206 protein-coding genes, 3 pseudogenes and 2 riboswitches (1 of these 211 cut by a window edge) are annotated in these 230,686 nt (G+C 62.3%); of the genes and pseudogenes, 116 read left to right on the top strand and 93 right to left on the bottom strand.

Features of this window, described 5'->3' with window-relative positions; all coding sequences use genetic code 11:
* The 4 genes in view from ABIE33_RS14240 to ABIE33_RS14225 are tightly spaced (at most 16 nt apart) and all read left to right on the top strand, a layout consistent with a single transcriptional unit that may run on beyond the window.
* A protein-coding gene (locus ABIE33_RS14240; protein WP_429125925.1) for a carbohydrate ABC transporter permease crosses the window boundary here: on the top strand, positions 1-350 show its 3' portion. It extends 559 nt beyond the left edge of the window; 350 of the gene's 909 nt are visible here — the last part of the coding sequence; the start codon falls outside the window, past its left edge; the stop codon is at positions 348-350.
* Positions 350-1,180 carry a carbohydrate ABC transporter permease gene (locus tag ABIE33_RS14235; RefSeq protein ID WP_429125923.1) on the top strand — a complete coding sequence of 277 codons (831 nt, stop codon included), beginning with the start codon at positions 350-352 and terminating at the stop codon, positions 1,178-1,180. The genes ABIE33_RS14240 and ABIE33_RS14235 overlap by 1 nt, the downstream gene beginning before the upstream one ends.
* A 16-nt stretch (positions 1,181-1,196) precedes the next feature.
* Entirely contained in the window at positions 1,197-2,297 is a 1,101-nt protein-coding gene (locus ABIE33_RS14230; protein WP_429125921.1) for an ABC transporter ATP-binding protein, read from the top strand.
* A 15-nt stretch (positions 2,298-2,312) separates the two neighbouring features.
* Entirely contained in the window at positions 2,313-3,707 is a 1,395-nt protein-coding gene (locus ABIE33_RS14225) for a CehA/McbA family metallohydrolase (RefSeq protein ID WP_429125919.1), read from the top strand.
* 8 nt (positions 3,708-3,715) lie between these two features.
* Here ABIE33_RS14225 and ABIE33_RS14220 read toward each other — a convergent pair whose 3' ends face one another.
* The gene (locus ABIE33_RS14220; protein ID WP_429125918.1) at positions 3,716-4,465 is read right to left on the bottom strand and encodes a sulfite exporter TauE/SafE family protein; all 750 of its coding nucleotides are present in this window, start codon (positions 4,463-4,465) and stop codon (positions 3,716-3,718) included.
* 97 nt (positions 4,466-4,562) lie between these two features.
* On the opposite strand from ABIE33_RS14220, the gene ABIE33_RS14215 reads away from it, so the two are divergent.
* Positions 4,563-5,456 (top strand): LysR substrate-binding domain-containing protein, encoded by an 894-nt coding sequence (locus ABIE33_RS14215; protein WP_429125916.1) that lies wholly within the window; start codon positions 4,563-4,565, stop codon positions 5,454-5,456.
* Between the two features lie 30 nt (positions 5,457-5,486).
* Here the strand turns inward: ABIE33_RS14215 and ggt are convergent, their stop codons facing one another.
* On the bottom strand, positions 5,487-7,232 hold the full coding sequence (ggt, locus tag ABIE33_RS14210; RefSeq protein ID WP_429125914.1) for a gamma-glutamyltransferase: 1,746 nt from the start codon (positions 7,230-7,232) through the stop codon (positions 5,487-5,489).
* 444 nt (positions 7,233-7,676) lie between these two features.
* Here ggt and ABIE33_RS14205 point away from each other — a divergent pair, with 444 nt between their 5' ends.
* Positions 7,677-8,018 (top strand): GFA family protein, encoded by a 342-nt coding sequence (locus tag ABIE33_RS14205; protein WP_429125912.1) that lies wholly within the window; start codon positions 7,677-7,679, stop codon positions 8,016-8,018.
* 63 nt (positions 8,019-8,081) lie between these two features.
* Here ABIE33_RS14205 and ABIE33_RS14200 read toward each other — a convergent pair whose 3' ends face one another.
* Complete coding sequence (locus ABIE33_RS14200) at positions 8,082-9,572, bottom strand: diguanylate cyclase domain-containing protein (protein ID WP_429125910.1); 1,491 nt, start codon at positions 9,570-9,572, stop codon at positions 8,082-8,084.
* Positions 9,573-9,924: 352 nt separating this feature from the next.
* Between ABIE33_RS14200 and ABIE33_RS14195 the strand changes: the two genes are divergently transcribed.
* Complete coding sequence (locus ABIE33_RS14195; RefSeq protein ID WP_429125908.1) at positions 9,925-10,731, top strand: alpha/beta fold hydrolase; 807 nt, start codon at positions 9,925-9,927, stop codon at positions 10,729-10,731.
* Positions 10,732-10,878: 147 nt separating this feature from the next.
* Positions 10,879-11,886 carry an alpha/beta hydrolase gene (locus ABIE33_RS14190; protein WP_429125906.1) on the top strand — a complete coding sequence of 336 codons (1,008 nt, stop codon included), beginning with the start codon at positions 10,879-10,881 and terminating at the stop codon, positions 11,884-11,886.
* Between the two features lie 98 nt (positions 11,887-11,984).
* On the opposite strand, the gene ABIE33_RS14185 is transcribed toward ABIE33_RS14190, so the two are convergent.
* From ABIE33_RS14185 to ABIE33_RS14175, 3 genes are all read right to left on the bottom strand, one after another.
* The gene (locus ABIE33_RS14185; protein WP_429125904.1) at positions 11,985-12,545 is read right to left on the bottom strand and encodes a type 1 glutamine amidotransferase domain-containing protein; all 561 of its coding nucleotides are present in this window, start codon (positions 12,543-12,545) and stop codon (positions 11,985-11,987) included.
* Positions 12,546-12,670: 125 nt separating this feature from the next.
* Positions 12,671-13,099 (bottom strand): hypothetical protein, encoded by a 429-nt coding sequence (locus ABIE33_RS14180; protein WP_429125902.1) that lies wholly within the window; start codon positions 13,097-13,099, stop codon positions 12,671-12,673.
* A gap of 431 nt (positions 13,100-13,530) precedes the next feature.
* Positions 13,531-14,412, bottom strand: coding sequence for a helix-turn-helix domain-containing protein (locus ABIE33_RS14175; protein WP_429125901.1), 882 nt, complete (start codon positions 14,410-14,412; stop codon positions 13,531-13,533).
* 95 nt (positions 14,413-14,507) lie between these two features.
* On the opposite strand from ABIE33_RS14175, the gene ABIE33_RS14170 reads away from it, so the two are divergent.
* Both ABIE33_RS14170 and ABIE33_RS14165 read left to right on the top strand, forming a co-directional pair.
* Entirely contained in the window at positions 14,508-16,070 is a 1,563-nt protein-coding gene (locus ABIE33_RS14170; protein ID WP_429125899.1) for a 4-hydroxyphenylacetate 3-hydroxylase N-terminal domain-containing protein, read from the top strand.
* 10 nt (positions 16,071-16,080) lie between these two features.
* On the top strand, positions 16,081-16,593 hold the full coding sequence (locus tag ABIE33_RS14165; protein WP_429125897.1) for a flavin reductase: 513 nt from the start codon (positions 16,081-16,083) through the stop codon (positions 16,591-16,593).
* 77 nt (positions 16,594-16,670) lie between these two features.
* Here the strand turns inward: ABIE33_RS14165 and ABIE33_RS14160 are convergent, their stop codons facing one another.
* Together ABIE33_RS14160 and ABIE33_RS14155 are read right to left on the bottom strand one after the other, a co-directional pair.
* Positions 16,671-18,149, bottom strand: a complete 1,479-nt coding sequence (locus tag ABIE33_RS14160) for an aldehyde dehydrogenase (RefSeq protein WP_429125895.1) — start codon at positions 18,147-18,149, stop codon at positions 16,671-16,673.
* Positions 18,150-18,208: 59 nt separating this feature from the next.
* The gene (locus ABIE33_RS14155) at positions 18,209-19,660 is read right to left on the bottom strand and encodes an APC family permease (RefSeq protein ID WP_429125893.1); all 1,452 of its coding nucleotides are present in this window, start codon (positions 19,658-19,660) and stop codon (positions 18,209-18,211) included.
* A gap of 307 nt (positions 19,661-19,967) precedes the next feature.
* Here ABIE33_RS14155 and ABIE33_RS14150 point away from each other — a divergent pair, with 307 nt between their 5' ends.
* From ABIE33_RS14150 to ABIE33_RS14125, 6 genes and pseudogenes are all read left to right on the top strand, one after another.
* Positions 19,968-20,750: an IclR family transcriptional regulator gene (locus tag ABIE33_RS14150; RefSeq protein ID WP_429125892.1), complete on the top strand. Its 783-nt coding sequence runs from the start codon at positions 19,968-19,970 to the stop codon at positions 20,748-20,750.
* Positions 20,750-22,004, top strand: a pseudogene (locus tag ABIE33_RS14145) (Tm-1-like ATP-binding domain-containing protein). Before ABIE33_RS14150 ends, ABIE33_RS14145 begins: the two are co-directional and overlap by 1 nt.
* Entirely contained in the window at positions 22,001-22,648 is a 648-nt protein-coding gene (locus ABIE33_RS14140) for an HAD family hydrolase (protein ID WP_429125890.1), read from the top strand. The pseudogene ABIE33_RS14145 and the gene ABIE33_RS14140 overlap by 4 nt, the downstream one beginning before the upstream one ends.
* An 18-nt stretch (positions 22,649-22,666) precedes the next feature.
* Positions 22,667-24,025, top strand: a complete 1,359-nt coding sequence (locus tag ABIE33_RS14135) for an aspartate aminotransferase family protein (RefSeq protein ID WP_429125888.1) — start codon at positions 22,667-22,669, stop codon at positions 24,023-24,025.
* A 1-nt stretch (position 24,026) separates the two neighbouring features.
* A complete protein-coding gene (locus ABIE33_RS14130) occupies positions 24,027-25,310 on the top strand; it encodes an aspartate aminotransferase family protein (RefSeq protein ID WP_429125886.1) in 1,284 nt (427 codons plus the stop codon).
* A 7-nt stretch (positions 25,311-25,317) separates the two neighbouring features.
* The gene (locus tag ABIE33_RS14125; protein ID WP_429125884.1) at positions 25,318-26,331 is read left to right on the top strand and encodes a phosphotransferase enzyme family protein; all 1,014 of its coding nucleotides are present in this window, start codon (positions 25,318-25,320) and stop codon (positions 26,329-26,331) included.
* A gap of 17 nt (positions 26,332-26,348) precedes the next feature.
* Here the strand turns inward: ABIE33_RS14125 and hpaR are convergent, their stop codons facing one another.
* A complete protein-coding gene (gene hpaR / locus ABIE33_RS14120) occupies positions 26,349-26,819 on the bottom strand; it encodes a homoprotocatechuate degradation operon regulator HpaR (RefSeq protein WP_429125882.1) in 471 nt (156 codons plus the stop codon).
* A 133-nt stretch (positions 26,820-26,952) separates the two neighbouring features.
* Between hpaR and ABIE33_RS14115 the strand changes: the two genes are divergently transcribed.
* The 7 genes from ABIE33_RS14115 to hpaI all read left to right on the top strand — a co-directional run bounded on the left by ABIE33_RS14115 (position 26,953) and on the right by hpaI (position 33,994).
* Positions 26,953-27,345: a 5-carboxymethyl-2-hydroxymuconate Delta-isomerase gene (locus tag ABIE33_RS14115; RefSeq protein WP_429125880.1), complete on the top strand. Its 393-nt coding sequence runs from the start codon at positions 26,953-26,955 to the stop codon at positions 27,343-27,345.
* A 68-nt stretch (positions 27,346-27,413) separates the two neighbouring features.
* The gene (hpaE, locus tag ABIE33_RS14110; protein ID WP_429125879.1) at positions 27,414-28,931 is read left to right on the top strand and encodes a 5-carboxymethyl-2-hydroxymuconate semialdehyde dehydrogenase; all 1,518 of its coding nucleotides are present in this window, start codon (positions 27,414-27,416) and stop codon (positions 28,929-28,931) included.
* Between the two features lie 44 nt (positions 28,932-28,975).
* Entirely contained in the window at positions 28,976-29,956 is a 981-nt protein-coding gene (gene hpaD / locus ABIE33_RS14105) for a 3,4-dihydroxyphenylacetate 2,3-dioxygenase (RefSeq protein ID WP_429125878.1), read from the top strand.
* Between the two features lie 39 nt (positions 29,957-29,995).
* Positions 29,996-31,408, top strand: a complete 1,413-nt coding sequence (locus tag ABIE33_RS14100; RefSeq protein WP_429125876.1) for a pyridoxal phosphate-dependent decarboxylase family protein — start codon at positions 29,996-29,998, stop codon at positions 31,406-31,408.
* Positions 31,409-31,510: 102 nt separating this feature from the next.
* Positions 31,511-32,380 carry a fumarylacetoacetate hydrolase family protein gene (locus ABIE33_RS14095; RefSeq protein WP_429125874.1) on the top strand — a complete coding sequence of 290 codons (870 nt, stop codon included), beginning with the start codon at positions 31,511-31,513 and terminating at the stop codon, positions 32,378-32,380.
* A 3-nt stretch (positions 32,381-32,383) separates the two neighbouring features.
* A complete protein-coding gene (gene hpaH, locus ABIE33_RS14090) occupies positions 32,384-33,187 on the top strand; it encodes a 2-oxo-hept-4-ene-1,7-dioate hydratase (RefSeq protein WP_429125872.1) in 804 nt (267 codons plus the stop codon).
* Positions 33,188-33,196: 9 nt separating this feature from the next.
* Positions 33,197-33,994 carry a 4-hydroxy-2-oxoheptanedioate aldolase gene (gene hpaI / locus ABIE33_RS14085; RefSeq protein WP_429125871.1) on the top strand — a complete coding sequence of 266 codons (798 nt, stop codon included), beginning with the start codon at positions 33,197-33,199 and terminating at the stop codon, positions 33,992-33,994.
* Here the strand turns inward: hpaI and ABIE33_RS14080 are convergent.
* From ABIE33_RS14080 to ABIE33_RS14070, 3 genes are all read right to left on the bottom strand, one after another.
* Positions 33,988-34,986, bottom strand: coding sequence for an NAD-dependent epimerase/dehydratase family protein (locus ABIE33_RS14080; RefSeq protein ID WP_429125869.1), 999 nt, complete (start codon positions 34,984-34,986; stop codon positions 33,988-33,990). The genes hpaI and ABIE33_RS14080 overlap by 7 nt on opposite strands.
* A 12-nt stretch (positions 34,987-34,998) precedes the next feature.
* Positions 34,999-36,270, bottom strand: a complete 1,272-nt coding sequence (locus tag ABIE33_RS14075; protein ID WP_429125868.1) for a glycosyltransferase — start codon at positions 36,268-36,270, stop codon at positions 34,999-35,001.
* 224 nt (positions 36,271-36,494) lie between these two features.
* Positions 36,495-37,082 (bottom strand): YqaA family protein, encoded by a 588-nt coding sequence (locus tag ABIE33_RS14070; RefSeq protein WP_429125867.1) that lies wholly within the window; start codon positions 37,080-37,082, stop codon positions 36,495-36,497.
* A 320-nt stretch (positions 37,083-37,402) separates the two neighbouring features.
* Here ABIE33_RS14070 and ABIE33_RS14065 point away from each other — a divergent pair, with 320 nt between their 5' ends.
* The 3 genes from ABIE33_RS14065 (at position 37,403) to ABIE33_RS14055 (ending at position 39,297) form a co-directional block, all read left to right on the top strand.
* Positions 37,403-38,290 (top strand): NAD(P)/FAD-dependent oxidoreductase, encoded by an 888-nt coding sequence (locus tag ABIE33_RS14065; RefSeq protein WP_429125865.1) that lies wholly within the window; start codon positions 37,403-37,405, stop codon positions 38,288-38,290.
* A gap of 210 nt (positions 38,291-38,500) precedes the next feature.
* Positions 38,501-38,977, top strand: coding sequence for an Rrf2 family transcriptional regulator (locus tag ABIE33_RS14060; RefSeq protein ID WP_429125864.1), 477 nt, complete (start codon positions 38,501-38,503; stop codon positions 38,975-38,977).
* A 134-nt stretch (positions 38,978-39,111) separates the two neighbouring features.
* Entirely contained in the window at positions 39,112-39,297 is a 186-nt protein-coding gene (locus ABIE33_RS14055; RefSeq protein WP_429125862.1) for a hypothetical protein, read from the top strand.
* Between the two features lie 16 nt (positions 39,298-39,313).
* Here ABIE33_RS14055 and ABIE33_RS14050 read toward each other — a convergent pair whose 3' ends face one another.
* Complete coding sequence (locus ABIE33_RS14050; protein ID WP_429125988.1) at positions 39,314-39,502, bottom strand: hypothetical protein; 189 nt, start codon at positions 39,500-39,502, stop codon at positions 39,314-39,316.
* Between ABIE33_RS14050 and ABIE33_RS14045 the strand changes: the two genes are divergently transcribed.
* Both ABIE33_RS14045 and ABIE33_RS14040 read left to right on the top strand, forming a co-directional pair.
* Complete coding sequence (locus ABIE33_RS14045) at positions 39,423-40,415, top strand: GH25 family lysozyme (protein ID WP_429125984.1); 993 nt, start codon at positions 39,423-39,425, stop codon at positions 40,413-40,415. The two genes, ABIE33_RS14050 and ABIE33_RS14045, sit on opposite strands and share 80 nt — an antisense overlap.
* Before the next feature lie 731 nt (positions 40,416-41,146).
* A complete protein-coding gene (locus ABIE33_RS14040; protein WP_429125860.1) occupies positions 41,147-41,404 on the top strand; it encodes a hypothetical protein in 258 nt (85 codons plus the stop codon).
* Positions 41,405-41,557: 153 nt separating this feature from the next.
* On the opposite strand, the gene ABIE33_RS14035 is transcribed toward ABIE33_RS14040, so the two are convergent.
* Positions 41,558-42,019 carry an Lrp/AsnC family transcriptional regulator gene (locus tag ABIE33_RS14035; protein ID WP_429125859.1) on the bottom strand — a complete coding sequence of 154 codons (462 nt, stop codon included), beginning with the start codon at positions 42,017-42,019 and terminating at the stop codon, positions 41,558-41,560.
* A gap of 198 nt (positions 42,020-42,217) precedes the next feature.
* Here ABIE33_RS14035 and ABIE33_RS14030 point away from each other — a divergent pair, with 198 nt between their 5' ends.
* A complete protein-coding gene (locus ABIE33_RS14030) occupies positions 42,218-43,471 on the top strand; it encodes a D-amino acid dehydrogenase (protein ID WP_429125857.1) in 1,254 nt (417 codons plus the stop codon).
* A 48-nt stretch (positions 43,472-43,519) separates the two neighbouring features.
* Here ABIE33_RS14030 and ABIE33_RS14025 read toward each other — a convergent pair whose 3' ends face one another.
* Positions 43,520-43,729 (bottom strand): hypothetical protein, encoded by a 210-nt coding sequence (locus ABIE33_RS14025; RefSeq protein ID WP_429125855.1) that lies wholly within the window; start codon positions 43,727-43,729, stop codon positions 43,520-43,522.
* Between the two features lie 140 nt (positions 43,730-43,869).
* Positions 43,870-44,289, bottom strand: a complete 420-nt coding sequence (locus ABIE33_RS14020; protein ID WP_429125853.1) for a VOC family protein — start codon at positions 44,287-44,289, stop codon at positions 43,870-43,872.
* A gap of 553 nt (positions 44,290-44,842) precedes the next feature.
* On the opposite strand from ABIE33_RS14020, the gene ABIE33_RS14015 reads away from it, so the two are divergent.
* A complete protein-coding gene (locus ABIE33_RS14015; RefSeq protein ID WP_429125851.1) occupies positions 44,843-45,316 on the top strand; it encodes a GNAT family N-acetyltransferase in 474 nt (157 codons plus the stop codon).
* 113 nt (positions 45,317-45,429) lie between these two features.
* Positions 45,430-45,741, top strand: a complete 312-nt coding sequence (locus tag ABIE33_RS14010; RefSeq protein WP_429125849.1) for a DUF883 family protein — start codon at positions 45,430-45,432, stop codon at positions 45,739-45,741.
* A gap of 54 nt (positions 45,742-45,795) precedes the next feature.
* Here ABIE33_RS14010 and ABIE33_RS14005 read toward each other — a convergent pair whose 3' ends face one another.
* From ABIE33_RS14005 to ABIE33_RS13995, 3 genes are all read right to left on the bottom strand, one after another.
* Positions 45,796-46,410 (bottom strand): DUF2165 family protein, encoded by a 615-nt coding sequence (locus tag ABIE33_RS14005; protein ID WP_429125847.1) that lies wholly within the window; start codon positions 46,408-46,410, stop codon positions 45,796-45,798.
* A 277-nt stretch (positions 46,411-46,687) separates the two neighbouring features.
* On the bottom strand, positions 46,688-47,110 hold the full coding sequence (locus ABIE33_RS14000) for a DMT family transporter (protein WP_429125846.1): 423 nt from the start codon (positions 47,108-47,110) through the stop codon (positions 46,688-46,690).
* Positions 47,107-47,619 carry a DMT family transporter gene (locus ABIE33_RS13995; RefSeq protein ID WP_429125844.1) on the bottom strand — a complete coding sequence of 171 codons (513 nt, stop codon included), beginning with the start codon at positions 47,617-47,619 and terminating at the stop codon, positions 47,107-47,109. The genes ABIE33_RS14000 and ABIE33_RS13995 overlap by 4 nt, the downstream gene beginning before the upstream one ends.
* Positions 47,620-47,644: 25 nt before the next feature.
* On the opposite strand from ABIE33_RS13995, the gene ABIE33_RS13990 reads away from it, so the two are divergent.
* Both ABIE33_RS13990 and ABIE33_RS13985 read left to right on the top strand, forming a co-directional pair.
* Positions 47,645-48,592 (top strand): FecR family protein, encoded by a 948-nt coding sequence (locus tag ABIE33_RS13990; RefSeq protein ID WP_429125842.1) that lies wholly within the window; start codon positions 47,645-47,647, stop codon positions 48,590-48,592.
* 172 nt (positions 48,593-48,764) lie between these two features.
* On the top strand, positions 48,765-51,455 hold the full coding sequence (locus ABIE33_RS13985; RefSeq protein WP_429125840.1) for a TonB-dependent receptor domain-containing protein: 2,691 nt from the start codon (positions 48,765-48,767) through the stop codon (positions 51,453-51,455).
* Positions 51,456-51,510: 55 nt separating this feature from the next.
* On the opposite strand, the gene ABIE33_RS13980 is transcribed toward ABIE33_RS13985, so the two are convergent.
* Together ABIE33_RS13980 and ABIE33_RS13975 are read right to left on the bottom strand one after the other, a co-directional pair.
* Positions 51,511-52,941, bottom strand: coding sequence for a coniferyl aldehyde dehydrogenase (locus tag ABIE33_RS13980; RefSeq protein WP_429125838.1), 1,431 nt, complete (start codon positions 52,939-52,941; stop codon positions 51,511-51,513).
* A complete protein-coding gene (locus tag ABIE33_RS13975) occupies positions 52,925-53,641 on the bottom strand; it encodes a lysoplasmalogenase (RefSeq protein WP_429125836.1) in 717 nt (238 codons plus the stop codon). The genes ABIE33_RS13980 and ABIE33_RS13975 overlap by 17 nt, the downstream gene beginning before the upstream one ends.
* A 389-nt stretch (positions 53,642-54,030) precedes the next feature.
* Between ABIE33_RS13975 and ABIE33_RS13970 the strand changes: the two genes are divergently transcribed.
* Together ABIE33_RS13970 and ABIE33_RS13965 are read left to right on the top strand one after the other, a co-directional pair.
* Positions 54,031-54,600 carry a TetR/AcrR family transcriptional regulator gene (locus ABIE33_RS13970; RefSeq protein ID WP_429125835.1) on the top strand — a complete coding sequence of 190 codons (570 nt, stop codon included), beginning with the start codon at positions 54,031-54,033 and terminating at the stop codon, positions 54,598-54,600.
* A gap of 11 nt (positions 54,601-54,611) precedes the next feature.
* Positions 54,612-55,085: a Rid family hydrolase gene (locus tag ABIE33_RS13965; protein WP_429125833.1), complete on the top strand. Its 474-nt coding sequence runs from the start codon at positions 54,612-54,614 to the stop codon at positions 55,083-55,085.
* Positions 55,086-55,101: 16 nt separating this feature from the next.
* On the opposite strand, the gene ABIE33_RS13960 is transcribed toward ABIE33_RS13965, so the two are convergent.
* From ABIE33_RS13960 to ABIE33_RS13950, 3 genes are all read right to left on the bottom strand, one after another.
* The gene (locus tag ABIE33_RS13960; protein ID WP_429125831.1) at positions 55,102-56,004 is read right to left on the bottom strand and encodes a methylenetetrahydrofolate reductase; all 903 of its coding nucleotides are present in this window, start codon (positions 56,002-56,004) and stop codon (positions 55,102-55,104) included.
* A gap of 290 nt (positions 56,005-56,294) precedes the next feature.
* Positions 56,295-56,441, bottom strand: a complete 147-nt coding sequence (locus ABIE33_RS13955; protein ID WP_429125606.1) for a DUF1127 domain-containing protein — start codon at positions 56,439-56,441, stop codon at positions 56,295-56,297.
* 303 nt (positions 56,442-56,744) lie between these two features.
* A complete protein-coding gene (locus ABIE33_RS13950) occupies positions 56,745-58,793 on the bottom strand; it encodes a bifunctional aldolase/short-chain dehydrogenase (RefSeq protein ID WP_429125829.1) in 2,049 nt (682 codons plus the stop codon).
* A gap of 132 nt (positions 58,794-58,925) precedes the next feature.
* On the opposite strand from ABIE33_RS13950, the gene ABIE33_RS13945 reads away from it, so the two are divergent.
* Positions 58,926-59,153, top strand: coding sequence for a hypothetical protein (locus ABIE33_RS13945; RefSeq protein WP_429125827.1), 228 nt, complete (start codon positions 58,926-58,928; stop codon positions 59,151-59,153).
* A 109-nt stretch (positions 59,154-59,262) separates the two neighbouring features.
* The gene (locus ABIE33_RS13940) at positions 59,263-60,243 is read left to right on the top strand and encodes a sugar-binding transcriptional regulator (RefSeq protein WP_429125825.1); all 981 of its coding nucleotides are present in this window, start codon (positions 59,263-59,265) and stop codon (positions 60,241-60,243) included.
* Positions 60,244-60,306: 63 nt separating this feature from the next.
* Here the strand turns inward: ABIE33_RS13940 and ABIE33_RS13935 are convergent, their stop codons facing one another.
* From ABIE33_RS13935 to ABIE33_RS13915, 5 genes are all read right to left on the bottom strand, one after another.
* Positions 60,307-61,254 (bottom strand): carbohydrate kinase family protein, encoded by a 948-nt coding sequence (locus ABIE33_RS13935; protein WP_429125823.1) that lies wholly within the window; start codon positions 61,252-61,254, stop codon positions 60,307-60,309.
* A gap of 74 nt (positions 61,255-61,328) precedes the next feature.
* The gene (locus ABIE33_RS13930; protein WP_429125821.1) at positions 61,329-62,363 is read right to left on the bottom strand and encodes an ABC transporter permease; all 1,035 of its coding nucleotides are present in this window, start codon (positions 62,361-62,363) and stop codon (positions 61,329-61,331) included.
* On the bottom strand, positions 62,360-63,946 hold the full coding sequence (locus ABIE33_RS13925; RefSeq protein ID WP_429125819.1) for a sugar ABC transporter ATP-binding protein: 1,587 nt from the start codon (positions 63,944-63,946) through the stop codon (positions 62,360-62,362). The genes ABIE33_RS13930 and ABIE33_RS13925 overlap by 4 nt, the downstream gene beginning before the upstream one ends.
* Positions 63,947-64,146: 200 nt before the next feature.
* Positions 64,147-65,148, bottom strand: coding sequence for a substrate-binding domain-containing protein (locus ABIE33_RS13920; protein ID WP_429125817.1), 1,002 nt, complete (start codon positions 65,146-65,148; stop codon positions 64,147-64,149).
* Positions 65,149-65,226: 78 nt separating this feature from the next.
* Entirely contained in the window at positions 65,227-66,213 is a 987-nt protein-coding gene (locus ABIE33_RS13915; protein WP_429125815.1) for an ABC transporter permease, read from the bottom strand.
* A gap of 680 nt (positions 66,214-66,893) precedes the next feature.
* Here ABIE33_RS13915 and ABIE33_RS13910 point away from each other — a divergent pair.
* The 3 genes and pseudogenes from ABIE33_RS13910 (at position 66,894) to ABIE33_RS13900 (ending at position 69,762) form a co-directional block, all read left to right on the top strand.
* Positions 66,894-67,568, top strand: a complete 675-nt coding sequence (locus ABIE33_RS13910; protein WP_429125813.1) for a response regulator transcription factor — start codon at positions 66,894-66,896, stop codon at positions 67,566-67,568.
* A complete protein-coding gene (locus ABIE33_RS13905) occupies positions 67,565-68,902 on the top strand; it encodes a sensor histidine kinase (RefSeq protein WP_429125811.1) in 1,338 nt (445 codons plus the stop codon). Before ABIE33_RS13910 ends, ABIE33_RS13905 begins: the two co-directional genes overlap by 4 nt.
* A gap of 234 nt (positions 68,903-69,136) precedes the next feature.
* A pseudogene (locus ABIE33_RS13900) lies at positions 69,137-69,762 on the top strand (outer membrane protein).
* A 265-nt stretch (positions 69,763-70,027) separates the two neighbouring features.
* On the opposite strand, the gene ABIE33_RS13895 reads toward ABIE33_RS13900, so the two are convergent.
* The 9 genes from ABIE33_RS13895 to ABIE33_RS13855 form a co-directional block, all read right to left on the bottom strand.
* Complete coding sequence (locus ABIE33_RS13895; RefSeq protein ID WP_429125810.1) at positions 70,028-71,560, bottom strand: FGGY-family carbohydrate kinase; 1,533 nt, start codon at positions 71,558-71,560, stop codon at positions 70,028-70,030.
* Positions 71,561-71,614: 54 nt separating this feature from the next.
* Entirely contained in the window at positions 71,615-72,457 is an 843-nt protein-coding gene (locus ABIE33_RS13890; protein ID WP_429125808.1) for a class I fructose-bisphosphate aldolase, read from the bottom strand.
* Positions 72,430-74,178, bottom strand: coding sequence for a glycerol-3-phosphate dehydrogenase/oxidase (locus ABIE33_RS13885; RefSeq protein ID WP_429125806.1), 1,749 nt, complete (start codon positions 74,176-74,178; stop codon positions 72,430-72,432). The genes ABIE33_RS13890 and ABIE33_RS13885 overlap by 28 nt, the downstream gene beginning before the upstream one ends.
* 12 nt (positions 74,179-74,190) lie before the next feature.
* Positions 74,191-75,186 (bottom strand): aldo/keto reductase, encoded by a 996-nt coding sequence (locus ABIE33_RS13880; RefSeq protein ID WP_429125804.1) that lies wholly within the window; start codon positions 75,184-75,186, stop codon positions 74,191-74,193.
* On the bottom strand, positions 75,183-76,193 hold the full coding sequence (locus ABIE33_RS13875; RefSeq protein WP_429125802.1) for a sugar-binding transcriptional regulator: 1,011 nt from the start codon (positions 76,191-76,193) through the stop codon (positions 75,183-75,185). Before ABIE33_RS13875 ends, ABIE33_RS13880 begins: the two co-directional genes overlap by 4 nt.
* Before the next feature lie 2 nt (positions 76,194-76,195).
* The gene (locus tag ABIE33_RS13870) at positions 76,196-77,185 is read right to left on the bottom strand and encodes an ABC transporter permease (RefSeq protein ID WP_429125800.1); all 990 of its coding nucleotides are present in this window, start codon (positions 77,183-77,185) and stop codon (positions 76,196-76,198) included.
* Between the two features lie 28 nt (positions 77,186-77,213).
* The gene (locus tag ABIE33_RS13865) at positions 77,214-78,761 is read right to left on the bottom strand and encodes a sugar ABC transporter ATP-binding protein (RefSeq protein WP_429125798.1); all 1,548 of its coding nucleotides are present in this window, start codon (positions 78,759-78,761) and stop codon (positions 77,214-77,216) included.
* A gap of 66 nt (positions 78,762-78,827) precedes the next feature.
* Entirely contained in the window at positions 78,828-79,856 is a 1,029-nt protein-coding gene (locus ABIE33_RS13860) for a substrate-binding domain-containing protein (RefSeq protein ID WP_065786056.1), read from the bottom strand.
* A gap of 200 nt (positions 79,857-80,056) precedes the next feature.
* Positions 80,057-80,944, bottom strand: a complete 888-nt coding sequence (locus ABIE33_RS13855) for a LysR substrate-binding domain-containing protein (protein ID WP_429125796.1) — start codon at positions 80,942-80,944, stop codon at positions 80,057-80,059.
* A gap of 130 nt (positions 80,945-81,074) precedes the next feature.
* Here ABIE33_RS13855 and ABIE33_RS13850 point away from each other — a divergent pair, with 130 nt between their 5' ends.
* The 7 genes from ABIE33_RS13850 (at position 81,075) to nrdF (ending at position 89,366) form a co-directional block, all read left to right on the top strand.
* A complete protein-coding gene (locus tag ABIE33_RS13850) occupies positions 81,075-81,419 on the top strand; it encodes a hypothetical protein (protein ID WP_429125794.1) in 345 nt (114 codons plus the stop codon).
* A gap of 18 nt (positions 81,420-81,437) precedes the next feature.
* A riboswitch (cobalamin riboswitch) is annotated at positions 81,438-81,657 on the top strand.
* A 99-nt stretch (positions 81,658-81,756) separates the two neighbouring features.
* Positions 81,757-84,108: a 5-methyltetrahydropteroyltriglutamate--homocysteine S-methyltransferase gene (gene metE, locus ABIE33_RS13845; RefSeq protein ID WP_429125793.1), complete on the top strand. Its 2,352-nt coding sequence runs from the start codon at positions 81,757-81,759 to the stop codon at positions 84,106-84,108.
* A complete protein-coding gene (locus ABIE33_RS13840; RefSeq protein ID WP_429125791.1) occupies positions 84,108-84,905 on the top strand; it encodes an acyl-CoA thioesterase in 798 nt (265 codons plus the stop codon). The genes metE and ABIE33_RS13840 overlap by 1 nt, the downstream gene beginning before the upstream one ends.
* A gap of 155 nt (positions 84,906-85,060) precedes the next feature.
* Positions 85,061-85,285, top strand: a riboswitch (cobalamin riboswitch).
* 298 nt (positions 85,286-85,583) lie between these two features.
* Positions 85,584-85,805, top strand: coding sequence for a glutaredoxin-like protein NrdH (gene nrdH / locus ABIE33_RS13835; protein ID WP_429125789.1), 222 nt, complete (start codon positions 85,584-85,586; stop codon positions 85,803-85,805).
* Positions 85,806-85,820: 15 nt separating this feature from the next.
* The gene (gene nrdI / locus ABIE33_RS13830; RefSeq protein ID WP_429125788.1) at positions 85,821-86,237 is read left to right on the top strand and encodes a class Ib ribonucleoside-diphosphate reductase assembly flavoprotein NrdI; all 417 of its coding nucleotides are present in this window, start codon (positions 85,821-85,823) and stop codon (positions 86,235-86,237) included.
* Positions 86,207-88,360: a class 1b ribonucleoside-diphosphate reductase subunit alpha gene (nrdE, locus tag ABIE33_RS13825; RefSeq protein WP_429125786.1), complete on the top strand. Its 2,154-nt coding sequence runs from the start codon at positions 86,207-86,209 to the stop codon at positions 88,358-88,360. The genes nrdI and nrdE overlap by 31 nt, the downstream gene beginning before the upstream one ends.
* 16 nt (positions 88,361-88,376) lie before the next feature.
* A complete protein-coding gene (nrdF, locus tag ABIE33_RS13820) occupies positions 88,377-89,366 on the top strand; it encodes a class 1b ribonucleoside-diphosphate reductase subunit beta (protein WP_429125784.1) in 990 nt (329 codons plus the stop codon).
* Positions 89,367-89,477: 111 nt separating this feature from the next.
* Here nrdF and ABIE33_RS13815 read toward each other — a convergent pair whose 3' ends face one another.
* Positions 89,478-90,674 (bottom strand): multidrug effflux MFS transporter, encoded by a 1,197-nt coding sequence (locus tag ABIE33_RS13815; protein ID WP_429125782.1) that lies wholly within the window; start codon positions 90,672-90,674, stop codon positions 89,478-89,480.
* 208 nt (positions 90,675-90,882) lie between these two features.
* On the opposite strand from ABIE33_RS13815, the gene ABIE33_RS13810 reads away from it, so the two are divergent.
* Complete coding sequence (locus tag ABIE33_RS13810; protein WP_429125780.1) at positions 90,883-91,587, top strand: TetR/AcrR family transcriptional regulator; 705 nt, start codon at positions 90,883-90,885, stop codon at positions 91,585-91,587.
* Positions 91,588-91,678: 91 nt separating this feature from the next.
* Here ABIE33_RS13810 and ABIE33_RS13805 read toward each other — a convergent pair whose 3' ends face one another.
* The 4 genes from ABIE33_RS13805 to ABIE33_RS13790 all read right to left on the bottom strand — a co-directional run bounded on the left by ABIE33_RS13805 (position 91,679) and on the right by ABIE33_RS13790 (position 93,798).
* On the bottom strand, positions 91,679-91,963 hold the full coding sequence (locus tag ABIE33_RS13805; protein ID WP_429125778.1) for an acylphosphatase: 285 nt from the start codon (positions 91,961-91,963) through the stop codon (positions 91,679-91,681).
* Between the two features lie 184 nt (positions 91,964-92,147).
* Positions 92,148-92,468, bottom strand: coding sequence for a cupredoxin domain-containing protein (locus tag ABIE33_RS13800; RefSeq protein ID WP_429125776.1), 321 nt, complete (start codon positions 92,466-92,468; stop codon positions 92,148-92,150).
* 9 nt (positions 92,469-92,477) lie between these two features.
* On the bottom strand, positions 92,478-93,002 hold the full coding sequence (locus ABIE33_RS13795; RefSeq protein ID WP_429125774.1) for a DUF4142 domain-containing protein: 525 nt from the start codon (positions 93,000-93,002) through the stop codon (positions 92,478-92,480).
* 100 nt (positions 93,003-93,102) lie between these two features.
* Positions 93,103-93,798, bottom strand: coding sequence for an RNA polymerase sigma factor (locus tag ABIE33_RS13790; RefSeq protein ID WP_429125772.1), 696 nt, complete (start codon positions 93,796-93,798; stop codon positions 93,103-93,105).
* Positions 93,799-94,148: 350 nt separating this feature from the next.
* On the opposite strand from ABIE33_RS13790, the gene ABIE33_RS13785 reads away from it, so the two are divergent.
* From ABIE33_RS13785 to ABIE33_RS13760, 6 genes are all read left to right on the top strand, one after another.
* The gene (locus tag ABIE33_RS13785; protein ID WP_429125770.1) at positions 94,149-95,039 is read left to right on the top strand and encodes a substrate-binding domain-containing protein; all 891 of its coding nucleotides are present in this window, start codon (positions 94,149-94,151) and stop codon (positions 95,037-95,039) included.
* Between the two features lie 172 nt (positions 95,040-95,211).
* Positions 95,212-96,735, top strand: coding sequence for a sugar ABC transporter ATP-binding protein (locus ABIE33_RS13780; RefSeq protein ID WP_429125768.1), 1,524 nt, complete (start codon positions 95,212-95,214; stop codon positions 96,733-96,735).
* Positions 96,732-97,694, top strand: coding sequence for an ABC transporter permease (locus tag ABIE33_RS13775; protein ID WP_429125766.1), 963 nt, complete (start codon positions 96,732-96,734; stop codon positions 97,692-97,694). The genes ABIE33_RS13780 and ABIE33_RS13775 overlap by 4 nt, the downstream gene beginning before the upstream one ends.
* A gap of 19 nt (positions 97,695-97,713) precedes the next feature.
* A complete protein-coding gene (locus ABIE33_RS13770) occupies positions 97,714-98,655 on the top strand; it encodes a tagatose kinase (RefSeq protein WP_429125764.1) in 942 nt (313 codons plus the stop codon).
* 5 nt (positions 98,656-98,660) lie between these two features.
* Positions 98,661-99,941: a D-tagatose-bisphosphate aldolase, class II, non-catalytic subunit gene (locus tag ABIE33_RS13765; protein ID WP_429125762.1), complete on the top strand. Its 1,281-nt coding sequence runs from the start codon at positions 98,661-98,663 to the stop codon at positions 99,939-99,941.
* 123 nt (positions 99,942-100,064) lie between these two features.
* Positions 100,065-101,081 (top strand): LacI family DNA-binding transcriptional regulator, encoded by a 1,017-nt coding sequence (locus ABIE33_RS13760; protein ID WP_429125982.1) that lies wholly within the window; start codon positions 100,065-100,067, stop codon positions 101,079-101,081.
* 5 nt (positions 101,082-101,086) lie between these two features.
* Here ABIE33_RS13760 and ABIE33_RS13755 read toward each other — a convergent pair whose 3' ends face one another.
* A complete protein-coding gene (locus tag ABIE33_RS13755) occupies positions 101,087-101,701 on the bottom strand; it encodes a substrate binding domain-containing protein (RefSeq protein WP_429125761.1) in 615 nt (204 codons plus the stop codon).
* Position 101,702: 1 nt separating this feature from the next.
* Here ABIE33_RS13755 and ABIE33_RS13750 point away from each other — a divergent pair, with 1 nt between their 5' ends.
* Positions 101,703-101,936 carry a hypothetical protein gene (locus ABIE33_RS13750; RefSeq protein WP_429125760.1) on the top strand — a complete coding sequence of 78 codons (234 nt, stop codon included), beginning with the start codon at positions 101,703-101,705 and terminating at the stop codon, positions 101,934-101,936.
* A 21-nt stretch (positions 101,937-101,957) separates the two neighbouring features.
* On the opposite strand, the gene ABIE33_RS13745 is transcribed toward ABIE33_RS13750, so the two are convergent.
* Both ABIE33_RS13745 and ABIE33_RS13740 read right to left on the bottom strand, forming a co-directional pair.
* Positions 101,958-102,980: a serine hydrolase domain-containing protein gene (locus tag ABIE33_RS13745; RefSeq protein WP_429125758.1), complete on the bottom strand. Its 1,023-nt coding sequence runs from the start codon at positions 102,978-102,980 to the stop codon at positions 101,958-101,960.
* A 109-nt stretch (positions 102,981-103,089) separates the two neighbouring features.
* Positions 103,090-103,674, bottom strand: a complete 585-nt coding sequence (locus tag ABIE33_RS13740; protein WP_429125756.1) for a TetR/AcrR family transcriptional regulator — start codon at positions 103,672-103,674, stop codon at positions 103,090-103,092.
* Between the two features lie 89 nt (positions 103,675-103,763).
* Here ABIE33_RS13740 and ABIE33_RS13735 point away from each other — a divergent pair, with 89 nt between their 5' ends.
* Positions 103,764-104,672: an SDR family oxidoreductase gene (locus tag ABIE33_RS13735; RefSeq protein ID WP_429125754.1), complete on the top strand. Its 909-nt coding sequence runs from the start codon at positions 103,764-103,766 to the stop codon at positions 104,670-104,672.
* Positions 104,673-104,708: 36 nt separating this feature from the next.
* On the opposite strand, the gene ABIE33_RS13730 is transcribed toward ABIE33_RS13735, so the two are convergent.
* The gene (locus tag ABIE33_RS13730; RefSeq protein ID WP_429125752.1) at positions 104,709-110,480 is read right to left on the bottom strand and encodes an alkaline phosphatase D family protein; all 5,772 of its coding nucleotides are present in this window, start codon (positions 110,478-110,480) and stop codon (positions 104,709-104,711) included.
* A 471-nt stretch (positions 110,481-110,951) separates the two neighbouring features.
* On the opposite strand from ABIE33_RS13730, the gene ABIE33_RS13725 reads away from it, so the two are divergent.
* Entirely contained in the window at positions 110,952-114,980 is a 4,029-nt protein-coding gene (locus ABIE33_RS13725; RefSeq protein ID WP_429125750.1) for an AAA family ATPase, read from the top strand.
* 115 nt (positions 114,981-115,095) lie between these two features.
* On the top strand, positions 115,096-115,350 hold the full coding sequence (locus ABIE33_RS13720; protein WP_429125980.1) for a hypothetical protein: 255 nt from the start codon (positions 115,096-115,098) through the stop codon (positions 115,348-115,350).
* 52 nt (positions 115,351-115,402) lie between these two features.
* Here the strand turns inward: ABIE33_RS13720 and ABIE33_RS13715 are convergent, their stop codons facing one another.
* Positions 115,403-116,023: a pentapeptide repeat-containing protein gene (locus ABIE33_RS13715; protein ID WP_429125748.1), complete on the bottom strand. Its 621-nt coding sequence runs from the start codon at positions 116,021-116,023 to the stop codon at positions 115,403-115,405.
* A 335-nt stretch (positions 116,024-116,358) separates the two neighbouring features.
* Between ABIE33_RS13715 and ABIE33_RS13710 the strand changes: the two genes are divergently transcribed.
* On the top strand, positions 116,359-116,898 hold the full coding sequence (locus tag ABIE33_RS13710) for an AAA family ATPase (RefSeq protein WP_429125747.1): 540 nt from the start codon (positions 116,359-116,361) through the stop codon (positions 116,896-116,898).
* Positions 116,899-116,962: 64 nt separating this feature from the next.
* On the opposite strand, the pseudogene ABIE33_RS13705 reads toward ABIE33_RS13710, so the two are convergent.
* From ABIE33_RS13705 to ABIE33_RS13690, 4 genes and pseudogenes are all read right to left on the bottom strand, one after another.
* Positions 116,963-117,184 (bottom strand): annotated as a pseudogene (locus ABIE33_RS13705) (hypothetical protein); the annotation flags it as partial.
* 172 nt (positions 117,185-117,356) lie between these two features.
* Entirely contained in the window at positions 117,357-118,469 is a 1,113-nt protein-coding gene (locus ABIE33_RS13700) for an ABC transporter permease (RefSeq protein ID WP_429125746.1), read from the bottom strand.
* A 2-nt stretch (positions 118,470-118,471) separates the two neighbouring features.
* Positions 118,472-121,258: a ribosome-associated ATPase/putative transporter RbbA gene (rbbA, locus tag ABIE33_RS13695; protein WP_429125744.1), complete on the bottom strand. Its 2,787-nt coding sequence runs from the start codon at positions 121,256-121,258 to the stop codon at positions 118,472-118,474.
* On the bottom strand, positions 121,258-122,328 hold the full coding sequence (locus ABIE33_RS13690; protein WP_429125743.1) for an HlyD family secretion protein: 1,071 nt from the start codon (positions 122,326-122,328) through the stop codon (positions 121,258-121,260). Before ABIE33_RS13690 ends, rbbA begins: the two co-directional genes overlap by 1 nt.
* Positions 122,329-122,628: 300 nt before the next feature.
* On the opposite strand from ABIE33_RS13690, the gene ABIE33_RS13685 reads away from it, so the two are divergent.
* From ABIE33_RS13685 to ABIE33_RS13640, 10 genes are all read left to right on the top strand, one after another.
* Positions 122,629-124,107, top strand: coding sequence for a sugar ABC transporter ATP-binding protein (locus tag ABIE33_RS13685; RefSeq protein WP_429125741.1), 1,479 nt, complete (start codon positions 122,629-122,631; stop codon positions 124,105-124,107).
* 58 nt (positions 124,108-124,165) lie between these two features.
* On the top strand, positions 124,166-125,170 hold the full coding sequence (locus ABIE33_RS13680) for an ABC transporter permease (protein WP_429125740.1): 1,005 nt from the start codon (positions 124,166-124,168) through the stop codon (positions 125,168-125,170).
* Positions 125,171-125,255: 85 nt separating this feature from the next.
* The gene (locus ABIE33_RS13675) at positions 125,256-126,242 is read left to right on the top strand and encodes a substrate-binding domain-containing protein (RefSeq protein ID WP_429125739.1); all 987 of its coding nucleotides are present in this window, start codon (positions 125,256-125,258) and stop codon (positions 126,240-126,242) included.
* A gap of 59 nt (positions 126,243-126,301) precedes the next feature.
* A complete protein-coding gene (locus ABIE33_RS13670; RefSeq protein ID WP_429125737.1) occupies positions 126,302-127,075 on the top strand; it encodes an SDR family oxidoreductase in 774 nt (257 codons plus the stop codon).
* A 29-nt stretch (positions 127,076-127,104) separates the two neighbouring features.
* Positions 127,105-128,097: a dihydroxyacetone kinase subunit DhaK gene (locus ABIE33_RS13665; RefSeq protein WP_429125735.1), complete on the top strand. Its 993-nt coding sequence runs from the start codon at positions 127,105-127,107 to the stop codon at positions 128,095-128,097.
* 15 nt (positions 128,098-128,112) lie between these two features.
* Entirely contained in the window at positions 128,113-128,754 is a 642-nt protein-coding gene (dhaL, locus tag ABIE33_RS13660) for a dihydroxyacetone kinase subunit DhaL (protein WP_429125733.1), read from the top strand.
* Positions 128,755-129,037: 283 nt separating this feature from the next.
* Complete coding sequence (locus tag ABIE33_RS13655) at positions 129,038-131,125, top strand: bifunctional sugar-binding transcriptional regulator/dihydroxyacetone kinase subunit DhaK (protein WP_429125731.1); 2,088 nt, start codon at positions 129,038-129,040, stop codon at positions 131,123-131,125.
* Positions 131,126-131,182: 57 nt separating this feature from the next.
* Positions 131,183-131,830: a dihydroxyacetone kinase subunit DhaL gene (dhaL, locus tag ABIE33_RS13650; protein WP_429125729.1), complete on the top strand. Its 648-nt coding sequence runs from the start codon at positions 131,183-131,185 to the stop codon at positions 131,828-131,830.
* A gap of 311 nt (positions 131,831-132,141) precedes the next feature.
* The gene (locus ABIE33_RS13645; protein WP_429125978.1) at positions 132,142-133,113 is read left to right on the top strand and encodes a L,D-transpeptidase family protein; all 972 of its coding nucleotides are present in this window, start codon (positions 132,142-132,144) and stop codon (positions 133,111-133,113) included.
* Between the two features lie 75 nt (positions 133,114-133,188).
* On the top strand, positions 133,189-133,980 hold the full coding sequence (locus tag ABIE33_RS13640; RefSeq protein WP_429125727.1) for a L,D-transpeptidase family protein: 792 nt from the start codon (positions 133,189-133,191) through the stop codon (positions 133,978-133,980).
* Between the two features lie 54 nt (positions 133,981-134,034).
* Here ABIE33_RS13640 and ABIE33_RS13635 read toward each other — a convergent pair whose 3' ends face one another.
* Both ABIE33_RS13635 and recX read right to left on the bottom strand, forming a co-directional pair.
* The gene (locus ABIE33_RS13635) at positions 134,035-134,769 is read right to left on the bottom strand and encodes a L,D-transpeptidase (RefSeq protein ID WP_429125725.1); all 735 of its coding nucleotides are present in this window, start codon (positions 134,767-134,769) and stop codon (positions 134,035-134,037) included.
* 229 nt (positions 134,770-134,998) lie between these two features.
* Positions 134,999-135,583, bottom strand: a complete 585-nt coding sequence (gene recX / locus ABIE33_RS13630) for a recombination regulator RecX (protein WP_429125976.1) — start codon at positions 135,581-135,583, stop codon at positions 134,999-135,001.
* 476 nt (positions 135,584-136,059) lie between these two features.
* On the opposite strand from recX, the gene ABIE33_RS13625 reads away from it, so the two are divergent.
* The 4 genes from ABIE33_RS13625 (at position 136,060) to dinB (ending at position 141,126) form a co-directional block, all read left to right on the top strand.
* Entirely contained in the window at positions 136,060-137,112 is a 1,053-nt protein-coding gene (locus ABIE33_RS13625; protein WP_429125723.1) for an NAD-binding protein, read from the top strand.
* Between the two features lie 24 nt (positions 137,113-137,136).
* Positions 137,137-137,661 carry a TetR/AcrR family transcriptional regulator gene (locus ABIE33_RS13620; RefSeq protein WP_429125721.1) on the top strand — a complete coding sequence of 175 codons (525 nt, stop codon included), beginning with the start codon at positions 137,137-137,139 and terminating at the stop codon, positions 137,659-137,661.
* A gap of 257 nt (positions 137,662-137,918) precedes the next feature.
* Entirely contained in the window at positions 137,919-139,985 is a 2,067-nt protein-coding gene (locus ABIE33_RS13615) for an ATP-dependent helicase (RefSeq protein ID WP_429125719.1), read from the top strand.
* Positions 139,986-140,085: 100 nt separating this feature from the next.
* The gene (gene dinB / locus ABIE33_RS13610; RefSeq protein ID WP_429125974.1) at positions 140,086-141,126 is read left to right on the top strand and encodes a DNA polymerase IV; all 1,041 of its coding nucleotides are present in this window, start codon (positions 140,086-140,088) and stop codon (positions 141,124-141,126) included.
* A 257-nt stretch (positions 141,127-141,383) separates the two neighbouring features.
* Here dinB and ABIE33_RS13605 read toward each other — a convergent pair whose 3' ends face one another.
* Positions 141,384-142,355 carry a 3'-5' exonuclease gene (locus tag ABIE33_RS13605; protein WP_429125717.1) on the bottom strand — a complete coding sequence of 324 codons (972 nt, stop codon included), beginning with the start codon at positions 142,353-142,355 and terminating at the stop codon, positions 141,384-141,386.
* Between the two features lie 238 nt (positions 142,356-142,593).
* Positions 142,594-143,070 carry an SRPBCC domain-containing protein gene (locus ABIE33_RS13600; protein ID WP_429125716.1) on the bottom strand — a complete coding sequence of 159 codons (477 nt, stop codon included), beginning with the start codon at positions 143,068-143,070 and terminating at the stop codon, positions 142,594-142,596.
* Between the two features lie 103 nt (positions 143,071-143,173).
* Here ABIE33_RS13600 and ABIE33_RS13595 point away from each other — a divergent pair, with 103 nt between their 5' ends.
* Positions 143,174-144,202, top strand: a complete 1,029-nt coding sequence (locus ABIE33_RS13595; protein WP_429125714.1) for a GlxA family transcriptional regulator — start codon at positions 143,174-143,176, stop codon at positions 144,200-144,202.
* A 98-nt stretch (positions 144,203-144,300) separates the two neighbouring features.
* On the opposite strand, the gene ABIE33_RS13590 is transcribed toward ABIE33_RS13595, so the two are convergent.
* A complete protein-coding gene (locus ABIE33_RS13590) occupies positions 144,301-144,723 on the bottom strand; it encodes a RidA family protein (protein ID WP_429125712.1) in 423 nt (140 codons plus the stop codon).
* A gap of 373 nt (positions 144,724-145,096) precedes the next feature.
* Here ABIE33_RS13590 and ABIE33_RS13585 point away from each other — a divergent pair, with 373 nt between their 5' ends.
* Positions 145,097-145,348, top strand: a complete 252-nt coding sequence (locus ABIE33_RS13585; RefSeq protein WP_025429365.1) for a hypothetical protein — start codon at positions 145,097-145,099, stop codon at positions 145,346-145,348.
* 108 nt (positions 145,349-145,456) lie between these two features.
* Here the strand turns inward: ABIE33_RS13585 and ABIE33_RS13580 are convergent, their stop codons facing one another.
* From ABIE33_RS13580 to ABIE33_RS13540, 9 genes are all read right to left on the bottom strand, one after another.
* Complete coding sequence (locus ABIE33_RS13580) at positions 145,457-147,142, bottom strand: Na/Pi cotransporter family protein (protein ID WP_429125710.1); 1,686 nt, start codon at positions 147,140-147,142, stop codon at positions 145,457-145,459.
* A gap of 29 nt (positions 147,143-147,171) precedes the next feature.
* Positions 147,172-147,777, bottom strand: coding sequence for a histidine phosphatase family protein (locus tag ABIE33_RS13575; RefSeq protein ID WP_429125708.1), 606 nt, complete (start codon positions 147,775-147,777; stop codon positions 147,172-147,174).
* Positions 147,774-148,874 carry an ABC transporter ATP-binding protein gene (locus tag ABIE33_RS13570; protein ID WP_429125706.1) on the bottom strand — a complete coding sequence of 367 codons (1,101 nt, stop codon included), beginning with the start codon at positions 148,872-148,874 and terminating at the stop codon, positions 147,774-147,776. The genes ABIE33_RS13575 and ABIE33_RS13570 overlap by 4 nt, the downstream gene beginning before the upstream one ends.
* Complete coding sequence (locus ABIE33_RS13565) at positions 148,871-150,619, bottom strand: ABC transporter permease (protein WP_429125704.1); 1,749 nt, start codon at positions 150,617-150,619, stop codon at positions 148,871-148,873. Before ABIE33_RS13565 ends, ABIE33_RS13570 begins: the two co-directional genes overlap by 4 nt.
* Before the next feature lie 54 nt (positions 150,620-150,673).
* Positions 150,674-151,792, bottom strand: a complete 1,119-nt coding sequence (locus ABIE33_RS13560) for an extracellular solute-binding protein (protein ID WP_429125972.1) — start codon at positions 151,790-151,792, stop codon at positions 150,674-150,676.
* Between the two features lie 27 nt (positions 151,793-151,819).
* Positions 151,820-152,656, bottom strand: a complete 837-nt coding sequence (locus tag ABIE33_RS13555) for a MurR/RpiR family transcriptional regulator (RefSeq protein ID WP_429125702.1) — start codon at positions 152,654-152,656, stop codon at positions 151,820-151,822.
* A 304-nt stretch (positions 152,657-152,960) separates the two neighbouring features.
* Positions 152,961-154,058 carry an ABC transporter substrate-binding protein gene (locus ABIE33_RS13550; RefSeq protein WP_429125700.1) on the bottom strand — a complete coding sequence of 366 codons (1,098 nt, stop codon included), beginning with the start codon at positions 154,056-154,058 and terminating at the stop codon, positions 152,961-152,963.
* Positions 154,058-155,443 carry a sensor histidine kinase gene (locus ABIE33_RS13545; RefSeq protein WP_429125698.1) on the bottom strand — a complete coding sequence of 462 codons (1,386 nt, stop codon included), beginning with the start codon at positions 155,441-155,443 and terminating at the stop codon, positions 154,058-154,060. Before ABIE33_RS13545 ends, ABIE33_RS13550 begins: the two co-directional genes overlap by 1 nt.
* The gene (locus tag ABIE33_RS13540) at positions 155,433-156,107 is read right to left on the bottom strand and encodes a response regulator transcription factor (RefSeq protein ID WP_429125696.1); all 675 of its coding nucleotides are present in this window, start codon (positions 156,105-156,107) and stop codon (positions 155,433-155,435) included. Before ABIE33_RS13540 ends, ABIE33_RS13545 begins: the two co-directional genes overlap by 11 nt.
* Positions 156,108-156,361: 254 nt before the next feature.
* On the opposite strand from ABIE33_RS13540, the gene ABIE33_RS13535 reads away from it, so the two are divergent.
* From ABIE33_RS13535 to ABIE33_RS13525, 3 genes are all read left to right on the top strand, one after another.
* Positions 156,362-157,333, top strand: coding sequence for a Bug family tripartite tricarboxylate transporter substrate binding protein (locus ABIE33_RS13535; protein WP_429125694.1), 972 nt, complete (start codon positions 156,362-156,364; stop codon positions 157,331-157,333).
* Between the two features lie 132 nt (positions 157,334-157,465).
* The gene (locus ABIE33_RS13530; RefSeq protein ID WP_429125692.1) at positions 157,466-157,924 is read left to right on the top strand and encodes a tripartite tricarboxylate transporter TctB family protein; all 459 of its coding nucleotides are present in this window, start codon (positions 157,466-157,468) and stop codon (positions 157,922-157,924) included.
* Positions 157,925-157,949: 25 nt separating this feature from the next.
* The gene (locus ABIE33_RS13525; RefSeq protein ID WP_429125690.1) at positions 157,950-159,473 is read left to right on the top strand and encodes a tripartite tricarboxylate transporter permease; all 1,524 of its coding nucleotides are present in this window, start codon (positions 157,950-157,952) and stop codon (positions 159,471-159,473) included.
* Between the two features lie 132 nt (positions 159,474-159,605).
* On the opposite strand, the gene ABIE33_RS13520 is transcribed toward ABIE33_RS13525, so the two are convergent.
* Together ABIE33_RS13520 and ABIE33_RS13515 are read right to left on the bottom strand one after the other, a co-directional pair.
* Positions 159,606-160,460: a MurR/RpiR family transcriptional regulator gene (locus tag ABIE33_RS13520; RefSeq protein ID WP_429125688.1), complete on the bottom strand. Its 855-nt coding sequence runs from the start codon at positions 160,458-160,460 to the stop codon at positions 159,606-159,608.
* A 102-nt stretch (positions 160,461-160,562) separates the two neighbouring features.
* The gene (locus tag ABIE33_RS13515) at positions 160,563-161,642 is read right to left on the bottom strand and encodes a polyamine ABC transporter substrate-binding protein (protein ID WP_429125686.1); all 1,080 of its coding nucleotides are present in this window, start codon (positions 161,640-161,642) and stop codon (positions 160,563-160,565) included.
* 165 nt (positions 161,643-161,807) lie between these two features.
* On the opposite strand from ABIE33_RS13515, the gene ABIE33_RS13510 reads away from it, so the two are divergent.
* The 4 genes from ABIE33_RS13510 to ABIE33_RS13495 are packed head-to-tail and all read left to right on the top strand — an operon-like array spanning position 161,808 to position 165,767.
* Entirely contained in the window at positions 161,808-162,899 is a 1,092-nt protein-coding gene (locus ABIE33_RS13510; RefSeq protein ID WP_429125684.1) for an ABC transporter ATP-binding protein, read from the top strand.
* 1 nt (position 162,900) lies between these two features.
* Positions 162,901-163,800 (top strand): ABC transporter permease, encoded by a 900-nt coding sequence (locus ABIE33_RS13505; protein ID WP_429125682.1) that lies wholly within the window; start codon positions 162,901-162,903, stop codon positions 163,798-163,800.
* A 9-nt stretch (positions 163,801-163,809) separates the two neighbouring features.
* Positions 163,810-164,640 carry an ABC transporter permease gene (locus ABIE33_RS13500; RefSeq protein WP_429125680.1) on the top strand — a complete coding sequence of 277 codons (831 nt, stop codon included), beginning with the start codon at positions 163,810-163,812 and terminating at the stop codon, positions 164,638-164,640.
* A 2-nt stretch (positions 164,641-164,642) separates the two neighbouring features.
* Positions 164,643-165,767 carry a P1 family peptidase gene (locus tag ABIE33_RS13495; RefSeq protein ID WP_429125678.1) on the top strand — a complete coding sequence of 375 codons (1,125 nt, stop codon included), beginning with the start codon at positions 164,643-164,645 and terminating at the stop codon, positions 165,765-165,767.
* Between the two features lie 105 nt (positions 165,768-165,872).
* On the opposite strand, the gene ABIE33_RS13490 is transcribed toward ABIE33_RS13495, so the two are convergent.
* Positions 165,873-166,841 (bottom strand): alpha/beta fold hydrolase, encoded by a 969-nt coding sequence (locus ABIE33_RS13490; protein ID WP_429125676.1) that lies wholly within the window; start codon positions 166,839-166,841, stop codon positions 165,873-165,875.
* 164 nt (positions 166,842-167,005) lie between these two features.
* Between ABIE33_RS13490 and ABIE33_RS13485 the strand changes: the two genes are divergently transcribed.
* Positions 167,006-167,452: an Rrf2 family transcriptional regulator gene (locus ABIE33_RS13485; RefSeq protein WP_429125674.1), complete on the top strand. Its 447-nt coding sequence runs from the start codon at positions 167,006-167,008 to the stop codon at positions 167,450-167,452.
* Positions 167,453-167,553: 101 nt separating this feature from the next.
* Here ABIE33_RS13485 and ABIE33_RS13480 read toward each other — a convergent pair whose 3' ends face one another.
* Entirely contained in the window at positions 167,554-167,883 is a 330-nt protein-coding gene (locus ABIE33_RS13480; RefSeq protein ID WP_429125672.1) for a lectin-like protein, read from the bottom strand.
* Positions 167,884-168,034: 151 nt separating this feature from the next.
* Positions 168,035-170,434, bottom strand: a complete 2,400-nt coding sequence (locus ABIE33_RS13475) for a transketolase-like TK C-terminal-containing protein (RefSeq protein WP_429125670.1) — start codon at positions 170,432-170,434, stop codon at positions 168,035-168,037.
* A 123-nt stretch (positions 170,435-170,557) separates the two neighbouring features.
* On the opposite strand from ABIE33_RS13475, the gene ABIE33_RS13470 reads away from it, so the two are divergent.
* Entirely contained in the window at positions 170,558-171,049 is a 492-nt protein-coding gene (locus ABIE33_RS13470) for an Lrp/AsnC family transcriptional regulator (protein ID WP_429125668.1), read from the top strand.
* 298 nt (positions 171,050-171,347) lie between these two features.
* The gene (locus ABIE33_RS13465) at positions 171,348-173,075 is read left to right on the top strand and encodes a calcium-binding protein (protein WP_429125666.1); all 1,728 of its coding nucleotides are present in this window, start codon (positions 171,348-171,350) and stop codon (positions 173,073-173,075) included.
* Between the two features lie 143 nt (positions 173,076-173,218).
* Here ABIE33_RS13465 and ABIE33_RS13460 read toward each other — a convergent pair whose 3' ends face one another.
* Positions 173,219-173,863, bottom strand: coding sequence for a TetR/AcrR family transcriptional regulator (locus tag ABIE33_RS13460; protein WP_429125664.1), 645 nt, complete (start codon positions 173,861-173,863; stop codon positions 173,219-173,221).
* Positions 173,864-174,136: 273 nt separating this feature from the next.
* On the opposite strand from ABIE33_RS13460, the gene ABIE33_RS13455 reads away from it, so the two are divergent.
* The 5 genes from ABIE33_RS13455 (at position 174,137) to ABIE33_RS13435 (ending at position 179,898) form a co-directional block, all read left to right on the top strand.
* Positions 174,137-174,700 (top strand): TRAP transporter small permease, encoded by a 564-nt coding sequence (locus ABIE33_RS13455; protein ID WP_429125662.1) that lies wholly within the window; start codon positions 174,137-174,139, stop codon positions 174,698-174,700.
* Positions 174,701-174,710: 10 nt separating this feature from the next.
* Positions 174,711-175,991, top strand: a complete 1,281-nt coding sequence (locus ABIE33_RS13450; protein ID WP_429125660.1) for a TRAP transporter large permease — start codon at positions 174,711-174,713, stop codon at positions 175,989-175,991.
* Between the two features lie 66 nt (positions 175,992-176,057).
* A complete protein-coding gene (locus ABIE33_RS13445; RefSeq protein ID WP_429125658.1) occupies positions 176,058-177,074 on the top strand; it encodes a TRAP transporter substrate-binding protein in 1,017 nt (338 codons plus the stop codon).
* Positions 177,075-177,136: 62 nt separating this feature from the next.
* Complete coding sequence (locus tag ABIE33_RS13440) at positions 177,137-177,997, top strand: shikimate dehydrogenase (RefSeq protein WP_429125656.1); 861 nt, start codon at positions 177,137-177,139, stop codon at positions 177,995-177,997.
* Positions 177,998-178,014: 17 nt separating this feature from the next.
* Positions 178,015-179,898: a bifunctional sugar phosphate isomerase/epimerase/4-hydroxyphenylpyruvate dioxygenase family protein gene (locus ABIE33_RS13435; protein ID WP_429125655.1), complete on the top strand. Its 1,884-nt coding sequence runs from the start codon at positions 178,015-178,017 to the stop codon at positions 179,896-179,898.
* A gap of 32 nt (positions 179,899-179,930) precedes the next feature.
* Here ABIE33_RS13435 and ABIE33_RS13430 read toward each other — a convergent pair whose 3' ends face one another.
* The gene (locus ABIE33_RS13430) at positions 179,931-180,731 is read right to left on the bottom strand and encodes an isocitrate lyase/PEP mutase family protein (RefSeq protein ID WP_429125653.1); all 801 of its coding nucleotides are present in this window, start codon (positions 180,729-180,731) and stop codon (positions 179,931-179,933) included.
* A 94-nt stretch (positions 180,732-180,825) separates the two neighbouring features.
* On the opposite strand from ABIE33_RS13430, the gene ABIE33_RS13425 reads away from it, so the two are divergent.
* The 5 genes from ABIE33_RS13425 to chrA all read left to right on the top strand — a co-directional run bounded on the left by ABIE33_RS13425 (position 180,826) and on the right by chrA (position 188,769).
* Positions 180,826-181,776, top strand: a complete 951-nt coding sequence (locus ABIE33_RS13425; RefSeq protein WP_429125651.1) for a LysR substrate-binding domain-containing protein — start codon at positions 180,826-180,828, stop codon at positions 181,774-181,776.
* A 212-nt stretch (positions 181,777-181,988) separates the two neighbouring features.
* Complete coding sequence (locus ABIE33_RS13420) at positions 181,989-183,095, top strand: efflux RND transporter periplasmic adaptor subunit (RefSeq protein WP_429125649.1); 1,107 nt, start codon at positions 181,989-181,991, stop codon at positions 183,093-183,095.
* A 2-nt stretch (positions 183,096-183,097) separates the two neighbouring features.
* Positions 183,098-186,331, top strand: a complete 3,234-nt coding sequence (locus tag ABIE33_RS13415; protein ID WP_429125647.1) for an efflux RND transporter permease subunit — start codon at positions 183,098-183,100, stop codon at positions 186,329-186,331.
* Between the two features lie 208 nt (positions 186,332-186,539).
* Positions 186,540-187,361 (top strand): chromate resistance protein ChrB domain-containing protein, encoded by an 822-nt coding sequence (locus ABIE33_RS13410; protein ID WP_429125645.1) that lies wholly within the window; start codon positions 186,540-186,542, stop codon positions 187,359-187,361.
* Complete coding sequence (gene chrA, locus ABIE33_RS13405; RefSeq protein ID WP_429125643.1) at positions 187,354-188,769, top strand: chromate efflux transporter; 1,416 nt, start codon at positions 187,354-187,356, stop codon at positions 188,767-188,769. The genes ABIE33_RS13410 and chrA overlap by 8 nt, the downstream gene beginning before the upstream one ends.
* A 57-nt stretch (positions 188,770-188,826) precedes the next feature.
* Here chrA and ABIE33_RS13400 read toward each other — a convergent pair whose 3' ends face one another.
* The gene (locus tag ABIE33_RS13400) at positions 188,827-189,180 is read right to left on the bottom strand and encodes a winged helix-turn-helix transcriptional regulator (protein ID WP_429125642.1); all 354 of its coding nucleotides are present in this window, start codon (positions 189,178-189,180) and stop codon (positions 188,827-188,829) included.
* Between the two features lie 100 nt (positions 189,181-189,280).
* Between ABIE33_RS13400 and ABIE33_RS13395 the strand changes: the two genes are divergently transcribed.
* The 3 genes from ABIE33_RS13395 (at position 189,281) to ABIE33_RS13385 (ending at position 191,366) form a co-directional block, all read left to right on the top strand.
* On the top strand, positions 189,281-190,294 hold the full coding sequence (locus tag ABIE33_RS13395) for a zinc-binding alcohol dehydrogenase family protein (protein WP_429125640.1): 1,014 nt from the start codon (positions 189,281-189,283) through the stop codon (positions 190,292-190,294).
* Positions 190,295-190,514: 220 nt separating this feature from the next.
* The gene (locus ABIE33_RS13390; RefSeq protein ID WP_429125638.1) at positions 190,515-190,823 is read left to right on the top strand and encodes a putative quinol monooxygenase; all 309 of its coding nucleotides are present in this window, start codon (positions 190,515-190,517) and stop codon (positions 190,821-190,823) included.
* 246 nt (positions 190,824-191,069) lie between these two features.
* Positions 191,070-191,366: a DUF6894 family protein gene (locus ABIE33_RS13385; protein WP_429125636.1), complete on the top strand. Its 297-nt coding sequence runs from the start codon at positions 191,070-191,072 to the stop codon at positions 191,364-191,366.
* A 98-nt stretch (positions 191,367-191,464) separates the two neighbouring features.
* Here the strand turns inward: ABIE33_RS13385 and ABIE33_RS13380 are convergent, their stop codons facing one another.
* The 6 genes from ABIE33_RS13380 to ABIE33_RS13355 all read right to left on the bottom strand — a co-directional run bounded on the left by ABIE33_RS13380 (position 191,465) and on the right by ABIE33_RS13355 (position 198,063).
* A complete protein-coding gene (locus tag ABIE33_RS13380; protein WP_429125634.1) occupies positions 191,465-193,708 on the bottom strand; it encodes a TonB-dependent receptor domain-containing protein in 2,244 nt (747 codons plus the stop codon).
* Between the two features lie 184 nt (positions 193,709-193,892).
* Positions 193,893-194,831, bottom strand: a complete 939-nt coding sequence (locus tag ABIE33_RS13375; RefSeq protein ID WP_429125632.1) for a FecR family protein — start codon at positions 194,829-194,831, stop codon at positions 193,893-193,895.
* A gap of 151 nt (positions 194,832-194,982) precedes the next feature.
* Positions 194,983-195,504, bottom strand: a complete 522-nt coding sequence (locus ABIE33_RS13370) for an RNA polymerase sigma factor (protein WP_429125630.1) — start codon at positions 195,502-195,504, stop codon at positions 194,983-194,985.
* A gap of 609 nt (positions 195,505-196,113) precedes the next feature.
* The gene (locus ABIE33_RS13365) at positions 196,114-196,425 is read right to left on the bottom strand and encodes a hypothetical protein (RefSeq protein WP_429125628.1); all 312 of its coding nucleotides are present in this window, start codon (positions 196,423-196,425) and stop codon (positions 196,114-196,116) included.
* A 193-nt stretch (positions 196,426-196,618) separates the two neighbouring features.
* Positions 196,619-197,569, bottom strand: coding sequence for a GGDEF domain-containing protein (locus tag ABIE33_RS13360; RefSeq protein ID WP_429125626.1), 951 nt, complete (start codon positions 197,567-197,569; stop codon positions 196,619-196,621).
* Between the two features lie 320 nt (positions 197,570-197,889).
* Complete coding sequence (locus ABIE33_RS13355) at positions 197,890-198,063, bottom strand: hypothetical protein (protein WP_429125624.1); 174 nt, start codon at positions 198,061-198,063, stop codon at positions 197,890-197,892.
* Between the two features lie 77 nt (positions 198,064-198,140).
* On the opposite strand from ABIE33_RS13355, the gene ABIE33_RS13350 reads away from it, so the two are divergent.
* The 4 genes from ABIE33_RS13350 to ABIE33_RS13335 all read left to right on the top strand — a co-directional run bounded on the left by ABIE33_RS13350 (position 198,141) and on the right by ABIE33_RS13335 (position 201,852).
* Positions 198,141-199,067 carry a LysR substrate-binding domain-containing protein gene (locus ABIE33_RS13350; protein ID WP_429125622.1) on the top strand — a complete coding sequence of 309 codons (927 nt, stop codon included), beginning with the start codon at positions 198,141-198,143 and terminating at the stop codon, positions 199,065-199,067.
* A 71-nt stretch (positions 199,068-199,138) separates the two neighbouring features.
* Entirely contained in the window at positions 199,139-200,302 is a 1,164-nt protein-coding gene (locus tag ABIE33_RS13345; RefSeq protein WP_429125621.1) for an adenosylhomocysteinase, read from the top strand.
* Between the two features lie 12 nt (positions 200,303-200,314).
* On the top strand, positions 200,315-201,319 hold the full coding sequence (locus ABIE33_RS13340; RefSeq protein WP_429125619.1) for a Gfo/Idh/MocA family protein: 1,005 nt from the start codon (positions 200,315-200,317) through the stop codon (positions 201,317-201,319).
* A gap of 170 nt (positions 201,320-201,489) precedes the next feature.
* The gene (locus tag ABIE33_RS13335) at positions 201,490-201,852 is read left to right on the top strand and encodes a hypothetical protein (protein ID WP_429125617.1); all 363 of its coding nucleotides are present in this window, start codon (positions 201,490-201,492) and stop codon (positions 201,850-201,852) included.
* Positions 201,853-201,991: 139 nt separating this feature from the next.
* On the opposite strand, the gene ABIE33_RS13330 is transcribed toward ABIE33_RS13335, so the two are convergent.
* The 3 genes from ABIE33_RS13330 to ABIE33_RS13320 form a co-directional block, all read right to left on the bottom strand.
* Positions 201,992-202,477 carry a pyridoxamine 5'-phosphate oxidase family protein gene (locus ABIE33_RS13330; RefSeq protein WP_429125615.1) on the bottom strand — a complete coding sequence of 162 codons (486 nt, stop codon included), beginning with the start codon at positions 202,475-202,477 and terminating at the stop codon, positions 201,992-201,994.
* A 134-nt stretch (positions 202,478-202,611) separates the two neighbouring features.
* The gene (locus ABIE33_RS13325) at positions 202,612-203,214 is read right to left on the bottom strand and encodes a general stress protein (RefSeq protein ID WP_429125613.1); all 603 of its coding nucleotides are present in this window, start codon (positions 203,212-203,214) and stop codon (positions 202,612-202,614) included.
* A gap of 44 nt (positions 203,215-203,258) precedes the next feature.
* Complete coding sequence (locus tag ABIE33_RS13320) at positions 203,259-203,573, bottom strand: PepSY domain-containing protein (protein WP_429125611.1); 315 nt, start codon at positions 203,571-203,573, stop codon at positions 203,259-203,261.
* 362 nt (positions 203,574-203,935) lie between these two features.
* Here ABIE33_RS13320 and ABIE33_RS13315 point away from each other — a divergent pair, with 362 nt between their 5' ends.
* From ABIE33_RS13315 to ABIE33_RS13305, 3 genes are all read left to right on the top strand, one after another.
* Positions 203,936-205,117, top strand: a complete 1,182-nt coding sequence (locus tag ABIE33_RS13315; RefSeq protein ID WP_429125609.1) for a low temperature requirement protein A — start codon at positions 203,936-203,938, stop codon at positions 205,115-205,117.
* A gap of 93 nt (positions 205,118-205,210) precedes the next feature.
* A complete protein-coding gene (locus ABIE33_RS13310) occupies positions 205,211-206,431 on the top strand; it encodes an NAD(P)/FAD-dependent oxidoreductase (protein ID WP_429125608.1) in 1,221 nt (406 codons plus the stop codon).
* A 124-nt stretch (positions 206,432-206,555) separates the two neighbouring features.
* Positions 206,556-208,439 (top strand): AI-2E family transporter, encoded by a 1,884-nt coding sequence (locus ABIE33_RS13305; RefSeq protein ID WP_429125971.1) that lies wholly within the window; start codon positions 206,556-206,558, stop codon positions 208,437-208,439.
* Between the two features lie 359 nt (positions 208,440-208,798).
* Here the strand turns inward: ABIE33_RS13305 and ABIE33_RS13300 are convergent, their stop codons facing one another.
* On the bottom strand, positions 208,799-208,945 hold the full coding sequence (locus ABIE33_RS13300; RefSeq protein ID WP_429125606.1) for a DUF1127 domain-containing protein: 147 nt from the start codon (positions 208,943-208,945) through the stop codon (positions 208,799-208,801).
* A gap of 298 nt (positions 208,946-209,243) precedes the next feature.
* Between ABIE33_RS13300 and ABIE33_RS13295 the strand changes: the two genes are divergently transcribed.
* Positions 209,244-209,426, top strand: coding sequence for a hypothetical protein (locus tag ABIE33_RS13295; protein ID WP_429125604.1), 183 nt, complete (start codon positions 209,244-209,246; stop codon positions 209,424-209,426).
* Between the two features lie 64 nt (positions 209,427-209,490).
* Here the strand turns inward: ABIE33_RS13295 and ABIE33_RS13290 are convergent, their stop codons facing one another.
* Positions 209,491-210,438, bottom strand: coding sequence for a LysR family transcriptional regulator (locus ABIE33_RS13290; protein WP_429125602.1), 948 nt, complete (start codon positions 210,436-210,438; stop codon positions 209,491-209,493).
* Between the two features lie 199 nt (positions 210,439-210,637).
* Here ABIE33_RS13290 and ABIE33_RS13285 point away from each other — a divergent pair, with 199 nt between their 5' ends.
* Positions 210,638-212,332 carry a GMC family oxidoreductase gene (locus ABIE33_RS13285; protein ID WP_429125600.1) on the top strand — a complete coding sequence of 565 codons (1,695 nt, stop codon included), beginning with the start codon at positions 210,638-210,640 and terminating at the stop codon, positions 212,330-212,332.
* A 158-nt stretch (positions 212,333-212,490) separates the two neighbouring features.
* On the opposite strand, the gene ABIE33_RS13280 is transcribed toward ABIE33_RS13285, so the two are convergent.
* From ABIE33_RS13280 to ABIE33_RS13270, 3 genes are all read right to left on the bottom strand, one after another.
* Positions 212,491-213,354 carry an alpha/beta fold hydrolase gene (locus tag ABIE33_RS13280; RefSeq protein ID WP_429125598.1) on the bottom strand — a complete coding sequence of 288 codons (864 nt, stop codon included), beginning with the start codon at positions 213,352-213,354 and terminating at the stop codon, positions 212,491-212,493.
* A 231-nt stretch (positions 213,355-213,585) separates the two neighbouring features.
* Complete coding sequence (locus ABIE33_RS13275) at positions 213,586-214,425, bottom strand: type 1 glutamine amidotransferase domain-containing protein (RefSeq protein ID WP_429125969.1); 840 nt, start codon at positions 214,423-214,425, stop codon at positions 213,586-213,588.
* A gap of 41 nt (positions 214,426-214,466) precedes the next feature.
* On the bottom strand, positions 214,467-215,174 hold the full coding sequence (locus ABIE33_RS13270; RefSeq protein WP_429125596.1) for a type 1 glutamine amidotransferase domain-containing protein: 708 nt from the start codon (positions 215,172-215,174) through the stop codon (positions 214,467-214,469).
* A 101-nt stretch (positions 215,175-215,275) separates the two neighbouring features.
* Here ABIE33_RS13270 and ABIE33_RS13265 point away from each other — a divergent pair, with 101 nt between their 5' ends.
* Entirely contained in the window at positions 215,276-216,181 is a 906-nt protein-coding gene (locus ABIE33_RS13265; RefSeq protein ID WP_429125594.1) for a LysR family transcriptional regulator, read from the top strand.
* Between the two features lie 200 nt (positions 216,182-216,381).
* The gene (locus tag ABIE33_RS13260; RefSeq protein WP_429125593.1) at positions 216,382-217,011 is read left to right on the top strand and encodes a hypothetical protein; all 630 of its coding nucleotides are present in this window, start codon (positions 216,382-216,384) and stop codon (positions 217,009-217,011) included.
* Positions 217,012-217,035: 24 nt separating this feature from the next.
* On the opposite strand, the gene ABIE33_RS13255 is transcribed toward ABIE33_RS13260, so the two are convergent.
* Positions 217,036-219,105 (bottom strand): prolyl oligopeptidase family serine peptidase, encoded by a 2,070-nt coding sequence (locus ABIE33_RS13255; protein WP_429125591.1) that lies wholly within the window; start codon positions 219,103-219,105, stop codon positions 217,036-217,038.
* 155 nt (positions 219,106-219,260) lie between these two features.
* Positions 219,261-220,208, bottom strand: coding sequence for a LysR family transcriptional regulator (locus ABIE33_RS13250; RefSeq protein ID WP_429125589.1), 948 nt, complete (start codon positions 220,206-220,208; stop codon positions 219,261-219,263).
* 129 nt (positions 220,209-220,337) lie between these two features.
* Here ABIE33_RS13250 and ABIE33_RS13245 point away from each other — a divergent pair, with 129 nt between their 5' ends.
* Positions 220,338-221,813 carry an MFS transporter gene (locus ABIE33_RS13245; RefSeq protein WP_429125587.1) on the top strand — a complete coding sequence of 492 codons (1,476 nt, stop codon included), beginning with the start codon at positions 220,338-220,340 and terminating at the stop codon, positions 221,811-221,813.
* A 39-nt stretch (positions 221,814-221,852) separates the two neighbouring features.
* Here the strand turns inward: ABIE33_RS13245 and ABIE33_RS13240 are convergent, their stop codons facing one another.
* Together ABIE33_RS13240 and ABIE33_RS13235 are read right to left on the bottom strand one after the other, a co-directional pair.
* Positions 221,853-222,617, bottom strand: a complete 765-nt coding sequence (locus ABIE33_RS13240; protein WP_429125585.1) for a hypothetical protein — start codon at positions 222,615-222,617, stop codon at positions 221,853-221,855.
* Between the two features lie 45 nt (positions 222,618-222,662).
* Positions 222,663-223,457 carry a hypothetical protein gene (locus ABIE33_RS13235; RefSeq protein ID WP_429125583.1) on the bottom strand — a complete coding sequence of 265 codons (795 nt, stop codon included), beginning with the start codon at positions 223,455-223,457 and terminating at the stop codon, positions 222,663-222,665.
* 622 nt (positions 223,458-224,079) lie between these two features.
* Here ABIE33_RS13235 and ABIE33_RS13230 point away from each other — a divergent pair.
* A complete protein-coding gene (locus ABIE33_RS13230) occupies positions 224,080-224,523 on the top strand; it encodes a hypothetical protein (RefSeq protein ID WP_429125581.1) in 444 nt (147 codons plus the stop codon).
* Between the two features lie 116 nt (positions 224,524-224,639).
* Here the strand turns inward: ABIE33_RS13230 and ABIE33_RS13225 are convergent, their stop codons facing one another.
* A complete protein-coding gene (locus ABIE33_RS13225; RefSeq protein WP_429125579.1) occupies positions 224,640-224,885 on the bottom strand; it encodes a hypothetical protein in 246 nt (81 codons plus the stop codon).
* 206 nt (positions 224,886-225,091) lie between these two features.
* Here ABIE33_RS13225 and ABIE33_RS13220 point away from each other — a divergent pair, with 206 nt between their 5' ends.
* The 5 genes from ABIE33_RS13220 to ABIE33_RS13200 form a co-directional block, all read left to right on the top strand.
* Complete coding sequence (locus ABIE33_RS13220) at positions 225,092-225,340, top strand: DUF1127 domain-containing protein (RefSeq protein WP_429125577.1); 249 nt, start codon at positions 225,092-225,094, stop codon at positions 225,338-225,340.
* A gap of 7 nt (positions 225,341-225,347) precedes the next feature.
* On the top strand, positions 225,348-226,178 hold the full coding sequence (locus ABIE33_RS13215) for a helix-turn-helix transcriptional regulator (protein WP_429125575.1): 831 nt from the start codon (positions 225,348-225,350) through the stop codon (positions 226,176-226,178).
* A gap of 612 nt (positions 226,179-226,790) precedes the next feature.
* Positions 226,791-228,575, top strand: a complete 1,785-nt coding sequence (locus ABIE33_RS13210) for an IucA/IucC family protein (RefSeq protein ID WP_429125573.1) — start codon at positions 226,791-226,793, stop codon at positions 228,573-228,575.
* Positions 228,559-230,316 carry an IucA/IucC family protein gene (locus tag ABIE33_RS13205; protein WP_429125572.1) on the top strand — a complete coding sequence of 586 codons (1,758 nt, stop codon included), beginning with the start codon at positions 228,559-228,561 and terminating at the stop codon, positions 230,314-230,316. Before ABIE33_RS13210 ends, ABIE33_RS13205 begins: the two co-directional genes overlap by 17 nt.
* A gap of 107 nt (positions 230,317-230,423) precedes the next feature.
* Positions 230,424-230,686 (top strand): IS110 family transposase (locus ABIE33_RS13200; RefSeq protein WP_429125570.1); only part of this gene is annotated, 263 nt, incomplete at its 3' end.

The raw sequence follows: 230,686 nt of genomic DNA, 5'->3' as shown, positions 1-230,686 counted from the left end.
CGGCATTCCAGTCGATCCCGCCAAGCTATTTCCAGGCGGCTGACGTCGCCGGCGCCACCTCCTGGCAGAAGCTGCGCGATATCGCCCTGCCGCTGATCCGCGGTCATGTGGTCACCGACCTGATCCTCATCACCATGTGGACCTTCAATGTCTTCACGCCGTTCCTTCTGACCAATGGCGGCCCGTCCTACCGGACCGAACTGCTGTCGATCTACACCTACCGCATCGCCTTCAAGGACTTCGAGTTCGGCAAAGGTGCGGCCGTCGGGGTGGTCATCATGCTCATCAATCTTGCTTTCGCTCTCGTCTACCTGAGGCTTGCGCACAAGAAGCCGGTGGAGGCCGAATGATGCCGTTCTCTTCCCGTATCTACTTCCGGCGCATGGGCTTTTCCGTGGTCGCCGCCCTGCTCGGCACCATCTTCGCGCTGCCGCTCGTCTGGTTCTTCTTCGCGCCGTTCAACGCCCGCGCCGAGCTTGGCCTTGCCATCCCGGCCCCCTTCACCTTCGCCAACTTCACGACGGTGTTTCAAAACACCTTCGCCATGCAGGCGCTGTTCAACAGCCTGGTGCAGGCCTTCGGCGGCGTCGTCCTTGTCGGCGCGGCGGCCACGCTTGCTGCCTACGCGCTTTCGCGCTCTTCGATCCCCGGAAAGGGCGCCGTCACCTATGTGCTGCTGCTGTTCTCGTCGGTGGTCTCGGGCTCGGCAGCGATGGTGCCGATCTTCCTGATCGTTTCGGCGGCCGGACTCATCGACACGCATCTGGCCGTCATTCTCGTCTTTGCCGGCGGCCTGTTGCCAACCGCCATGTTCATCCTGCGCGACTTCATCGACGCCATACCGCGCTCCTATGAAGAAAGCGCCATGGTTGCTGGCGCCTCGCCACTGCAGGCCTTCTTCGACGTCGCCCTGCCGGTCATTCGGCCGGGTATCGTCGTCGTCGTTGTCTGGGCCTTCGTCAACATCTGGGGAAGCTTCCTGATCCCCTTCATCCTGCTGCGCAGCGACAGCCTGATGCCCGCCTCCGTCGCCATCTATTCCTTCTACTCGGAGGCCGGCACGCCGATCGTCACGCTGCTGGCCGCCTACTCGCTGATCTATTCGCTCCCCGTCATCGCGCTCTACCTCTTCGTGAACTGGAAGTTCGGTTTCCGGTTCTTCGGTGGCATCAAGTCGTAATCGGAAAACCAGTCTCATGGCATCTGTCGAATTCCAGAACGTTTCCAAGAGCTTCGGCGCCTTCAACGCCCTACCCGACATCAGCTTCTCGATCGCTGACGGCGAGTTCGTTTGCCTGCTCGGGCCATCCGGTTGCGGCAAGACGACGAGCCTGCGCATGATCGCCGGGCTCGAAACGCCGACCTCCGGCAAGGTGCTGATCGGCGGCAAGGACGTGACCTATCTGCACCCGAAGGATCGGCAGATTTCCATGGTCTTTCAGGACTATGCACTCTACCCGCACATGAACCTTGCCGATAACATCGCCTATCCGCTGAAGGTGCGCGGCGAAGCGGAGGACAAGCGCCATGCCCGGGCCAAGGAGGTCGCCGACGTCCTGAAGATCGGCGACCTCATGAAGCGCCTGCCGAGCCAAATCTCTGGCGGCCAGCAACAGCGCACGTCGCTTGCACGCGCGCTCGTCTATCCGAGCCAGGTCTATCTCTTCGACGAGCCGCTCTCCAACCTCGACGCCAAGCTGCGGCTGGAAGCGCGCGGCTTCCTCAATCACCTGCAACGCGACATGGGCATGACCGCCGTCTACGTCACCCACGATCAGGCGGAGGCCATGGCGCTCGCCACCCGCATCGCAGTCATGGACAAGGGCCGGATCGTCCAGTTCGCGCCGCCGATCGAGATCTATCGTCGACCGGCCACCACCTTCGTTGCCAATTTTGTCGGCAACCCGCCGATGAACCTCGTTGCGGCGCAGGCAGCCATCATCGACGGCAAGCTGCAGCTACGCGCCGAGGGCCTCGACGTCACCGCACTGCCGGTTTCCGACGGCATCGCCAGGGCCGTTGGCGCCAAGACGATAACGCTCGGCGTTCGCCCGGAGCACCTGCGCATTGCCCGCCCGGACGACAGCAACGTCATCACCGGCGAACTCTTTGCCAACGAGAATATGGGGCCGGAAAGCCTGGTGACGATCGAGCGGAAAGATGCCGGCCGCGTGACGGCGCGCATCTTCACCGATGACGAGATCCGGGTGGACAATACGGTGCGGCTCTCCTTCGACGCCGAGCACGTGACGCTATTCGACAGCGCCGGGGCTCGCATTCCTGCCCCTGGTGAATAGGCTGGACCGCCGCAAATGACTGGCATCACCGTTCACGTAACGCGCGCCGACCGGGCCGCCAACCCGTACTTTTACGTTCCTTTGGAGGTCCCCGAGGGCACGACGCGCATCGATGTCACCATGGCCTATGCCAGGGCCGAGGACTGCATCATCGATCTCGGCGTGCTTGATCCGCGCGCGACCGACTACCCGAGCCGAGCCGGCTTTCGCGGCTGGAGCGGTGGTGCCCGCGACCATTTCTTTGTTGCAACCGACGACGCCACGCCCGGGTATATCCATGGGGAGATGCCGGCGGGTCGCTGGCAGGTCATGCTCGGGCTCTACAAACTTCCTCCGGAGGGCGCCGACATCACGCTGACGTTCAGCCATGACAATGCGCCGCGCCCGATCGAACCGCAGCCGGCGCGCACCTTCCCGATCAGAAAGGAAGCTGGCTGGTATCGCGGCGACCTGCATTGCCACACCTTCCATTCCGATGCGGCGGGGTCGCCCGAATTGCTGCATGCCGCCGCCAAGCAGGCCAGACTCGACTTTCTCGCCGGCGCCGATCACAACACGATCAGCCAGCGTCGCTATTTTCATTCCAACTCATCCGCGGACCTGGTCTTCGTGCGCGCCATGGAAGTGACGACCGCCATCGGTCATGCCAACGTCTTTGGTGTCGACGACTGGATCGATTTCCGCATGACCCGGCCCGAACATGGGCACACGCTTGCCGACTTGGTGCATGCGCGCGGCGGCCTGCTGTCGATCAACCATGACAAGCCGACGATCCCCTGGGATTACGACGTGCCGGAAATCGACTGCATGGAGGTCTGGCAATCCCATTGGATGGCGTGGAACTGGGTCTCGCTCGGCCGATATCAGCAACGGCTCGCTTCGGGAAAGCGGATTTCAGCGATCGGCGGTAGCGACTTCCACCAGCCTGCCCGGCTGATGCCGGAAGGGCCGCTCGTGCTCGCCCGCCCGACAACCGTGCTCTGGCTGGAGGAACTTTCGGAAGGCGCGATCCTTGCCGCCATGAAGGCCGGGCGCGGCTATATCACCGAAAGCCCTGATGGTCCGCATCTCGCCCTTTCGGTCAATGATCAGCCGATGGGCTCGACAGTTCAGGGAACGGTCGACGCAAAGGCCGAGGTTCACTGCGCAAAAGGCGATCGGCTGCTCTGGTTCGACGCGACAGGGCAGATTGCCGACGAGGTCATCGAGGACGATCGCTGGGCCGGGCATTTCTCTGGGCGACCTCACCTGTTCCTGCGCGCCGAAATCGCAGCAGATAAGAGCCGGCCGCAGTTGATTGGCGATTTCACCGCAGCCCTTGGCGGCGGCTTGCCCTGGCGGTTGACCGAAGTGGAACTGCAGCAACAGACCGTGCGCCGCGCGATCAGCAATCCGATCTATGTGGAGTGAACCGAGGGCTAGAAGAAAGGTCGCAGTGCCAGCTCCGCACCGAGAAGCATGAGGCCAATCAGGAACCACCGACGAAATGTTGCGGGGCTGACCAGACGGCGGATCACCTGTCCCGCCCACATGCCGGCCAGTGCCGGCAGGATGGCAACCGCCGACAGCAGCAGGTTGTCGACCTCAAGCGCCCCACGCCACAACAGACCTGCCGCAAGCGTTATCGTCGACACGGTAAAGGAGAGGCCGAGTGCCTGGATCAGGTCCTCCTTCTCCAGGCCAAGGGCCTGCAGATAGGGCACCGCCGGCATGACGAAGACACCGGTACTGCCGGTCACCACACCCGTTATCACGCCGATTGGTGCCGACAGCCAAGGCTCGGCACGTGTTGGCACCGCAAACGGCCGCGCAATGAGCGTATATCCGGAATAGACGACAAGCGCTCCGCCGAGCATCGCCGTTGATAGGACCGTATCGCCGCCAGCCAGGAGAGACGTGCCGAGGATGGTGCCGAAGCCGATCGCCAGCATCATCGGCCAGAGCCGCCGCATGAGCGGGCGGAAGGCGGGACCCGCCAGCAGCTGCCAGACATTCGTCACCAAGGACGGCAAGATCAGCAGGTTCGCGGCTGTGATCGGCGACAACAATGCGCCGAGCGCGCCCATCGCGACGGTGGGAAGCCCCATGCCCGTCACACCCTTGACCACGCCGGCGAGGAGGAAGGCCGTTGCGATTGCACCGATAGGCCATGTGGAAAGTTCGCTCATGGCTCTAAAGGCCTGACATGATGCCACAGCGCAATGCGGATGATCCGCAGGCAGACTTCGGCTGTACCGAAGGCAGACTTGCCGTTATTGTGCCGGCATGCGCTTCGACCTGATCGACCTTCGCCTGTTTCTTGCCGTCGTCGAGGCCGGCAGCATCACCCATGGCGCCCAGGCGGCAAACCTCTCCTTGGCTGCCGCCAGCGAGCGGCTGCGCGGCATGGAGGACAAAGGCGGCGTGCAGCTTCTGGCGCGCGGCCGCAGAGGTGTAACGACGACCGCGGCCGGCGACGCGCTTGCCCACCATGCCCGGCTCGTCCTTCGCCAGATGGAGCACATGCATGGCGAACTCGGCGAATATGCCAGAGGATTGAGGTCAACCATTCGCCTGCTCGCCAATACCGCCGCGATCACGGAGTTCCTGCCGGACCGTCTCGGTCCCTGGCTTCGAGCCCATCCGCAGACCGATGTCGACCTCAAGGAACGCCAGAGTTCGGACATCGCAAAGGCCGTCTCGGGCGGTCTAGCCGAGATCGGCATCATCTCGGACGCCGTCGACACCACGGGTCTGCGCCTGATCCCTTTCGCGATTGACCGTCTCGTTGCCGTGGTCGCAAGGAACCACACGCTGGCGAGCAGCCGGCAGGCCGGCTTCGCGGACCTGCTCGACCACGGGTTCGTCGGCCTCGCGGAAGGCAGCGCCCTGCAGGATCATATCGAGGGCCAGGCGGCCCGCATCGGCCGCCGGATGAACTACCGCCTGCGTGTCCGCAGTTTCGAGGGCGTCTGCCGTCTGGTTGCCGAGGATGTCGGCGTTGGCATCGTTCCCGAAACAGCCGCGCGGCGCTGCCGTCGCACGACGGCGATCATCGCCCTTGGCCTGACCGACAAATGGGCGGCACGCCACTTATCGATCTGCGTGCAGCCGGATGAAGACCTCTCGCCGCTCGCCCGCGACCTGGTCGCGCATCTCGGCAATGTCAAGCCGGATTGACGCAGAGCCGCCAACGTCTCGACGCATCGATCAGTAACCTCTGGCCGCACCCGCCCCGATGCGACTGTCGGCCGCGCCGTTGTAGCGGGCACCGCCGCCAGCCGTGATCTCGGCCAGGTTTTCACCACCAACGAGAATACCGGTCGCCTGGCCCCAGATGGTCCAACTCTTGTCGATTTCGACGTCATGGCCCATCGCCGAGAGAAGTTTGCGCGTATCCGGCGAAAGCGCATAGGGCTCCATGAACACCTTGTCCGGCAGCCACTGATGATGGATGCGCGGCGCGTCGACGGCCTCCTGAATGTTCATGCCGTGATCGATCACGTTGAGGATCGCCTCGAGCGTGATCGTAATGATCCGCGCGCCGCCGGGACTGCCGATTACCATGAACGGCTTGCCGTCCTTGGAAACGATGGTCGGGCTCATCGACGAAAGCGGAGTCTTGCCCGGTGCGATCGCGTTCGCCTCGCCCTGGACCAGCCCGTAGAGATTGGGAGCGCCCGGCTTGGCAGTGAAATCGTCCATCTCGTTGTTGAGCAGAATGCCGGTTCCGGGCGCAACCACGCCCGCGCCGAACGACCCGTTCAGCGTGTAGGTGACGGCAACGGCATTGCCCTGGTCGTCGATGATCGAATAATGGGTCGTCTCCTTGCTTTCGGCGAACCCCTCCGGCATCAGCGCCTGCGAAACGCCAGCCTTGAACGGATCGATCCTGTCGCGGATTTCGGCGGCATAAGCCTTGTCCAGCAGTTTGGCGACCGGGTTCTCGACGAAATCAGGGTCCCCAAGCGTCGTGTTGCGATCGACATAGGCATGGCGCATCGCCTCGATCATCGCATGAACGGTCTCGGCCGAGCCGTAACCGAGATAGGTGAGCGGATAGCCCTCGAGAATGTTGAGGATCTCGCAGATGATGACGCCGCCGGAAGACGGTGGCGGTGAGGAGACGATATCATAGCCGCGATAGTTGCACTTGACCGGCTCCAGCTCGCGCACGGCGTATTGCTCGAAGTCCTTCTTGGCGAGAATACCGCCCTTGTCAGCACTTGCCTTGACGATGGCGTCGGCAATCGCCCCCTTGTAGAAAGCGTCGCTTCCCTTCTCGGAAATGCTTGCAAGCGAAGCGGCGAGATCCGCCTGAACCAGCGTCTCGCCGACAGCAAAGGATTTGCCGTCGGGTTTCAGAAAGATCGCCGCCGCTGCCGGATCCCTGGCCAGTCTCTCGGTTTTGCCGTCGAAGGAATCGACGTCGCCCTGCTCCAGCCGGAAACCGTCCTTGGCAAGTGCGATGGCAGGAGCGATCAGCTCCTTCAGCGGACGCGTCCCATAACGGCTGCGCGCCACTTCGAACCCCAGCACCGGCCCCGGAACACCAACGGCCAGATACCCTTCGGTGCTCAGGCCCTTGACGAGTTGCCCCTTGTCATCGAGATACATCGATTTGGTCGCCGCAGCAGGCGCACGCTCGCGAAAGTCGAGGAAGGTGGTCTTGCCGTCCTTGAAGCGGATCGTCATGAACCCGCCGCCGCCGATATTGCCCGCGGTCGGATAGACGACCGCCAGCGCATATCCGACGGCAACAGCAGCATCCACTGCATTGCCGCCCTTTTTCAGGACCTCGACGCCGATGTCCGACGCCAGATGCTGAGCGGTGACGACCATGCCGTGCTCGGACTTCACGGGCTCCGGCGACGCGGCCCTGACGGCCGAGGGCGAAACCGCGCTGAGTGCGGCGATGAGGGTGAAGGACAGAACATTCAGGCAGGAATTGCGCATGCTTTTCTCCCGCGACAACAGGTTTTTGTTGGCAATTGACGCCCTCGATCGAGAGCGGCGGCGTCGGAGTTCGCGAAGGCACCACACATCAGGCGGCGGACAACTGTCCGGCCATCGTGCGGGCGCAGGCTTGTTCGGAAATTGAAGCCTTGGCAAGAGTATAGACATGCGCGCAGGGCACGAGCAATCGCAGCCTGACCATCATGACCGGCCAACACGCCAAATGCGACGAGTGTCAGCTTACGATTGGCCAGCAATTACAGCTGCGCTATTGCTCCGCCCGCCTGGCCGCAATCAGCCGGAGTGCGTGTCGCCACTGCATCCTCGCGACCGCCAAATTTTGCCATTGCCATGATTAGCCGCGGCTGTGACAGTTGAGCACCGGGACCCGGTAACATCCGCACCGGATGAGCGGCAACGAAAACGAAGGCAAGAGAGGTTCGGATGATCGAAGGCCATTGCCATTGCAAGTCGGTTCGCCTTTCCGTCCGTGTCCGCCCTGACACACTGGGCAGTTGCAACTGTTCGCTGTGCTCAAGACTGGGCACGCTTTGGGGCTATTACAGCGCCGAAGAAGTTTCGATCAGCGACCCGCAGGGCAAGCTCGTCGGCTACGTCCAAGGCGATGCCACCTTGACGATGCACCATTGCGGCACCTGCGGTTGCACCACCCATTGGTCGCCCATCGGTGCCGATGCGATGCGCATGGGTGTCAACATGCGCCTGTTCGATCGCTCCGTCTGGGAAGACATACCCCACCGGTTGATCGACGGCGCCAGATGGTAGACGGGCGGGTGCCACTCTCTTCCTAGAGCGTCTTGTCTGCACGACAGTTTTGCAGAAACGGCGCTAGGCCGCCGAGGCTGCGCTGCCACGCTCGCCGGCAGCCTTGGCGCCTTGGGCCTCACGGCTCTCCTGTGTGGCATATCGCGCCCGCTTCTGTTCGTACATGCTCAGGTCCGCGCGTTTGACCAGCGCTTCCATCGTTTCTCCCGTTTCGCTGGTTGCAGCGCCGAGCGATATGCTCAGGGGGGCGTTGGAATAGAACTGGTTGTTGATCTTCAGCAGTTCGCTGATGGTCTCGACCATGGTGCTGACCGCCTGACGGTCGGCGCCGGGCATCAGGATGGCAAATTCGTCGCCACCGATGCGGGCAGCATGGTTGGGCTGCGACACCGCACCGTTCAACACTTCGCCGAGCCGGCGCAAGAGGGCATCGCCGGCGTCATGGCCGAGTTGGTCGTTGGCCGCTTTCAGGCCATCGAGGTCGATGACAATGGCCGAGACCGGGCGAAGCGACTTGCGCTCCAGCCTGTTCAGCTCGTCCATGTAGAAGGCGCGGTTGTGCAGCTTGGTCAGCACGTCATGCTTGCCGAGATATTCCAGGTAGGCCTCTGCCTTCTTGCGCGCGGTGATATCGGTCAAAGCCACCTGGACCAGCGACCAGTCGCCTTCGTGGCCCGGAAGAACGGAGAATTGCAGCAGAACGTGGCGCTCGGAACCATCGAGCGCATAGTTGACCACCTCGCGGTGGTGAAGAAGATTGCCGTTCCACAGCTCGATCAGTTGCTCCTTGAAGTGCTTCTCCATCTCGTTGCGGAAGATATCGCCGAGACGCTGCAGCAGCGTGTTCCGATCAGGCGCGCAGAACAGGTCGAGCGTCGCCTGATTGATCTCGATAACCCTGATCTCGCTCATGCACTGGCGCACGAACTCCGGATGGACGTCCGTGAAGACGCGAAAATCGACGATCCCGCGATGGCGGACATCCTCGAGCAGCAGCTTGATGCGACTGAAGTCCTCAACCCACAGCGACACCGGCGAATGCTCGAAGATGCCTTCCGCATACCGTCGGTTGGCCAGTTCATTGCGCCGCGCCTCCTCGCGTGCCGTGACGTCTTCCGTCGTCAGAAGCAGACGCCCGAACGTCTTCTCGTATCCGGGCAGGACGGAACCGCGCAGCTGGATGTCGAGCCTGCGGCCCGATAGGGTGTAGTTGACGGCGCTGCTGCTGAATTCGGTCTTTCCTTCCCACAATTCGGCAAGCTCATTGATATGACTTTCGAGCATCTCATCGCGGAAGACCTTCGATAGGTTCGCCGAGAGATGATCCAGATCTGTCGCCTCGAACAAGTCCAGCGTCCGGCGATTGACCTGAAGGACACGAATTTGGCTGGAGCACGCGGCGACACGCGTCAGATCCTGCTTGAGGTAGGCGCGGATATCCACCACACCCGCGGCGCGCCAGCGATCGAACAGCGCTTTGACGCCACTGAAATCCTCAATCCACATCGCGATAGGCGCCAGATCAAAAATGTTGGTGTCGGAAGAACCTGTCATTACTGTTCCATCTCGGTTGGCGGGGAGAAGGTTCCGTGCAGGGCGCATGGCCTTTAAGGGCATTCTAACGGTCTTTAAGTAAGGATGCGTAAATCCTCAACTGCGGATTGCCGTCGAAGCGAACTATCTTCGTCACAAATCAAGTGATCGCTGGACTGGAAGAGCTGGAAAAGGACTGAGTCTTTCCAAGCGCGCCGGCCACCTGCCCTGTGGCCGGCGTGATCGCTTTCGGATCGCCCCTCGGTGAAGGCAACAGCCTGCCGAACGTTGGAACGGAACGCGCGCAACACTTGCAGTAATCGTCACGGTCTCTATCTGACGGCGTTCATGCAGAGCGGAATGGAATGTATCCATGATCTTTCGCGACGTTGATCTGACCTATCTTGAAACACACGGTATCCCGCAGCTTCCGGAGCCCGACGAACAGGGCTTCGTCGAAAACGAAGGCGCACGCATATGGCATGCGAGCCATGGTTCAGGACCGGCAGTGATCCTGCTGCATGGCGGCATGGGAAACAGCGGAAACTGGGGCTATCAGGTTCCGGCGATCGTCGAAGCCGGGTATCGTGCTGTTGTCATCGACAGCCGCGGCCATGGCCGCAGCACACGGGACGGGCGGGAATACAGCTACCAGTTGATGGCCGCCGATACCCGCGCCGTCATGGATCGGCTGCGGATCAATAGGGCCGCGATCGTCGGCTGGAGCGACGGCGCGGATACCGGCCTCGTCCTCGCCCAGGAAACGCCCGAGCGCGTTGCCGGCATTTTCTTCTTCGCCTGCAACGTCGACAACACAGGCACCAAACCGTTCGAGTTCACGCCTGTTATCGGCCGCATCTGGCAGCAGCACCAGAAGGACTACGCGGCACTCTCAGCGACGCCAGGCGATTTCGATGCGCTCTTTGCAGCAGTGGAAGCGATGCAACGCACACAGCCGAACCTGTCGGCGGGCGAGCTTGCTGCCATCGTCGTGCCCGTCGCCATCGTCCTTAGCGAACACGACGAATTCATCAAGCGGGAGCACATGGCCTATCTCGCCGAAGCGCTGCCTGACGCGACCCTCCACGTTCTTCCCGGTCTCAGCCACTTTGCCCCGTTGCAAAGCCCCGACGTTTTCAATGATGCCGTGCTTGCCTTCCTGAAGGGCGTCTTGCGCTAGCGCCGACCACCCCTGCCCGACGGTTCGAATTGCCGACAGCCTCTCGATGTTCCGATCGGCTCTTGCCGAAAAGAGAGCCTTACCGACCAAACCGGTGGCCCACTTCAGCTTCGAAGGATACAACCGGCGAGCGTCCAGGAGGAAAGCATGCAGAAGTCAGATTATCCCAGGGGCTCGGTGTCCCGTCTCAGCATCGACAGCGATGTTCTTAAAGGCAACAGGCTCGGGGATCCAAGCCGCCGCGACGTAGACGTCTATATCCCGGCAAACCATGATGGCGCCGGCCTGCCGTTGCTCGTCGATCTCGTCGGCTTTACCGCGGGCGGCCCGCTGCACACCGCCTGGAAAGCCTTCTTCGAGAACGTCCCGGAACGCCTGGACCGGCTGATTGCGACCGGGCAGATGCCGCCGGTGGTCGTCGCCTTTCCCGATTGCTTCACCTCGCTCGGTGGCAACCAATATGTCAACAGCACGGTCGTCGGCCGCTGGGAAGATTTCCTCATCGACGAGCTGCTTCCGGTAGTCGAAACCCGCTTTGACTGCGGGGGCACCGGGCGACGCGGCGTTTTTGGAAAAAGCTCGGGCGGCTACGGCGCGTTTTCGCATGCCTTCCGACGGCCCGACATCTGGGCTGCGGCTGCAAGCCACTCCGGAGACGCAGGCTTCGACTTGATGGCAGCCGACTTCCCCATGGTCCTGCGCGCCCTTGCGCGGCATGATCTCTCAATCGAAAGCTGGTTTCGAGCCTACGAGGCGCGGCAGAAACATAAAGATGAGGACATCCCTGTCCTCCTCGTCCTCGCCCAGGCAGCAAGCTACGATCCCGATCCCAACCTCAACGCCTTCAAGGGGTTGCGGCTTCCGGTCGATCTGGAAACCTGCGTGTTGATCGACGATCGCTGGAAGAACTGGATGGCGTGCGATCCCGTTGAGCTGGCGAAAACCCATGGGCACAACATCGGCAAGCTCAAGGCCTTCTACATGGATTGCGGCACATTGGATCAGTACAATCTGCTCTATGGCAATCGCCGCATCCACCGGACGCTGAAGCAACTCGGCATCGAACACACCTATGAGGAATTCGAGGACAACCACAATTCGGTCGACTACCGCATGGATGTCAGCCTGCCATTTCTTGCGAAGGCTCTGCAGTAACGGATGAAGACACGGCCGGCCGAAAGCTCCCCTCCGCCGGCCGCAGCCCGATCATTGACATCACGATATAACCGCTCGGTCATCCAACTCCGCCTGGCTCAAGCAGCACGGCGGTCGTGGCGCCCCTCTTCGATCTCCTCGACGATCTTGGCGACGAAGGCTTCGAGATCATCAGGCGAGCGCGAGGTAATAATGCCGTGGTCGCAGACGACCTTGGCATCGACCCATTGCGCGCCGGCATTTTCCACATCCTTGCGGATCGAGACATAAGATGTCGCCTTGCGCCCCTTCAATGCGTCGACTTCGACCAGAAGCCACGGGGCATGGCAGATCGCCGCCACCACCCTACCCGACTCCACGAAATCGGTGACGACGCGCATCGCATCCGGGTCCTTCCTCAACAGGTCAGGATTGATCTGCCCGCCGGGAAGCACAAGCGCATCGAAATCACGCACGAAAACGTCCTTCGCGATCAGGTCGGCGTCAACGGTATCGCCCCAATCGCCCTTGTCCCAACTCTTGATGGCACGTTTTTCCGGCGATGCGACGGTCACTTTCGCGCCGCGTTTTGTCAGTTCATCGCGTGGCACCCGCAGTTCCGAACGCTCGTAGCCGTCGGTTGCGAGGATGAGAATTCTGGCTGTGTCGATCGATGGCATGGCGAAGTCCTTTCCTGGATTGTGAGCCCGGAGGAAAAACCGGCGGCAGATGGAATGGTTCCCTCATGGGGACTGCCGGGAGCAAGCGAGGGTTGCTTGGATGCTACGCCCCTCGGCAAACGCCTTCACGGTGTCAGCAACCAGAACACCAATCCGCAAAGAAGGATGAAAAGGGCGATCAACCTGGCGAAGCGCTGCATACCGTGGGTCGTGTCGTCGCCAAGGATAGAGTTCCAAAGCGAGCCGCCTGTGGCATCGACGTCGGCGGTTGACGCAAATGCCGGCTCGGATCTTGCCGCACTGTAATCGTGAGGACGCGGCTGGCGGTTCACCGTTGTCGCTTCGTCAACATAAATCCCGGCGCTTACAATCTGTCCATCGCCTGCATCGGCCACCTGGGCTTCGCGCAACACCCGATCGTCGGGCTCCGGCCGGCCGAGCAGCGCATCGAGCCAGGCACGGCGCGCCTGGGATGTCGCCGCGTGACGTGGCCATTGTGCAGTGGGCAACAGCATTGCGGAGGAACGTTTGCTTTTCGGATGACGGAGTGACATTTCGAGGCCTCCCGCAAGAACAATACACCAGAAGCGTATTTGTTCCACCACAGCGAAGCTCGCCGCCGAGAAACGCGCAGGGCCGCGGACCAGACGTCTCGCGACCTCTCGCCGCTGATTATCGGCGACGTCCCACAGGACTGCCGACACGGCCCTTTCGCCTGGGAAAGCGCTGAACTGAAATGGAAAAGGCGCTCGACCCTTGACGGGGAGCGCCCTTTCTTGACCCGGACAACGTCAAACGCGCGGGCATTGCCGCTGCAGGACGCTATCGATACGGGTAGTGATGCCGTAAATAGTCAGGATCCTCGGCTTTTCAAGGCCTTTTCGGCGTTATCCCGGATATTGTTTGGTCGGCCCGACAAGACGCGACTTTCGCGTCGTCACTCGGAGCCATCCTTTCGTCCGTAAACCCAAGTCCTCTGTCGCATTCAGGATGGCGCAACCGCTTCTGCCAGCTTGAGCCGCCGCCAGTCGCTCGGCGCCATGCCGGTGCGAAGGCGGAAGAAGCGGGAGAAATAGGCCGCATCCCTCAGGCCGATCTCATAGGCGATATCCTCGAGCGAGCGCACCGTGAAGAGCAGCAGACGTTTGGCCTCCAGCAGCCGTCGCTCGTTAATCAGTTCCTTCACCTGCATCCCGAACGCGGCATGGCTGGCCTTGGCCAGCAGATGCGGCGTGCTCGCCAGCACATCCGTGTAGCGCCCGACACTCCAGTTCTCGCGGAAATGTGCGTCGATCAAACGCCGCAACTGCGTTGCAAGCATCATGTCGGGCGATTGCGAAGGTGACGGCGCCAGCGAGGCAAGGCGGGCGATCTGCGTCAGGATTGCCGATGCGAGCGATGCCATCATCGACTGGGTGCCAAATGCACCCATCTCGTACTCCTCCGCAATCATATCCATCAGCTGCGAAAGTCGTTGCCATTGCCTGTCGTCACTTGTGCCGGCGACCATGATCGGCGCATCGATCGCCAGGGCGGTTCTCTCCCGTATGGACAGCATCAAACCGTCGGCGATCGAGATCACGAAGGCATCGCTTTCCAGCGGCTCGACGGAAAAACCGTGCACGATACCGCTTGGCACGAAACTGACGGCGGGTGCAGAAAAGTCCAAAACCCTGTCTTCGATGAAATAGGATCCCCGACCGCGAAACCAGTATGTCACCTGTGCGAGCTGGTCATGCTTGTGCGCCTTGACCTGGCCCTGATGCAGGCCACGTCGCGCCATCACCGTCTCGACATGGAAAAACCCTGGCTCAAGCGGCTGCTCCGGTTCGCCGTAGACAAAGAAGCTTGGAATGATGTCGGCCATGAGCCACCCGAAAAAGTGCAAGTCATTTTGTCATTCTGTCCATGGCAGCCTCGACAATCAATGCCTAGTCTTGACGAAACTCAAGGAGGAGAACCATGAGAGCTGAGGACTTTCGTGCCGACAAGGCGCGCCCGTTTACCGGAGCCGAATATCTCGAGAGCCTGCGTGACGGTCGCGAGGTCTATATCAACGGTGAGCGCATCGCCGATGTGACCACGCACCCGGCCATGCGCAATTCCGCACGATCGCTGGCGAGACTCTACGACGCTCTGCACGACCCCACCAGGAAAGAGGCCCTGACCGCCCCCACCGACACCGGTTCCGGCGGCTACACGCACAAATACTTCCGCGTCGCTCGATCGTCTGTCGATCTCGTTGCCCAGCAGGGCGCCATCGCCGAATGGGCGCGCATGTCCTATGGCTGGATGGGGCGCACGGCCGACTACAAGGCGGCGCTGATGAACACGCTCGGCGCCAATGCATCCTGGTACGGCCCGTTCAAGGACAATGCGCTCGCCTGGCACAAACGCGCCCAGGAGGCGGCGCTGTTCATGAACCACGCGATCGTCAATCCGCCGATCGACCGGCACAAGCCCGCCGATGCGGTCAAGGACGTGTTCGTCCACATCACCAAGGAAACCGATGCCGGCATCTATGTCTCGGGCGCCAAGGTGGTCGCCACCTCGTCGGCGCTGACGCACTATAATTTCCTCGCCCAGAGTTCGGCGACCGTGACCGAGGATCCGTCGCTCTCGGTGATGTTCATCGTTCCGATGAATGCGCCTGGCATCAAGATGTTCTGCCGCGTTTCCTACGAGCAGACGGCCAACACGGTCGGCCACCCCTTCGACTACCCCCTGTCGTCGCGCTTCGACGAGAACGATGCCATTCTGGTGCTCGACAATGTCTTCGTGCCCTGGGAAGACGTGCTTGTCCTGCGTGATGCGGCCAAGATCCTTTCGTTTCATCCGGCATCGGGTTTCATGCACGGCTACTGCTTCCAGGGTTGCACCCGCTTTGCCGTCAAGCTCGACTTCCTCGCCGGACTGCTTGCCAAGGCGCTGCGGGCAACCGGCGGCGACGCCTTCCGCGGCAACCAGGCAGCACTCGGCGAAGTCATCGCGCTCCGGCACATGTTCTGGAGCTTCTCCAATGCCATGGCATACAACCCCATTCCCTGGACCGATGGCGCCGTTCTGCCCAATCTCGAGGCCGCTCTCTCCTATCGGACGTTCATGTCGGAAGCCTATCCGCGGGTGATCGACACCATTCGTCGGGTCGTCGCCTCGGGCCTCATCTATCTGCCGTCTTCCGCCAAGGATTTCGGCAATGGCGAAATCGACCGTTACCTCGCGCAATATGTCCGCGGCTCCAACGACATGGGCCATATCGCGCGCATCAAGATCATGAAGCTGCTGTGGGACGCAACCGGCACCGAGTTCGGCGGCCGTCATGCGCTCTATGAGCTCAACTATGCCGGCGCGCCAGAGGAGGTCCGGCTGCAGGTGCTGAAGGGCGCCGAGCGCGGCGGACGCCTGAAGGAAATGGAGGCCCTCGTCGACACATGCATGAGCGACTACGACCAGCATGGCTGGATCGGCGACACCTGGCTGCCGCCGCTTGGCGCCGAAGCGCCGATCCGCAATGCGGCCGAGTGAGGCGATTGGCATGGAAACGGCTGTCTCCAAGACCGAATTCCGCAATGCGATGGCGCGGGTCTGCGCGCCCGTCAATGTCGTGACAACCAACGGACCCGCCGGCCGCGGCGGGTTCACCGCAACGGCGATGTGCTCGGTCACCGACGACCCGCCGAGCCTGCTCGTCTGCATGAACCGGAACTCCGCGCAATGCGGCCTGTTCATCGAGAACCGGCGCTTCTGCGTCAACGTGCTCAGCCACCACCACACCGAGCTTGCCGGCCATTTCGCCGGCGCCACCAAGGATATGGCGGCGCGCTACGCCGCCGCCGACTGGGTCGAGATGAGATCAGGAAGTCTCGCGGTGCAGGATGCGATCGTTTCGCTTGATTGCGAGCTGGCGGAAGCAAGATTGCTCGGCACCCACCACATCCTGATCGGGCGCGTCGTCGGCATAAGGTCGCGCAGCGACGGCAACGCGCTTCTCTACTTCGACCGCAACTACGTGCACGTGCCGACACAGCTCGGAAGCTTCGGCGGATAGGTCGCGAGCGATAGAAACGAAACGGGCCGGAGTTCACCTCCGGCCCGTTTCGTTTTGATGGCGATTGCTCGCTGCCATCAGAGCTGGATCCAGGCGGTCTTGAGATCAGTATACTTTTCGAGCGCATGCAGTGACTTGTCGTGGCCATTGCCCGACTGCTTCACCCCGCCAAGCGGCACCGTGTTGTCGGCGCCGCCGTAAGTGTTGACATGCACGACGCCCGCCCGAATGGAGCGCACCATCCGATGCGCCCGAGACAGATTGGCGGTCCAGACGGCCGAAGCAAGCCCGTATTCGGTGCCGTTGGCGATGCGGAGCGCGTCTGCCTCGTCGTCGAAGGGGATAATCGACAGGATAGGGCCGAAGACCTCTTCCTTGGCGAGCGCCATGCCGGGCTCGACGTCGAAGATCGTCGGCTGCATGTAGAAGCCGCCCGTCTCTGCGAAGATGCGCTTGCCGCCCGTTCTCAGCCGCGCGCCCTCCGTTAACGCCTGCTCGGCGAAATCGAGGTTCTTCTCGAGCTGGATTTCACTTGAGACCGCGCCGGCTTCGGTTGTCAACAGCAGCGGATCGCCGAGCTTGATGCCGGCAGCGATCGCTGCAACCTTTTCGGCAAAGGTTTCGCGGATCGATCGCTCCACCAGCAGGCGCGAGCCGGCGACACAGACCTGGCCGGAGTTGCGGAAGATGCCATAGGCTGAGATTTTGGCAGCCTGATCGAGATCCGGGGCATCGGCAAAGACGATGTTGGGTGACTTGCCGCCCAACTCCAGATAGACGCGCTTGAGGTTGGAGCGCGCCGAATACTCGAGCAGCCGGCGGCCAACACCGCCCGAACCGGTAAAGGCGAGCACGTCGATATCGGCATGGAGACCGATCGCCTCCCCGGTGACCGCCCCTCTGCCCGTCACGACATTCAGCACGCCCTCCGGCAGGCCGGCTTCGGCACAGAGTTCGGCAAGGCGCAGCAGGGTCAGCGACGCGCCCTCGGCAGGCTTCAGGACGACCGAATTACCGGCGGCAAGCGCCGGCGCGATCTTCCATGCGCCGATCATCAGCGGAAAATTCCAGGGCACGATGGCGGCGGCGACGCCGACCGGCTCGCGATGAATGAGGCCGAGCACGTTGCCGGCGGTCGGTGCGATCTCGCCATAGACCTTGTCGATCGCCTCGGCATAATAGCGAAAGGTGCCTGCAGCACTTCCCGGCTCTGCCTTCAGCGCCATCGAAATCTCGGTGCCATTGTCGCGCACGCCGAGAACGGCAAGCTCGAGAGCGTTCTTCTCGATGAGTTCGGCGACGCGCAGAAGCACGTTCTTGCGCTCCGCCGGTGCCGCCTTCGACCAGGTGCCTTTTTCGAAGGCCGCCCGGGCGGCAAGCACAGCGGCATCGACGTCATCGACATCAGCATCGGCGATGGTCGTCAGCTGCGTGCCGTCGATCGGCGAGATGACATCGAGCGTCCTGCCGGACCGGGCTTCGCGCCAATCGCCGCCAATGAAGAGCTTTTGCGGCGGCACCACATCGCGGCGCAACTGGTCGATTTTTTCCTGCATGTTTCCCGTTCCATGTGTCAGGCGGAGGAGCGGCCGATTGCTCGGCCGCTCCTATCGGATCAGATCTCCTGGCCGGCGCCAAGCCGGGCGAATTCGAGCGGGCGGCCCGATCTGAGCATCGCTGCCAAGACCAAGCCGATGACGCCGGCAATCACGACAAGTCCCGGCAGGAAAACAGCAAGCAGACCGGTAGCCCCGGCGAGGTCGCCGAAGTTGATTGTTATCGCGATGATCACCGCAATCAGGATGAGACCGGTGATGACCGGGATGATCTTGGTCACGAGCGTATTTGATTCCAGTCCCGGATTGCGATTGAAGAAGGCAACGATGGCAAAGGCGGTAAACGCCATCAGCACCATGACGGCAAGCGTGCCGACATTGGTGAGCCACGAGAACAACGCCAGCACCGGATCTCGTCCGGTTACTGCAAACAGCGCGACGACGAGGGCCGCGGTAATCGTCTGGATGACGGAGCCGGCATGCGGGCTATGGTAGACCGGATGGGTAACGCCGATCGAAGCCGGTAGCAGGCGCTCGCGGCCGGCGACATAGAGATATCGGGCGACGCCATTGTGGAACGCCAGCACACCGGCAAACAGGCTGGTGACGAAGAGCACGTTCATGATCGGCGGCAGCCAACCACCGGCATAGCGCTCGGCCAGACCGAAGAGGAAGGTGGTCGGATCGGCCAGACCCTGCAGTTCCGGCACCAGCTTGTCGGCACCGGCCGCGTTCACCATCAGCCAGGATGTCAGCATGTAGAACACACCGATGATCAGCACGGAGATATAGGTCGCGCGGGGCACGGTCCGGTGCGGATCGCGGGCTTCCTCGCTGTAGATCGTCGTCGCCTCGAAGCCGATGAAGGCGGCAAAGCAGAACAGGATGCCGATCGAGGGTGACCCGGATATCAGGGCCGAAGGCGTAAACGACGTCATCGTCAGGCCGCTGTCGCCGCCCTTGGCGATGATCGCGACGTCGATGACGAGGACGACGAGATATTCGAGAATGACGAGGACCGTCAGCACTTTCGCCGACAGGTCGACACGGCGGTAGCCGAGAACGCCGACGATGGCGATACCGATAAAGGTCCAGACCCACCACGGCAGGTCGATCCCGAGTCCGGCAAAAAGCCCCGCTGTTGCCGCACCGAACAGGCCGAAGACGCCGATCTGCATGGCGTTGTAAGCAAGGATGGCAATCATCGCGGCGGCACCGCCCATCAACCCGCCCAGCCCTTGCGCGGTATAGGCGTAGAATGCGCCGGCGTTGCGGATATGCCGCGCCATGGCGACGTAGCCGATCGAGAACATCAACAGGATCAGCGTGACCAGCAGAAACGTGCCGGGAATGCCGGCGCCGTTGCCGAGCAGCATTGCGAGCGGCACGCCGCCGGCAACCGCCGTCAGCGGCGCTGCGGCCGATACCACGAGAAATGTAACAGCACCGACCCCGAGCGCGTTCTTGCGCAACTGGTTCGCGCCGGTTGCGGGCGACGATTGATTGTCCATAGCTTCTTAGCTCCCCTTTTCTTGGCAATTCTTGCCTTTTGCCTCAGGCCATCTCTCCAAAGGCATCCTCCGCGAAGCTGCTGCGGACCGCGTTGTTTTTTGTTCTTGGCCGCGCGCAATAATCGGTTCAATATTCAAACCGTTGCTTCAAATATAGACTTGCAAATGGCACGGCGACCTGTCAAGTTATTTCGCATGTTAAGTATCTCGGCCAGATAAATACGCGATACGGGCGGTTGAACCGCCTGGAAATCAAGGGAACAGGCATCGGGATCACTAGCGGCGGCGCTCGACGACGGAGGACTGGATGAGCACCATCGGTAAGGCACTGACCCTCTTGGACGCGATCTCGCGACTGGACAGGGAAGTGGGCTTGAGCGACATCGCCAGGCATTGCGCGCTCGACAAGGCGACTGCGCGACGCTTTCTCGTCGAGCTCGAAAGACATGGTTTCGTCGAACAGGATCCGGACACCAGGCGTTATCGCATCGGCGGCGCGCCGGTGCGGCTTGCTCGCATCCGCGAGGCGCGCTTTCCTTTTCTCAGTGTCGCCATTCCCTTCGTGAAGGAGCTCGCCAGCATATCCGGCGAGACCGTCCACCTCTCCGAATTCGTCGCCGGCCGGCTTTCGACCGTTCACGTGGAAGATTCGCCGCGGGCGCACCGGGTTATCGTCGACATCGGCAGCGCACTGCCTTTCCATGCTACCGCGTCGGGCCACGCTTTCCTCGCCTTTTGCCCGCCAAGGCAGGTTGAAGACGTGCTGTCAGCACCGCTTGAAGCCTTCACCGAGCACACGATCACATCGAGGACGGAGCTTCGCCGTTTGCTCACCGAGACGGCACACCGCGGCTATTCGATCAGCCAGCAGGGTCTCGAAAGCGGGGTCATCAGTGTCGCCGCCCCGATCCGCGCGCCCCACAGCGTGCCGATCGGCGCGATTGCTGTCGCCGCACCGCAGGTGCGCGCGAATGCCGAGACGATCGAGACACTCGGGCAGGCAACGGCAGCGATCGCCAAACGCATTTCTGAGAAGTTCTTTGGGTTGGAGCAGGCGCCGGCCGATCCGCTGGCAAGAAGGGCCGGCTGATGAGTGCGATGAACCGCCCACCCAACATCCTCGTCGTCGGAACGGGCGACACCAAATGCGAGGAACTGCAATTCATGGCGTCGGTCATCCGCGAGGCAGGCGGCCTGCCTGTGATGATGGATGTTAGCGTTCTCGGTGATCCGCCCTATGCGCCGGAATATTCCCGTCACGATATCGCCGAGGCGGCCGGCACATCGATCGCAGCGATTGCCGCAAGCGGCGACGAAAACAGCGCCATGGAGTTGATGGCCAGAGGTGCCGCCGTTCTTACCCGCAGCCTCTACGATGCGGGCCAAGCCGATGGCGTCATCATCCTCGGCGGCTCGATGGGCACGGACCTGGCTCTGGACGTCGCGGCGTCCCTGCCGCTCGGCGTGCCGAAATTCGTCGTCTCGACCATCGCCTACTCGCACCTGCTGCCGCCTGAGCGCATCGCGCCCGATCTGATGATGATCCTTTGGGCGGGCGGGCTATACGGCCTGAACGGCATTTGCCGATCGGTGCTTTCCCAGGCCAGCGGCGCCGTCGTCGGGGCGGCCCGCTTCGGCACCAGGCCGGACAAGGATCGTCCGCTGATCGGCATGACCTCACTCGGGTCGAGCTGCCTCAAATATATGAAATACCTGAAGCCCGAGCTGGAACGGCGCGGCTATGACGTTGCCGTGTTTCATGCCACCGGCATGGGCGGCCGTGCCTTCGAGGCGATCGCCGCGCAGAACGGCTTTTACCGCCGTCTTCGACTTCTGCATCCAGGAAGTCAGCAACCACCACCACGGCACGGTCGTCACCTCCGGTCCTGACCGGCTGGAAAACGCCGGCCGCGCCGGAATTCCGCAGCTTGTCGCACCGGGAGCGATCGACATGGTCGACCTGCCCGCATGGCAGGCTCTGCCTACGGCCCTTGCCGATCGGCCCTATCATGCCCACAACCGGCTGCTCGGCTCGGTGACGACATCGCCGGAGGGCCGGCGGGAGATTGCCCGGATCATCGGCGGCAAGCTCGCCGACACCAGCGCGGAGGTCGCCTTCATCCTGCCGCTCAAGGGCATCCAGGAATGGGACCAACTGGGCGAGCCGCTGCACGAGCCGGAGGCGCTTGATGCCTTCATCGACGAGATGCGCCGCGCCGTACCACCGTCCGTCCATCTTCACGAAATCGACAGCCACATCAACGCACCGGAGTTTTCCGCCAAGGCGCTCGCCATCTTCGACGACTGGATCGCCCGCGGTGTGATCCCGGGAGGCCGCCCGTGACGGATCGCGCCCTCATCCTCGACTTTGGCGGCGTTGTCACCCGCACGCTGTTTGAAACCCACGATATCACCGAGCGGGCGCTAGGCCTTCCCCCAGGCAGCCTGACCTGGCTCGGTCCGTTCGATCCCACGACCGATCCGCTCTGGGTGTCGATGCAAAGGCGCGAGATCACCGAGCGCGACTACTGGACGGAGCGCACGCGCGAAGTCGGGCGTCTTGTCGGCGAAGACTGGACAGATATGAAGACCTTCGTCCAGCGCGCCCGCGGCGCCGAGCCGGAACTGGTGCTGCGCCCGGAAGCGCGCGACGCGATCCTGCGGGCCAAGGACGCCGGCATCAGGCTCGCCATTCTCTCCAACGAACTCGACCTCTTCTACGGCATCGAATTCCGCCAACGCTTCCCGCTGATCGAGCTTTTCGACGTCATCGTCGATGCCACCTACACCGGCGTCCTGAAACCAGACCCGGGCGCATACGAACTCGTGCTTGCCGAACTCGGCTTGCCTCGAGAGGCCAGCGTCTTCGTCGACGACCAGAAGAAGAACATCGAGGGCGCCGAGGCCGTGTCGCTGCCCAACGTGCATTTCGATGTCGCCAGACCCGCCGAAAGCTACGCCAGAGCCCTCCGGATGCTCGGCATTTGAACTGACCAGGAGCAAGACATGCGCGAAACCAACTTCCTCATCGAGAACAACGCCCGCCACCTGTGGCATCCGATGGCACACCCCGCCGAAATGCACGCGACTCCGCCGCGCATCATCAATGCCGGCGAGGGTGTGGAGATCGTCGACATCCACGGCAAGAAAGTGCTCGATGCGGTCGGCGGCCTCTGGAACGTCAATCTCGGCTATTCCTGCGAGCCGGTGAAAAAGGCGATCCGCGACCAGCTCGACGACCTGCCCTACTACTCGACCTTCCGCGGCACCACCAATTCGCCGCTGATCGAGCTTTCCTATGAACTCGCCGAATGGTTCAAGGAGGATGGCCTCAGTCGCTCGTTCTTCACCTCGGGCGGATCGGATTCGGTCGAGACCTGCCTCCGCCTCACGCGCCAGTACCACAAGCTCAACGGCCAGCCGGAGCGCACGAAATTCGTCGCGCTGAAGAAGGGCTATCACGGCACCCATTTCGGCGGCGCTTCCGTCAACGGCAATTCCAACTTCCGCCGCAACTACGAGCCGCTGCTGCCGGGCGTCTACCACCTGCCCGCCCCCTACACCTACCGCAACCCGTTCGCGACAGCGGACGGCGCCGAAATCGCCAGGGGCATTGCCCGCCTGTTCGAGGACGAGATCGCCTTCCAGGGCGCCGACACCATCGCCGCGCTGATCATGGAGCCGGTGCTCGGCGCCGGCGGCGTGATCGTGCCGCACGAGACCTTCATGCCGCTGATGCGCGAGATCTGCGATCGTCACGGCATTCTGCTGATTGCCGACGAGGTGATCACCGCCTTCGGCCGCACCGGCGCCTGGACCGGTTCGCGTCTCTGGGGCGTCAAACCGGACCTGATGTCGACCGCCAAGGCGATCACCAACGGCTATTATCCCTTCGGCGCCGTGATGATCTCGGACAAGGTTGCCGAGGCTTTCGAAAGCAACAGGACCGCTGCCGGCTCCATCGGCCATGGTTACACCTATTCCGGTCACCCGGTCGGCGCCGCCGCCGCCCTTGCCACGCTCAAGGAAACGAAACGCCTCAACGTCGCCGCCAATGCTGGGGCGCGCGGCGACGAGCTGATGGCCGGACTGCTGGCGCTGAAAGCCAGACACGACCTCATCGGCGATGTGCGCGGCAAGGGCCTGATGTGCGCGCTCGAGCTTGTATCCGATCGCGAGAAGAAGTCGCCCGCCGCCAAGGACGTGGTGCAGAAGGTCCAGGACGCGGCCTACGAGGCCGGTGTCATTGTGCGCACATCCGGCCCGAACGTAATCCTGTCACCGCCACTCGTCATCACCGCCGCTGATGTGACGCGGATTCTTGCGGCTCTCGACGCTGGCTTGAGCGCTGCCGGGGGCAAGTGACATGACCGACAGGGCAGCGTTGCTGGCACGTCGCGAACGGCTGCTCGGCAGGAACATGTCGCTGTTTTACAGCGACCCGGTCCATATCATCAGGGGCGAAGGTGTTTGGCTCTTTGACGCCGACGGCAGGCGCTATCTCGACTGCTACAACAATGTGCCGCATGTCGGCCATTGCCATCCGCGCGTGATCGAGGCGATCACCCGGCAGGCATCGACGCTGAACACCCACACGCGTTATCTGCACGAGGGGATCCTCGACTATGTCGAGCGCCTGACGGCAACATTTGACCCTAGTCTCGACACGGCCATCCTCACCTGCACCGGCAGCGAGGCCAACGACATTGCGCTGCGGATGGCCCAGGCCGTCACCGGCAAGACCGGGGTCATCGCCACCGATCACACCTATCACGGCAACACCGCAGCTGTTTCCCAGCTTTCCACCCGGATGCCTCCGGTCGGCGGCTTCGGCGGCCATGTGCGCCACGTGCCGGCGCCCGACAGCTACCGGCCGCTCGGCGGTGAAGGCGGCGCCGCGTTCTCGATCGCATTTGCGACCGAAGTGGAAAAGGCGATCGCCGATCTGCAGGCGAGCCCCTTTGGTTTTTCCGCCCTGATCATCGATCCGTTCTTCGCCAATGAGGGCTTTCCCGATCTGCCGCCGGGTTTCCTCGACAGGACCGTTGCGGCCGTGCGGAGAGCCGGTGGCGTGGTGATTGCCGACGAGGTTCAACCCGGCTTCGGCCGCACAGGTCAGCACATGTGGGGCCACCAGAAGGCCGGAGTCGTCCCCGATATCGTCACCCTGGGTAAGCCTATGGGCAACGGTCACCCGATCGGCGGCGTCGTTGCCGGCAGCGATACGCTCAATGCCCTCCGCAAGGCGTTCCGCTACTTCAACACCTTCGGCGGCAATCCCGTGTCCTGCGCCGCGGCAATGGCCGTACTCGACGTCATCGACGACGAGAAGCTGATCGACAACGCCCGCGATATCGGCGCTTATGCCAGGACAGGCCTCGACAGGCTCAGGCACAAGCACGACATCATCGGCGACGTGCGCGGCAGCGGCTTGTTCTTCGGCGCGGAGCTTGTGCTCGACCGGGATAAAAAGACCCCGGCCGCCGACCTCGCCACAAAGGTCATCAACGACATGCGCGAGCATGGCGTGCTGATGGGCAAGCTCGGCATTCATCAATGCGCGACGAAGATCCGTCCGCCGATGCCGTTTTCCAAAGAGAATGCCGACCTGATGCTGTCGACCCTCGACGACGTTTTGTCGGGCCTGTGAGCACGCCATGGCCGGGCATCTGTCGCGACATTTCCTGGAAGCACTCGAAGCCCGCGCCCAGGAGGCCATAGCCCACTGGGGACTTGCCGATGCGCGGCCCGAGTTGCTGAAATATCGAGAGAATGCCGCCTTCCGAGTGACGCTCGCCGACGGCGAACCGGCAGCGCTCAGACTGCACCGACCGGGCTATCACGACGTATCCGCGCTGCGCTCGGAGCTGCAATGGATGACGGCACTGCGCGACGGCGGACTGGCGGTGCCGAGCGCGATTGCGGCGTTGGATGGCCGCCTTCTCGTGCATCTGGACCCGACCGATGAATTTGCCGGCCAGCATGCCGATATCGTCAGCTGGATGCAGGGCACGCCGCTGGGTGAGAGCGGCGCTTCGCTCGTGCATGGCAGCGAGCGGCAAGTCGTCCTGTTTCATGCTGTTGGGGCCATGATGGCCGACATGCACAACCTTGCCGATCGCTGGTCGATGCCATCAGACTTCAAACGCCCCGCGTGGGATGCCGAGGGCCTGGTTGGTGAAAGGCCGGTCTGGGGACGTTTTTGGGATTGTAAGGGCCTGTCGGACGAACAGAGGCGTGACCTCGACATTCTGCGGTATCGCCTTCGGCGCATGCTCGATGGACTGCCGCGCGGCGAACTCGACTACGGCCTTATCCATGCCGACCTCGTGCGCGAGAACGTGTTGGTTCGTGACGATGGCGTCGCGTTCATCGATTTCGACGATGCGGGCTTCGGCTTTCGGCTGTTCGATATCGCCACCGCGCTTCTTAAGAACCGCAACGAGCCGCACTATGAGGTGATCAAAAGGTCGTTGATCGCAGGATATCGGAGTAAGCGTCCGCTAAGCGATGCCGCACTTTCGGCGCTGCCGATCTTCATGACGCTACGTTGCCTCACCTATATCGGCTGGTTTGCTGCGCGGCCGGAGGTTCCCGGTGTCGAGACTCGTCTGCGTCGCTACGCGAATGAAGCGCTGCTGCTGGCGCAAGCGCTACCGGTCCCAGCATGAGGTTTGCAGACGCCTCTTCAGTCGCCGAGCGTTGCGAGCTCGTCCAGCATGTCGAGCAGCACCTCGACGCGTTCGCGGCCGTAGCGCGCCTCGAGCGTGTCGTAGATTGCCCGGCTTTCCGGGCCGACATCGGCGATGACGCGCATGCCCGCCGGCGCGATCTCGAGCAGCACGCGGCGACCGTCATCGGCGTCCTTGTGCTTGGTGATCAGCCCGCGCTCCTCGAGCGACCGGATGATCCGCGTGAGGCTCGGCGCCAGGATGAAGGCCTTGTCGGCCATCTCGGACGCATCGACCTTGCCGGATTCGGCAAGGATACGGATGACGCGCCATTGCTGTTCGGTGATTTCGTGGCGTGCCAGCATCGGCCGGAAATGCCCCATCACCGCTTCGCGCGCCCGCAGAAGCGCGATCGGCAGCGACCGACGCGTATTGTGGGGAAGAAGGGCATCAGGCCCAAGCTCGACAGGGGTTTTCGCACGGCTCATGCGCGATCTATGGGCGATTTTTCACCTTTTCGCAATTGCCGCGGACGTCCGGTGAAAGTGAAAGCCGCTTGACACGGAGCGACATATTGTTAACGTGTTAAATAATAAATCGAAGGGGCACTGGGGACGGAAAATGCCACACTTGACGATCGAATATTCCGCGAACCTCGACGAGCGCGTCGACTTCGACCGCCTGTGCCGCACGATCCACAAGACCATCCTCGGGACCGGCCTCTTTGAAATCGGCGCCGTCCGCGTCCGTACCATCAGCACCAACCACTATGCCATTGCCGATCTCATGCCTGAGAACAGCTTCATCGACATGTCCTTCCGCATCGGCCGCGGTCGCTCGGATTCTGAAAAGCAGGCAACCGGGGCGGCCATCTTCGACGCCGTCACTCAAGAACTCGCCGGTCTTTTCGACACGCCCCATTTCGCCCTCAGCCTGGAAATCCGCGAGATCGACCCGGAACTCAGCTGGAAGAAGAACGCGATCCACCCGCGCCTTCGCCAGCAGGGCAACTGACCCCGGCAAAAGTCGGCAAGAGTTTCTGCGCCCGCACGAACGGCCGCGCACCACGATTGGAGAATGACATGTCCAAACTCGACGAGAACCTCAGTAAGGCGGAAGCCTATCTCGCCCGTTTCCGCACATATGGGGTCTTGAACCACATCAATGGCGAAGCCGTGTCGGCGTTGGACGGCGGCCGCTTCGAGACGATCTCGCCCGTCGACCTGAAGCCGCTTGCCACCGTTTCGCGCGGTAAGGCAGCCGATATCGACCGCGCCGCGCAGGCCGCCAAGGAAGCCTTCCCCGCCTGGGCCGCAATGGCGGGCGACGCCCGCAAGAAACTTCTCCACAAGATTGCCGATGCCATCGTGGCACGCGCCGAGGAGATCGCCTTCGTCGAATGCATGGACACGGGACAGTCACTCAAGTTCATGGCAAAGGCTGCTCTCCGCGGTGCGGAGAACTTTCGCTTCTTTGCCGATCGTGCGCCCGAGGCCCGGGACGGCAAGGTGCTTCGCGTCGATAACCAGATCAACATGACCACACGCGTGCCGATCGGCCCGGTCGGCATCATCACGCCGTGGAATACGCCGTTCATGCTGTCGACGTGGAAGATCGCTCCGGCGCTTGCGGCCGGTTGCACCATCGTCCACAAGCCGGCCGAGTTCTCGCCGCTGACGGCGCGCCTTCTCGTCGAGATCGCCGAGGAAGCCGGCCTTCCCAAGGGCGTCTGGAACCTGGTCAACGGCTTCGGCGAAGTCGCCGGCAAGGCATTGACCGAGCATCCCGCGATCAAAGCCATCGGCTTCGTCGGCGAAAGCCGCACCGGATCGCTGATCATGAAACAGGGCGCCGACACACTGAAGCGGGTGCATTTCGAACTCGGCGGGAAGAACCCGGTCATCGTCTTTGCCGACGCCGATCTGGAGCGCGCCGCGGACGCCGCGGTCTTCATGATCTATTCGCTGAACGGCGAGCGCTGCACCTCCTCCTCCCGCCTGCTGGTGGAAGACAGCATCTACGATCGCTTCACCGCGCTGGTTGCCGAAAAGGCCAGCCGCATCAGGATCGGCCATCCGCTCGACCCCGAAACCGTCGTCGGCCCGCTGATCCACCCGGAGCACGAAAAGAAGGTGCTCGAATATATCGGCATCGGCCAAAAGGAAGGCGCGACCGTTGCCGCCGGTGGCGCAAAATTCGAAGGTCCCGGTGGTGGCTGCTACGTCCAGCCGACGCTCTTTACCGGCGCCAACAATTCCATGCGCATCGCGCAGGAAGAGATCTTCGGGCCGGTCCTGACCGCCATTCCGTTCAAGAATGAGGCAGAGGCGCTGGCGCTCGCCAACGACGTTCAATACGGCCTGACGGGCTATCTCTGGACCTCAGACGTCACGCGCGCATTCCGCTTCACCGATCATCTCGAGGCCGGAATGATCTGGGTCAACTCGGAGAATGTGCGCCATCTGCCGACGCCCTTCGGCGGCGTCAAAAGCTCCGGTATCGGCCGCGACGGCGGCGACTGGTCGTTCGACTTTTACATGGAAACCAAGAACATCGCGTTTGCCAGTTCGGCGCATGCGATCGCCAAGCTCGGCGGCTGAGCGCGAGAGGCGAACCGCGCCGCCCAAAAACTGGAGGAGACAGAATGCCCTTACCGAAACCGAACCTTCACCCGCCCTTCAACATCGTGCGGCTGAGCCATGTCGAACTCGCCGTCACCGATCTTTCCAAATCACGCGCCTTCTATGTCGACGTGCTGGGGCTGCAGGTTACCGACGAGACCGCCGATACGATCTACCTGCGCGCCATGGAAGAACGCGGCCATCACTGTATCGTGCTGAAAAAGGCAGCGATTGCCGAAGCCCGCGATCTCGGTTTCAAGGTCTTCGGTGACGAGGACCTCGACAAGGCGGCGCATTTCTTCAAGCAGAAGGCGCTGCCGGTCGAATGGATCGAGCGCCCCTATCAGTCGCGCACTTTCCGCACCCGCGATCCACAGGGCATTCCGCTCGAATTCTACTCGAAGATGGACCGCCTGCCGCCGATCCACCAGAAGTACGCGCTCTATCGCGGCGTGAAGCCGTTGCGCATCGACCATTTCAACTGCTTCTCGCCCAATGTCGACGACGCCGTCGCCTTCTACAACGAGATCGGCTTCCGGGTTACCGAATACACGGCCGACGAAGAGACCGGACGTCTCTGGGCCGCCTGGACCCACCGCAAGGGCGGCGTGCACGACATCGCCTTTACCAATGGTCGCGGCCCACGTCTGCATCATACGGCCTTCTGGGTGCCGACGCCGCTCAACATCATCGACCTGCTCGACCTGATGTCGACCTCCGGATGGCTCGCCAACATCGAGCGCGGTCCCGGCCGCCACGGCATTTCCAATGCCTTCTTCCTCTATGTCCGCGATCCCGACAATCACCGCATCGAGATCTATTGCTCGGATTACCAGACGGTCGATCCCGATCTGGAACCGATCAAATGGGATCTCAAGGACCCGCAGCGCCAGACACTGTGGGGGGGGCCTGCGCCGCGCTCCTGGTTCGAGGAGGGCAGCCAGTTCGCGGGCACCGAGGCGGTGGAATCCGTGCTGAAAGCGCAGCCTATCATCGCCCCTTGAATCGAGGCATGAAAGGCTGGACGCAGAGGGAGGAACGTTATGGACGAAAAGACTTTCGGGCAATGGTCGCAGAAGGCGGCCGAATGGGGATCGGCCTATCGGGCGTCGCTGCGCAACAGACCCGTTCGTGCCCAGACGCCGCCCGGCGCGATCGCCGCCCAGATCCCGAGCAAGCCACCCCTGACCGGCGAGGACATGGCGGCGATCTTCGAGGATTTCGAAAACATCATCCTGCCGGGGATGACCCATTGGCAGCACCCGCGTTTCTTCGCCTATTTCCCCGCCAACGCCGCACCCGTCTCCGTCATCGCCGAATATCTGGTGACCGCGATGGCCGCCCAATGCATGCTTTGGCAGACTTCCCCCGCTGCGACCGAGCTTGAAACCAGGGTTCTCGACTGGCTGCGCCAGGCGATCGGTCTGCCCGATGGCTTTTCCGGTGTCATCCAGGATTCCGCCTCCTCCGCCACGCTGTCGGCTGTGCTCGTCATGCGCGAGCGCGCCTTGAACTGGAAGGGCAACAAAGAGGGGCTCAGCGCGCACCCGCCCTTGCGCATCTACTCCTCGGACCAGGTGCATACGTCCATCGACCGGGCGATCTGGGTGGCGGGCATCGGCGAGGAAAACCTCGTGCGCATCCCGGCGACCGGGCCGCTGCAGTCGATGGATTACCAGGCGCTTGAAGCGGCAATCCTGAGGGACAAGGCCGCAGGGTTTCTGCCGGCCGGCGTCATCGCCTGCACCGGCGGCACCAGCACCGGTGCCTGCGATGATATCGCCGAAGTTGTGCGTGTCGCCCACAAGCACGGCCTCTATGTCCATGTCGACGCGGCATGGGCGGGATCGGCGATGATCTGCGAGGAATTCCGACCGCTCTGGGCCGGAGTGGAAGAGGCGGATTCGGTCGTCTTCAACCCGCATAAATGGCTGGGCGCCCAGTTCGACTGCTCCGCCCACTTCATCCGCAATCCCGATGACCTCGTCCGCACGCTGGCGATCCAGCCGGAATATCTGAAGACCCACGGCCGTGACGGCATCATCAACTATTCCGAATGGACGATTCCGCTCGGCCGGCGCTTCCGCGCGCTGAAACTGTGGTTCCTGCTGCGCTTTCACGGGCTGGATGGTTTGAGAACGATGATCCGCAACCATGTCGCCTGGGCAAGTCGCCTTGCACAGCGCCTTGCAGCGAATGAAGACTTCGAAATCGTCACCGCCCCGCGCTTCTCGTTGTTCTCCTTCCGCCATCGCGGTGGCACCGACAGCGACGCGCACAACATCGCGCTCGTCAACGCCATCAACGACGATGGCCGGATCTACCTGACCCAGACGCGGGTCGACGGTCGCGTCGCCATCCGCTTCCAGGCCGGCCAGTTCGACATGACGGAGAATGATGCCGATGTCGCCTTCGATGTCATCACCGAGGTGGCCGCGGGGATGGCGAACCGGTGATTGGCGGCTGGCGCTCGAAGTGCGGGAATATGACACCGGGAAATTCAATGAGAACAAACATGTCTGCCGGTTGGCATCGCCTGACCAGGCCGGAGGATTAAAATGACGCTCGCGAAATTCGCCAGTTTTTCCGCGGCAGGTGGCCAGAGATACGGCCTTGTCACCGATCACGGCATCATCGATCTATCCCGGCGTTACGGCTCGAAATGGCCGACGCTGCGCGAGGCCATTGCCGACGGCGCCCTGACAAGGCTTGCGGACGAAGCCTCCGCCCTCGCCCCGGATTTCTCGCTGGCCGATATCCGCTTCGAGATCCCGATCCCCGCGCCGGAAAAGATCATCTGTGTCGGCGTCAATTTCCCTGATCGCAACGAAGAGTACCGGGACGGGCAGGCAGCGGCTTCCAACCCGTCACTGTTCATCCGTTTTCCCCGTTCCTTCACCGGGCATGATCAGCCGCTGATCCGCCCGCCTGAAAGCCCACAGCTCGACTACGAGGGCGAGATCGTCATCGTCATCGGCAAGGGTGGCCGGCGCATCCCCGAATCCTTGGCGCTCGACCACATTGCTGCGTTGTCGCTCTCAAACGAAGGCACGATCCGCGACTGGGTGCGCCATGCCAAATTCAACGTGACGCAGGGCAAGAACTTCGACCGCACCGGATCGATCGGGCCGTGGCTGGTTCCTTTCACCGACGAGGCGCAGATCGCCGATATCAAGCTGGAGACCCGCGTCAACGGCGAGGTCCGCCAGCAGGACCGCACGAGCCGGATGATCTTTTCGTTCCGCAAGATCATCAACTACGTCTCGACCTTCACTGCACTGGTGCCCGGTGACGTCATCGTCACCGGAACGCCGACCGGCGCAGGTGCCCGCTTCGACCCACCGATCTGGCTGAAACCCGGCGACGTCGTCGAGGTCGAGGCCGACGGCATCGGCGTGCTTCGCAACCCGATTGCCGACGAGGTCTGAGTCATGCTGAACACAAACGAAATCGCCGATGCCGCGAAAGCGCTTGATGACGCGGAAGCGAGCCGGACCCAGACCGGCCTCTTCTCCCTGAAGCATCCCGACATGACCATGGACGACGCCTATGCCGTGCAATCGGCCTGGGTGAAGCAGAAAATCGCCCGTGGTCGCAGGGTCATCGGCTGGAAGATCGGGCTCACGTCGAAGGCGATGCAATATGCGCTGAACATCGATATTCCCGATTCCGGCGTACTGTTCGACGACATGATGTTCGAGGATGGCGCGAAGATCCCGAAAGACCGCTTCATCCAGCCGCGCGTCGAGGCCGAAATCGCCTTCGTCATGAAGGCGCCGCTCTCCGGCGCCAATGTCAGCGTCTTCGACGTGCTCAACGCCACGGACTACGTCACCCCGGCGCTCGAGATTCTCGACACGCGCATCCTGCGTGTCGATCCGGAAACGAAGAAGGCCCGAACCATCGTCGACACCATTGCCGACAATGCCGCCAATGCCGGCATCGTCATCGGCGGCCGTGCCATGCGGCCGCAGGATGTCGATATGCGCTGGATGGGCGCCATCGTCTCACGCAATGCCGAGGTTGAAGAGACCGGGCTTGGCGCCGGCGTGCTCAACCATCCCGCCCGCGGCATCGCTTGGCTTGCCAACCGGCTCGCCAGCCACGGCGACCGCATCGACGCCGGGCAGATCGTGCTTGCCGGCTCGTTCATCCGCCCCGTCGAAGCCCGCAATGGCGATACCATCGTCGCTGATTTCGGGCCACAGGGAACCGTCAGCTGCTTCTTCGAATAGGGTGCGCCCATGCCTGCTCCACGCAATATGTTCAAGCTTGCGCTTGCCGAAGGGCGGCCGCAGATCGGCCTCTGGCTGGCGCTCGCCAATCCCTACACCGCCGAGATTTGCGGCGGTGCCGGCTTCGACTGGCTGCTGATCGACGGCGAACATGCGCCGAACGACGTACCGCTGATGATGGCGCAGCTCCAGGCCCTCGCCGGTTCGAACAGCCATCCGATCATCCGCCCGCCGATCGGCGAGGCTTGGCTGATCAAGCAGCTTCTCGATATCGGCGCGCAGACGCTGCTGGTGCCGATGGTCGAGACCGGTGAACAGGCCCGCGCGCTGGTCCGGGCCGTGCGGTATCCGCCCCACGGCATGCGCGGCGTCGGTGCGGCGCTCGCCCGCGCCTCCGCCTTCAACCGCATTGACGATTATCTCCCGACCGCCAACGCCGAGATCTGCCTGCTCTTGCAGGTGGAAAGCCGTGCGGGACTGGCGGCCCTCGACGAGATTGCTTCGACCGAAGGGGTCGATGGCGTCTTTATCGGCCCGGCGGATCTGGCAGCCGACATGGGCTTCCTCGGCTGGCCCGGTGCACCGGAGGTGCAGGAGGCAGTCGAGGCCGCGGTCGTGCGCATCCAGTCCCATGGCAAGGCTGCCGGCATCCTGACCGCGGACACCACCCTCGCCAAGCGCTACCTTGAATTGGGTGCGCTCTTCGTCGCCGTCGGCAACGATGTCAGCCTGCTTGTGGGAGCGACCAGCCGCCTGCGTGCGACCTTTGCCGAAAAGGCGGCTGCGCCGCCCGCATCCGGTTATTGAGAGGCAAGGCCGCCGAGTGCATAGTGCCGTTTCGATTGCAGATGGTCGAGCGTCCGCGCCACGCCGGCCTGAAGATCGATGCGCGGCGCAAGCCCATAGGACGCCTGCAGCGCCGTATCGCCACAACGAAAGAAGACGCCCTCGGGCTTGTCTGACCGGCCGCTTATTCTCGGCTCCCAACCAATGTGCCGGCTGACGAGCCGCGCGAGTTCGATGAAGGAGGTGGCGACTCCGGTGGAGATGTTGAGGCAGGCGCCATTCTGCAACCGGGTAAAGGTTCGCCAGACGAAGTCGATACAGTCCGATATGTGGATGAAGTCGCGACACTGCCGGCCCGAGCCCCAGACGAAAACCTCTTCCGTACCACGCTCATCGAGGAGCCGTCTGCAGATCGCCGGGAATGGATAGCTCAGGTCCTGATCCTCGCCATAGCCGCTGAACGGCCGGTAGGCGACCGCCCGCCCGCCATAATTCTCGACATAGAGCTTCATCAGGTATTCGCCGCTGAGCTTCGCCCAGCCATAACTCAGGTCCGGAACGCCGATCGTATGATCAAAGTCGATCATGTCTTCGCTCAGCTTGCGGTAGCCTTCCGGGCGCTGCAGGTTCACGGGGTAGGCAGCACTCGAGCTGAAATAGACGACGGATCCCGGGCGCGTGCGTGCCGCCCAGCGCCACATATCGGTGTCCACCGCGAGATCCTCGGCAACGAGAAGCGTCTGGGTCTCCAGCATGACACGACCGCCGACCATCGCGGCGAGATGAAACACCATGTCGAAACGATCGTCGGAGCGATCGAAATAACGGCGGCAATCCTCCTCGATGAGACAGAAACCTTCCCTTGGCGGGCTCGGCCAATCGGCGGGACGCATTGCCCCGGTTCCGCGCGCGAGTGAATCGACGCAAACGACATCGACGCCCTCCGACATCAGCTTGCCGCAGAGATGGCGTCCTACAAATCCGGCCCCGCCGGTCACCAATGCGCGCGCCATCCTCTCTCCCTTTCAGATCCGGCCGGCCATCTCAAACTCTGGATGTCCAGGTCGCGCCACCGCCCCTGTCATCACATCCCGGATCGCAAATTTGATCCGTCCGGCATAGATATCGACCATCCGCTGGCACCATTCGTCTCTCGAGGGCGCGACCCTCTTGCCATAGGCAAATGCACCCTCGCTCAAACGCCGAACGAGATCGTCGTTTTCCAGCAGCACCATCTTGTCGGCTAGGGATCGGGCATTGCCGCTCTGAAAAACCAACCCCGCCTGGTTCTCTTCGATTTCTCTGGCAATGAGCGCATTGCTGCTGGCGATCACCGGTATGCCCGACATCAACGCCTCGGCGGCGACGAGACCGTAGGGTTCGGGCATCCGCGACGGCATGAAAAAATAGCGCGCCTTGGCCGCGACGGCGGTAACCTCGCAATCATCAAGCCATCCCGGAACATGACAGTGAGGAAGTGTGTTTTGTATCTCCTGGAGCAACGGCCCTTGCCCAATCAAGGTCGCCGCCTTGCCCGTCGCGTTGAGCGCCTCGGCAAGCGTACGGACGCCCTTTTCCACCGTCATGCGGCCAAGAAACATGGCGCGTTCGTTCTTCCAAGCTTCAACGGGAAACCGCGCGAGCGGCGTCGACGGCGTGCGTAACGTCAGGAAATTTCGAAGCGAGCCCGTGCTCAGGTAGGGTTCCATGCCCTCATGCGCGAGGATGACACCGACGCGGCCCCAGAAGACCTCACCGGCGGCACTCTGGGTCATCGATCGGCCGAAACGCCACAGCTTGTGAGGGTAGTTGCGCTTGTCGCAGGCGCTGGCCAGGCAGCCGGCAGACAGCGGTTTTTCAGCGCAGATATCGCCCTTGCCGAAGTGGGCATAGGCGCCGTTCGGGCAGGTGAGGAAGAAGTCATGCGCGGTGACGATAACCTTGGCCTCGCTGCGCGCAAGCGCGTGAAAGATCGAGGGTGACAGGATCTGCGACCAACCGTGAACATGAACAACCGTGTCGCTTCCGGCCTTGAGCAATCGGCGCAAGGCGCGGTAGGCGCGGCCGTTGAAATTCCTGTCGAACAGGTTTGCGAAGCGGACGCCGTCCCGCAAGGGGCGCTCGCCCAGCGCCTCCACCTTGACGCCCGGAAATCGTGAGCGAATGCCTGCACCGTCGTCCCCGACCAGAACGGAACAATCGAGCCCCGCCTTAACGCCTGCCTCTATGCATTGGAGCGCAACCTTGGTCGCACCGCCCACGGGCTCCGACACGTCGTTGACAACGATAAGCCGCATGAACACCCGCCTCTCCGAGACTTTAACTGCGCGACCTAGATGCCCCCATTTCGCCGCCTGTTACTGACGGTTTGCAAGATATCATTTTGCGGTAGACCCTGCGCGCGGATGGGCGGAACAGCGCCATGCCAAACACCTCAAGGTGCGCATTGTGGGGCCGAAATGGTCGTCTAGCCTTGGCCTCCACCTACGGCAGGCACGCTTTTGGCACCGCTTCGCTGTTGTTACTTTGCGAGAACGTAGACGCCGTAAAGTAGGATCAGCACTGCTGCAGCGACGGCTGCAATCAAACCCAGGCGCCTTTCGATGAAATGCCGGACGGCTTCGCCGTGTCGGCGAAGAACCGCCGCCAGAATGAAGAAGCGCACGCCGCGCGTGATCACCGCCGATGCGATGAACATGCCAAGGCTGACATTGGCGGCCCCGGACAGGATGGTGACGACCTTCATCGGCAGCACGTGCGCAAGCCCCGATGTCACCAGCAGAAGCACGATTGCCTCCATGTCGACCGAAGCGCGCATGGACTCGAACGCCTCGATCTTGCCGTAGAACTGCAGGATCGGCCGGGCGATCGCGTCGAAGGCGTAATGCCCGAGGAACCAGCCCGCGATGCCGCCGAGCACCGAGAACAGTGTGGCCAGAAAGGCATAGCGATAAGCCCTATGCGGCTTTGCCAGCACCATTGGCAGGAACAGGACGTCCGCCGGAACGACGAAGACGGAGCTTTCGACAAAGGCGACGAGCGCCAGCCACCAGGCGGCAGACTTCCGGCCAGCGAGGTCCATCGTCCAATTGTACAATCTGCGAAGCATGGGAAATCCGGTCGTTCATCGGGGAGCGTCCCGCACGGGACCTTGGCGGGAAGCGTTCCAATCCCGGAGGCCGGGACAGAGGCTGAACACGCATCGAGTTGATCCAGTCAGTTACCAATGGGCGGATTTTTGTCTGTCGGGAAATGAGGCCGGAGCGACTTTAGCTTGGGCGATGCTTCCTTTCGCGTCGCCGGCTGGAGTCATCTCCAGGCGCTAGCCGTCGCCTCCAGGCGCAATCATGGAACTTTTGTTGTTTCATGATATTGCCAGCCGCCATCATGTAACTTAAAAAGATACAATCTGAAACAAAGAGGCCCGATATGACCCATGACGTAATCATCCTCGGCGGCAGCTACGCCGGCCTTTCCGCCGGCCTTCAACTCGCCCGCGCGCGCCGGAAGGTGCTGGTGATCGACACCGGTTTGCGGCGGAACCGTTTCGCCGCCACGTCGCACGGCTTCCTGACCCAGGATGGCAGCACGCCGGCTGAGATCGCCGCCGAAGCCCGCTCGCAATTGATGGAATACCGGACGGTCGAATGGCTGCAGACCGAAGCGACACGTGCCGAACGCGTGCAGGATGGCTTCAAGGTCGCCCTGCGACAGGGCCCTGATGTTACCGGGAAGCGTCTTATCCTCGCCACCGGCGTCGCCGATGTCCTGCCGGAGCTTACGGGCCTTGCCGAACGCTGGGGCAGAAGTGTCTTCCACTGCCCCTATTGCCACGGCTACGAACTCGACGAGGGCCGGATCGGCGTGCTTGCTACGTCACCTCTGTCCATGCATCAGGCGTTGATGCTGCCGGACTGGGGTCCAACCACCTTCTTTATCAACGGTACATTCGAACCCGATGCGGAACAGTTGCAGCAGCTTGCACGGCGCAATGTCACGGTGGAGCATGGGCTCATCGACAGGCTCGAGGGTGAACGGGTCGACGTCGTCATGAAGGACGGGCGGGTGTTGCCGATGGACGGCATATTCACCGCCACCGGGACGGTGGTCTCGGCGCCATTTGCGGAACAACTCGGCTGCGCCTTGGACGACGGCCCGCTCGGACGCTACATCCGAACCGACGCCATGAAGGCAACGACGGTTCCCGGGGTCTTTGCCTGCGGAGATGCGGCAAGGCCGACGGGGTCGGTCGCGCTCGCCGTTGGAGACGGCGCCATGGCCGGGGCCGCCACCCACCGGTCGCTGATGTTCGACTGACGGGCCGATCGGAGCGGGTCCCGACATCACGCAGTTGTACCTACAGCGCCGCGCGTCTTATCAGACGCGCAAAGGTCGCTGTAGCACTTTGAATTACTGCATGTTTTATCCTTAAATCGGCTACGATTTAAGGAAACATGCAGTAAGACCTCCAGCCTCCCCTGGGCGGCACTATCCATGCTATCAGATGCAAAATAGGGACGATTGCCATTGCGACAGGACGGACGACTTTCACGGCTGCTGCATGTGCTGCTGCACATGGAAAAGCACCCAGCCCCGATGACATCCGAAACGATCGCCCGGATGCTGGGCACGAACTCCGTCGTCGTGCGCCGGACGATGGCCGGTCTTCGCGACGCCGGTTACGTGTCGTCCGAAAAGGGCCATGGCGGCGGCTGGACGTTGTCCCGGCCGCTTTCCGACATCACCCTCCTCGACGTCTATCGAACCATCGGCAGCCCAGGCTTCTTCGCCATGGGTGTCGCAACCGACGAGCCGCAATGCCTGGTCGAACAGGCCGTCAATTCGGCGCTGGAGCGAACACTCAGTGAGGCCGAGACCCTGCTGCTCGCGCGCCTCGGCGAGATCGCTATTTCCGATATCGCTGCCGATTTCGAGAGGCGCTATGGCGCTGTCATGGGTAACCGCTTGCCCTCCTGCACACATCATCCGGCCGAGCAGAGCTGAGAATTTGCGCCGAGGTTCACGCCTCGCCGCTGATTGCCTTGGATAGCGTTTATATTTCCGGCGATGACATGTTGGCTCAATCGAGACGCTGCCCCCGCGGCGGTTTAAGAGATCGAGCGGGATGCAGCGGTTTCATGCGCGTGCTGTTGGTCGAGGATGAAGGCGAGCTTGCGGGCGCACTGAGAACCGCATTGAGCCATCACGGGATGGTGGTCGATCACGGGCGCGGCCTGTCGGAGGCCGCCTTCATCTGGCGCGATGCGGTTTATGACGTCGCCAGGGGGCCGATCGTAAAGATTGTATTTAATCTTTTCCGGTAAGTTTCCGTTAGCAATTTCACATCAATGGGTCCTGGCGGCACTGTTCCTTGCCGTCGACAATGTTTCGCGTACGGGTGCTCATGCGTTTATCAGCTGTGCCAGCAATGTTTTTTGCCTGCCTGGTTTTGGCAGGCTGCACGTCCAGTTCGACGCTGGACACGATCGTGCCGCAGCAGCCGTCGCGGGAAACGACGAGCTCGGTCATACCGACATCTCCCGTGCCTTCGGCCAGTGTCGGCGTCGCCCAGACGCAAACAGCGCCGCCGCAGGAGATGCTTGCCTGGGCCGGACCGGTACCGGAACCGGAAGCCTTCCGACCGGAGGCAAAGACGGCAGCAGCGGCAACACCGATGCCGCTGGAGCGGCCCGTCGCCGCAATCGTGCCGGCAACACCTGCCGTCCTGACGACGCCCGGAACACGCACGCAGATCTACGGACACCGCTTCCGCGATGCTAAGCCGATCAACTTCGGCCGCGCATCGCCGCGCAAGATGGCCGTTCATGGTGTCGACGTGTCGCGCTGGCAGGGTGAAATCGACTGGGTCAGGCTGCGGACGCAAGGCGCCAACTTCGCCTATATCAAGGCGACCGATGGCGGCGATCACCTCGATCCGATGTTCAAGAAGAACTGGCGCAAGGCAAAGGAAGCCGGGCTGAGGCGCGGCGCCTACCACTTTTTCTACTGGTGCCGGACTGCCGGCGAGCAGGCCGACTGGTTCATCCGCAATGTTCCGAGGGAAGCCGGCGCACTGCCGCCGGTGATCGACGTCGAATACAACGGCGAGTCCAGCTGTAAGAGGCGCCTGTCGCGCGCCCGTGTGCTCGAAAAGATGCAGGTCTTCATGGACAAGCTCGAGGCGCATTACGGCCAGCGCCCGATCATCTACACCGCCCCGGATTTCTATGCCGACAACCTGACGGGCGAACTGCTCGACTACCCGTTCTGGCTACGCTCGGTAGCAGCTCATCCTTCCAAGAGATATCCCGGCCGCAAATGGATCTTCTGGCAGTATTCGGGCTCCGGCCTCTCGCACGGCGTCGAAGGCAAGATCGACCTCAACGTGTTCCACGGCAACGAAAATGAATGGCAGGACTGGCTCGCAAGACGTGCCAGCTAGGCCATCGTAACGGGCCAGGCGGCTGACCCGCGCCCTGGTCGACCGTCGCCTGCTTTGCAGCCGCCTCACTCCTCGTCCGACACCTCCTGCGGTGGCGCGCCTATGCGCTCCGCTGGCTCGGACACGGGCAAGATGCAGCCCACTTTTCGAGCCAACTCAAATTATCAGTGACTGCCTTGCATAAAGGCCACCCCGAAAAGAAAAAAGCCTGCCGCGGGAGGAGGTGCGGCAGGCCTTTAAAGGGATTGAATGGCAACCGGGAGGAGGAGTGTCGCCATTCCGGCAAGCGCTCGTTGGGAGGAGGAGAAAGCGCTTGCATCATCGAAGTCCTGCGGGAGGAGATGCATCGCTTCGATAAGTTGACTATACAAGAAACCGCCCGACTTCGTAGATCTGACTTCGCAGACCAGCCATGCACTCAGCGCCGGTCAGGCGCTTCGAGGACACCACGCAGGTTTGCGGTCTTGACTGAAAAGATCAAAGAAATGCCGGCGCAGGGCTGCACATTAGGGTTGGCGCGCCCACTAAGTCGGCCGAAAAACAATGATCTCCCAGATGGTTAGATGAATATTAGCGACTGCGATTGCAAGCGTCACGCCCTTGTCACGGGGACAGCCCCGTAAACCGTGTTATAAAATTCCGTCATCGCGTGTCTCGGACATCCCTTCGTCATCGGTTGTGGATGCGAGAAGCATTGAAAGCCCATGCAAATCGGAAAGGATTGGCGGACTATGCCCCGCTACATGTACCATATCCATGCGGCCGGCGTGACGAGCCGCGATCAGGCCGGAAAACAGCACCCCAATGACGGCCGCGCGGTCGCTTACGGGCAGCTCATCGCCGACGAACTCGCTGAGGAATACGAATATCGGGGCGCGATCGTCGACGTCCTTACCCCGAGCGGACGCCTGATCGCGCGTCTGGTTTCGAGCCGCGCGTTCCCGCCGTGGCTGCAATCGACGCCACCAGCGCAGCGCGCGCTTCACTGATCCACGTTCGCAAGGCTGGGCGGAGGCCGTCCCATCGCCTCTGCTTGGACAATGCCAGTGGACGGGTTACATGATTGGTATCGGCCACCGTCCGCTGGAACCGTTCCATAGGGCAGAAGCAGCGCGCGCTACAGCGACCGCGGCCCGATCGGGCTAGCGCCGCCTTGAGCGTGACACAAGCACGTTGCGGATCGAAAAGCTGGAGTGAATGCGCAACACGCCCGGGAGCTTCGCAAGGATTTCCTTATGGATGCGCTCGAAGTCGCCGGCATTTTCGACCTCCACCCGCAACAGATAATCGGAACCACCGGTCATAAGGTAACATTCCTGGATTTCCGGGTGTTTGCGCACCGCCGCCTCGAAGCGATTGAGGTGCTCCTCCGTCTGGCGTTCGAGCGTGATGTTGATGATCACCGCAATGGCGTTGTCGCCAGCGGCATTTCCGACCAGCGCCGTATAGCCGCGGATCACGCCCCCCTGCTCCAGCAGATTGATGCGCCTCAGGCAGGCCGAAGGCGACAGCCCCACTTCACTGGCGAGCTTGGTGTTGCTCATGCGCGCATTGAGGCGCAGCAGACGAATGATGTTGCGATCGATCGCATCAAGACCGGACATGCAGATTCTTTCATTTTCCCGCCGATAATTCTTAAAATCAGCGAATGCTCGAATATTCAAGCGCTACTTCGCATGATCGTGCTCGATTATTTCACTATGTTCGAGCGCAACTTCTGCCGGGGCTGGGGGCTGGAATCAGCAAGCATCTTGCGCGTGCCTCAGCCCGTTTGACGATCGATCTGTGATCCTGAGGATGCGATGAAGATTACCATATTGGGCGCCGGTGTGATCGGCGTGACCTCCGCATATTATCTCGCCAAGGCGGGCCACGAGGTGACCGTCCTCGATCGGCAGTCCGGCCCCGCGCTGGAGACGAGCTTTGCCAATGCCGGCGAAATTTCTCCCGGCTATGCCTCGCCCTGGGCGGCGCCCGGTATCCCGCAGAAGGCGCTCAAGTGGCTGTTCATGAAGCACGCGCCCTTGATCATCCGCCCGATGGTGGACGGTGCCACCTGGCACTGGATGACGGCGATGCTGCGCAACTGCACCTCGGCACGCTACGCCATCAACAAGGGCCGGATGGTCCGGCTTGCCGAATACAGCCGTGATTGCCTGATTGCGCTGCGCGAGGAAACGGGCATTGCCTACGACCACCGCACGCAGGGAACCCTGCAACTCTTCCGGACCGCCAAACAGCTCGACGGTATCGGCAAGGATATCGAAGTGTTGAGGGCCGATGGCGTGCCCTTCGAAGTGCTCGACCCGGCCGGCTGCGTTGCCGCCGAACCGGGCCTGCGGCCGGTCCGCGACAAGATCGTCGGCGGCCTTCGGCTGCCCAACGACGAAACGGGCGACTGCTTCAAGTTCACCAACGAATTGCAAAAGCGCGCCGAGGCCCTCGGCGTGCAGTTCCGCTTCGGCGTCGATATCCGCCGGCTTCGACAGGAGGGCAACCGCATCGTCGCGGTCGAGACGGCAGAGGGCGAGATCCGTTCCGACATCTTCGTCGCCGCACTCGGCAGCTATACGCCAGCGCTTCTAAAGCCGCTCGGCCTTCGCCTGCCCGTCTATCCGGTGAAGGGTTACTCCATCTCCGTGCCAATCGTCGACGAGACGCGCGCGCCGGTATCGACGATCATGGACGAGACCTACAAGATCGCCATCACGCGGCTTGGCGATCGCATTCGTGTCGGCGGCATGGCGGAGATTGCCGGCTTCAGCAACGATCTTCCCCAGACACGTCGCGCGACGCTCGAGCATTCGGTCGAAGATCTGTTTGGCGGCGCCGGAAACCAGAGGCAAGCAACCTTCTGGTCCGGATTGCGGCCGATGACGCCGGATGGAACGCCGGTGATCGGCGCAACACACTTCGCCAACCTGTTCCTCAACTCCGGCCACGGCACTCTTGGCTGGACCATGGCCTGCGGTTCCGGTCGCGTGCTGAGCGATCTGATCAGCGGCGCCAAGCCCGCGATCGAAACAGCGGACTTGGCGATCAGCCGATATCACTGATGGGCATTCCTATCGCTCTGCCACCACCAATCGCGATGACCCTCGAGCTCAATGGGACTTCGCCCTCGTCGGCTGGGATCGTTTCCGTCCGGCATCGAGATTCAAGCTGAGCTGCACGCCGCGGCTCAGTTTCGGCAAGGGCGCCGAGAGGTCGATGCGGCCAAAAATCTGCTTGCGGCGCTCGCTGTCGCGCTCCCGCTTCAGGCGAGAGTCCGCGACGGCTGCCAGTGCGCGATTGATGATTTCAGTGCGGGTCATCGTTCATCTCCACGTATGTTCTCTTTTTGTTCTATTTTTAGCAGAATGTCAAGTGACCAGATTCCAGGCATAGAAAGGCCGCACCGCATACCGGGCGGCGCGTCCGCAGCACTCGGAGAGACTGTTCGCCGGGACACCCGCTAGAACGTGATCTTCACCGAACTGGCACTGCGGTTGGCCGGCCCGTGAAACACCGCCTCGATGTTGTTGCCGTCCGGATCGAGCAGGAATGCTGCATAATAGCCGGGATGATAGGGACGTTCGCCCGGCCGACCGTTATCCGTGCCGCCGTTCTCAAGACCGGCCTTGTGAAAGGCCTCGACCATGGCGCGGTCCCGGGCCTGGAAAGCGAGATGATGGCGCCCGGTCAGTTTGCCCTGGGCCGCCTCACTGTCGGCGGTCGAGACGAAAAGCTCGTCGACCCAGAAGTAGTCTTTACCCTCGCCTCCCAGCGGTACATCGAGAGCCTGAAGCACGGCTTCATAGAACCGCCGGCTGGCGCCGAGATCCTTGATCACGAGCTGAATATGGTCGATCAGCCGACCGCGGTGCAGTTCCATCCCGAAATCCTCCGTTCGCAATCGCAAGAATTTAGGTCCGACCAGAGGTCCGTCAATGGCCTCCAGACACAACGCCTTGACCACCCTCGCCTCTCGACGGACTGGAGACACGATCATCGACAACCTGATGCCGGGGCTTGAAATAGCCGCAATCGCTCGCCATATGCGGCATAACGAATTGATCGTTGAGCATAGACAGTCTCGGTGAGACGGATGTGTTCCGGTCAGAATTTGCGCTAAGCCGCTGACCACGGATGTACTGGCAGGGTAAAGCAGCGAACGGGAAAAGGTCGGCATTGCCGACCTTTTTTGTTTTTGGGATCCCGCCGCCTCATCAAAATCCGAACAGATTGGTTGCGCTCGACTGCCTTTGTCTGGCAGAAGACCCGGGAACGCGATCGCCATCAGTTTTAGGATGGGGTCGGGCGGGCGATTGACGTCTACCTCGCTGCCACGAGACCACGTGGCCGTTCATGAAACCTTCCGCGGTACGAGCCGTCGGAACGGTGATATCGGGGCCACTCGTCGAACTCCGCAGACATGCGAAAGCGCCATGATCTCATTCAGACCGATGCTTGAGAGCGAGTATGCTGGATATCTCGCCTATTTCATCCCCGACTATGCCGCGGAGATCGCCGCCAACTATGGGCTTTCTGATGCAGACGCCCTCGCCCAGGCAACCGGCGAAATCGCCGAGGACCTGCCGCAAGGAGTCGATACACCCGGCAACGTCCTGCTGTGTCTGATGGACAGCGCAAGCACTGAGCATGTCGGTTACCTCTGGTATCGACCGGACGCAAAGGCCCGCTCAGCCTTCATCAGCGATTTCCATATTTTGCCCGACCACCAGGGAAAAGGCCTGGGCAAGCTCGCGATCGAGGCATTTGAGGCCGAACTCTCGGCGAAGGGGTTCGGGCAGATCAAATTGCGCGTCGCCGAGGATAACCGGCGCGCCCGGCATGTCTATGAGGCAACAGGGTTTCGCGTCACCGGCACCAATATGAGCAAGACGCTCAAACCGCGCTAGAACCCAACACACACGCGACCGCTGCACCGGCGGTAACCCCATATGCGGCAACGAGCGGAACTTAAGCCGCCTGTCATCGTTGGTACCTTGTTAGGACAAACGAGGTGCAAGAAATGGCCAATGACATTCAGCGATCCGTCGAAGACCAGATCTCCGAGCTGCGGACACAGGTTGCCGATCTGACACGATCGATCGCCGCCCGCGCCGGCGAGGCTGCAGGCAGCGCCGCCGATCTGGCGGAGGACGCAAAAGGACGGGTGCGCTCGGCCGCACGTGTCGTGCGCACACAGGGACAAAGCGTTGTTGACGCAGCAAAGGACAATCCCGGCACCGCAACGACGGTTGTCAGCACGGCCGGATTGATCGGCTTTGCCATCGGCGTGCTTGTTGGCTTGTCCTTCCAGAGCAGCGCGCGGTGGCGGTAGCGGGTAAAGCCCCTGTGGTTGACCCTTCCAGTCGACCACAAGTTTGGCGCTGCGCTAGTGAGCCGGCATATTCACCAACAGCGTGCCGGCCAGTCCGATGCCAATCAGGATGAAATGGGTAATCTGCATGCTTTCCTGACGGATATAGTATGCAAACCAGGCTCCGCCCAGCAGCATGATCAGACTGAGAGCGATGAACGCTGCGAGAGCGAGGTTCGCCCATATGATCGCGGCGGCACCGTTCGATAGTCCGAACAACGTGCCGATAAGCATAGCAGCGGCCCAAGCCAAAAGCAGCATGGTCGCCACTTCCATCACAAGAACGAGGCTGAAGATCAACCGATGCCAGACGGAGTTCTTGACACGCCGCGACAACAGCGGCGTGCGTATCGGTGGCTCTTGATCGAAGAGCTGCATCCCCATCAGCAGACCAATTGCAAAGACGCCATTGCGAAAAGCGACAACGTTGTTGAGCACGATAACGGCAAGCCAGAGCGCAAGCCCGCAGAACAGCACGGCTTTGATCAGAAGAAGCGAGGTCAGTTCGGTCATTTCGATATCACCATGGTTTTGGGCAGCACGCTCAAGCGCGATACCCTGATGACGATCGACCGTGTCCACCTGTGACGCCCCCAAGATGTTTTTTTGGTTGGGCGTTGTTTTCCGCAAAAGCAAAGGCTGTCCACAGCTTCAGGAATAAGTTGGGGATCAACTGGCCGTCGGCGCTACACCTGCGCCCCACACGCCTGGACGCCTTATTGAGACCACGAAGGCGGGGGTACCATTCACCCGGGCGGACCTAGGGCCTATTGCCTTGCGCGGGATCGAACGAGGGCCTGCGCAAGGCATGACCGGTAAAGCGCCTGTCGCCCCGTCAGAACGAATGATGTCAGAGGCCGCCTAGCCGCCCATGACGGCAATGAACCTTGCCTGTGCAATCCGGAGGTTATCGGCGACGTTGTGTCAGCGCCATGCCGGCAAGGATCAAGGTCACGCCAAGGGCGCTGGCGACGAAGGTTGCTGATGTTCCCCGCAGCAGATCGAGCGCCACGCCGGAAACCATCTGCCCACCGATCACCAGCAGGGCGGTGTTAACTGCACCTATGCGCGCAATGAGCCAGCTGCCGGCGGCGACGAAGACCACCCCGATCGAGCCACCGAGATAGGCGTGCCAGGGTGCGTCCGCAGCACCCGCCGGGATCAGCCCGCCGATCGACAGGCCGAGAATGGTCAAAGCGACGAAGCCGACGATATGGTTCCAGAACGATGCGATCATCGGTGACGTCGAGAGACTGAGCCGGCCATTGACCTGCCGGCTGACGCCGACCAGCACACCCGCGAGACAGGCGAGAAGGATCGGCAAGGTCATGCGTTGCCCCTGCCGAACAGGATGATAAGGGCGCTGCCGGCGACGATCAGTGCCATGGCCGCAAGATCGCGGCGATCCGGACGACGCATCGGCAGGCCGAACAGCCCCCAGCGATCCGCAACGATGCTGAACACCACCTGGCCCGCGAGCCCCAAGGCGAGGGTACCGGACAGCGCAAGCGGCGAATTGACTGCGAACGAGGTCAACATGACCGTGATCGCGCCAGAAATCCCGCCAAGATAGGCCCACAACGGTGCGCGCGGTTTCGCCCCGGCATTCCGGCTGCGCCAGGGATAGAGAATAGCGAGCAGAACAACCGCCGCCACAGTCCCCGTGCCGTGCGCTGCCCAGGACGAGAACAGCGCGTTGCCGTAGCGTCCCAGCTCGCCGTTGAAATGAACCATGAGGGTCAAGAGCCCGCCCGTGCCGAAGGCGGCCAGGAGATGCAGCGGATTGAGTGGGTGCCCGGCAGCAGGCGTTTGCTTGTGGCCGCAGGCCGTCGTCTGCATTGCGGCCACGAACTGAGGGAGAGCGATGAGCGCTGAAAGGCAAAAGGACGCCTTGGACGAGGCCGCCGAATGGTTCTTTCGGCAGGGTGACTGTCCGCTTGCGCCTGACGACCACAAGCGGTTCGACCAGTGGCTGGCGGCATCGCCGGAGCACCGGACTGCCTACGACGAAGTCTCGCGGACATGGACCGAACTGGCGCGTATCGCGCCTCCGCCCCTGCCCCGCCCTGTCCCACCGGTTGGAACGCGCCGCCCGTTTGCGCGCGTGGCCGCGAGCGCGGGAACGATCGCCGCCTTGCTGCTGGTCGCCGCCTGGAGTTTTGATCTGCCGACACGTCTTCGTGCGGACGCCTACACCGCAACAGGCGAAACCCGCAGCCTGACCCTGGCGGATGGCAGCACTGTGGAGCTCAATTCGTCTTCGGCAATCGCGGTCGACTATTCCGATGCGGCACGCAGCGTCACATTGCTCAAAGGCGAGGCGGTTTTCACCGTCGCACCTGATAAGACGCGCTCGTTCAAAGTCTTGAGCGGGGACGGCGAGGCAACGGCCCTTGGAACGATCTATGACGTCCGCGACGGCGAGGACGGATCGACGGTCACCGTGCTGGAAAGCCAGGTGCGCGTGAGCTCGACCGACAACGCCTTCTCCTCAGTCACCCTGTCCGCCGGCGAACAGGTCCGTTACGACGCGGGCGGCATGGGCACCGTTACGCGTGTCGACGTGGCTTCCGAGGCTGCCTGGAGACGCGGCAAGCTGATCTTCATCGAGCGCCCGCTTGGCAGCGTTGTCGAGGAGCTCAATCGCCATCATCGCGGCATCATCCGCATTGTCGGCGACGATTTGCGCGACAGGCGGATAAACGGGGTCTTCGAACTCGCCGATATTGCCACGGCCGTGGACACGCTCGAGACATCGCTCGGGATCCGGTCCACCCGCCTCGGCAACTACATGATCGTGCTGCACCGATAAAAGTTGATTTTTGTTATCCGGTTTTTTTCACCCTCGCGCGTCTTCACGTTTGAGAGCGAACAGAAGCGCCTGCGGCCTTTCGGTTCCTCGTGTCATTTTCGCGTTCGAGGGCATAATGAAGACCGCTACCAGAAGAAAGCTCCGCCACCTTGGGATCATGACGTCCGTGCTCATGAGCACGACAATGCTTGCGGACATCGTGCCGCCTCTGGCAAGCGCAGCACAGGCGCAGCAGCATGAGAGCTTGGACTACAGGATTGCTCCCGGCCCGCTCGCGGAAGCCCTTAATCGCTTCGCCGACGTCTCGCGCATGCAGCTCATCTACGATGCCTCGATTGCAAGGGGCCTGCAGTCTCCCGGCGTCAGCGGAAGAAAATCACCGCAATCGGCTCTAGGCGAGATACTGGTCGGCACCGGCATTCGATACAGCTTCTCCGATGTGCGGACGGTCGTGCTGACGGCCGACGGCGTCGTTCCGGGTGAGGCTGCGGCCGGCGTCGAAGGTGCGACCGCCCTGAAGACGATCGCGGTTTCCGGTGGCCGCCCGGAGGACGCGACCTACCAGACCGCGGCGTCATCGGCCTATATCTCGCAGGAAGAAATCGAGCTGTTCAGAGGCACCTCCACCGGTGACTTCCTGAAGGGCGTTCCGGGCGTGCTGACCGGCGACAACCGCAACAGCGGCGCCATCGACATCAACATTCGCGGCATGCAGGGGTTCGGCCGCGTGCCGGTGGTCGTGGATGGCGCCCAGCAGCAAAACACAGTTTATCGCGGCTATTCCGGGGTCGCCTCGCGCAACTATCTCGATCCGGACATGATCGGCGGCGTCGAGATCATCAAGGGGCCATCCGGCGGTGTCTACGGTGTGGGCGCGACGGGCGGCATCGCCCATATGAGGACGATCAACGCCGACGACATCCTGACCGATGGTAAGGATATCGGCATTCGCCTGCGCGGCGGCATGATGTCGAACACGGCGAGCCCCCCGCCCGCCGGCACGACGGGCGGGGTCTACGGGGTCACCAAATCCTACACCACCGGCTGCAATACGAACTGCACGATCACGCCTGCCCCTGACCATCTCGACCTCGCCAATTTCGGCGGCACGACGGGCTTTGACCGACCGGCGCTGTTCGAACCGTCATCGAGCTCCGGTAGCGTCGCCTTCGCCAAGCGATGGGAAAACCTCGACGTGGTTGCGGCCTATTCGCGCCGCAAGACCGGCAACCATTTCGCCGGAACTCACGGCAACACGCCAACGATCAAGAAAACCGTCAACCGGGTCGTTCGCCCGGGGCGCCCGGGACGACCGGAAACCTGGACGGAGATAACGTCGTTCAGCCTCGATGGCCTCAACCGCTATCGCGCCGGCGAGGATGTGCTCAACACCTCCCAGGACAACAGTTCCTACCTGCTCAAGGGCACGATCACCCTCGATGGCGGCCACACCATCGATCTCGGTTACATCAACTACCAGAGCGAGTTCGGCGAGTTGATGCCTTCGGTCATCATCCGCGGCGAGGGTGCCGTGCAGGCGCCGCTCAGCGAGGTGGAATCCAACACCTACACGGCCCGCTACAACTGGAAACCCGACGACAGCGACCTGATCAACCTCAAGGCCAATCTGTGGCACACCAACACGGAAACACAGATCCGCACGCCCTATGAATTCTTCGGCCTCGATTACAGCCAGGGCTATTGGGACATCGCCAAACGGACGGGGATCGATATTTCCAACGAATCTCTCGTCGATACGCAGTGGGGCGAGCTGACGCTGGTTTATGGCGGGTCCTACACCTACGAGACACTGGCTCCGCCGAGCAACATCGCCTCGCTGTCGGGTGGGGTCAACAACACACTGGAAGCCCGCAACGGGTGGCGCAAGGAAGCCAGCGGCTTCGCGTCGTCCGAATGGAAGCCGTTCGACTGGCTAAAGCTCGACGGCACGATGCGCTACACCTGGACGCACAGCTACGACAACACCCCGACCCGGGTTGCGACCGGCCTCTACCTGAACAACGAGGAGGAAAGCTCCGGCTTCGCGCCAATCATCGCCGCGACGGCCGAGCCGATCGACGGCCTGCAGTTCTACGGGCGCTACGCAGAGGCCATCCGCTCGCCGAGCCTGTTTGAATCGACTTCCGGCTGGTCCTTCGATTCCGCGCCGACTTTGGCGCTGAAGCCGGAGCATACGAAGAACTGGGAATTCGGGATGAACATGCTGTTCGACGGCGTGTTCGACAGCGATGACGAAGTGAGGTTCAAGGCGGCCTACTTCAACAACCGCACCGACAACTACCTGACGCGAACGATCGAGACCGCGGAGATCGACAAGGTGCCGAGCACCACCCTGCGCAATCTCCGTTATGCTGCGTTCAAGGGCTTCGAAGCTTCCGCGCGCTACGATGTCGGCTGGTTCTTCTCCGAAGTAGGCGGCATCTACTACACCGAAACCGAGTTCTGCACCAACGAGCAGGAACTCCTCGGTCGGGAGCGATGCTTCAATGGTGGCGTGCCGAGCGGCTATGCGCAGTTGCATGTTCCGCCGAAGATGAGTGGTACCTTGACGCTCGGAACGCGGCTCTATGACGAGAAGCTTACACTTGGCGGCCGCGTCACCTACCAGGGCGAACGCGCAGTCGATTCCAAGAGCACCAGCAGTGGCGGCTATACCGCCTCGATCGCCTGGGAGCCCTATACGCTCGTCGACCTGTTCGCCACCTACAGGATCAACGACAACGCCAGCTTCGACCTGTCGGTCGACAACGTGGCTGATGTCTACTACATGGACGCGCTGACATTGGGCCTGATGCCGTCGCCGGGACGGACCGTCCGGGCGACGCTGACTGCGAAATTCTAGATCCAATCGAAGGGCGACAGAGCTGCCCGGCGCGGGTTCGGGCAGCCAGGGGCATTCAGCGCCCGGGAATCCAGGTGATGAAGCGAACGAGTCTGTCCGTCAGCCCCTTGTACGGCGGCGTAATCAGATCGCTCGGCGCCGGATCATACTTCCGCAACACGGACATCGATTTGGAGAAGGTCAGGAACCCCTCCCGGCCATGATAATGCCCCATGCCGCTCGCCCCGACGCCACCGAAAGGCATGTCGTTGCAGGCAAATTGATAGAGCGTGTCGTTGATGCAAACACCGCCGGCGACGATGCGGGCGAGGATCGTTTCGATCTCGCGCATGTCCGCGCTGAAGCAATAGAGCGCCAGCGGCCGGTCGCGGCCGAGCACATAGCCGATCGCCTCGTCCGTGGTGCGATAGCTGATGACCGGCAGGATCGGCCCGAAGATTTCCTCGCGCATGACGGCGCTATCCGGGCTGGGCTCGAGGACCAGGGTGGGTTCGAACACGCGGACGCGAGATGGAGGCGCCTGCTTCATATCCACGAGCGAAACCAGCTCGTGTCCACGCGCCTGCGCATCGTTTACGAGATTGGCAAGGCGGTCGTGCTGAGCTTCGTTGATAATGGACGTGTAGTCCTGGTAGCCGTTGCGGGCACCATAGCGTTCACCCATCTGCTGCTTCAACAGGGTGACGAAGGCGTCCCGCTTGCCTTCATGGATGAGGACATAGTCCGGCGCGATGCAGGTCTGGCCGGCGTTGAAGAACTTGCCCGTTGCGATGCGGTTCGCCGCCCGCTGCAAATCCGCTGTTTCCCCGACGATGGCTGGTGATTTGCCGCCGAGTTCCAGCGTGACCGGGGTTAGATTTTGGGCGGCGGCCGCCATCACCTTGCGGCCGACGGCAGTGGAGCCGGTGAAGAACAGATGATCGAACGGCAGCGCGGAAAAGGCGGCCGAGAGATCGGCGCCTCCGAGCACCACCGTCGCGCGCGTATCAGGGAAGACATCGGCGATGAGCGCGCGCAAAAACTCCGACGTGCGCGGCGTATGTTCGGACGGCTTGAGCAGCACATGATTGCCGGCACCGATCGCCGCGACCAGGGGCGCCAGCGCCAGATTGACCGGGTAGTTCCATGGCGAGATGATTCCGACGACGCCGAGAGGAACGAACCGGACCTCCGCCTTTGCCGGCCAGAGCTTCCATCCGGCTGCACGACGCTCGGCCTTCATCCAGGTCTTCAACCTGGCGAGTGTGTGATCGATCTCCGAAAGGACGACGCTGCCCTCACTGAGCAGCGTTTCATGGACCGAGCGATGGCTGAAATCGGCGCTGACCGCCTTCGCCATCTCATCCAACCGTTCGCGGAAGAGATAGCGCAGACGCTTCAGATCGTCGCGGCGCTGCTCGTATGACGGACGTTGATCGAGCCAGGCGGCACGCAGCCGCTCGAAGCTGGGCTGCAACTGAGACGGTGGACTATCGTGCATCTGCATTGCCTTCGGTCGAACGGGCAAAGAGCCATTGTGCCGTGTAGTACGTGCCCAGCACCCAGACGGCATTGTAGGGAATGTTCCAGCGGAACCGCCCGTAGGCGAGCAGCGTGTCGCTGACCATGAAGAACAGGCCACCGAGCGCCGCCGAGCGCGCGGCGGATTTTTGCGGTGCTCCAGCCGCAAACTGTCGGTCACGGGAGATAGCCTGTGCGGCCATAGCGGCGAGCGCCAGCGCATAAATGACCACGGGAATGCGCATGCCGGGCGGCAAGGACGACCACAATCCGGCAATGACGACAACGCCGATCGCTGCGAAGAGGGCGAATATCCCCTTGTCGGCGGCAAAGCGGCTGTCGCGGGTCAGCGCCCAGATATAGGCGCAATGGGTCAGGAGAAAGCAGACAAGGCCGGCGAGGAAATAGTCGCCCGGCAACATCAGAAAGAAATCGCCCGCCGCCGCAAAGGCAAGCCCGATGGCGATCGTCAATCCATAGACCCTCGACGATGGGCCGATGTTGCGAAGGACGGCCACGAGCAAAAGTACCGTCGCCGTCGGTTTCGTGAGGTAATGCAGCCAACGCCAGCCGGATTCTTCGCCGCCGGCCAATAGGCTGCCGACAATGGCGAGAACCGCGCAAACGACAAACAGCGCATAGATCCATGCGTTGTTGCGCGCGCCCGCAATGCTGGTTTGTCCCATACCTGCCCCTCGTTGTTCGCGAGCCGCGCCCGCCATGATCGCCCGATGACGACCGCCCTTGGCGGTCCGAAACTGTTCATTCGAAGGACTGTAATCAAGCGCCGAAGATTGTCCATAGCTGAACAAATATGGGTACAACGTGCCCCAAGGCATGAGGCTGGACAGGCATTGCTTCTGGCATCCGCCTTTCTCGGGGAAGATATTTGGGTGGCGGTCGACGATCTTCGCCGCCGTTGAATCTTTTCTATAATTTTCACTACATAATTTTGCCAGCAGGGTTGCGGGATGTGGTTGAACGATTTATGTAAATCTGACTACAGAAAGGAACGCCGTTGGCAATCCGAGGACGACCGCGTGGTTTCGACCGCGATCTTGCGCTTGAAAAAATCATGGAGGTGTTCTGGGCAAAGGGATACGAGGCCGCGCAGCTCAACGACCTGACGGCGGCCATCGGCATCACGCCGCCGAGCTTTTACGCCGCGTTCGGGTCGAAGGAATCGGCGTTTCGCGAGGCAGTTCGTCTCTATGTCGCGACCGCGGGATCTGGCCCGTTGCGCGCGCTAGATACCAGCGAAACCGCGCAACAGGCGATAGGTGCGATGCTCCTTGCCAGTATCGACGTCGCGCTCAAGGCACCGCAATCGAACGGCTGCCTGCTGATCCTCGGCGTGATGAACTGCCAACCCGAAACCGGACCGCTCTACGACCTGCTCAAGGGCCTACGGAAAGAAACGGTGGAGCGCGTACACGCAAGGTTAGAGCGCGGCGTGGCGGACGGCGATCTCCCGCGAACCGCCGACATACCGACATTGGCCGACTATTACGGTGCCGTCATGCAAGCCATTTCCATGCAGGCCCGTGATGGTGCAACCCGACCGGAGCTCGAAGCTCTCGTCCGACCGTCCCTCGCCGCCTTGCCGCAAACCCCGGCCGCCGACGCGGCAGCCTCACCGAATTGAGAGAGAGTACGATGCAGCCCATCGAAACGACCGTCAACGCTGTGCCCACCCGGACCGGAAAGGTCGTGATACCGGCCGGCCTCCAGTTGGATGTGGACCAGTTTCACTATGCGCCCGCGCGCCGCGCCGGTGATTTCGTCTATCTGTCCGGCATCGTTGCCGCAAACGGCGGCACCGAACCGATGGACGCCGAAGGATTTCGTCGCGAACTGCGCCGGGTTTTCACACTGATCGAGCAATTGCTGCGTGCGTGTGATGCGCGCCTGGAGGACGTTGTCGAACTTCAGATGTTTCATGTGTTCGGAAGTGACCGCCTGGCATTGGACAAGGCGGGGCAACTGTCCGCGATCGCCGCGGTGCGCGACGAGTTCTTTGCCGCCCCCTACCCCGCCGCGGTAGAGCTTGCCGTCGCCGACCTCAATCCGGACGGCGGCCTGGTCGAGGTCAAGGCGACCGCATTCGCACCCCTGGCGCCGCGCAGGTGATGGGGTTTCCGGCCCATCAGGGATAAAGGGGACGATCGAGCGCACCCTGGCTTTCGGCCATTTGCCGGCCAGCGGTGCGCGCAGCCCAGACGACCGTCTCGGCAATGCCGCCGAAGGGGTAGAGATGCAGCATGACCGTGCCGAGATCGCGGCCCGCCATCCCGCTTGCAAGCCGGCTCATGAAACGATCGGGTCCAACCTTGCTGATGAGGTTGGCCAGCGAGAACCCGTATTTTCCGACGATCGCCGCGGATGAACCCACACCGAACTGCGCCGCAAACCGCAGCAATCGGTTCACATCCGCGGGGCCCGGCACGCCGATGCGGATCGGCGCATCGATGCCGCGCGCCCTCACCTGCGCGATCCAATCGACGACCGCATCCGCGTCGAAGCCGAACTGCGTGGTGATCTCGACGCTGCAGCCGCAGGTCTTCAGCAATTCGAGCTTCTCGGCAAGAGCCTCCCACAAGCGCACCCGGTCAATCTTTGGATGGCCTTCGGGGTAGCCGGCAATCCCGACCTTGGAAATACCATAGTCCGCGATGATGCCGCCGGCGATCAGGTCCAGCGAATCCCTGTAAGGACCGGCCGGCGACGACGGATCGCCGCCCACGAGCATGAACCGGGTGGGATGCGCCGCACTGGTGAGGCCGGCGAGCAGTTCGTCGCGGTCCTGCACCGATCTCAGCCGCCGCGACGAAATGATCGGAACGGGTTCGAACCCCCATTGCCGGATACGCGCGGCCGCCTCGATGCGCTGCGTATGGCTCTCATTGCCGAGGAAGGCGATATTGATTGGCGTGCCGGCAGGAATCTCGGATTTCGCAGTTTCGATTTGCCCGATATCCTTGCCGGTAATCTCCAGGGAATAGTCGCGATACAGAGCAGTCTCGACATCGTGTCTTGTGAACGCAGTCATGGAGATCCTTTGCCGGTGCCGACGGCGCTTGGGTCTCGACGCCGTAATCGTTTCCGTGCAGCCGGGCGAGATCTAGCCGATGCAAGCTACAGCGTCGACGCGCCAAGCGTCGCAGGCACTCCACGGACTGAGAGCCCGAGGGAACAACGGCACAGGCGCTGGCCTGTCGAATGGCACCGGCATCGATACGATCGTCGCGCATCGACAGATCAAACTGTACATCGGAATCGAAAGCGCCCGCTCGGGATCGAGCGGGCGCTTCTTGAAATCGTCAATGGTCTCAGGCGCGGTTAGCGGCCGAAGGCAGCCCGTGCAATGGTCTGGATGTCGGCGCGCTCGATGCCGAGGTCGCGCAGTTCGCGAGCGGACATGCGGCCCAATTCGGAGACCGTCTGCCGGTACTTGCGCCAGTTGTTGAAAGAGCGTGCTACGTTCATGATGATCCCCTTTCCGTGGGCTTTCGAAGCCTAGCTGCCAGTCCTTGGCGCTTCGTTCGCTTCGATGAGGGGAATATAGGTGATAGCCCTCTCCAAGAGCAGCGCTAAGACCTCAGCCCACCTCTGCAAGAAGTGCATGGATCATTGTGCCCCAGGGTACTGCAGCGACCGGGCAGTTGAACCGGAGAGGACGGCCACGGTGATCAGCCGCCCCTTGAGAGCGAGTTTTGCCCAACCCCGGCAAGTTGGACTTGCCGGGGTTGGGCCACTTCACACTTGATAGAATAGCGGACGCTTTTAAACTCAGCGCATCATCGCGCCGACATTGCCGCCGTCGACCGTGAGAACCGCGCCGGTGCTGGTGCGCGCCTTGGCGAAGTGGACGAAGGCGGCCGCAACGTCCCGTGCCGTCACCTCGCGGCGAACCAGGTTTCCGCGCATGTAGCTCTCCGGTGAAATGCCGCGCGCTTGGCTGCGCTCCTCGATCATCTGGTCGGTCATCAGTCCGGTGCGGATGCGGTCGGCGTTGACGGCGTTCGACGTGATGCCGTCGGCACCGTGTTCGACGGCATATTGGCGCATCAGCGCCATCAATGCCGCCTTCGACGTTCCGTAAGGACCGAAGTCGGGGCCTGGGTTGACCGCCTGCTTCGAGACGTTGAAGACAAGCGCGCCGCCAGTCTGCTGAGCTTTCATGATCTTGACCGCGCTGCGGGCGATATAATGATGACCCCAGAAGTTCAGTGCAAAGGCCTTCTGGAAGACCTCCTCCGAAACATCGAGCAGAGCGCCCTGGAAGGCTGCACCGGCATTCGAGATGACGATATCGATACCGCCGAAATGCCTGGCGACATCGGCGAGCGCCGCGTCGACCGCCTCCGGCTTGGTCACATCGCAGACGAGGCCGACACCGCCGAGCCGTGCTGCTTCCTTCTTCAACGCGTCCTCGGCAAGGTCGAGCAACGCGATCTCGGCGCCCTCGGCGTGCAGAGCCTCGGCAATTGCCAGCCCGAGGCCGCCCGCACCGCCGGTGATGACAGCAACCTGCCGGCTCAGCGGCTTCTCGGCCTGCTTCGTCAGTTTCACCTGCTCGAGCGACCAGTATTCGATGTCGAAGAGGTCCTCCTCCGACAAAGCCTCAAAGCTCTCGATGCCCTCGGCATTGCGGATGACAGCAATCGTCGCCTCGGCGACGTCGGCGCCGACACGGGCAGCCTTTTTCGACGGGCCGGCGGCAAACAGGCCGACACCCGCAACGTAGAAGACGCGCGGCATCGGATCGAGCATGCGCTTGATGCCGCCGACGCGCGCGTTGTTGCGCTCGAAATAGGCGCGATATTCGTCCTTGTAGGCGGCGACGGCTGCGCGCACCGTTTCCGCCCAGGCGGCCATATCGCCGGCAACGGGTGCGGGCAGCGCCACGCCGAAACGTTTGATGTGGATGACATGCTCAGGGGTCGCATTGCCGCGGCGAACCAGATCGGAGACGTTCTCGGCATTGCAGAAGTCGAGAACCTCGGGATGAGAGCGGTGCTCCAGGACGAAGCGGCGCGGGCAGCCCTCGACGCCGCTGTCGATCGCGATGGCGCCGCGCAGAACCGGGGCGATCTGAGCTGCCGTCGCAAGCTGGGTCGCCGGTTGGACGACCGTGAAAGGACGCGGGTTGCCGCGGGCTATGCGGCGCTCGGCCTTGTCGATGGCGGCGATCATCTTCTCATAGGATTCACGCGGGTCTTCCGACCAGGTGAAGATACCGTGCTTCAACAGGATCATACCGTCGGCGCCCGGGTTGGCGCGGAACGCCTCGTCGCAGGCCTTGGCGAGATCGAAGCCCGGCATCACGTAGGGAACGATGATGGAATCGGGGAACAGTTCGCGCACCAGGTCCTCGCCATGCGGCTGGTTGGTCAGCGACACGATGGCGTTGGCATGGGTGTGGTCAATATGCCGGAACGGCAGATTGGCGTGCAGGATCGCTTCGACAGAAGGGTTCGGCGCTGCGGGATCAAGCAGCAGCCGGCGCTGCAGCATCACCATGTCATCGTCGCTGAGTTCAGGGAATTTGACCATGGCCTGAAGCGGCTCCAGCCTGACCGCAGGCAGGCCCGCGGGCTCGATCGTGCCCATGTCCCAGCCGCTGCCCTTGACGCACAGAACGGCAACTTCAGAACCATCCATCTCCGTAAACGTGGTCTTGACGGAGGTGTTGCCGCCGCCATGCAGCACGAGCGCGGGATCTGAGCCCAGAAGCCGGGTCGTGTAGGTGCGGATTGCGAGGTCTCGGTTGACGCCGGCGTTGACATAGGTGTCGACGACGCGCGCGAATTCGGTTTCTGACCATCTGGATTTCATGAAAGGCTCCTGTCTTCCCGCGCTTGGCAGCGTTTCCGGTGGGGTTTGAAAATGAAGTCCTGTCGCCGGGTGCCCTCGGTCGGTCTGCGCGCCAAACGAACTGCCGTTCTCCCCGCGCACCGTGAGGACTCGATGGCGATGCTATCCGCCGGCCGCCGGCAAACGGAGATCCGCGTTCACGCCACCATGCCAAGGCTGAACGCCCTGGGGATTGCGATCGCCATCAAGGCCGAGCTGCGGCCGGTTTGCGGGAGCGCCAAAGACACCACGAAGCGCTTCGCCGATTGGTTCGTTTCCAACCCACCTGCGCGCGCCTATAGTCGTCCATTCCATCTCGGCGTCTCCCAAAACCTTCGCTGAGACAACTGCCACCATGCGGTGTCATGTGTCAACACGCATGGCAAATTTGTTTGACGCCGGACACTTTTTCCGCTTCAGGAGAAGCCATGACAATCCAGGGGAGCAGGCGATGATGGATACCGCGCGGGGAAACCGGGCAGTCGGCGAAGGCATAGTGCTGCCCGCGGAATTCGACGACGGCGTCGTCTGGGCCGCCTGGCTCTATTATGTCGACCAACTCACCCAGAGCGAAATCGCCAAGATGCTCGGCGTGTCCAGGGCAACCATCGTCAACTACCTTCAGGAAGCGCGCGAGCGCGGCCTGGTCAATATTCGCCTGAACACGGAAGTCGGCTCCCGCACCGGTATAGCAAGACGCCTGAAGGACAAGTTCGGGCTTGAGGGCGCGCTGGTCATTCCGGCCCTCGACAACAGCGACCTTGTGCAGCGGCTTGGCGAGGCCGGAGCGCGACTGCTTGCCGATATGGTTCAGCCGGGCGACACGATCGGCGTCGCCTGGGGACGGACGGTGCTGGCCGTTGCCGACAGCATCTCGCTTCCCGAGCCGGTGGAGGGATTGACGGTCGTGCAGGTATCCGGAAGCTCGATCGCCAATCCGGACTTCGCGCCTGAGTTCTGTACTTCGCTGATGTCGCGCCGCATCCACGCCCGTTGCATCAACCTGCTCGCACCGGCCCTGCTGTCGACGCCCGCGCTGAAGCAGGCGCTTTTGGCCGAGCAGGTGCTGGTCAAGCAATTCGAACTCATCCATTCCTCGAACATCATCCTCTTCGGCGTCGGCGACATCGGCCCCGAGACGCTCATCCGCTCGGCCAACATCACCGGCCAGGAGGACATCGACGCCTACCAGGCGGGCGGTGCGGTCGGGGTGCTGATCTGCCGCTTCATCGATGCCGAAGGGCGGCCGGTGCGCGGCGATCTCGACAACCGCATGGTCGGCATCGAACTGAACGAGTTGAGCCAGGTGCCGCGGCGCCTGTGCGTCGCCGGCGGCGCCAGCAAGCTGACGGCCATCCGGGCGACGTTGAAAGGTGGTTACGCCACCCACCTGGTGACCGACATCGCGACGGCCGAGCTGCTGTTGCAATAGCCGCCTTGCCGCCCGATATCGGATCGGGCGGCCGGTCAGATCGTTCAGACGAACGGCCTGGTTTCAGTTGCTCTTCACACGAGCATTGTTCATGAAGTCCCAGGTCGCCTCGAACGAGGTGATCCCCGCATCCGAGCCGAGGCCCGTGGCCACAAGAGCAGCCGACGCCTGGGCGAACTTCAATGCGGTTTCCGTCTCCATGCGATGATGAAGCCCGGCGATGAAACCGGCGTTGAAGGCATCGCCGCAGCCAGTCGTATCGACCACGTCGATCTCGAATGCCGGCAGGCGCAGGCTCTTTCCGTCGGCATCGAGGAAGCAGACGCCGTCACCGCCGAGCGTGAAGATGCAGTGCTTGACGCCGAGATCGGCAAAGAAGCGGCCGGCATCTTCGGCGGTCTTTTGCCCGGAGATCAGCATGGCTTCTTCCACCGAAGGCATGAAATAGTCGATATACGGGAAGAGCGGCCGGATCAGCGACAGCGTGTTCTCGTTTGCACCCAACAGGTCGAAGGTCGTGGTCCGGCCGAAGCGTTTGGCTTCCTCGAGCAAAACGCGGCTCGGTTCGCCGTCGAGGCGATCGAGCAGCCCCGTCCCGCCAAGATGCACGATCGGCGGCGCGAGCACCCGCTCGCGTGCATCGGCCGGGATCTCGAAATGTCCCGAGGCGCCACGAACATGCAGGGCAGGCCGTTCGCCGTTGCGGCGGATATTGAGAATGCTCGCGGATGTCGGCACGCCGGCAATGCGCTGCATCTCCGACCTGTCGACGCCGAAGCGATCGAGCGTGGCGAGCACAAAATCCGCCTTTTCATCATCCCCGACCGCACCGACCGCCAGGCAGTTCAGCCCGAGCTTGGCAAGGTCGACGACCGTGCCGCCGGCGGTGCCCGCAACGGTCAGGCGGATCTCGTCGATGAATTCCACGTTGCCGCCGGACGGGATCCGGTCCACCGGCCGGCCGAGAATATCAAGAATGTAAAGTCCGATTACAGATACGTCGTGCGCCATGCACTCAACCTTCCCTACTGAAATGGTAACCGCGGATAGAAGTCCTTGACCCGCTGGACGTCAGCCGAAGTCCGTTAGCCTCTTGCACGAAGCGAGAAGACGGTGCCGGCGAGAACGATGAAGATGCCGATAATGGCGAGCTGCCACGTGCTTGGAATGCCGACGAGAATGAGAACGTTGCTGACAAGCGTGATCAGCACCACGCCGAGCAGTGTGCCGATCACACTTCCCGAACCGCCGGTGATGCGCGCACCGCCGAGAACGACCGCGGCGATGATCTCAAGCTCGGTGCCGGCAAGATCGAACGGATTGGCAAGCCGGTTACTGGCCACGTGCATGATCCCGGCGATGCCGGCCAGCAGGCCCGCATAGGCAAAGACGAAGATATGCACGGTGCGCAGATTGTAACCGAGGCGCTCGGCGATGCCGGGATTACCGCCAACGGCATAAACCGCCCGACCGATCAGCGTGCGCTCGAGTATCCACCAGGTCACCACCGCCGCAACGGCCAGCACCAGCACGAAGGCCGGCAGCACCGAGATGGAACCGTTGGCGCTTTGATGTGTGAAAAGCGCCAGCTTGCCGAACGCCTCCATCGAGCCCGGAATGTTCATGAACAGGGCGGTGCCGACAAAGGTCAGCAGGAAGCTGCGAATGACGTATTGCGTGCCGATCGTCACGATCAGCGACGGCGCGCGCAGCGTATGGACGAGCACGCCGTTGAGCGCGCCGAAGCAGGCCCCTCCGGCAGCAGCCACAAGCAGGATCACCGGCATCGGCAGCCCCGGCAGCAGGTTCGTGACCAGCATCGTCACCGTGTACATGACGAAGGCGGCAATGGCGGTAAAGGAAACGTCGATGCCGCCCGACGCCAGCACTACCAGAACCCCAAGGGCGAAGAGCCCTCGCACGACCGAAGCACGCAGGATGTCGAAGAGGTTCGACACCTGCCAGAAGTCGGTATTGATCGCGCCGACCACCAGGCAGACGAGCACAATAAGGGCAAAAGTCACGACCGGCGGATGGCGCAGCAGCCAGCGCCAGGCCGAGGCGAGCGAAACCTTGCCGTTGCCATCAGGGGTGGCCCCGTTAAACGTCGTATCTGTCATTGCGGGGTCCTCACAGTCGTCTCTTCTACAAGGGCGCGATAGAGCACCTCTTCCTCCAGCGCCTCGGCCTGGAAGGTTTCCACCACCTGCCCCTTGCGCATCACCATGATCCGGTCGCAGTTCTGCAGCAGCTCGAGCAGGTCGTCGCTGATGATGATGACACCCATGCCCTCATCCGCGAGGCGCTGGATGATCCGGTATATCGTGTCCTTCGATCCGACATCGACGCCGACGGTCGGGCCGTGCAGCACCAGAAGCTTCGGATTGATGGTCAGCCAGCGGCCGATAAGGACGCGCTGCTGGTTGCCGCCGGAGAGCGATTGCACCGGGTTGGCGACATCGGGCGTGACCACCTGCAGGTCTTCGACCGAGCGCTTTGCCAGGTCACGGCTGCGACGGCCGTCGAGGATGCCGAAGGCGCCGCGCAGGCGATCCAGCACCGGCACGACAATGTTCTCCTCGATCGGCTTTTCGAGAAAGAGCCCTTCCGAAAGCCGATCCTCGGGAACATAGCCGATGCCGGCATTGATAGCGTCAGCGGGCTTCCCGGGCGTCACGTCTTTTCCATTGAGGCGGATGCGGCCGGTGTCGGCCGGAACGACACCGGCGATGGCCCGCGCGAGCTCGTTGCGGCCAGAATCCAGAAGGCCGGTGATGCCGACGATCTCGCCGCGGCGCATGGAGAAGGAAACGTTGGCGAAGGCATCCTTCAGCGACAGCGCCTCGACTGAAAGCAGATCCTCGCCGAACTTCGGCGCGGAGCGATAACGCGCCTCTTCCAGCACCTTGCCGGTCATCCAGAAGCCGAGTTCGGCCTTGGTGTGATCGGCGATGTCGCATTCGGCGACCTTCTGGCCGTCGCGCATGATGACGGCGCGCCCGCCGATCGACTTGCACTCGTCAAGCTTGTGGGTGACGAACAGGACGGCGACGCCCTTGGCGCGCAGCCGGCTGACGATGCCGATCAGATTGTCGACTTCGTGCTTCGTCAGGGCCGTCGTCGGCTCGTCCATGATGACGAGGCGCGCATCGGAAGCGATAGCGCGTGCAATGGCGATGAGCTGACGCGTCGCCATCGGCAGCTCGTCCGTGCGCGTCGACAGAAAGGCGCGCGTCGTTGGGAGGTTCACGGCAGCGAGCGCCCGCTCCGCCGTCTGGCGCATTTGTGCGAGATCGAGCCGCCGGGCAAGCTTGCCGGAGGCGGCGACCAGCTGCTGCGTCAGGCCGACATTTTCGGCGACGGACAGGTTGGGCAACAGCGAAAAGTCCTGATAGACGGTCTCGATCCCGGCCGCCAGCGCCGCAACGGGTGTGAGATGGCCCACCGGCTTGCCATCGATCAGCAGTTCGCCGGCATCGGCTGGCTGCGCGCCGGAAATGATCTTGATGAGCGTGCTCTTGCCGCAGCCGTTCTCGCCCATCAGGTGATAGATCTGCCCGGGCTCGATCGAAAAGCTCACACCCTTCAGCGCGCGAACGCCGCCGAAGCTCTTCTGGATGTCGCGAATTTCCAGATAGGGAACCGCGGCTTTCAATATCTCGCCACCTGTATGCGGCGCGCCGGCTTCGTGCTTGAGCTGCATGGCACTGTCCTGACCAAAAAGAACGTGGCCTGCAGCACGATCTCCTCACATCGCAATCGATTCATCGAGAAGATAGGCAGCAGGTTTGAAGCGTTACAGCGTCCTTAGCGCATCCGATTTGGCGCGCGGCGCTATAGCGGCATTCGACGTGCGATGCCGGGCTCATGATCGAGCCCGGCATTGCTGTCATCTCTACCCGATCAGAACGGGTACTTGGCGTAGTTCGACTTGTCGACGTCGACCCATGCCTGGCCGACTAAGACCACACCTTCGCCGACGCCCTTCTTGACGGTAACCTTCTCGTAGCCGGGGACGCCGAGGTCCATGCCGTCCTTGAGCTCCTCGCCCTTCAGCACCATGTCGGCGACCTTGTTCATCACGTAGCCGGCATCCTTCGGATCCCAGAAGCTGATCCCGTCGACAGCACCCGATTCGAGATAGGAGCCCGTGTCCTTCGGCAGGCCGATGCCGAACACGCAGGTCTTGTCCTGCAGGCCGGCTTCCTCGACAGCACGGCCGATGCCGATGACGTCGATGGCCGAACCACCCTGGAAGCCCTTGATATCGGGGTACTTGCGCAGGATCTCGCGCGCCTTTTCATAGGCGCGGTTGGCATCGTTGAAGGATTCGTTCTTCTCCGAGACCAGTTCCATCTCTGGATATTTCTGGGCGTTCTCGGAACCGCCATCGGCCCATTGCACATGGGTCAAGCTGCCGAGCGAGCCGACAAACGAGGTCCACTTGCCGGACTTGCCCATGCACTCGGCGATCTTTTCATTGAAGCGCGCGCCAAAGACCTTGTTGTCGAAGGCCTCGATGTCGACGAGCGTATTCTTCATGTTGTCGGCTTCATGGGTGATCACCTTGATGCCGCGCTGGCTGGCACGCTTCAACACGCCTTCCAGGGCGGAAGCATCCATCGGCACGACGGCGATCGCGGCGACCTTCTTGGCAACCAGGTCTTCGATCAGCCGGCCCTGCTGGGCGGCGTCGGCCTTGCCCGGTCCGATCTGGCTGGTGGCTACACCAGGATTTTCCTTGCCATAGGCGTCGACGCCTTCGTTCATGCGGGTGAACCAGTTCTCGCCCGTGACCTTCACTACGGTAACGATGCTGGGCTTTTCCTCGGCAATGGCGGCCGTGGTTGCAGTCAGTGCTCCAAGCGCAACGGCGCAGGCAGCGAGTTTACGAATGGCAAGCATGCATTCCTCCCAAAGAACCTTCGAATTTTGACAGATCGGCCGGCGTGCGAAGGCGTCTCGCCGACCCTGGAACTCGGATCAACCGCGCAACGCCCTGACCCAGGCCTTGGCGTCGAAACCGGAGGTGGCGAGAAAGACGAGCAGAAGCACACCCCAGGCGAGGTCGCGGAAGAAGTTGGAAATGTCCATGAAGTTGAACAGGCTCGACAGGATCTGCAGCGACGTCGCCGACAGAACGACGCAGATCACCCGGCCATAACCGCCCTCTGGCCTAACACCCGCCATGACGGCGATGAGGATGGCGATCAGCACGTAGGAATTGCCGTAGTCCCATTTCACACTCGAGGTGCGCCCGGCAATCACGATGCCGGCGACCGAAGCAAGCACGCCGCAGGCGGTGTAGGTCAGGAACAGGATGCGCTTTTCCGCAATGCCGGCATAGCGCGCGGCCTTGGCATTATTACCGAGCAGCAGCAGCCTGAGACCGAACGGGCTGTAGCGTAACACGCCGCCGAGGATCAGCGCGATCAACAGGAAAAGCGCGAAGCACAGCGGCACGCCCAGAACCGGCGTGTTGCCAAAGGCATCGAGCGGCTCGATGAAACCGAGACCAAGCGCGGAACCGTTGGTGAACGCGACCGCAAGCCCGGTAAAGAACAGCTGCGTGCCGAGCGTGGCAATGATCGGCGTCAGACCAGCGCGCGCGATCAGGAAGCCGTTCAGCATGCCGCCGACGAGCCCGACCAGCAGCGCGATGCCGGCAAAACTCCAGCTGAACAATAGCGGTGCGTCGTCCGGCGACACGGTGTCGCGCAGCACGAGATAGGCGATGACGCCCGACAGGTTCGCAAGCGCGATGCCCGAAAGATCGATGCCACCATTGCCCGAAATCATCGCCAGCATCACGCCAAGCGCGAGAAGGCCAAGCTCGGGCACTTGCCCTGCCATGGATTGCAGGTTGTAGATGTCGAGGAAGCTGGCACCGACCAACACGCCGCCTGCTGCCAACACGGCAACGTTGACGACGGCCAAAAAGGCCAACTGGCGATCAACCCGAAATTCCAAAGCACGCCCTCCGTCCTGGTCGTTCGCAGGCAGGCGCAATCACGGCTCCCAGCGTGCTTCAGACGCGCGCTCCATGACCGCGCACCGGGTACTCTCTCGAGCCCGGATGCCGCGACGGCCGACCTCACGAAGTCGGCGATGACATTTGCCAAAGACTGTTGTGTATTGTCAACAGCAATCTGTCGCTGCCTCCTTACTTGTCTGAAACGTTTCGGGTTTCCCCCAGAGGAAAGCGGCGTTCTCGTCCCATTTTCGTGCCTATCGAGCAGAAAGCGGGTGCCCGTTGGCGTTCCCGCAAACGCAAGAGCGGTCTGTCGCGACACTCGTGCGATCGGTCTCGGCGCACCTCCTCGCAGGGCCAACGGTCGCGCCCGAGCTAATCCCGACACGAACGCCAGTGGCCTCCGAAATCATCCGCCAAAGCGGTGGAACGCCGGGAATAACCACGCTGAGAACGCGACCAACCCGAGAATTCTTCCATAAACGAATACACGCGTGGGGGCGCCTCCCATTTCGCTTGGAGCCATCGGATACGGTAAACGCTACCAACGCGGCGTTGCGGCCGCATTGCGCGCCAGCCCGTAAATGATGCACTCAGAGCGCGAACCAACCGCAACTTTGCGGCAATGGTCCTCAAGCAAATGTGCGCCTACCGCACAGTCACGTTGGAGAATTGAGACATGCGCCTACTGCTTGTAGAGGACGAGCCGGAGATGGCTGCCGCGCTTAGCGTTGCCCTTGGCCGCTACGACATGATCCTCGACCATGCGCCATCGCTCGATCACGCCATTGCCGCCATGGCCAATCAGGTCCATGACGCGATCATTCTCGACCGGCAACTGCCTGACGGCGACGGGCTGACGCTCATTCCGCGGGTTCGCGCGCTGAAGTCGGGCATTCCGGTCATCGTCCTGACGGCGCGTGGCGCCGTCGACGAGCGGGTCAAGGGTCTGGATTTGGGCGCCGACGATTATCTCGCCAAACCCTTCGCGGTCGAGGAATTGCTGGCTAGGCTTCGTGCGTTAATGCGGCGTGCGCCCGACATCGCACCGATGACCGCGCGCATCGGCAATCTTGTCTTCGACTTCGACGGTCGGGAAGCACGGATCGACGGTCGCATCCTCGAGCTGCCGCGGCGGGAGCTGCTTGTGCTGGAGGCTCTGGCGCGGCGGCAGGGGCGAACCGTGCAACGCTCGACGCTCGAAGAATCCGTCTACGGATATGACGACGAGATCCAGTCCAACTCGCTCGACGCCCATGTTTCGAGACTACGCAGGAAATTGCTGGAATCCGGCTCCGGCGTGGAGATCCACGGCATTCGTGGGGTCGGCTACTTGCTGAGACCGATGTCATGAGCGACAACCCCAACCACTCCCTGAAGAAGCGGCTCATCTGGCACATCCTCACATTCCAGGTGCTGCTGCTCGTTGCCGTCATTGCAGGTTTCATGGCCCTTTTGATCCGGGCCGATCTCGGCGGCATGATCCTTGATGCCAGTTCGGCGTCGATTGCCGCCAGTGCAGTCGAAGTGACCCCCGACCAGAAACTGAAACTGAAAGATACGCCGGAGCTGCGGGCCTTGCTCGCCGAGACGCCCGGCTTCTGGTTCATCGTGAGGAACGAGCGCGGCAACACGATCCAAAGTGGGCCGGTGCCCGATGCCTATCGCGGGATCGGTGAGCATCTCGATCGTGTGACCTTTGCCGACATCCGCGACGGGATGGAGCCTTATGCGCTCTCGGCGATCGTGCGCGCGATCGAGACCGAGAACGGCACTTACACGGTCCTGACCGGCGGCGGACGCCTGTGGAGCGCCTCGTTCGCGGTGTTCTTCCTGACAAACCTGCTGCTGCTGCCGATCGTGTTGATCCTCGTGCTTATCCCCGCCTTCGCCATCCCGATCATCGTGCGCCGCGCCTTTTCCAGCCTTGCCGAGGTCGCCGACCACGCCAAGAGCATCGACGTCGATCGGCGGGGCGCCCGCCTGCCCGATGGCCGCGTCCCTGGCGAGGTTCGCCCGCTCGTCGAAGCGGTCAACGGCGCGCTGCAGCGCTTGGACGAGGGCTACGAACGGCGCCAGCGCTTCATCATGGACGCAGCCCACGAACTCAGAACACCGGTCGCAATCCTGCAGACCCGGCTTGAGGGTATGGACCTCGGACCGTTACGCACCCGTCTTCTCGTCGATGCCGCCCGTATTGCCGGGCTTGCCGAACAATTGCTCGATCTCGAGCGCATCGACCGCGACGGCGCTCACTTCGCCCCCCTCGATCTGGTCTCGCTCTGCCGCGACGTTGCTGCCGACCTCGCCCCTCTGGCACTGTCGGCCGGTTGCGACATCTCTTTTACCCATGGACCTGACCAGGTCATTGCGCGCGGTGACGCAGGCGCCTTGGAGCGTGCCATGACCAATCTGGTGCGCAATGCGATCGAGCATGCCGGCGGGCTGATCTCCATTCACGTCGAGCGTGGCGGTATCATCGAGGTCAGCGACGAAGGCCCCGGCATTCCCGAAAGCGAGCGGGAACGGATCTTCGAGCCGTTTCACCGGCTAAAGCCGCGCGACCACGGCGCGGGCCTTGGGCTGCATCTCGTCAGCGAGATCGTCAACCGCCACAAGGGCCACATATCCGTCGTCTGTGCGCCGACCGGCGGGGCTTGCTTCCGCGTGACCCTGCCGGTGGCGTGAAAGACTGCGGCGACCGCCCGCCCAATCCTCGCCATAAAGCCTAACAGGTTATTAATAATAAAATCAGCAATTTAATCGAAATTTGCAATGTTGATGCAATCCGTGCGGCCCACAAATGCGCACATCTTCCAGCGTCGATGATCGCGCCACCCCGGCGCGAAACGAAGAGAGAAGATAAAGCGCCGCGACCGAATGTCCGTGACCGGCGCCAAGTCCAATCCGCGGAGCAACGCCATGCAGCAACGTCACAAACTTCCCCTCTGGCTCGGTATCGCCCTCTTGGCCGCAGCCGGTGTGCAACAGGCACAGGCAGCCGATCCCTATTCGCCGGAACCGGCTTCTTCCTACCAGGATCCGCCCGCCTTTAACTGGAGCGGTGCCTATGTCGGCGCCCATGGCGGCATCGGCTTTACCGGCAGCCCCAATCCGTTTGCCGACCGCAACGGCGTCGCCTTCGGCGCCCAGGCCGGCTACAACATGCAGGTCGGCCCGGGCATCGTCGGTGCCGAAATCGAAGGCTCCTATCTCGGCGACACCGAACACAAGGTCAGCGGCGGCAAGCTCAAGGAAAAATGGCGCGGCGCGATCAAGGCGAAGGCCGGCCTCTCGTTCGACCAGACACTCGTCTACGGTACCGCCGGTTCTACAAGAAGGGCGGCGGCGTCCAGAACGATGTCGGCTTCAAGGGCGGTTATCTGCTTGGCGCCGGCGTCGAGCAGGCTTTCGCCGGCGGCCTCTCGGCGAAGATCGAGTACAACTACATCGCCACGCCCGATGTCCGCACCAGCACGGCCTTCGGATCGAGCGAGAAGGACATTAACAGCCACGTCATCAAGGCCGGCGTGAACATGCGCTTCTGATGGTTCCCAGACGATCGCAGCGCCGCTGGCAAATCCTCCCTGGGTCGGCGGCGCTCGGCTCGGCATGGAACGATCAAGCCGATGGCCGGCCCCGGCCCTCGGCTTCACTGTTTCGGCTGTCTACTGCATGTTTCCTTAAATCGTATTCGTTTTAAGGATAAAAACATGCAGCAATTCAAAGTGCTACAGCGACCTTTGCGCGTCTGATAAGACGCGCGGCGCTGTAGGCGACCGACGATGAGGTTGTCAGCCCATCCTCCGGCCCCTAAGCAGCTGCCTCCGAGACCTCGGCTGCCGCATTCGAAAGCCGCCGCCAGATCGGCGCCATTGCGTCGGCAATATCCCGATAAAGCTCGTAGCGTCGCGCGTAATGGCGCGCCATGGCCGCGTTCGGGCGGTAGTGACGCTCCGTCTTCACCATCGCGGCTGCACCTTCCGAAAAATCGGCAAAGATGCCTGCGCCCGTTCCGGCGGCGATTGCTGCACCGAGCGCGCCGGTTTCACGCGAGCGGGCGACGGACACCGGAACCCCGAGCACGTCGGCAAAGATCTGCGGCCAGATCAGGCTGCGCGATCCACCGCCCGAAAGCACCGCCTCGTCGAAGGTCGCGCCCGCCGCACGCATGGTCGCGATATGCTGGCGATGGCCGAAGGCGACACCTTCGAGAACTGCGCGAACGAGATGACCCTTGGTGTGCCAGCCGGCCACCCCGTAGAACCCGGCGCGCGCGTTGCCGTCCTGCTGGGCGCCATAGAGGAACGGATGATAGATCGGGTCGTTGGCGGCCGGCTCGATATCGGCAGCAAGCGCGCAGCAGACATCGAACGGCGATCGCCCGTCGTCGATACCATCATCGGCAAAGAACTCGCGCACCAGCCATTCGAGATTGGCCGCCGAGGTCGCGCTCGATTCGATTGCCATATAGCGGCCGCGGTCAAACGTGGACGACATGAACACCGGGCCTGAGAGATCCGGGCCATCGATGATCACCTGATTGATGCTCCAGGTCCCGGCGATGATCGAGGCAGCACCCGTGCGGGTGACGCCCGAGCCGATAGCCGAGGCGATAACATCGAAGAGACCACCGACCACCGGCGTGCCCGCCGCAAGGCCGGTCTGTGCTGCCGCCTCCGGCGTGACCGTGCCGACGACATCGGCACTTTCGGCAAGGTCCGGCAGCAGCCCGGTTGCCTCGCCGAGATCGAAGGCGGCCATCAGGTCGCGATCGTAACGCCGGTTGACGACGTTCAGGAGGCCGCAGCCGGTCATATCCGAGACCTCACTGACCCGCCTGCCCGTCAATCGGTTGACGATAAAATCCTTGCACAGAAACACGGTGCCTATTTTGGCGAAGGTCTCCGGCTGGTAGCGTTTGAGCCAGGCGAGCAACGTCGGCGTTTGCGACGGCCAGGGACGTTGTCGGCCGATGGCATAGGTGCGGTCGCCGACGCCCTGCGCCTTCCATTCCTCCACCAGCCCGGCGGCGCGCGTATCCAGCGACTGGATGCCGAGAAGCGGTTCGCCGCCCTGATCGAGTGCATAAAGGCCGTTGCCATGACCGGCGCAGCCGATCGCGACAATCTCTTCTGCACGGATGCCGGCACGCTCGACGCATTGGCGGATGACTGCCCGGGCATGGGTCCACAGCTCTTCGAGCCCCCGCTCGACATGCCCGGGCCGCGGAACCCGGCTGTGCCCCTCCTGCGCAGCCGCCGCGATCTCATTGCCCTCAAGGTCGAAAATCACCGCCTTGATCACGGTGTTTCCGGCGTCGAGTCCCAGAAGATAGTCTGCCATAAAGAACCCCTCCCAAGGTTCGGATCCTCGTCCCTATACCAAGCTGAACTGATGTTAGCCCTGCTGGTACAATGCGAAGGCGGCTTCGCCACCGGCGTCTTCATGCACGATGGCCATCAATCCACGGACGACGGCGCTCGGGTTTGCATGCTGGTAAATGTTGCGCCCATAGACCATGCCCACAGCACCCTGTCGCATCAAGGCCGCCGACTTGTCGAACACGGCACGCAGGTCCTCCTTGCCGCCGCCGCGCACCAGAACCGGGCAGCGCGCCGCCTCCACCACGCGGTGGAAGTCTTCCGCATTGGTCGTGGGATCGGCCTTGACGATATCGGCGCCCATCTCACGGGCGAGCCTCGTCAGCGTCACGATCTTTTCCGCATCGCCGTCGACCATGTAGCCACCGCGCTCGGTGACCGGCTGCATCACCAGCGGTTCGATCATCAGCGGCATTCCGTATTTTTCGCAATCGGCGCGCACGCGGGAAATGTTGGCGACGCACTGGCGGAACAGATCCGGCTCGTCCGGCAGCATGAACAGGTTGACGACCACGCAGGCAGCATCCATCTCCAGCGCGCCGATCAGCGGTTCCGCCTCGTTCTGCAGCACCGCCCACATGTCACGGTGACGAATGCGGTTATAGGGGTTGCCCATGTCGATGCGCATGACCAAGGCAGGTTTGTCCTTGCCGGGAATATCCTGCAGCAGATCGGCCTGACCATAATTCATCTGGATGGCATCGGGCCCGGCATCGACCAGGGCCTTGACCACAGATTCCATGTTTTCAAGACCGTCGAGGAAGGACGGCTCGTTGCAGACGCCATGGTCGATGGCCACGTCCAGGCAGCGCCCCGCGCCAAAAAGGCGGTTCATCCGGACCTTGCGGTTGTTTCGCATAATGCACTCCTTTGTTCGTTCCGTGCGGAAAGCATGTCTTCGTCGACGCCGTGGCGTTCGAGGAGAAGGGTGAGAAAACGGACGCGTTCTTGCGCCTGACGCGCAGCGGACCAATGTTTTTCCGCCGCCAGCAAAGCGAGCACGGCATCCGTCATGTCGAGCGAAAGCTCGCCGGTGATTGCCAGCGTCGTGCGGCGAAGCAGGAGGTCGTCGAGGTGCTCCACCTTCTCGCTGCGGATGAGGAGCTGGATTTCGCGTGCCGAATAATCAGCATGCGGAAGCGGCGCGTCAGGTGCTGCTGCCGTAAAGGCCGCGATGCGCTCGGCGTCCGTTCCATAGCGCTCGAACAGCGTGGCGACCCTCGCCGATGAAAGGCCCGTAGCGACCGCAACCCGCGCGATCCAGGCATCGCGATCCGCGGGAAAATCCCGGCCGCCGCCTATCGCCCGATCGGACGTTACCACCCGACGCGGTCGAGCCAGCCGTTCAAGCACGAGATCGGCCGCCAGTTCGCCGAAGGAACGGAAGGTCGTCCATTTGCCGCCGATCATGCACAGCACCGGCGGCCCGGCATCGGCAGTCTCGACGAAAGTGCAATAGTGATCGCGCGGAATCCGGCCGGTAAAACTGTCCTTGCTCGCCGGCAGCGGCCGGACACCGGAAAACTGGAAGACGATCTCTTCGGTTCTGACCTTGAGCGTCGGCAGGACGAAGGCGAGCGACTGCAGGATATAGTCCCTTTCCGCGGTCTCGCAGCGCACGGTTTCCGGATCGTCGACGCGAATATCGGTGGAGCCGACCAGAACCTTGCCGAGATAGGGAAACAGGATGCAGATGCGCCCGTCCTCGTTCTCGTAGTAGATCATGTGGCCATCGAGCGCGCGTGTCAGATCGTCGTTATCGATGATCAGATGCGAACCCTTGGTTCCGCCCATCAACGGTGCCGGACGAGCAGGTTCGGAAAACAGGCTCTGGTTGGCGATATCGATCCAGCCGCCGGTGGCGTTGACGATCAGGCCCGGCTCGATCGAAATCTCCGTGCCGGCGATATTGTCCCTGACGGCATAGCGTCCCGGAGCGGTCAGCTTGAGTTCGGCATAATTGACGGCGCGTGCGTGGGTACCGGCCGACAGCCCGTCCTCTAGCAGCTCGACGCCGAGCCGCTCGGGTTGACTGACCCAGGCGTCATAATAGGTCGCGGAATTCTTGATCGCCGGGTTGAGCGCCGGCCATCGGCCGAGCGTCGAGCGCCGGCCGCGAAACTCGTGACGGGGCATCAGGGCGCGCTTGCGCGTCAGGAAGTCGTAGATCGCCAGGCCCGCCTTGATCACGACTGCGCCGCGGCGGCTCGGCCTGCGGGAAAGCCCGAGGAACCGGACGGCGCCGTTGGCGATACCGGAGAAAACATCAAAGACGGGAACCGTCGTCGGCAGCGGACCGACATAGTGCGGCGCGTTGCGCAGCAACCGGTCGCGTTCGACGAGCGATTCCCGCACCAGGCTGAATTCGCCGTTTTCGAGATACCGAAGCCCGCCATGAACCATGCGCGACAGCGCGGCGCTGGCACCGGAACAGAAATCGTGTTTCTCCACGAGCATGACATTGACGCCCTGCAGCGCCAGCTCGCGAAAGACGCTGAGGCCGTTGATGCCGCCGCCGAGGACGCAGACGTCCACCTTCGGGCTCTGGCGGAGCCCGTCAAAAATCTCTTCTCGGTTCATGATGGCGGTCCGTTACCTATCCATGTGAGCGAGCTTCGCCGCTATCGCTTCGTCGATCGCCGCGAGGTCCCGGCCGTCGAGCCGGAGTGTCCCCGCCCGGGCGTTGTCGAGCGCCTGAGCCGGATTGCGCGCGCCGCACAAAGCAAACGTCACGCCGGGCTGTGCGAGCGTCCAGGCAATGACCGTCTGCGCGATACTGGCCGCATGCTTTTCAGCGATGGGGCGTATCGCCTCGGCAAAGGCCGTCGCCTTTTCGCGATTACCGACAGAGAAGCGCGGGTTGTCGCGGCGCTGATCGTCGCCAGAGAACACGCGGTCCGGGCCGACGGTGCCGGAGAGCAAGCCCAAAGCCAGCGAGGAATAGCTCAGCGTCGCGACGCCGTTTTTCGTCGTCAGCGGCAGCAGTTCTGCCTCGATCTCGCGATCGATCATGCTGAAGCGCTCCTGGATCGCATCGAGGCGGCCGGTGGCGATATAGGCGTCGAGCTCGGTCCGGTCGACGTTGCTGGCGCCGATCGCCCGGATCTTGCCGGCATTCTTCAGGTCTTCGAGCGCCCGTACCGTCTCCTCGATCGGCGTGGTCGGATCCTGCCAATGGGTGATGTAGAGATCGATATAGTCGGTCCCGAGCCGCTTGAGGCTCTCTTCCACCTCGTGAACGATGGCGTCTCGGCCGAGATAGCGATGAACCGGCTTGCCGTCCTGATCGAAGAAATGCCGGCCTTTCGTCGTGTGCCAGACGAGGCCGCATTTGGTGGCGATCACCGCCTTGTCGCGGCGGCCGGCAAGCGCCTTGCCGACGATTTCTTCCGAGCGCCCGAGGCCATAGGCGGGCGCCGTGTCGATCAGGGTCACGCCGGCATCGAGCGAGGCCTGGATCGCGGCGATCGACGAGCCCTCGTCCGTTCCGCCCCACATCCAGCCACCGATCGCCCAGGTGCCGAGCCCGACGGCGGATGCCTTGACACCGGAGCGGCCGATCTCGCGCGTCAACTGTTCATTGCTCATGCCGAAAGTCCCTTTTCGCTTGCCATGGCAAGGATGCGCTCGCCAGTCGCCTCGTCGGTCACGAGTGTATCGAGATGCCTGCCGCGCAGGACGCTGAGAATGGGTCCGGCCTTGTTCGGCCCGCTCGCGACCCCGATCTTGGTCGGGATTGACGCGAACTCGTCGAGCGTCAGCGAGACGAGCGAGCGGTTGAGGCTGTAGTCGCAGATCCGACCCTCATCGTCGAGCAGGTGCGCCAGCAGTTCGCAGCTTGCGCCCGACCGCTCGATCGCGGCGCGATCGGTGCTCGAAGACGGGTGCAGGTCGTAGTAGCTCGAATCGTCGGAAAGGATCGAACCGATGCCGACGATAGCCACCTTGGCTTCCCTGGCGCGTTTGAAGACGTCGGCCACCGAGCGCATGTTGATCAGCATGGCGCGCTCCGCCGCACTATCGGCAAAGAGCGGCGCATGGATCTGATAGGACCTGCCGCCAAGCCGATCCGCCATCAGCGTCGAGACATGGTTGACGTCGGTATAGTGCTTGCCCTGCACGCAACCCGTCGCCGGGATCACCTCGATGTCGAGGCGCCGCGACGGATGGAGGCCGGCAACGACGGCGCTGACGCCCTTGCCGCCGGTGATGCAGATGGTGTCGCCGTCGGCGATTTCTTCCATCAGCAGCCGGGCTGCGGCTTCACCCACCGCCTGTAGCGCCGTCTGCTGGTTATCGGAGACCGTCGGAACGACGACCGCGCGAGTGATACCGCCAAGCGCCAGCAATTGCTCTTCCATATCGACGAGCGGTTCGATCGGCGACTTGATCTTGATTTCGACGAGGCCGAGCTGACGCCCACGCTTGATCAGGCGGTTGACCGTTGGCTGGGAAATGCCGAGCCGGTCGGCAATCTGCGACTGGGTCAGACCTTCGAGGAAGTGCAGCACCAGAGCCTGGTGCATCTGCCGGGCGACGACGAGTTCCTCGCGTGCGCTGGGGATGATGTTCTGATTGGGATTGGCGATCGGCATGGTCAGATGGCCTTCCGCTTATGCAGGAAATGATCGATGGAGACAGCGGCGAGCAGAATGCAGCCCTTGATCATATCCTGCCAATAGACGGAGACGTCGAGCAGGATCAATGAACTGGTGACCACCGACAACAGCGCGATACCGAGGATGGCGCCGAGGATCGTACCCGATCCGCCATTGAGCGACGCCCCGCCGATGACGGCAGCCGCAATGATGTTGAGCTCCATACCGACGCCGAAGGTGGGCGTGGCGGCGCCGAAGCGCGACATGTAGATGACGCCGGCGACACCGGCGAGCGTCGAGCAGAGCACCGTCACCCAGAACTTCACCTGCTTGGTCTTGATGCCGGAATAGAGCGCGGCCTTCTCGTTGCTGCCGGTATAGAAGACCTTGCGAAACGCGGTCGCCCGGCGCAGCAGAAAGTCGAACAGGATGACGACGGCGACGAAGATCAGGATGACATAGGGGATGCCATTGAACGTCCCCTGGCCGACCGCCTTGAACGATGCGGGCAGGGTGAACAGCGAGAGCGGCGTGCCCTTGGTGATGACGAGGCAGAGCCCGCGCACGATCACCATTGCCGCAAGCGAGGTGATGAAGTGGTTGAGCCCGACCACGGTGACGAAGAAGCCCATGATGGCGCCGATAAGGCTGCTTGCGAGGATGCCGAAGAGCGAGGCCGTCCAGGGATCAACGCCGGCGAGGAACAGTGAGCCGGCAAGCACCATGGCGAAGCAGACGACCGAGCCGACCGCCAGGTCGATGCCGCCGACGATCAACAGGATCGTCATGCCGACGACGACGATGCCCTCGACCGAGAAACTCATCAGCATCGCGCGCATGTTGCCGAAGGTGAGGAAGTGCGGCGAGGCGAAGCTCATGATGATGCCGAGCGCAAGAATGATGGCGATCAGCCCTGCCTCGCGCATCGTGCCGATCCGCCGCCAGGCCGGAACCCGCACCTGCGTTGTAACCACCGTGTCGACTGCCATTTCCGCCTCCCCATTCACTCTGCTTGTCTCAGGCAACATGCTCGGCCGCCTTGGTTATTTGTGATGCGCCATGCTGCCCGACCCCGGATGCGAGGCGGATCACCGCCTCTTCCGACATCTCGGCCTCGCCGAGTTCTCCGGCAATGCCGCCTTCGCGAACGACGAGCACCCGGTCGCATAGCCCCAGAAGTTCGGGCAGTTCCGACGAGATGACGACGATGCCGATGCCCGAGCGCGCGAGATCGCGCAGCAGGCGGTGAATTTCCGATTTGGCGCCGACGTCGATGCCGCGCGTCGGTTCGTCCATGAGAATGACCTTCGGCCGGACGGCGAGCTGTTTGGCGATGGCGACCTTCTGCTGGTTGCCGCCCGAGAGCGATGATACTGGCATGGCGATGCCGCCCATTCGCACGCCGAGCCGCCGGGTGAAATCGCGGGCGAGGTCCGCCTCCGCCTTCGCATTCATCAAACCGAGCGGCCCGGTCAGCGTCTTCAGATCCAGCACCGAGATGTTCTGGGCGATCGACATGTCGACGAAGACTCCGGACCCCTTGCGGTCCTCCGAGAGATAGACGATGCCGGCATCAACAGCGTTTCTGTAGTTGCCGATCGCCTGCTTCTTGCCGTGCAGCAGCACGTCGCCGCGCACCTTCCGGCGCAGGCCGCAGATCGCCTCGGCGATCTCGGTGCGGCCCGAGCCGATCAGCCCGCCGATCCCGAGAATTTCGCCCTTGCGCAGCTCGAAGCCGACATCATCGATGCGCTCGCCGTCGCCAAGGCCGCGAACCGACAGGATGACGTCGCCGGACTGTTCGCCCGGTGCCTGCTTCGGCGGATAGAGTTGGGTGATCTCGCGACCGACCATGCGGCGAACGACGTCATCGGGCGTCACGTCCGCTATGCGCTCGGTCGAGACATGCCGACCGTCGCGAAAGACGGTGACGCGGTCGCACAGGCTGAAGATCTCGGCCATGCGGTGGCTGATATAGATGATGGAAATGCCCGCAGCCTTCAGGTCGCGGATGATGCCGAAAAGCGCCTGCGCCTCGGCCTCCGTCAGCGCTGCCGTCGGCTCATCGAGGATCAGCACCCGGCAATCGAGCGTCAGCGCCTTGGCGATCTCGACCAGCTGCTGGCTGGAAATTGTAAGATCGGCGACCTTTCGGCGCACATCGATCGGCGCCAACCGGTTCATAACCACCTGCGCATCACGGACAAGGGACGCATAGTTCATCAGCGGCGAACGCCGCCGGTTGGTTGCCGCCATGAACATGTTTTCCGCCACCGTCGCGTCCGGGCAGAGCGCGATCTCCTGGTGGACGAGACCGATGCCGAGCGACTGGGCTGCGGCCGGCGAGGAAATCTTCGTCGGCGTGCCGTCGACGAGGATTTCGCCCTCGTTCGGCTGCAGCACGCCGGCGATGATGTTCATGAGGGTGGATTTGCCGGCGCCATTCTCGCCGCAAAGCGCATGGATCTCGCCCTTTTCCAGGTTGAAATCCACATTGGTCAGCGCCTTCACAGCCCCGAAGTGCTTGGTGACGTTGCGGACCTGAAGGACCGGCTGCGATATCATCGCCTTCTCCACTCTTACTCGTTCGACCGGCTATCCGGACACCCCGGATAGCCATGTCAAAGCTTCTTACTCGTCAATGCCCTTGGTGCCGCGGCGCTTCAGGTACTTGTCCCAGTAGAAGTCGTCCGCATTGGCGGCGGTGACGATGGAGAGACCGTTGTCGACGAAGGGGATGCTCATCGGGTTGAAGCCGGAACGCTTGGCGTCGTTCATCGGGTCGATGAGCTCGGGGTGCTTGGCAAGCCACAGCAGCATGAAGCCCATATAGCCCTGCATGCCCTGGTTCGGGTTGATCGAGCCGAACACTTCACCGGCCTTGATCATGTCGAGGATGTTGGCATTGACGTCGGCGCACATCACGAGAACCTTGCCACCGCTTTCCTTGCTCGCCTGCGCAGCACCGATCGCCGAGTTGGCTTCCGGCATGAAGACTGCGCCGAGGTTAGGATTGGCCTGGATCAGGCTCATCAGGCCCTGATAGGCCTTGTTCGGATCCTGGTTGGACGCGGCGCGTCCGACGAGTTTCATATCAGGCCACTTTTCAGCCATGCGGCCGACGAAGGCGGCGATCCGCTTGTCGTGGTTGTCCTGGCCGGGGTTTTCCAGAACGGCATATTCGCCCTTGCCGCCCATCTTCTCGGCGATCGCATCAGCGGCGTAGACGCCTTCGCGGGTGTTGTCCGAGGTGATGAACGAGATGCGCTTGGAGAGCGGCGAGTCGGCGGCAAAGGTGACGACCGCCGTGCCCTGGTCGATCGCGCGGTTGATCGGCTCGATGAACGGATCCGAGTTCATCGGATGGACAAGGATGCCAGCCGGGTTCTGCGCCAGCGCCTGATCGAACGTGGCGATCTGCTTGTTGACGTCGTATTCCGGGGTGCCGGTATATTCGGTCTCGCAGCCGAACTGCTGGCCGGCCTGCTTGAACATTTCATAGACCGGGAACCAGTATTCGACGCCCGATACCATCACGTTCATGACGTATTTTTCGCCGGGTTCGCAGCGAAACGGGTTAGCCGTCTCCGCGCTGGCGGGGCCAGCCAGAAACGTCGTTGCAATGACCGCCAGTGCGGTCGTGCTCAAAAAAGTGCGCACGCGTCCTCCTTGAGGCCGAAGCCCCTCCCAAAACCAATGGTGCCGTCAGAAATGACCGCTGATGTGTGAGTTTGCCGGAACTCCTCCTCGACTTCCGACTGTCGTGATTAAAACGACGCCCAAGGCTTCTGTCAATATAATTCACGCCATGAATAATAATTCATGGCTGGCTGTGTTTTGCCACCGCCTGTCGGCCTCACTCACTCGCCCATCGCCGCTGCAAGCGACGCGTTCGACGCGGCGGCTTCGGCAATGATCCACTCGCGAAACGCCTGGATCTTCTTTTGCCGACGATGACTTTGCGGATAGACCAGCCAATAGGCCCGACCGTCCCTGACCACATGGTTGAACGGTCGGATGAGTTTCCCGCTGCGAAGCTCCTCGATCAGAAAGGTCGAGACGACCATGGCAATGCCATGGTCGAGCAATGTGGTGGCCACATCCATCGCCTGGACGTCGAAGATCAGCTCGGTGCCATTGCTTGCCGGCGGCTCCACGCCGGTTTCGACCATCCAGCGCCGCCACCAGCTTGCATTACCGAAGCGCCTCACCTTGAGAACGTCGGAAGGATGCTTGAGCTGGTGTTTTTCAAGGAATGTCGGCGTGCAGACCGGCAGGTATTCGATCGGGAAAAGCGGAAACGCGTCATGGCCCGGCCAGTCGCCGTTGCCGCTGCGCACCACGAGGTCGATCGCATCGCGCTTGAAGTCGATCAGCTCGGTCGACATGTGCACGCGAATGCTGATGTTCGGATGGGCCGCCTGGAACGAGGCGAGCCTTGAGCCGAGCCAGCTTGAGACCACGGTCGGAAGCACCGAGATGTGCAGGTGATGTTCGGTCTTGTCGGCGATCTCTGAGAAGGCCGTGCCCAAAAGGTCGAGCGCCTCGGTCACCCTCGGCGCGAGCTGCCGTCCGGCGGCCGTCAATCGCACTTCGCGCGGCAGACTGACGAAGAGCGGCGTGCCCGTGCGGTCTTCCAGTAGCCGGATCTGATAGCTGACGGCCGCTTGGGTCATGCCGAGCTCCTGCGCCGCACGGGTAAAGCTCAAGTGCCGGGCGGCGGCCTCGAAGGCGCGCACCGCGCTCATGGGGGGAATCTTGCTCATCCGCTGAGATAAGCATTCTTTATGGCAGCATGCGAGAAACTGCTTTGCGCGAAACCACCAAAATCCTCAATTTTCTCGCGAACACATCACCGCAGAAATGAAAGGGTTAGCAATGCTTAGCGCACTGCGATCGATCATCCGCCATGCCCGGACACTGGCCAGGAGAGCTGCCGACGTCACGACAACCATCGATACATTCAGCGAATTCCAGCTTAGAGACATTGGCCTGACGCGTGACAATGAGCGCATTCTGGCGCGCGCCGGCGACATTGCCGTTCCGTGGCAGCGCGTAACAGATCCCGATCCCGGCAACGCTCCGTCGCCCCTGGTAACGGATGACGGCGTGGTTCCAGTGCAGACAACGTGTCGTGATGCCATGCCGCGACCTGCCACTGTGAACGGCCTACGATCGCAGATGAGTGAAAATAAAGACATATACATTTCTTTATACGATTGACCTGCCCGCCTTTGCAGGGCATTGTCGAGCAATCGTGGTTCTGCGGCTCGTCTCACGACGGGTCGGAGCTAAGAGGGAATTCGGTGCGGCGCCGCAAGGCGCCTATGCCGGAGCTGCCCCCGCAACTGTAAGCGGCGAGCGGCCGTCCAATGATGTCACTGAGGGAGACGCCTCGGGAAGACGGGACGGTTCGTGTTGACCCGCAAGCCAGGAGACCTGCCGCGATAGATAACGTCCACGGGCGGGGTGTCCGATGTGTCGCCTTTGACGATCGAGCCTATCTCGGTCGTGGATGCGTCGCATTCAAAGCCTTGCCCACAACCTTCGGGGTAAGGAAATGACCATCAAGACAGCCAATCTCGGCTTTCCACGTATTGGCAGCCATCGTGAACTGAAGTTCGCGCTGGAGCGCTATTGGGCCGGCAAGATCGACAGACAGGACCTGCTCGACGTCGCCGCCAAGCTGCGGGCGGAAAACTGGGCCGCGCAAAAGGCGCGCGGAATCCAGATCATTCCATCGAACGACTTCTCGCTTTACGATCAGGTTCTCGACACATCCGTGCTCGTCGGCGCCGTGCCGCCGGCCTATGGTTGGAAGGGTGGTCCGGCCGATCTCGACATCTATTTCGCCATGGCACGCGGTTCGACGACTGCGACCTGTGCATCCGGTGCGCATGGTGGGCCTGACAGCGGCAACCAGGCGCTGGAGATGACCAAGTGGTTCGACACCAACTACCACTACATGGTTCCGGAATTCACGGAGGATCAGCGTTTCGAGCTGACGCGAAATGCGCCGCTTGAAGCCTTCCTGGAAGCCAAGACGCTCGGGCATGCCACCCGCCCTGTCGTCCTTGGCCCGGTCACCTTCCTGAAGCTCGGCAAGGCGCATGCCGGCGGGTTCGACACGATCGATCTGCTCGAGCGGCTGTTGCCTGTTTATGTGAAGTTGCTGAGCGAGCTTGCGGAAGCCGGCGTCGAATGGGTGCAGATCGACGAGCCCTGCCTGGTGCTCGATCTCAACGAGCGGGAACGCCGGGCGCTGGCGCTGACCTACCAGACGTTCGCCTCAGAGATCCCGCAGCTGAAAATCATGCTGGCGACCTATTTCGGCGCGATCGGTGACAACCTGCCGACGGCCCTTTCGCTGCCGGTTGCCGGGCTGCATGTCGATCTGGTGCGTGCACCACAGCAGCTCGACCTCCTGCTTCAATCGGCTCCGGCGCAGCTAGTATTGTCGCTTGGCGTCGTCGATGGCCGCAATGTGTGGCGGACCGATCTTGCCGGTCTCTTCCGCCGGCTGCAGCCGTTGATCGAGGCGCATGGCCGCGACCGTATCGAGCTTGCACCGTCGTGCTCCCTGTTGCACGTGCCAATCGACCTCGATCTCGAAAAGGCGCTCGATCCGGAGCTCGTCTCCTGGCTTGCCTTCGCCCTGCAGAAACTGGACGAGCTCAGCCTGCTTGCCCGCGCCTTCGAGCCCGGTCTTGCCAATCCCGAGCAGGTCTTTGCAAGGTCGATCGCAGCCGCCGAGGCGCGGCTGACCTCGCTCAAGGTCCACGACCCGCTGGTTGCCGGACGCCTTAAGAACCTGACGGCAGCGGACAGCCGCCGCCAATCGGGCTTTGCGACACGTCGGCGGCTGCAGGAGGAAAGGCTGGCACTGCCGCTCTTCCCGACGACGACGATCGGCTCCTTCCCGCAGACACCCGAAGTGCGCCAGGCACGATCGCTGCATGCCAAGGGCGAGCTCAGCTATGTCGACTACCTCGCCTATCTGCGTCAGGAAACCGAGAAGGCCGTGCGCTGGCAGGAGGAGATCGGTATCGAGGTGCTGGTGCACGGCGAGTTCGAACGCAACGACATGGTGCAGTATTTCGGCGAGCAGCTTTCCGGCTATGCCTTCACCCAAAGCGGCTGGGTGCAGAGCTACGGCTCGCGCTATGTCCGCCCGCCAATCATCTTCGGCGATGTCTCGCGGCCGAACCCGATGACGGTGGATTGGGCAACCTATGCGCAGTCGCTGACGGACAGGCCGATGAAGGGCATGCTCACCGGCCCGGTGACGATGCTGCAATGGTCGTTCGTGCGCGACGACCTGCCCCGGTCGATCGTATGCCGTCAGATCGCGCTGGCGCTGCGCGACGAGGTGACGGACCTGGAAGCGGCCGGCATCGCCGTGATCCAGATCGACGAACCGGCGTTGCGCGAAGGGCTTCCCCTTAGGCAGGCCGATCGAAAGGCCTATCTCGACTGGGCTGTGGAGTGCTTCCGCATCAGCGCCTCGGGCGTCGGTGACGAAACCCAGATCCACACCCACATGTGCTACTCGGAGTTCAACGACATCATGGCAGCGATCGCGGCGATGGATGCCGATGTCATCTCCATCGAGACCTCGCGCTCGAAGATGGAACTGCTCGGTGCCTTTACCGATCAGGCCTATCCGAACGAGATCGGCCCCGGGGTCTACGACATCCACTCGCCGCGGGTGCCCTCGGTCGACGAGATGGTGCATTTGATCGAAAAGGCGACCGATGGCCTGACGCCGGCGCAGATCTGGGTCAATCCGGATTGCGGCCTGAAGACACGGCGGTGGGAGGAAGTGCGCCCGGCACTCGTCAACATGGTGCAGGCGGCACAAACGCTGCGGCAGTCCTTCACTGCCGGCCGGCGAGAGGCCGCAAACGCATGATGGGCGATAGCAATATCGAGACGGCGTCGGGGGAAACCCCGGCGCCTGCCACCTTGATCGACATCGTCTTTCCCGGCGACACCAATCACCATGGCACGCTCTTTGGCGGTGCGGGCCTGGCGCTTATGGACCGGATTGCCTTCATCGTCGCGACGCGCCACGGCCGCGTTCCCTTCGTCACCGCCTCCTGCGATCGTGTCGATTTCCGCGCCCCTGCCCGCATCGGCCACATCGTCAGCTTCACCGGTCGCCCGACTCGGGTCGGGCGGCGTTCGATCGTGGTCGAAGTCGATATGAGCGCGGAGGATCTAACCGCAGGCACCCGCGATCTCTGCACCCGCGGACAGTTCACAATGGTCGCGATGCCCGAGGGCAAGGACATCGGCTGGACGTTGCCTTTACTCGGCAGCGTCATGATCGGCCCGACAAAAGACGATGCCGTGCGCATGGTCGACATCGTCTTTCCCGATCAGGCCAACGGCTTCGGCGCCATGTTCGGCGGCGACGCGCTCGCGCAGATGACCAAGGCGGCCTTCGTTGCGGCGACACGGGCGAGCCGCAAGACAATGGTGCTCGCCTCCTGCCAGCGCATCGATTTCAAGCATCGGATCAAAGTTGGCTCGGTCATCGAGCTTGTCGCCCAAATCGTGCGCACCGGACGGAGCTCTACGACGGTCGAGGTCGAGTTGTGGTCGGTGGATTTGTTGGCGGCCGAACGGAGACTGACTGCCCGTGGTGCCTTCATCATGGTGGCTGTCGACCGGGACAATCGTCCGGTTCCCGCCTTCGCGGCCTGACCATTTCTGCAAGGGGAGCCGTCGACGACGGCTCTCCATCCACAGGTTTCTTTGGAAGCTCGCCTTTACTCCCCGTTATCCACACCTGAAAAAATATTGTCGGCTCCGCCGATCAGCTCGGCATCGAACCTATTGACGTGATTTCCCACCCATATACTATATCTAGTGTTCGAGGTTCTTCCGATTCGCAAGGATTGGGAGCGAAGATGGGAATACGGTGCGTCGTAGCGATTTCGCTTGGCTAAGCCGTGGCTGCCCCCGCAACTGTAAACGGCGAGCGACTGTCCAGCATTCGGCCACTGAAGCATGAGGCTTCGGGAAGGTCCGGCCAGAAGCACCGACCCGTGAGCCAGGAGACCTGCCTCGATCGATAAACGTCCACGGGCGGGGTGTCCGGAGGAGTCAGAGGAGTAATTGAGGCAGGATGAACCCTGCCTGATTGTCTCGACGTCTCCCGGAAGCACCGTCTTCAACTTCGGGGTGAAGTCATGTCCGCGTCATCGAATTCCTATCATTCGCCAATGAAGAGGCGCGGAAACCCGCGCATCTGACGAACAGGTGCGCTCGATCGTTTCGATCCGAGCAAGCCGCAATCATGCCAGCCCTGCATTGCCGGATCGCGTTCGCGTGTCCGTTTGCCTTTTCATGTCCAGATCCAGCCGACCCAACGAGGAAGAAATGAACGTCACCGTCTACAGCAAGCCCGCCTGCGTCCAATGCACCGCCACATACCGCGCGCTCGACCGCCAGGGCGTCGCATACGAGGTGATCGACATCTCGATCGACGAGGACGCGCTCCAGACGGTCAAGGGCCTCGGCTACATGCAGCTTCCCGTCGTCGTTGCCGGTCCGGAACATTGGGCAGGCTTCCGCCCCGACAAGATCAGCGCCCTCTCCTGAAGGAGGTGCGGCGCGATGGGGCTGCTCGTCTATTTTTCCACCCGCTCGGAAAACACCCATCGCTTCGTCGGCAAGCTCGGCCTGCGCGCCAGACGCATTCCCGTCAGCACGGCTGACACGCCGCTCGACGTTCGCGAACCCTATGTGCTCGTCGTGCCGACCTATTGCGGTGACGACGGCCGGGGCGCCGTGCCCAAACAGGTGATCCGCTTCTTGAACGATGCGGACAACCGCTCCCACATCCGCGGCGTTATTGCCGCGGGCAACAGCAATTTCGGCGCGACCTACGGGATCGCCGGTGACGTGATCTCGGCCAAGTGCCAGGTGCCCTATCTCTACCGGTTCGAACTCTTGGGAACCGACGAGGACGTCGCCAATGTCAAAAACGGGATGGAACGATTTTGGACGTCTCAACACTCGAACGCCCTTTGAAGGCGACGGAAGCGGCGCTCGATTACCACGCGCTGAACGCGATGCTGAACCTCTATGACGAGGACGGCCGGATACAGCTCGACAAGGACCGGCTGGCGGCCAAGCAGTACTTCCTGCAGCACGTCAACCAGAACACCGTATTCTTCCATAACCTGCGCGAGAAGCTCGACTACCTCGTGGTCGAAGGCTACTACGAGCAGGAGGTTCTCGACCAGTATTCGTTCAACTTCGTGCGCGACCTGTTCGACCATGCCTATGACAAGAAGTTCCGTTTCCCGACCTTCCTCGGCGCCTTCAAGTACTACACCAGCTACACGCTGAAGACCTTCGACGGAAAGCGCTACCTCGAGCGCTACGAGGACCGGGTCTGCATGGTGGCGCTGACGCTTTCGCGCGGCGACGAAGCGCTGGCGCGCGACATGGTCGACGAAATCATCTCCGGCCGCTTCCAGCCGGCGACTCCGACCTTCCTCAACGCCGGCAAGAAACAGCGCGGCGAGCTCGTCTCCTGCTTCCTGCTGAGGGTCGAGGACAACATGGAGAGCATCGCGCGCGGCATCAATTCTGCGCTGCAGCTGTCGAAGCGCGGCGGCGGCGTCGCCTTGTCGCTCACCAACATCCGCGAGGCTGGCGCGCCGATCAAGCAGATCGAAAACCAGTCTTCGGGCATCATTCCTGTGATGAAGCTGCTGGAGGATTCGTTCTCCTACGCCAACCAGCTCGGCGCCCGTCAGGGCGCAGGTGCCGTTTATCTCAACGCCCACCACCCGGACATCATGCGTTTTCTCGATACCAAGCGCGAGAACGCCGACGAGAAGATCCGGATCAAGACGCTGTCGCTCGGCGTCGTCGTTCCCGATATCACCTTCGAACTCGCCAAGAACAACGAGGACATGTACCTGTTCTCGCCCTATGACGTGGAGCGCGTCTATGGCGTTGCCTTCACCGACATCTCGGTCACCGAAAAATACCGGGAGATGGTCGCCGACAGCCGGATCCGCAAGAAGAAGATCAAGGCGCGCGAGTTCTTCCAGGTGCTGGCGGAAATCCAGTTCGAGTCCGGCTATCCCTACATCATGTTCGAAGACACGGTGAACCGCGCCAACCCGATCGCCGGCCGCATCACCATGAGCAACCTCTGCTCGGAAATCCTCCAGGTCAGCGAAGCCAGCGAGTACAATGACGACCTGTCCTACAAGCATATGGGCAAGGACATTTCCTGCAATCTCGGTTCGCTGAACATTGCAGCGGCGATGGACAGTGCCGATTTCGGCAAGACGATCGAGACGTCGATCCGGGCGCTGACGGCGGTCTCCGACATGAGCCACATCTCTTCGGTTCCCTCCGTCGAGAAGGGCAACGACGATAGCCATGCGATCGGCCTTGGCCAGATGAACCTGCACGGCTATCTGGCCCGCGAACGGGTCTATTACGGCTCGGACGAAGGCATCGATTTCACCAATATCTACTTCTACACCGTGACCTACCACGCCATCCGCTCCTCGAACCGGATCGCCGTCGAACGCGGAACGAGCTTCAAGGGTTTCGAGCACTCGAAATACGCCTCTGGCGAGTATTTCGACAAATACACCGAACAGGAATGGCAGCCGGCGACAGAGCGGGTGCGCGAACTCTTCGAAACCGCAGGCATCGATATCCCGACGGAGGAAGACTGGCTGGCGCTGAAGAAGGCCGTGATGACCTCGGGCCTCTATAACCAGAACCTGCAGGCCGTGCCGCCGACCGGCTCGATCTCCTACATCAACCACTCGACCTCCTCGATCCATCCGATCGTCTCGAAGATCGAGATCCGCAAGGAAGGCAAGATCGGCCGCGTCTATTACCCCGCCGCCTTCATGACCAACGACAATCTCGACTACTACCAGGACGCCTACGAGATCGGTCCGGAAAAGATCATCGACACCTATGCGGCCGCGACCCAGCATGTCGACCAGGGCCTGTCATTGACCCTGTTTTTCAAGGATACGGCGACGACCCGCGACATCAACCGGGCGCAGATCCATGCCTGGAAGAAGGGCATCAAGACGATCTACTACATCCGCCTTCGTCAGATGGCCCTGTCCGGCACGGAAGTGCAGGGCTGCGTCTCCTGCGCACTGTGATACCCCGGGGAACACGATGAACATCCAAGTGAAGACCAAGACGCCCAAGGGCTCGCAGGCCGTGCGCGCCATCAACTGGAACCGGATCGAGGACGACAAGGACCTCGAAGTCTGGAACCGGCTCACCGGCAATTTCTGGCTGCCGGAAAAGGTGCCGCTCTCGAACGACATTCCCTCCTGGGCGGCGTTGCGGCCGGAAGAGCAGCAGCTGACGATCCGCGTGTTCACCGGCCTGACCCTGCTCGACACGATCCAGACAAGCATCGGCGCACCGACCCTGATGGCGGATTCGATCACGCCGCATGAGGAAGCGGTCTATTCCAACATCTCCTTCATGGAAGCGGTGCACGCGCGCTCCTACTCCTCGATCTTTTCGACGCTCTGCTCGACGCCTGACGTCGACGACGCCTATCGCTGGTCGGAAGAAAACGAGCATCTCCAGAAGAAGTCGGCGCTCATTCTCGAGCACTATCGCACCGCGGATCCGTTGAAACGCAAGATCGCCAGCGTCTTCCTCGAGAGCTTCCTGTTTTACTCCGGCTTCTATCTGCCGATGTACTGGTCGAGCCGCGCCAAGCTGACCAACACCGCCGACATGATCCGCCTCATCATCCGCGACGAAGCGGTGCACGGCTACTACATCGGCTACAAATTCCAGAAGGGCCTCGAGCGGTTGAGCGACGAGCGCCGGCAGGAGATCAAGGATTTCGCCTTCGACCTGCTGCTCGAACTCTACGACAACGAAGCGAAGTATACGGAGTCGCTTTACGACAGCGTCGGGCTGACCGAGGACGTGAAGAAGTTCCTGCACTACAATGCCAACAAGGCACTGATGAACCTCGGCTATGAGGCGCTGTTCCCGGCCGATGCCTGCAAGGTCAATCCGGCAATCCTGTCGGCGCTGTCACCGAACGCCGACGAAAACCACGACTTCTTCTCCGGCTCCGGCTCCTCCTATGTCATCGGCAAGGCGGTCGCGACCGAGGACGAAGACTGGGATTTCTGACGGGCATTTTGTAGTCGCCCGCAGGCTCAACCCAGGCACATGACAGTACGGCCGGTGAAGACAAGAAGGTCTTCACCGGCCGTACTGTTTCCGTTGCGACGCGAGGTGGTGTTACTCCGCCGGCACCACGCGGCTGCGGCCAATGGTTGCCTGCGTGAGCAGGAACGCGCTGACTGCGCAGATGGCAATGCCGGCGGCCATCGGAAGGGCGGTTCCGTCGAAAAAGACGGCGGCAACGATCATGGCAACAGCCGCCGTGACGAAATGCAGCGTGCCCATCAGCGCCGATGCCGTACCGGCAATCTCGCCGTGATCCTCGAGCGCCAGCACCGCGGAGGTCGGAATGACCAGACCGAGGGCGCCGTAGCCGACGAACAGGAATGCGGCCATGACCGGCAGCTGATTGAAGCCGAGGCTCATGACGATGAACATGCCGGCCATGGTCAAGGCAAAGCCGGCGACGGCAAGCTGCATGACACGAACGAGGCCGAAACGATCACCCAGCCAACCGGTCGCCTGCGATACGGCAAAGAACGACACCGCGTTGATCGAGAAGGCGAAGCTATATTGCGTCGGTGTCAGGCCGTAGTGATCGATCAGCACGAAGGGCGAATTGGCGAGATAGACGAGGAAGCTCGAAATGCCGAGGCCGCCGATGAAGGTGAGCGTCAGGAAGTTCCGGTCGCTCAGAAGCAGCCGGTAGGCGGCGATTGCGCTGCCGAAATTGCTGTCGGCCCTGTCCTTCTTCGGCCGCGTCTCGGCGAGCTGCGTCGACAGCAGGATCAAACCGATGAAGGCTGCGATCATCACCGCGTAGAACACGCCGCGCCAGCCGTAGAACTCGATGACGGCGCTGCCCGTCAGCGGCGCCAGGATCGGCGAGATGCTGAACACCAGCATCAACAGCGACATCAGGCGTGCCGCCTGAACGCCGGTGTGCATGTCGCGAACGATGGCGCGTGGGATGACCATGCCGGCCGCGCCGCCGATGCCTTGTAGGAAGCGGAAGGCGATGAGGGTTTCGATATCGGTCGCCAGCGCACAGCCGATGCTGGCGAGCGCGAACAGGCCAATGCCGAGATAGAGCGGCGCCTTGCGACCCCACATATCCGACAGGGGGCCATAGACGAGCTGAAAAATTGCAAAGGAAATGAAGAAGGCGAGCAGGCTGAGCTGCACGACACCGGTCTCTGCGCCGAGATCCTTGCCGATCGACGGCAGCGCGGGGAGATACATGTCGATCGCGAAGGGCCCGATCGCTGAAATCAGACCGAGGACTATGGCAGTGCGTAGAAAGGACGCCGTCATGGTGATGATCTTTCAGAGGTCGCGAAACGAACGGGGATGCGCGCCTGCATTCGTTGCCGCCGGGATTGAAACTGGAATGAGCCGGTCGTGCCAGGATCGAACGTCTGGGAGACGCATCCTGCGCTGACCTACATAGTCCATAAATTTGGACACACGTGTAAAACTAGACACTATTGTCCAAACGGTCAACATGTCCTATCGTCGGATCATGAAAATACGACAAGCCGCCTTGCCGACCGCCGGCGGCCCCACCCAGAAAGGTCAATGCGCCAAACGCGTCTCGATCCTCGACGCGGCCGCCGAGGTCTTCTGCCGCGAGGGCTTTTCCGGCGCCAGCATTGACGAGATCGCTGCGGCAGCCTGTGTTTCCAGGCAGACGGTCTACAATCACTACCGGGAAAAAGAGACGCTGTTCATGGCGGTGGTACAGGACATCCTGGACCGCACCAACGCGGCGCTGTTCTCGATCCTCGCGACCTTTCCGCAGCGGGCCGACAATCTCGAAGACGACCTCACCGCCTTTGCAGTCCGCCTCAACCGGAACTGCATCTGCAATCAGGACGGCAAGTTTATCCAGAAGCTGGTGGAGACCGAGGGCGAGCGCTACCCCGAACTGATCAGGATCTGGCGCGAACAGGGACCGGGCAAGATCGACGCAGCACTCTCGGCGCTGTTTGCCCGGCTTGCCCACGCAGCCTCGCTCGAGATCGACGATCTCGACCTTGCCGCGCGGCAGTTCATGGCGCTGATCAAGGCGGACATGCAGATAACAGGCCCTTTCGGCGAAGCGCCAACGGAAGAGCAGTTGCAGACCTCTGCCCGCAATGCCGTCAAGACCTTCCTGCGGGCCTATGGCCGGGTCAAAACCGAACAAGCCTCGCGAAAGGCCGGGCGCTTCGGCCAACCGGCTTGAGCCATCGGGTCGCCCCGGCGGTCCTCATTCCCGCGACGTCAACGGCAAAGCACCTTCCCGCAAAGGGCGTCGCGCCGGTCTTGGCTGTCGTCTAGCCGGTGATCTGGAAGCCCTGCACGGGATCGGGCAAGGCCACCGGTTCGGTCTCGACGCTAACGACAGAGGCGTCGGCCGGCCCCATCCAGAGCCGCTCGACCATGTTTGCGAGGGCGGCATCGGAACCGACGATCATCGCCGCCACCGATCCGTCGCGCTCGTTGCGCACCCAGCCGGTCACGCCGAGGCGCTCCGCCTCGCGGCGGGTCCAGATGCGGAAGCTGACGCCCTGAACTCTTCCGCTGACACGAACCAGCATCGCCTTGCGCTCTCTGACCATGATCGCACCTGTTCTCGCTACGAAAGAGAAACTGGAGCGAAGACGGACAAAGGCAAGCCACCCGATGTTGTAAAGGCATGTCGCGCCAGACCGTTTGCGCATCAGGCAGAGTTTCGGAAACGCTCTATCTCTTTGTTTTGACGCATTTCCTGGAAATCCGCTTCGCAGTTTTCCTCCAAATGGCCTATGGCGCCGCCACCGAAATGCGGCCCTTCATATTGGGATGAAAGCGGCAGTAATAATCCACCTGCCCCACTTCCCGCACGACCAGACTTGCGGTCTCCTTGGCCGGGATCAGGACTTCCCAGCCGCCCTTCACGGTCGCGGTATGGACGAGGATGTCCTTGTTGACCCACTCGATTGTGTCACCCACCCTTGCCTCGATCTGTGCGGGGACAAAGTCCATTTTTTCAATCGTCACGCGGATTGTTTCTGCCCGCACATCGGCGACGCCATTGCCGAGCAGAAGCCCGGCAATGGCGATGAGGTAAAATCTGGATCGCATGGCTGCGGCCTATTTCAGCGATGCGGCAACATGTTCGGCATGCTGCTGGTGGCCCTGAAAAATCTTCAAGCCGGTCTCAAGCAGTGCCTTGAGCTCTGGATTGCTGGCCGATGGAATGAGCAGGGTCTCCAGCGCTCCGTTCACCTGTTTGTGGTAGGCGACCTCATTGTCGACATAGGCCTTGTCGAAGCTCGCACCGTCGAGCTTGGCAAGCTTGGCGCGTTCGTCGTCAGCCGCTTTCGAGAGCGCCTTGCTGGTATCGTTGTCCTCTGGTGTCACCTTGAGCTTCTTGACGAGGTCGAGCGCCTGCGTGTTCACCGTTTCATGGTCGCGCACCATATCCTCGGCAAACGAAACGACGTCCTTGTTGCCGGACTTCGAAATCGCAAGCTTGGCATTTTCCACATCGATCACTCCGGCCGTGTAGGCGATGTGGGCGATCTGTGGATCCGTCGGCTTGTCCGCTGCCTGTGCCGGGCTGACAAGACCGAGCAGGCAAAGCGTCACAAGCGCAGTCATTGGCCGAATGTTCATGGTAACCTCCTCGTTCCGCGCTGGGCGCGGAACCTGTTGCATTTGACATCCATTGGATGCCGCCTGCCCGCAAAGGTTCCCGCAGATCAGATGGCCCAGATCAGATGGAAAGACCAAGCCGCTCCATGACGGCAGCGGTCAATCGCGCGCAGCGCCGCCCGGCAAAGGGGAAGGCATCCAGCAAGACCGGACCGATCTGTTTATGCAGCTGCTTGCGCACCAGCTGCCGCGCGCGATGCAACCGTGTCTTGACCGTCTCGGGACGCAAGCCAAGCAGATCGGCCGTTTCCTCCACGCTCAGCCCCTCGATCACCCGCGCGACGAAAACCGTTCTGTAGATATCGGGCAGATTGTCGGTCGCCTGCTCGACGAGTTGCAGGATCTGCCGCTGCGCCATCGTGCGTTCGGGATCGTCGGCGCCTGCCGGCAGGGGGAACTGGATGATCGTCGCATCATGCGCATCGCCGATCGAGCCCAGCACGTCAGCTTTGCGGCGCCCCCGGCGCAGCCGGCCGAGCGCCTCGTTGATGACGATGCGTGACAGCCAGGTTCCGAGCGACGATTCGCCACGAAAATTGCCAAGATGCGCGAAGGCCAGCACATAGGCTTCCTGCACGATGTCTTCCGCTTCGCTGTCGTTTCGAATGACGCCTCGGGCAATGCGATAGAGGCGCTGGTTGTAAACCTGCATGATCGTCAGGAAGGCTTGCCCGTCACCGGCGATCGCCCTTTGCGCCAGCGCAACATCCGCGGTCGGGTCCGTGATCGCAAGCGCGCTTGTTCGAGTGTCTGCCATAACCGAGCCTCCGCAGCATTAGATGCACGGTTCCGCCAAAAGGTTCCCGACATTTTTTCCAGTTGGAGGCAACGTACTCTCCGCGCCCAAGCCTTTTTCGGGAAGGCGGTTGCGCCCTTGTAGCAGGTCTTGGCTTGACCTTGACCTCGACCGTCCGATTCCTTCCGGACTACCCAGACGAGAAGCTTATACTTTTTCGCGCTACATAGTTATATTTTCATCGCGTATTTTTCAAAGTTGACGTGCGGAAACTTTTATGGTTTTTACGTCATCGCCAAGACGGTGATGGGAGGGCCCTCCTGCTTGGCCGCCAGGACCAAAGGCCCACGTCGTTTCCAGGGAGGAAACCCATGAACATGCCCCGTATTCTCAAGGCGCTTGTCGCCGGCACGGCACTGACCCTGATTGCAACGGTCGCATCGGCCGAAGGCATCGGCGCCTCGCTTTTGACCCAGCAGCACCCGTTCTACATCGAGCTTGCCGACGCTATGAAAGCCGAAGCCAAGGAGAAGAACGTCGCGCTCGAAGTTGCGATCGCCAACCAGGATCTCAACAAGCAACTCGCCGACGTCGAGGACTTCATCGTCAAGGGCGTCGACGTCATCGTCATTTCGCCGGTCGATAGCCAGGGCGTGCGCGCCGCGATCGAAAAGGCCGAGAAGGCCGGCATCAAGGTGATCACCGTCGACGTGCCCGCCAACGGCGCGACCGTCACCTCGCATATTGGCACCGACAATTTCACCGGCGGCGTCAAGGCTGGCGAACTGATGGCGAAGGTTCTCGACAACAAGGGCAAGGTTGCCGTCATCGACTACCCGACGGTCCAGTCAGTGGTGAACCGCGTCAATGGCTTCAAGGAAGCAATCGCCAAGCATCCTGACATGGAAATCGTCGCTATCCAGACCGGCATCACCCGTGCCGAGGCGCTTGCCGCCGCGCAGAACATGCTGCAGGCAAATCCTGACATCACCGGCATCTTCGGCTTCGGCGACGACGCAGCACTCGCCGCAGCCGTTGCCGTCAAGGCGGCGGGCCTGGAAGCGCAAGTCAAGGTCATCGGCTTCGACGGCATGAAGGAAGCCCGCGACGCGGTTGACACCAACCCCGTCATGGTCGGCGTGATCCAACAGTTCCCCGACCAGATGGGCAAGCAGGCCGTCGACACCGCCGTCAAGGTTGCCGCAGGCGAACAGGTTCCGGCCGAACAGCCGATCGTACCTGGCGTCTACACCGCGAAGTAAGTCCTCCCAGGACAGCCGCCGCCCCACGGGCGGCGGCACCCATACGACGAACGTTTCCGGCCCGCTGCACAAAAACATGCAGCAATTCAGAGTGTTACAGCGTGCATGTCTCCTGAGATGCGCGTTGCCGTGACACCGGAGACGCTTCTCGGCGCGATCCAAGGAGGCCGCCATGCATGGTTCGACCACGGACACCGTTCTCAAGATCAGCAATGTCACGAAATCCTTCGGGCAGGTCGCCGCGCTGAAGAGCATGCGGCTCGATGTCCGCCGCGGCCGCGTGCATACGCTGCTGGGCGAAAACGGAGCCGGCAAATCGACGCTGATGAAAATCCTTGCCGGCGTTCACAGCGCGACGTCAGGCGACATTGTCCTTGACGATCAACCCTATCGCCCCGCCAACCCGCAGCAGGCCTCGGCGCTGGGGCTCGCGATCGTCTTCCAGGAACTGAGCCTCTGCAACAACCTGACGGTGGCGGAGAACATTCTGGCGACGCGCGAGCCACGCAAGTTCGGCTTCATCAACGACACGGCGGTTGTTGCCAGGGCCAAGGCGATCGTCGCCGAGCTCGGCCTGCCTGTTGATGTCACCGAGAAGGTCGGCAATCTCTCGATTGCCCAGCGGCAGCTGGTCGAGATCGCCAAGGGCCTCAGCCACGACGCAAAGGTCGTCATTCTAGACGAGCCGACCTCGTCGCTCAGCGACAGCGAGGCTGAGATCCTGTTCGACATCATCGGCCGGCTGAAAAGCCGCGGCGTCGCGGTCATCTACATTTCCCACCGCATGGAAGAGATCATGCGCCTCAGCGACGACATCACCGTCATCCGCGATGGCGAGTATGTCTCCACCCATGATCGTAACGACGTCACCATCGAGGCGTTGATTGCGCTGATGGTTGGTCGCCGGATGGAAGAAATCTATCCCCCGCCAACCCATGACCGGTCGACGCAGATTGCTGCGGATCGGCCGCCGGTGCTCGCGGTCGAGCGCCTGACACGCGATGGCGAATTCGACGATATCTCCTTCGAGGTGGGCGCCGGTGAAATCCTCGGCTTCTTCGGCCTCGTCGGCTCGGGCCGCTCCGAAGTGATGAATGCGCTGTTCGGCATGAAGAATGCCGGCGGCACTGTACGCCTTGACGGTAAGGAGGTGCGCTTCCGCTCGCCGGCTGAAGCCATCGCCCGCGGCATCGGCTTCGTCACCGAGAACCGCAAGGAAGAAGGTCTTGTGCTCGGACACAGCGTGGCGTGGAACATCTCCATGGCGGCCCTTTCCGATTTCACCGGCCCATTCGGCTTCACCCGTGGTGGCGCCGAGCGCAAGGCCGCGGCAGCCGAAGTCGGCCAGCTTGCCATCAAGACGCGCTCGCTCGACACGCCGGCCGGGTCCTTGAGCGGCGGCAACCAGCAGAAGATCGTGCTCGCCAAATGGCTGCTGACCCGGCCGAAGGTGCTCATCCTCGACGAGCCGACCCGTGGCGTCGATGTCGGCGCGAAATTCGAAATCTACAAGATCATCCGCCAGTTGGCGGCCGAAGGAACAGCGATCGTGCTGATCTCCTCCGAGCTGCCGGAAGTGCTCGGAATGAGTGACCGCGTCGTCGTCATGCATGAGGGCGTGCTCGGCGCGACCCTTGCCGGCACCGACCTCACTCCCGAAACGATCATGGCGCACGCGACAGGTTTTCAATCATGACCCAGCAAACTGCAGCCCAGGCCGCCCTCGTCAGGGCATTGAAGCAATATGGCGGCATCTTTCTCTCGCTGGTGATGCTCTGCGTCATCTTCTCCTTCCTCAATCCGCGGTTCATGTCGGTCGTCAATTTCATGAACATCCTGCAGCAGGTGGCCGTGATCGCAATTGCCGCCTTCGGCATGACCTGGGTGATCCTGCTCGGCGAGATCGATCTGTCCGTCGGCTCGATCATCGCGGTCGCCGGCATGGTCGGGGCGCAATGTTTCGCCTTCGGGCTCGGCTTCGGCCCGGCCCTCGCCATGACGCTTGTAGCCGGCGCGCTGATGGGCATGCTCAACGGCGTGTTGACGGCAAAGCTCCTGCTGCCGTCGTTCATCGTTACCGTTGCCACCATGGGCATCTATCGCGGCCTCGTCAGCCTGCCGACAAACGGCGCGCCGGCGATGATCGACAATTCGACATGGACCGCCATCGGCACCGAAAGCTTCCTCGGCCTGCCGATCATCATCTGGGTCGTTGCCGTGCTCTTCGTCATCAATCAGATCGTGCTCAGCAAGACCAGCTTCGGGCGTCGTGCCTACCTCACCGGCGGCAACCGCGAAGCGGCGATCTATTCGGGCATCAAGGTCGATCGCCTCAAGATCATCATCTTCATGATCTCGGGCGTCATGGCGGCGATCAGCGGCGTGCTGCTCTCCTCGCGCCTTTTCTCCGCCCAGACCAATGCCGGCATGAGCTATGAGCTCGATGCCATCGCCGCGGCCGTGCTCGGCGGCACCTCGCTTGCCGGCGGTGTCGGCACCATGGTCGGCACGCTCATCGGCGCCTTGATCATCGGCGTAATGAACAACGGCATGAACATGCTTTCCGTCCCCTATTTCTACCAGCTCATCGTCAAGGGCCTCGTGATCCTTGTCGCCGTTTGGCTCGACGTTCGCGCCAAGCAGGCAAAGCGCTGACCGGACACGAGTGAGACACATGCACAAGATACTGACGATCGGCGAGATCCTCGTCGAGATCATCGCCACCGAAAAGGGCGACGGCTTCCGGCAGGCGACACCGCTGATCGGCCCCTTCCCTTCCGGCGCCCCGGCCATCTTCATCGACCAGGTCGGCAAGCTCGGCCAGGCGAGCGCGATCATTTCGCGCGTCGGCGGCGACGATTTCGGTCACGTCAACCTCGCACGCCTGGAGGCCGACGGCGTCGATATCTCCGGCATCGAGGTCGATCCGCTCGCCACCACCGGCAGCGCCTTCGTTCGCTATCGCCACGACGGCAGCCGAGCCTTCGTCTTCAACATCCGCGACAGCGCCTGCGGCACCATTCGTCTCGATGACAAGGCGATCGCCCTCGTTCAAAGCTGCAGCCACATGCATGTCATGGGTTCGTCGCTCTACGCGCCGAGCGTAGTCGAGAGCATTCTCGCCGCAATCGACATCATCAAGGCCGCCGGCGGCACGGTCTCCTTCGACCCCAACCTCAGGGCGGAAATCCTCGAAAGCCCCGGCATGCGCGAAGCGCTGAGATCAGTGTTGGCCAAGACAGACGTGTTCCTGCCGAGCGGCGCCGAGCTCTTCCTTTTCACTGAGGCGAAAAGCGAGGCAGACGCCATCGCCGAACTCCTCGCCGCCGGCATCAAGGTGGTCGTCGTCAAGCGCGGCGCCGAGGGCGCCAGCTATTTCGATGCGGAAGCGACCTTCACCCTGCCTGGCTTTGCGGTCGAAGAGGTCGATCCGACCGGGGCGGGCGACTGCTTCGGCGCCACCTTCGTCACCTGCTGGCTGAACGGCGCAACACCTCGAGAAGCGCTTGAACTCGCCAATGCTTCCGGCGCCCGCGCCGTGATGATCTTCGGCCCGATGGAAGGCGCATCGACACGAGCGGAACTCGAAGCCTTCATCAGCGCGCGAAAGGATTGAATGTCATGAAACCGAACTATCTGATCGATATCGCCCAGTGGCGTGACCGTCCGGGCCTGCGTGGCATTCCCTCGATCTGCTCGGCCCATCCGCTCGTCATCGAGGCCGCGATGCTGCGGGCGCTGAAGGAAGGCACGCATCTCTTGATCGAGGCGACCTGCAACCAGGTCAATCAGGAGGGCGGCTACACCGGCATGACGCCAGCCGACTTTACCGGTTTTGTCGGCGAGATCGCCGGAAAGACCGGTTTTCCGGTCGAAAACATCATCCTTGGCGGCGACCATCTCGGTCCCAATCCGTGGAAGCATCTGCCGGCCGATGAGGCGATGGCGAAGGCCGAAGCGATGATCCGCGCCTATGCCGAGGCCGGCTTTACGAAGCTGCATCTCGACACCAGCATGGGCTGCGCCGGCGAGCCGATCGCCCTTGCCGATGCAACGACGGCATCGCGTGCCGCACGGCTTGCCGCTGCGGCCGAAGATGCCATCCGCGGACGCGACGGCATCGCCCCGGTCTACATCATCGGCACCGAAGTACCGGTCCCGGGCGGCGCGTTGGAGGAACTGGACACGCTCGAAGTCACGGCGCCGGAAGCAGCTGTCGAAACCGTCGACATTCACCGCCTGGCGTTCTCGGACGCAGGTGCCGGGGAAGCCTTCTCGCGGGTCGTCGGTGCTGTGGTCCAACCGGGCGTCGAGTTCGGCAACGAGAACGTGATCGCCTATGACAGGCCGAAGGCCGCCAAGTTGAGCGCCAGCCTGACGAAGCTCAACGGCCTCGTCTTCGAGGCGCATTCCACAGACTACCAGACACAAGACGCGCTTCGCGATCTCGTGGCCGATGGCTTTGCCATCCTCAAGGTCGGTCCCGGCCTGACCTTCGCCTTGCGCGAAGCGCTTTACGGCCTCGACCAGATCGCCACGTTTCTGTTTCCCGATGCACGGTCGAAGACGCTGGCTGAGGTCACCGAAGAGGTGATGCGCGAGGAGCCGGCAAACTGGGGCAAATATTATCACGGCTCATCAGAAGCCCTGCGCCTTCAGCGCCATTTCTCCTACAGCGACCGCATCCGCTATTACTGGCCGCACCCGAAGGTCGCGACCGCAGTCGAAGAACTTCTTCGTCTGCTCGATGGCGTCACGATCCCCGAGACGCTGATCAGCCAGTATCTCTCGGGCAGCTACGAGCGTGTGCGAGACGGTCAGGTCCCGCCCCAAGCAAAGGCCCTGGCGATTGCGGCCGTCGACGCGGTTCTGGAGGATTACTTCACTGCGTGCAAAGGATAGAGCTGGCTGTTCATTCCGTGAATATTTCGCGGTCGACACTGCCTATCCCTCGGAAATAAATCTATAAACGAAACCCAAAAGAAGAATGGGGGCGCTTCGACCGTGGACAGACAAATCAAGACGATGGAGGATTTTTCGGAGTTCGTCGGTTTGTCGCGCCCCACAGTCTCCAAATACTTCAACGATCCGACTTCAGTCCGTAAGAAGACCCGCGACGCCATCGAGGCCGCTATCAAGCAATCGGGCTTCAGACCCAACATCTTCGCCGTCAATCTCAACAGGCGGCGAACCAATATTCTTGGCGTCATCGTTCCCAATTCGACCGACCCGTTCTACATGGCGCTGACGCGGCGCATCGAGCATATCGCCAACCAGGCGGGCTTTCTGGCTTTCGTCCTTTCCTCCGATGGCAAGCCCGAGATGGAGGAGCGCGCCATCGAGACCTTCAAGTCGATGAATGTCGCCGGCGCCATCATCGCCCCGCTCGGTGTCCAGTCCCATCATCAAAAGCTCACCTCGCTCGGCGAAAGCATCCCACTGATCTACGTCGACTCGCCGCTCGACGGCAGTTCCTCCTTCGTCGGCACGGACAACCGGCAGAGCTTCAAGCTGATGGTCGACTATCTCTGCCGCTCCGGCGAACCGCCCTGCTACTTCGGCATGCCGCCGGTCAACAACAACGCGTTGGCCCGCCAGCACGCTTATCAAGAGGCGATGCAGCAGTTGAAGATGGATGCCGTCATCGTGCCGACGACGCCGAATGCCTCCTGGGACTTCGAAAAGTTCGGCTACGACGAAACGCTGCGCATCCTGGGTGAAGGCGGCTTCCCGACGAAGACGGTGCTCTGCGCCAACGACCGCGTCGCCTTCGGCGTCATCGCGGCGGCCTTCCAGTCCGGCGTCAAGGTCGGGCGCGAACAGGATAGCGACCTGCGCGTGGCAGGTCACGACGACCATCCGCTGTCGCGCTACACCTGCCCACCTCTGACGACGGTGGCGCAGAACTATAATGAGATCGGCCGGCTGGCGATTGAGCTTCTGTTGTTCAAGCTCGGCGAAACCGAGAATGTCGATCAGGCCTTCCCCGCCGACGAGCGCATTCTGCTCAGCGCCGAGATCATGCTGCGCGGCTCGGCCTAGACCGGCTATGGGCCTGAACTCGCCGACAGCCTCGTCTCGACCGCGCCGACCGCCGGGAAAGGCAGATCGGCTGCGATGCGCTCGATCAAGAGCCGCACCCGGCGCGGCTGGAGGCGCGTGGGCGGATAGACAATCTGCAGCGCGGTGCGACCGACGGAATAGCTCGAAAGCACTTCGACAAGCGCTCCCGACGCCAGATCCTCACCCACGTCCCAGATCGATTTGAGAGCGATGCCTTGGCCCTCGCGGCACCATTGCGCCACCAGTCCACCGTCATTGGCAACCCGCCGGCCGCGCACCATCACCTTGCGGATCTTGCCGTCGATCTCAAAGGACCATTCGCGGTCGAGGTTGGTGCCAAAGCGCATGACGATGCAGTCGTGGTCGGACAGTTCGTCCGGATGGTCGGGCGTGCCGTTGGCCGCGAGATAGGCAGGTGCCGCGCAAACCACACGGCGATTTTCCCCGAGCGGCCTTGAGCGTAGCGAACTGTCGGCAAGAAGACCGTGACGGATCGCGAGATCGAGGCCCTGGCCGAAGAGATCGACATAGCCGTCCGTCAGGTTGAGATCGATGGTGACCTCTGGATGGTCGGCCAGAAACCGATCGAGGATAGGCACGATGTGGCGTCGACCGAGGTATTTCTGGACCGTGCTGACCGATGGCCGTGTCCGCTCGCGATACGGCAACGGCGATATTGTCGACATCGTCTATCTCGCCGGCGAGACCCGCCATTTCAGCGATCTCACAACCGCGGATGCCTTCGTCCACGACCTCACCAACACCGGTGAAACCGAACTCGTTTTCGTCACCGTCGAGTTCGATCCACGCCGGCCGCAGATGATGTTCGAATGAAAGGGATCGGCGGAAACGCCACTATTCGCCGAGGCGCGGTGACGCCTTGACCGTGTCGATGATATTGCCGAGCAGCAGATGCAGCGCATCGCGGTAGCCGGTGCGTGCCGAGGGGCCGCTCTCCTCAGAAGTCATCACCACGGTCAGTTCAAGCGCCGGAACGATGTAGAGCATCTGACCGCCATAGCCCCAGGCGAAATGCACGGTCTCGCCGGCGATTTGGCGCTGGAACCAGCCGTAGCCGTAGATGTCGCCGGAGAAACGCGAATTGGTGCGCGGCTGCCAGGAAAGTGCTACCCATTGCGCCGGCACCACCTGTCTTCCTTCTGCAGTCTTGCCGCCGTTGCGGTATGTCTCGCCGAAGGCAAGCAGTGATCGCGCGCTCATCGCCATCTGGTTGCCGCCGAGATAGATGCCTTGCGGATCGCGATCCCAGGCGTCGATGCGAAAGCCCTTGATCGGACCGAGCCACTCACGGGCGAGAGCAAGCGTCGACTTGCCGCTGACCTTGGTCAGGATTGCCGAGAGCAGATGGGTGGACGCAGTCGAATAGAGCATCTGCCCGCCCGGATCATCGTCGAACGGCTGCGCCAGCGCAGAGCGGACCCAGTTCCGGCTGGACACCCAACGGCCGTAATTCGGACCGGACATCCGTCCAAGGCCGGCCTGCATCGAAAGCAGATGTCCGATGGTGATGTCCTCAAGCCTTGGATCCGGTGAGGCCGGCAGGTCCGTTTCGAGGATCGGGGCGATCTTCTGGTCCGGCCCCTCCAGCAAGCCCTTGTCGATCGCGATGCCGACCAGAGCCGATACGATCGACTTGGAAGCCGATTTGATGTTGGTGGTTCCCGTCGGGCGGTTGCCCTGGTAGCCGCGTTCGGCAACGACAGAGCCGGCTCGTGAGACGATCACGGTTTTCAACGGCTTCAACTCGTCGCGCGCTGTAAGGCTGTCCAACAGCGCCGGAAGCGGTGGCCGATCCTGCGCGATAGCCAAGGAGCACATCACCAGCAGCGAGAAAAATGCAGCGGCAAATCTGATCATGCCGTCCGATTTAGGCTGAATGCGCGGCGGCGTCATCGGGCCGCGTGCAATGTCACGCGGATTTGAAGCCAGGTGACCGGCCCCGTCGTGGCTCAGTCGTGCAACGGCTTCACGATGCGTGTGGGGCGGATGCGCCTGTGGCAAGTACCGACACGAAACGGCGCAAGCTCTGCCGGACGAAATCCGCAACCGGGATCTGCGGGTCAAAACTCCACCAAAGCAGGGCCCCCTGCCAGTGGGATGCCATCAGGAGACCGATACCGGGTACCGGCCCCGATGGACCGGCCAGGCGTTCATCCAGCGCCTGGGAGAGCGCATCGCGCCATCGCGCGCCGCGGGCGCGCAGAGCAGCATCGCGCAAATCCTCGCGCAGGATCCGAAGACCGTCGGCGTAGGTTTCGATGCCGCCATAATCGCCGGACAGCCCGACGAGCAGATCGACGGCACCTTCCGGTGTCTTCGGCAAAGCCTCGGAAAGCTCGTCCGTCAATCGGTCGAGCCCGTCCCAGGCTTGCAAAAGCGTACGCTGGACGAGCCTCTGCTTGTTTTCAAACCGCTGGACCAGGGTGGAGGCGGAGAGCCCCGTGTCAGTGGCAAGGGCAGCGAAGGTCAGCCCCTCCGGGCCGCGCGCCTGCATGATCGCCAGCGCGGCTGCCAGCACGTCTTCGTCGGGCATCGTTTTGGGGCGTGGCATCTTGACTCTCGTTAATAACCGAATAATCGTTTATATATCTTATTCTCGCAGCCACGACCAGATGGCATCGATCACCGATGGAGGGAAACATGACACTTGGGGGAAAAATCGCACTGGTCGCAGGCGCCACCCGCGGCGGCGGTCGGGGAATTGCTGCCGAGCTCGGTGCGGCGGGCGCCACCGTCTACGTCACCGGCCGCACCACGAGAAGCCAGCAATCGGAATACAATCGCCCGGAAACAATCGAGGAAACGGCGGAACTTGTCAGCGAACTCGGCGGCGAAGGTATCGCGGTGCAGGTCGACCACCTGCAATCCACACAGGTGAAGGCACTCATCGAACGCATCCGGCGGGAACAGGGCCGGCTCGACATCCTCGTCAACGACGTCTGGGGTGGCGAAAACCTGTTCGAATGGAACAAGCCGGTATGGGAGCATGATCTCGACAACGGCTTGAAGTTGCTTCGACTGGCCATCGACACCCATTTGATCACCGCCCACCATGCCCTGCCGCTGATGATCGAAAATCGCGGCGGGCTGCTTGTCGAGGTGACGGACGGGACGGCCGAATACAATGCGGAGCATTATCGGCTCTCGCCGTTTTACGACCTCGCCAAGGTTGCCGCCAATCGCATGGCCTGGGCGCATGCCAAGGATCTGGAGCCGCATGGCTGCACGGCCATATCGATTACGCCCGGCTGGATGCGATCGGAGATGATGCTGGAGCATTTCCAAGTGACGGAAGAGACCTGGCAGGAGGCAACGAAGATCCAGCCGCATTTCGTCATTTCCGAAAGTCCGCGCTTCGTCGGCCGCGCCATCGCGGCGCTCGCTGCAGACGCACAGAAAGAGCGATGGAATGGACAATCCCTGTCGAGCGGCGGCCTCGCCCAGGAGTATGGCTTCACCGATCTCGACGGTTCGCGCCCCGATTGCTGGCGTTACATGCGCGAGGTGATGGAGCAGGACAAGCCCGCGGATGCGGCGGGATATCGCTGAAACACCTTACTCAAAGGCGTTTGGCAATCCCATCCGTCAGATCGTTAGCGTCTGGACCGCGCCATCGCCGAACTCGCAATCGAGTTCCCAACCGGCGCCGGCCTGACGGACGCCGAGAAATGTCGCCCCATCTCCGGGCGCCGGGCGCGTTGCATTGACGACGCAGCGGTAAGTCTTCGCACCGTTCAGGACGTCGATCGTCTCGCTGTCGACGATCTCCTCGTCGATGCCGTTGGCGAAGGGATAGGGCGCAAACATCGCTGCCGTGTGGATCGAGTGGAGACGGGTGACGGAGCCATCTTCATCGTAGAGATCGACCGTTGCGATGCAGCCTCGATGTTCGTCGCCCGAGAGAAACACCACATGCTCGATCCGGTTCTCGGCGATATAGGCAAGCACCTCGCGAAGCGTGTTGGGATACCCGTCCCAGCCGTCGGAATGCAACGCACTCAGGTTCGTCCAGGCGAGGCTTCGGTCGCGCTGTACGGCGCGCCGGTGCCGCGGCAACAACATCACCGGCGACACGACGAATTTCGGCGCGGGCGCCAGCAACAGCCATTGTTTCAGACTGTCCATCGTCGCCGGCGCAATCATCGCCGCGGTCTTAAGGCCGTCGCCGACCTTGCGGTGCGTGCGCTGCGTCCGCGTATCGAGCATGAAGAAATGAAAGCCGTCGAAATCGAACATATCAAGCTTGGCATGTATGCCGCGCTGATATTTCCAATAGGCCTCGATGCCGCGCATCGCCTTTTCGGCGTTGTCATCGTCGTCGGGATCGGAAATCGGTTCCCAATTGTCGTCGATCTCATGGTCGTCGAGCAGCATGAAGGACGGGATCTGCCTGAGCACGTTGCGCACGCTTCGCTGGCTGAGCCAGGCTTCATAGGGCAGCCGGTATCGGTCGTCCCGACGGGTCGGGTCATAAAGGCCCGCCGTTGGGTCGACATAAACCTGGTCGCCGACGAAAAGCGCAAAGCGTGGCTTGATGCCGGCATTGGCTTCCAGGCGGTCGCCGATGCGGCCATAGGAATGGTAGGCGACGGCATCGTCGAGAAATCCGGCCGGATACTGGCACGACGACAGCGTAAAGCTGGTGCCGTTCGGCGTCGGTTCCAGGGGCGGCTGCACCGGCGGATCATAGGGAATGACGCCGTCCCTCAGGTCGAAATCCTGTTCGACAACGGGCGGCGGCGCCGCCTGCATGAAGCCCTGTCGCCTTGTGCTCGGAGGGGGAAAGGCGATCGCACGCTCGACCGCGGCCGCCATTTTCTCAAACCGACCGAAGGCAAACGCGACCGCCTGTTTGCTCGCGGCATCGCCGGCGCCTGTCGGATCCAGTCGGCGCATCTCTTTAAGCGCGATATCGGCGACGAAGTAGCCGTAGGCCGGGCCTTGCCCTGCCCGGCCGGGCTGTGCCAGATGCCGATCAAAGTCGAAGGTCGGCAAGGACAGCCCGCCGCCAGGGCTAGCAATCGGATCACGCGGAGCGGCTGTCTCGCCGAACACGATCACCGGCGGTGGTGCGGCGACGGGTTCAAGCGGCGGCGGTGGTTCCTCATGCTCGAGGTCCGGTGCCGCCAACGCCGCATCCTCGTCATAGACCAGCAAGACCAAAAGCGCATTGCCGCGATCTTCGCCCGCGTTGCCCGGCATGCGCGCCGGCAGCGGGGCTTCGAATGCGTCCCAGCCATCGTCCTCAAGCGCCTTGGAGGTGTAGGCCACGAGGTGTTCGATGAGATATTGGACATCCCAGGGCTTGGCCGCATCATCCGGCCGGCAGATGCGATCGTCGACCAGTCGGATGCGCAGCAGCAATGCGGCTTCGGTCGCCCGATGCGAGGGTGCCGAACCCAGGCGGATGACCAGCGCCGGGGTCTTCGGGCGCTCTTCGGTCAGGATCGGACCGATCCAGGGCGGGTACACCACTTTTTCACTGTCGGCCTTGGCTGCAGCCGTCGGTATATCGGCGTCGAGAAACTGCTGGATCTGCTGCAAGGTCGCGTGGCGCGTCGTTCCGACCAGAGCATCCTGATGCCCCGCGCCCGGATTGACGAAGGGAGGCGTATAGACCCGACCGGCATCGCCAAAAATCTGCCGCATGCGATCGACGGTCGAGACGTGCGACAGGCCATTTTCCGCTCCATGCACGCTAAAGGTCGGGAACGACCAATGCTTTTCCAGATTCTGGCGCGAGACCAGGCGATTGCGTCCATGAAAGTCCGTCATCGTCGAGTAGCGAACGAAATGCAGGGTCGACGACACCGTCGACAGGCTCAGCGGACCGAAGTGCTCGTCGATATAGCGCAGCATCTCCGGCTCCATGTTGCGCACGTTGAAATCGCGACCGTAGAGCGCGTCCATGCGGTGCCGCGTCCGCGTCCAGGGCGTCCGCTTCGTCGGCCATAGCGGGTTTTCGACGTCGAACTCCTCGACGGGATAGGGTAGCGTCGACAACAATCGATCGAGCAGATCGTCCGCCAGCGTCGGCTCCTTCGGGTTGAAGCTGTAGCTGTCCGGCAGGAAATCGATGAGGTAGCGCACGACATAGGCGCGAAAGATGTTGGCCGGTGCGAAGACCACCAGCGGGCCGACCTGCGTGAACGCGGCGCGATTGACGAGCCCGGTCGCATGGCCGTTCAGAACGGCAATGCTGAAAACGACGGTTCCCATGCAATGCGCGATCACATCGACCGTTCCGTCAGGCGACGTCGCCGCCACGGCCTTAAGCGCAGCCGGCACGTCGACATTGCCGATCTGGTCAAAACTCCAGGCCTCCGTTGCCGTCGGCTGGCCGGCACTGGTTCTGAGATCGGCGATCCATATGTCACGACCGGTGCACCAGAAATGGCTGGCGAAATTGGGATTGACCGCATGATGCGCAAACGTCGTGCCGCTGGCGCTATAGCCGTGGAACATCACCAGTGGCCGCTTTTTGGTGTTGGGATGGCGGTAGCGCGTCAGCCGCACCTCGCCTAGAATGTCGTTGCCTCCGCCATCCGGCCGTTCGGGAGCAAGCGCGACGCGGTGCAGTTCGGCGGTGATCGATGCGCCGCCGGGCAGACTGAGCGTGCTCGGCGGCAGACGGTTGACGATCGCCTCGCGCGGCCGCTTGTCCTGATCGGGCGAACGGAAACTCCAGATGTGCAGACCGAGCAGAAGCCGCGTGACGAAGCCGAAGAACGACAGGAGATCGCCGATGGTATTGGCGCCGTCGCGTTGATTGACGATCCGGAACAACGGCACGCCGATCCGCGCGAGATAGCCGACATCAAGCTTCAGGACGCGTTCGCCGCTGTCGGCGCTGAGGCCTGGGAACCTGTCGAGCGTCACCTCCATAAGCTGGCGCCACGGGTTGCAGCGCCGATCGTAGGTGAACGTCTTGGTGCCGACGATGCGGTTGCCGTCGAGTGTTATCTTGCCGCCGACGTCCCGCGGTCCGATGGTCAGATCATAAGTGAGCGCCCTGAGTTCGCCGGAGCGGCTGGCGATCGCGAAAGCCGACTTGACCCGCGACCAGATACCGGGGCCACCATCGCCGTCGACGAGGGCCTGGTAACTGTCGCGAAGGCCCCGGTTCAGCGTCCACGCTTTGCCGGCGCGCCACACCCGTCCAAGCAGCGAGCTCTGCTGGCGCTCGAATATCCGCAGGCTGCCGGAGATCGGTGCGCTGAATTCGACGGCGGCATCGAGCTTCTGCTCCTTCACATGCAAAGGCAGCCAGGTCGTTTCGAGCGCTTCCCAGACACCCCGGGGGAAAATCCGGATCTGGCTTCTGATGGCGCGATCCGGCACTTCGGTCGCGACACGAAGGACCGGATGGCCACCATTGTTCGGCGTCAACTGTCCAAGCATCGTCGGCGTAAACCGCATGGTCAGCTCGACGATCCGGGTTTCCTCGACCCCATCGGCAGGCGTCAGGCGAACGGGGCCGACAAGACGTTCGGTGATTTCGACCTCGCTCGACTGCACCCGCGCGGCGACGTCGGTGTCGCGAAAGACTGGTCGAACCAGCGGCGCACCAACCGGCCGAACTTCGGCCGCGACATAGTCCCATTCGTCCGCCAGCGCTTCGGTCGCGCGCAATGCAATCGCTGCAATCGTCAAGGCGGGGTTCGTCGCAAGCGCTGTCGGAACGATCGACCCGTCGAGCACAACCAGATCGTCATACACCGCATCGGAATCCGCCGACGAAAAGACGCGGCCAAGATGGTCGACGACACCGTCTGCGCCGGTATCGGCCATAGCGCAGCCGCCAAGCGGGTGGACGGTTGCCAACGGCCCGCGCTGATCTTTGAGCAGCCAGGTCAGATCGGCCGGCAACAGCTTCCAGACCGGATTGGGGATGAGCCGGCCACCTGAGTTCTTGGTCAGCGCCGCGAGCGCCGCGACCTCCTCGTCGAAGACGGGCAGGCTTTGCAGCCTGTCCCAGCGGATCCGGGCAATCCCGTCGCGATCGGTAGCGATTGGATCGCCGTCGAGCTCGATCCGGCCAGCCGCGCCGTCATCGGCCATGACGGCGTAGAGAGCGGAGTGGCCGATGCGTGTGGCCGGCACTGCATAGATATCATCCTCCGGAAATCCCGACCGGTGCCGGGTGCCGTCATGCTTGGCGAGACCGTGCAGCGTGTTGAGCGTCGCGAAAACCTCGGCGAAGGCGATGCGGAGGGCGGCCGGTACCGACATTTCCTCGATCATGACACCGGCGGAGGCACGCAGATCGATCACCCCGGTAATCGTCGGCCCGATTGCCCGGGTCGAAGGCTTGACCGTTTCGTCGGCGACGGTGTTGACGGCAGCTGTGGTGGCGTAGTCGGCAACCAGCATGTCGCCATTGGTCGAGCATCGTGTGCCCAGGTTCTTGTCGGGCAGTCGCAAGCCCAAGCCGCACGACCGCATGAGAATTTCGCTTGAGCCGAGCGTACCGGCGGCGAGCACCACCTTGCGAGCCCTGATCGACACGGTGCCGCCGTCACGCTTGCGCAATTTAGTGTCGGTGTGGACGCAATTGACGATCCAGCCGGCCGCCCCATCCCTGGCGATGGTCAGCACCGTTGCACCGCTGAAAATTTCAGCGCCGTACTCATGGGCGCGCACCAGCAAATTGACATCGAGCGAATTCTTCGCGCCACCATTGCAGCCGGTCGCGCAGTCACCGCAGCGCATGCATTTGTTAAGACTCACATTGCCCGAACTCGTGGTGTCGCTCATCGCGACGGTGATCGAAGCGGGGCGGAAGTTGCCATCCGGCGCGATGGCGCGAATGGAGCGAAACTTTTGCGGCACGCCATCGACATGGTTCGCAATGGTGTTGGGTGCCCCCATGATGGCACCACCCAGCAGATCACGGGCACGATCGAAATAGGATTTCCAGGCCGACAGATCCGTGAGCGCCGTCGGCCAGCCCTTGAGGAACACGCTTGGCAGCGGCGTTTCCATGACACCTGCATTGATCAGCGAACCGCCGCCCACGCCATTAGCGACGACGGCAACGACCTCCGCACCGATCCTGATGTCGATCAGCCCCTCCTTGTTGGTGTCGCTGCGAATATGGCGCGGCAATTCACCGAGCCCTGTCGGAAACGAGCCCGGCAGATATTCACGCCCGCGCTCGAGAACGCCAACTGTGATCGGGCTGCCCTCATGCGTGCGACCGGCGAAGGTCGATGCGGCAACGGCGCCGCCATAACCGCTGCCGATGATCAGCACATCGAAGTGCACACTGGCCGGCGCCTTGCGGACGCGATCGATCAACCGCTCGAAACCCTGCGATATCCAGGCCGTTTTCGATTCCGTGTCGAGGTCGCTCATGCTGGCCTCCGCGGCAAGCTACCGCGAGGCCCAGCGATGCGGTATCGCAACGCCTCGTCGACGACGGCCCTCGATCCTCTGCCGGTCTGCGATCTGTCTTTTCCGATGTCGCTTCTCTGCACAGTGTTCTCCACCAGATATGCCGCCCCCTCGATCGCGGCCGTTCTTTTTCCGGTCTTTCCACGCCTGCAAAATATGCTCGCATCCATCCCACGCTTCGGGGCCGGAAGGCATTAACTTAACCTTGGGTTGCATACGAGCACAAAGCACCGCATTGGCCTTTCCGACCCATGCCCTGATTTCGACTGACGTTGAGAGACCCCTCTTAGCGCCGGGCGAATTATATGCGAAAGTCTGCAGATACGTGAGAGGGGAACCACTAATCCAGAAGTAGTAGGGCCTCACCCCATCGTGTGAGCAAACTGGGCGCTGGCGCTTCCTTCGTCTTTCTGCAGGCGTGAGAAAGAAGTCATGGGAAAAAACGATCCGCTCCTGGAGGGCTTCCTGCCGCTGGAATTGCTGGGCAGGATCCATGGCGCCAGTGGCGACCGTCCGGCCGCCGTCGCGTTTCCGGCCGCGGTACTGTTCGTGGATGTGTCGCGCTACACGGCCCTCGTCGAACAGTTGGCCCGGCGCGGACAGGAAGGCCTGGAACAGATCCCAAAACTGCTCACGCTTTCCTACGCGCGCTGCGCCGAGCAGATCGGCAACCGTGGCGGCGAGGTTCTCTATTTCTCCGGCGATTCTCTCCTTGCCTACTGGGCAGCTAGCGATGTCGACCTCGGCCGTGCCGTGCGATCCGCGACCGATTGCGCCGAAGCAATCTGCCGCGACCAGGGCGCTCCACAGGAGGCGGCCCCGGGCCAAATCGGGCCTGCACTTCATGTCGGCGTCGGAGCGGGGCAGCTCTGGGCCGCGGCACTCGGCGGCCGGCCGGTTTGGAACCTGATTGCCGGCGGCGATGCGGTCATGCAGGCAGCAAGAGCGCAGACCCAGGCCCGTCGCTGGGAATATGTACTGTCGGATGGCGCGACGCAGGCGATTGCTGTTGCGGACACCGCAGGCGGTGAAGATGCGCCTTGCATTGCGCCTCCGGCGCCACCGACACTCAGGACCGAATGGTTGTCCGGATTCCTGCCGCCACAGCTGCAAGATATCGTGCGAACCACGGAAGAGGCGCCTGTCGTCACGCATAGTGGTTGCTCGCACGACGAAAACAATGGCTTGAGATCGGACGCACGGCTGGACCGGCTCGCCGAGATCAGGCCGATTTCGGCGCTGTTTGCGCGGATCGCCGGTCTCGACCACAGCGACCCGATGGCTCTCGCCCGTCACCATGACCTCTGCACCTCGCTCCAGGCCGACCTCCAGAATTCAGGCGGACCGCCCGGCGAACTGCTCTTCGACGACAAAGGCCTTGTCTTTGTCGTCGCCTTCGGCGCTCACGGGACCTTCCACCGCGACGACCCACAGCGCGCCGTCGATGCGGCTCGGGCCATCTGCCGAACTGCTCAACGCTTCGGCCTGTCGGTATCGGTCGGCGTGGCGACGGGTGACGCACTCTTTCGCGTCGTCGGCAGCACCCGCAGGCGACAGCTGATGGTCCTCGGTCCCCCGGTCAATCGTGCTGCTCGCCTGATGGCGGTCGCTGCAGATGACGTGCTCTGCGATGCGCCGACCGAGCGGGCAAGCCGAGCCACCTTCGCCTTCGAGCGGCGCGGCGCGCTGCAACTGGAGGGTCTCGGCGACATGGCACCGGCGTTCCGGCCGCAGACACGGCGCCCGGCGGCATCAGTGCCGACGAGCCTTATCGGCCGTGAGCGCGAATTGCGGTTCCTGAGAGCCACATTTGCCAACGTCAGTAGCGGGACCAACAGCCTCGTGGTGGTTCTCGGCGAACCAGGCATCGGCAAGACCAGGCTCGTCACCGCCTTCACGAACGAATTGCGGGCAAAGGGCGCAGTCGTCGCAGTTGCACCCGCCGAGCGCGATGATCGGCGCACATCGCTTTGGGCATGGCGGCGGGTCATCGAGACCCTGCTTGGCCTGCCCGCCGACAGCGACGGCGCCCGCCTGTTTGAACGCATTCATGACCGCGCCAGGAGAGACGCTGCCATTCTCACACGTCTGCCCTTGCTTGCCGATGTGCTCGCCGTCGACATCCCGCAGAACGAAAGCACGAGGCACCTCGACGGTGCGCACCGGGCCGACGCGACCATGCGCCTGATGGGCGACATCATCGCCGGGGCGGCTCCCCATCCTCTGACGCTGGTTCTCGAAGACAGCCAATGGCTCGATTCAGCCTCGTGGCGGCTCGTGGAATGGGTACTCGGTTCGCAATCCTCGCTGCTGGTCATCCTCTGCGTGCGGTCCGAGGAGATCCCGGAGGAGGTGAAAAGCCTCAGGCGCCGGGCCGAAACCGCCCGCCTCAACGCCGGCACATCGGAGACCGACGATCCCGCCCGCTTTTGTCAGATCCTGGAGCTTGATGAACTGAATGATGCCTCGATCTGGAAGCTGGTCGCGCGGACGCTGGGCAAGGCGCCGCCGCACGACGAACTGGCGCACCGGATTTCCAAGCTTGCCGGCGGCAATCCATTCTTTGCCGAGGAAATCGCTTTGACACTGAAGAGCGAAGGCCTGATCGCCATCCGCGATGGGCTCTGGCGCTCCATTCGCCCGCTCGACGACCTCAGATATTTCGAAGGCGTCGAACGGGTCATTCGCGAGCGTCTGGATCGCCTGACCACCGCGGCCCAGGACGTGATCAAGGCAGCGGCCGTGGTCGGGCGCTCGTTCACCACCACGCAGCTCAATGCCCTGCTGGAGCCGGATCTCGATGGCGAGAGCGTCTATGCCGTGCTCGAGACACTTGTGGCGGCCCATCTGGTTCGCCCGGAAGATCAGCCTGGACACTATGCGTTTCGCCACGACCAAACGCGCGACGTCGTCTACGGATCGATCCCCGGCGACCTGCGCAACAGGCTTCATGGTGCGCTCGCCACCTGGATCGAAGCCGGACGAACGGATGCGGGCAGCGCCGACGCGGCCGTCCTCGTCCAACATTTCGAGGCGGCGGGCAACAACGAGAAGGCGGTGAAATATGCCGATCTCGCCGCGACCAACGCGCTGCAGATCGGCGCCTTCCGCGAGGTCGAGGCGTTTGTCGGCATCTGCCTCAGCCACGAACCCAGGAAGCAGCCGTGGAACGACGATCAACGGCTGCAGGCGGTCCGCTGGCGCCGGCAGCTTGCTGAAGCCCACTACAGCCGAGGCGATATCCACGCTCAGGGCGTTGCCGTCCGGCGCGCGCTGAAGGCGGCGGGTGCCCCCGTGCCAACCTCGGCCAGCGGGACGCTGGTGGGTCTGATCCTGCGAGGTGCCCGGCTCGCCTATCAACAGGTGTTCCCGCCATCACCGGATCTGGCTGGAAAACAGAACCGCATACGCTGGGAGCGCGAAATGGCCCGTTGCCTCAACCAGGCGGCGACGGTGGACTATTTCGAACTGCGCTTTTCGCGCGGGATGTGCAACCTGGTCGGCGCCGTCACCCATGCGGAACGCACCGGCTCTTCCGTCGAAACCGCGGTTGCATCGGCACAGCTCGCCTGCGGCTTCGGCATGATGGGCTGGCAGCGCGTCTGCCATCACTTCATGTCGAGGGCCGAGAAGGTTGCGATCGAGATCGCCGATCCCGCGATCCATTCGCATGTCTGCTATCTTGATGCGCTCTGGCGCCTCGGCCGGTGCGATTGGGAGATGGTCGACCGCCGCCTCGACCAGTCACAGGGTCTTAGCCTGAGCGCCGGAGACCAGCTGCGCTGGTGCAATGCGCAGGGCATACGTTTCTGGTCGCTCTACTATCGCGGGGACTGGAGCGCGTTGGAGCCTGCGGCACTGACGCTTTTGTCGCGGGCCCAGAACGCCGGCAACATCCAGCAGGAAATATGGGCCTTGCGCTGCAAGGCGCTCTGCGTGTTGCACATGGACCGGCCTCGCGAAGCGGTAGAAGTACTCCGGTTGATCACCTCGGCCATGCTAGGCTCCGTCGATCTTGCGGCACAGATTTCGGCGCGTGGGGCGCTGGCGCTCGCGCTCGCCCGCGTCGGCAGGCACGCAGAAAGCGTCGAGGCCGCCGTCGACACGCTTCGCCTGTTGCGCGCCATGCGCCGGCCCTCCTCCCACAGCGCGTTGATCGGCATCTCTGGCGTGGCCGAAGTACTGTTTCGCGGCCGGGAGGCGGGCCTGTCCCGCGAGTATGAAGAATGGGGGCATTGGGAGCGGCAGGTGCTGTATGAACTGGCACGCTATTGCCGGGTCTTCCCGGTCGGCGCAGCGCAATACGGACTGTGGTGCGGCCTGGCGCACTGGCTGGACGACAGCAAAGAGCGCGCGCTGTCGACGTGGAAACAGGGCCTTGCCGTAGCCAAGCGCCTTTCCCTCAGACAGGATGAGGCCACCATAGCAGCCGAGATCCGGCGTCGGCAGGACACGGTCTGATCGGCAACAGCCTGTCCTCAAGAGCGCCCCGACCCGACATCGTTTCGGTGCCCGGCCTTGAACACGCCCCTCGCCTCCTATAGTTCGGGTCCCGAGTTGATTTTGGATTGGGACAATCGTGTCGAGAGATCGTTATTCGAGAAAACTGGAATGCTCGAAATGTGGAGCGTCCGGCTTTGCAGAAGCCTCGGAGAACGATGATCCAAAAAGCAGGACCCGTGGTTTTCTCATCGATCAGATGCCAGCGGGCTTTTCGACTGAGCGTCCGTCGAGTGATCCCGCCAAACACATGATGCGGTGCCGCTGCGGCCATATCTTCGCCTTCAAGCAGAAGACTGTATATGCGCCGAGCGGCGAACCGCGAAACTAAGCCACGTTCCGCCTGCCTGATGGTCTCTGCGCGAAGACCGTGGGACGGTCGCTTAGGACGCTCTGACCACCAGACCCATCGCCTCGCAAATCATCACCGACTGCTCGATCGTGATGACGGCGCGCTTCAGCGTCACCGTTTCGGGTTCGATCGAACTTATATCGCTGCCGCGCAGATCGCATCCGGTGAAATTGGCGCTGTGAAGCCAGGCACCCGACAGGTCGAGCCCGGTCATCGTCCCGCCCTCGCAACGCGCGCCGGTAAGATCGGCTTCGCGCAGGATCGCGTCAGCGAAAACCGCACTACGAAGGTCGGCACCCGGCAATCCGACGAATGACCAGTTCCCACCCTTGATCCTTGTCGCGTCGAACTTGCAGCTGTCGAACATGCTGCCGACGAATTTGCAGTCGTTGAAAGCGACATCATAGAAATTGCAGCCGACGAAGGTACAGTTGATGAAGGCGCTGCCGTCGTGGCGCGAGCAATTGAACTTGGCGCGACGGAATGTGCATTCCTTGAAGACCGCGCCGGCGCTGGTTGCCTCGGTCATATCGAGATCCGAGAAGAGCGTCCGGCCGTGGTTGCGGTCGGAAATATCCAGACCATACCAGTCGGCGCCAGAAAGGGTGGTTTCCGTCGCCGGAGCTGCTTCTCCATGTTTGCGTTCGGCCATTTTCGCCTGCCCTCCCTCGATTCAAGCGCCGCTCGGGCCTGTGTCTGGCGTGAAAATGCGCGCTGCGCAAGGCGACAGGAGGTCGTTTCCTTTCCATGATGCGCGCAGAGTAAGCCGCTCGCTTTTTCCACTGGCAGTGCCAAGCATCTCGATATCGAGCATATGAGATAGATCCGATCCGCCATTATGTGCAGATGGTCCAGCCACGGCTGAAGCACGATGTCGCGCCAGATGGCATCGGAGTTACCGAGATTTGTGCGGCGGACGGAAATGGGTGTTGGCGAGCAACACCCCCTTGAGCTTGCGCGCCATCCAGACGGGGCTATAACGGAGCCATGTTCAAACCTCGAGAAATTCTAATCCTGACCGGCACACCCGGCTCCGGAAAAACCACCGCCGCGCGCAGTCTGGTAGAGGTTCCCGGCTGTCCCAAGGTGCATCTTCATTCCGATGATTTCTGGCATTTCATCAAAGCCGGGTCGATTCCTCCCTGGAAACCCGAGGCACAGGAACAAAACGCCGTCGTCATGGAGGTGCTCGCCGGTGCTGCTTTGCGCTATGCCGAAGGAGGCTATTTCGTGCTGGTCGACGGCATTATCGGACCCTGGTTCCTTGCCGCCTTCCGGAATCTTGGTGCGAAACTGCACTACATCATTCTTCGTCCGGACCTGAACGAGGCGATCCGTCGGTGCCGCGAACGCGGTGGCGAAACCCTTTCGGACCCTGTGCCGATCACCGCCCTTCACCGGCAATTCGAGGACTTGGGAAGTTTGGCACACCACGTCTTGCCTGTCTCGGGAATGACGCCCGTACAAACATGCGAGGCTATCACGAACGCCGTCAAGGACGGCGCGTTCCGGTTACAAGGCCATTGACCGACGCGCTCGACGAGCAGGCCGCGGTTACCCACGGCCTAACGTCAAATAAAAGCCGCTGACCCTAGCCCGGCCAGCGCCAGCCCTGGATTTCCGGCATGTCCTCGCCGTATTCGCGGACATAGCGATGGTGCTCGTCGAGCTTGCCGTTAAGTTCGGCGACGACGCCCGCCGCCTTTTCCTTAAGCCCCGGAACCCGGGCGATCGCCTCCAGCGCCAGATGAAACCGATCGAGTTCGTTGAGCACCGTCATGTCGAATGGCGTGGTGGACATGCCCTCCTCGACGCCCTTGCCGACGCGGCTCGCCTTGCCATCGCGGATTTCGAACAGGCCGATCTTCACCGTCGAAGAACCGGCGTTGAAGGTGATGAGCAGTCCCGGTGCCGTCACGGTCGACCCTCCGTCCAATCACACATTGCACCTTGCGCCACCGGCGGTCGCCGCCGTGGCGCGAGGGCTATTTCAGGAACGCCCGGAAGCGGCGCATGGCAAAGGCAAAGAGAATGGCGCCGATCACCAGCAAGGCAAGAAGCTGCGGCCAGACCACGTCCAGACCGGCATCGCGAAACAGGACCGCCTGCGCCAGAATGACGAAGTGGGTGTTCGGCGCCGCCAGCATGATGGTCTGGATGATCTCGGGCATGCTTTCGCGCGGCGTCATGCCGCCCGAGAGCGCCTGCAACGGCAGAAGCACCAGCATCAAGAGTAGGCCGAACTGCGGCATCGAGCCTGCGATCGTGGCCAGCAGGATGCCCATCGACGTGGTGGCGAACAGTTGCAGGGCGGTTGCCAGCAGGAACAGCGCAAACGAACCCTGCACCGGGACGGCGAGCACGCCCTTGACGACGAACACCAGCGAGACCGCCGAGGCCAGCAGCACCACCAAACCCATCGACCAGACCTTGCTGACCATGATTTCGAATGGCGTTACCGGCATGACCAGCAGATGTTCTACTGTCCCATGCTCGCGCTCGCGGATGAGGGCAGCCCCCGTCAGCACGATCGACAGGATGGTGATATTGGTGATGACGTTCATCACCGCGCCGAACCAGCCTTTGTTCAGCTCGGCGTTGAACCGTGCGCGCAAAACCAGATCGACGGGCAGCGACTGTTCGCTGCGGTGGCGATCGAGGAAGCCGGAGACCTCGCCGGTGACGATCTGCTGGATATAGCCGTTGCCAGAGAAGGCCTGGCTCATGCGCGTCGCATCGACATTGAGCTGGATCGTCGGCGAGCGACCGGCCAAAAGATCCGTCTGGAAATTAGGCGGAATGTCGAGGGCGAAGGTGTCGAGGCCCTGGTCCATGCGGTGGTCCATTTCCGCCGGGGTGATCATCTGCGGGGGCACGAAATAGGGTGGATAGAAAGCGGTGGAGATCCGCGTCGAAACCGGCGACTGGTCCTCGTCGACGATGGCGATCGCCGCGCGGTTGAGCGTTTCCGGCATCGCCGTCGAGCCGGTATAGACCGACAGCGTGAAGGAATAGACGATCAGGATCAACAAGATCGGATCGCGCCAGAGCCCCCATAGCTCCTTGATGCCGAGATGGTAGATATGGGACAGGCGCATCGTCACCTCGCCTGCTTCTTGAGGGACAATGTGCCGATGGCCAGCAGCACCGGCACCGCGATCAGCATCGGCACGAAGGCGCCGGCGAGATCACCGAAGCCGAGCGCCTTGGAGAAGGTGCCGCGGGCAATCGTCATGAAGTGCGTCGTTGGGTAGATCTGGCCAATGAAAGCGCCGGCGCCTTCAAGCGACGAGACCGGGTCGATCATGCCGGAATACTGGATGGCCGGAATGAGCGTCAGGATCGCCGTGCCGAAGATCGCCGCGATCTGGCTCGACATGAAGGTGGAGATGACGAGCCCCATTGCCGTTGCCGCCGAGACATAGATCAGCCCCGCGACCGTCCAGGTCAGCAGGCTGCCGGTAAAAGGCACCCGGAAGACGAAGATCGCAAACGCCGTCAACAGCACGAAGTTGAGCATCGCCAGAGCGATATAGGGGATCTGCTTGCCGACCAGGAATTCCAGCCGGGTCACCGGCGAAACGTAAAGGTTGACGATCGAGCCCAATTCCTTCTCGCGCACGACGCTGAGTGCCGACAGCATGGCCGGGATCAGCATCAGCAACAGCGGGATGACTGCCGGAACCATGGCGACGATGCTCTTGACGTCAGGATTGTAGCGGAAGCGCGTCTCGATCTTGAACGTGCCGGCGGTTGCCGCATCGCCGTAGCGTTCGCGGATCTTGCCGGTCAGCCAATGGGCGTGCAGCCCCTGCACGTAGCCCTTGACCGTTTCGGCACGGCTGGCCATCGCGCCATCGATCCATGCGGCGATTTCGACCGTATCGCCACGGGCGGCGCGCCTGGCAAAACCCGGCGGGATCTCGATTGCGAGGCTGAGTTCGCCGTTGCGCATGCGCCGGTCCAAGTCCGCATAATCGGTGATCGGATCCTTCTCGATGAAGTAGCGCGAGCCGGCGATCTCGAGAATGTATTCGCGGCTGGTCGTCGTCTGATCATGATCGAGCACCGCGAAGGTCAGATCCTCGACATCCATGTTGATGCCGTAGCCGATGACGAACATCAGGATAACCGTGCCGATGGTCGCAAGCGTCGCCCGAATGGGGTCGCGAACCAGCTCCAGCGCCTCGCGGCGGGTATAGCTGAACATGCGCCCGATGTCGAAGAACCCTGACGTCGACGACGGTTTCTTTTCGACCTCCGGCGCGATTACCAGCTTCGACGGAGCGTGAGCCCTGACCACTGCAGGTGCCGCCTGTTTCGCCCCGGCGATCGCCTCTTCCAGATAGGCGATGAAGGCTTCTTCCAGCGTCGATGCCGAGCGGCTCTTCATGATGCCTGAAGGCGTATCGCTGACCAGCACCTTGCCCGCATGCATCAGCGACATGCGATCGCAGCGCATCGCCTCGTTCATGAAGTGGGTGGAGATGAAGATCGTCACCTGCTCGTTACGGGAGAGGTCGACGAGGATCTGCCAGAAACTGTCGCGCGCCACAGGGTCGACGCCTGACGTCGGCTCATCCAGAATGAGGATATCGGGCGAATGGATCAGGGCGACCGCAAGCGACAGCCGCTGGCGCACCCCGAGCGGCAAAGCGTCGGGCAGAGCCTCCATCACGCCAGACAGATCAAAGCGCTGCGCCAGCTCTTCGATCCGGCCAGGAATGGTGTCGGCCGCCATGCCGAAGAGCTTGGCGTGCAGCTCGAGGTTCTGCAGAACCGTAAGCTCTGTATAGAGGGAGAAGGCCTGCGACATGTAACCGACACGGTGGCGCACCTCCATGTCGCGCGGGTCGACCTCGCGTCCGAAGAGTTTCGCGGTGCCTTCGCTGGCCGCAAGCAGGCCCGTCAGCATCTTCATCGTCGTCGTCTTGCCGCAGCCGTTGGAGCCGAGGAATCCGAAGATCTCGCCGCGGCCGATGCGGAAGCTAACATTGTCGACCGCGACGAAATCGCCAAAGCGCATGGTGAGGTTGTTCGCCTCGATGGCGATATCCTCGCTTGCACCTTCCGGGCGCGCCGGAATGACGACGTCGTGATGCTCGCGCCGCAACTCCTCGGGAAGCAATGCGATGAAGGCGGCATCGAGCGTATCGACGCCGGTCTTTTCCAGCAGTTGGTCGGGCGTGCCCGTTGCCAGCACCCGGCCCGCATCCATTGCCACCAGCCAGTCGAAACGCGCCGCCTCTTCCATATAGGCAGTCGCGACGATGACGCTCATGCCCGGCCGCTCAGTGCGGATCTCGTCGATCAGTTCCCAGAACTGCCGTCGCGACAAGGGGTCCACCCCGGTGGTAGGCTCGTCGAGGATCAGCAGATCCGGATCGTGGATCAGCGCGCAGCAAAGCCCGAGCTTCTGCTTCATGCCGCCGGAAAGTTTGCCCGCAGGACGTTCCGCGAAGGGAGCAAGACCCGTGCTTTGAAGCAGGCTGGCGATCCGCCTCTCGCGTTCCTCGCGATCATGGCCGAACAGACGGCCGAAGAAGTCGACGTTCTCGAAAACAGAGAGCGTTGGATAAAGATTCTTGCCAAGGCCCTGCGGCATATAGGCAATGCGCGGGCAGGTCCGGCGGCGATGGCCGGCATCGGCGATGTCGCCGCCGAGCACCTCGACCCGTCCTGCCTGCACGGCCCGTGCGCCGGCAACAAGAGAGAGCAGGCTCGATTTCCCCACCCCGTCCGGTCCGATCAGGCCGGCCATGCAGCCGGACGGTATGTCGAGCGTCACGTCGTCCAGCGCCTTCGTCTTCCCATAGGAAAGCCTGACGGCATTCAGACGAACCACGGGCTCTGCCGGCGGCAAGCCGGCCCGGTCGGGATCTGCCATCACTGCACCAGCGTGCCGGTCTGGCTCGCCGGCCACTCCGCATTGGGATCGACCTTGACATAGGCGACGCCCGGAAGCCCAGTTTTCACCATGCGGATATATTTCTTCAGCAGTTCCTTCGGAATCTGTGCCTTGATGCGGAACGTCAGCTTTTGCCGCTCTTCGGCCGTCTCGACCGTCTTCGGCGTGAACTGCGCGACATCGGCGACATAGGATACCTTGGCGGGAATGATGTATTGCGGCGCGGCATCGAGCACCAGCCGGACCTCGCTGCCGATCGACAGGCGGCCGGCCTGGTCCGTCGGCAGGAAGAACGTCATGTAGACATCGCCGAGATCGACGAGATTGAGCACCCGGCCGCCGGCCGCCAGCACTTCGCCGGGCTGGACGACGCGATATTGGATGCGGCCGTCGCGCGGCGAAACAAGTGTGCTGTCGTTGATGTCGGCGACGATGCTCTCGACCGACGCCTTGGCTGCTTCGACCGAGGCTTCGGCATCGACGACTTGGGATTTCGCCGAATTGATCGCCGCATTCGAGGCGGCAAGCGAGGCTTCCGCAGCACTGGCAGCAGCTCGTGCGCCCTCTGCAGTCGCCCGGTCGTCGTCAAGCACCTGTTGCGAAACCGCGCTTGACTTCACCAGTTGTTCGGATCGGGCGAACCGCCTTTCGGCAGCGTCCAGTTGTGCCCGCCGTTGCGCCAGCACGGCCTCGGCTGCCGCCTTTTCCGCCTCGCGCTGGGTCACGAGATTCTTTGCAGCTTCGACGCCTATGATGGCACGCTGCTGCTGCGCTTCGGCCTGCCGCTTATGGGCCTCCAGTTGCACGGTATCCATCTGGGCGAGCACCTGACCGGCGGTAACGAAATCACCCTCGTCGACCAGGATCTCTTTGATTCTGCCCGGCGTTTTGGTCGAGATATCGATCTCGACAGCCTCAATGCGTCCGTTGCCGCTGGCGATCCCCTCAGGCAACGCATTGCGATCCAGGTTCTGCCAGGCGTAGTAGCCGCCGGCCAGGGCAAAAACGACCAGACCGATCACAAGCCAATTCTTCCGGGCTTTTTCCATTTCAGCGTCCCACCTTCAAATGTACACCACGACAATAGCCCGCGGCCACCCAAACACAACCGGGAATAGGTCGCACGCGATGAACCGTCACCGCGGCGTAAACAGATCGCTAAGACAAGCCCGAGCGATCACAGCCTTGCATTGACTCATGTCAATTCTCTCCTGCGACGGGTCATGATTTGACAAAAGACGGCGAGAAAAATCAAAAGTAAAATCCTGATATTGACATATGTCGATCCGCGTGTGATTTTTGTCGACATGGGTAGCGACCTAATCGCCATCGCAGCGTGGGAGGACACCATGCAACCGCTTTTGAAGGTTGAAGGACTGAAGAAATCATTTGGAGGCGTCGCCGCCTTGCGCGACGGCCGCCTCGAACTTCAGGCCGGCTCCGTTCACGCGCTTTGCGGCGGCAATGGCGCTGGGAAATCGACGTTTCTGTCGATCCTCATGGGCATCCAGCAGCGCGACGGCGGCACGATCTGGCGGCGCGGCAAGGAAGTCCGTTATGGCAACCCGGCCGAAGCGCTCGCCTCCGGTATCGCCATCATCGAACAGGAACTGAGCCCCGTCCCGCACATGACGGTGGCCGAAAACATCTATCTCGGCCGCGAGCCGTCCGGGCGCTTCAGCGGCATCGACTTCAAGAAGATGAACCAGGACGCCCAGCAGCTGCTGGATCGGCTCGAATTCGGCATCCGTGCCACCCAGACGATGATGACCCTTTCGGTCGCGCAGATGCAACTGGTCGAAATCGCCAAGGCTTTCAGCCACGACGCCGAGGTGATCTTCATGGACGAGCCGACATCGGCGATCGGCGAGAAGGAAGCGCAGCATCTCTTCGCCGCCGTCGCCCGTCTCAAGGCCGAAGGCAAGGGCGTCGTCTATGTCTCGCACCGGCTTTCCGAGATCTTCCAGATCGCCGATTCCTACACTGTCTTTCGCGACGGCGGTTATGTCGGCAGCGGCCTTCTCACCGAGATCGATCGTCCCGGCCTGATCAAGATGATCGTCGGGCGCGAACTCAGCGAGGAATATATCAAGACCAACGCCCCGACTGATGAGGTCGGCCTGGAGGTCTCGGGCCTGACGCTGCCGGGCAAGATCGAGGACATCTCGTTTTCGGTGCGCAAGGGCGAGATCTTCGGCATCTACGGGCTGATGGGCTCCGGCCGCACGGAGATCTTCAACTGCCTGTTCGGCCTCGACCGCCCTACGCAAGGCGACATCCGCCTCGAAGGCGAGCAGATCGCCGTCACGAAGCCGGCCGACGCGATGGCAAGCGGGATTGCCTTCGTCACCGAAGACAGGAAAGTCACCGGGCTCAACCTTGCAGGCAGCGTTCGCGGCAACATCTGCCTCGCAAGCCTTCCGGAGATGAGCCCGAGCTTTGTCATGAAGCGCCGGGACGAGGCCGCGGCAAGCGCCGAGATGATCGCCCGCTTCGGCATCAAGGCCGCGCGCGACACAATGCCGATTTCGGGCCTTTCGGGCGGAAACCAGCAGAAGGTGGTGCTCGGCAAATGGTTCCTGCGCCAGCCGAGATTGCTCTTGCTCGACGAGCCGACCCGCGGCGTCGACGTCGGGGCGAAGCGCGAGATCTACCGCATCATCTGTGACTTCACCGCGTCCGGCGGCACCGTCGTCATGATCTCCTCGGAGATCGACGAGGTGCTCGGAATGTCCGATCGCATCCTCGTCATGCGTCAGGGAAAGTCCGCCGGCATCTACGATCGCCGGGCGACGGACGCCCAGTCGCTCGTTCATCTGTCGACCTGAACCACCCGCGAGATCGACGCCAAAGGCGATTGTCCGACATCAAAGGGGCCTGAGAACCGTGTCCAACATTGAAAACAATTCATCCAGAAGCTGGTTCACCGCCGAAAACCGCGGCACGCTGATCCAGGAATACGGCATCTTTCTCGCCTTCCTGCTGCTGGCGTTCATCCTGTCGCTCTCCAACGAATACTTCCTGACGCCGGGCAACATCTCGAACGTGCTCCTGCAGACGTCGATCAACGGCGTGCTCGCCATCGGCATGACCTTCGTCATCCTGACGCGCGGCATCGACCTTTCCGTCGGCTCGGTGGTGGCGCTTGCCGGCATGGTGAGCGCCAGCTTCGCGACGACTTCGGCGACCGCAAGCGTTGCCGGTGCGCCCTACCCCCTCTTCGTCGCACTTGCGATCGGCATTCTCGTTGGCGTCGCCTGCGGCATCATCGTCGGCTTCATCGTCTCGCGCTTCTCGGTTCCGGCATTCGTCGCCACGCTCGGCATGCTCTCTGCAGCCCGCGGCATGACGCTGATCTATGGCGGCGGCAAGCCGGTGCCGGCACTGACGCCGGAATTCCGCTGGATCGGAACGGGCAGCATCCTCGGCATCCCGATGCCGGTCATCCTGCTGGCGATCGTCTTTCTCGCTTCCTGGTGGATCCTGACCCGCACGCGCTTCGGCCGCTACATCTACGCCGTCGGCGGCAACCCGCATGCGGCCAAGACCTCCGGCATCAACGTCACCCGCATTCGCTTCCTCGTCTACGTTATCTCCGGCGGCCTTTCGGGGCTTGCGGGCATGATGCTCTCGGCCAGAACAGGCTCCGCCCTGCCGCAGGCCGGCATCGCCTATGAGCTCGACGCGATCGCAGCGGTCGTGATCGGCGGCACCAGCCTTTCGGGCGGCGTCGGCCGGGTGACGGGAACGCTGATCGGCGCACTGATCATCGGCGTGATGAACAACGGCCTCGATCTGATGGGCATCCAATCCTACTACCAGCAGGTCCTCAAAGGCGCGCTGATCGTCGGCGCCGTGATGCTCGACCAGAAACGCAATCAGGGTCTCTGACCCCGACAAAATGGCCGCTTGGCGGCGGCCGTCAACCAATCCGTGCGCCATGAAGGCGGCGGAAACCACAAAATGGAGGAGTAGCATGAAGAAACTCGTGATCGCCCTGGCTTCCGCCACGGCCCTCTTCGCGTCGTCCGCCGTCGCGCAGGAAAAGCTCAAGATCGGTGCGGCACCCTACGGCCTCAACGCCGAATTCATGCAGATCTGGTCGGCGGCCCTCGAAGAGCACCCCGCCGTCAAGAGCGGCGAAGTCGAATTGACCGTGTTTGACGGCCGCTACGACGCACTGGTCCAGCAGGAGCAGTTCAACACGATGATCACGCAGAAGTTCAACGCGATCATCTTCGTGCCGATCGACATCGAAGCCGGCGCAACCGCCGTCCAGGCCGCCCATGACGCCGGTATCCCGGTGGTCGGTTCCAATACGCGCGTCAACTCCGACCTCTTGACCGCCTATGTCGGCTCCGACGACACCGTGTCCGGCTACATAGAAGCCAAGACCGTGCTCGACAAGATCGGCTGCAAGGGCAATGTCGTCATCATCGAGGGTCCGATCGGCCAATCGGCGCAGATCTCCCGCCTTGAGGGTAACAAGAAGGCGCTTGCCGAATGCCCTGACGTCAAGGTTCTCGAACAGCAGACGGCCAACTGGTCGCGCGCCGAAGCCCAGACCCTGATGGAAAACTGGCTGACGGCCCATTCAGGCCAGATCAACGGCGTCATCGGCCAGAACGACGAGATGGCGCTTGGCGCGATCGAAGCGATCAAGTCGGCCGGCCTCAAGGTGGACGGCTTCGCCATTGCCGGCATCGACGGCGTGACCGATGCTCTGACGGCCGTCAAGGAAGGCACGATGACCTCAATCCTGCAGGACGCCCGCGCGCAGGCGCAGGGCGCGCTGGACATCGCGATCTTCCAGGCGAGGAAGGGCGACTACAAGCCGCAATCCGACATCTGGGCGCAGTATCCGGACATGCCGTTCAACGACGGCAAGGGCAAGGAATACAACGTTCCGTGGACGCCGGTCACGACCGAAAACGTCGACAAGCTGCTCGAAGCCCGCAAGTAGCGCCACCACAGGCGGGGCGGCATGCCCGCCCCGCTTTCAAACCGCCGAGGGATCACGACATGACCGAGACCACACCCCAGATCGACCTCAATTTCCCGCTGACGGGCAAGGTTGCCCTTGTCACCGGCGGCGCCTCCGGCATCGGCGCGGCGATCGCCAGCGCTTTTGCCGCCAAGGGCGCGAAAGTTGCCGTGCTCGACATCAACGAGGATATCGCGCGCGCAAAAGCCGAGGCTCTCGGGAGTGATGCCAAACCCTTCGTCTGCGACGTTTCGGACGCAGCCTCGGTCAATGCGGCCGTCTCTAGCGTTGTCGCCGCTTTCGGTGGCATCGACATCGCCGTCAACAGCGCCGGCGTCGTGTTCCTGGCGCCTGCCGAAGAGCTGTCGCTCGACCACTGGGACAAGACGATCGCCATCAATCTGAAGGGCAGCTTCCTCGTCACGCAGGCCGTCGGCCGGGCGATGATCGCCGCCGGCAAGGGCGGCAAGATCATCAACCTCGCTTCACAGGCCGGCACCGTCGCGATCGAAGATCACGTCGCCTATTGCGCGTCGAAGTTCGGCGTCATTGGCATGTCGAAGACCTTTGCGGCCGAGTGGGGCAAACATGGCATCTCCGTCAACACCATCTCGCCGACCATCGTTCTGACAGAACTCGGCAAGAAGGCCTGGAGCGGCGAAAAAGGCGAAGCTGCCAAGAAGCGCATCCCTGTCGGCCGGTTCGCCTATCCCGAGGAGATCGCGGCCGCCGCCGTGTTCCTGTCGTCGGCGGGAGCCGACATGATCAACGGCGCCGATCTTCTGATCGACGGCGGCTACACAATTCTCTGACGAAGCACGACCCATCTACAGGAGACAGCATGCAAAGGTTCATAAACAATCCCGACGAGGTGGTCGAGGACACCGTCAAGGGCTTCGTCAAGGCTCACTCCGACATCGTACGCCTGGCTGACAATCCGCGCGTGATCGTCGCCAAGGGCGCGCCGGTCGCCGGCAAGGTCGGCGTCGTCACCGGCGGCGGCTCCGGTCACGAGCCTGCCTTCATCGGCTACACCGGCCGCAACATGCTGGACGCGGTCGCCGTCGGCGAGCTGTTCTCGTCGCCGACTGCCAAGAGCTTCCACGATGCCATCCGCGAAGCCAATGGCGGCAAGGGTGTCGTCTGCCTCTATGGCAACTACGCCGGCGACAACATGAACGTGAAGATGGCGATGAAGCTCGCCGCCAAGGACGGCATCGACGTTTTGACCGTCGTTGCCAATGATGATGTCTGCTCGGCACCGCCAGAGGAGCGCGAGAAGCGCCGCGGCGTGGCCGGCGAAATCTTCATGTGGAAGATCGGCGGCGCCAAGGCAGCGCAAGGTGCAAGCCTCGAGGACGTGCGCGCAACCGCGCAGAAGGCGATCGACAATTGCCGTTCGATCGGTGTCGGCCTTGGGCCCTGCACGCTTCCGGCGGTCGGCCATCCGAACTTTCAGATCGAGCCCGGCACAATGGAAGTCGGCATCGGTCACCACGGCGAACCGGGCGTGCGCGTCGAAGCGCTAAAAACCGCCGACGAAGTCGCCAAGGACATGTGCCAGATCGTGCTCGACGATCACAACCTCGCCTCGGGAACCGAGGTCGCGGTGCTGGTCTCCGGCCTCGGTGCCACACCGCTCAACGAGCTCTATATCCTGAACGACACGATCGAGAAGGAAATCACCGCTCGCGGTCTCCGCATCCACCGGACCTATATCGGCAACTATTTCACCTCGCTGGAGATGGTCGGCGCGACGCTGACCGTGCTGGCGCTCGACGACGAACTCAAGGCGCTCCTCGACGTCGAAGTTCGCTGCACCACCATCCTGTGACGAAAGAGGCGCATCATGCAGACGTTTAGCAACGCCAATTCAGGCGCGATCGTACTGTCGCTCGCAGAGCGCATCATCGAAAACCGCGCCCACTTAAGCGAAATCGACGGCAAGATCGGAGACGGCGACCACGGCGTCAACATGGCCAAGGGATTTGGCATGGCGGCCGACCGGCTAAAGGGCAAGGAAACGACCTTGTCCGAGGCGCTGGACACGCTCGGCACCGTGCTGATGACCGAGATCGGCGGGTCCATGGGCCCGCTCTATGGCGTGATGTTCACCGAGTTTGCCGAGAAGCTCGACGGCGTGCCGGCCATCGATGCGGCAGCTTATAGTCGCATGCTGCATGCCGGCCTGGAGGGCATCCAGTCGATCGGCTCGGCCAAGGTCGGCGACAAGACGCTGATCGACACGCTCGCTCCAGCCGTGGACGCCTTTGACGGCGCGACCGCCGATGGCAAGCCATTCGACGAGGCGCTCGATGCGCTGGTTGCCGCAGCGGAAGCCGGCCGCGATTCGACCCGCGATCTCGTCGCCAAGATCGGCCGGGCCAGCCGGCTCGGCGAGCGCTCGCTCGGCGTGCTCGACGCAGGTGCCACCTCCTGTGCGATCATCCTGAAGGAGCTTTCGCTCTGCGCTCGGGCGCGCCTCGCGTAATCCTTGACACCGGCGACGGCACGGGACCGTGGCGTCGCCGGAAAACGTTGCCTCCCAAGGCCGGCGCGATCCCGCTGAAAGCAGCGGGATCGCGCACCGCGACGACAGGAAATTCAGCAGGTCACACCGGTGGGCACCCGCAGCAAAATGCGTGGCGCGCCGAATCGACTGTATAAACTCGCTACTTCGATCGAGCCCGACCGAAGTAGCGGTGCTGTAAGGTTGCAAAAGCACGACGTTGCTTCCATGTTCACCAACCAAAACAGGGAACGAACGCAACCAGATGACATCGAAGACATCCTCACCACGCAAGGGCGGTGCAAGCAGGAGCAGCGCGACCGATACGTCGGATGCCATCCCCCTGCGCTATGGTGACGATCCCTATGTCTGGGCCTGCTGGCTTTACTACGAAGATGGAATGACCCAGGGCGAGATCGCCGATGCCATGGGCGTCTCCCGTGCGACTGTTAACAGCTACCTCGCCGAGGCCCGGGAGAAGGGCATCGTCAACATCTCGCTCGAGCCGGCGCGCCTTGCGTCGCTGACGATTGCCCAGGAACTCAAGCGCCATTTCGGCCTCGCCGACTGTCTCGTCGTTCCAAGCGACGACAATGCCCGGCCGTTGATCGACCGGCTCGGCGTCGCCGGCGCTCGCGCGCTGCAAAAGCTGGTGAAATCCGGCGACACGCTGGCTGTCTCCTGGGGGCGCACGGTGATGTCGGTCGGCGAGCATGCGGACGTGCACGCACTCCAGGACACGACCGTGGTGCAGGCGACCGGCGGCACCACGGCGGCGTTCTCCTATACCCCGGAACTCTGCGCCGCTTCGATCGCCCGCGCGGTTTCCGCGCGCTGCGTCGGCATCACCGCGCCGGCGATTGTCAAATCGCCGGAACTGCGCCAAATGCTGCTCGACGAGCCGCTGCTGCAGGAACAATTCGCCACGCTGGCGCAGGCGAACCGCATCCTCTTCGGCATTTCGTCGCTGCGCCCCAACTCGACCATCCACACCAGCGGCTTCTTCGAATCCGTCTCTCTGCAACATTATCTTGCAGCCGGCGCCGTTGGCGTCGTCGCCGGGCGGTTTATCGATGAGCGCGGACGCCCCGTCGCCGGACCGCTCGACGACAGGACGGTCGGCATTTCGCTCGAAATGCTGCGCCGGATCGGCACGCGCATTGCCGTTGCCGGCGGCTTCGACAAGGTGCCGGCCCTGCTTGCGGCGCTGCGCGGTGGCTACGTCAACGTGCTGATCACTGACGCGGCGACCGGTCACGGCATCCTCCGGGCCGATGGCGTCACCGGCCTCGATACGAGGATTTCCCAGCGACCGAAGGTTGCGCAGACGCCCAGTTCCTATCGCACCCACGTCAAGAAGTTCCTCAACAACCCCAATGAGGTCGTCGAGGAAATGCTCGACGGCGTCATCCGGGCACATCGCGATTACATCGAACCGATTAACGGCTCGCATCGCGCCCTCATCGCCAAATCAGGACCACGTCCGGGCAAGGTCGGCCTCGTCATCGGCGGCGGTACCGGACACGAACCCTGCTTTCTCGGCTATGTCGGCAAGGGGCTCGCCGACGCGGTGGCTGTCGGCAACATCTTCTCGTCGCCGCCGCCGGACCCGATCGTTCAATGCGCCGTCGCCGCATCGGGCGGCGAAGGCGTGCTTTTCGTCTACGGCAACTATGCCGGCGACGTGATGAACTTCGAAATGGCGGCCGAGATTGCCGAGGAAAAGGGCATCAAGGTCCGCACCGTGCTGACCACCGACGATATCGCCTCCTCACCGATCGAGGATCGCGAGGGTCGGCGCGGCGTTGCCGGCAACTTCTTCATCTTCAAGATCGCTGGTGCTGCCTGCGACCGGGGCCTTTCGCTCGACGCCTGCGAGGCCGTCACGCGCAAGGCGAACCTGCGCACCTATACGGTCGGCGTTGCACTCGAACCCTGCTCGATGCCGCAGACGCGGCGGCACAATTTCGAAATCGGCCCCGACGACATGGAAATCGGCATGGGCATCCATGGCGAGCCCGGGGTGACGCGCGAGCGCATCAAGCCGGCCGACGACATCACCGATGCGATCATGGACAACATCTTCAAGGAGATGAAGGCAACGGCCGGAGATCGCGTCGCCGTTCTCATCAATTCGTTTGGCGCGACGCCGCTGATGGAACTCTACATTCTCTACCGGCGCGTGGCGCAGCGCCTTGCCGCCAAGAACATAGAGATTGAAGCCAACTGGATCGGTCATTATTGCACATCACTCGACATGGTCGGCGCATCGATCTCGATCCTCCATCTCGACCAGGAACTGACCGAACTGCTGCATCACCCTTGCGAAACGGCTTTCCTGCGTATCAATTAGCATTCCGTCAGGGACCCATCATCAAGCATGGGCACCGGGCGTTCTGGGAGGACAGAGATGTCGGAAAATGCGGCGCGCCGCTTGGTCAGCATGTTTCAGGCGATATCCGAGGCGGTCGAAGCCGAGAAGGATCATCTGTCGGAGCTTGACGGCGCCATCGGCGATGCCGATCACGGCACCACGATGTCGCTCGGTTTCCTGGCGGTCAAGGCCGAACTGGCAAAGCTCGACCTCGACCAGACGCAGATCTCCGACGTCATGGCGACGGCGGCGGGCGCCTTTCTCAATGCCGTCGGCGCCTCGACCGGGCCGCTCTATGCCACGGCCTTTCGCCGCGCTGCACAGGCCGTCGCCGGCAAGACGGAACTCGATCTCGCCACCTGCGCCGCCATCATCGATGCCATGGGGTCCGGAATGCGCGAGCGCGGCAAGGGACAACGCGGCGACAAGACGATGCTTGACGCCTGGCTGCCGGCCGCCGATGCCGCCGCAGCAGCCCTTGCCGAGAACAAGGGAGCCGACGGATTCTGGCGCGATGTCGTCGCCTCGGCCGAGGCCGGCGCCAATGCGACGCGCTCGATGATCGCCACCAAGGGACGCGCCGCGCGGGTGCGCGAGCGTTCGCTCGGCCACGTCGATCCGGGAGCCGCCTCGTCCGTCGTCATTCTGCGCGCCATGGCGACATCGCTCAACTCGGCAGCCTAGCCGCCCTCGGCGAACGCACGACACCCGCTGCCTGGGGGGTAACGCCCACGTGATGCCGCTGTTTGGACAAAATTTACCATCACATGCCAAGGCTGGTGAGCAGTGGGGATGTCTGGCGTTCAAGTTTTATTGAACTGCCGGCAGACGAAAGCCAGCGGCAAGCGCTTGCAGCTAAAGCCGCGAGAGGTTTTATGGTCCGGTCGCCATTTCAAGGAGCCCGCATGCGGCGCATAACGAGACACCTTCTTTCCCTGTCGCCCGCAAACGCCGGCGATTTCCTGGGCAAGACGAAGCCCGCCCGGCACGCCGCCATGGCCGCGACGATCGCCATCGCCCTTTCCGGCTGCATGTCGGCCTTTGACGACGTTCGTGCGCCGCCGCCGATCCCGGCGAAGCTGATCGGCGCCATGGCCAAGAACGGCTCCAAGCCGGAAAGCCCGGTGCTCGTTCGGATCTTCAAGCAGGAAAGCGAACTCGAGATCTGGAAACAGAACAAATCCGGCCAGTACGCATTGCTGAAGACCTATCCGATGTGCCGCTGGTCAGGAAAGCTCGGGCCGAAGACCAAGGCCGGCGACCGCCAGGCGCCGGAGGGCTTCTACCATGTGTCTGCACGCATGCTTAATCCGAAGTCGCAATATTACCTGTCGTTCAATCTCGGCTATCCCAACCGGCTTGAGTCGGCGCTCGGCTACACCGGCGAGGCACTGATGGTGCATGGCGCCTGCTCTTCGTCCGGCTGCTACGCGTTGACGGACCAGGGGGTCGGCGAAATCTATCCCGTCGTCCAGCGCGCGCTCGCCGGCGGCCAGGGACAATTCCAGGTGCAGGCCTACCCGTTCCGCATGACGGCGGCGAACATGGCGAAACACAGCGGCGACCCGCACTTCAATTTCTGGAAAAACATCAAACAGGGCTACGACATCTTCGAAGCAACGAAGCGCCAGCCGAAGGTTTCGGTCTGCGGCGGTCGGTACGTCTTCAACACCGAATTTGCCAACGGCGAACCGACCGACCCGCTTGCCGCCTGCCCCGCGACGACCGTAACGCCGGATGCCGGGCTGATGGCAAGGCTGCAAACGGAAGACGCCAAGATCGCAGGGCTGGTCGCCAATCAGACACCCGCTCCGATGAACGCCTATGTCGACGGCGGCATGCATCCAAGCTTCCGGACGCTGCTCGAGAAAAACGGTGCGGAAAAGCTGGCCGCAAAGATCTCGGCCACTAAATACCCCATCAGCCGACCGGACGCGGCGCTGGCAGATCCCTATGCCGGCCTGTGATCGGTGGCGACGGGCGATGACAGCAAATGCGTCATTCTCCCGATGGTCATCGAACACAGGTAATTGAGGTTTTCCATGCCGCAACGTGACGTCTGTCGCCGATCCTTTCTCAAGCTTTCCGCCGGCATGGCGGCGCTCGGGCTGGCGGGGTGCGGCTCGACACGGGAGCGGGTTTCGCAGCAATACGCTCCCGAGCCGGAACTGATGCCGACCGCCAACACCTTTCTTTCCGAGATGTATGGCGAACGACCCTCAGAGCTCTATCCCCTGCCTGCGATCCCCTATGAGAAGATCGACCCCCGCTACTACAGGCAGATGGTTGCTGATCCGACGGGCGAACAGCCCGGCACACTGGTCGTCGATGTCGGCAACCATTTCCTCTACAGGATTTATGAAAACGGGCAGGCGATGCGCTACGGCGTCGGGCTCGGTCGCGCCGGCTTCGCCTGGGCCGGCCGCGGGGTCATCCAGTACAAGCGGCAGTGGCCGCGCTGGAAGCCACCGAACGAAATGGTCGCGCGTCAACCGGAACTGCAGCAGTACAGCATCGAAGCAGGCGGCATGGAGCCAGGGCTGAAAAACCCGCTCGGCGCCCGCGCCATGTATATCTTCCAGAACGGCGAAGACACGCTCTACCGCATCCACGGCTCGCCGGAGTGGTGGACCATCGGGCAGTCCGTATCATCCGGTTGCGTCCGCATGATCAACCAGGACGTCGTCGATCTCTATGATCGCGTCCCGAATGGCACGCCGATTGTAGTGACGGATCTCTCGAGCGGCGGGATGGCCGTGCAACAAACGCAGCCGCAGAACAGTCTCCTGCCCGGCGAAGGTGGCATTCCCGGCGCACCACCGCCGATTTATTGAGGCGGGCTAGGCCGATGTGGGAGCGCTGGGCGCTCCCACGGTCGAGAGCTGACCTCAAATGACGAGCAGCGGCGTCTTTCCGCGGACACGGTTGTAGAGATCGATCGCGTCCTGCTGCAGCATCCGGACGCAACCGGCCGAAGCGTTCTTGCCGATCGAGCGCCATTGCGGCGACCCATGGATGCGATAGAGCGTATCCTGGCCATCCTGGAAGATGTACATCGCCCGCGCGCCGAGCGGATTGCTGAGGCCCGGATCCATGCCGCCCGCCTCGATGCCGTATTTCTTCAAGTGCGGCTGGCGCGCGACCATGTCGTCCGGCACGGTCCAACGCGGCCACTTGCGCTTCCAATGCACAACGGCCCTGCCCTTCCAGGCGCGCCCCTGTGCGCCGAGGCCGACGCCGTAACGGATCGCCTTACCGCCGGGCAGCACCCAGTAGAGGTGCATCTTCTGCGTGTCGACGACGATCGAATAGGCCGGCTCGTTGGTCGCGTAGGCAACCTCCTGGCGCAGGAATTCCGGCTTGATCGCATCGAACTCGACCGCCGGAATGTCATAGCCCTCATCCTTTACCGGACCGTAGATCTTTGCGTAATCGAGCTTCGGCGCAGGCTCATCCTTGCTCTCAAGCTCGACCGGGGCCTTTTCCGGGGGTGTGATGACGTTCTTGTTGGCCTTGTCGGCGGCTTTTGCCTCGAGACCGGGTTTCGGGACCTGGGTGCAGGCGCTCAAAATAGAGCTTGCGACCACTGCAAGCAGCGATCGGCGGGACAATTGAAAAGACACTTTTTTATTCCGGGGTTGGGGATATGCGAGGAGAGAGTTGTGGCTGTTGGTCTCATTCGTGACCGAAATGTGGTCAAATCCGATCTCTTTCGTGGATGGTCCTCGCCAGCCCTTCGCGGTCGCAGCAGTGTTGCAAAATTCACTCGGTCCGGTGCGTGCGGGGAGCCTTTTTGACGGCGCAGGCGCCGCCATCGCACGGTCAGCTCGGAAGTTGCGTATCGCCCTCTGTCTAGGTGACTGCGTCTTTCTGCAGCACGCTTTCCGCCTCCCCCAAGCTCATGTCGAACACTTTTCTGCCGATCTCGAAGCCGAAGCCGTTGCGGGCGAATGCGGACAATTCCTTGGCCCTGCGCTTGTCTTCGAGTTCGCCGCGGCGAAAGGGGCCGAAACCACGCTTGCGGGCAAAGACGACGGCTGCGAACAGATCGTCGGTCGCCTCAAGCGCGACAGCTGCGGTTTCCCTGTCGATGCCCTTTACCGAGAGCTTCTGGGCAATGGCCCGTTTCGACTTTCCGCGGCGCACCGCCGATTGCGTGCTCAGCTGCGCATAGTCGGCATCATTCAGGGCATTGAGATCATAGGCGAACTTGACCGCGAATTCGGCCACGGCTTTCAGCTGCTCCTGACTTATATCCTCGAACTTCTGTCGCGCCTTTCTGGTGATGGCGTCGAACAATTGCTTCTCCGTCATCATCTGGCGCTCAAGACGATAGACCGCAGAATTGCGCGCCCAGGACAACATGCGCACGGTCGGCGCGTCAGGGGGCGGCGTGTCGGAAGGCGCCGCTTCGAAGGGCGAATTGTCGGCTTGCAGATCGCTTGATGTCACGGGGCGGGCGGGCTCGTTTGCAGTGGGCTTGATAGCGAGGGTGCCCTCAGAGATAACGGCAAACAGACGGCTTCGATAGTCGGGCACATCGGATTGATCGCGAAACGGCCGGCTCGCGCGCCGGGCGAGCGTTGGCGCAACATGATGCACGCGCGCTTTTGGGCGTCCATCGAAGTGATGCCGTGACGGAGCCGGATCTCGCTGGAATGGGATTGCAATACGAAAACTTCCTTGTTACATCCATACAATTGGTAGGCTACCAACCAATATTTTCTGAGTGATGCACTCGACCATCTCAAACACAAAGGAACGACAGATATGGCGATCACTCAACGGACCCGACATCTCGGTGCTTTCTTCGCAAACGCCTCATGTCCGCGGGCACGCGCTCCGGTATCGGAAAACCGCTTCATCGCTTCGTTCACAGTGAGCGGCATCGTTGCCAGGAGAAACCGAAAGCCATGACGGATGGCCAGACAATCCTCATCGTCGGTGGCTACGGCCATGTCGGCACCCGTATCGCACGGCGCCTGATCGACCGGAACATCGGCGCGGTTGTCATTGCCGGCAGGAATGTCGCCAAAGCCGGACAAGCCGCCGCAAGATTGGGCTGCTCGGCGCGCGCCGTCGATCTGTCTGATCCTGCCCGCTGGGAGCATGCCCTTGCCGACATCGACATGGTCGTGGTCTGCATCGATCAGGACGAGGCTGCCTTTGCGTCCTTCATCCTCTCCCGTGGACTTGTCTATATCGATGTGACCGCCAGCGATGCCTTCTTCCAAAAAGTGGAGCGACTGGAGAAACTGGCGAGGGAGAACCACGGCTGCGCCATTCTATCTGTCGGCTTCGCGCCGGGCCTTACTAATCTGATGGTCAAGGCCTGCGCCGCGCGGTTGGATCAAGTGAGCAAGGCAACCATCGGCATCATGCTCGGGCTTGGCGACGATCACGGTCCCGCAGCGATCGCCTGGACGCTCAACAGGATCGTTGATGCCGAGCAGCCTCCCGAGGTCGCCGAGCTTCCGTTTGGACTGAAGGCAAAGAAACACCCGGCACTGGCCTTCGACTTCGCCGACCAGCATGTCCTGCGTCGCACGCTCGCGGTCGTCGATACCGCGACCTATCTCACCTTCGATTCCGCCGCGATCAGTCGTCTGGCCTTTCTCGTACTGCCCCTGTTGCGTGGCCGTTTGGCATGGGTGCCGGCCCTGACCAGTCTCTTGTCCCGGGTACGCTTAGGATCCAAACGTGCGGCACTCTCGATCACCGTGTCCGGCAGCCGCAACGGCGCGCCGCGTGCCGTCACTGCCCTCTACGAGGGGCAGCGCGAAGCCGAGATCACCGCTGAAGTCGCAGCCCTCACCATCGAGCACATGCTGTCCGATCGGCCCGCCGCCGGCATCCATCATCTGGAAACACTGATGAACATCGACAACATCGCCGCACAGCTTCGCGACGAGGGTGGCATGATCGATTTCAGCGAGAGCTCTTGCTGCCCGCCGTTTGTCGGCTAGAAAACGATCGAGGAAAGAGAGGCAATGGTCAAACCGGACAATACCACCCGCCAGCGTATTCTGGATGCGGCGCTCGGTATCATCGAAACGCAGGGCATGAAGGCACTGACACAGCCGAAGATCGCCAAGGCGACAGGGCTGCGCCAATCGCACCTGACCTATTATTTTCCGCGAAAGGCCGACCTGTTCATCGCCCTGCTCGAAGCATCCCACAACCGCGCCGCACAGCGGGCACCGGCGCATGAACCGTCACTCGAGGACATGCTGTCGCATTTGCTGTTCAATCGCGAGCGCATGCGCTTTCTCCTGGCGATCATGCTCGAAGTGGATGAAGACCGTGAACTGCAGGCGGTGCTGCACGGCCACCTGGCCGAACTTGCGCACGTCGTCGCGGCCCGGCTCAGCCGGCCCGCCGACGCCGCGGCCGTACGGTCCTTCGTCGACGAGCTGCGCGGTATCGGCCTTCGCCATCTCAGCGACCCGGCAGCCGGCGAACTTCCCTCGATCCGCGCGGTGGCCGAGCGGCACGGGCTCTCGATCGCGCGTTGAGGAGCGAATGCTGCGTTTGCGCCCGCCGCCCTCCTGCCATGCCCGGTCTATGCGCGGAATCCGATGGCGTCGTCCAACCATTGCCAATGAGGCCTTTGCAATATGATCCCCGGCTGATATGTTCCTTATTCGTTCCCCGCCATGAATCGCTCATCTTGAGCGCGGGGATGCCTCGGCATCGCCCGCAGGGCCGGGCAATCGACGCCGGCGCGCGGCGCAAGGGGTAGAATCGGCAGAGACTTACCGGGGACTTCGGCGTGGCGGCGGCCTATCTGGAAAAATTGAATGATCGACAGCGCGATGCCGTCGAATTTGGCGTAACCGCACCGGGCGAAACGATCGCAGGGCCGCTCCTGATTATTGCAGGCGCCGGATCGGGCAAGACGAACACGCTCGCCCATCGCGTTGCCCACCTCATCGTCAACGGCGCCGACCCCCGCCGCATCCTGTTGATGACGTTTTCGCGCCGTGCCGCCTCCGAAATGGCCCGAAGGGTCGAGCGCATATGCGCCCAGGTGCTTGGCGCAAACGCCAGTGTTGCCACTGACGCGCTCACCTGGGCCGGCACATTCCACGGCATCGGGGCGCGGCTGCTGCGGATCTATGCCGAGCAGATCGGGTTGAATGTCGATTTCACGATCCATGACCGTGAAGACAGTGCTGATCTCATGAACCTTGTCCGGCATGAGTTGGGCCTCTCAAAGACCGAGAGCCGGTTCCCGACCAAGGGCACCTGCCTTTCGATCTATTCGCGGGCGGTCAACTCCGAGACGCCGCTCGCCGAGGTGTTGCGCGCCCATTATCCCTGGGTCTCCGGTTGGGAGGAGCAGTTGAAGCAGCTGTTTTCCTGTTATGTCGAAGCAAAGCAGACGCAGAACGTGCTCGATTACGACGACCTGCTGCTCTACTGGGCGCAGACTGTCAGCGTTCCGGAACTCGCCGAGGATATCGGCAACCGTTTCGACCATGTGCTGGTCGACGAATATCAGGATACCAACCGGCTTCAATCATCCGTGCTGATGGCCTTGAAGCCGGGCGGCAGGGGCCTGACGGTTGTCGGCGACGATGCCCAGTCGATCTATTCGTTCCGGGCGGCGACAGTGCGCAACATTCTGGATTTTCCGGGCGAGTTCACGCCGCCGGCGGACGTCATCACGCTCGATCGAAACTATCGCTCCACCCAGACGATTCTGGCCGCCGCCAACGGCGTCATCGATCTCGCCCGCGAACGCTTCACCAAGAACCTCTGGACCGAGCGCCAGTCGGCGGAACGGCCGAAACTTCTGGCGGTCGCCGATGAAGCCGACCAGGCGCGCTACATCGTCGAGAAGGTGCTGGAGAACCGGGAGATAGGGATGACGCTGAAGCAGCAGGCGGTGCTGTTTCGCTCATCGAACCACAGCGGGCCACTCGAGGTGGAACTGACCCGACGCAATATCCCCTTCGTGAAATTCGGTGGGCTGAAGTTCCTCGACAGCGCCCATGTCAAGGACATGCTGGCAGTGCTCAGGTTTGCGCAGAACCCGAGGGATCGGGTCGCCGGCTTTCGCCTGCTGCACATGATACCGGGCGTCGGCCCGCAGACCGCCGGCAAGATCCTTGACGCGATCGCCGCAGATCCGGAGCCGCTGGCAGCACTTGCGGAAATCCCCGCCCCGCCGCGCTCCGGCGACAACTGGAGGGCTTTCGTGACGCTGATCGAAGGGCTGCGCAAACAGGCGGGCGGCTGGCCGGGCGAAATCGCCCAGGCGCGCGAATGGTACGAGCCGCATCTCGACCGCATCCACGAGGACGCGGACACCAGAAAGGCCGACCTCCTGCAATTGGAGCAGATCGCCGGTGGTTATCCGAGCCGGGAACGCTTCCTCACCGAACTGACGCTCGATCCGCCGGATGCGACCAGCGACCAGGCTGGCGTGCCGCTGCTCGACGAGGACTACCTGATCCTTTCGACGATCCATTCGGCCAAGGGGCAGGAATGGCGCTCGGTGTTCATGCTCAATGTCGTCGACGGCTGCATCCCCTCCGATCTTGGCGTTGGTACCACGCACGAGATCGAGGAGGAACGCCGGCTGCTTTATGTCGGCATGACGCGGGCAAAGGACAGCCTGACGCTGATAACCCCGCAACGGTTCTTCACGAGCGGCCAGCATGCGCAGGGCGATCGCCACGTCTACGCCGCGCGGACACGCTTCATCCCAGCAACGCTGCTGCAGTTCTTCGAGACGGCATCCTGGCCGCTGGTCAGCGCCGCCGCCTCCGAGCGCAGCGCCAGGCAGATCCGCATCGATGTCGGCGCCCGCATGCGGACCATGTGGAAGTAAGGAGCGGCACGTGGCCGAGCCTAGCGACACCGAGATCGGAAGACAGCCTGCGGCCGATGTCGCGGACGCGGAGCGGCAGCGCAAGATCATTCATATCGACATGGATGCCTTCTACGCATCGGTCGAACAGCGCGACAATCCGGAGCTGCGCGGCAAGCCGGTGGCCGTCGGCGGCGCGGCGGCGCGTGGCGTTGTCGCCGCGGCAAGTTACGAGGCGCGGAAATATGGCGTTCATTCCGCCATGCCGTCCGTCACGGCGAAACGAAAATGCCCTGACCTCATCTTCGTCAAACCGCGCTTCGACGTCTATCGCGCCGTATCGCAACAGATCCGCGAGATTTTCGCCGAATATACGCCTGTCATCGAACCCCTGTCGCTCGACGAGGCATATCTCGACGTGACCGACAATCTGAAGGGCATGGAGATCGCCACCGAGATCGCCGAGGAAATCCGCGCGAAGATCAAGGCAACGACGAACCTGACGGCCTCGGCCGGGATCAGCTACAACAAGTTCCTCGCCAAGATGGCGAGCGACCAGCGAAAACCGGACGGCCTGTTCGTCATTACGCCGAAGAACGGACCGGCTTTTGTCGAGGCGCTCCCGGTGAAGAAGTTTCATGGCGTCGGGCCGGCGACGGCCGAGCGGATGAAGCGGCTGGGCATCGAAACCGGCTTCGACCTGCGGCAGCAGACCCTGGCGTTCCTGCAGGAGCATTTCGGCAAATCCGGCCCTTATTTCTACGGCATCGCCCGCGGCATCGACGAACGGCGCGTGCAGCCTGACCGGGTGCGCAAATCGGTTGGCGCGGAAGACACCTTCGTCGAGGATATCTTCGACTTCGAACCGGCATGCGCCGAGCTGCTGCCGTTGGTCGACAAGGTCTGGCGCTATTGCGAGGCGCAAGGGATGAGCGGCAAGACAGTGACCGTCAAAGTGAAGTACTCGGACTTTACACAGGCGACGCGCAGCAGAACGCTCGGCGCACCGGTCGGTGGGGCTGCCGAGGTGCTGGAGATCGCAGTTTCGCTGCTGACATCGGTCCATCCGTTCAAGCGTGGTGTGCGCTTGCTTGGCGTTACCCTGTCATCCCTGGGTGGCAATGACGAGGAACCACGCCCGCAGCTGGAACTTTCTTTCTGAAGATCGGTCTGTACCAAAAGAAAAAAGCCTGCCGCGGGAGGAGGTGCGGCAGGCCTTTAAAGGGATTGAATGGCAACCGGGAGGAGGAGTGTCGCCATTCCGGCAAGCGCTCGTTGGGAGGAGGAGAAAGCGCTTGCATCATCGAAGTCCTGCGGGAGGAGATGCATCGCTTCGATGAGTTGACTATACAAGAAACCGCCCGACTTCGTAGATCTGACTTCGCAGACCAGCCATGCACTCAGCGCCGGTCAGGCGGCTCAGCGAGCCTTGAAGCGGTCGAATGCCGTCAGCCGCATCATAGGCGGATCGGCCTCGCTCCAGCGATAGATTTCGGTTCTGAGATAACGAAGTTCTTCCTCCAGCCCCTCTTCGCCGATCTCGATCCACCAGGATTTCGGGCGCCCGTCGCTGCCGTCGGACCAGCGATACCCGCGCCCCTTCAGGTGGTCCTTCATTTCGAAAGGGCTGTTTTCCGCATAAAGGCGGACGCGCGATCGCTGGCTGGCCGCGTAGAGTTCGGCAAACGGTGTCTGCTGCGGCTGATCGGCGGGGCCGGCAATCACCTCAAGCAGGGCAAAGCAGTCGTCGACGGCGCGATGGCCGTCGTGGAAATACCCCGCCTGACCGATGAGGTAGCCGAGTTTCGTGCCCTCGAAGCCCCGGTCGCTCCAACCGATCTCCGACACAGAGCACGCCCAGGCCTTCTTCTCGAAGATCGGCGAGAAGGCTTCGCAAAACGGCCTGTCGAACCCGGCATTGTGGGCGATGATCAGATCGGCGCGTTCGATGATCCCCTGAAGCCGAACAAGGTCGATCGTCTCGCCGGCGACCATGTCATCGGTAATCCCGGTGATACGCGTGATTTCGGCAGGAATGGGGCCGCTCGGCTGCCGCAGACCGCCGTAGACGTCGATGACGTCACCGAGGGCCCCATGCGCGTCGAAGGTGAACGCGACGACGCCGATCTCGATGATCTCGTCCTTGCGATGATTGAGGCCCGTGGTTTCGGTGTCAAGGATGACGCCGACGAGCGGAAACTCCGCCCTGGGCTCGGCAACCACAGGACGCGCCTCAAGTTTCTGCAGAACGCGGTAGCGACCCGTCGCTTCGAGATGATCGACCATGGCCCCGGCGCTCATGCCTGAAGCCGCGCGTGCGGACGCGCGCTTGGAGCGTGTCCCCTTCTCGTCCGGATCGGACGAAACAAACATGTCGTACTGCAATGCCATCAGCCCTTCTCCCGGAACTTTTGGTGAAAGGGAAGACCGAGCGCCCATCGCGCCATCACTTTCCCGCTCTGTCAACAGACCTATGGCGAGAGGGCCGGATTCAACCGGGGAAAACCTGTCGTCGGGCCGCAATGCGGCAGGTGGGGATGCCTCGCCTCACTTTGACGAGGAGAGGCATCCGGCGCTTCATCCGGTGAACGAATCGGCGGCCGTCCGTCTGCTGGCGCGCGCCAACCGCTCAGGCGGCATGCCGCTGGCGGCGCTTCAGATAATCCCCGAGACTATCGAGCATCATCGCCCAACCGTCTCCGTGCCCAAGCGGGCTATGGCTGCCGTCGAGATAAGCACCGCTCTCCGTCATGACCAGACGTGTCTTGTCGCCGACGGCAGAGAATTCGACGGTGACGACGCCGGCAAAAATCAGGGTACCCAGATGCGAGATCGTGCTCGCATAGACGATGCGCTGGCTCGCCCTGATCTCTTCGTAGCGCGTCGTATTGACGTAGGGTTCGGCGTCGATTGCACCGAAGGTGCAGATATCCGCATGCCCCACTGTGAAATCGAAGGCGCGCCAGGCCAGTTCCCAGCCGTCACCGGGTGCACTCCAGATGGCCAGAGCCTCGCGGTTCGACCAGGCCGCAAAGACCTGATGCGGTAGCGCCGCGTAGGTGCGCTCGACAACGACGGTGGCGTGTTCGACTTTCGGAACGTTCATGGCTCTTCTCCTTGCAGTGCCGATCAGGATTGACCGCCTGCACGAAAGCTAAGTCGCGGACCTCCCGCTCGTTAGAGGTGATGTGGACAAGAACGGGGCATTCATGCCAAGCTTGCTGATGTTTCCGAAGTACACCGATGGCGCCGATCTGCGCGTCAACATCCTGGTCATGCCTGAAACCGGCCCCATGGCGGTTTACGGCCTTTGTGAAGTTATGAGCCATGTCGGCCGCTTCGATGCCGGCGCAAGACGGTCTCCTGTCCGCAGGTTGCGCCCGCGCGTCGTCGCACGGCAGGTGGAACCGTTTCCCTCGGCCATCGGCATGTCGATCACGCCGCAGGCGACGATCGATACGGAAGGCGATGCGGACGTAATCATCATCTGCGATCTAGAACTTGGGCCAACCGACGTTCCCGCAGGACGCTGGACGCAGGAAATCGAGTGGGTGCGTGCCCAGTTGCAGCGCGGCGCGACGGTCTGCTCCACCTGCAGCGGCTCGCTGTTGCTTGCCGAAGCCGGCCTGCTCGATGGCAAGGACGCCGCGTCGCACTGGACCGCAGCGGGGCTTTTCCGCGATCTCTACCCCGCGGTCCGTTTCCGGCCGGAGCGTATACTGTGCGAAAGCGGCTACGACGGTCGACTGATGACCAGCGGCGGCGCCTCGGCCTGGCAGGAGCTCGTACTCTACCTGATCGGCCGCTTCTGCGGCCCGACGGAGGCGGCACGGATCGCCAAGCTCTTTCTGATCGGCGACCGTCGCGATGGGCAATTGCCGTTCGCCGCAATGGCGCAGCCGCGCCGACATGAAGACGCCATCATCGCCGGCAGCCAGACCTGGATCGCCGACCACTATGCCGCAAGCAATCCGGTCACTCGGATGGTCGAGCAATCGGGACTGCCGGAGCGCACCTTCAAGCGCCGCTTCAAGCAGGCAACCGGCTACGCGCCGGTCGACTACGTGCAGGCCATCCGCATCGAGGAGGCCAAACAGATCTTGGAGACGAGCGACAGCGGGATCGACAACGTCGCGGCAGACGTTGGATACGAGGACCCGACCTTCTTCCGTAGGCTGTTCAAGCGCATCGCGGGCATCAGCCCGGCGCAATATCGGCAACGATTTCGTACGCGCTAGCGGCGACGTAGCCATGCCAGGGTTGCGATATCGTGACCGGTCCCGCACGGGCCGACAGTGGAAGCGAGCACCATTCGCGGCGCCCGCAAAGGTTCCGGTTACCGTAGCGCCGCAACAGCCTCGATCTCGAACAGCATCCCATCGAGCGCCAGCCGCGGCACCGGAATCAACGTGCATGTGGGCTTCGCGCCCTCACCCAGCGCCGCTTCCATTTCAGCGCCGAAGATATGCAACCGTTCCTCCGAGTGATCGACGATCAGCACCGTCAGCTTGACGATGTCGCTCGTATCAGCGCCGGCGGCAGCAAGAGCGGTGCGCAGATTGCCAAGCGCCTGGCGGACCTGCAGCCGGAAATCCGGATCGAGGGCACCTCGCTCGTCCTCCCCTCCCTGGCCGGCGATAAAGACCAGCCGTGCACCAGCCTGAACCAGGCCGACATGGGAGTAACCATTGGCCGATGCATCATAGAGCCCGGCAGGATTGAAAAGGCAAATAGACGATTTTGCAGTTGTAGACGACATTGCTTTGCTTTCCGTTGTTGCACGAAGAAGCCGTGGAAGCGCCGTTTGCAGGATCGCTGACGTTGTGGGTCGGCGTGCTGGACAGCGCGTTCAGGCTTCATATCGCTTAGACGATCCGGCAATGCTTCCCGTGACGCGAGCGAGCGGATTTCTTTTTAGCAGCAAGCGTTCGCATTTAGACGCAGACGGCCACTGGAAGCCGAATCCCGCGCGACGCGATGATTGAACTGCTTGCGTTCGAAGAGGGCAGATCGGGTAGCCTCTTGCCTAACCCGACGACGGCCTTGATTGCTTTGACAGCAATGGCGTAGCTAGAGGCAGTCGGTTCGGCAAATCGGTCCAACCGTCTCCGCATCACGGCGAAAGGTGCCCCATGAACGAAGAACCAAAGATCGTCCTGTCCCCGCTCTCGCAGGAATTCTCCCGCGACGGCATCACTGTCACCGTCGAAATCTCCCGGATCGAGGACGGCAACGAATGGGCGCTCGAGGTCATCGATACCCAGGGCATGTCGACGCGCTGGGAGGACCTGTTCGCGACGGATGCCGCGGCGCTCGCCGAATTTCTCAGCGCCGTCGAGCAGGACGGCATGTCCGTGTTCGTGATGCCCTCGGCGCTGCATTGACCGGCTCCCATATTTTCCGGCACCGTGCCGAACGACGCCACGATTGATAAAGTGATCGGTGCCGCTTTAGCTCCTCCGATTGTGTGAAAAGCCCATTCCATCTCCATCTTACGCCAGCCGCTCGTTCAGGGCAGACGTGCGAAGTCGGGTTGTGTTCAACAGGCCGGCCGCCTGGATCAGCGGGTAGGCCGCGGCCGCTACGTGCGAATTGATCCGGTGCAGGTCACCAATGAGATCGATGAACAGGGCGTTGCTTTGAAGGTTGACGCCCTTTTCCATGCCTTCTCGGCCGAGATGTCCGTTGATCGCGCGCTCCTCGAGCGCCCGGAACCGATCCTTCTGGGTTGCCAGGCGTGCCGCCGCGCCGACGTCGCGCGACGAAAGTGCCGCCGGTACCAGCCGCAGCGACGCGGCGACCTCTTCGCAGAGACTATCGAGGGCCTCGCGCTGGGTTGGCGCAAGCTCAATGCCCTGCTTGATCTTTGCCCGGATGCGGTCGGCGAGGTTGAGCTTGATCACATCGCCTGCATGTTCAAGGTTGCTGGCGAAAAGCATGATCTCGAAGGCGCGGCGGGTATCGCCGCCCGACAGCTCGCCCTGTGCCAATCGGCCGAGATAGGCATGGACAGAACCCATGTAGGTGCCGAGCTTGAGATCGATGGCGTTGACCTCCTTCACGGCCTCCAGCCGATTGGACGACAGCGCCGTGAGCGACGTCAGGAACATGCGCTCCAGCAATTCGCTCATCCGTACTGTCTCCATCGTCGCATTGGAAAGCGCGATCGTCGGCGTCGCCAACGAAACGCTGTCGAGATAGCGCGGTGTGGCCAGGGGATCATCGGCGACCGATGCATTCGGGATCAACCGGTCGACGAGACGCACGACGACTGGAGAGATCGGCAGAAACACGGCGGCGACCGTCAGGTTGAACGCAGCGTGCAGCCCGATCGCGACATGCAAAGGATCCAGCGGCATGCGGCCGGCGAAATCGACGATCTGTCGCGCCAGCGGCAGCAGTGAAATTGCCAGAAGGCCGCGGCAGAGCAGATTGGCGACCGGAAGCCGGCGGGCCACGGATGGCTGGTCGAGCGTCGCACTGACGGCCGGCAGACCGCCGCCGAAATTGACGCCGAGGATTAGGGGCACAGCGCCGGCCACGTCCAGACTGCCATTGGTCATGAGCGACGCGATCAACAGGATGACCGCGAGCGTCGAATGGCAGAACCAGGCGAGAACAGCGCCGACGAGGAAACCGAGAACCGGCTCGTTGGCGTTCGCAGCGAGAACATCGTGAAACAGCGTTGCTTCGCGCAAGGGTGCCGTCGCCGAAACAATGACCTTCAGTGCCAAGAGCATGAGGCCGAGCCCCATCATGATGCGGCCGGCGTTTCGCGGGCGAAACTCGTTCGACGCGCCGAAGGTGAGATAGCCGGCAAACAGAAAAAGCGGCGCCATCGTCGTTGCCAGCGACGAACCTGACGCAAAGAGACCGGAGAGGAGCGCCGAGCCGATATCGGCACCGAGCAGGACCGCAAGACCGGTCGCCGCCCCAATGGCGCCGGCACCGGCCAGGCCCGCGATGATGAGCGCCATGGCCGTGGCGCTGCCGAGAACGGCGGTGGCGGCGATGCCGCCACCGAACGCGGTCAGCCGGTTGGACAGGCGCTGTTCGACGAAGCGTTGCAGCCGATCGCCCCAGCCGCGCATGACGCCGGTTCGGACCATCCGCACGCCCCAGAGCAGGAGCGCCACGCCGCCAAGCAGTTCCACGATGACAAACGTTCCGGAATTCATGTCCAGCGAGGCCCTTCCGCTCGAAGCGATCAATCGGCAACGGATATGTCGGGAGCGACAGATCCGATGTTGTAGCCTTCGAGCTGCGCTGCAGATCTGTCCGGCATGGGGAAATTCAGGATGGTTGCCGTTCCCGGCGTTACGGGAACGACGCGAGAGGGCGGCAGGTCCAGAAACTCATGGCAGGCCGCGCGGATGACCCCGCCATGGGCCACCACCAGCAGGTCGCCTTGCGTCCGCGACATCCAGTCATGAACGCCGTCGGCGACGCGGTTGCGAAAGGCGATCCAGGTTTCGGCATTGGCGGGCGTGAAGGTACCGGCGCGCCAGGCGGTGTAGTCCTCCGGACGCTCGGCGATCAGCTCCGGCTTGCGCCGGCCCGTCCACTCACCCATGTCGAGCTCGCGAAACCGTTCATCGGACGGGGCGTCCGGATGCCCGATGAGCGCAACCGTCTGCCGCGTCCGGCCGAGGTCCGAGGCGATGATGCGGGCGGGATGCAGCGCCTTGGCATAGGGGCGGAAACGCCGGACCTGGGCGACGCCGCGTTCGGACAAAAGCGAGTTGTCCTGGCCCTGGAGGCGCTGGTCGGCGTTCCACTCGGTTTCGCCATGGCGCATGAGGATCAGCCTCATTGATTTATCCTTTCTCCGCTGACGGCAAAGACCGCGTCAGGCGTCCGTATGAATGACAGTGTAACGGCATCGCCAGGCATCGCGCTGAAGTAGCCTTCGGCCAAGCCGGTGATGCGAAGCTCGCCGAGCATGGCAGTGACCATCGTGCGCCCGGCGATCGGTGCAGCTTCTGCAAACCGTGCGGTCACCGACGGCCTGCCAGGCACCGCGCCGACAGAAACGTCTTCGGCGCGATAGAGAAGCTGCGCCTGCGCATGGCCGGGTGCGATCGAGCCCGGCGCAAGTGGCGTATCGTTGAAGGCGAACATGTCTCCGACCCGGTACGCCGGCAAAAGGTTGGCCGGCGGCGTCCCGAGGAAGGTGGCGACGAAGGTCGTTGCCGGATCGCGCAGCAGATCGATCGGCTTGCCAAACTGCTCGACACGACCATTGTTGAGCACGGCGACATGTGTCGCCATGGTCATGGCTTCTACCTGATCGTGAGTGACATAAACAGAGGTGGCGCCGGTCGCCCTGTGGATGCGCATCAATTCGCTGCGCATCTCGATGCGCAGCTTGGCATCGAGGTTCGACAGGGGTTCGTCGAACAGGAGAATGCTCGGCTCAGGGGCGATGGTGCGGGCGATTGCCACGCGTTGCTGCTGGCCGCCGGAAATTTCCGCGGGATAACGTTCGGCAAGCGCACCGATGCCGAGCAGGGCGAGAACCTCCTTGACGCGACGGTCGCGTCTTTCGCGCGGCCACCGCGCGACCTTCAAGGGCCAGGCGATGTTGCCGGCGACGGTCATATGCGGCCAGAGGGCGTAGCTCTGGAAGACGAGGCCGGCGTTGCGGCGGCCGGCGTCGGCGATGACGCCGCCAGCACCGCTGGAGACCGTCTGGCCGACAAAGGCAATCTCGCCTTCGCTCGGGCCTTCCAAGCCTGCCAGCATGCGCAGCAATGTCGACTTGCCGCAGCCGGAGGGTCCAACGAGCACCAGGAACGAGCCGGTCGGAACCGAAATGTTGACGTCCTTGACCGCCGTGAAAGCGCCAAATCGCTTGACGAGGTTGCGGATCTCGATGGCGTCCGCAGCGCCGGTTGCACGTGCGTTCATGACTCTTTCCATTTCTGGACGCGGTTCTGGAGGCCGTGGGCCAGAAACGAGGCCGCAAGGCAGACGATAAGGATGACGAGGGTGATGGCGTTGGCAAACTGCATGAAGCCCTCGGCGGCATAACGATAGGCGACCATGCTGAGAACGGGCGACGTCGCGGTGAACAAGAGCACGACCAGCGAGAGGTCGCGCACCATCTTGACGAAGACGAGGATCGCTCCGGCAAACAGGCCGCGGATCGCCAAGGGGAAGATGATCGCAAACAACCGGCGAAGCAGTCCCGCTCCGGTCAATCGCGCGCTTTCCTCGATATCCGCGGAGATCTGGCCAAGCACCGATCGGCCGGACTGCACGGCAAAGGGGAGATTGTGGGCGGACGCCGCGATCACCAGCAGCGCGAAAGTGCCGTAAAGCGAAGGCAGCGGGCCGATCGGCGCACCGAAGAGGGCGATGTAGGCGGCCGCAAAGGCGATGCTCGGCACCAGAAGCGGAACGAAGGCAAGCTGGCTGAGGATCGTGGCGAGCAGACTGCCGCGTCGCTGGACGATCGTGTAGGCGAGCGCCAGCCCGAGCAGCATCGTCGTCAGCGCGACGACAAGCCCGAGTCGGATCGTGTTCCAAATGGCATCGATCAGGACAGGATTGCGGAAGATGCCCGCCTGCCCTTGCGCAATTTCCCCGCCGCCTTCACCAACCCAGAAATGCAGCGTCCAGTTCGAGAACAGCGCCCCGCTTTGAGGCGCAAGACTTGAGGCCGCAAGCACCAGAACGGGGGTCACTGTAGTCAGAAGGCCGATGGCAACAGCAATGGCAAAAAGCGGCCATCGCCAGACGCCAAGGGGAAACCGTTTCGTGCGGCCGCCCTTGCCAGTGACCGTGATGAAGGCCTTACGGCCGGAGACGATACGGTCCGACATCCACAGGAACAGGGCCGAGACGGCGATCAGCAACAGGGCCAGCACGAAGCCGCGCTCGTTCTGGCCGGTTTCGATCATGCCGAAGAGGCGGGTCGAAAGCGTCTGCATGCGCACCGGCAGACCCAAAAGGGCAGGTGCCGCAAAGTTGGCGACAGCGCCGGCGAAGGTGAGTGAGGCTGCGGCGATCAGGGCCGGCGTGACGACGGGCAGAATGATGCCGAAGAAGATGCGCGGGCGTCTGGCGCCGGCCATCTGGCCGGCTTCGACGAGGTCGGCACCGACCGAACTCAGGGCCGCCGCGATGATCGTATAGGCCAGCGAATAGTAGTGGGCGATCAGCACGATCGCGGTCGGCACCAGACCCCAGGCGAGCCAATCGGGAATGGCAAGGCCACTGGTCTCGAAGAAACCGGCCGAACCGCCGAGCCGGGAATTTCGAAACAGCGTGCCCCAGGCGAGCGCCGCGGCGAAGCTCGGGATCATATAGGGCAATGTCGCCATCAGCCCGAGCAGGCGCCGTCCCGGCACGTCGGTCAGAACCACCAGCCAGGCCAGAAACCCGCCGAGGATGAGACAGCCGCTCGCGACCCCGAAGCCGAGAACCATGGTGTTGAACAGCGGCCGCCACCAAAGATTGAAGGACAGCGGGCTGAGAAGCACCGCCTGCCAGGCCTCCATCCCGGCTGGGGTGAGCGTCGACAGAAGAATGCGGACCAGAGGCGCCACCACCAGAATAGCGACGATGGCAACGAGGATTGCCGGCATGATGAAGCCTGATCGGAGCAGCCGGCTACCGCCCGATGACGCGAAGGTCGATATGGATGTCATTTGCGAACCTCGGCGTTTGCCGGCGCGGCCTCAGCAGCGCCGGCAAACAGCCCGTTACTGAAGCGTGATGATGAGATCGGAGACGCGCCCGCGGGCAGCGGCGGTCTTGGCCGGATCGATGGTCCAGGCCTTCAGCTCATCAAGTTTGACCGAGTCCGGATGGTGGGCGATGGTCGTGCGCGTGGCAAAGTCGCCGGGAACGTTGAAGGGTTCGAAGCCGGCGCCTCCCGTCGGCGTGTCGTCGCCGAACATGAAGTCGATCAGCAACCGGGCGGCGGCCGGATGCGGTGCCTTGTCAGCGATCGTCAAAACCGCGGGAAAAAGAATGCCGTTGGCCGGCTCGACATTGTTTGCGACTTGAAGCGCCCAGCCTTCCTTCTCGTTGTCGCGGCGGTCCGAATAGGTGCCGAAGCCGACGGGCGGGTTCTTGGCGCTGACGTCACCGACAGACTTGTTGAGCACGTCGCTGTTGGGGACGAGGATCAGATCGTTGGCAAAGAGCTCCTTGATGAATTGCTCGCCGGCGCCCTGAAGATCGGCATCGACGACAATGTCCTTGCCGAACTGTGCCTTGTAGGCCGCGGCCATCTCATCCGGATGGAGGGCGATCTCGGTCAGCAGGTCGAGCAGTTCGCCGCGCTGGCTCGGATCGACCATCAGCACCTTGCCCTGCCACTCCGGCTGTGTCAGCTGCCACAGATTGGTGACGGGCGAACCGCCGGGAAAGGCCTTCTCGTTGTACATCAGCACCTTGGTCGAGAGACGCTGGGTGAGCAGCGGTCCCTTGTAGCGATCGTCGATCTGCCCTGCCACGCGCGGCGGCACATAATTGACGATGCGCTTGGCTTCGAGAAGCTTGCTGAAGACCACGGGCGTGTCGGCAATGTAGAGCACGTCGACGGCATGGACGCCCGCCTGCTGCTCGGCTTCCAGACGGGCGATCTGTTTTGTCGAGCTCATGTCGAGACCGATCAGGTCGACACCCGGATAGGCCTCCTCGAAGGCTTTCTCGATCTTGGCGATCCGGCTCGACAACGAAAAGACGGTAACGCTGCCTTCCTTCTGCGCGAGCGGCAGCAGCTGCTCGGGCGTCATGCCATCCAGACCTGCCGCCATCGCTGCCGCAGGCAGCACGACGCAGGCCGCGAGTGCGGACTTCATCAGTCGCTTCAACATGGTTTCCTCCTCCATTTTCCCCAGTCAATCGAAGTCGTTGAACAGCTCCGACAGTTTCTCCAGCCTGCCGATCACCTCACGCTCGTGCCTGCCGGCGATCGTCAGGACAATGCCGTTGACGATGGCGAAGGGGATCGTCGGGGTCTGAAACTCGCTTCCCGAACGCCCCCGCGGCGCGGCCAGCATCAGGTCCGCCACCGGCTCCATCAGCGGGCCGGCAAGGTCCGAAATCAAAATCGTTCGCGCGCCGACGCGCCGGGCATGCTGCACCAGCGGCGCATAGCTTTGCGGCTGCTTGCGAAAGGCGAGCGCGATGACGACGTCGCTCTTGTCCATGCTGACCATGCGCTCGGCAATGTCCCGGCCGCGGCCGGTGAGCCCGATCGTCGTCATGCCGAACCGATCGAGGCGGCGCTGCAGGAAACCGGCGACGGACTGCGCATGCCCCTGGCCGAACACGAACACCCGTCGCGCCTCGAAGATCATGTCTGCGGCTAGGTCCACGTCATTTTGCGGCACCGAGCGCGCAAGCGTCTCCAGGGCCGAAATCTCCGCAGCAATCAGGTCGGTCAAATAGTCGCCGTGCTCGACCTTGGCGACCGAGCGGCGCATGCGGGTCGCGGCATCCTGATCATCAAGCACTTCGCGCTGCAGCTGCGCGCGCAGATCCGGGAAGCCCCGGTATCCCAGCTTCTGCGCCAGGCGGGTGACCGTCGCCTCATGAACGCTGGCGCGCTGCGACAGCTGCGGGCCCGACAGAAACGCAGCTTCCGCCCGGTTCTCGAGCATCGTCGCGATCAGCTTCTGGTCCGCCTCGGTCAGTCTTTTCGATTGTGCCTTTATGCGATCGATGAGTGTCATGGCGCTCTACAAGTTTCTTTGCGTCACACATCGTTCAAGCAAACTAGCTTGCAGTCAAGGCAGCGATCGCAAGAATCCTTGCAAGGGTCTGCAAGGCAAAGACCGGCACTTGAAAAACAGTCGATTTTCGGGGGTTTCCCGGAAATTTCGGGCGGATTTCGGACCAAAAGTGACGCCGGACTGCCGCTTCCGACAGTGTCCGACCTGCCCTCGAAAAATCTTTGCAAAGGTCAGCAAGGGAATTGGCGTTGTCATACCGTCCGCGATGGCGCTCACGGCGGCCATTCGCAAGGTCGAATGTGATCTATGGAGCCTCACCGGCTGCGCTGCCGCGCAGAAGCCTCGTCCAGTCGTCAATAAAAGTGGACCGCTGCAGCTGATCCTGGGCGGCAAGCAGTGCTGGGCCGATGCGGATCGGGCGGCCGATGCCGGATTCGATCAGCTTCGGTGGTCCGCCGACATTATCAGGAAGCGGTCCGTTGCGCGAAAAGAAGAAAGCCTCTCGCCTTGCAACCTGCTGCCCCCGCTCCGAAAGCAGGTAGTCGAGAAAGCGGCCCGCCAGATCCGGCCGCTTGGCGCCCTTTGGGATCAGTACGCCGCGACTGAGGATCAGCGTATAGTCCCGTGGCAGCACGATGCGCAGCTTCGTGTTTCGCAGCGCCGCCGCATAGGCGTAGGATCCGAGGATGTTGTAGCCGATATAGACGTTGCCGCTGTCGATTTCCGCCAGCACGGCGTTGTTGCAGCAGCGCAGCACCGCCTCGACGCGGCTGAGACTCTCGAGCAGCCGGCCGTAGGTCGTCGAGGCCTGCTGCACGTCGAGGAAGGCGAGCAGATAGCCGATGCCGGACTGGCGCAGATCGTAGGTGCCGATGCGGCCACGATAATAATCCGGCTTGATGCGCAGCAGGTCCGTCAGCTCGCCGTGGCCATGGGGTACATCCTCCGGCGGCACAAAATCCTTGTGGTAGACCATGACCGAAGGCTCGAAGGTGAAACCGTAGACCTCTTCACGCCAGTTCGCCCAGTCGGGGACTAGGCGCGTTTCGGCGGAGCTATGGGCCAGAGCGCAGCCGTCGTTGGCAAGCTTGACGAGCTGATCGACCGAGGACGAGAGCAGGATATCGCCAAAGCCCTCCTGCTTGCGGCAGGCGGCATCCGCGTCGCGATAAAGGTCGTTGGTCACGTAGTCGGTGTAATCGACGGCAACATCGGTCGCCGTCGACTGGAAATCCCGGATGAGCGGCTCCATCGCCTCGACGTCGGTCGCGCCATGGACGACGAGGCGGCCGCGCTCCTGGTCGACCGCCGGAAAGAAGGCGCGAGCGCCCTCGACCGCCATTGCCGACGTCAAACCGGCAAGGACGATCGCGGTGGTTAGCGTGACGAGTTTCCCGTACATCATCGCGCACCCTCGACGTGTTCTGGCAGATCGAGAACGACGGTGAAGCCGCGCTCGCCCTTTTCCTGAAATCCGATCGTGCCCTGATGAGCCGACGCCACCTCGGCGGCGATGGCAAAACCCAGGCCCATGCTACCCTCTCCCGTTTTCGAGGTCACGAAGCGCGCCGTGACGCTGCTCCATTCGCTCCGCGGAATACCCGGACCGTCGTCCTCCACTTCGACCCGCGCGCGGCCATCGCTTCCAAGCACACGCACGGCAAGGTGCGAAACGGTTCCGTGCCGCAGTGAATTGTCGATGATGTTGGCGATCGCCTCGCGCAGGCTGACGGCATCGCCGAGCACAACGATCGGCTGCGGCGCCGCCTCGAAAGAGATGACGATATCCGGATCGACCGTGATGGGGATGGCGGCGCGGAAGGCTTTGCGCGCGACATCGGTCAGATCCACCGGCTTGAACCGCACCGAGTCGGAGCGATGAATGACCATCGCATGGCTCAGCAACTGGTTGGTCAGCCGCGCCAGTTGCCCGACCCGCTTGCGCACCCGTCCGAGATGCCGTTTTCCGACCTCGTCCATCTCGTCTTCTTCGAGCATATCGACCTGTGCCGACAAGGCGGTCAGCGGCGTTCGGATTTGGTGTGCGGCGTCGGCGATGAAGCGCTGCAGCAGTGTCACCCGTTCGTCGAGACGGCCCATGAAGTGATTGATCGAGGCCATGAATGGCCGCAACTCGCGCGGCACGTCGACGTTGACCGGTGTCAGGTCCTGCGGGTCCCGTGCGCGCAAGGCAGCCCCGAGCGCACTGACGGGCAGGAGCGAATACCGGATCGCAAGCACCGTGCCGGCGAGCGCCAGCAGGCTCATGATGCCGACCAGAATCATGGCGCGCGACGTCAGTTCGCCGGCCAACGCCCGACGCGCCTCGGTTGTCTGCGCCAAGACCACATAGGACCAGCCGGAGAAAGACGGATCGGAAAGCGCCCGCGCCGCAACGACGACACGCACCGGAACGTCGCGATAGCGCGCCGAGAGGAAAACAGGCGCCGCCCGGGCGGATGTCAGGTCCAGGTCCGTCTGCAGATCCTCGTAGCCGGTCAGGGTTTTCATGTCCGGCCCGATCACCCGGTAGAAGATGCGGTCGCGCGCCGCAAGCCCGAGCAATTCGAATGCGGAGGTGGGAAGGGCAACGGCCAGGCTGCCGTTGTCGACCGTCATGTTCGCGGTGATCTGGATGGCGGCGCCGAGCAGCAACCGATCGTAGGCATCGTCCGCTGCGGCGCGCGCGTAGTACCATGCTGCGACGGCAAGCAGCGTCGCACCGCCACAGAGTACCAGGGCGACCCGAACGACCAGCCGCGAAAACAGCGATGGCTCACGCCGCATCGTCAGCCACCAGTTGATAGCCGAGCCCCCGGATTGTCACGATCCGAACTCTTGAGCCTTCGATTTTCTTGCGAAGACGGCCGATATAGAGCTCGATGGCGTTCTGGTTGGCGCCGTCGTCGAAGCCAAAGAGATGGTCGAGCAGTTCATCCTTGCCGAACACGCGGCCGGGCCGCGTCGCCATCACCTCGAGCAGGGTGATCTCCCGCCGTTTCAACTGCACTTCGCGATTGCCAACGCGCACCGAACGGCTGTTGCGGTCGAGCACGAGGTCGCCGCATTCTATGAGATTGGTCGGATCGCCGGCCCTTCGGCGCAACAACACCCGCACCCGCGCTTCCAGCTCGCGAAAGTCGAACGGCTTCACGAGATAATCGTCAGCGCCGAGATCGAGCGCACCGACGCGGTCTTCGATCTCGGAGCGCGCCGTCAGCACCAGCACAGGCGTCGTCTTGCGGCGGGTGCGCAGGTGCCGCAGGATCTCGAACCCGTCGAGCCCCGGCAACATCACGTCGAGGATCACGAGATCATAGTCGGTAAAATCGAGTATGTCGGCGGCGGCCTGACCGTCCGTTTGCCAATCGACCGTGTGCCCGACTTTCTCCAAACGCCGGCTGATCGCCTCCCCGACATCCCTTGTGTCTTCCACCAGAAGGATGCGCATGACGAAGCAGTGACACGGAAAAATCCGGCAATCAACCCGGCGGATCTGGCCGAAACGGTGACAGGGTGGTGACAGGTTCGAGGCGGAAGAAAGAGAGCCTGCCCGCCGAACGGAGGAGCGGAACGGGCCTGGAGGATAACCATTTTTGTGGGCTGTGACGGTGGGCGCGCAGTGCTGTCCGCCGATGTCCCGTGGCGCCTTCCGGTCCCTTCTGCAGGAGGCAGGCGGATTTCATGGAGGATGGGAGAGAGACCATGAGCAACAGCATCTTGAAGACAATTGTCGCGGCCGGCTGCTTCGCCGCGATCGCATTTCCAGCAGGCGCCGAACCGGCAAAGCCGGAATGCCTTGCCGGCGCGAAACCGGGCGGCGGCTTCGACCTCACCTGCCGACTGGCGGCCAATTCCCTTCTCGAAGCGAAGGTGATCGGCAAGCCGATGGCCGTCACCTATATGGAAGGCGGCGTCGGCGCCGTTGCCTACAACCATGTCATCGGCAAACGCGGCAAGGACGGCAACCTGATCACCGCCGCATCGTCGGGCTCGGCGCTGCTGCTCGCGCAGGGCAAATTCGGACAGTACGACGAAAGCGCCGTGCGCTGGCTCGGCGCGCTCGGCGCCGACTATGGCGTCCTGGTCGTCGCGGCGGATTCGCCCTACAAGAGCCTTGGCGAGCTGATCGAAGCCTACAAGGCAAATCCCGCCGACTTCGCGGTCGCCGGCGGCGGTGCTGTCGGCTCGCAGGACTGGATGAAGGGCTCGCTGCTCGCCAAGGCAGCCGACCAGGAACCGAAACAGATGCGTTACGTCGCGCTCGAAGGCGGCGGCGCGGTGTTGACGGCGCTCGAAGGTGGTCACGTCAAGGTCGGCGCTGGCGATGCTGCGGAAATGGCGAAGCACCACGTTGCCGGCAAGGTCCGAGTGCTTGCGGTCATGTCACCATCGAGGCTGCCCGGCGATCTCGCCGAGGTGCCGACCGCCAAGGAGCAGGGTATCGACATCGAATGGCCCGTCTGGCGCGGCTACTACGTCGGCAAGGATGTCTCCGACGACGACTACAAGTGGTGGGTCGACGCCTTCACCAAGCTCGCAGCCTCGCCGGAATTCACTAGGGAGCGCGAGGCGCGCGGGCTCTACGAATACACGCTGATCGGCGATGCATTCGACGGTCAGGTCAAGGCCGACGTCGCCCGCTTCAAGATCCTCGCCAAGGAAGCCGGGATGTAGGCGACGGTTTGGGGCGGTGCCTTCTCTCCGCCCCATAACTCCGCGCAGTTTTGGCCGGCATCGGCATCCCTTGCGGCGGCATGACGAAAATGCGCGCCAACTCAAGCCACAGAGAAATATCGGAGTTTCACCATGTCTGACGGCATGTCTTCATCCACTTGGGTGGGCCGCATCGGCGGCGTCTGCCTGCTGTTATTCGCCATCGCCTATGGCATCGGCGGCAGCCAGATCGAGTACGCCTTCGCCTCGGACCCGCTCGGGCCACGGGTCATGCCGATGCTGCTGGCGGCGCTCCTGGCCGGGCTGTGTCTGATCTACCTCATCCGCCCCGGCGCTTCCGAACAGTTCCCACGGGGCCGGCTGCTTGCCCGCATCCTGGCGGTGCCCGCCCTGCTGGTCGCTTCGGCTTTGCTGCTGGAGCCCGCCGGCTTTGCCATCTCGATCTTCGTTCTGACGCTCGGCGTCGGCTGGATTTTCGGCGCGCCGCTTCGGCTGGCGATCGCCGGTGCCATCGGCCAGGCCCTGCTGTGGTGGTCGGTCTTTTCCTATCTTCTCGACGTCTATCTGCCCGCCGGCCGCCTGTTCGGCTGAGCCCGCCGGCGAAGGAGACTTTCCCATGAATCTCGATTATCTCTGGCACGGCTTCTCCGTCGCCCTCACGATGCAGAACCTGCTGATCGGCTTGGCCGGCTGCTTCATCGGCACCCTCGTCGGCGCCCTGCCGGCCATCGGGCCGATCAACGGCATCGCGCTTCTGATGCCAATCGCCTATACGATGGGCCTGCCGGCGGAAAGCACGATGATCCTGCTCGCCGCCGTATATTGCGGCGCCGAGTATGGCGGCCGCATTTCATCCATCCTCCTGAACGTGCCGGGCGACGCCGGCGCCGTCATGACCGCGCTCGACGGCTATCCCATGGCAAAACAGGGCCGCGCCGGCGAGGCGCTGATGCTTTCCGGCCTTTCGTCCTTCGTCGGCGGCATGCTCGGCGCGCTCGGCCTGGCGCTGTTTGCACCCTTGCTGGCGGGCCTCGCGATCGGCTTCGGTCCGGCGGAATACTTCGTGCTGATGGTGTTTGCCTTCGCCACGCTCGGTTCGATGGTCGGCAGCCAGCCGGTGAAGACGTTGATCGGCTGTACGCTCGGACTGATGCTGGCGACCGTCGGCCTCGATGCCACCTCCGGCGCCTATCGCTTCACCTTCAACGAACCGGAACTTGGAGACGGCATCGATTTCGTGGTGCTGGTCATCGGACTGTTCTCCGTGTCCGAGGCGCTGTTGATGCTGGAACATCAAGCGGGCGGCGTCACCGTCATCCGCAAGCTTGGCCGCATGACCGCGCGGCTCGACGATATCAGAAAGTCCGTCGGCGCGACCCTGCGCGGCTCGGCCATCGGCTTCGTCGTCGGCGTTCTGCCCGGCACCGGCGCATCGGTGTCGAGTGCCGTGTCCTACACCACGGAAAAGCGCATCTCCGACACCGAGGGCACCTTCGGCAAGGGCGATGTGCGCGGCCTTGCAGCTCCGGAAGCGGCCAACAACGCAACCGCCTGCGGCGCCTTCGTGCCGATGCTGACGCTTGGGGTGCCGGGCTCGGGGACAACAGCCGTCATGCTCGGCGCCCTCATGCTCTACAATATCCAGCCCGGTCCGATGCTGATCACCGAGCGGCCGGAGGTCGTCGGCGGCCTCGTCGCCTCGCTGTTCATCGGCAACATCCTGCTGCTGCTTTTGAACCTGCCGCTCGTTAACATCTTCGCCCGGGTGCTGACGGTGCCGAACTGGCTGCTCGTTCCGGGCATCCTGGTGCTGTCCATCGTCGGTGTCTATTCCACCCACGCCTCGGTTTTCTCGATCCTGTTGATGCTGGCGATCGGCATGGTCGGGTGGCTGTTGCGCAAGGCCGGCTTCGACATGGCGCCGATCATCCTCGGCTTCGTGCTCGGCCACGTCATGGAAGTGAACCTGCGCAACGCGCTCGCCATCAGCGGCGGCGATATCGCCATCCTGTTCCAGAGCAAGATCTCGATCATCCTCTGGGTTCTCGCGATCGCGATGGCCGTGCTTCCGCTTGTCGCGGGGAGGCGTTCAAGATCGCGAGCGCTTGCGAAGACTGTCAGCTCCGAAACATCAGCCTAGACGACATGTCGCCTGCTGGCCGTCTTCACCACAGGATGGCGGCCAGCAGAGATAGCTTCTCGGGAAGAGGCGTTGGATGTCAACCGCCGACGGCAGATGACGGCGACGTCGACAAAGCGCCCTTCGCTCCGCTCAAGCCTCGAAGTCGCCGAAGACATCCTGCAGCCGCGTCAGCATCCCGACCCGTTCGCTGACCTCATCGCCGAGGACGACGATGATGTTGCTGAGCATCAGGTCCATGACGGCAATCGTCGTCGCAGCGCCATCCCATAGAGGGCCATGCGATCCTGGGACGACCAGGCAGATATCCGACACTTCTGCTGCCCAGGGGCAATATTCGTCGGTGTAGAGGATGACCTTGACGCCCGCGCGGCGCGCTTCCATGGCGAGCGGCTTCGCCTTGGCCGCAAAGCGCCGCACGTCGTGTAGGAAGAGCACGCGCCCCTCCACCGAACCATCGAGCAGTTCCGAATAGGTGCCGTTCAGGCCATCGACGAACTGAACCCGCGATCGAGTGTAGGACAGCTGACTGGCAAAATACTGAGCGATGCCGCGCACGTTCTGATAGGCGGCGACATAGATCTCGCTGGCGCCAATCAGCGCGTCGATCGCCTGCTGCCATTCCGGCGAGGTCGTCAGCTCGTAAACCATGCCGAGATTATTGATCTGCTCCTGGATCAGTCCGGCGAGCAACTTGCCCTCGCGAATATCCTCCCGCAGCCTGTCGACCGGCCCCTTCACCTGCCAGGCTGGGTTGGAATTGCCGCGTCGCAACTCGTGCTTCAGCTGGTCGAGGCCGTCGAAACCCATGCGCCGGAGGTAACGCCCGACAGTCATCGGCGACAGCTCAAGGCGGCTGGCGATCGATTTCGCCGTTTCGAACGGGATCTCCGCCAGATTGCGCTCGATGTAATGGGCAATCAGCTTGTCGGATTTCGACCGCCTGAGTTCCTCGCTCTGCACGAGCTTCAGGATTCGTTGTGCCACGTCCCCTCCCCGGAGGTCCTTCCGCCCGCCTACAGCGCCGCGCGTCAGATATCAGACGCAAAGCATGCTGTGAGCGGGCGGAATTGCCGTTCTTCGCCGCCGTTACTGTGCCGTCTTCACCTTGGTCCAGACGCGATCGAGCTGGCGCACGCCGAAGCCCAGGTCCTCGAAGATCTGGAGCCGTTGCATCGTTTCGGGCGTCGGATTGATCTCCTTGCTATTCTTGATCTGGTCGGGGGTCAATTGCCGCGCCGGCACGTTGGCGGTGCCGTTGGTCTGCTGGGAGACGTTGAGCGCCGCTACTTCTGGACGGGTGTAGAACTGCAGGAACTTGATGGCGCTATCCCTGTTCGGCGCCGTCTTCAGGACGCAGATATCCTCCTGGTACATGGTCGCCCCTTCCTCCGGGATCACGTAGCCGAGGTCCTTCTGGTTGGCGAAGACGTCGACCATCGCGCCGACGAAGAAATGCCCGGCCGCCACGTCGCCGGACTGCACCATCGGCCGGGTGTCGTAGGTGAAGGCAGCGACGTCAGGCTTCATCGCGATGATCGTATCAGCCGCCTGCTGCAGCTCTGCCGGATCGGTCGAGTTGACCTTGTGGCCGTTGAGGATCAGCCCGACGGCCAGAACCTCGCGCATGTCGTCGAGCAGGGTGAATTTCAGACCCTTTTCCTTAACGGTCGCAATCAGGTCCTTCCAGCCGACGACATCCTTGCCGAGCACCCTGCGGTTGTAGACGATACCGACCGTGCCGAAGGCGTAGGGCAGGCAATACTCGCCCTTGGGGTCGCTCTTTGCCCGAAGGAACGCCGGGTCGATGTTCTTGAAACCTTCATAGGCATTGATGTCGGTCTTTTCCAAAAGGTCGAGCTTGGACATGATGTCTTGCATGTGCACCGATGGAAAGACGACGTCATAGCCGGTCGCGCCGCCCTGGATCTTCGCCAGCATCTCCTCATTGGAGGAATAGGTGGAGAGATTGACCTTGATCTGCGTCTCTTCCTCGAACTTCTTCAGAACCGCCGGATTGATGTATTCGCCCCAGTTGTAGATGTTGAGCTCGGCCGCTTGGCCGAGACCCGTGGTGGCGATCAGTGCGGACAGCGAGAATGCAGCGGCCCGTGCGGAGCCCAAGAGTTTGGCCCTGGTCGCCCGGACGACGCGGCTTGCTTTTGTCATAGATAGTCTCCTCTGATGGTACTTGGGGCTTGGCACCCCAGGATCGGACCGTTCCCTGGTCCTTGCCGGCTCCGGCTTCTGCGGCCGTTGACACCGATGAACAAATGGTATCCATATATCCAAAACGCACAAGCGTTATATAAATAACATTTTGGGGAACGACAGATGCAGGATTCCATTGTCCGGCTGGAGGGGGCGAGCAAAGCCTTCGCCACCCCGGAAGGCGGGAGCGTGACCGCGCTCGACGCCATCGATCTTCAAGTGCGGCGCAACGAATTCCTGACGCTTCTCGGGCCATCCGGATGCGGCAAGACCACGCTCTTGCAGGCGATCAGCGGCTTCGTCGAACTCGACGGCGGGCGCATCCTGATCGACAGCGAGGACATGACCGACCGGCCACCCTATCGCCGCCCCGTCAACACCGTGTTCCAGAACTACGCGCTCTTTCCGCACATGACCGTCGGCGAGAACACCGCATACGCACTCGAGGTCGCCGGCGTCGCCAAGGGCAAGCGGCGCGAGCAGGTGGCGGCCGCGCTGAAGATGGTCGGCCTTTCGGGCATGGAGGGCCGGCGCCCACGCCAGCTTTCCGGCGGCCAGCAGCAACGGGTCGCGCTCGCCCGTGCGATCATCGCGCGTCCGAAACTGCTTTTGCTCGACGAGCCGCTTTCGGCCCTCGACAAGAACCTGCGCCAGGCGATGCAGATCGAGCTGAAGACGCTGCAGCACGAGCTCGGCATCTCCTTCATCTTCGTGACGCACGACCAGCAGGAGGCGCTGACGATGTCGGACCGTGTGGCCGTTCTCTCCGGCGGGCGCATCCAGCAGCTCGATACGCCACGGGCGATTTACGACCGCCCGGTCAACAGCTTTGTCGCCACCTTCATCGGTGCGAGCAATCTCTTCGACGGCCGGATCGATGGCGACCGGCTGATGACGAGCGACGGCACGGAGATCCGTCATCGGCGGACGCCATCAGCGGCGTCGGGCGCAGCCACGGCGCTGATCCGGCCCGAGCAGTTCTTTCTCGCCGATGCCGGCGAGCAGTTCCCCACGCTTGATGTAGACCTTGAGGCGATCGTGTTCGTCGGCTCGACGTTCGAGCTTTTCGGCCGCACGCAGGCAGGCAGAAAGATCGTCGCCGAGATCCCGGCGGGCCGGCGCAGCCTGATCGGCGATATCGAGCAGACGCGCCGCGCCAGGCTCGCCTATGATCCGGCAGCCGTACACCTCATCCTCCCTTGCGCGGAGGCGTGACATGTCGATCGCCATTCGCCGCCGCGTCCAGCTTGCCGTCCTGCTTGGTCCCGTTTCCCTGTTCCTTGCCGTGTTCTTCCTCGGCCCGCTTGCGATCATGATGGTCACGAGCTTTCTGGCGCCGGGCCTCTACGGCGGCGTGGAGTGGACCTTCTACCCCCACAATTTCGGCCGCATTCTCGGCTTTGCCGATCCGATGTTCGAGGATTTCGATCCCGTCTATATCGCCATCTTCATCCGCTCGGTGAAAATCGCGGCACTCACCGTCATTGCAGCCCTGCTGGTCTGCTATCCCGCGGCCTTCTGCATCGCCCGCCTGTCGGAGCGATGGAAAAACTTCTGCCTGTTCCTCATCACTCTTCCGTTCTTCACCAGCCTGATCGTCCGCCTGTTCGTCTGGGTTTTAATCCTGCGCCAAACCGGGCTCGTCAACGAGATGCTGCTGTCGACGGGCATGATCGCCCGGCCGCTCGAGCTGATCTATACCGACGGCGCGATCATACTCGGCATGGTCTATGTCTTCATCCCATTCATGTTCATGCCTGTTTATGCCAGCGTCGAGAAGCTGGACTGGACGCTGGTGCGCGCCTCGCTCGATCTGGGCGCAGGGCCGATCCGCACCTTCTGGCGCATCATCCTGCCGCTGACGGCACCCGGCATCATCGGCGGCGCGATCATCGTCTTCATCCCGGCGCTCGGCAACTTCGTCGTTCCGGCCATTCTCGGCGGCGCCAAGGTGATGATGCTCGGCAATCTCATCGAGCAGCAGTTCCTGGCCGCCCGCAACTGGCCGTTCGGCTCGGCACTGGCGATGGTGGTCATGAGCGTGATGCTGGTGCTGCTGCTCGTCTATGTGCTCGCATCGGGCCGCCGCGGCGCCGACGCCGCGCTCAATCGCTGAGGTCACCCCATGAAGATCGCTCAATCGCTCTTTCGCGGTAGCCTCGTCGCTTACACCGCCCTCTTTTTCGCCTTCATCTACATTCCGCTGGTGGTGATCGCCGTCTATTCGTTCAATTCGAACCCGGTCAACATGATGACCTGGACCGGCTTCACCACCGAATGGTACGCCCAGGTGCTGGGCTTCAAGACGACGGTCTCCGAAAACGCGCTCTACATCGAATCGACCGGCCAGCTCCTTCAGGCGGTGTGGAACAGCCTCGTCATCGCCACCTCCACGACGCTGATCGCCACCGTCTTTGGCACAGCGATCGCGATCGGCCTTTACCGCTTCGACTTTCTCGGCCAGCGCTTCTACCGGGTGATCATGTTCATGCCGATGCTGATGCCCGACATCGTGCTCGGCATCGCGCTTTTGATCTTCTTCGTCAATTCGGGCATCCACCTCGGCCTGACGACGATCATCATCGGGCAATGCACCTTCCTGATTTCCTATGTCTTCATCGTCGTCTCGGCGCGGCTCGCCGGCATGGACCGCACACTCGAAAACGCCTCCGCCGACCTTGGCGCCGACGAATGGGCGACCTTTCGACGTGTGGTGCTGCCGCAGCTTCTGCCCGGCATCATCGGCGGCGCCCTGCTCGCCTTCATCATCTCGATGGACGACCTCGTCATCACCTACTTCATCGCTGGCGTCGACGTGACGACGCTGCCGATGTTCATCTTCGCCATGCTCCGGCGCGGCATCAAGCCGGAGATCAACGCGATCGCGGTGATGATGCTGACCTTCTCCTTCGTCGTCGCCTCCCTTGGCCTCTACCTCCGCTCCCGGCAGAAATGATCATGGACAATAAAAATACGCCCGCCACCAAAGCTCGTGCCCGGGACCTCGGCCTACCGTTTGCTGGCCGCACCGGCCCCTTCAACGCCATCACCGACGTCGCGGGGATTGCCGTCGGCTTCCACACGATCGCAGAAGACGAACCGCGTCCGGGCCGCAAGCGCCCGGTGAGAACAGGGGTCACCGCCATCCTGCCGCACGCGGGCTCGACCGTGCCGGTCCCCGTTTATGCGGGCGTGCATCGTTTCAACGGCAACGGCGAGATGACCGGAACCCACTGGATCGAGGACGGCGGCTTTTTCCTCGGGCCGGTGATGATCACCAACACCCATGCGGTCGGAATGACCCACCACGCCACGATCAAGTGGATGCTGGAGCGCTACGCCTCCACCTATGACAGCGACGATTTTCTCTGGATCATGCCGGTGGTCGCCGAAACCTATGACGGGGTGCTGAACGACATCAACGGCCAGCCGATCGGCGAAGCGGAGGTCCACGCAGCGCTCGACGCCGCCGTTGGCGGACCTGTCCAGGAGGGCAATTGCGGCGGCGGCACCGGCATGATCGCCTATGGGTTCAAGGGCGGCACCGGCACCGCCTCTCGGGTCGTCGAGTTTGGCGGGCGTGATTACACGATCGGCACGCTGGTACAGGCAAACCACGGCCAGCGGGACTGGCTGACGATTTGCGGCGTGCCCGTCGGCGAGCACATGCGCGATGGCACGCCGCAGAGCCAGATGCAGGAGCGCGGTTCCATCATCGTCGTGATCGCCACCGATCTGCCGATGGCCCCCCATCAGTTGCAACGCCTCGCCCGTCGCGCCGCGATCGGCATCGGCCGCAACGGGACGCCCGGCGGCAACAACTCCGGCGACATCTTCCTGGCATTTTCGACCGCCAACCCGCAGCCGATGGCACACCGCGCTCCGCCGCGCCTCACGCTTGAGATCGTCAATGACGAAATGCTCGACCCGGTCTATCTGGCAACGGTCGACAGCGTCGAAGAGGCGGTGGTCAATGCCATGCTTGCAGCGGACGATTCAGGCGGCACTGCCCATGACCGGTTCAAGATCGAAGCTATCGGACATGGACCACTTCTCGAGGTCATACGCAGGTATGGTCGCTGACGCAATTGCGCTACCGACCGACCATGCCTCTGGCCCTTCCGCCGAGGAAAGAAACGCGTCGGCAAGTGGTCCTCAGGCATGAACCACGAGTTGGCCCTCGTGCCCTTACAAGCCCCGGGCGAAACCGATGATGGCGGCACTGACATCGTCGGGCCGCTCTTGCGGCACCCAGTGCCCACAGCCGGGCAGGTACATCGTATCGATCAGCCTCGGCGCCAATCGAGTTTGATCGGCGATGATCGCACCCATGCCGGGAATGGCCAATCCGGTATCGCGTTCCCCCATCAGATACAGCGCGGGAACGTCGACGGGCTTTCCCTTCAGGCAGGATTGCAGCGCCCAGTTGCGGTCGAGGTTGCGATAATAGTTCAATCCTCCGGAAAATCCGCTTCGCCGGAAGGCGCCTGCCAAATTTTCGAGCTCTGCCGCCCCGATCCAGTCCGGAAGCTTCTCGGGGACAGGAAGGCTGGCCAATAGACCGTCGCGTTTCGACACCATGCCGAACGGATTTGGCGTCCGGGCGTCTTCGCGGGAGCCGGCCTCGCCGGACGCTGCAAACAGCAGCTTGAGCAGTGTCAGCCTCACGTCCCGTTCGAACTCGGCTTCTGCGACACCTGGCTCCTGAAAATAGAGCGCATAGAGCAGTGCATCCGCGGTTTTCGGGAAAATCTGCGTCGGTGGGATTGGCGGTTGCGACATGATCGGCACGCCGATGGCCACGACGCCGGTGAAGCGGTCTGGTCGCAGCAGCGCCGCCTGCCAGGCGACGCTCGCGCCCCAGTCATTTCCGACGATGACGGATTTGTCGACGCCGAGCGCATCCAGCAGCCCAACCATGTCGCCGACCAGATGGAAGAGTGTGTATCGATCGACTGCTTCCGGGCAACTGCTCTTGCCGTAGCCGCGCATATCCGGCGCTACTGCATGGAACCCGGCGCCGGCAAGCGCTGAAATCTGATGCCGCCACGCATAGGAGGTTTCCGGAAAGCCATGGCACAGCAGCACCGTCGGCCCCTTTCCCGCTTCCAGAATGTTCAGGCGAATTCCATTCGCGTCGACCAGGCGTTCCTGCATTCTCTTCTCCAAAACGTTCCAGGGGCGGAATCGAACGGACCATTCCTCGGCAGAAGCCATGAACCGGGCCGTTCTCCATCTCCTTCTCATCTGCAACACAATATGTTACGGATACCGGCAGGTCAATAAATCATAACAAAATAAGTTACACATAGGAGTGGGCGATGCCACAGGACAACCGTCTTTCAAGAATGCTGCATGTGCTCGTTCACATGCACCTGCTCGGCGGCACCGAAACGTCGCAGACGATCGGCTTGATGCTCTCCACAAACCCGGTGGTTGTCCGTCGTACGATGGCGGCACTCAAACGGCATGGTATCGTCGGCTCGGAAGGCGGGCCTGGTGGCGGCTGGCTCTTGACCCGCGGCGCGCAAGAGATATCCGTTCTCGATGTCCACAAGGCGCTTAATGACAAATCCGTCTTCTCGCTGGGGCTAGCCGCCGATCATGCCGGATGCCCCGTCGAGCGGGCCGTCAACGCGCATCTGTCAAAAGCGTTCTTGAAAGCGGAAACGGTGCTCAACGACGAGTTTGGCAAGCTGACTTTGGCGCAAATTGCCCAGGAATTTTCGGCAGTACGCGAAGCACGCTCGACGAACCTTGAGGCTTAGTCGAATTCGACGATGAAGCCAGGTGTCGGCAGGGTGCGGTCGCGAGCGCCCCATGTTTCGATCGTGGCCGTCAGCGGCAGCTGGTTGGCGCGATAGGCCGCCTAGAGGATTCCGGCGCCACCAACTCTGGGACCCTGTCGAAACCATTTGGCATAGTCGAGCGGAGCACCGGTTGCCCATCGCCAAGCGCCTGAAACGTCATCCTTGACGAGCCCCAGCCATGGGCCGACGCGTCGATGCTCGCCCCCCTCAAAAGCGCTGTCGAAGAAATGTCCGTCGCCATTGACGAGGGATGCAATGAACGCGTTCTCCGCGGCCGAGCTGAGGGTCGCGAGATAGCCGCCGCAGCGTGCCGCAGCGTTGTTTGCATCCTCCCAGGCGACATGTTCGGCCCCATAGAGATGGCCGTCGAAAACGGCGCGCCATCGCATGACCCTGTCCTCCGAGTCTTCAGGACTTAAGACGGTTCGCCAAGGAATCCTATTGGGACGCCCCTACCCCGGGGACGAATATTAGACTCAGTTAAACAACGCGACAACATGCCGAAAGGGCATGTCGCACGCCACTTGGCCCGTCAGCAGCCTATCCCGCCTGCCTGAACTTGCGGCGATTTCGACCGAGGGCGATCGACTCCGCCGCTTCGATGATGGAGTCCGTATCGATGCCGAAATGTGCGTAGAGATCGGCGATCGTGCCCGTCTGGCCGAAATGCTCGACACCGAGCGAAACGGTGCGGTGGCCGTGTACCGACCCGAACCAGCCGAGCGTGGCGGGATGACCATCCGTCACGGTAATGATCTCGCAGGCATCGGACAGCGGCGCCAGCAGCGCCTCAATGTGGCTTTCGGCGCTGTGGTGGCCATGACGACGGGCACGCTGTGCCGCAGTCCAGCCGGCGTTGAGCCGGTCGGCGGACGTTACCGCCAGCACCGCGACATCGCGATGACGTTCCGCAAGGCGACCCGCCGCCATCAGCACTTCGGGGGCGACGCAACCTTGGTAGGCCAGCACCAGCTGGGTGTTCGGCCGCGGCTCGCGCAGCCAGTAGGCGCCGTCGATCACCCCCTGGCGGAAGGCCGCATCCTCGCGACGCTGCATCTGTTCGAGCGGGCGCGTCGTCAACCGCAGGTAGACGGAGCCGCCGGTCGTATCGCGCAGCCATGTGCGTTCATCGTGAACGGCATCGCCATCGCGCTGCATATAGTCGAAGGACCAATCCATGATTACCGAGAGTTCGTCGAGATAGGCAGGCTCGAAACTGGCAAGCCCGTCCTGGCTCATGCCGATCAGCTGCGAACCAATCGATTGGTGAGCGCCGCCTTCCGGTGCCAACGTGACGCCCGAAGGGGTGCCGACGATCATGAACCGCGCATCCTGATAGCAGGCATAATTGAGGGCATCGAGCCCGCGCGCCACGAACGGATCGTAGACGGTGCCGATCGGCAGCAGGCGTTCGCCGAACACCGAGTGGGCAAGGCCCGCAGCACCCAGAAGCAGGAAGAGGTTCATCTCGGCAATACCGAGCTCGATATGCTGTCCGCCGGGACCGAACGCCCATTTTTGCGCCGAGGGAACCTTCTCGTCGCGGAACGTATCGGCCTCAATGTCGCGGGCAAAAAGCCCGCGTCTGTTGACCCACGGCCCGAGATTGGTCGAGACCGTCACGTCGGGCGCCATCGTCACGATGCGGGCGGCAAGCGCATCGTCGCGCTGTGCGAGCGCATCGAGGATCTTGCCGAACCCGGCCTGGGTGGAGAGTTCGCGATCATCGAGCAGCACCGGCCCGGCAGATTGCACCGGTTCCGCCTTGAACCGCCGGGTGCCCTTGGCAAAGAACGGCACGCTCTTCAAAAACGTCTTCGTAGCGCCGGCATCGGCGATCGCCGCAAACTCCTCCCATTCCTCTCCGGCCCGAACACCGACATTCTGCTGGAAATCCTGCATCTGTGCCTTGGTCATCAGGCCGGCATGGTTGTCCTTGTGGCCGGCCAACGGCGTTCCCCAGCCCTTGATCGTATAGGCGAGAAAAACCGTCGGGCGGTCATGGTCGATACTGGCGAAGGTCTCGGCAAGCGTCTGGATGCAGTGGCCACCGAGATTGCTCATCAGCTCCGACAGTTCATCGTCGCTGCGCGAAGCCAGCAGCTTGCTGACCTTCCCCTGGTCGCCGATCTCGTCCTGCAGCCGCTTGCGCCAGGCACTGCCGCCCTGGAAGGTCAGCGCCGAATAGAGCTGATTGGGGCAGCGGTCGATCCAGGCCCGCAGGGTTTCGCCGCCCGGTTCCTTGAAGGCGGCCTCCTGCAATGCGCCATATTTGACGACCTTCACGTCCCAGCCGAAAGCGGTGAAGATCGCTTCGATCCGCTGCCACAGGCCCTCGCGAACGACACCGTCGAGGCTCTGGCGATTGTAGTCGATCACCCACCAGGTATTGCGCAGATCGTGCTTCCAGCCCTCCTGCAGGCACTCATAGATATTGCCTTCGTCCAGCTCCGCATCGCCGACGAGCGCGATCATGCGGCCATCGCTCTTCTTTTGTGCCCAGGGCTTCGAGGCGATATAGTCCTGGATCATCGAGGCGAAGGCAGTGATGCCGACACCGAGACCGACGGAGCCCGTCGAAAAATCCACGTCGTCGATATCCTTGGTGCGGCTCGGATAGGATTGCGCGCCGCCGAAGCCGCGGAAGTTCTGAAGCTTCTCGCGGGTCTGGTTGCCCATCAGGTACTGGATGGCATGGAACACCGGTGCGGCATGTGGCTTGACCGCCACTCGATCCTCCGGCCGAAGGATGTGGAAATACAGCGCCGTCATGATCGACGTGATCGAGGCGGAGGATGCCTGGTGCCCGCCGACTTTCACCTCGCCTTTTTCCCTGATGTGGTTGGCGTTGTGGATCATCCAGCACGCATGCCAGAGAACCTGCCTCTCCAGATCCTTGAGGCATTTCAGCGTGGCAGTCGGCAAAGTCTGCTTTCCCATGTCGGCTCCTCCCAGAACCCAAAAACGCTACACCCGACGGCGCGAAATATCCGATCTATCTTTGTTGGAAATTTTGCCAATACCGGCAATACTGACCGCTGAGACGCCATTTTGGGAAATTTTATGCCGAAGAAAACGCCAAGCTTTGACGCCGCGACCATCCGCATTCTCGACCTTCTGCAGCAGAACGCCGAGATCAGCACGGCCGAGCTTGCCGATGCGACAGGGCTTTCCGCCTCACCCTGCTGGCGGCGCGTCAATGAACTCAAGGAGAGCGGGGTCATCAAGGGCTCGGTCGCGATCGTCGACGCATTCGCCCTTGGCCTCGCCGTCAACGTGTTCGTACACGTGTCGCTCAAGCAGCAGGACCGCGCCTCGCTCGATGTTTTCAGCGCCGCGATCAAGGCGAAGCCCGAGATCGTCGAGTGTTACCTGATGACGGGCGAGTCGGACTATATGTTGCGCGTCGTCGTCGAGGATCTGATGAAATACCAGGCGCTCGTCGTCGACTTCCTGACGACGATCCCCGGCGTCTCAAGCATCCGCTCGAGCTTCGCGCTCAGCCAGATCAAATATACGACCGCGCTGCCGACCGAGCATCTGCGCAACCCCTGAACGCGCTCTGCCAGAGCATTCCCGAGAAAAGTGCGAAGCTGTTTTCCGTCAGGAAATGCGTAAAAAGGGACAGAGCGCTTCAGTGACTCCGTTTAAAGCGGGCACGCTCTATCGTCATCGATCTCAACGCCAGTTGTTCCAGGATCGCGCCGGTTTTCAGTTATTTGAATGACAGTGATGGATATTAATTTAAGTTTTGAATTATAATTGAAGTACAATAAATTACTGCACTTAATAAATATAATACTTGTTTGCAATTGTTGTTTGCTTATAGATTGCTTTCAGGAGGATGAAAACAATGGCAAAGATAGTCGGCACTGATGCGAACGACACCCTGTTCGGGACAGACGAAAACGACAATATCTGGGGTCTCGGCGCCCATGACACGCTGGACGGCGGGCTTGGGAACGATTTTCTCTATGGCGGGGCCGGTAACGACGGCCTGGTGAGTTTCAGCGGCTATGACGAGCTCGATGGCGGCGATGGCGATGACCGGCTGGAACTCAACGGAACGGGCGGCGTGGCGCGGGGAGGTGCCGGCATCGATACGCTGGTCATCAATCTTTCAGGGACGGGCAACCGAGTCACGTTTAACGGCATGAACCGCCACGTAACCTTCGGTGACCCGGCTGAGACCGACAATCACATCTTCTATCGCGGCATTGAGCGGCTGGAGCTGACGACCGGTAGCGGCAAGGACATTGTTGAGGGTGGCACGGGTGACGACGTGATCTCGACCGGAGACGGCGCGGACATCATCGGCGGCCAGTCACTGCCGAACACCCATAATCAAATGAGTTCCCTGGGTGCTGATGTTATCGATGCCGGTGCGGGCAACGACACGATAATCGATCGGTTCGGGGCCAATCATCTTTCTGGCGGCAGTGGCGACGACAGCATCACAACGACACTTTCATCTGCCGAACTCGACGGCGGCGACGGTGACGACACGTTACGGTTCGAGGATGCGGATCGGACCGATGATGTCACGGTCGATGTGGTCAATGGCGTTACATCGACCGGTACGGCCTTTCACAATTTTGAGCGGGTTTACGCACATACCGGCGGCGGCAATGATACTTTGCTCGGTGGCCTCAGTCGCGACAACCTCTTCGGCGGCAATGGGGCCGACCGCCTGTTTGGCGGCGAAAATAATGACTATCTCTATGGCGAAGGCGATGATGACCGCCTTGAAGGCGGTGCCGGAGTCGACTCACTTAGTGGGGGTGAAGGCGATGACCACCTCTCTGGAGGCGACGGTATTGACTTCCTCGATGGTGATGAAGGCAATGACACGTTATTCGGCGGCGAAGGCAATGATTGGCTCGATAACCGCTACGGTGGCGCCGATATGCTCGACGGCGGCAATGGTGATGACCACTTTGCGGTCGTTAATTCCAATACGACCGAGATCACCACTGTCAGGGCCGGCGCCGGTGACGACACAATCTTTTCCGCTCGACTAACCGACATTGATGGCGGCGATGGCCACGATACGCTTGAGATCACCGTCCCCGATCTATCGGCTGCGATCAATGTTGACGCCGCGAGTGGAACAAGCTCAACCGGTTTGACTTTTATCAATGTCGAAGATTTCGAGATACGCGTTCTCGGTGACCATGATGACACCCTGCGCGGCGCCGCCGGTAACGACATTATCCAGGGAGGAAGCGGCGATGACCTTCTCGAGGGGCGAGGCGGCAATGACATAATTTACGGCCAAGAGGGAGCGGATCGTCTGATCGGCGGTGAGGGCGCTGACACATTCCACTGGAGTGGATTTGAGGTTCGCCATAGCAGCATCGATCATATCGTCGATTTTGACACCCAAAGTGGCGACGTGATCGAGTTGGGGGGCTTCTATCCTGGCGACACCAACATCTATAATTTCGATTCCTTTGTGGCTGCCTCGCATGACACAGAGGAGGGTGTCTATGTAGCCTTTCATGGTGAAACCGAAGGTATCCTCATCGAAGGCATCTCGCTTGCGGACTTATCTGCCGACGATATTGCTTTCACGTTGTGAGACTGCAGTGTCGGTGGCTGGTCCGGTGGAAGTCCGCTTTCCACCCTGCGCGGTCCTTCCTGATTGTTGGGATGTGAGGACCGAGGGGCGCGGGCATGTGTGAAGGCGTGGCAGTTCTTCCTGCGCATCAACAGGGCCTAGGCCTATTCCTGGGTTTTGAGGTAGCTCAACACGGCATCGGCGATCAGCCCCTTGTGCCGTTGCATCGTCTCCGGCTCCGAAAGGTCGCGCCGAAAGATCGTGCCGAACGTGTAACGGTTCGAGACACGGAAGAAGCAGAACGCGCTGATCAGCATGTGCACGTCGATCGGATCGGCCTTGCGGTGGAACACGCCCTCGGCGACGCCGCGCTCCAGAATGCCGGCGATGGTTTCGATGACCGAGACGTTGAGATCGCGGATGGCCTCCGAGCGCATCATGTGGGCGGCGTGATGGATGTTTTCGATGCTGACCAGGCGCACGAATTCCGGGTTGGCCTGATCGTGGTCGAAGGTGGTTGAGATGAGAGTGCGCAACGCCGCCTCAGGCGCGAGACTCGACAGTTGCAGATCGGCCTCCAGTGTGCGGATCTTGCGGTAGGACCGTTCGAGCACAGAGAGATAGAGCCCCTCCTTGCTCTCGAAATAATAGTAGATCATCCGCTTGGAGGTTCGGGTCTTTTCGGCGATCGCATCGACGCGCGCGCCGGCCAGACCATGGGTCGCGAACTCGTCCGTCGCGACGATGAGGATGTCCTCCTTCGTGCGCTGGGGATCGTTCTTGCGTCCGTTCTCTGCTCGCGCCGCCATGCCCCGTCGCTTCCTCCGCCCTTGATTCTCAACGCGAAACGGCTGCAGCCGGCCCGCTTTGGCCGCGGCTCCACTCCGCGACCTGCCCCAAGTCTTATTGGGCTTGCGTGCTTCTTTCAAGACATGCCGCTTGACATTCGAACTAGTTAGTACATTTTGAAATGGCATTCGGTCGCTTGGAGGAGAGATCGGCATGCCAGCCACACTTGGATGTCCTGACCGATGACGGACGTCACACCCGCAAGACGCGGTTGATCGCCTGGGAGGAGCGAAATGGTGAGGATAATCGAATTCTGCTTCCTGATATTGAAGGTTGCCATCGCGCTTCTGCTGGCGGGCATGGTCGTGCTCGTCTTCGGAAATGTCGTGCTGCGCTACGCCTTCAATGCCGGCATCACCTATTCCGAAGAGCTGTCGCGCATCTTCTTCATCTGGCTGACCTTTCTCGGCGCCGTCATCGCCATGCGGGAACATGCCCATCTCGGTGTCGACTCGCTGCTGCGCCGGCTGCCGCCGTTCGGCGCAAAGGTCGCCATCCTGAGCGGTCAAACACTGATGCTGGGCGCAACGTGGTTGATGATCAGCGGCAGCTGGACGCAAACGGTGATCAACCTACATGTCGCAGCACCGGCCACCGGCATTTCCATGGGCTTTTTCTACGGCGCCGGCCTCGCCTTCGGCATTCCTGCCTTTCTGATCATCCTGTGGGACATGTTCTGCATTCTCACCGGCCGCATCGATGTGACAACGACCGAGTTCGTGCGCGATAGCGAGGATCAGGCCGTCCTCGATGACCATCCCGCAGCGTCGCTCGCCCATCCGACCGTAAAGCCCTGAGGAGACGACGATGACCGTTACAATTTTCCTCGGCGCCCTGCTTGGTCCGATGGCGCTTGGCGTGCCGATTGCCTTCGCGCTGATCATCACCGGCGTCGCGCTGATGATGTATCTCGGCCTCTACGACGCCCAGATCGTTGCCCAGAACGTACTGAACGGCGCCGACAGCTTCCCGCTGATGGCGGTTCCGTTCTTCATGCTCGCCGGCGAAGTGATGAACACCGGCGGCCTGTCGCGGCGCATCGTCGATCTTGCGATGGCGATGGTCGGCCATATCCGCGGGGGGCTTGGTTTCGTCGCCATTTTCGCCGCCTGCATCCTGGCGAGCCTCTCAGGCTCGGCCGTAGCTGACGCCGCAGCGCTCGGCGCTCTGTTGCTGCCCATGATGCTGAAATCCGGCCACGACCCGGCACGCGCCGGTGGACTGCTGGCGTCCGCCTCGGTCATCGGTCCGATCATACCCCCGTCGATCGGCTTCATCCTCTATGGCGTCGTCGGTGGCGTCTCGATCACCAAGCTGTTCCTGGCCGGCATTTTCCCCGGCCTGATGATTGCCGCCGCCCTCTGCATCACCTGGATGATCGTGTCGCGCAAGGAGCAGCACCAGTTGCCGCCGCGCCAGAGCGGCACTGTGAGGATGAAGACCTTCCTCGACAGTCTCTGGGCGCTGTTCCTGCCAGTTATCATCATCGTCGGCTTGAAGTTCGGCGTGTTCACCCCGACGGAAGCCGGCGTCGTCGCGGCCGTCTATTCGCTGTTCGTGTCGATGGTGATCTATCGCGAACTGCCGCCGGCCAAGCTGTTCCAGGTGTTCGTGGCTGCGGCGAAGATCACATCGATCGTCATGTTCCTTGTCGCCTGCGCTGCGGTCTCGGCCTGGCTGATCACCGTTGCCGACGTTCCCGGCGACCTCGCAGCGCTCGTCGAGCCGCTGATGGACAACCAGACGCTGCTTCTGCTGGCGATCATGGCGCTCGTCGTCGTGGTCGGCACCGCCATGGACATGACCCCGACCATCCTGATCATGACGCCGGTGCTGATGCCGATCATCAAGCAGGCGGGCATCGATCCGGTCTATTTCGGCGTGCTGTTCATCATCAACAATTCGATCGGCCTGATCACGCCTCCAGTTGGCACGGTGCTCAACGTCATCTGCGGCGTTTCAAAACTGACGATGGAAGACCTCATGAAGGGCGTCATGCCGTTCCTGATCGCCGAACTGATCGTCCTGTTCCTGCTCGTGCTGTTCCCGCAACTGGTGACCGTGCCGGTCTCCTGGTTTGCGCGATAGGCATCGGCAACATCTGCAAAATTCAACCGGCCGGAGGGAGAACCCGGCCAAATATGGGAGGAAAACATGTTCAACAGACTGATGAAAATGGCGCTCGCGCTTGCCGTGCCGGTCGCCTTGATCACGGCAAGTCCGGCGCTGGCCGAGATCCGCGAGCACCAGCTCAAGTTCGCCGCCGCCAACAACAAGGGCCATCCCCAGGTCATGGGCATGGAGAAATTCGCCGAACTGGTGAAGGACAAGAGCGGCGGCAAGATCGAGGTCAAACTGTTCCCGGGCGGCGTGCTCGGCGGCGACGTGCAGACCGTATCTGCGCTGCAGGGCGGCGTAATCGAAATGACGGTTCTGAACGCCGGCATTCTCGCCGGCAACGTCAAGCAGTTCGGCGCCGTAGACCTTCCCTTCCTGTTCAACAATGGCGAAGAGGCCGACAAGGTGATGGACGGCCCCTTCGGCACCAGCCTTGCCAACCTGCTGCCCGATACCGGGCTCGTCGGGCTCGGCTACTGGGAGCTGGGCTTCCGCAACCTCACCAACAATCGCCATCCGGTTACCAAGCTCGAGGACATCAAAGGCTTGAAGATCCGCACGATCCAGTCGCCGATCCCGATCGAACTGTTCAACAATCTCGGCGCCAATGCCGTGCCGCTGCCCTATACCGAGCTCTATACGGCGCTCGAAACCGGAACTGTCGACGGCCAGGAAAACCCTGCTGCCAATATTCTCAACGCCAAATTCTATGAAGTGCAGAAGTACATGACGGTGACCCGTCATCAGTACAATCCGCAGATCGTGCTCATCAGCAAGAAGTTCTGGGACGGCCTCAACGACGAGGAGAAGGCGGTACTGCAGGCATCGGCCACCGAAGCCCGCGACTACCAGCGCCAGGCCTCGCGCGAGTTCGACGCCAAGGCGATCGCCGACATCAAGGCGACCGGCATGGAAGTCAGCGAGCTTTCGCCGGAGGAAACACAGAAGCTGCGCGATGCCGTCAAGCCGATGATCGAGAAGTTCAGCGCCGAGATCGGCCCCGATACTGTCGCGGCCCTTTTCAAGGAACTCCAGGCGCTTCGCGGCCAGTAAGCCTGCCGCCGGCCCGCTTTGACGGCGGGCCGGCAACCCACCCAATGATGAAAGCCGTCGAGATGACCGAGACCCTTCTCAAACCGTTGAAAGCCGGATTGATCGGCGCCGGCATTCAAGCCTCGCTGACACCGGCCATGCATATGCGCGAAGGAGCAGCACAGGGTCTGGCCTATGAATACGAGCTGATCGACCTGACGCGGCTCGGCGCTGGCCCGGACGACCTGCCGCAATTGCTGGACGAGGCCGAGCGGCGGGGCCTTTGCGGATTGAACATCACGCACCCGTGCAAGCAGCTGGTCATTCCGTTCCTGGACGAGTTGTCGGACGAAGCCCGGGATCTCGGCGCAGTCAACACGGTCGTGCTTAAGGCAGGTCGCCGCATCGGCCACAACACCGACTGGTGGGGTTTCGCCGAAAGCTTTCGCCGCGGCCTGCCCGATGTTGTGCTGACGCATGCGGTGCAGCTCGGCGCCGGCGGCGCCGGCGTCGCGACGGCTTACGCGATCTTATCGATGGGGCTCGCCTCACTTACGGTTTTCGACCGCGAGATCGAGCGCGCAGAAGCACTGGCGTCCAGCATGTCGCCGCTCTTTCCGCAGGCGAGAATTGCTGCCGGCACCAGCCTTCCATCCGCGATGGAAACGGCAGATGGCCTCATCCACGCAACCCCGACCGGCATGACGAAATACCCTGGAATGCCGCTTCCTGCAGAGTTGATCGAACCGCGCCACTGGGTGGCGGAAGTTGTCTATTTCCCGCTGGAGACCAAGCTGCTGGCCGAAGCCCGGCGGCGCGGCTGCGACACGCTCGATGGCGGTGGCATGGCGGTTTTTCAGGCCGTCGGCGCATTTCGCCTGTTTACCGGGAGGGAGCCGGATGCGGCGCGCATGCTTGCCCACTTCAAGGCGCTGACCGCCTGATAACGAAGGAGACCCGCATGAAGACCTCGATCGCGACTGTCTCCTTGAGCGGCGACCTGCGCAGCAAGCTGGCGGCGATAGCAAAAGCCGGCTTCGACGGCGTGGAGATCTTCGAGAACGATTTTCTCGTTTTCGACGAAAGCCCGCGCCAGGTCGGCCAGATGGTGCGCGACTATGGCCTGGAGATATCGCTCTTCCAGCCGTTTCGCGATTTCGAGGGCATGCCGGAGCCGCTCAGAAGCCGGACGTTCGACAGGGCGGAGCGCAAATTCGACGTGATGCAGGAGATGGGAACCGACCTGGTGCTCGTCTGCTCCAACGTTTCTCCCGCAGCCCTCGGCGGTCTCGACCGGGCTGCTGCCGATTTCCGCGAGCTTGGCGAACGGGCGGGCAGACGGGCCTTGCGGGTCGGATACGAAGCGCTCGCCTGGGGACGTCACATCAACGACCACCGCGATGCCTGGGAGGTGGTGCGCCGGGCCGATCATCCCAATGTCGGTCTCATTCTCGATAGTTTCCACACGCTCGCCCGCAAGATCGACGTCAACTCCATCCGCTCCATACCAAAGGAGAAGATCTTCATAATCCAGCTGGCCGACGCGCCGCTGATCGACATGGATCTGCTCTACTGGAGCCGGCATTTCCGCAACATGCCGGGCGAAGGCGACCTGCCCGTCCTCGAGTTCATGCGCGCCGTGGCGGCGACCGGCTATGACGACTATCTGTCGCTGGAAATCTTCAACGACCAGTTTCGTGGCGGCTCGGTGACGGCGATCTCCATCGACGGCCAACGCTCGCTGCTCTATCTCGGTGATCAGGTACGGCGGGCTGACCCGGAAATCGCCCTGCCCGTTCCCGAAATGCCCGCGCGGTCAGCCGTCGAAGGCATCGCCTTCATCGAATTCACCATCGACGGTGACGAGGCGCCTCAGCTTGAGGCGCTGATCCGCACCCTCGGCTTCCGCAAAGTCGCACACCACAAGACGAAAAGCGTCGCCGTCTTCCAGCAGGGCGATATCAGGCTGGTGATCAACACGGAAAGCCGCGGCTTTGCCAACTCCTCCTACCTCGTTCACGGCACGTCCGCCTATGCGATGGGTCTTCTGGTCGACGATGCGCGGGCTGCGCACCGGCGGGCGCTGGCGCTCGGCGCCGAAACCTTCGTCCAGCCGCTGGACGACGGCGAGATCGAAATGCCTGCAGTGCACGGCGTGGGCGGCGGCATCGTCTACTTCCTCGATCGCGACAGCGATCTCGGGACCATATGGGACGTCGAGTTCGACCCGGTGGACGACCCAGCGACGTCGGCAGGACTGGCATCGATCGACCACATCGCTCAGACGATGCACTACGATGAACTCCTGACGTGGCTGCTGTTCTACACCTCACTGCTGGAAGCCCATAAGACACCGCTTGTCGACATCATCGACCCCTCGGGCATCGTGCGCAGTCAGGTGGTGGAGAACGCCTCCGGAACCCTGCGCATCACGATGAATGGTGCCGAGAACCGCAACACGCTTGCCGGGCGTTTCATTGCCGAGACCTTCGGCTCCGGCATTCAGCATCTGGCGTTCAAGACCGACGACATTTTCGCGACCGCGGGTGCGCTTGCCGCAGGTGGCTTTGTCTCGCTGGCGATCTCACCCAATTATTACGACGACCTGGAAGCCCGGTTCGGGCTCGACCCTGATTTCACCGAGCGGCTGAAGGCGAAGAACATCCTCTATGACAGGGACGAAAACGGCGAGTATTTCCAGCTCTACAGTCCAACCTTCTCTGGCGGCTTCTTCTTCGAGATCGTCGAGCGGCGCGGATACCGCGGCTATGGCGCGGCGAACGCTATCTTCCGGATCGCCGCGCTTCGCAAGTCTCTGGAACCGGCCGGCATGCCCCGCGCATGAGCATCAGCGGCACGCCTATTGGACAGCCAGGATCAAAAGCAGGCGTTGACCTCTGAATAGGGGGTGGCGAATTCAAAGAGCGGTTCAGATCGACCATCGGCGAGGAAGTTGGCTGCCAATGACGTTGCATGCTCCCAAAGCGTTTGGGAGATCCATGAGCCGACGCTGACCCTGCGAACACCGAGTGCTGCAAGTTCGTGCGCCGGTGGCAAACCGGGCCAGGCGATTACATTCAGCAACAGCTCGGTGCCCGTTGCTATCTGCGCAATGTCGTCCCGATCGGTCACGCCGAGCACGAACAAGCCGTCGGCCCCCGCCTCCTGATATTGTCGTGCGCGAATCAGTACCTCGTTCACGCGTAGGTCTTCGCAGACAAGGTTTCGCGCGTAAACGTCGGTGCGTGCGTTGAGATAGAGCCCGACACCGAGCCGCTCCGCGGTTTCCCGGATCTGCTCGATCTTCCGGCAGAGGAGGTCCGGCGAGGCGGCGCCATCCTGAATATTGAACCCGACCGCACCGGCCTCGATAAACCGCGCCGCCGTTTCGGCAATTCGATCGCTTTCTGCCGTATAGCCGCCTTCGATATCGACGCTCAATGGCACCGTGATGACCCGGGCGATCGCCGCGATCGTTGAGAGATGACGCTCCAGCGGAAGGGCATCGCCATCGCGATAGCCGTGCGACCATGCGACGCCGGCGCTCGTCGTCGCAATCGCGCGAGCGCCAAGCCGCTCGATTAAAAGGGCGCTGCCGGCATCCCAGGCGTTTGGCAGCCGCAACGGCGCAGGTTGACGATGAAGAGCATTGAAATTTTCGGCTTTGCTGTTGCCCACCAAGATGGCCTCCATTGGAAAGCCCATCTTTCGCAATTGCGATCTCTGAAGATAATAGCTAACAATTTTCGGCAATCATTCCTGGAGAGACATAATGGAGGAGCCGGCTCTTCACCTGGTGCAGGCCTTCGTTGCCGTGGTCAAACACCACAGTTTCGCCAAGGCGGCACAGGAACTCAAAATGACGCCATCGTCGGTCAGCCGGTTGGTCAAGACGCTGGAAAGCCAGATCGGCGTCCTGTTGATCAACCGGACGACGAGGGCAATGTCACTGACGGATGCGGGACAACGCTACTTCAGCGACAGCACAACGGCTCTGGAGCAATTGCGCCAAGCACACCAGCGAGCGCGCAATGAAGGGGATTTGCCGAGCGGAACGCTCAAGCTCAGCATATCGGTGTCCTTCGGCCGCTATCATGTCGTGCCGCATCTGGCCGCCTTCCTGTCCGCATATCCTCACCTGCAGCTCGACCTCCTGATGACGGATCGATATGTCGATATCGTCGCCGAGGGCGTGGCGGTGGCGATCCGCATTGGCACTTTGCCGGACTCGACCTTGATTGCGCGCAAACTCCTGAACAACCGAAGAATCCTCGTGGCAGCGCCAGACTATCTGGAAAAGCATGGTGCACCGGCCGGTATCGAGGCGCTCAAGCAACATGAGTGCGTCGTATCCACGGCCAGCCATGACGGCGAGCTTTGGCGGTTGTTTGGACCGGAAGGCGAGCACGCGTTCCGCCCCCGGGGCAGGATGCGCGCGGACAATGGAGACGCGGTCCATCAGCTTGCGATCGATGGCCAGGGCATAGCGTTCCACTCCGCCGTGACGATGTCCGAATCCATGCGCCAAGGCAAGCTCGTCCAGATTCTGCCCCGATGGACCGGGAAGGAAACGGGCGTCTATTGTGTTTTCCCTTCGCGCCACATCGGTCCCGCGGCCAAGGCATTTGTCGATTTCCTCGTGACGCGGTGGAGCGGCGGGACCAGCGCGACCCTGGCCGGCCATACGCCGGGCGATCACGCACCCGTCATTGCCACTCGATAGATCACGACGCGGGGACTTCTGGTTCCCCATGTGACAGCACATTCCAACCCGATCGCATTGACGGTTTACACGTCGCGTCACCTTGCTGCGAAAGCCGATGTAACAGTTACACAAGGGAGATTTACTCTTCAAAGACAGAGTTTTCGTGACTACTGTGCGGTTAAGCAGACTACGTGGGACTGAACCTGGCCTTGTTGCTGAAAGGACGTCGCATGACCGTGCCGAAAGTCGCCTTCTCTGCATTTTCCTTCCTTCTTGCGATCACGTTCACTTTCTCGACTGCCTACGCGCAGCAGGCGCCGGCCGTGGTCGTGGCACCCGCCAGGATCGTGGACCTGCGAGAAAGTGTCGATCTGACGGGCCGCGTCGTCGCGACCCAGAAGGTCGATATCCGCGCCCGCGTGGCCGGTTTCCTGGAGGCGGTGAATTTCAAGGAAGGGCAGACGGTGACGGCCGGGACCTTGCTTTATCAGGTCGAGGATGGCGCCTATCGGGCGGCGGTACAGGAAATAGAGGGTTCGATCCAGGCGGCCGAGGCGCAAAGGGATCTTGCCGTGCTCGAACGCGACCGCGCCCAGCAGCTGATCACAAGCAATACGATCTCCCAGGCCAAGGTCGATACCGCCAACGCCGAAGTCAAGAAGGCGGAGGCGGAGCTCGTACGGCTCAAGGGCAGCAAGCAGAGCGCCGACCTCAACCTCTCCTATACCAAGATCACCGCCCCTTTCGACGGTGTGCTGGGCCTGACGACGGTCGATGTCGGCGCGCTTGTCGGCCCAGATACCGGCCCGCTTGTCACGTTGACGCGGCTCGATCCGATCTATGTCGTGTTTCCGGTCTCCACCTCGCTGCTCCTGACCTACCGGGAGCGCGTGCAGAAGGGTGAGATGCCTGGCGGCGCCAATGTCGCGCTGACGTTACCGAACGGCACCAAGTATCCGCTGAAAGGCACGATCGACTTCATCGCCAGCAACGTCGCCCAGGGAACCGACACCGTGACGGTTCGCGCTGAGTTCGACAACCCGAACACCCTGCTGCTCGATGGCACGCTCGTGCGTGTCATCCTTGAGCAGTCCGACAAGCAGGACGTTCTGGCGGTACCGCAACAGGCCGTTCAGCGGGACCAGCAAGGGGCTTTCGTCATGGTCGTCGATGCTAGCTCCAAGGTCGAGCTGCGCCGCATCGACGTTTCCCGCTCCGCTCGCGGCCTGTCAGTGGTGAGCAAGGGGCTCAAGGAAGGCGAAAACGTCATCACCGAAGGTGTCGGCAAGGTCAGGCCGGGCATCGTCGTGGACGCAGCAGCGGCGACGGGTGGCTGAGCATGATCTCCGAAATCTTCATCGATCGGCCGCGTTTTGCTGCCGTCATCTCGATCGTCCTTACGCTGGCGGGCCTGATCGCGCTCACCCGGCTGCCGATCGCGCAGTTTCCAGACATCGTGCCGCCACAGGTGAGCGTCACCGCAAGCTACCCCGGCGCCGGCGCCGAGGTGGTCGAAACGACCGTCGCCCAACCGATCGAGAGCAAGATCGTCGGCGTCGACGACATGCTCTACATGAAGTCGACGAGCGGCGCTGACGGCTCCTATACGCTCACTGTCACCTTTGCCGTCGGCACGGACCCCGATATCGCCACCGTCAACGTGCAGAACCGCGTGTCGCTTGCCGAGGCCGGGCTACCGGCGGAGGTCAAGCAGACCGGCGTCAGCGTGCGCAAGAAATCGTCGGCCCTGATGCAGGTGATCACGATCTACGGCAAGGACGACAGTTTCGATTCGCTGTTTCTGTCCAACTACGCCACGATCAACCTGATGGACACGGTCAAGCGGGTCCCTGGCGTCGGCGATGCCTCGCTGTTCGGCGCCAAAGACTATGCCATGCGCATCGTGCTGGATATCGACCGCCTGACCAATCTCGGCCTGACGCCGACCGATGTGATCAACGCGCTGAAGGCGCAGAACGTCCAGGCGGCAATCGGCCGGATCGGCGCGCAGCCGATGACCGACGACCCGCTGTTTCAGCTCAACCTGCAGACACAGGGGCGTCTGACCGATCCCGCCCAGTTCGAGGACGTCGTCCTGAGGGCCGAGCCGGACGGGTCCTTCGTGCGCATTCGCGATATCGCGAAGGTCGAGTTGGGCGCGGCGAGCTCCGACTCCAGCGCCCGCTTCAACGGCAAGCCGGTTGCGATGATCGGCACCTATCAGGCACCGGGAGCCAACGCGCTTGCGGCCGCCGAAGGCGTCAAGCAGGCGATGGAACGCCTGTCCATGTCGTTTCCTGAGGGACTGACCTATTCCGTCTCCTACGACACGACCCAGTTCGTCGAGGCGAGCGTCGAGAATGTCGTGCACACGCTGCTGGAAGCGTTCGTGCTCGTCATCATTGTCGTCTTCCTGTTCCTCGGCAATGTCAGGGCGACATTGATCCCGCTGGTCGCCGTGCCCGTCGCGCTGATCGGCACGTTCGCGATCATCCTAGCCATGGGCTTCTCGCTGAACACCGTATCGCTCTTGGCGATGGTTCTGGCGATCGGCATCGTCGTCGACGATGCAATCGTGGTGGTCGAGAACATCGAGCGCGTGATGGAGGAGAACCCCGGCATGCAGGCGCCCGAGGCGGCGCGTCTCGCCATGGGCGAGATCACCGGGGCGATCGTCGCCATTACGCTCGTCTTGCTGTCGGTATTCGTTCCCGTCGCATTCATTCCGGGATTGAGCGGCCAACTGTTCCAACAGTTCGCCGTTGCCGTATCGGTATCGATGGTGATCTCCGCCATCAATGCGCTGACCTTGAGCCCTGCACTCTGCTCCATCCTGTTGAAGCCGCATCACGGGCCGAAGCGCGGCATCCTCGGCTGGATCTCGCGCCGGATCGATAACGGCCGCGATGGCTATGTCCATGTCGCCGGGCATATCGCCCGCCGGGCGATCCTCGGCATCCTGCTCCTGGCCGTCGCGATCGGCGCCAGCGGCTGGCTGTTCCGTATCGTGCCCACCGGCTTCCTGCCGAGCGAAGACCAGGGCGCCTACTTCACCGAAATTCGGCTGCCGGAAGGCGCGTCCTACAACCGGACGGATGCGGTCGTGCGCGATGTCGAAACGATGCTCGGCGGCATCGATGGTGTTGCCGACGTCATTACGGTCACCGGCTACAGCTTCCTCGATGGCCTGGCCAAATCGAACAGCGCCTTTGCCATTGTCACGATGAAGCCGTTCGCCGAGCGCCCAAGCGCTGCCAGCTCGGTCGATGCGGCGATCGCAACGACCATGGCCAAGGGCACGACCGTCCGCGGCGCCCAGATATTCGCTTTCAACCTGCCGCCGATCATGGGCCTCGGCACGGGGTCTGGCTTCGAATACCAGTTGCTCGACCTGCAAGGCCGCCCGCCCGCGGACCTCGCAGCAACCGCCGGCGGCCTGATCGTCGCCGCCAATCAGAATCCGCTGCTTGGGCCTACCTTTACCACCTATTCCGCAAGCTCGCCGCAGCTCTATCTCGACCTCGACCGGGATCGCCTGCAGGCGCTCGGCGTATCCGTGAGTGACCTTTTCAACACCCTGCAGGGAACGCTCGGGTCCTACTACGTCAACGACTTCAACCTCTTTGGACGCAGCTGGAAGGTCAACCTGCAGGCGGCCGAAGCCGACCGCAGTTCAGTTGACGATATATCGCGTCTGCACGTACGCAACGCGTCCGGTGGCATGGTCCCCGTCGCCTCGGTCGCGCGCGTCGAATACGTCATCGGGCCACAGTCGATCGTGCGGTACAACAACTATCGCTCAATCACGCTCAATGGTCAGCCCGCGGCTGGCGTATCGTCTGGCGAGGCGCTCGGTGCGATGGAAGCCCTGTCGGCAACAACCCTGCCAGCAGGCTACAGCTACGAGTGGACGGGCACAGCCTTGCAGGAGCTTGAAGCGGCGGGGCAGACGACGGCCATCCTCGCGCTGGCGGTGCTGTTTGCCTATCTGTTCCTGGTTGCACTCTACGAAAGCTGGACGATCCCGGTTCCGGTGTTGCTGTCGGTGACCGTCGGCGTCGCGGGGGCCCTCGTCTCGGTTCTCGTGGCGGGCCTGTCGTTCGACATCTACGCCCAGATCGGCCTGGTCGTGCTGATCGCACTCGCCTCCAAGAACGCGATCCTGATCGTCGAATTCGCCAAATTCCATCGCGAGAAGGGGGCTGGCATCGTCGAGGCGGCGGTCGAGGGCGCACGTGCCCGCTTCCGCGCAGTGATGATGACGAGCTTCGCCTTCATTGTCGGCCTCGTCCCCCTGGTGACGGCGCAAGGGGCAGGCATGCTGAGCCGGCGGGCCGTCGGCACGGGGGTCGCGGGCGGCATGCTTGCGGCCTCGCTGATCGGGATTTTCATCATCCCTGCCCTCTATGTCGTGTTTCAGTCGTTGCGCGAGCGTGGCCATCGGCTTGCCGGTCTTTCGACCACCGGCGGGGTCCACGCACCAGCAACGACGAGCGATGCCGAGGCCGAGCATGTTGCCGCCAAGGACGGCGAACAAGCGCGCCCGGCCACAATCGAGCAAGGCAGTTCCTAGAGGGAGGGCCGGTTCAGCAACAGGCTGAGAGAAAGGCTGCAAGCACGCGGCCGCCGATGACACGGCGGTCGTCAATCCCCCGGGTACCGTACAACTGCTTGACAGCCCGCCCGAAACAGCGGAAAAATTCACTATGGGGTCGCGATCACCCCACGAGGCGACAGCCGAAGTATCGCGTCCATTCAACCGCTCAGACGGAGGACGCGTTATGCCGTCACTTCTGGAAATTTCCCCGGACAAACTTGCTCGCCTCATCGGCACTCCCAAATGTCCCGCGCTGATCGATGTCCGGATCGACGAGGATTTCGACGCCGATCCGCGCCTGATCCCCGGATCGCTCCGGCGTGACTACCGGCTCGTTGAGGACTGGGGCAACGACTTCGCGGGACGATCCGCCGTCATCGTCTGCCAGCGCGGCAAGAAGCTGAGCCATGGGGTCGCCGCCTGGCTCAGGCACGCGGGAATTCCGGCCGATGTCCTGGAAGGCGGCTTTGAGGCCTGGGCCGAAGCTGGCTATCCGGCCGTGTCCGCCTCTGCCCTGCCGAAACGACAGGCGAACAGACACACGCTCTGGGTCACGCGCGCGCGCCCGAAGATCGACCGCATCGCCTGCCCCTGGCTTATTCGGCGCTTCGTCGATCCAAACGCCGTCTTCCTGTTCGTGGCACCCGCCGAAGTCGAAGCGGTGGCCGAGCGCTTCGACGCCACGCCCTTTGACATCGACGCCCCGATCCGCTGGAGCCATCGGGGCGACCTCTGCACCTTCGACGTGATGGTCGAGGAATTCGGATTGACAACCGAGCCTATGCTGAGGCTGGCAGCCATCGTGCGGGGAGCAGACACCTCGCGCCTCGATCTCGCCCCCGAGGCAGCCGGCCTGCTTGCGGTTTCGCTCGGGCTCTCGCGCATGTATGCAGACGATCATGAGCAGTTGCAGGCAGGCATGCTGCTCTATGATGCCTTCTACCGCTGGTGCCGCGATGCGACGGGCGAAACGCACAACTGGCCCTCGCCGAGAAAGGGTGCATGAAATGACCGATGCCGTTCACACCGCCGACGCCAGCAAGGCGTCGGCGCCCCACGACCACGGCGTCTCGCTTGCGGAAGCTTTCTGGGTATGGGTGCGGATCGCAGCCTTGAGCTTCGGCGGCCCGGCGGGCCAGATCGCGGTGATGCACCGGATCCTCGTCGACGAGAAGCGCTGGGTTGGCGAGCACCGTTTCCTGCATGCGCTCAATTACTGCATGCTGTTGCCCGGTCCGGAGGCGCAGCAGCTGGCAATCTACATCGGCTGGCTGATGCATCGCACCGCCGGCGGCCTTATCGCCGGCATCTTGTTCGTGCTTCCGGGTTTCCTTGCCATCCTGGGCTTGAGCTACGTCTATGCCGCCTTTGGCAATGTCAGCCTGATCGAGGGACTGTTCTTCGGGTTGAAGGCGGCCGTGCTTGCCGTGGTCGTCCAGGCGGTTTTCCGGATCGGCAGCCGGGCGCTGAAAAACCGGCTGATGATCGGCATCGCGGCGGCGGCCTTTGTCGCAATCTTCTTCTTCCGCGTCCCATTCCCGCTGATCATCCTGACGGCCGGCATCGTCGGCTACATCGGCGGGCGCTCAGGCTCGCCGCTCTTTCGCATCGGCGGCGGACACGGCAAGACAACCGGACCGGTCCTCAAGGACGAAGATTCGGCCTTGGGCGAGCAGACGCCAATCCATGCCCGCCCGAACCTCGGCTGGTCTTTAAAAGTGTCCGCGGTATTTCTCGCACTGTGGCTCGTGCCGTTGGTGCTCCTGTTTGCGTTTCTCGGGCCGAACGACGTCTTTACCGAGATCGGGTGGTTCTTCAGCAAGATGGCGGTCGTCACCTTCGGCGGCGCCTATGCCGTGCTCGCCTATGTCGCGCAGGAAGCCGTGCAATATTACGGCTGGCTCAAACCCGGCGAAATGCTCGACGGCCTCGGCATGGCGGAAACGACGCCAGGCCCACTGATCATGGTCGTCCAGTTCGTCGGCTTCATGGGCGCCTATCGCGATCCCGGCACACTCACCCCGATGACGGCTGCAACGCTGGGCGCGCTGTTGACGACGTGGGTAACCTTCGTCCCCTGCTTCCTCTGGATCTTCCTCGGGGCGCCCTTCATCGAAAAGCTGAGGGGCAACGTCGCCCTGACCGGCGCCATGTCAGCCATCACCGCCGCCGTCGTCGGCGTTATCCTCAACCTTGCGGTCTGGTTCGGCCTTCACACGCTGTTTTCGCAGGTCATCCCGTGGAGCGTCGGCGGGCTGACGCTCGATGTCCCCGTCTTGAGCTCGCTGGTGCTGCCGTCACTCTTGCTGACGCTTGCGGCGGCGCTGGCGATCTTCCGCTTCAACGCGTCGGTGATCGCGACGCTGCTGGCCTCGGCGCTTGCCGGAATGGTGTGGGTGCTTGTCGGTGGATAGGGGAGCAGCCTCCGGCACCGTCGAGACCCGCGTGTGTAGGACAAACCCTGGCGACGATCAGGCTGCCGCGCTTCCCGTCGACGGCATGTTGACGTCTCCCCAGGTCTTGAGCGCAAGAATGACCGGCTCCAGCGTGCGGCCACGTTCCGAGAGATCATAGTCGACCCTGGGTGGGACCTGGGCGAACACCTTGCGCGTGATCAGGCCATCGGCCTCGAGCTCACGCAGCTGGTTCGTCAGCATGCGCTGGGTAACGTTCGGCAGCTTCCGGCGGATTTCGTTGAAGCGCAGGGTGCCGGACATCAGGTGGTAGAGAACGACGCCCTTCCACTTGCCGTCAATCAGGCTGAGCGTCGCTTCGACGGCACATCCCGGGCTGCAGTCGAAACGATCGTGGCGCGTGCGTCCCATCCAATGGTATCCTTTTCGACACTATGGGCTTTATATGTGCGTTCTTGCGATATCCAATCATAGTGCGCATCTTGGCTGTGTTCAACCGATGGAGCATTCAATGCGAGCCGTAGCCTACCAAGTCCAGCAAGCGATCGAAGCCGAAACGTCGCTGGTCGATATCGACCTGCCGCGGCCTGAACCCACGGGCCGGGACATCCTCGTCGAAGTCAAGGCGATCTCGGTCAATCCCGTCGACACCAAGATCCGCCGGGGCGCAAAGCCCGAAGCCGGGCAATGGAAGGTATTAGGCTGGGATGCCGCCGGCGTCGTCAGCGCCGTCGGGCCGGACGCGTCCTTCTTCCAGCCGGGCGACGAGGTCTTTTATGCCGGCGCCATCAACCGCTCCGGCACCAATGCCGAGTTTCATCTGGTCGATGAACGCATCGTCGGCGGGAAACCCAAATCGCTGGATTTTTCTGCCGCAGCCGCCCTTCCGCTGACGTCGATCACCGCCTGGGAAATGCTGTTCGACCGGCTTGACGTTACCCGGTCGGTTCCGGGTGCTGCCAATGCCATCGTCATCATTGGCGGCGCCGGCGGCGTCGGCTCGATCGCCATACAGATCGCACGAGCACTCACGGACCTTACGGTTATCGCCACCGCATCACGCCCCGAAACGATCGAATGGGTTAGATCGCTCGGCGCCCACCACGTCGTCGACCACCGCCAATCGCTTGCCGCGCAAATCGAAGCCCTCGGGTTGGGCCAGCCCGGCTTCGTATTCTCGACGACCAACACCGACGATCATCTCGGTCAGATCGTCGAACTGATCGCGCCCCAGGGACGTTTCGGCCTGATCGACGACCCCAAGCAGCTCGACGCCCTTCCCCTTAAGCGCAAGAGCATCTCGCTGCATTGGGAGTTGATGTTCACACGCTCGCTGTTTGCGACCGCAGATATCGAAAAACAGAATGCCCTCTTGAACGGAGTGTCAGAACTGGTCGACGCAGGCAAGATCAAGTCCACGCTCAACGAGAATTTCGGAACGATCAATGCGGCCAACCTCAAGCGAGCACATGCACTGATCGAGTCCGGCAAGGCGAAGGGCAAGATCGTGCTTTCTGGCTTTTAGGCAAACGGAAACGCCGCCCCCTTCTTTCGCAAAAGCGTGATGCCTGAAACGAAGCCGCCCCATCGGGGCGGCCATGGCCGGCGCGTGCGCCAAAAAATCAAACGAGGTCATGGTGATGAGGGGGCAAGTCGACTGCACTTGCCGCCTTCTCCAGATCCAACGCCATCCCGCCGACCGCGCCTCTCGCGCCGCCAGGCCCCTATTCACAAGGAATACGATGATGACACCTGCAACCGAGAAGCTGATTTCCCTGGCAATACTGACCGCCCAACCCGGCAAACGCGACGCATTGCGTGACGGGCTGTTGGCGCTGATCGAGCCGACCCGCAACGAGCCCGGCTGCCTCGACTACGTCCTGTTCGAAATGCAGGAAGAGCCGGGCACGTTCTACATGCGCGAGGCCTTCACCGACAGGGCCGCTCTCGAGACCCACTTTCAAACGCCGCACTTCCAGTCCTTCGCGGCAACAGTGGACGATCTGCTCGCCCGCCCTCTGCAACTGGTGTTCCTCGACCAGGTTTCCGGCTGACGAAATCGAAGTCTCGCCCTGAAAGATGCGCCTTGCCAGGCCGGTGGCAAGCATTTCCGCATTCGGCAGTAGCCCACTTTCCCCTAAGCACGATCGGCTATCACGGCTCTGCAATTGCCAGTCGGCCAGAGATCGAATTGCGCGCCAAGGCGTGTCACGCGCTGGTCACGCGCAGAGGAAGAAGAGGTGTGCTAATACAACTATACCCGCAGCGGCGCGAGTGTTTGTCGTCAATCGCCGTATGGTTTGAGTGAGATCATGCAACGCTATCTTTTTCACATCCACCTGGCAGGCGTCACCAACCGCGACAAAGTCGGTACGCTGCTTGCCGACGATAGCCAAGCGGTCGAACACGGCCGCCTGGTTGCGGACGAGATCGCCGAAGAGGATGACTATCGCGGCGTCATCGTCGCGGTAGAGAACACCGAGGGCCGTTTGCTGGCAAGGTTGACGGCTTCCAGGTCCATGCCCCCCTGGCTGATCGCGACATCAAGGTTCGAGCATGCCTGGACGGAAATGAGAATTGATTTCAGTAAATTGTAATATGAAGATTTTAGCACGAACACGATAGACAGCCGGCCGAGGCAAGTTGCCGGCGAAGTGGAAGAGGCATCGGTGATGCCTCTTCCTTCAATATGATTTCAGAATGTCGCCTTGGCGCTCAGAATGAAGGAGCGGCCGGGCTCAAAGAGCGGCGTGACGGTGCCGAATTCCTGACCATAGGTGGCACGCTCTGAATAGGTCTCATCGAAGACGTTCTTGATTTCCGCACGCAGCGTCAGGTTGCTGTGGCTCGGCGGCTGATACTCGACGAAGGTGTTGAACACCTTGTAGCCTTCGAGCGTTGGAGCTCCAACCGCGACATCATCATTGTCGAGCGCGATCTCGACATCACCGCCGATGGTGACGCCCCAATCAATGAAGCTGTGCGCCGCCACCAGCGTGATGAACTCGCCGGCCGGGGCCGCCAAATAGATACCCGTGTCGGAGTCGGCCGGCTTTCCGTCGATCGAAACATCGATATTGGCGTACTTGACCTTGAAGTATCCGTCGCCCCAATCGTACCCGGCACCAAGCTCGAAACCCTTGGAGCGCACATCATGGTTCTCGATGGCCTTTGCGACCGCGTACTTGGCTGTGCGCGCGTCGTCGATATCGGTGCGGAAGAGGCTGCCTTCGAGCGTGAAACCCTCATGTTTGGCGACAAGGCCGAAGGCATAGTTGTCGGCCGTTACCGGCTCCGGGCCGGTTCGGTAGTTCCAGTTCGGGTTCATGATGAAGTTTTCGGCAAGCGGGACGCCGGCCCAGACGTGGGAGTAGCCGGCTTTGGCCGTCAGCAGGTCTTCGATCAGATCATATTCGCCGGAGACGTTGCCGCTGAAACCGGCATTGTCCCACTTCTCATTCGTGGTGCCGGTAAACCATTGCTGGTCGCCGCGCACGCCGAAAGAAAGCCGGGTGCGCTCCCAGGGTTCGAGCCGCGCCTGGGCATAGATACCGACATTGCGCGCCCGCTCGGTCGAAGCGTCGGATGGATCCTCAAGCTCAGCCTTGTCGTTGTAGAAATCGACGCCGGCGGTGATGCTGCCGATATCGAAACTGAACTTGTTCTCGAACTTGCCGTTGAAGCTGCCGGTTTCGCCGGCACCGGGATAGGGGACCGATATCGTGCTTGGCGGCACGGGTCGGGGAAAGATCGGGATCTCGAGCCGGGTCGAGCTGTAGGCCAGCACCACGGTTGGATCCCACCAGTCCTCGGGGGTGCTGTCGGTATAGGAGAACACTGTGTTCTGGCGGTCGAGGGCGTAGTCGCGCACGCGCGGCTCCCACGGCGGGCGGCCGGAGATGAAACCGGTGTTGGCGCGGAACGGCCGCGGCGCATCGTCATAGACACGCTCATGGCTGATCTCGAAACGGTCGCCGCTCTCGAATTCGTAGGCCAGCTTGCCGATCCCGCTCAGGAGATCCGTGCGTGTTCCTTCGACGATGCTGCCGTTACCGGATTTAAACTCGTCGCCCTTGGCGAAATTGAAATAGCCGAGGAATTCGAGCCCTTCCTGCATGCCGTAGGCGGAGATCCCGGTCTGGAAGGTCTGACCGTTGAAGTTGTAGTTGGAACTGATGAAGCCGCCATATCCGTCGCCGTCGAGCAGGTCGCGCGCATCCTTCGTCTCGTAGGCAATGGCGCCGCCGAGCGCGCCCGGCCCCGCATCCGCAGGTGCGATACCCGCATCGACACGCACCGCCTTCAGCAGGCTCGGATCGATGAGGTTGGTCGCGTTGTGATGGAAAACCTTGTTGTTCTGACGGCCGCCATCCATGGTCACTGCGAGATTGTTTTCCTCGATGCCGTGGACATAGACTTTCTGCGACATCGGCAGCGAGCTGCCAACCGCGATGCCCGGCTCGCCGCGGAAGACGTCGGCAATGTTCGCCGGATTGCGCTGTTCGAGTTCCTTCTGGCTGATGACGATCTCACCCACGCCGGTGGCGTCCCCGAACACCGAGATCGGGTCCAGCGCCGTGGATCCATCCGCCGGCACCACTGCCGCTCCGCCGCCGGCCGCCCCTGTCCCGATCACCGCCGTGCGCCCGCCGGAGATGCGATACTCGATGCCCGTGCCCGACAGCAGCCGTGCAAGAGCCTCCTCCGGAGCGTAGGAACCGACGACCGCCTTGGACATGACGCCACGGGAGACGGAAGCGGCGAGCGTCACCTGCAGGCCCGACTGCCGGCCAAAGACATTGAGTGCGTCTGAAAGCGGTTGGGCGGGCACGTTGAAGCTGCGTGTAGCGCTCGCTTGAGACGGTGCATCCTGCGCAAATGCCCGGCTCGGCCAGTTCAGCGACGTGGCCAGGCAGATCGCCATTGCCGTCGTTGTCATCAGCCGCCCCATCGGACGCCCGCCGTCGTCGCCCCACTTCAAACGACGGGATCCCTTGCGGCCTTGCGATATGCACATCGTAGTCTCATCTCCTTGAATTGCGCTCCGTTGCCGAGCGCTTTCCAACAAAGACGAGGGCCTCAGTTTTTTTTCTCAGAAAAATTGAATTTTCTTGTCAGGATTTTCAGTATTGCGTCAGGATGCGACCGTAGGCCGACAACGTGCGGACGCGGCCGCCATAGGGTTCGACCAGCGCCTTCAAGGCGCTGTCCGTATCGTGAAGATCATAGAGGCCGGTGACCTTGAGACCGGCGAGCTTGCGGTCCGGCACCGCTATCCACGCCGAGTGGTAACGTTGAAGCTGCTCGGCGACCGCGCTGATGGACGCATCCTTGACGAATATCCGTCCGCTGCGCCACGCGGCGACCTGATCGGGCTGGATGGTGTTGCGGGTGACCGCGCCGTCGCTCGCATTCACGACGGCCATCTCGCCCGCAAGCAGCCTGAAGTCCGGCGTTTTTCCGGCGTCTTCGACCGAGACCTGGACGACGCCTCTTTCCAGTTCGACGGTCGTCTCCCCTCCCGCAAGCCGGACGTCGAAAGCGGTGCCGACGACCAAAACCGTGACGCCTCCAGCCTCCACCGTAAAGGGGCGGGCCGGATTGTGCGCGACATCGAAAAAGGCTTCGCCGGAAAGCAACGTGACGTGGCGCCCGGCGGCGGACATTTCGGTCTTGATGGCACTGTCGCCGCCAAGCTCGATGACCGTTCCATCCTCCAGCGCCACTTTGGCATTCTGGCCTGTGGCGGTGATGTGATCCGCCTGAAGGCGGATCAGCAGGGACGGGCCGGCAAGGACAAGGAACAGGCTCGCGGCAAGGGCAGCGACCGCGGCCATGACCGGGCGGCGCCAACGACGCCTGGCGAGCGGAATGACATTGGCGCGCGGGGCGCTCGCCCACAGATGTTCATGGACAGGAGCCACTTCACCCATGAGCTCCCACGTCCGCAGCGCATACTGCCATGCCCGCCGATGATCGTCAGAGCGATGCAACCACCGCTGGAAATCGGCGGCGAGGTCGGGACAATTGGGCTCAGCCTTCAACCGCAGAAACCAGTCCATGGCTTCTTCCAGTGTAGCGGCTGCGATTTCCTGATCTTGGGTCAATTATATCCTACGCCGGTCTGGGCCTCTTCCGAGGCACTTCTACCCGAACATTCCCTCTTTTGACAAAGACGAATGACGCGCTTTTTTTTCTCAGGGAGCGACCACTTTAAGTCGCGTTGACCAGAAGCGCCGTGGCAATCTTCATCATCGCCGCCGTGACGTAACGATGAGCGCTGGCGGTCGATATGCCCAGATGCGATGCCACTTCTTCAAGCGTGTAGCCGCCGAAGCGGTGCATCTCGACGGCGACCCGCGCCTCGACAGGCAATTCGGAGAGGATCTGCGAGATCCGGCGAACGTCGTCGCACAGCAAAGTCGATTGCTCAGGCGTCGGCACGTCGGCGGGTACCGACCAGAACGGCACATCGTCCTGATGACCGATCGCGGCCACCTTCCGGCGCCTCAGCACGTCGAGCGAAAGGTTCCTGACCGTGCGATAGAGATAGGCGAGGAGCTGGCCCTTCGAAACCGATCCTGTACTGGAGGGCAGGAACCGCACAAACGCATCCTGGACGATATCTTCGGCAGCATCGCGGGAGCCGAGCAGGCGGACCGCATAGGCGATGAGCGCCGGACGGTGGGCAAGAAAGATATCGACGCGCGTTTCGGATTGGGTCTCGGTCGTCATGGGATCCTGGCCGGGAGCGGGTTCGTCCGCGTTGAGTGCTTTGCGCGAACGGGCGTAAAATTGAAAACATGCCTATAATAGTCAAGTTTAAAATTCGGCTAGCGGCGAACTTTTCCCCCAGAAGAAGGAGGGTGTGTCTCAATCGCCGCGCTACTCCGGCAGGGCCGTGCCAGCCGGTTTACGAGACGCGAGATGGCTGTCGTGAGAGCCGGGCATGACCAAAACCAGGCACCTATGGGGGTTGCGGCAACTCTGAAGCGCAGGAAACAGCGCACGCAGGCAGCTTGCCACGATGGGGCAGGGCCGCCACTCGGTGATCAATGCGCCTCCCGCCAGAAATTGCAGAGCACGATTCCGGCCCGATCGCAGCGCAGCATGTGACGATCGGTCCGAATAAGGATACGCAACGATGGTCGGCACTGGCGGCCGTGGGTGAAACCTGGTGATTGTTCGCCGGCGCCCGCACAGGTCAAACAGGGTCCGGCAATGCCGCTGGATGCAAACGATCGACGGCCAACGCGCGAGCCGTCGTGGATCACCGCCGGCATGCTTGGTCAAGACCGCGGTCTTGTCGAGAGGCTGCGGGGTGCCGCAATGCCGCAATCGCGGCTAGCCGTCCATAGACTTTCGCACGGTCTCGCTCCTGACGACGAGCCCCTTCTTCGCCGCATCTTGCGCGAGCGTCTTCCAGCTGTTTCTGATCGATGTCGCCATCTGGAACCAGGAACGGTCGACGCCGTTCGCCTCAAGCGTCTCGATCAGTGCATCCATCCGCGAGACGCACTCGTCGATGTTCAGGTGCAGCCGGGACAGCTGGTCGAGCGTAATGCCGGGATGAGCCAACAGCTTCGGTACAGTTGTCGCCGCCTTTTTGACGAGTTCGTCTTCTTCGATCAACGATCGCTGCCATGCCTCGGACATAACTGCCCCCAATCCTTACTCTGAACAACAGGATCGGCGCAGGCCTGTCGAGGGTCAACTCACAATAACGGGCATGAAGCCGACCCTCTCCGGACAGGTTGCGCGCCGCCAGAAAGGGCTGGACGAAATGGGTGGTATGCAAAAGGATTTGCAGGCAGCCTCCAACAGCAGCGCGACACCGATGGCCACCGCGTCAAACGACGGTGATCTGATTGCGACCGTTGCGCTTGGATTGATAAAGGCCCTCGTCGGCTCGTCGCAAAATATCGCCGATCGTCGCATCCGACCTGGAAATTTCGGTGAGACCGCCGCTGATCGTGGAGAAAAGCTCCAGCCTGTCCTGCAGTTCCAGCGAGATTTGCTGGCGCAGCATGTCTGCGATGAACCCGCCCTCACTGCCTGTCGTTGCCGGCATCAGCACAACGAACTCGTCGCCGCCAAGACGTGCCAGGACGTCGTCCGATCGCAGTGCCCGCCGGCAGACGATGGCAATGGTCGCCAGCAGGTCGTCGCCAACGGAGTGCCCGAGCTCGTCATTGACCGCCTTGAAATTGTCGACGTCGAACATCAGCAGGCATGTCGGACGGCGGGTGCGAGTGGCCAGATCGAACTCGATCGCAAGCACGTCGAGCAGTTTTCGACGATTGTAGAGCCCGGTCAGGGGATCGGTTTCGCTTTGCAGACGCAACTGATGCTCAATGGCGTTCTTTTCGGTGATGTTGCTCGCAACCCAGACCACGGCGTCCTCGCCGTCAACAGGGAAATCGAGCGCCTGTACACGGCCTTCAAACCAGATCGGATGATCGGGACCGGCATCTTCAAGACCCTTAACATCGCTTCCGGCTAGGCTGTATTCGACGATGTGCAGCGCCCTCGAAGCAAGCGCCTTTTCGATTTCCAGCGCGAACCACAGCGCCTTGTCTTGGGCCAGAACGTCAAAAACGCTCTGGCCGACGAGACTGCTGCCATCGTGATAGTAGCGGTGGTCGGCGCCACCGAACAGGGCCGCATAGCGCCCGCTGCGCGTCAGGATGAACGCCGGATCGGGCAAGGCGGCAAGAATGAGGCTGAGTTGATCGCGGGAGAACCGCACCTCGTTCCTCACAGGTGCATCCGCGCCGGCACGACTAGGCGATACGCTCATGACGATGGCATCCAGGCATTGTCTTCTTCCCTCGTCTCCCCCTGCCCCACGAAAGAGCAGGCGGCACAGACTTGGCTCACAGCGATGCTGTCGCAAAAAACCTTCGAAATATTCAATATTTCTAAGCTACATCCACCAGCGCCCATACGCGAGCATGGAACCGCATCCCTCGGCAACCTGGAGCGTAAGCCATATCCGGAAAAAAGCACATCAGTGCGACAAAGACATGGGACACTGCCCGCACGCTTTCGGGATCCCCCGAGCGGACGGTTGCGCTTGTCTGTGGGGCTTGTCGCTAACGGCTGACCTCAGCCGCTGCTTCATGCCGGGCTAGATCGAGCGACTGCCCGGGCGTTCCTCGTCGGAAGCTTCTTGAATGTTCCGGCATGGCCGTTCATCTGGGCAGCCATCGAGGCAAGAAAAACGTCCATCCCGTGGCCGATCGGATACTGCTCCTTCGGGTCGATGTGGAGATTGACGTGCGGCTTGCTCATGGCGAATACAACGTTCGACAGCCGACGCTCGGATGCGTTATGCACGAACCGAGAGGGGCCGCTGGCCGAGGCGCGTGATGCAGACAGACGACCTGAACCTGAAATCCCAGCGCCCGTTGCCGCCGCTCAACGCGCTGCGTGCCTTCGACGCGCTGGCCCGGTGCGGCAGCCTGCGCGCAGCCGCGATCGAGCTTGGCGTCGTGCCCGGTGCCGTGCGCCAGCAGCTTGCAAGCCTTGAGGAGCATTTCGGCTTTGCCCTGCTCGATCGGCAAGGTGGTCGCGTGACGCTCACTCCCGCCGGACGGCGGCTCGCCGATGCCGTCGGCGTCGCCTTCGCCATCGTTTCGCGTGCGGCCGAAGAGATCTCGTCGAGCGGCAGCACTGTCCGGCTGCGGCTCGGTGTGCCGATGCCGATGGCCTCGGCATGGATGATGCCGCGCCTGGTCGCGTTGCAGAACGCCGTATCCGGACTCGAGGTCGACATCGTTCCTGTTGCCGTCAACCAGTCGCTGACCGACATGCCCGAAATCGATGCCCTGATCGTCGGCGGCGAATACAGACCACTACCGGACATAACGGCAACCGCTTTCATGGACGACCGATTCGGCCCGGTGCTTGCGGCCGGCCAACCGGCGCCGATCGATCTCACTGATATGACTGCGCTGGTCGCCCGCACCGTGCCCTATCTCTGGGACGACTGGTTTCGCGAAAGCGGTAATCCACCCGTCCGCTTCCGCAAGCGGATCGAAGTGGACGACCTGACGCTGGCGCTCAGTGCCGCCCGCAGCGGGCTCGGCGTCACCATCGCGCCGGCGACATCGATCGAGGCGGACCTTGCCTCCGCTACGCTCCATGCGCCCTTTGGTTTCGTTAGCCGGCCGACCGGCTATCGTTTGTGCTGCCGTATTGCCGACAGGGATCGCAAGCCGATTGCGGCACTTCGTACCTGGCTTCTCGCAGAGGGGCGGTCCCTGGAAGGAAAACTGCCCTCTGCCGCAGTTTAATGTCTCTGCCACCGGACATGTTGCCCAGGGTATCTTGCCGGCACCATCGACAGACAGCCAGGATCCTCATCATGACCACCAACAACCATCCGTCCCGTATAGAGTGGGTCGGCCAAAGCTGCGCACTTCTGCGCGCCATTGCCGCCGAGTTCACGACGACCCGCCCGTTCAAGGGCTTGACGATCGGAACGGCGATCCATCTGGAGCCAAAGACGGTGGCCCTCCTGATGACGCTCAAGGCCGGTGGTGCGGAACTGGTGGCAACCGGCAATCTGAACAGCACACAGCCGGCGACGGTCGATTATCTGAAGCATCAGGGCATCGCCGTCATCGGCGGGCAGACGACCGATGCGACGGCCCATTCCGGCTTCATCGACGCCCTTCTCGATCACCAGCCCGACCTGCTGCTCGACAATGGTGGCGACCTTTTCGCCCGTGTTGCCGAGCGGCCCTATCGGAAATTGCTCGGCGGCACCGAGGAGACCACTTCCGGCCGGACCCGGCTGGAACCGATGCGCGACGCCATCGGCCTGCCGGTGCTGGTGATCAACGACAGCCCTATCAAGCAATTTGCCGAAAACCGCCATGCGGTCGGCCAGAGCCTGTTCGAAAGCTACATGCGCTTTACCAACCGCTCGACCAATGGCAAGCGCGTGACCGTTTTCGGCTATGGCGCCTGCGGCAAGGGCACCGCTGCCTGCTTCCGCAATGCCTACAGCGCCGTCAGCGTCGTCGACGTCGACCCGGTTGCAGCGCTCGAAGCCCATCTCGACGGCTTCTCGACGCCCGGCCGCGATGACGCCATACGCTCGGCCGACGTGATCGTCACGGTCACGGGCTCTGCGAACATCCTGACGACGTGCGATCTCGCCGCCCTCAAGGACGGCGTGATCCTCCTCAACGGCGGGCACTTCCCGCACGAGATCGATGTTTCCGCCATGCGCGCTGATGACGCGGTGGTGGCGGTGGAAACCTACCCTGACGAGGGCATCGAGACGCTCGTCCTTGCCGATGGACGGCGCATCCATAGTCTCGGCGCAGGGCACATGGCCAATCTTGCCGGGCCAAGGGCACTTGGCAATTCGGTCGAATCCATGGATCTCGGCTTTGCACTCCAGGCACGCTGCCTGGAGCGGGTGGCGAGCCGCACGCTCGACGCTTCGATGTGCATCGTGCCGGTACCCGGAGACATCGACGCCATGGTGGCATCCGCCTATCTTGAATTGCACCACTGAGGGAACTGACAGATGCTGCGCTGGGGAATTCTTGGGACGAGCTTCATCTCCGACACCATGGCCGAGGCCATCTCTGCGAGCGACGGCTCCCGCATCGAGGCAGCCGCCGGGCGCGATCCCCAGCGACTTTCGGATTTTGCCGCGCGACATGGCATCGCCAGGCACTACTCCGGTTACGACGCGCTGCTCGACGATCCGGCCATCGATGTCGTCTATGTCGGCCTGCCCAACAACATGCATCATGAGGCGGTGATCCGTGCCGCGGAAAAGGGCAAGGCCGTTCTGTCCGAGAAATCGCTGACCACGACGATGGCTGAAGCCGAGGCCCTGGCGCAGGCCGTGCGTGACCGCGGCATCTTCTTTCTCGAAGGCTTGATGTACCTCTGCCATCCATTGATGGCCAAGGCCGGCGAAATCTTGCGGTCCGGCCGGCTCGGAGCAATCCGCTCGGTGTCCGGCCTCTACGCCGCCGACATCTGGAAATTCGTCAACCCGATGGGCAAGGGGACGATCTTCAATCTCGGCTGCTACCCGGCCTCGCTGCTGCATTACGTGATCCAGACGGCCTGTGGGCGGGATGCCTTTTCAAGCCGGTCGACCAGCGCCCTCGGCAATGTCTCGTCGCATGACGGCAATATCTGCGACGCCAGTCTGTCGGTTCGTTTCGACAATGGCGTCCTCGCCACGCTGCAGTCGACCGACAGCTTTGGCATGTCCTTTTCATTTTCCATACGTGGAGAGCGCGGCACCTTACGGTTTCTCACCAATCCGTGGCTGCCGACTGCGGGCGAAAATCGCCTGGAATTCTGCGAGTATGGCCAGGCGCCCGAGGAAATCGTCGTTCTTTCCGACCATGACGCCTTCGGACATCAGGTGCGACTGGTCGAGAACTGCCTGAAGGCCGGACTGAAGGATGCCCCGCGACCCGCGCCACGGTTGGCCGATTCGCTTGAGATCATGTCGTTGCTCTCCGCCTGGGACGAACAGGCAAGGATATCATCCGCAAGCAGTGCTTAAACGGAGCCGCTCGCGCCCCGTCTCAGCCCATTTTCCGACGCCCGGCCACAAGGACGCGCGACCCCACCAAAAATGATTGCGAGCGGGTCTCGCGAGCCGTTTCTAACGTCATGGTTTGTGCGTAACAATCGCGAACCGCGCGAGGGGCGCGCGGCTTTGTTGGGGGACTTATGAAAAGATTGTTGCTCACCGCAGCGCTGTTTCTCGCCGCGGCCGCGGCCGGAAACGCCCAGACGGTCAACGCCGGCAAATACAATGTCGAAGGCACGAACCTGGATGGTTCCAGCTATTCCGGTACGGCGGAAATTACGCTTGCGAGCGAAACCACCTGCGTCATCGAATGGGACACGGCAGGCGTGAAATCCACCGGCGTCTGCATGCTCAATGGCAATGCCTTTGCCGCAGCCTATGTCCTGGGCGATGCCCTCGGCCTCATCGTCTACAAGGTCAACGGCGACGGCTCGCTTGATGGCACCTGGACGATCACCGGCAAGGATGGCAGCGGCACCGAAACGCTGACCGAAGCGAAGTAACACTCGCGGCGGAATGCGCTCGTCAATCAAGAAAACACCTGCGGTGGACACCTGCCCGTCGCAGGGCTTTGTTTGGGACGTGAAGGCTTGGAAGAAAGAGATAGAGCGTTTCTACGACTCCGTTCAAACCGGAACCGCTCTAGGAAAGTTCCACCTTTGCGGTTTTCTCCTTGTACTCCTGTTTGGGATCGCTGCCGAGGAGCAGCTTGATACCGGCAAACAGGCTGCTCTCATTGAGCCAGATCTCCGCATGGCTGGGCTCGAAGCGCAGCAGGGCCAGCTCGGGGTCGTCCTTGCCGCCTTCGTACCAGGCGGCGATGTACTGGTTCCACAGCCGGTCGATCACGGCGCGGTCGTTATCGAGGCGAAGGCCCCCATCAACGGTTGCAAACAGTTCGTGATCCTTGGAGGCGAAAGCGAACATGGCAGGGGTGTTCGCAGCCACATTCTGGGCCACGACGGCGCTCCTAACGGTGAAGAACCAGATCGGGCCCTGCTCGCCCTCGATCTGTGCGGTCATCGGGCGCGTGTGCCCATGCTCCTTTTCGGGCAGACCGAGCATGACGGTCATGTCCGATTTCAATGCCTTCCAGAATTTCTTCTTGAGTTCTTCGGGAGTTGCCACTGTATGTCTCCTTGGTTCAACGCGCCGACACGGCTCATCTTTCACGATGGCCTTCGAGGGCAGGCGCGAAAGGCGGTGAGGGTCAAAAACAGGGGCCGACCACTTGGCCGGCCACCTGTGGCTGATGATGCGGGCTAACGGTTGGCGTATCGTGCGCGCTCCTCTTCAATCTGTGCCGGGCTATAGGGATCGAGCGTCTCGTCGAACCTGTTCCAGCCTTGCTCACGGTAAGACGAACGACGCTGTTCCAGATCGACCCAATTCGAGCGCTGCAGAATTGCCTCTGCCTGCGCAACGTCGCCGTCGTTAACGCGCGCCGTCACCAATGTGCCACCACGACGAACGCCCTCGGCATAGACATGCGCATCTTCTTCCCGCACGCCGGAACCCGTCAGAGCACCGATTATGCCGCCGGCGGCACCACCGGCGACTGCGCCCGCTGCCGCGCCTGCCGCGGTTGCCGCCAGCCAGCCGGCCGCGACCACCGGGCCGACGCCCGGAATCGCCATCAGTCCAAGGCCGGTCAGAAGGCCGCCCGCGCCGCCGACAGCAGCACCGATGCCGGCACCGGTGCCCGCACCTCCAGCGGCGCCTTCGGTGTCGTCGACCTTGTAGCGGCCTTCGGCATTGCTTGCGACCATGCTGATGTCGTCATCGGCAATACCAGCCGCTTTCAGCTCACGCACCGCCTCCGAAGCTTCGTCATAGGTGTCGAAAAGTCCCGTCACAGTTTTCATAGTGGTTTTCCTTCAATTGGTTTGCGGAGTTCTTCCCGCCAACATCAGTTGGCGACGATGTTGCCCTGGTAGTCGAGCGCGACGGTCACAGCCTTGCCGTCCTTGGTGGCGGAGGCCTGCCAGATGCCCTTGTCATCCAACTTCAGCCCAGAAATCGCGGTGTAGCCGTTCTCTTCGAGGCGGGCGCGTGCCTGCTCTTCCGTGAAGCTGTTGGCGCCTGCAACAGGGGCGGTCGGATTGGTGGTGTCGGGCGTGGCAACGGCTGGCGTTTCCGCCTCCGGCGAAGGGGTCGGCGTCTGTGCGTAGGCATTGAGGGCGCCTGCCACCAGAATGGCCGTCGCGGCGATCATTCTTTTCATTGTTGTCTCCTTGCTACGTGATTGAACGATGCTGGGACAACGCGAGTTCTTGGCGATGGTTCCTGTTTCACGTCAGAAGAAATTTAAAATTATCCAATTAACTGAATATGTTATCGGCGGGGCAAGCGTCCTCGATTAGGCACGTCAATGCCTGCCTGCTTTGCAGCGAACGTTAAGCAAAACGCGCGTCCCGTGCGAATGTTCAAATGTCGTTTGCAGAGAGCGATCGCAAAGCTCGAACGGCAACGTGTCACATGCGACGACCGCTTTCGCTTGGCACAGACATGACGACCGACGTTGTTGAAATTTGCGGACGCACTAGTTCCATCCAAGTGTCAATCTAAGCGGCATCGGCGACCTGAATGGCGAGCAACCAGAAAAGTGACTGGATCAGGAAGGCGGATGCCGGCCAGACGCGTGCGAGTTTTCCCGAGCTGTTCTTCGACCTCGTTTTCGTCTTCGCGCTCATTCAGCTCGCCCACAAGCTCGCGTCGGATTTCAGCACTACGGCCATCATCGAGGCGGTTCTGCTGATCCTGGCGATCTGGTGGGTCTGGATCCATACGACATGGGTGACCAACCTGCTCGATACCGAAAAGGAGCCGGTCCGCCTGCTGCTGTTCGGCCTCATGTTTGCCGGCGTGCTTTTGGCGATCGCCCTGCCCGAAGCCTTCGGCGATCAGGGGCTGGTCTTTGCGGCCATCTACAGCGGCATGCAGATCTGTCGGTCGGCGTTCACGCTCTATGCCTTTCGTCATGCCGACAGGCGATCGTTCCTGACCTTCCTGCGCATAACGATCTGGATGCTGCTCTCCAGCGCGTTCTGGCTTGCCGGCGGGCTGATGGAACTCGAAGGGCGCCTTGTCCTGTGGGCGCTCGCCCTCCTTGTCGAATACGCCTCGCCGGCCCTCAGATACTACGTGCCGTTTCTCGGCAGATCGCCCGACGAGACGCTCGATGTGTCCGGCGCCCATATGGCGGAGCGATGCGCGCTGTTCGTCATCATCTGCCTCGGCGAGACCATTCTGACCACCGGCCGCAATGCGACGGAACACATGACGGATGACATGACCTTTGCCGTGTTCTGCAGCGCATTCCTCAGCACCGGCTTCATGTGGTGGATCTATTTCCACCACGGCCAGGAAAAGGCCGCGTCCAAAGCCGAGGCGACATCGAAGCCGGAAACCCTGGCGCTCAATCTATTCACCTATGGCCACCTGCCTGTTGTCGCCGGCATCATCCTGACGGCGGTCGGGGAAGACTTCAGCCTGTCGCATGCCGAGGAACCGAGTTCGCTGAAACATGCGCTCGCCATGCTCGGCGGCCCGGCGCTTTTCCTCGGTGGAAACATATGGATCAAGGCCGTCGCGACCCGGCAGTTCCCGGTCTCGCATATCGCCGGGCTGGTGCTGCTTGCCGTCGCGATCCTCATCGTGCCCGTCGCCCCCAACTACATCGTTCAGGCCGCCGCGACCGTGGTGCTACTGATCGTCGCCTTGTGGGAATATCTGGCCCTGCGCCGTCTTTCTGCGTCGACCGCCTGAGCAAAGCGATTGCCAAGGGATGCACGGCCGCAGGCGGTGCAAGGAACTTAATCGACGTCTGCGCATTCACGAAGCGCAGACCTGGAGGGACATTTGCACACATTGACCCGCAAACGGGACCTTCGGAAGGCCGAGCCTCTCTGGGCCGATACTCCGCGCCATGCGGTGAGGACGCAAAGGCGGCTCGCCACCCATGACGTCGATGTGCTGATCGTCGGCGCCGGGATCAGTGGCGCGCTGATGGCCAATGCTCTGATCGGCCACAATCTAAGTGTGCTGATCGTCGACCGCCGAAAGCCGATACGCGGCAGCAGCATGGCCAGCACCGCGATGATCCAGCATGAAATCGACGTGCCGCTGCATCAGTTGAACCGCCTGCGCGGCACTGCCGACGCAGCACGCATCTGGCAGCGCTCGGCAACGGCTGTCGAACACCTCGCATCGCTCGTCACCGCATTGCAGATCGACTGCCAGTTCCAACGGAAGAACACGCTCTATCTCTCAGGCTCGAGCTTTGGTGCGCGCGCGCTGCAGGCGGAAGTCGAGGCGCGCGAGGCTGCAAGCCTCACCGCAACGCTTCTGCCACGAGTCGAGCTGCGCGCTAGGTTCGATATCGACCGCACGGCCGCAATCGAGACAACAGTCTCCGCATCGGCCAATCCGGCCCAGTTGACCGCCGGCTTTCTCCGCCACGCGCAGGCGAACGGCGTCCCTATCGTAGAAACTATAGAGATTACCGATATTCGCGAAGTCGAGGGGCGAAATGCCGTCGCCACGTCCGACGGCCGGATCATCGTCGCGACCCATGTGGTCTTCTGCACCGGCTACGAATTTCTCGACGCTGTCGCGAACAAGAACCATGCCATCGTCTCGACCTGGGCGATGGCGACCAGGCCCCGCCATCCACGGCCGGAATGGCTCGACGACTATCTCGTCTGGGAAGCTGCCGACCCGTATCTCTATTTTCGCTCAACGCGGGACGGCCGCATCATCGTCGGCGGCGAGGACGAGAAGAGCGAGGATGCCTTCGAGGATCCGGCGAAGCTCAAGGCGAAATCCGACACTCTACGGCAAAAGCTCTCCGACCTCATCGGGATGAAGATCGGTGAGCCCGACTATCGATGGGCCGCCGCCTTCGGCATCACTACGCAGGGCCTGCCGATGATTGGCCACGTTCCCGGCATGCGAAATACCTTTGCAACCATGGGCTATGGCGGCAACGGCATCACCTTCAGCCAGATCGCGGCCGAGCTCATTTCGTCGAGCATCCTGGGACATGCCGACCCGGACGCTTCGCTGTTTCCGTTCGTCTAACGGTCGGCGTGGAGAGCAGCGCTGCGTTTCCCGGCCGGTCATTCGTGATAGTTTCTGATGTATCCATGGGGGAATAAGCTTGGGCAAGGCAATCGATCAAATCCGGGATCTCGGCGCGCCCTCGATGCAGGGCGTGCGCCCGGCCATGCCCACGTCGCTGACCCTTGTCGGCGCTGCGGCCGTGCTTTACCTCGCGCGCGACGTTTTTCTTCCGATCGCTGTCGCGCTGCTCCTGACCTTCGCGCTTGCGCCCGTGGTTTCGGCGCTGCGTCGGATCGGCCTGCCCCGGGCGTTTGCGGTGATCTCCACCGCGCTGATCACCTTTACCTTGATCGGTATTTTCAGCCTCGTCGTCGCTCTGCAGGTCGGAGAACTGGCAAAGAACCTACCGGCCTATCAATCCAACATCGTCATGAAGGTGAAGGCCCTGAAGGAGGCCGGCTCCGAAAACGGTATCATCGATCGCATCGGAAACGTCGTCGAACGCATCAACCGCGAGATAGACCGACCGACGACAGAGACGCCGACGGGCGTTGAGAGCCCGAAGAGAGATCCGCTGCTGGTCGAGATCTACTCCCCCGACAATCCGATCGCGGTCCTGACCAATATCATCGCACCGCTCATCGGCCCGGTGGCGATGGCCGGCCTTGTGGTGGTGGTGGTCATATTCATGCTGCTGGAACGGGAGGATCTCAGGGACCGGTTCATCCGGCTCGCCGGTTTCGGCGACTTGCACCGAACCACCGAAGGCCTGCAGGACGCGGGCACGCGTGTCGGCCACTACTTGCTGATGCAGTTGATCGTGAACACCGCCTATGGCCTGCCGGTCGCCATCGGCCTTTGGTTCATCGGCATACCCAATGCGGTGCTGTGGGGGCTGCTGGCGATCGTCCTGCGCTTCGTTCCCTATATCGGCCCCATCATAGCAATGGTCCTTCCGCTGTTCCTGTCGGTCGCGGTCGACAGCGGCTGGTCAATGCTGCTGTGGACGGCCGGCCTGTTCGTGGCGATGGAACTGGTGATCAACAATGTGGTCGAGCCGATGCTCTACGGCTCCAAGACCGGGTTGTCACCGCTGGCGATCATCGTTTCCGCGATTTTCTGGGCCTGGATCTGGGGGCCGGTCGGCCTGATCCTGTCGACGCCGCTGACGGTCTGCCTCGTCGTTCTCGGCAAGCACGTGCCGCAATTCGAGTTCCTGCAGGTACTTTTCGGCAGCGACCCGGTGCTCGCGCCGCACGCGCGCCTCTACCAGCGGCTCCTGGCCGGCGATCCGGACGAAGCGACCGATCAGGCCGAAGAAATCCTCGAGGAAGAGTACCTCGTCGACTACTATGGCGAAGTGGCAATGCCCGCACTAGCGCTGGCAGAGCAGGATCGTGCCCGCGGGGTGATGAGCGAAGAGCAACGGCTGCGTGTCGCTGCAAGCGGCATGTCGCTGGTGTCCAACCTCGAAGACATTGCGATCGAGGAAAGCCAGGACGATGAGGATGAGAACGCAGACGAGGAGGGAGAACCAGCAAGCCAGCCCATTCCGAATGGCGAAGGCATGACGATCCTGTGCGTCGGCGGCCGGGGCGAGATCGACGATGTCTCCGCCGCGATGCTCGCGCAGGTGCTGCGTGCCGAAGGCGCCGCCGCGACCGCCCTGAGTTTTCACGAGATCGAACCGGCCAATATCCGCAAGCTCCAGACCGACGCCGTCGACGCGATCGTCGTCTGCTTTCTCAACCGGGATTCGGTCAAGCATGCCCGCTTCGTCGTGCGCCGCCTCAAGCGCGTCAACACCAAGGCCAGAGTGGGCATCGTCATCTGGGATACCTCTGCCGACAGTGCAGCGGGAGAGATGAAGACAGATGCAAGTACAGAGCAGATGCCGGGGGCCGACTTCGTTGCATCAGACATGACAACGGCAGCGATCGAAGCACTGACGAAACGACCATCGGTTCCGCTTGCCGCCCCAAGCAAGACCAAGGCACGGCGGCGACTGGTGCCGCAACACGCATAATGACGCCTGCGGGACGCCGGAGCGGGTCGCCCCTATCTGCTTGGGACATGGTCAATCCGATGCTGAAAACACCGGCGCCTGTGTTCCGGAAGCGGGTGTTACCCTGTCTGAATGCAACAAATCGACCACCAGATAGTAAGTAATTGCTTACACACCGATCACGACCCTCCTTCGGAACAGAGCCATATTTCGTGCGTTGACTGACGAGGCCAAGCCGGACGCGATGTAACGAGGTCGGCTTCGGCCGCTCGTACCCACCCATCGATTTCGCCGTACACATGATCGGCGGACAAAACAAAAAAGCGCCCGCTCGGAACCGAGCGGGCGCTTCTTGAAATCGTCAATGGTCTCAGGCGCGGTTAGCGGCCGAAGGCAGCCCGGGCAATGGTCTGGATGTCGGCGCGCTCGATGCCGAGGTCGCGCAGTTCGCGAGCGGACATGCGGCCCAGTTCGGAGACCGTCTGCCGGTACTTGCGCCAGTTGTTGAAAGAGCGTGCTACGTTCATGATGATCCCCTTTCCGTGGGCTTTCGAAGCCTAGCAGCCAGTCCTTGGCGCTTCGTTCGCTTCGATGGGGGGAATATAGGTGATAGCCCTCTCCAAGAGCAGCGCTAAGACCTCAGCCCACCTCTGCAAGAAGTGCATGGATCATTGTGCCCCATGGGTACTGCAGCTACCGGGCAGTTGAACCGGAGAGGACGGCCACGGCGATCAACCGCCCCCGCCTCTTGCTGACACTGCCGATCGCCGCCTTCATGCTTCGCTCGCCACAGAGCCTTATCAACTGCCGTCGGGTCCGCCCCCTGTGGTATCGACGCCGCGCTTTCCGCACAGACGGTCCCGACGCCGGCCGGATCTCGCGCGCCGCGACGGCCCCGCGTCGATCGCCCTTGCCGAAGACGAAGGCACCTGGAAGGCCCATGTTGACACCACCAAGGACGACCTGACGAAGGCGCCGAAACTCGATTACTCCAAACTGAAGAAGTAAGCTGGCAGCGAAACCGCTTGCATTGGGCTCCGGCCGGGCGGTTCTGTAACTACGCCAGCGATCGTTAGCCTGGCTCTCTTCGATCCATCCGCCATATTCTGTCGATGACCTCGAAGGCGAGCGCGACGTTGGGATCGGTTCGCCGGGGCCGAAGACAGACGAAGCCGAGCGTGGTTTCGAGCTTGACCCTATCGGCGATGACGAGGCCGCTTGCCTGTCGTTCGGCAAGCGCGATCGACTCCCGGCAGAGGCTGAGGCCGAGCCCCGTGCGGACCATCGCCAGCATCGACGTTTCCTGATCGACGAGAGCGACGACGTTCTGCTTGAGGTTCAACTCGCCGAGTTTCCTGGCAAGCAGCCGATGGTGGACGGAGGCCGGCGGCGTTCCGATCCAGGGCAGCGCCGCAAGCTCGCTCCAGTCCTTATCCGTAACGATGCCGGCAAAGGCTGGCGGTGCGACAACGCGATAGGTCAACCTCGACAGCGGCTTGACGAAGAACTGAGCCTCCGCCTCCGGATTAAGGACATCCGTGCTCGTGCCGAAATCATCGAGGTCGCCGAGAAAGAACCCGACGTCCAGCTCGTTGCGCTTCAAGCCGATCGCGACCTCGCCGCTCATGCCTTGGCGAAGTGTGGTTTCAATACCCGGTCCGCTTTCGACCAAAGCCTGGAGGAAGGCGCCGAGCCGGGTGAATTCGGGGTCGATGATCGTGCCAATCCGCAGCTTGCCGCGAAGCTGCGCCGTCAGGTGCATCGCCGTCTGCCTGAACTCGGTCACCGACGCCAGCGCCTGCTCGCCCTTGGCCGCCAGCAGCGCGCCGTCGCGGGTCAATTCGAGCCCGCTTGCCGTTCGATGGAACAGTGTGAGGCCCAATTCCTGCGACAGGCGCTTCACCTGCAGGCTGACGGCAGGCTGGGTCAGATGCAGCAGTTCGGCCGCCCGCGTGACGTTGCCTTCCCGCGCCACCGTGACGAAGGCCCGCAACAATCGCAGATCCAGATGATCAGCCATATAAATATCCTTTATAATTCTCAGGCGTATTTATCATTGGATTTCCCAATGCGGTAGCCGTTTACTGGCTGTGGGAGGATCGCAATGCCGCGATCGCTGATGGAAATTATAAAGGGTCAGGTGTTCTCCGGTCGACGCGCGCCTCTGCTCGCCGCGGTCAGCCCATCGCCCTTTCGCCTGTATTTGGAAAGTGCTTGCGATGAAGACCGACACCTCGACTGCTGATGCCGCCGTTTTCGACTATGTGGTGGTCGGCGCCGGCTCGGCCGGCTGCCTGCTCGCCAACCGCCTCAGCCGCGATCCGGGCAAGCGGGTCCTCTTGATCGAAGCGGGCCGGCGCGACAACTATCCCTGGATCCATATCCCCGTCGGCTATCTCTATTGCATCGGCAACCCGCGCACCGACTGGCTCTACAAGACCGAGCCGGAAGCGGGATTGAACGGACGGTCGCTGCGCTATCCGCGCGGCAAGACGCTTGGCGGCTGTTCCTCGATCAACGGCATGATCTACATGCGCGGACAATCGCGCGACTATGAGAGCTGGGCGGCCCAGACCAACGACCGGGAGTGGTCCTGGGAGAACTCGCTTCAGGATTTCAAGGCCCATGAGGATCACTATCGGCTCGACGGTGGTGCCGATCCCCTCACCGGTGACAACAGCCGGTTTTCCGACATGCACGGCCGCGGCGGCGAATGGCGCATCGAAAAACAACGGCTGAAATGGGATATCCTCGAATCCTTCGCCGAGGCCGCCGTCCAGGCGGGCATCCCGCGGTCGACCGACTTCAACAGCGGCGACAACGAGGGCGTCGGCTATTTCGAGGTCAATCAGAAGTCGGGCTGGCGATTGAACACCTCCAAGGCCTTCCTGCGGCCGGTGCGCCATCGCCACAATCTGGTCGTCTGGACGCAAGCCGAGGTCGAAAAGCTCCTGATCGAAACGACCGTGGATGGCGCCAAGCGCTGCGCCGGTGTCTCGCTTTACCGCGACCACGACAAGGTGACCGTGCGGGCGACGGCCGAGGTCATTCTTTCGGCGGGGGCGATAGGCTCGCCGCAAATCCTGCAACTCTCGGGCATCGGACCGGCCGCGCTGTCGCAGGCGATGGGCATCTCCGTCGAACATGACGCGCCCGGCGTCGGCGAGAACCTGCAGGACCATCTGCAGATCCGCGCCGTCTTCAAGGTCAGGAATGCCATGACACTGAACACGCTGGCGAGCAATCTGACCGGCAAGGCCCGGATCGGGCTCGAATATGTGTTGAAGCGCAGCGGACCGATGAGCATGTCGCCATCGCAGCTTGGCGCTTTCACGCGCTCCGCCCCCGACCGCGCCCATGCCAATCTGGAATATCACGTGCAGCCGCTCAGCCTCGATGCTTTCGGCGAGCCGCTGCATAGCTTCCCGGCCTTTACTGCCAGCGTCTGCAATCTCAATCCAACGAGCCGCGGCCACGTGCGGATCCGCTCGCGCCATCGCGGCGATGCACCGGCGATCGCCCCGAATTATCTGAGCACGGACGAGGACCGCAAGATCGCCGGCGACAGCATTCGCCAGATCCGGTCGATCGTCAGCCAGCCGGCGCTTTCGCGATACGAGCCGATCGAATGGAAACCCGGCGTCGAGTTCCAAAGCGACGGCGAGCTGGCGAAACTTGCCGGTGATATCGCCAACACCATCTTTCATCCCGTCGGCACCGCCAGGATGGGCGACAAGGACGACGGCATGGCCGTCGTCGACAGCCGGCTTCGGGTTCGCGGGGTCGAGGGACTGCGGGTGGTCGATGCCAGCGTGATGCCGACCATTACCAGCGGCAACACCAGTGCGCCGACAATGATGATCGCGGAGAAAGCCGCACGCTGGATCATCGGCGACGCCCAAAAGCGGGCGTAGTCAGGACAGTTCAGGCGGCACCAGCCGCCTGACAGCGGGAGCAATCAACCAGCGCGTCTCGGACGATCGGAAGATTGCCGACAGCCCCATGATGACGGCCGCACCGGAGCGCGTCACCGACGCACCTCGCCTGAGAAGACGAGCCGCGCCGGCAATTGCTATTGGAACATGCCCTTCGGCGTCTCGCCCTTGAAGAAAGGCACGACCAAAGCCTCCAGCAGGTCCGTTTGATTGATGACGGCTGTGTGCGATGTTGCCGGCAGGATGGCGAGGCGCGACGCCGGCAGCGGCTTGCCCATGTCGCCCATGCCGCCGCCGCCGAGCAGCCGGAACATCGCCACTGTATGCTCCAGTGTCGCGACATCGGCGTCACCGGCAATAATCAGCACCGGGGTCTTCAGCGCCTTCACATCCTTTTCCCACGCCATCGGCTCCTTCTCCAGCGCGATCAGCTTGGCGGCGAGCGCCGGGAAGCCATCCGGATTGGCGGCAAGCCTGCGGTAGTCATCGGCAAACGGCATGCCCACCAACATCTCCACCGTCATCTGCGGGATGAATGCCTTGAACTCCGGCTGCCAGCCCTCGACATCATAACCGACCGATGCGGCCGCCAGCTTGTTGACCTTGTCCGGATGACGGATGGCGAGCTGCAACCCGGCCGCCGCCCCCATGGAGTAACCGAACACATCAGCCTTTTTGACGCCGACGGCATCCATGAACGCGGCCACGTCATCCGCCAGGTTCGGATAGGTGATCGGCCGGTCGATGTCGGTGGTGCGCCCATGCCCCTGGAACTCGATTGCATAGACCTTGTTGGTCTCGGCGAGCTTGGGGATGATCGCGCCCATGGACGGAATATTCATATAGGCGCCGTGCAGGACGATCAGCGGCTCGCCCTCGCCAGACACTTCGTAGTACATCTTCATGCCATTGACTTCGACCCGCTCGCCAACCGGTTGGCTGTCGGCAAGGGCCGGCCCGGAAACGAGCAGGGCTGCGGCGATAAGGGCAGTACGGAACATGTCTCTTTCCTCGCGGTTTCATGCGTTTTCGCTAACGCTGACAATAAGACGAGCGAAATCCCCGCAAGCCGACATGGCCCTGCAATTTTCTTGTCGCGATCGCACGGAAGCGCCAAACGGTCCTTGAACCGGAAGCAGTCTAGGTTGAGGACGCATGGTTCGACGGCACTGAAAAACCTCGCCGCCCCTGCGGACGGCGAGGTCGACTTTCCGATCATGGAGATACCGGCGCTATTTCAACCGCTCGACGAGCATTTCGCCGACCTGCAAGGCAGAGGCCGGATTTTGTCCGGTGATCAACTCGCGGTCGACCACCACCTTTGGCTGCCAGGGCGCCGCATTGCTCTGATATTTTCCACCCGCCGCTTCGAGCGCCGTCTGCGGATAGAACTTCATCGCGCCGCCATCAAGCAGGCCCTTGGCCAGTTCCTCCTCCTGGTTGCTGATGACGGTCATGCGGTAGCCCGAATAGATCCACGTCGGCCGTTCGGGCTGCTGCAAGGCTTCGAGTTGGTCCGTGAGTGCTTTCGCGTCCGCCAGTGTCGAAAGCAGCGCGATCGGGCCGTGGCAAACCAAAGCGGTGATCTTGCCGTTCTCGTGGAAGTAGGCGAGCAACTGCCCAAGCTGCCTGTCGTGCAGCAGATCCTGCATCGGTGCGTGGCCGCCGGGTATGTACACGGCATCGAAGGACGCATAGCCGATCTGCGCGACGCGGGCGAGGCCGATCACCGGCGATTTTTCCGGCGACGTGATGGCGAGTTCGTCAAGCAGGTCCTGGTAGACTTTCATCTGATCGGCACTGCCGCCGAAATAAGCCGGGTCCACGGACGTCCTGTCGACCGCGGGCACTTGGCCTCCAGGCGTGGCGAAGGTGATCTCGTGGCCGGCCTCCAGCAGCAGCTTCACCGGCTGCATCAATTCATTGAGATAGAAACCGGTGCGGAACACTTTGCTGTCCCTGAGATCGAGATGATCGGAGCCGGAAAGCACGACAAGCACCTTTGCGGCGTTCGCGTCTGCGGCAACAAGGGTGAGCGCAAGCGCGGCAGCAAGGCCACGCAGCCATTTCATCGGGTTGGTCATGATTGTCACTTTCTAACTAGGAAGCTGGCTTAGTTTGTCTGCCCGGCAAGCAGAAGATCGCGCATGGCTTCGCCGACGCCATGAGCCGATTGCGGATTTTGGCCGGTCACCAGCCGCCCATCCACGACGACATTGGACGTCCAGTCGGGAGCGGGTTGGTGGCGGGCGCCGCGCGCCGAAAGCGTGCTTGCCAACAGGAACGGCACGACGTCTTCGAGACCGACGGCGCGTTCCTCATCATCGGTAAAGGCGCTGACATTCCGGCCCGCGACCAGGTAACGGCCGTCGCTGAGCTTTGCGTTCACGAGCGCCGAGGGACCGTGGCAGACGGCTCCGACCACGCCTCCCGCCTCATAGATCTCGCGGATCGCTGCCTGGGCATCGAGGCTTTCGGGAAAGTCCCACATCGTGCCGTGACCGCCAGCAAAGAAGATCGCCTGATACCGGGACGGGACGATATCGGCGAGGCGCGTAGTCGCGGTGATAGCAGCGCGAAAGCGCGGATCGGCCCAATAGCGTGCATTGGTCTCGTCCTCAAGATCGAGACCGTCGACCGGTGGCTCGCCACCTGCCACCGAGGCGAACTCTACCAAGATGTCCGCCGCCTCGAGCACGGCAAGCGGGTGCGTGACCTCGCCGAGAAAGTATCCGGTCGGCTCACCCGTCTTTCCCTTGGTGGCGTGGCTCGTCAATACGAACAGTACGGGCTTTGGCAGCCCTTGGTCAGAAGCCGGCATCAGATCACCTCTTGGTTTCGCTGGTCTGGCAGGACTTTATTATCCCCACCGGAGGCGATAAATAATCTCGACTTCAATTCATTTGTTCTCCGGAGACAAAGATGGCCCGTCGTTTCGATTATCTCGCCGATGTCGAAGTGTTCGTAGCAGTGGCCGAGCACGGATCGTTGACGGCCGGCGCCATCGCCCTTGGAACGACACCTTCCGTCGTCAGCCGCGCCATCTCGAGGCTTGAAGCGCGGCTCGGCAGCCAGCTCCTGCGCCGCACCACGAGGCGTATCGGGCTCACCCACGACGGACAGCATTTTCTCGACCAGGCGCGTTCCGCCTTCTCGACCATCGATGACGCCGAGCGCGCGATCCAGGGCGGTGGCGGCCAGATCGCGGGCCGCGTCCGCCTGAGCGTGCCGACCACATACGGGCACTTTCGGCTGCCGCCTAAACTCTGCCGGTTCCGGGCGCTCCATCCCAAGGTCGAGATCGAGCTCAACATCACCAACCGCAACGTTGACCTGGTCGCCGAAGGCTTCGATCTCGCCATCCGCATGGGTCAGTTGCCAGACAGCGGTCTTGTCGCCCGCAAGATCGAGGATGGGGCCATGTGCCTGGTCGCCTCGCCCGACTACGTCGCCCGTCGCGGCGCGCCTGAGAACATCGCCGATCTCGATCGTCACGACTGCGTGCCTTTCGTCATGCCGAGCACTGGCAGGTTTGCGCCCTGGATGTTCCATGACAACGGCCAGGATCTCGACTGGGTACCCTCGTCCGGCGGGCTGCAGGTGAGCGACGACGTTCTCGGCGTGATGTCGATGGCCGAGCAAGGTGCGGGCATTTGCCAGACCTATGATTTTGTCGTCGAGCGTTCGGTCCAGCAAGGGAGACTGATCGAACTGCTGCCGCATCTGAACGGGCGAACGCGATCGATCTCGATCGTCTATGCCCCCAATCGCCGGCTTTCCGCCGCGTCCCGCGCACTGATCGACGTCTTGAGCGAACGGCATAGCTGATCGCGAAAGTGTTCGGAGCATTGCTCGACCCGACGCAATTTATCCGACTGCATCTTCCTAAACACACCCCAAGTCACAAAACTGTCACAAACAAGAGGCCGGATCGCCCGCGTTCAGTTTCGATTTGCCATAACAATGCGAGGACGAGACGTCATGAATGCCAAGGCACAGACGCATTCACCGCCGGTCCGGGCCGCCGGATGGCATCGGTCAGAAGCCGGAACGATCATCGCCGTCATCTTCGTTTCCGTCGCCATTCTCGCTCGCTGGTGGTTGCCGACCGGGTCTTCGGCATCGACTATTACGACCTCGTGCGCGACCCGAACGCCATCGCCCGCAACCCCGGCTATTTCGGCATCGTCTCGAATGTCGGGGTGATCTTCTGGATCGTCGGTGCAGCCGCGGCATTTCAGGCCTTTGCGGCAACAGCTGCAGCGGGGGCCACGCCTCTCAGGCGAACGCTGCTGGCTGGTGGGCTCTTTGCAGCCCTGATGGGTATCGACGATTTCCTCATGCTGCATGAGGCGGTCGCGACCACGGGCATCCCGGAAGAAGTCGTTCTCGTGCCGCACATGATGCTGCTTTGCGCGCTGTGCTACTGCGCCTACACCGTTCGGGCAGCAACGCCGCGACTGCTGCTCGTCGGCTCGGTCCTGTCGATGGGACTGTCCTTCGCCGCCGATATGGCCCCGATCCATGTCGGCGGGGCCACCTTCGTCGAAGAGGCTTTCAAGCTCGTCGGCATCCTGTTCCTGAGCACATATCTCATCACCATCAGCCACCAGGCGCTGCGACATGGCGGGGCGTCGCAACGCCCGGTCATCGCATAGAAGTCGTCATCGGCTGAGCTGCGGTCACTTCGTCCCGCCGCGCAACATCTGCTCCAGGAAGACATACTTCATCGCCGTCTGGGCCGCCTGTATCCGGCGGTCGCCACGCCCGCCATGGCCGCCTTCCGTTTCCTCGAAGAACAGCGCATTCGCATGGCCGGCGGCCTGCAGCCGTGCAGCCATCTTGCGTGCGTGACCGGGATGCACCCGGTCGTCGGCGGTCGACGTCGTCAGCAGCACCGGCGGATAATCAGTGTCATCCGCGACGTGTTGGTAAGGAGAATAGGTCGCCAGCCAGGCCGCGTCCTCGGGCTTCGACGGATCGCCATATTCGGCCATCCAGGATGCGCCCGGCGGCAGTTCGGTATAGCGCAGCATGTCGAGCAATGGCACTTCGATGATCACCGCGCCGAAAAGTTCGGGCCGCTGGGTCAAGGAAACACCGGTCAGCAAGCCGCCGTTCGACCCGCCTTGAATGCCGAGCATTTCAGGCGTTGAGATCCCGCGCCGCACGAGGTCTTCGGCAACGGCGGCAAAATCATCAAACGCGTTCTGGCGCTTGTCTCTAAGTGCCGCCTGGTGCCATCGGGGCCCGAACTCGCCGCCGCCGCGGATGTTGGCCTGGACATAGGCGTAACCCTTTTCGAGCCAGAGCTTGCCGCGCACGCCGGCATAGGCAGGCAGAAGCGGCACTTCGAAGCCGCCATAGCCGTAGAGCAAGGCCGGCACCGGCTTCTGCTGGTCGCGACGCCTGACGACAAAATAGGGAACGAGGGTGCCATCCCGCGAGCGCGCCTCGAACTGCTCCGATATCAGGTCAGACGCATCGAAACGCGCCGGCTGCGCCTTGACTGTCGCCAGCGTCTCGCCGTCATCGTCAGACCAGATGATCGAGCTCGGCGTCAGGAAATCGGTGAAGGAGAACGAGACGCTGGAGCCGAACTGATTGATGTGGCTGATGCCGACGTTGCCGTTTTCTGGCAGGGCGACCGGCGCGAGCGACCATCCGCGTTCGCCACGCTCGGCAAAGACCACGCGGCCGCGGACATTGTCCATCAGGCTGACGAACAGGCGGTCGCGCGTGCTCGCGACATGGGCGATCGAAACGCGGTCGGTCGGCGGCAGCACCGTTTCGATGGAGCCGAGTTCACCCGTTTCCAGCCAGCGCTTGAAATCGAAGGCGTAGAGCCCGTCCGGCAGGCATGTCACGGCACCCGGCGCGGACCAGGCGCCGCGCACGCCGAAGACGATCTGGCCCTTCAGAATTGCGATGTCGACGACGTCGTCCGGCAGCGGCAGCCGCCGGTTTTCACCCAAAGCGAGCCTGACGAAATGATGACCGGAATAGAAGTCTATCGTCCTTGTCAGCAGCAGGTACTGCGCGTCACCGTCGAACTCGAGCGAGCCGCCGACCGCCAGATCCTCGACCTGACCTTCGAAAATCGGCACCGCCTCGCTGAGATCAGTACCCCGCTTCCACAGCTTCACGACGCGGGGATAGCCGGACTGTGTCCGTTCTTCCTCCTCGAAGGCGGCGGCAACGATGACCGTGTCGATGTCGAGCCAGCTGAAATTCGATTTCGAGACCGGCGCCCGGAATCCGCCCTCGACAAAGTCGCCGGTTTCAATATCGAACTCGCGCATCTCGCTGGCGTCACCGCCATCGGGCGACAGGCTCATGAGGCAGCGGTCGAAATCGGGATAAAGACGGCGCGCGCCGCTGAACACCCATTTGACGCCTTCCTTTTGCGAAAGCGCGTCGAAATCGATGATCGTTTGCCAGTCCGGCTTGTCGGTCTTGTAGGAGGCCACAGTGGTTCGACGCCAGAGGCCGAGCGCGTTCACCTTGTCCTGCCAGAAGTTGTAGACATGGCCGCGCAGCTCATAACCGACCGCGATGTTGTCTTCTGCGGTCATCAGTTCCAGCGCCGTTTCGAACCGCGCCTGATAGGAAAGGTCTCCCTGCAGCCTCTCCTTGGTCAGCGCGTTCTGGTGATGCACCCAGTCGAGCGCGGGCCTGGACGTCCTGTCCTCCAGCCAAAGGAACGGGTCTTCAGCAATCGTCGAGAGATTTGGCGAAACGGGCTTGGTCATGAAATCTCCAGCGGCAATATCGGCGGGGCAATCGGGAGGTGCGGCAGCGCTATATGTTGTCGCGCCGCCTGGCTTTGCAATGCCAAAGGGCCGATTTAAGGCGTGCTCATTTTAGGCCGGCGTGGTTTGCCGATCGACCGCTGAGAGACCTCCTGTCAGCCCTGGGATGCCGCTTCGGCCCCGAGCAGCGCGTCCGGTCGCCGATCTGCAAGCTGGGCCAGGCAGACCTCCCGAACGCAGGCACGCAGCCAGCGATGCGCCGGATCGGCATCGAGCCGTGGGTGCCAGAGCATCGAAACCGTAACTTCAGGCACCGAAACCGGCAGAGGGAAACTGTGCACACCGGCGCGCAGGTTGCCGGTATGCCGCTCTGGCACACTGGCGATCAGATCTGATCCGCGTGCAAGGGCAAGTGCGGCCGAGAAGCCCCCGACCGTGGTGACGATCTGTCGCTCCAGCCCAAGTTTTTCCAGGGCGTCGTCGATCGGTCCCCTGTCGAGACCACGCCGGGAGACGAGCACATGCCGGCCGGCGGCGTAACCAGCTGATGTCACCGGGATCTGGCTCAAGGAGTGCCCATCGCGCACGACGCCGATGAAGCGATCGCGGAACAGCGCTTGCGTGCGCACTTCCGGGCCGGTCGAAAGCCCGATCACACCGGTTTCCAGATCGACGCTGCCGTCGCGCAACGCGCTGCTTTCTTTGTTCGGCTTCGGCAGGAAGCGCAGGCGAACACCTGGCGCTTCAGCACCGATGCGACGAAGAAGCTCAGGACCGAAATTCTCCACGAAGCCCTCGCTCGTCCGCAGCGCGAAAGTGCGGGTGAGCTGACCGAGGTCGAGCATTTCCGCCGGGCGCAGGACGGCTTCGGCGTCATCGACGAGTTGACCGACGCGCTCGCGCAGTTCCAGCGCCCGCGGCGTCGGGACAAGGCCGCGCCCGGCCCGCACCAGAAGCGGATCGCCCGTCACTTCCCTGAGCCGCGCCAGCGCCCGGCTCATAGCCGAAGGGCTGAGCCGCAGCCGTTCGGCCGCACGCGCGACGCTGCCTTGCGCAAGCAGGACATCAAGCGTGACCAGCAGATTGAGATCGGGTTTCGACATTGGCTCGGTATAGCGCAGTTTGATCGAGATGTGGCGTCTGATGCATGAATAAAGTGCAAATCATGCGTGTTCCGCCATATCAACCAAAGGCCTAGGCTTCTGACAGCTCCACTTCGGAGTTGCCAGGAGATGGAGTTTGTCTTGACGCGAGATATTGCAGCACCCACCGAGCCGGACGTTGAAGGCAGCGAGCAGACCCGGCCCGTCCGGTGGGCGCTGGCCAGCCTGTCGCTGTCGATGCTGTTGTCGGCGCTCGGCACCAGCATCGCCAATGTCGGCCTGCCGGCTCTCGCCCGCGCCTTCGAGGCGCCGTTCCAGCACGTGCAATGGGTGGTGCTCGCCTATCTGCTCGCCATCACTGCACTGATCGTCGGCGTCGGCCGGCTCGGCGACATCGTCGGCCGGCGCCGGCTGCTGCTCAGTGGTATTGCATTGTTCACTCTGGCTTCGGGCCTGAGCGGCTTTGCCCCGGCGCTTTGGCTGCTGATTGCCGCGCGCGCGGCGCAGGGACTTGGCGCGGCAATCATGATGGCGCTGACCATGGCCTTCGTCGCCGAGACGGTGCCGAAGGCACGGACCGGCAGCGCCATGGGGCTGCTCGGAACGATGTCCGCAATCGGCACGGCACTCGGACCGTCTCTCGGCGGTGCGCTGATCGCCGGCTCCAGCTGGCGCGCACTTTTCCTCGTCAATGTGCCGCTCGGTATCCTCACATACGTTCTCGCGCATCGTCATCTGCCTGCCGATCGTCAACGGATGACGCGCACCCCCGCCGGCTTCGATGTTCCCGGGACCATCGTCCTGGCATTGACGCTCACGGCCTACGCGCTTGCCATGACCATCGGCCGCGGCCAATTCGGCCCGCTGAACTTCGCCCTGCTAGCGTGGGCGGCGCTGGGCGTCGGGGCTTTTGTGGTGGTTGAAATGAAAGTCGCGTCCCCGTTGATACGCCTGGCGACGTTTCGCGATCCGGCTCTGAACGCGAGCCTGATGACCAATGCGCTGGTCTCGACGGTGATGATGACGACGTTGGTTGTCGGTCCCTTCTATCTCACGGGCGCCCTGGGACTTGATGCTGCCGTCATTGGGCTGGTGTTGTCGGTCGGCCCGGTGGTGGCGGCATTAAGCGGCGTACCGGCGGGCCGCTTCGTCGACCGTTTCGGCGCACGGCCGGTGATGGTGGCCGGACTTGCGGCAATCGCGGCCGGCGCCGCCGCATTATCCATGCTGCCGGCAACACTCGCCATCCTCGGCTACCTCGCGCCGATCGCCGTCGTCACCTCCGGCTATGCTCTCTTCCAGGCGGCCAACAACACTGCCGTCATGGCGGACGTGCCGCCGGATCGCCGCGGCGTCATCTCGGGCATGCTCAACCTGTCGCGAAACCTGGGGCTTGTTACCGGCGCATCGGTCATGGGAGCCGTCTTCGCCTTGGCAACGGCTGCGTCCGACATCGCCACGGCACCGCCCGAGACCGTGGCATCAGGAATGCGCGTCACGTTCGCAGTCGCGGCCGGCCTCACTCTCCTGGCAATGGTCATTGCCCTTGCGGCTCGTACGCTCGCGGCCCACTCGACATTGCCGAACGACGCACGGGAGCCTTAACGGTAGCGGGACTCCGCCGACGCGTCCTCTCGCCGGCTTCTATTCCAGATCCATCGTAGTGAAGACCCGGCAATTGTCGGGCGCGGGCGTGCCCCGGCAAATTTGCGCATCGACCAGTTGGTCGACCGCGAGCGTACTCGTCACCAGAAGTGCCTTGAACAACTGCCAATAGCCGAGGTTGCCGTCCTCGTTACGCGGGCTTTGGACCAGGACCTGATGTCGCACGCCCATCTCGCCGTAATATGCTGCCAGCTTTTTGGTGCCGGCCTCGCTTGCAGCTACGATCGGAATATCCGCGACGACTGTTCCTTCGCCGGCGAGCCGTCGAACGCCGGCCGCCAGAACCAGGGTGCATGCATCCACGCATCGTCCTTGCGAAACCGCCTGGCCGATATAGTCAGCCCCTCGGTTGTCGTTTGCCGTACAGCTCTCCTGCTCCCGCTGGCATCCGACAAAAATGGTCGTGCCGACGGCCACGCTCAGCCCATTCCTGCGGACGAGCCGACCGATTGCCATTGCTGCGGCCATGTCCCCGCCAGGCGACGAAAGGACCAATGGCAGCTTGCGGTCACCGAGCGTCCTTAACGTCACCTTCAGCAAAGTCGGCGTTTTTGGGCCGATCATCCCCTCGGCGGAAATCCATTCCGTGCAGGTAGGCTCGCAACCGGCTTGGTTCGAGCGCACGACGACGAACCGCATCTGCTGTTCGGCCGCAGCTGCCGGTTGCTGGAAGGAGAAGCCCGTGGCTTCCAGGCAAGTCAGCAGCGCCGCCCGCCGCAGGCGGGACGAGGTCTTGTCGGTCAAGGCACTCCATCCGGGCATCCCAATCTCCAGCCAGAATCCGTTAATCTAGCGCTCCAAGTCCGACATCACGAACACCCGGCAATTGGCAGCTGCCGGCACCGTCCTGCAAGCCTCGATCGAGGTCAGCAGTTCGACCCCACCCAGCTTGGTCGTCAGCTTCATCTCCAGCATCGCGACCGGCTCGATCTTGCGAATGTCGGCAGCGGGGGTGATCTTCATCAAATCGATGACGGAACGACCGACACCCATTTCCGCGAGATAGGCTGCCAGCTTGCGCTCGGTCGCCCTGTTCATCTCATAGGTCTTGTAGCCACCGACATTCCTGCGACTGACGACTTTCTTGCTGGTCATCTTCTTCTTGCCGTTCACGACGCGATATTTCGTCCGGTACTGGGTCTCCGTCTTGATGTAGGTCGTGGTGATCTGGTGCACGCCCAGAAACGCCCATTCGCCGACCACGCGCCGGGTGCCGCCTGCAAGCATCAATGGACAGGCCGAATTGCAATAGGCTCCGCCGGAAAAAGCAATGCCGATATTGCGGGCGCCTTTACGGTGGTTGTCACTGCAATCCTGCTGCTCGGGTTGGCAACCGATGAAGCGGGTCATGCCGACCGCAACTTCGAGCTTTCGCGTCCTGATCATACGCCCGATCGCTAGCGCAGCATCGACGTCTCCGCCGGGCGAGGTCACCACGACCGGCAGACGGCGGTTGCCAATCGACTTGAGCAGCCGCCTGAAGCGCGCCGGGCTTTCGTCAACGATCGTGCCCTCAGCCGATATCCACTCGGGGCAAGTCGGCTCGCACCCGGGCTGGCCGCTGCGAACCACAAAAAACTGCATCTCCGCGCCGTCCGGTTGCGACGCGCAAGCCGCTGTAGCCGAGGCCATGAGCCCGACCAACAGGCAGACAATGACCACTGAACGCGAGAACACTTCTCGTGGAAATGCCGTGCCGAGCAAAGAGGTGCACCTCCTCCCGAGTGCTTTTCTGTGCTGGAGTATCAGAACGGAGCGATCTCGCCCGATCCTGTCTTGCATCCCGGCGCTACCCGGACTGAATAAATTTCTATGCTGCCAATATGAATGTCGAAACACATGGCGCTTCTGGCGTGATCGTTGAGATCACGCGTGAGAACGCGAAATGAGAATGCCGGTTGCGCCGGCCAAGAATGAAATCAAAGATAGCACGACCGATAAATATAAGGCAATACTCATATAAACGAAATCGCTCGACATGCGCGACGTGATCAGCCGACACGGTTGCCGGCGCAGCGACCACCCAACTTCCCGGAAATTCTCGACTTCTTCAAACGAGAGGCTGTCAGAAGGCGCGGCATCAACTGTGCTCAAGTCACTGCGGTGAAATGATAATCGTCGCGCGGCAGGGAACAGACGCTCGGGGGACTAGATACGCCGCCGGCGCTTTGACAACATAGGCGCTCAAGGCAGGGTTGGCGATTCGATGACGATATTCTTCAAGACAGCGATTTCCGATGACGTGGCATTCGGGCTGATCGAGCGGTGTTTCTCCGATCCGGACGACTATGACGGCTATCTCGACATCTTTGGTGATCACACCGAGCAGACCGTTTCATGGAGCAAAGGCAGGTCGGCCGATGAGTTCAAGGATCAGATAACCGACGCACTGCGTTCGGCCTGGGAGACAGCGCGTTTCTGGCAGGTTTACGAACGGCGTGAAGGCCGGGACGACGCCGGCACCAATGAAATTCGAAGAGCCGCCATCGACCTGACGCGCGCCTATGGCGGCGTGATCGTGATCACGCTCAGCCTGCTTGGACGACGCAGCAGCGCGAACGATCTCGAACTCGTGTTCCTCTGCTTCCAGGAAGATGCTCAACGCCGGAATTTTCGTGTGCGTTACGACGGCAAATTCGTGTCGGTCTGAAGCCATGGATGCTTTGGTGATGGAAGGCGATGACCTCATCCGGATAAGCCCTGTACGAGGACATGGCCACGTTTCGGGTGAACGAAACGCAGGCCGGCGCTAGAGGACGACGGGTATTAGTGAAGTTTTCTCTTGAGCAACTGCGAGGATGCCGTCTCTTCGAGAATGTGGTGGTCCTCGTTGAGCGTCGTGCGATGCTTGTGCGACAGGCTGACGAGACAGTCCGCAATTTCGTCGGAAGTCCAACCCGCGGCCTCCGCACGCTCGACCAGTTCCAGGAAGGCACCTTCAACCGCGCTCTCGCAATCCGGCTCCCGATCCGGGTGTCCATGACTGACAAGCGGCACAGCGATTTTGGTCATGAGCGAACCTCCGGGGTGAAGAATAGTGCCCTGGCAAGGGCCTGAAAAGCGACCAAAGTCCTAACTTTAAGGCGACCTTGGTATTCCGAGACGCCGGTCGCCAAATGCCAAGGCGAGCGCCATCGATCGCTAAATAATCTGACAGCGGCTGCGGCCACGACGCGTCATCCTGCCATCATCGGAAACGAATGACAGGAGATGATCCAATGTCGGACGCATCCCATGACAACCTGATCCATGTCTCCACACGCCTGATCGCCCCGCGGGAAAGGTTTGCGCCTTCGACTGACCACGGAACGCGAGGCTTTCCCTGGGTACTGCTTGCCCGGATTTCCCGCTGGACGAAAACGCGGCGCGGGCGCCTGGATCTGCTTGCGCTTTCCGACCATCAGTTGAAGGATATTGGTCTGTCGCGCGGGGCAGCCTATAACGATTTCTACAAACGCGACGAATAGGACCGCAATGTCCCAGTTTTCGTGCCAGACGCTTCTCGACACTTCGACCGCCTCGCTTCGGGACGTTGTCTGCGACGGTTCGTGCCGTGGGAAAAGCGGCGAGGAATGCTCCCACCGCACAAGCCTCGTCTATCCCTATCGCGGCGTCTTCATGCGGCATCTGGGCAAGGCCGAAACCGTGGCTGAGTCCAATCAGGTGATCTTCTTCAACAGCGGTGAAGACTATCGCGTCAGCCACCCGATCGAAGGCGGCGATGCGTGCCTCGACGTGCAGGTGGACGAAGCCATCCTCTGCGAGCTCGCGCCGAAGGAGCAATTGCGGCCGGGCGCACTTTCCGCGTTCAAAAGACCGCGCCGGCGCATCGATCCACGGGCGCAGGCGCTCGTCGCGCTGCTGCGTTACAGCCTTCACCGCGGGATTGCCGAAACATTGGAAGCCGAGACGCTAACGCTGACATTGATCCGGCGGTCGCTCGGCGAGAGGACGTCGCACGGCGCCGCCACGACCTACGGCCGCGAAAAGCTCGTCGATCGGGCGAAGCTGGTTCTTTCGACCGATCTCGCCCGCCGCTGGACATTGGCCGAGGTGGCAACGGAGGTCGGCGTATCACCGGTCTATCTCACCCAGGTTTTCCAGCAGGTCGAAGCCATGCCGCTCTACCGTTACCAGTTGCGGCTGCGGCTTGCGCGGGCACTGGACCTGCTCGGCTCCTGCCATGACCTGACGGCACTCGGCCTCGACGTCGGCTTTTCCAGTCACAGTCATTTCAGTGCGTCGTTCAAACAGGCCTATGGGCGCACGCCCGCCGAATTCCAGCGCGCCCTGCATCTTCGCTAACACCACAAAATTGTCTGCCCGAGGGCCTCGTGGCGACACCCGCCCAACGGCCGCCAACCTAGAGTTCTGCACCGGACCATCCTGAGGCCCGATGCGACCTGGATTTAACTGGACAAAAGTAATCATAAAAAATTCCGGATCGGTGAAAAAAAATCGAGAGCCGCTCGTCTTTGTATGAAAGCGCATGCTGAAGCACCGCGCCGAAAGCCGAGACGGGTGGAAGATGAGCTCACCGGAATGCCGCAACGGACGCCTGCCGTTTGAGGGAGAACATGACCGCACAGGTTCGTTTCTGCCTGGAGCGATGGCGACCGACGCATTTGCGTTCATGACCTGGCACGCTGTGTCGCCGACACACATCGCGTCCGTCCGTACCGACAGCTCAAACGGACGTCATCAATCGCGCCCGTCTGGAACGCCCTCATGTGGCGCCCGGCTGCCAGCCGGCCACATCCTGCGCCAATCCCATCCGCCTCCTCGGGCGGCTGGCAGACCGTGCGTGATGCATATCGCGCCGACCTAAGCCCGTTCACTAGGAAAATTCAATGCGTTGCGTCTCCCACGCGACGCGATTGCGCGACTTTGCATGTCGCGTGCCGAGGATCGACAGACATGAAATCGTCTAGGCAAATCGCAGAAACTGCGACATTTCAAAGCTTCGCCAACTGCTACCTCAGGGAGGTCAATCCCGGCATGCCCGTCATGCATCGGACCGGTGGTGGGTCCTTCCACAGCATCGAATGGTCGCTTCCCCGCCAGCAAATGATCGTACGCGTCGAGGTCACCTCATCGTCCCTTTGCGGCCCGCTTCACTTCGGCGGGGCCTGGGGGCGCAACGTCTCCGATCCGTCCTGGCGTCCGATCGAGCTGATGTCCACGCTCCATATGCTGGTCCAGGCCGCCTACCGCCAGGACGACGCGAGCCAGGCAGATGCGTTGCGCGGCTTCGAACTCGAGCTTCTGATCCGGGTGCTCGAAAGCTATCAACAGACAGCGCTCTACATCGACAAGGCGCTACCGTATCGGGAAAACGCCGGCGAATTTCTCGAGGCCGAGCAGTCGCTTGTCTTTGGGCACTGGCTGCACCCGACGCCGAAGAGCCGGCAGGGCATGACCTATTGGCAGCAGGAGAGCTACGCGCCGGAACTGCGCGGCCAGTTCAAGCTGCATTATTTTGCAGCGAAGATGGACCACGTCAGTCACGCATCCTCCCGCTCGACACAGGCGCCCGACATCGTCCGCTCGCTGTCGGGGCTCGATGCGAAAGGCCTGGGCCTTGCGAACGACGAGTTCCTGCTGCCGATGCACCCGTTGCAGGCGGAAGCCCTGCTTCTCGACCCTAACATTCAGGCGATGCAACGGGCCGGCATCCTGCGTCACCTCGGCCCGGCCGGCTCCCTCTTCAGCGCGACATCGTCCGTCCGCACGGTCTTTGGTGCTGCTGAAGACTGGATGCTCAAGTTTTCGCTGCCGGTGCGCATCACCAATTCGGTCCGCCTGAACCGAAGGCAGGAACTGGAGGCCGGCGTCGCCATGGCCAAGCTGGTCGACCGGATCGGCATGGCGAAACGCTCGGCAAACTTCCGCATCATCCAGGACCCCGCCTATATCACGCTCGATCTGCCGGGCCACAGCGAGAGCGGCTTCGAGGTCATCCTGCGCGAAAATCCCTTCGCGCACGGCAACGGACAGGGCGTCATAACCGTGGCGGCGCTGACCGCCGACCCGCTTCCGCAGACGCCGTCGAGGCTCGAAAAACTCCTGCGCACGCTGGCCGTCAGGGACGGAGACGCCCTCGCCGACACCTGCATCGCCTGGTTCCAGCGCTATCTCGAATGCGCCGTCGAACCGCTGATCCGGCTCTACGACGACTATGGTGTCGCACTCGAGGCGCACCAGCAAAACAGCCTGCTCGACATCAGCGCCGGGTACCCCTCGATCAGCTACTACCGCGACAACCAGGGTTTCTATCTCTCCGAACGCTATCGCAGCCTGCTGGCGAGCCACGTCCCGGAAACCAAGACGATCCCGTCGCTCTATTTTCCCGAGAACGAGATCCGCGACCGCTTCGCCTATTACCTCATCGTCAATCAGGTCTTCTCGGTTATCAGCCGCATGGGCCACGACGGATTGTGCGATGAATGCACGCTTCTCAGGATGCTCCGGAACCATCTGGAGCAATGCGCGCTAGCAATGACCGGCGCCGGACGCGATTTCGCCCGGCATGTCCTGGACCTGCCGACGATCGCGTCGAAGGCCAACCTGACCACCCGGCTGTTCAATGTCGACGAACTGCAATCCGACCACGCGCCGATCCTTTATCGCCCCGTGCCAAACCCTTTGCGGGCACCGGCGGCGCTGACAGCCCTGAGGACAAGCCATGCCATTGCCTCTTGATCTCCAGGGACGCCCGGACGACCGGGTGCTTCGCCAGCTTGTTGCCGCCCTTCTGTTCGAAGGCGTCATCGAGGCGCATCGGAGCGAGGGCGGCGAGGGCCCGACGCATTTTCGCTGGACGCTCGGCGGCCGCGAGTTTCGGTGTGACGCCATCCTCGGCGCGTTCGGGCGAACCCGCCCGTTGCCGGGATCGGTGCAGATGCGGGAAGGCGACGACAGCTGGAGCGAGGCGTCGCTGGCGTTCGTGGTTTCCGCCCTGCCGGGCACCGGTATCACCCGGGGCAAGTTGCTGAACGAGATGAAGCAGACGATTGCCTTTTCCGAGTGGAACGACCGCCATCTGATCGCCCGTCCACGGCGGGAAATGTCCTTTGCCGAGCTCGAAGGTGCCATTGGCGAGGGGCATCCCTATCACCCCTGCTACAAGGCGCGCGCCGGCTTCTCATTCGCCGACCACGAGCTCTTCGGCCCAGAGGCCGGCCGATCGTTTCAACTCGTCTGGCTGCTCGTCGCCCGCCGCCATCTTCGCCAAGCCCTGCCCGACAGCGAGGAAGCGTTCTGGCGCGCCGAACTTGGCGAGGAAACCTGGGCGCATTTCCAGGGCATGCGAGAACAGCTCGGTGCCTCCACTGAGGATTTCGGGCTCGTGCCGCTGCATCCGTGGCAATGGCGCAATTTGAGCGAGGCACTCTCTTCCGGCTGGATCGCAGCCGGCGAAGCCCATTGCCTCGGCCCATTGGGCGACCGCTACACGGCCACTCAGTCGGTGCGCTCCTTGCTCAACCGGGACCGGCCGCGCGCGGCAAGCATCAAGTTGCCGCTCAACATCGTCAACACGTCCTCGCGGCGCATCCTGGAACCGCACTCGGTCTGCACCGCTCCGGTCATCTCCCGCTGGATCGGCGAGATCGTCGCTTCGGACCCGCTCTTTGTCGAGCAATATCCGCTGACCATCCTGCAGGAATATGCCGGGATCATCGCCGATGCCGACGAGCCGCTGGCCGGGCAAGTGGGCGCGATCTGGCGTCAAAGCGCGCAGGCGACACTGAAAGCGGGAGAAGCCCTCATCCCCTTCACCGCGCTGATGATGATGGAGACGGATGGGCGGTCCTTTGCCGACGACTGGATCCGGCGCTACGGCCTGATGCCGTGGATCAACCGGCTGCTCGAGGTCGCCGTCCTACCCGTCTGGCATCTGCTCGTTTATCACGGCATCGCCGTCGAGGCGCACGGCCAGAACATGCTGCTCGTCCACCGCGACGGATGGCCAGTGCGACTGATCCTGCGGGATTTTCACGAGAGCATCGAATTCTCGCCGGATTTCCTGCGCGACCCGGAAAAAGCGCCCGATTTTGCCTCCCTGCATCCGCTCTATCGGGATGCAGAGCCGGACCAGTTCTACTGGACGGACAATCTGGATTCGCTGCGCGAACTGGTGATGGACACCCTGTTCGTCTACAATCTGAGCGAGGTCAGCCATCTTCTCGACCATTGCTATGCCCTCAGTGAGCCGCTCTTCTGGCAGCGGGTCGAAAACCTGCTGTCATCCTATCCGCACAAGCACGGCATTGCTGGCAGGCAGGCTCAGCTCGGCCACGACAGGCCCGAAATTCTCACCGAATCCCTGATGACGAGGAAGCTCTTCGCGCGCAAGCCGGAGTACCACCACGTGGTGCACAATGCCTTGGCCGCGGACAGGCTTCAACGAAGGAGGTGGCATGAAAGAGACCGCGTCCGCTGAGAGAACGGATCACTGAGATGCCGGTGATGATTGAGGGACAGCCACGCTTCCAGCCTTTCGGCTTATCCTGTTGGGGTTTTCGAGATCTCAACAAGGGAGTTGGAAGCATGACTGCGTCCTATGATTACCATATCGGCGTCGATTACCACAAATCCTATAGCCATCTGGTGGTGCAGGACAGCAGCGGCAAGACGCTCAGATCGGGCCGGGTGAAGAACGATCGCCAGTCGCTTGGCGGGTTTCTCGAGCGGTACCGCGAAAACAGCCATGCGGTTGTCGAGGCGACGCGCAACTGGATGGTGATGTACGACTGGCTCGACGACATTTGTGATGATGTCGTTCTCGCCCATCCGTTGAAGGTCAAGGCGAT

Origin of the sequence: Ensifer sp. 4252, assembly GCF_050434565.1 — a bacterium.
Taxonomy (GTDB): domain Bacteria; phylum Pseudomonadota; class Alphaproteobacteria; order Rhizobiales; family Rhizobiaceae; genus Ensifer.
Note: the sequence above shows the minus strand (reverse complement) of the source record. Positions and strands in the feature narration are given on the sequence as shown.

Coding starts and splice junctions, on each gene's coding strand:
- ABIE33_RS13740 (WP_429125756.1), bottom strand. CDS start 103,674: ATGCCACGCCCCAAAACGATGCCCGACGAAGACGTGCTGGCAGCCGCG.
- ABIE33_RS14055 (WP_429125862.1), top strand. CDS start 39,112: ATGCGCGTGCTGTTGGTCGAGGATGAAGGCGAGCTTGCGGGCGCACTG.
- ABIE33_RS13450 (WP_429125660.1), top strand. CDS start 174,711: ATGACCGTTACAATTTTCCTCGGCGCCCTGCTTGGTCCGATGGCGCTT.
- ABIE33_RS13670 (WP_429125737.1), top strand. CDS start 126,302: ATGACCGAGACCACACCCCAGATCGACCTCAATTTCCCGCTGACGGGC.
- ABIE33_RS13945 (WP_429125827.1), top strand. CDS start 58,926: ATGGCGATGCTATCCGCCGGCCGCCGGCAAACGGAGATCCGCGTTCAC.
- ABIE33_RS14215 (WP_429125916.1), top strand. CDS start 4,563: ATGCGCTTCGACCTGATCGACCTTCGCCTGTTTCTTGCCGTCGTCGAG.
- ABIE33_RS14010 (WP_429125849.1), top strand. CDS start 45,430: ATGGCCAATGACATTCAGCGATCCGTCGAAGACCAGATCTCCGAGCTG.
- ABIE33_RS13535 (WP_429125694.1), top strand. CDS start 156,362: ATGAGCAACAGCATCTTGAAGACAATTGTCGCGGCCGGCTGCTTCGCC.
- ABIE33_RS14155 (WP_429125893.1), bottom strand. CDS start 19,660: ATGGACAATCAATCGTCGCCCGCAACCGGCGCGAACCAGTTGCGCAAG.
- ABIE33_RS13595 (WP_429125714.1), top strand. CDS start 143,174: ATGCCAAGCTTGCTGATGTTTCCGAAGTACACCGATGGCGCCGATCTG.
- ABIE33_RS13790 (WP_429125772.1), bottom strand. CDS start 93,798: ATGGCAGACACTCGAACAAGCGCGCTTGCGATCACGGACCCGACCGCG.
- ABIE33_RS13885 (WP_429125806.1), bottom strand. CDS start 74,178: ATGAACCGAGAAGAGATTTTTGACGGGCTCCGCCAGAGCCCGAAGGTG.
- ABIE33_RS13280 (WP_429125598.1), bottom strand. CDS start 213,354: ATGTTCCGTACTGCCCTTATCGCCGCAGCCCTGCTCGTTTCCGGGCCG.
- ABIE33_RS13260 (WP_429125593.1), top strand. CDS start 216,382: ATGGCATCGGTCAGAAGCCGGAACGATCATCGCCGTCATCTTCGTTTC.
- dhaL (WP_429125733.1), top strand. CDS start 128,113: ATGCAGACGTTTAGCAACGCCAATTCAGGCGCGATCGTACTGTCGCTC.
- hpaH (WP_429125872.1), top strand. CDS start 32,384: ATGCTGAACACAAACGAAATCGCCGATGCCGCGAAAGCGCTTGATGAC.
- ABIE33_RS13555 (WP_429125702.1), bottom strand. CDS start 152,656: ATGACACTCATCGATCGCATAAAGGCACAATCGAAAAGACTGACCGAG.
- ABIE33_RS13505 (WP_429125682.1), top strand. CDS start 162,901: ATGTCGATCGCCATTCGCCGCCGCGTCCAGCTTGCCGTCCTGCTTGGT.
- ABIE33_RS13880 (WP_429125804.1), bottom strand. CDS start 75,186: ATGAGCAATGAACAGTTGACGCGCGAGATCGGCCGCTCCGGTGTCAAG.
- ABIE33_RS14195 (WP_429125908.1), top strand. CDS start 9,925: ATGATCTTTCGCGACGTTGATCTGACCTATCTTGAAACACACGGTATC.
- ABIE33_RS13220 (WP_429125577.1), top strand. CDS start 225,092: ATGTCGGACGCATCCCATGACAACCTGATCCATGTCTCCACACGCCTG.
- ABIE33_RS13715 (WP_429125748.1), bottom strand. CDS start 116,023: ATGGCCGAACGCAAACATGGAGAAGCAGCTCCGGCGACGGAAACCACC.
- ABIE33_RS14190 (WP_429125906.1), top strand. CDS start 10,879: ATGCAGAAGTCAGATTATCCCAGGGGCTCGGTGTCCCGTCTCAGCATC.
- ABIE33_RS13305 (WP_429125971.1), top strand. CDS start 206,556: ATGCAGGGCGTGCGCCCGGCCATGCCCACGTCGCTGACCCTTGTCGGC.
- hpaI (WP_429125871.1), top strand. CDS start 33,197: ATGCCTGCTCCACGCAATATGTTCAAGCTTGCGCTTGCCGAAGGGCGG.
- ABIE33_RS13590 (WP_429125712.1), bottom strand. CDS start 144,723: ATGTCGTCTACAACTGCAAAATCGTCTATTTGCCTTTTCAATCCTGCC.
- ABIE33_RS13445 (WP_429125658.1), top strand. CDS start 176,058: ATGTTCAACAGACTGATGAAAATGGCGCTCGCGCTTGCCGTGCCGGTC.
- ABIE33_RS14070 (WP_429125867.1), bottom strand. CDS start 37,082: ATGCTTCGCAGATTGTACAATTGGACGATGGACCTCGCTGGCCGGAAG.
- ABIE33_RS13980 (WP_429125838.1), bottom strand. CDS start 52,941: ATGCAGATGCACGATAGTCCACCGTCTCAGTTGCAGCCCAGCTTCGAG.
- ABIE33_RS14100 (WP_429125876.1), top strand. CDS start 29,996: ATGGACGAAAAGACTTTCGGGCAATGGTCGCAGAAGGCGGCCGAATGG.
- ABIE33_RS14205 (WP_429125912.1), top strand. CDS start 7,677: ATGATCGAAGGCCATTGCCATTGCAAGTCGGTTCGCCTTTCCGTCCGT.
- ABIE33_RS13345 (WP_429125621.1), top strand. CDS start 199,139: ATGACCACCAACAACCATCCGTCCCGTATAGAGTGGGTCGGCCAAAGC.
- ABIE33_RS13395 (WP_429125640.1), top strand. CDS start 189,281: ATGCGAGCCGTAGCCTACCAAGTCCAGCAAGCGATCGAAGCCGAAACG.
- ABIE33_RS13800 (WP_429125776.1), bottom strand. CDS start 92,468: ATGCGATCCAGATTTTACCTCATCGCCATTGCCGGGCTTCTGCTCGGC.
- ABIE33_RS14225 (WP_429125919.1), top strand. CDS start 2,313: ATGACTGGCATCACCGTTCACGTAACGCGCGCCGACCGGGCCGCCAAC.
- ABIE33_RS13625 (WP_429125723.1), top strand. CDS start 136,060: ATGACGGATGGCCAGACAATCCTCATCGTCGGTGGCTACGGCCATGTC.
- ABIE33_RS13655 (WP_429125731.1), top strand. CDS start 129,038: ATGACATCGAAGACATCCTCACCACGCAAGGGCGGTGCAAGCAGGAGC.
- ABIE33_RS14130 (WP_429125886.1), top strand. CDS start 24,027: ATGACCGACAGGGCAGCGTTGCTGGCACGTCGCGAACGGCTGCTCGGC.
- ABIE33_RS13375 (WP_429125632.1), bottom strand. CDS start 194,831: ATGGACTGGTTTCTGCGGTTGAAGGCTGAGCCCAATTGTCCCGACCTC.
- ABIE33_RS13645 (WP_429125978.1), top strand. CDS start 132,142: ATGGCCGCGACGATCGCCATCGCCCTTTCCGGCTGCATGTCGGCCTTT.
- ABIE33_RS13225 (WP_429125579.1), bottom strand. CDS start 224,885: ATGACCAAAATCGCTGTGCCGCTTGTCAGTCATGGACACCCGGATCGG.
- ABIE33_RS13930 (WP_429125821.1), bottom strand. CDS start 62,363: ATGACAGATACGACGTTTAACGGGGCCACCCCTGATGGCAACGGCAAG.
- ABIE33_RS13815 (WP_429125782.1), bottom strand. CDS start 90,674: ATGACGGCGTCCTTTCTACGCACTGCCATAGTCCTCGGTCTGATTTCA.
- ABIE33_RS13910 (WP_429125813.1), top strand. CDS start 66,894: ATGCGCCTACTGCTTGTAGAGGACGAGCCGGAGATGGCTGCCGCGCTT.
- ABIE33_RS13270 (WP_429125596.1), bottom strand. CDS start 215,174: ATGCCGGCTTCTGACCAAGGGCTGCCAAAGCCCGTACTGTTCGTATTG.
- ABIE33_RS14165 (WP_429125897.1), top strand. CDS start 16,081: ATGGAAACGGCTGTCTCCAAGACCGAATTCCGCAATGCGATGGCGCGG.
- ABIE33_RS13745 (WP_429125758.1), bottom strand. CDS start 102,980: ATGATCAGATTTGCCGCTGCATTTTTCTCGCTGCTGGTGATGTGCTCC.
- ABIE33_RS14115 (WP_429125880.1), top strand. CDS start 26,953: ATGCCACACTTGACGATCGAATATTCCGCGAACCTCGACGAGCGCGTC.
- ABIE33_RS13975 (WP_429125836.1), bottom strand. CDS start 53,641: ATGGGACAAACCAGCATTGCGGGCGCGCGCAACAACGCATGGATCTAT.
- ABIE33_RS13570 (WP_429125706.1), bottom strand. CDS start 148,874: ATGAACGCACGTGCAACCGGCGCTGCGGACGCCATCGAGATCCGCAAC.
- ABIE33_RS13970 (WP_429125835.1), top strand. CDS start 54,031: ATGGAGGTGTTCTGGGCAAAGGGATACGAGGCCGCGCAGCTCAACGAC.
- ABIE33_RS14185 (WP_429125904.1), bottom strand. CDS start 12,545: ATGCCATCGATCGACACAGCCAGAATTCTCATCCTCGCAACCGACGGC.
- ABIE33_RS13575 (WP_429125708.1), bottom strand. CDS start 147,777: ATGAGGCTGATCCTCATGCGCCATGGCGAAACCGAGTGGAACGCCGAC.
- ABIE33_RS13805 (WP_429125778.1), bottom strand. CDS start 91,963: ATGGTCAGAGAGCGCAAGGCGATGCTGGTTCGTGTCAGCGGAAGAGTT.
- ggt (WP_429125914.1), bottom strand. CDS start 7,232: ATGCGCAATTCCTGCCTGAATGTTCTGTCCTTCACCCTCATCGCCGCA.
- ABIE33_RS13925 (WP_429125819.1), bottom strand. CDS start 63,946: ATGCAGCTCAAGCACGAAGCCGGCGCGCCGCATACAGGTGGCGAGATA.
- ABIE33_RS13480 (WP_429125672.1), bottom strand. CDS start 167,883: ATGCGATGGCGCGCCGTTTTCGACGGCCATCTCTATGGGGCCGAACAT.
- ABIE33_RS13760 (WP_429125982.1), top strand. CDS start 100,065: ATGGAGGATTTTTCGGAGTTCGTCGGTTTGTCGCGCCCCACAGTCTCC.
- ABIE33_RS13460 (WP_429125664.1), bottom strand. CDS start 173,863: ATGGCGGCGCGAGCAGAGAACGGACGCAAGAACGATCCCCAGCGCACG.
- ABIE33_RS13300 (WP_429125606.1), bottom strand. CDS start 208,945: ATGAACGTAGCACGCTCTTTCAACAACTGGCGCAAGTACCGGCAGACG.
- ABIE33_RS13865 (WP_429125798.1), bottom strand. CDS start 78,761: ATGATATCGCAGCCGGTCCTTCAGGTCCGCAACGTCACCAAGCACTTC.
- ABIE33_RS14080 (WP_429125869.1), bottom strand. CDS start 34,986: ATGGCGCGCGCATTGGTGACCGGCGGGGCCGGATTTGTAGGACGCCAT.
- ABIE33_RS13215 (WP_429125575.1), top strand. CDS start 225,348: ATGTCCCAGTTTTCGTGCCAGACGCTTCTCGACACTTCGACCGCCTCG.
- ABIE33_RS13725 (WP_429125750.1), top strand. CDS start 110,952: ATGGGAAAAAACGATCCGCTCCTGGAGGGCTTCCTGCCGCTGGAATTG.
- ABIE33_RS13690 (WP_429125743.1), bottom strand. CDS start 122,328: ATGGAAAAAGCCCGGAAGAATTGGCTTGTGATCGGTCTGGTCGTTTTT.
- ABIE33_RS13360 (WP_429125626.1), bottom strand. CDS start 197,569: ATGAGCGTATCGCCTAGTCGTGCCGGCGCGGATGCACCTGTGAGGAAC.
- ABIE33_RS13795 (WP_429125774.1), bottom strand. CDS start 93,002: ATGAACATTCGGCCAATGACTGCGCTTGTGACGCTTTGCCTGCTCGGT.
- ABIE33_RS13415 (WP_429125647.1), top strand. CDS start 183,098: ATGATCTCCGAAATCTTCATCGATCGGCCGCGTTTTGCTGCCGTCATC.
- ABIE33_RS13440 (WP_429125656.1), top strand. CDS start 177,137: ATGACCGAGACCCTTCTCAAACCGTTGAAAGCCGGATTGATCGGCGCC.
- ABIE33_RS13325 (WP_429125613.1), bottom strand. CDS start 203,214: ATGAAAACTGTGACGGGACTTTTCGACACCTATGACGAAGCTTCGGAG.
- ABIE33_RS13490 (WP_429125676.1), bottom strand. CDS start 166,841: ATGCAGGAACGCCTGGTCGACGCGAATGGAATTCGCCTGAACATTCTG.
- ABIE33_RS14170 (WP_429125899.1), top strand. CDS start 14,508: ATGAGAGCTGAGGACTTTCGTGCCGACAAGGCGCGCCCGTTTACCGGA.
- dinB (WP_429125974.1), top strand. CDS start 140,086: ATGGATGCCTTCTACGCATCGGTCGAACAGCGCGACAATCCGGAGCTG.
- ABIE33_RS14150 (WP_429125892.1), top strand. CDS start 19,968: ATGAGCACCATCGGTAAGGCACTGACCCTCTTGGACGCGATCTCGCGA.
- ABIE33_RS13940 (WP_429125825.1), top strand. CDS start 59,263: ATGATGGATACCGCGCGGGGAAACCGGGCAGTCGGCGAAGGCATAGTG.
- ABIE33_RS14220 (WP_429125918.1), bottom strand. CDS start 4,465: ATGAGCGAACTTTCCACATGGCCTATCGGTGCAATCGCAACGGCCTTC.
- ABIE33_RS13600 (WP_429125716.1), bottom strand. CDS start 143,070: ATGAACGTTCCGAAAGTCGAACACGCCACCGTCGTTGTCGAGCGCACC.
- ABIE33_RS13875 (WP_429125802.1), bottom strand. CDS start 76,193: ATGCCGATCGCCAATCCCAATCAGAACATCATCCCCAGCGCACGCGAG.
- ABIE33_RS13895 (WP_429125810.1), bottom strand. CDS start 71,560: ATGGCAGACTATCTTCTGGGACTCGACGCCGGAAACACCGTGATCAAG.
- metE (WP_429125793.1), top strand. CDS start 81,757: ATGACCATCAAGACAGCCAATCTCGGCTTTCCACGTATTGGCAGCCAT.
- ABIE33_RS13290 (WP_429125602.1), bottom strand. CDS start 210,438: ATGGCTGATCATCTGGATCTGCGATTGTTGCGGGCCTTCGTCACGGTG.
- ABIE33_RS13205 (WP_429125572.1), top strand. CDS start 228,559: ATGCCATTGCCTCTTGATCTCCAGGGACGCCCGGACGACCGGGTGCTT.
- ABIE33_RS13425 (WP_429125651.1), top strand. CDS start 180,826: ATGGAGGAGCCGGCTCTTCACCTGGTGCAGGCCTTCGTTGCCGTGGTC.
- ABIE33_RS13455 (WP_429125662.1), top strand. CDS start 174,137: ATGGTGAGGATAATCGAATTCTGCTTCCTGATATTGAAGGTTGCCATC.
- ABIE33_RS13770 (WP_429125764.1), top strand. CDS start 97,714: ATGCACAAGATACTGACGATCGGCGAGATCCTCGTCGAGATCATCGCC.
- ABIE33_RS14040 (WP_429125860.1), top strand. CDS start 41,147: ATGCCCCGCTACATGTACCATATCCATGCGGCCGGCGTGACGAGCCGC.
- ABIE33_RS13380 (WP_429125634.1), bottom strand. CDS start 193,708: ATGACAACGACGGCAATGGCGATCTGCCTGGCCACGTCGCTGAACTGG.
- ABIE33_RS13565 (WP_429125704.1), bottom strand. CDS start 150,619: ATGACATCCATATCGACCTTCGCGTCATCGGGCGGTAGCCGGCTGCTC.
- ABIE33_RS13775 (WP_429125766.1), top strand. CDS start 96,732: ATGACCCAGCAAACTGCAGCCCAGGCCGCCCTCGTCAGGGCATTGAAG.
- ABIE33_RS14015 (WP_429125851.1), top strand. CDS start 44,843: ATGATCTCATTCAGACCGATGCTTGAGAGCGAGTATGCTGGATATCTC.
- ABIE33_RS13995 (WP_429125844.1), bottom strand. CDS start 47,619: ATGCAGACGACGGCCTGCGGCCACAAGCAAACGCCTGCTGCCGGGCAC.
- ABIE33_RS13905 (WP_429125811.1), top strand. CDS start 67,565: ATGAGCGACAACCCCAACCACTCCCTGAAGAAGCGGCTCATCTGGCAC.
- ABIE33_RS13465 (WP_429125666.1), top strand. CDS start 171,348: ATGGCAAAGATAGTCGGCACTGATGCGAACGACACCCTGTTCGGGACA.
- ABIE33_RS13540 (WP_429125696.1), bottom strand. CDS start 156,107: ATGCGCATCCTTCTGGTGGAAGACACAAGGGATGTCGGGGAGGCGATC.
- rbbA (WP_429125744.1), bottom strand. CDS start 121,258: ATGGCAGATCCCGACCGGGCCGGCTTGCCGCCGGCAGAGCCCGTGGTT.
- ABIE33_RS13420 (WP_429125649.1), top strand. CDS start 181,989: ATGACCGTGCCGAAAGTCGCCTTCTCTGCATTTTCCTTCCTTCTTGCG.
- ABIE33_RS13400 (WP_429125642.1), bottom strand. CDS start 189,180: ATGGGACGCACGCGCCACGATCGTTTCGACTGCAGCCCGGGATGTGCC.
- ABIE33_RS13390 (WP_429125638.1), top strand. CDS start 190,515: ATGACACCTGCAACCGAGAAGCTGATTTCCCTGGCAATACTGACCGCC.
- ABIE33_RS14125 (WP_429125884.1), top strand. CDS start 25,318: ATGGCCGGGCATCTGTCGCGACATTTCCTGGAAGCACTCGAAGCCCGC.
- ABIE33_RS14095 (WP_429125874.1), top strand. CDS start 31,511: ATGACGCTCGCGAAATTCGCCAGTTTTTCCGCGGCAGGTGGCCAGAGA.
- ABIE33_RS13580 (WP_429125710.1), bottom strand. CDS start 147,142: ATGAATTCCGGAACGTTTGTCATCGTGGAACTGCTTGGCGGCGTGGCG.
- ABIE33_RS13990 (WP_429125842.1), top strand. CDS start 47,645: ATGAGCGCTGAAAGGCAAAAGGACGCCTTGGACGAGGCCGCCGAATGG.
- nrdF (WP_429125784.1), top strand. CDS start 88,377: ATGAACATCCAAGTGAAGACCAAGACGCCCAAGGGCTCGCAGGCCGTG.
- ABIE33_RS13890 (WP_429125808.1), bottom strand. CDS start 72,457: ATGCGAAACAACCGCAAGGTCCGGATGAACCGCCTTTTTGGCGCGGGG.
- ABIE33_RS13545 (WP_429125698.1), bottom strand. CDS start 155,443: ATGCGGCGTGAGCCATCGCTGTTTTCGCGGCTGGTCGTTCGGGTCGCC.
- ABIE33_RS13735 (WP_429125754.1), top strand. CDS start 103,764: ATGACACTTGGGGGAAAAATCGCACTGGTCGCAGGCGCCACCCGCGGC.
- ABIE33_RS14235 (WP_429125923.1), top strand. CDS start 350: ATGCCGTTCTCTTCCCGTATCTACTTCCGGCGCATGGGCTTTTCCGTG.
- ABIE33_RS14035 (WP_429125859.1), bottom strand. CDS start 42,019: ATGTCCGGTCTTGATGCGATCGATCGCAACATCATTCGTCTGCTGCGC.
- ABIE33_RS13840 (WP_429125791.1), top strand. CDS start 84,108: ATGGGCGATAGCAATATCGAGACGGCGTCGGGGGAAACCCCGGCGCCT.
- ABIE33_RS13320 (WP_429125611.1), bottom strand. CDS start 203,573: ATGAAAAGAATGATCGCCGCGACGGCCATTCTGGTGGCAGGCGCCCTC.
- ABIE33_RS13365 (WP_429125628.1), bottom strand. CDS start 196,425: ATGTCCGAGGCATGGCAGCGATCGTTGATCGAAGAAGACGAACTCGTC.
- ABIE33_RS13355 (WP_429125624.1), bottom strand. CDS start 198,063: ATGAGCAAGCCGCACGTCAATCTCCACATCGACCCGAAGGAGCAGTAT.
- dhaL (WP_429125729.1), top strand. CDS start 131,183: ATGTCGGAAAATGCGGCGCGCCGCTTGGTCAGCATGTTTCAGGCGATA.
- ABIE33_RS13245 (WP_429125587.1), top strand. CDS start 220,338: ATGGAGTTTGTCTTGACGCGAGATATTGCAGCACCCACCGAGCCGGAC.
- ABIE33_RS14050 (WP_429125988.1), bottom strand. CDS start 39,502: ATGACCGAGCTCGTCGTTTCCCGCGACGGCTGCTGCGGCACGATCGTG.
- ABIE33_RS13530 (WP_429125692.1), top strand. CDS start 157,466: ATGTCTGACGGCATGTCTTCATCCACTTGGGTGGGCCGCATCGGCGGC.
- ABIE33_RS13510 (WP_429125684.1), top strand. CDS start 161,808: ATGCAGGATTCCATTGTCCGGCTGGAGGGGGCGAGCAAAGCCTTCGCC.
- nrdH (WP_429125789.1), top strand. CDS start 85,584: ATGAACGTCACCGTCTACAGCAAGCCCGCCTGCGTCCAATGCACCGCC.
- ABIE33_RS13470 (WP_429125668.1), top strand. CDS start 170,558: ATGCCGAAGAAAACGCCAAGCTTTGACGCCGCGACCATCCGCATTCTC.
- ABIE33_RS13275 (WP_429125969.1), bottom strand. CDS start 214,425: ATGAAATGGCTGCGTGGCCTTGCTGCCGCGCTTGCGCTCACCCTTGTT.
- ABIE33_RS13700 (WP_429125746.1), bottom strand. CDS start 118,469: ATGCGCCTGTCCCATATCTACCATCTCGGCATCAAGGAGCTATGGGGG.
- ABIE33_RS14135 (WP_429125888.1), top strand. CDS start 22,667: ATGCGCGAAACCAACTTCCTCATCGAGAACAACGCCCGCCACCTGTGG.
- nrdI (WP_429125788.1), top strand. CDS start 85,821: ATGGGGCTGCTCGTCTATTTTTCCACCCGCTCGGAAAACACCCATCGC.
- ABIE33_RS13730 (WP_429125752.1), bottom strand. CDS start 110,480: ATGAGCGACCTCGACACGGAATCGAAAACGGCCTGGATATCGCAGGGT.
- ABIE33_RS13410 (WP_429125645.1), top strand. CDS start 186,540: ATGCCGTCACTTCTGGAAATTTCCCCGGACAAACTTGCTCGCCTCATC.
- hpaR (WP_429125882.1), bottom strand. CDS start 26,819: ATGAGCCGTGCGAAAACCCCTGTCGAGCTTGGGCCTGATGCCCTTCTT.
- ABIE33_RS14230 (WP_429125921.1), top strand. CDS start 1,197: ATGGCATCTGTCGAATTCCAGAACGTTTCCAAGAGCTTCGGCGCCTTC.
- ABIE33_RS13265 (WP_429125594.1), top strand. CDS start 215,276: ATGGCCCGTCGTTTCGATTATCTCGCCGATGTCGAAGTGTTCGTAGCA.
- ABIE33_RS13340 (WP_429125619.1), top strand. CDS start 200,315: ATGCTGCGCTGGGGAATTCTTGGGACGAGCTTCATCTCCGACACCATG.
- ABIE33_RS13665 (WP_429125735.1), top strand. CDS start 127,105: ATGCAAAGGTTCATAAACAATCCCGACGAGGTGGTCGAGGACACCGTC.
- ABIE33_RS13710 (WP_429125747.1), top strand. CDS start 116,359: ATGTTCAAACCTCGAGAAATTCTAATCCTGACCGGCACACCCGGCTCC.
- ABIE33_RS13585 (WP_025429365.1), top strand. CDS start 145,097: ATGAACGAAGAACCAAAGATCGTCCTGTCCCCGCTCTCGCAGGAATTC.
- ABIE33_RS13515 (WP_429125686.1), bottom strand. CDS start 161,642: ATGACAAAAGCAAGCCGCGTCGTCCGGGCGACCAGGGCCAAACTCTTG.
- ABIE33_RS13765 (WP_429125762.1), top strand. CDS start 98,661: ATGAAACCGAACTATCTGATCGATATCGCCCAGTGGCGTGACCGTCCG.
- ABIE33_RS13960 (WP_429125831.1), bottom strand. CDS start 56,004: ATGACTGCGTTCACAAGACACGATGTCGAGACTGCTCTGTATCGCGAC.
- ABIE33_RS13870 (WP_429125800.1), bottom strand. CDS start 77,185: ATGGCAGTCGACACGGTGGTTACAACGCAGGTGCGGGTTCCGGCCTGG.
- ABIE33_RS13525 (WP_429125690.1), top strand. CDS start 157,950: ATGAATCTCGATTATCTCTGGCACGGCTTCTCCGTCGCCCTCACGATG.
- ABIE33_RS13255 (WP_429125591.1), bottom strand. CDS start 219,105: ATGACCAAGCCCGTTTCGCCAAATCTCTCGACGATTGCTGAAGACCCG.
- ABIE33_RS13500 (WP_429125680.1), top strand. CDS start 163,810: ATGAAGATCGCTCAATCGCTCTTTCGCGGTAGCCTCGTCGCTTACACC.
- ABIE33_RS13935 (WP_429125823.1), bottom strand. CDS start 61,254: ATGGCGCACGACGTATCTGTAATCGGACTTTACATTCTTGATATTCTC.
- ABIE33_RS13550 (WP_429125700.1), bottom strand. CDS start 154,058: ATGTACGGGAAACTCGTCACGCTAACCACCGCGATCGTCCTTGCCGGT.
- ABIE33_RS14180 (WP_429125902.1), bottom strand. CDS start 13,099: ATGTCACTCCGTCATCCGAAAAGCAAACGTTCCTCCGCAATGCTGTTG.
- ABIE33_RS13315 (WP_429125609.1), top strand. CDS start 203,936: ATGGCGAGCAACCAGAAAAGTGACTGGATCAGGAAGGCGGATGCCGGC.
- ABIE33_RS13985 (WP_429125840.1), top strand. CDS start 48,765: ATGAGCACGACAATGCTTGCGGACATCGTGCCGCCTCTGGCAAGCGCA.
- ABIE33_RS13750 (WP_429125760.1), top strand. CDS start 101,703: ATGTGGCGTCGACCGAGGTATTTCTGGACCGTGCTGACCGATGGCCGT.
- ABIE33_RS13230 (WP_429125581.1), top strand. CDS start 224,080: ATGACGATATTCTTCAAGACAGCGATTTCCGATGACGTGGCATTCGGG.
- ABIE33_RS13435 (WP_429125655.1), top strand. CDS start 178,015: ATGAAGACCTCGATCGCGACTGTCTCCTTGAGCGGCGACCTGCGCAGC.
- hpaE (WP_429125879.1), top strand. CDS start 27,414: ATGTCCAAACTCGACGAGAACCTCAGTAAGGCGGAAGCCTATCTCGCC.
- ABIE33_RS13950 (WP_429125829.1), bottom strand. CDS start 58,793: ATGAAATCCAGATGGTCAGAAACCGAATTCGCGCGCGTCGTCGACACC.
- ABIE33_RS13855 (WP_429125796.1), bottom strand. CDS start 80,944: ATGAGCGCGGTGCGCGCCTTCGAGGCCGCCGCCCGGCACTTGAGCTTT.
- ABIE33_RS14030 (WP_429125857.1), top strand. CDS start 42,218: ATGAAGATTACCATATTGGGCGCCGGTGTGATCGGCGTGACCTCCGCA.
- ABIE33_RS13965 (WP_429125833.1), top strand. CDS start 54,612: ATGCAGCCCATCGAAACGACCGTCAACGCTGTGCCCACCCGGACCGGA.
- ABIE33_RS13620 (WP_429125721.1), top strand. CDS start 137,137: ATGGTCAAACCGGACAATACCACCCGCCAGCGTATTCTGGATGCGGCG.
- ABIE33_RS13605 (WP_429125717.1), bottom strand. CDS start 142,355: ATGGCATTGCAGTACGACATGTTTGTTTCGTCCGATCCGGACGAGAAG.
- ABIE33_RS13810 (WP_429125780.1), top strand. CDS start 90,883: ATGAAAATACGACAAGCCGCCTTGCCGACCGCCGGCGGCCCCACCCAG.
- ABIE33_RS14020 (WP_429125853.1), bottom strand. CDS start 44,289: ATGGAACTGCACCGCGGTCGGCTGATCGACCATATTCAGCTCGTGATC.
- ABIE33_RS14025 (WP_429125855.1), bottom strand. CDS start 43,729: ATGACCCGCACTGAAATCATCAATCGCGCACTGGCAGCCGTCGCGGAC.
- ABIE33_RS14000 (WP_429125846.1), bottom strand. CDS start 47,110: ATGACCTTGCCGATCCTTCTCGCCTGTCTCGCGGGTGTGCTGGTCGGC.
- ABIE33_RS13475 (WP_429125670.1), bottom strand. CDS start 170,434: ATGGGAAAGCAGACTTTGCCGACTGCCACGCTGAAATGCCTCAAGGAT.
- ABIE33_RS13370 (WP_429125630.1), bottom strand. CDS start 195,504: ATGACGACCGAGACCCAATCCGAAACGCGCGTCGATATCTTTCTTGCC.
- ABIE33_RS13850 (WP_429125794.1), top strand. CDS start 81,075: ATGCTTAGCGCACTGCGATCGATCATCCGCCATGCCCGGACACTGGCC.
- ABIE33_RS13485 (WP_429125674.1), top strand. CDS start 167,006: ATGCCACAGGACAACCGTCTTTCAAGAATGCTGCATGTGCTCGTTCAC.
- ABIE33_RS14160 (WP_429125895.1), bottom strand. CDS start 18,149: ATGCAGGAAAAAATCGACCAGTTGCGCCGCGATGTGGTGCCGCCGCAA.
- ABIE33_RS13285 (WP_429125600.1), top strand. CDS start 210,638: ATGAAGACCGACACCTCGACTGCTGATGCCGCCGTTTTCGACTATGTG.
- hpaD (WP_429125878.1), top strand. CDS start 28,976: ATGCCCTTACCGAAACCGAACCTTCACCCGCCCTTCAACATCGTGCGG.
- ABIE33_RS14175 (WP_429125901.1), bottom strand. CDS start 14,412: ATGGCCGACATCATTCCAAGCTTCTTTGTCTACGGCGAACCGGAGCAG.
- ABIE33_RS13640 (WP_429125727.1), top strand. CDS start 133,189: ATGCCGCAACGTGACGTCTGTCGCCGATCCTTTCTCAAGCTTTCCGCC.
- ABIE33_RS13780 (WP_429125768.1), top strand. CDS start 95,212: ATGCATGGTTCGACCACGGACACCGTTCTCAAGATCAGCAATGTCACG.
- ABIE33_RS13920 (WP_429125817.1), bottom strand. CDS start 65,148: ATGCTTGCCATTCGTAAACTCGCTGCCTGCGCCGTTGCGCTTGGAGCA.
- ABIE33_RS13235 (WP_429125583.1), bottom strand. CDS start 223,457: ATGCAGTTTTTTGTGGTTCGCAGCGGCCAGCCCGGGTGCGAGCCGACT.
- ABIE33_RS13675 (WP_429125739.1), top strand. CDS start 125,256: ATGAAGAAACTCGTGATCGCCCTGGCTTCCGCCACGGCCCTCTTCGCG.
- ABIE33_RS13335 (WP_429125617.1), top strand. CDS start 201,490: ATGAAAAGATTGTTGCTCACCGCAGCGCTGTTTCTCGCCGCGGCCGCG.
- ABIE33_RS13210 (WP_429125573.1), top strand. CDS start 226,791: ATGAAATCGTCTAGGCAAATCGCAGAAACTGCGACATTTCAAAGCTTC.
- ABIE33_RS13955 (WP_429125606.1), bottom strand. CDS start 56,441: ATGAACGTAGCACGCTCTTTCAACAACTGGCGCAAGTACCGGCAGACG.
- ABIE33_RS14065 (WP_429125865.1), top strand. CDS start 37,403: ATGACCCATGACGTAATCATCCTCGGCGGCAGCTACGCCGGCCTTTCC.
- ABIE33_RS13785 (WP_429125770.1), top strand. CDS start 94,149: ATGAACATGCCCCGTATTCTCAAGGCGCTTGTCGCCGGCACGGCACTG.
- ABIE33_RS13685 (WP_429125741.1), top strand. CDS start 122,629: ATGCAACCGCTTTTGAAGGTTGAAGGACTGAAGAAATCATTTGGAGGC.
- ABIE33_RS13495 (WP_429125678.1), top strand. CDS start 164,643: ATGGACAATAAAAATACGCCCGCCACCAAAGCTCGTGCCCGGGACCTC.
- ABIE33_RS14075 (WP_429125868.1), bottom strand. CDS start 36,270: ATGCGGCTTATCGTTGTCAACGACGTGTCGGAGCCCGTGGGCGGTGCG.
- ABIE33_RS13350 (WP_429125622.1), top strand. CDS start 198,141: ATGCAGACAGACGACCTGAACCTGAAATCCCAGCGCCCGTTGCCGCCG.
- ABIE33_RS14200 (WP_429125910.1), bottom strand. CDS start 9,572: ATGACAGGTTCTTCCGACACCAACATTTTTGATCTGGCGCCTATCGCG.
- ABIE33_RS13250 (WP_429125589.1), bottom strand. CDS start 220,208: ATGTCGAAACCCGATCTCAATCTGCTGGTCACGCTTGATGTCCTGCTT.